Origin of the sequence: Sphaerisporangium sp. NPDC049003 (genome assembly GCF_043197795.1) — a bacterium.
In the GTDB taxonomy this organism is placed as follows: domain Bacteria; phylum Actinomycetota; class Actinomycetes; order Streptosporangiales; family Streptosporangiaceae; genus Sphaerisporangium.
The window spans coordinates 57,672-288,357 of sequence record NZ_JBICTU010000003.1; the positions used below are offsets into that span (position 1 = coordinate 57,672).

Below are 230,686 nucleotides of genomic sequence, written 5' to 3' on the forward strand. Positions count from 1 at the left end.
ACGGCCGTCCCTACTACGAGGACATCGCCGATGATCCACGGCTGCTGGCCGAGTTCGACGGCTTCGCCCACTGGTACACCGGGCGCTCGGTCGCCGACGTGGTGGAGGGATACCACTGGGACCGCGTCGGGACGGTGGTCGACGTCGGCGGCGGCTCGGGCATGCTCCTCACCCGGCTGCTGAGGGCCTACCCCGGGCTCCGGGGCGTGCTCGTCGACCTGCCCTCCAGCGCCGCGAAGGCCGAGGCGGCGATCGTCGCGGCCGGGCTGTCGGGGCGCTGCGAGGCGATCGGAGGCAGCTTCTTCGAGCCCCTCCCGGCGGGCGGCGACGTCTACCTGCTCAGCGGCGTCCTGATCGACTGGGACGACGAGTCGGCCACCGCGATCCTGGCCCGGTGCGCCGAGGCGTGCGGCCCCCACGGCCGGGTGCTGGTCGCCGAGCAGTGGGAGGTGGACGAGGCCGCCTTCACCGACGAGGACCTGCGCATCATGGTGCTCGTGGGCGGGCGCGTCCGTACCCCCGACCACCTCGCGACCCTCGCCGCGCAGGCGGGTCTCATCGTGCTCACCACGCGCCTGAACCCCCGCGGCGTACGGCTGGTCGAGCTGGGAGCCGCGCCCGCCGAGTGACCCGGGACGAGCCCGCGTGGCCGGGGCCGGGCGGGAGGCCAGGCACCGGCCACGCGGGCCGGGACGAGGGGGAAGCCCGGCGCCGGGCCGAGTGGCCCGGGATGAGGGGGGAAGCCTGGGACCGGGCCGCGTGCCGGGGGGCGTCAGCGGTCCCGGTAGCAGGCGAGGGCCTGGAGCGCGTAGCCGTTCACCATCGCGTCACACCAGTACGTCAGGCCGTTGTAGTAGTAGCCGACCTGCCCGCCGTCCCAGAGCCCGTCGTCGCGCTGGTGGTCCAGCAGCCACTCGATCCCGGCGGTGACGGCGGGATCGTCGCCCCGGCCCGAGCTGACGAGGCCCAGCACCGCCCACGACGTCTCCTCGGCGGTCGGCCCGAGCGCCCCGCCGTCGCCCCAGCCGCCGCCCGGCGCGCGGTGCGTCGTGAGCCAGTTCGCGCAGCCGCGCGCGACCGGATGGTCGCCGAGCCCGAGCTGCCCCAGCGCGTCGAGCACCCGGGCCGTCCCGGCCGTGTGGTCCCTGAACCACACGCACGAGAAGGAGCCGTCGGACCGTTGCGTCCTGGCCAGCCAGCGCACCGCCCGGTCGAGGCGGTGGTCCTGGCCGCCGACCCGGTTGAGCGCGATCATGGCGTGCGCGGTGAGCGCCGAACAGGGAGCGTCGAACATGGTCCTGCCGTTGCGGATGAAGCATCCCCACGAGCCGTTGCGGTTCCGCATGGAGTGCAGCCACGCCACGCCCGCCCGTACGTGGGGGTCGGAGGCGGGGACACCGGCCCGTGCCAGCGTGTACAGCGCGAGCGAGGTGTCGTCGACGTCGGGCCACGAGGACGGCAGGCCCCAGCCCCAGCCGCCGGGCGGGCAGCCGGTCGCGGGCAGGCCCACCTGCCGCTGCGAGGCCTTGATCCAGTTCATGGCGGGGCGAAGCCGCTCGTCGTCGCCGAGCCCGGCCTCCTGAAGTCCCTGGCTGACGTAGCAGGTGCCGGACAGCTCCAGGTCCCGGTCGATGGGCCACGACACGTCGGGCCGTACGGCGCCGCGCATGTAGGCGAGGTACTTGGCGACGAGGTCGTCGCCCACGCCGGCCAGCGCCAGCCCGAAGACGATGAGGGCGACCATGAAGGCCGACTCCTCCGAGCCGCCGTCCGGTCCCTCGAACTCGGCCAGGTCGCGCAGGTACCGCAGCGTGCGCCGCTCGGCGACGCGGTTGGTCACGCGCCTCAGCGGGCCGAACGCGCGCGTGTGCACCTGCATGATCGCCCAGGAGTAGACGCCGGGCAGGATGAACGACACACGCTGGTGCAGCCGGTGCGGCATCAGCGAGATCTCGATGGGGATCCGCTTCACCCTGGCCGGGTCGTACAGCCCGGCGAAGGCGAGGTAGACGCGGACGATCACGTTGAGGGTGGTCCGCTCGATGTCCTCCAGCGCGGCCTGGCCGCCGTTGCGCGCCAGCCAGTCCCTGGCCCTCCCGATCTCCGCCTCGGCCCCAGGGCGCACCGTCTTCAGCGCGGACACCGCGATGCCCGTCCCGTTGAAGGTGGACGGGCCGCCGGGCACGTCGGCCCAGCCTCCGTCGGGGTTCTGCTGGGCCACCAGCCAGCCGGTGCCGGCCTCGATCAGCGCGGCGCCGCCGTCGCGGTCGGCGACGTGCAGGGCGATGAGGACGGCCGCGGTCGACACGGCCGAGGACGGCAGGTATCCCTCCCATGAGCCGTCCGCGCGCTGGGCGGCCCACAGTGCCTTGACCGCGCCGGCGACGCCGCCCTCGACGTCCCGGTTCCTGCTGGTGACGGTCTCGATTCCCATGGTCGGGTGGTCCTCCGGATCGGCGAGACGATTGGTTCCGTGCGAGGGGCGGGCCGGGCGAGTGTGCCGCCGGCCGTGCGAGGGACGGTCAGGCGAGGTGCCACTGGTTCCGTGCGAGGGACGGTCAGGCGAGGGTGGCCGCGCCGAACTCGTACCGCGTGCGCATCCCGGCCTGGAGCACGATCGTGGCGAGCAGGGCGGGCAGGGTGGCCGCGAGCATCACGACCGGCCCCGCAGCGAGCCCGACGAACGCCCCCGCCAGCGCGACCCGCTCCACCACCAGAACCGCGTGGGCCCGTAGCGCGACGGGCGGCGGCATCGGCTCCGCGGCGCGGGCGAGCAGGCCGATCGCCGCGGCCGCGAGGAGCACGCAGGCGCCGAGCACCGGCCAGTACGCGGCCCAGCGGGCCGCGTCGCCCTCGGGGCTCGACGGGCTCAGCGCGGGGACGGCCGCGGCCAGCGCCACCCACGCCACGCTCACCGCCACGACGACGCGCACCGCCGGCCGGGCGCCGCGCCGCACGGGAAAGGTCTCGTAGCCCGCGTCCCGGTCGCCGCCGATGTCACGCAGCGTGCCGACCAGGTTCGACTGCATGTCGTGCAGCAGGAACACGGCGGCCACCGGCAGCACGTACGGCGCCGGGTACGGGGCCGTGGCCATGGCGCCGAACAGCAGGGCGAACGCCGTGAGGCTTCCCCGGACGAGGTTGCCGCTCAGCCCTCTGGCCTTCAGCACGGCGCTGTAGCCGAGCCCGGCGGCCAGCGCCGCGGCCACGAGGAGCAGGGTCCGCCAGTTCAGCAGCAGGGCCGCGACCGCGCCGCCGGCGGTGCAGGCGACCAGGCCGGCGAGCCCGTCGCGCGCCGGCATGCGTCCCGAGGGGATGGGCCGGTGCGGCTTGGCCACGGCGTCGAGCCGCCGGTCGAAGTAGTCGCCGCCGTAGTGGCCGCCGATCCAGCCGAGCGTCGGCACCGCCCACGCCCCGGCGAGCGCCCAGCCGGACGCCCGGGGGTCGTTCAGCAGCCCGCCGGCCAGGCCCACCAGGCCGATGTACAGCATGGTGTACGGGCGCCAGGTCTGCACGTGGGCGAGCAACCGTGTCCGGAGCCCGGCCGCCGGGGCGCCCGCGACCCCGGTTCCCGCGCCGGTCATCGCGCCGGTCATCGCGCCGGGCGCCGGGCGACCACGCCGGCCCGCATCGCCTCGTCGGCGTCGGCGTCGGCGTCGAAGGGCAGGCCCAGGGCGTCGAGTTCCCAGTCGCGCAGGATGGTCGCGACGTTCACCATGACCTGCACCTCGGCCATGCCGGACCCGAGGCAGGTGTGCCCGCCCACCCCGAACGGGGCGAACGCGCCGAGGCGGCGGTGCTCGTTGCGGGGCGCACGGTAGCGGTCGACGTCGAACGCGCCCGGGTCGGGGAACAGCTCGGGGAGGTGGTGGGAGGTGTCGTACACGAGGATGACGCTGTCGCCCTTGGCCACCAGGTGGTTCTCGAAGACGAACGACTCCTCGGCCGTGTACCACTGGCGCGCCGGCCCCTTGTAGAGCCGCAGGGCCTCCATCATCCCGCCGTACAGCGCGTGGCAGGTCTTGAGCCGGTCCCAGGTCAGCGGCCCGGCGAACCAGTCGTCGACCTCCCGCACGACGCGGCGCGCCACGTCCGGGTGGTTGAGGATCAGGTACAGCAGGTAGGCGGTCCGGTAGGAGGCGGTCTCCAGGCCGGCGAGGAACGGGCCGATGGTGGCCGCCACCAGCAGGGGCGGCAGGTCGTCGCCGAGCTTGGGATTCCAGACGGCGAGCATGTCGTCCAGCAGGTCGCCCGGACGCTCGTCCGGGGGGATCGCCAGCCGCGCGTTGATCGCCCGGTAGCCGATCTCGAAGACGCGGTTGCGCGCCCGCTCGTAGGCGGGGTCGGCGAGCATCTCGGCGGCGCCGGTGCGCAGCAGCATGGTCAGCTTGGTGGTGCGGACGAAGGTCACGAGGTCGTCGACGTAGTCGGCGGGGGAGAAGCCGATGAGGCTGCGCCCGAGCTGCTCGCCGACGATGCGCTGGATCTCCCGCACGGCGGGCACGCGCTGCCCGGGCTCCCAGCGCGCGGTCACGGCCTCGGCCATGGCGACCACCTCGGGCAGCCGGCCGGTGATCGTGGTGCGGGCGTAGCCCCGGCTGGTCAGCATGCGGTGCTGGCGGTGCATGTCGCCCTCGCGGCTGAAGCCGTCCATGCCCAGCTCGTTGCTGAAGTCCTCCCAGTGGCTGTCGGACCTCAGCTTGACCGCGCCGTCCGTGCCCTGGTGCATGTTGGTGGTGCGCATCGCGAAGGCGTTGGCCTCCGGGCCGGCGAGCACGGTGAACTCGTCGCCCTCCTTACGGGCCAGCTCGCCCTTCTGGAGCACGCGGAACACCGGCCCGTACTCCAGATAGCAGTCGATGAGGTACTGCTGGTCGTTGATGCTCCCGGGCCGGGTCACCGTGGGTGGCGGCGGGACATCGGTGATGTCAACGGGTCCGGACGGCTGGGGTGCCATGGGGGATCTCCTCGTACTCGAAGCCTGTCGCGGCCTGCCGTGCCTGGTCACCAGGCGACCGGCAGCTCCTCCAGGCCGCTCACCATCAGTCCTGTCTTGCGCCGCACCTGGCCTGTCGGCACGGCGAGGCGCATGCCGGGGAACTCCCGCAGCAAGGTGCCCAGCACGATCTGGAGCTCGACCCGCGCCAGCGCCGCGCCCAGGCAGAAGTGCGGGCCGAGACCGAAGGACAGGTGCGGGTTGGGGTGCCGGGCGACATCCAGCCTGTCGGGGTCGGTGAAATAGCGTTCGTCCCGGTTGGCCGACAGCACCCCGGCCATCACCATCTGGCCGGCCTGGATCGGGGTGCCGCCCAGCTCCAGGTCCTCCTGCGTGAACCGCTGACGGTCGATGTCGCCGAGCGTCTGGAAACGCAGCAGCTCTTCGACGGCGGTGACGATCAGGGACGGGTCGGCGTGGATCCTCGCCACCTCCGCGGGATGCTCCAGCAGGCGCCACATGCCGAGGCTGATCGCGTTGATGGTCGACTCGTGGCCGCCGATGAGCAGGCCGGTCGCGAGGTAGACCAGCTCAAGCTCGGTCAGCCGCTCCTCCTTGTCGCTGGCGGCCACCATGTCGCTGAGCAGGTCGTCACCCGGGTGCTCGCGCTTTCGCGCCACCTGCTCGCCGAAGTAGGCGAACAGGTCGTGCCAGGCGGTGACCACCTCCTCGCGGGGATAGGAGGTGACCGACAGCGTGCGGTCGGACCAGCCGCGGAACTTCTCGGAGTCCTCGTGCGGCACCCCGAGCAGCTCGCAGATGACCCTGATGGGCAGGGGCGAGGCGACGACGGAGACCAGGTCGGCGGGGCTGCCGTGACGGCGCAGGTCGTCGATCAGGGTGTCGGTGTGCTTCTGGATCGCGGGGCGCAGGGACTCCACCCGCCGTGGGGTGAAGGCCCGGCTCACCACGGCCCTCAGCGTGCGGTGCGGCGGCCCGTCCATGCCGAGCGTACGGGTGATCTGGCCGAGGTCCGCTGGAGGCGTGGCGCGGTCGCCCGCGCGGGCCGTCCCCCGCGGGTTGAACGTGCGGTTGAACCGGGGGTCGGACAGCACCGCCGCCACGTCGTCGTACCGCGTCACCAGGAGCGCCTCGTCGCCGTTGGGCAGCTTCACCGGGCAGACGGGCTGCTCCTCGCGCAGCCGCCGCATGTGGGCGGGGGCCTGCGGTCCCATCAGCTCTTCGATCGTGCGGGGAGTGCTGGCGGGCGTCATCGCGCCATCCCTTCCGTTCCCGGGCCGCTTCGCCCCCACGATCGCATGGCGGCATTCCCCTGCGGCCCCCCAGAAACCCCAGCATTTCGCCCCGGCCACGGGCAGATCGTCGTGCCGGTCAGACCTCCTCGGCGGCCGGCTCCTCGCGCCGGGAGCGGGCCGGCGGGATCGGGGTCTCCTTCAGGAACAGGCTGGCCACCAGGGGTATGGCGAGGATGACGGCGGCCACGAGGAACACCAGGTGCAGCACGTCGGCGAGGCCGGTGCGCATGGACCGCTCGACCAGCTCGAACAGCGCTCGCTGCGCCTCGGGGACCTGCTCGCGCAGCCGGCCCACCTGGGCCGGGTCGAACAGCGTGGAAAGGTCCTGCGAGCCGCCGCCGGTGAGCTTGCGCAGCAGCTCGGGGGGAGCGCTGACCGTGGCGAGCCTGGAGGCGATCTCGACGGACAGGCGGTTGGCCATGATGCTGCCGAGCACCACCACCGCCACCGTGCCGCCGAGGTTGCGCCAGAAGTTCACCTGGGCGGTGGCGACCCCCACGACCTCCTTGGCCATCGAGGCCTGGACGACCGCGGTCGACAGCGGCCAGACCAGGCCCATGCCCATGCCGAGCACAACCAGGTCGGCCACGACGTGCCAGTGGGGGCTGGTCAGCGTCACCGTGGTGAGCATGAGCAGCCCGGCGACCATCGCGGCCAGGCCCACGGTGCCGATGAACCGGTAGTAGCGCACGCGCGCGATGAGCTGGCCCGACACCGGCGAGGCCACCAGCATGCCGAGCAGCAGCGGGGTGAGCAGGGTGCCCGAGCCGGTCGCCGTCTCGCCGAGGACTCCCTGGTAGAGCAGTGGGATGAAGACCGCCAGGCCGTACAGGCCGACGGCGGACAGGCCCGCGATGACCATGGCGATCGTGAACACCGGGTCCAGGAACAGGCCGAGCGGGACGATGGGGTTGGCGACGGAGCGCTCTACGAACAGGAAGACAGGCAGCCCGACCACCGACACCGCGATCAGGCCGAGCATCAGCGGCGACGTCCAGGCGTGGTCGTTGCTGATGGACAGCGCGATCAGGATGGGGACCAGCGCGACGGCCAGCGCCACGCAGCCGGCGAAGTCGATGTCCCGCCAGCTTCGCCGGGTCGCCACGTACGGCAGGAAGAAGAAGGTGAGCCCGACCGCGAGGGCGCCGATCGGCACGTTGACGTAGAAGATCCAGCGCCACCCCCAGTTGTCCGTGATGTAGCCGCCGAGCGGCGGCGCGGCCACCACGGACAGGCCGATGATGGCGCTGAAGAGGCCGTGCAGCTTGACCCGCTGGCGCACCGGATAGATGTCGGCCACCACGGCGAACGTCACGGCGGTGAGGACGCCGCCGAACAGGCCCTGCACGCCGCGGAGCAGGATCAGCTCCAGCGTGCTGGTCGAGGCGCCCACCAGCCAGGACGTGCCGAGGAACCCGGCCAGGCCGATGAGCACCAGCGGCTTGCGGCCGAACAGGTCGCCGAGCTTGCCGGCGATGGGCATCAGGATGGTCGAGGTCACGAGGTAGGCCGTGACCACCCAGGCGTAGTAGTTCAGCCCTCGCAGGTCCGCGAGGATGCGCGGCATCGCGGTGCCGACGATGGTGCCGTCGAGGGAGACGACCAGCAGGGCGATGGCGACGCCCACGGTCGCCGCCACCTTGCGCGAGGAGGACAGGCGCGGCCCGTCGTCATCCGCCGGGGGAACGGACAGCTCTTCCTTCTGCGTCATTGCGACCTCCACGGTCGGCGGTATGCGGGGGATCGGCGGGCGGCGTCGCGCCGGAACCGGGGTCGTTCCGCTTCGCGGTGGCCCGCCGGACGTTCTGCACGAGACGGAGGCAGAGGTGCCGCAACTGGAGCAGCTCCTCGGTGGTGATGCCATCGGTGATCCCGACCTGGCGCTCCACCTGCGTCGACCAGATCTCGTCGACGCGCTCACGGCCGCGCGCGGTCAGCGTGGCGAGCAGGGAGCGACGGTCGCCCGGGTCGGACGCGCGCCGCACCAGCCCGTCCTTCTCCAGGGAGTCGACGAGGCCGGTCACCGAGGGAGGGGCGATCTCCAGCGCGGCCGCCAGGTGGACGAGGCGCATGCCCTGCGGCTGCCGGCGCAGCACCAGCAGCACCTGGAGGCGGGCCTCGCTCAGCCCGTGGCGCACGGCCCACCGCTCCAGCGCCCAGCGGTTGAGGCGGGCCGCCTGGTTGATCGCGGCGAAGGCCTCGACCACCGCGAGCGCCTCGTCGCCCAGCTCGTGGCCGACCAGGGCGCGCAGCTGGGGGTTGAACAGCAGGCCGCTGTCGTCGACCTCGAAGCCGGGATCGTCAGGCATCGGTCCCCCATCTCGTTAGGGTCCTAACTATAAGGCTCCTAAGTATGTCCGGCAAGCCTCGCCCGCCTCCTGGGGATCCGGGCCGCGTACCGCTACCGAAATGCGGGCCAGTGCTCCGGCCTTCAGGCCGGGGGTGAAGGGCGACACGGGAGTGCCCGCTAGACTAGGGCACGAGCGTGCCCCGACCTTCCTGACCTTCCCGATGTTGCCGTTCGGCCCGCCAGGCGTAGGGCACCAGGACGGCGAAGGACCGGCCGTTGCGTTCGATGGTGGTGTGTTCGCCGGGGTGGTGGGCGGCGTTGGCGCGATCACCGGTGTGTTCACGGATCGCTCGGATTCTCCTACGTTCAGTCATAGATCGTGGGTACGGTGGTCGCCGTGCAGGTTCGTTACCAGTACCGGCTCTACCCGACCCCCGGCCAGTGTCAGTCGCTGGCTCGGGCGTTCGGGTGCGCGCGTACGGTGTTCAACGACGGGCTGCGCACACGCCAGGACGCCCGCGAGCAGGGGTTGCCGTACATCTCGGACGGGGAGCTGTCGAAGCGGGTCATCACCGAGGCGAAGAAGACCCCGGAACGCTCCTGGCTGGGCGAGGTGTCCGCCGTGGTGCTCCAGCAGGCCCTGGCCGACCTGAACACCGCCTACCGGAACTTCTTCGCCTCGATCGCCGGTAAGCGCAAGGGGCGCAAGGTCGCCGCCCCCCGGTTCCGGTCGAAGAAGGACAACCGGCAGGCGATCCGCTTCACCCGCAACGCCCGGTTCTCCATCACGGCGGGAGGGAGACTCCGCCTGCCGAAGATCGGGGACGTGCCGATCCGCTGGTCACGCTCCCTGCCGCCGGCCCCGTCGTCGGTGACGGTGATCAAGGACGCGGCCGGGCGGTACTTCGCCAGTTTCGTCGTGGAGACGGCCGAGGAGCCGGTACCGGAGCCGGGCGGCGAAGTCGGTATCGATCTCGGCTTGACCCACTTCGCGGTCTTGTCGGACGGCCGGAAGGTCGGCAACCCGCGTTTGCTGCGCCGTGCGGAACGCCGCCTGCGTAAAGCCCAGCAGACCCTTTCCCGCAAGGAGAAGGGTTCGGCGAACCGAGCCAAGGCACGCGTGAAGGTCGCCAGGGCTCACGCCAAGGTGGCCGACGCGCGCCGCGACTGGACACACAAGCTCTCCACGAGCATCATCCGCGACAACCAAGCGGTCTACGTGGAGAACCTGTCGGTGTCCGGTCTGGGCCGGACGCGGTTGGCGAAGTCGGTTCACGACGCGGGCTGGTCACAGTTCGTGAACATGCTGGAGTACAAGGCCGCCCGGTACGGGCGGACCTTTGCCAAGATCGACCGCTGGTTTCCCAGCTCGAAGCTGTGCTCGGCGTGCGGGACCATCGCCGGATCGATGCCGCTCAACCTGCGGTCATGGACTTGCCCGTGCGGGGCGGCCCACGACCGGGACGTCAACGCGGCGATCAACATCCTGGCCGCCGGACGGGCGGACAGGCTAAACGCCTGTGGAGGCTCGGTAAGACCACCGCTCGCGGTGGCACGGGCCGGCGAAGCAGGAAGCCACAGAGGTGCCGCGTGAACGCGGCACGGGCTGAATCCCCGGCCTTCACTTCAGGCCGGGGAGCGCGTCAACCGCCCCGCTTCGCCCGCCCCGGCACACCCCGCCTCCCGCACGAGCACCACATCAAGCCGCTCCTGTACGACCTGCTGCCGGGCGGCGACCCCTGCGACCTGCCGCCGGACGGTGACGCCCGCGATCTGCCGCCGGACGGCGAGCGCGCGGGCCCCGCCGTGCCGCCGCGGGGCAGGCCGCTGGTCTACGCGACCCTCGGCACCATGTACAACAAGGCGACCTCGGTGTTCGGGGCGCTGGCCGAGGCGTTCGACGGCCAGGACTACGACGTCCTGATGACGACCGGGCCCGACTGCGACCCGGAGTCCGTGCTGCCCGGCGGGACTCCCGCCAACGTCCGCCTCGCCCGCTACGTGCCGCACTCGGCCGTCTTCCGGCGCTGCGACGTGGTCATCTCCCACGGTGGCTTCAGCACGGTGATGTGCGCGTTGGCCGAGAGCGTGCCGCTCGGGCTCATCCCCCTCGGCTCCGACCATGGCACCAACGCCCGGCGCTGCGCGGCCCTGGGCGCCGCGCTCGTCTACCCCCGGTGCGTCCTGGAGCCCTACCTGCACGTCGCGCCCGAGGACGTCGACCCGGGGCTGGTGCGCGAGATGACCGCGACGCTGCTGGCGGAGGCGTCCTACCGGGCCGCCGCCCGCACGGTCGCCGCGGAGGTCGCCGCCCTCCCCGGCCCGGACCACGCGGTACGGCTCATCGAGGACCTGCTGAAGCCCTGAGCAGCGCTATTCGTGGCTCTTGCGCCAGTACGCGGCGGAGTAGTCCACGCGCTCCAGGGTGATGTCCTCGGTGATGCTCTTCAGGTAGTCCTGCACCGCCTCGCGGCATTCCTCGATGGCGTGGTAGTCGTCCACGATCACGAAGCCGCCCGGGACCACCTTCGGGTAGAGCAGCCGCAGGGCGTCGTAGGTCGAGCCGTACAGGTCCGCGTCGAGCCTGAGCAGGGCGAGCCGGTCGATGGGGGCGCGGGGCAGCGTGTGGGAGAACCAGCCCGCCAGGAACCGGACCCGCTCGTCCAGCAGGCCGTACTTGGCGAAGGTCTGCTGCACCTCGGCCAGCGAGGTGCCGGCCAGGAAACGGGCGTAGGCGGTCGAGGCCGGGTCGTCCACCTGCTCGGTCAGCTCGCTCAGCACGCCGAGCAGGGGGGAGGGATGCCCGGCCTCGTCCCCGGTGCGCGGGAAGCCCTCGAAGGAGTCCGCCGCCCACACGTTCCGGTCGGTCACCGAGTACGCCTTGAGGGCACCCCGCATGAACACGGCGGCGCCCCCGCGCGCGATCCCCGCCTCCATCAGGTCGCCCGGTATGCCCTCAGCCAGTACCCGCTCGATCAGGAGCTGCAGGTTGTCCAGCCGGGACATACCGATCATGGTGTGCGCGAGGCTCGGCCAGTCCTTGCCCTCCAGCCGCGCCTGCAGGTCGAAGACGTCGCGCGCCTGCCACGGGGTGGCGATCGGCGGGTCGGTGTAGATCAGGTTGAGCAGGCACCGCTTCAGCAGGTCCAGGTAGAGCGAGGTCCCGGCCCCGGCGCCGTCATCCGTGGTCACGGTCGCCTCCCCGCAACGCGAGGGGCAGCGAGAAGACCAGGCTCTCGCGGGCCGACTCGACCTCCTCGACCTCGCCGAAGCCCAGATCGCGAAGCCGTCGCAGAACACCGGTCACCAGCTCCTCCGGCACCGACGCCCCGCTGGTGACGCCGGCGGTGGTGACGCCCTCCAGCCAGGCGGGGTCGATCTCGGCCGCGTCGTCCACCAGGCGCGCCCCGCCCGCGCCGGCCTCCAGCGCCACCTCCACCAGCCTTCGCGAGTTGGAGGAGTTCGCCGAGCCCACCACGATGACGAAGTCGCAGCGGCCCGCGATGTCCTTGACCGCCGTCTGCCTGTTCTGGGTGGCGTAGCAGATGTCGTCGGAGGGCGGGCCGGTCAGGGCGGGGAACCGTTCGCGCAGCAGGGCGACCGTGGCCTCGGTCTCGTCGACCGAAAGCGTGGTCTGCGACAGCCAGGCGACCCGCCCGGGGTCGCGGACGGTCACCTCGCGCACCCCCGCCGGGCCGTCCACCAGGTGGATGCGGTCGGGGGCCTCGCCCGCGGTGCCCTCGACCTCCTCGTGCCCCTCGTGGCCGATGAGCAGGATGTCGTACCCTTCGGAGGCGAACCGCCTGGCCTCCTTGTGCACCTTGGTCACCAGCGGGCAGGTCGCGTCGATCGCGCGCAGTCCGAGCCGCGCCGCCTCCTCGTGGACCTTCGGGGCGACGCCGTGCGCGGAGAAGACCACCACGGCGCCGGGCGGCACCTCGTCGGTCTCCTCGACGAACACGGCGCCCCGGCTCTCCAGGTCACGCACCACGAAGCTGTTGTGCACGATCTGCTTGCGCACGTACACGGGCGCGCCGTACCGCTCGATGGCGCGCTCCACGGTCTGCACCGCGCGGTCCACGCCGGCGCAGTAGCCGCGCGGGCGCGCCAGCAGGATCCGGCGCGGGCGCTCGGTGGCGTTGTGGTTCTCCATGCGGGAGGGGCCTCCTGCCGTTCGGGGTTCAGCGGGGAAGGGCGGTCTCGGGGGCCTCGTCCTCTCCGGGGATGGGCAGGCCGCGCTCGGCCGCGATGCGCAGGGCCTCCTCCACCAGTGTCTCCACGATCTTCGACTCCGGTACGGTCGCGACGACCTCGCCCTTGACGAAGATCTGGCCCTTGCCGTTTCCCGAGGCCACGCCGAGGTCGGCCTCGCGCGCTTCGCCCGGGCCGTTCACCACGCATCCCATGACGGCCACCCGCAGCGGGAGGTCCAGGCCCGCCAGCGCCGCCTGGGCGCGCTCGGCCAGGGTGTACACGTCGACCTGGGCCCGGCCGCAGGAGGGGCAGGAGACGATCTCCAGGCCGCGCTCGCGCAGCCCGAGCGACTCAAGGATGGCCGTCCCCACCTTGACCTCCTCGACGGGAGGCGCCGACAGCGACACCCTGATCGTGTCGCCGATGCCCTCCGCCAGCAGGATGCCGAACGCCACCGCGGACTTGATGGTGCCGGGGAAGCGGGGACCGGCCTCGGTCACGCCCAGGTGCAGCGGGTAGTCGCACCGCCCGGCCAGCCGCCGGTACGCCTCGATCATCACCAGCGGGTCGTGGTGCTTGACCGAGATCTTGATGTCGCGGAAGCCGTGCTCCTCGAACAGCGAGCACTCCCACAGCGCGGACTCGACCAGCGCCTCGGGCGTCGGCCTGCCGTGCTTCTCCAGGAGCCGCTGGTCGAGCGACCCGGCGTTGACGCCGATCCGGATGGGCACCGCCGCCTCGCCGGCGGCCTTGGCGATCTCGGCCACCTTGTCGTCGAACCGCTTGATGTTCCCCGGGTTCACCCGTACGGCAGCGCAGCCCGCGTCGATGGCCGCGAAGACGTATCTGGGCTGGAAGTGGATGTCGGCGATGACCGGGATGCGGGACTTGCGGACGATCGTCGCCAGGGCGTCGGCGTCGTCCTGCGTCGGCACCGCCACCCGGACGATCTGGCAGCCGCTCGCGGTCAGCTCGGCGATCTGCTGGAGCGTGGAGTCGATGTCGGCGGTGACCGTCGTCGTCATGGACTGCACGCTCACGGGCGCGTCGCCGCCCACCGGCACGTCGCCCACCATGATCTGGCGGGACGCCCGGCGCCGCTTGGGCAGGCGTGCGGGCGTCCCGGGCAGCCCGAGGTCCACCACCGTCCCGGCGGTCGAAGTGCTGGTCATCGGCGTCTCCTGCCGTGGTCGTCCGTCAGATGGCCGCGGTACCGGCGCTCGCGGTGCCGGTTCCCGCCCGTGCCCGGCGGCTCGGCCGCCGCCGTGGAAGCTCAGATCGACCGGGCGTGGCCGATCAGGTCGCGGTCGCGTGCCGCCGTCCAGGCGGCTATCTCGGCCGCGACGGCCTCGCCGGTGAGGCCGAAGTCGGCGAGCAGCTCGGCTCGCTTGGCGTGGCCGGCGAACCCCTGCGGGATGCCGTACGTCCGGATGGGCCGTTCCACGCCGTGGTCGCGCAGCAGCCTCGCCACGCCGTCGCCGACGCCGCCGACCCGGCAGTTGTCCTCGACCACCGCGGTGAAGCGGTGGCGCGCGGCCAGCTCCGCCAGCGCCTCGTCCAGCGGGGCGACCCAGCGCGGGTCGACCACGGTGACGGCGAGGCCCGCCTCGCGCAGCGCGTGCGCCGCCGCCACGCAGACGCCGGCCATCGCGCCGCAGGACACGAGCAGGACGTCCTCGCCCTTGGCGTGGTGGAGCACGTCGAGCGTCCCCACGGTGCCCACGGCCGGGATGTCGTCCCCGGCCGGGCCCTTGGGGAACCGGACGACGGTCGGTCCCTGCGCGTGCGCGACCGCCTGCCGCAGCAGCTCGCCCAGGCGGGAGGCGTCCCGGGGCGCGGCGATGCGCAGCCGGGGCACCATCTGCAGCAGCGACAGGTCCCACATGCCGTTGTGGCTCGGCCCGTCGTCGCCGGTCACGCCGGCCCGGTCCAGGACGAAGGTCACCGGCAGGCCGTGCAGCGCCACATCCATCAGCAGCTGGTCGAAGGCGCGGTTCAGGAACGTCGAGTAGATCGCGACCACCGGGTGGAACCCGGCGCTGGCCAGCCCAGCGGCCGAGGCGACCGCGTGCTGCTCGGCGATGCCCACGTCGTACGTGCGGTCGGGGTAGCGCTCGGCGAACGGCGCGAGCCCCGCGGGGTGCAGCATCGCCGCGGTGATCGCCACGATGTCCGGGCGCTCCCCGCCGAGGGCCAGCAGGGTGTCGGCGAACGTCCTGGTCCAGGTGGCGCCGGGACGGGGGAACTGCACGCCGGTGCCGGAGTCGAACGGCCCGGGGGAGTGCAGCCGCTCGACCGGGTCCGTCTCGGCCGGGGTGTAGCCGTAGCCCTTGCTGGTGACGCAGTGGACCACCACCGGTGCCCTGAGGTCCCTGGCGTTCCGCAGCGCCTCCTCCACCGCCGGTTCGTCGTGCCCGTCGACGGGGCCGAGGTAGGCGATGCCGAGCTCCTCGAAGATGTTCCCGCCCTCCCCGGCCGGCTTGTCGCGCAGCTCGGCGAGCCGGCGGGCGATCCCGCCGGCGGTGGGGCAGTACGAGCGGCCGTTGTCGTTGAGCACGATGACGACCGGCCGGTTGCGCGCCGCGCCGATGTTGTTGAGCGCCTCCCACGCCATCCCGCCGGTCAGCGCGCCGTCCCCCACGACCACCACCACGTGGCGGTCGTCCTCGCCGCTCAGCGTGTGCGCCTTGGCGAAGCCGTCGGCGTACGACAGGGCGGTGGAGGCGTGGGAGTTCTCGATGATGTCGTGAACCGACTCCGACCGGTTGGGGTAGCCCGACAGCCCGTCGCGGGTCCGCAGCCGGGCGAAGCCCTCCCGCCGCCCGGTCAGCAGCTTGTGCACGTAGGTCTGGTGGCCGGTGTCGAACAGGATGCGGTCGGCCGGCGAGCGGAACACCCGGTGCACGGCGATGGTGAGCTCGACCGCTCCGAGGTTCGACCCGAGGTGGCCTCCCGAGCGCGACACCGCGCCGACGAGGAACTCGCGGATCTCCGAGGCGAGGCGGCCGAGCTCCTTGGAGTCGAGTCCGCCCAGGTCACCCGGCGCGGTGATGCCTTCGAGCAGGCTCATGCCGTTCACCTCGTGTCTCCTTGTGATCGCGCGGCTGGTCTTCATCTCACCCGGCTGACGGTGCGCTCGACGAACCCGGCCAGATGGTCCCGGCTCCGGGTCGGGGGCAGCAGGGCGAGCGCGGCCCTGGCCCGCGCCGCGTACGTGCGGGCCATCGACGTGGAAAGGGTGATGGCGTCGGTGCGGCGGAGCACGTCGCCGACGGCGTCCAGCGCCTCGTCGACGCCCATCTCCCCGAGGAAGGCGGCGTCGAGGACGTCCCGCTCGCCGGTCCCGCCGTTCTGGTAGGCGAAGATGATCGGCAGCGTCAGCCTGCGGTTCTTGATGTCGCTGGTCGCGGGCTTGCCCGTCATCTCGGACCCGGTGACGTAGCCCAGCAGGTCGTCCTGGATCTGGAAGGCCACGCCGAGGCTCTCGCCGTAGTCGGCGAGGGCGCGCACCCATTCCGGCGGGCCGCCGCCGAGGACGGCGCCGCACTGGCACGCGCCGCTGAACAGGGCCGCGGTCTTCATCCTGATCATGCGCAGGTACGCGTCGATGTCGCGGACCGACCTGCTGGTGATCTCCGCCTCCAGCGCCTGGCCGCGGCAGAGCTCGACGCCCGCGCGGGCCACGATCTCCATCGCGGTGACGATGCGGTCGTCCGGCACGCCGCGGGCACGGCACTCGGACAGGCACACGAAGATCTGGAAGAGCAGCGCGTCACCGGCCACGATGGCGTTGTCCATGCCGAACTTGCGGTAGACGGCCGGGCGGCCCCGGCGCATCGCGTCGCCGTCGATGATGTCGTCGTGGATGAGGCTCGCCACGTGGCCGCACTCGGTGCCCACTGCGGCGGGGAGCACGTCGGGGATCCGCCCGCCGACCGCCTCGGCGGACAGCAACAGCAGGATCGGCCTGAACAGCTTGGCCGGCGCGGTCAGCGCGTAGGCGCAGATCTCGTCCAGCGGGTCGGCTATTTCCTCGCGTGATTCCTGTGGGCTTTCACCGTACGTCCAGCGCCGTTTCACCTCGTTTTCAAGGAGGAACAGGTGGGCCGGTGGAATTTCGCCGTCCGGCGATCCGGCCCGGGGGTCGGATCGAACGGCGGCACGACCATCGCTGCGTACGGTGACATCGCTGTTACCCATGGCGCCTTCCATTTATGTCGTCGGCCATGCCGCAGCCCATGTTTCGGGGTGGCGAAGATCCGGTCAAGGGAGATGCCGTGGCGCGTGCCCACAGACTAGGGAAACTCCTAGGGCCCCATCTGCGCTTATCCCTAGGTTCCATTGGCCGGGGGGATCTGTCTGAGTAACTTCGGGTGCAGATTTCAGGGCCAGGGGGGAAAGCAGCTTCTGCGCCGGCAATGGCCCCGAGCCGTCATTATCGAGCCCGAACGAGGCCACCTGCCATGGACATGGAAAAACGCATTCTCGTTGGTGTCGTACAGCAAGGTGTGTGGGATATGGCGCTGGAGTCCATGCCCCTCGCCGCCGGTTATCTCAAGTCCACCGCGCTCGCCGACGACCGGATGAGGCGGGAGGCCGACATCCGGATATTCAATTTCGGTGGCGGCACCTCGATCTCCGCGATGGCCACCGAGATCTTCAGCGAGCGGTGCCCGCAGATCTTCGCCTGCTCGGTGCTCGGCTGGAACTTCCGCGCCTTCGGGTCGCTCGCCGAGACGTACAAGCGGATGAACCCGGACGGATGGGTGGTGTTCGGCGGTACGCACGTCGCGCACCAGGCCGAGCGGGTCTTCCGGCTGTTCCCCGCCGTGGACGTCATCGTCAACGGTGAGGGCGAACTGGTCTTCCGCGACCTCCTCAACGCCCACCTCGACGGGCGCCCGGTGCACGACCTCGGCCACATCCAGGGCATCTCGTTCCGCGACACCGAGCGGATGATCCACACCACCCCGCCCAGGGAGCGCATCGAGAACCTCGACGTCATCCCGTCGCCGATCCTGTCCGGCGCCCTGGACATGGTGGACGCGGAAGGCCGGTTCCGCTACGACGTCGCCCTGATGGAGACCAACAGGGGATGCCCGTACAAGTGCTCCTTCTGCTTCTGGGGAGGCGCGGTCGGCCAGCGGGTCAAGGCGTTCTCCCGCGAGCGGCTGCGCGCCGAGCTGGAGGTGTTCGCCAAGCTCCAGGTCGAGACCATCGCCCTGTGCGACGCCAACTTCGGGATGCTCCCGATCGACGAGGAGTTCGTCGACGACCTCATCGAGATCCGCGACCGGTACGGTTACCCGCGCGCCCTGGAGAGCTCGTGGGCCAAGAACAAGTCCAAGGTCTTCTACTCCATCGTCCGCAAGATGAAGAGGGCCGGCCTGCGCAGCTCCTTCACCCTGTCGCTCCAGACGCTCAGCGACGACGCGCTGTCGCTGATGAATCGCCGCAACATGAAGGTGAACGACTGGGAGGACCTGGTCACCTGGCTCAACGCGGAAGGGCTCGAATGCTACGCCGAGCTCATCTGGGGCGCGCCGGGGGAGACCGTCGAGTCGTTCTACGAGGGATACGACAGGCTGGCGAGCCGCATCGCGCGCATCGCCGTGTACCCGCTGCTCCTGCTGCCCAACACCGAGTACTACGACAAGCGCGACGAGCACGGCATCGTGGCCGTGCGGGGCGACACCGACGACTTCGAGTACTCGCTGGCCCACAACACCATCAGCTTCGCCGAGAACCTGCACATGCAGAAGTTCATGTTCTGGGCGCGGGTGATGGCCGAGTACACGGTGCTGCGCCACGCCTGGGCGCCGCTGCGCGTCCTCGGCGGTCTCAGCCAGTCGGGGGTGCTGCGCAACATCCAGCACTGGATGGAGGAGACCGACGACCCGGCCGCCGAACCGCTGCGCGCCCTGCTGCTGCGCGCCGCCGCCGACCAGGACGCCTACGGCCCCGCGGTCGCCTACCTGCTGAGCGACGGCGAGGCCAAGCGCCTGCTGACGCGCTGGTGGAACGAGTCGATGCGCCCCGTGCTTCCGCCCGAGGCGGTGCCGGTGCTGGACGACATCTTCCAGTACGACCTGCTGACCCACCCGATCCTGCGCCGCGACGACGTCTTCGACACGGCCGAGGCGCTCCCGATGGTGCGCGTCGACACCGACGACTACTTCCTGCGCTCCGGCCTGAAGTTCGAGCACGACGTGCCGGCGATCCTGGACGCGATGCGCGCGGGGGAGCCGCCGGACCTGTCACCCTGCCCCGTCACGCTGGACCTGTACTACCGCACCGGCTTCGAGAACTTCCTCGGCACGACGAACCACGAGGAGATCATCTACTTCATGGGCATGAGCCGCCGGCAGATCGACGCCGCCGCACCCCCGCCGGCCGTCGAGGCCGGATCGGCGGCCCTTGGGTGACACGCCCGGTCGCGCGGCGTCGGCCACGCCGCGACCTGGTCGAGACGCCGGGCGACCTCGGTCAGGTAGCCCGGCGTCCACCACTTGGGCTGCCCGGCCGCGAGGCCGAGCAGGCTCATAGACGTAGAGGTCCCTGACGCCGCCGCCCCGGAGCCGGGTGGCCAGTGTGGCCGGCTCGCGGTCGTCGTTGCGCCCGTCCACCCCGCTCCCTGCCGGTGATCCGAACCCCCCCGGATCGCCATGAACCCTACCGCCGTCACCCGTTCGCCGCGTCTCGCCTTCGAGGCTTTTGAACCTGGGGGAGAGCTGCGTGCTACATACCTGTCGTGGACGGGGGAGTGGAGGGGATGGCAGTGCGCCTCGCGGGGATCGGCGGTCGTGCGCGGGCGGGGACGCCGGCGGAGGACGCGGACGTCCTGGCAAGGGTGGCCGGCGGTGACCCGGTCGCGCTGACCGAGCTGTACGAGCGCTACGCCAAGCCGGTGTTCGCCTTCCTCTACCGCCTGGCCGGTGACAGGGGCACGGCCGAGGAGATCCTCCAGGACACGTGGCTGGCCGTATGGCGGTCGGCGGGCACGTACCAGAGCAGGTCCAGCGTGAGCACCTGGCTGTTCGGCGTCGCGCGCCGCCAGGCGCACAACCGGCTGCGCGGCGCTCCCCCTCCGGTCGCCGCCGAGCCGTCCGCCGACGGGACGGATCCGGCCCCGGGCCCCGAGGAACTGGCCGTGGGCCGCGACCGGGTGCAGAGCGCGCTTCTACGGCTGCCGCTGGCGCAACGCGAGGTGGTGGTGCTCGCGTTCCTCGACGACCTGAGTCAGCACCAGATCGCTGAAGTGCTGGACATTCCCGTCGGCACGGTGAAGAGCCGGCTGCATCACGCTCGCGCGACCCTGAGGGAGTGCATCGATGAACCAACACGGTGAATGGCCGGAACTGCGGGGGATCGGGGACGGCATCCCGCCCGCGCCGGGCCGGGAGATCGTGCGGAGCGTCCTGCTGAGGTCCGTGCTGGAGGGGGGCGTGCCGCCCCCCGGGCCGAGGCCGATGAGGGCGCGGGCGCTGCTCTGGGCGGAGGCCCGCGTCGTGCCCCGCGCGGTCTGGCTGGCCTCGGCGCTGGTCATGGCGGCCGGCGTGGGCTTCGTCCTCGCCCAAGGCCATGCGGCAGAGCCGGTGATGGCGCTCGTCGTCCCGCTCGTCACCGGCATCGGGATGGCCGGGGTGTACCCTCCCACGCGCGACGAGGCCTTCGAGGTCGTGGCCGTGACGCCGACCTCGCCGCGTGTCCTGTTGCTGGCCCGGATGACGCTGGTGCTGGGCTACGACCTCGCCCTCGCGCTGCTCGCCTCGGCGGGACTGTCCCTGACGGCCTCCACGCCCGCCGGGCTCGGAAGGCTCATCATGGTCTGGCTCGGGCCCATGGCGCTGCTCGCGGCGCTCGGCCTGCTGCTCTCGGTGTGCTGGAACCCCGAGGGCGCCATAGGCGTGGCACTGGTGGCGTGGATCCTGTACGCGCTCACCTTCACCCCGTGGTCCCTCGCCAGAGGCGTCCGCGTTTTCTGGGCCGCCGAACCGGTGACGCTCGCCGTCATCCTCGCTCTCGCCGCCGTCCTCGGCGTCGCGGCCGTGATCGCCGCGGGCCGGAATGAACCGATCAGGCGCACCCGCGCAACTCACTGGTCATGAAACGGTTCGACCTCTGGTCCCATGAGATAGGCAGAGCCGGGCCGGCGGCACTGGTGATGCCGCCGGCCCTCGTCCTGCTGACCGGGCTCCTCGCCCTTTTCGGCACCCGGCTCGGCTCGCTGGAGGGCAACACGGCGTGGATGCTCCTCGGAGCGGTCGAGGCGGGGTTCCCGCTCATGACGGGGATCGCGGCGGCCTCGCTGATCGGCAGGGACCCCGCTGTGGAACTCCAGCTCACCCTTCCCTCGGGTTACCGGGTGACCCTGCTGCGCCGCCTCGCCGTGACGTCCGGGTGGGCGGCGCTGTGCGCGACGGCCGCGACGGCGCTGTTCATGGCCACCGGCTGGTGGGACGTGGTGCCCGGTACGCCCGGTGGCCTGGCCGGTCAGCTCACCTGGCTCGCTCCGACCGTGTGGCTCACCGCCCTCGGGCTGCTCGCCGCCGCCGCCTTCCGGAGCACCGTGGCCGCCACCACGACGGTCGCCATGGTCTGGCTGCTCGAACAGGTCGTCGGCGACGTCCTGCGGGGGAACGCCGTGACGCGGTCGCTCTACCTGTTCGCCACCAGCCATGGGGCGGGGGCCGATGACTGGTCCGTCAACCGGGTGACCCTGCTGGTGACGGCCATGGCGCTCCTCGCCGCCGCGTGGCCCCTGCTCGGTGACGCCGAGCGTGTTCTCGGAGGTGAGACCGAATGATCGCGACCCTGCGGTACGAGTTCGGCATGCAGGTGCGGCGGCCGATCCTGTGGATCGTCTACGGGCTGGCCTCCGCGGCGCTGGTGGGCCTGATGTGGCAGGGGTACGTCGTCCCGACGCTGGGGCTCGGCGACCCGGACGACCCTCGGTCCGCCATGATCGCGGTAAGCCAGACGGTCATGACGCTGATGCCGATCGTCTATGGCTGCCTGCTCGCCGACCGGCTCATCCGCGACAGGACGCTGGGCGTCGCCGGGATCCTGGACAGCACCCCGGCGGGCCGTACCGGGCGGTTGATCGGCAAGTATCTGGGCGTCTGCGCGGCCACCGCGGCGCCGATCGCGGTGATGTACCTCGGCCGGGCGGTCGTCTACGCCGTCGCCGAGGGAAAGCCGCAGGCGCTCGGCTGGGCCGTGGTCCTCTTCCTGGTGAAGATCGTCCCCGCGCTGGCCTTCGTCGGTGCCCTCTCGCTCGCCGGCCCGTTGCTGGTCCCGCCCCTGGTGTTCCGCGTGCTGTTCGTCGGCTACTGGTTCTGGGGCAACCTCATCCCCGCCACCATGATGCCCACCCTTTCCCACACCGTCTTGTCGGCGAATGCCGACTATGTGGAGTACGGGCTGTTCGGCGACCCGTCGACGGCGCCGGGGGCCGATTACCCGCCGTACGGCCCGTGGGACGGGGCGGCGCTGAACCTTCTTCGCCCGCTCGCCTCCCCGGCCGTCGCCTTCCTGTGGATCGGCCTGATGGTCGCCATGGCCGCCGTCGCGCTCTTCCTCGCCCGTCTCCACGCCATCCGTACGGAGTCCTGACATGCGCATCGAGATCTCCCACCTGACCAAGACCTACAAGGGCCGTGTGCGCGCCCTCGACGGGGTGGACCTCGACGTGCCGACCGGCATGTACGGGTTGCTCGGATCGAACGGGGCGGGGAAGACCACGCTCATGCGGATCCTGGTGGGGCTGTTGAAGCCCACCTCCGGGACGATCCGCGTGGGCGGGCACGACCTCACCACCCCCGACGGGCTGCTCGCCGTGCGGCGGGCCCTCGGCTACCTCCCCCAGGACCTCGGGGTCTATCCCGACCTCACCGCACGGCGGTTCCTCGACTACATCGCCCTGCTCAAGGGGCTCGACGCCCGTGACTTCCGGCGCCGCAGGATCGGCGAACTCCTGGAGGTGGTGGGGCTGTCCGACGTCGCCGACCGCAGGCTCAAGGGCTTCTCCGGGGGGATGCTGCGGCGGGTCGGCATCGCCCAGACGCTGCTCGCCGATCCTGGCCTGCTGGTCGTGGACGAGCCCACGACCGGGTTGGACCCCGAGGAGCGCATCCGCTTCCGCACGCTGCTCTCCCAGCTCGCCGGGGACCGCACGGTGCTGCTCAGCACGCACATCGTCGAGGACGTGGCGCAGACCTGCCGCTACCTGGCGGTGATGGCGAAGGGCCGCGTGGTCTTCAGGGGTGACGTCGGCGAGCTGGTCGCGCAGGCGGACCGGCGGGTGTGGACGGTCACGACGCCGGGGCCCGAGCCGTCACAGGGAAGGGTCGTGTCCGCGCTGCCGGAGGGGGCGGGGATGCGTTACCGCGTCGTCGCGGCCACCCGGCCCGACCCGTACGCCGAACCCGCGGCGCCGACGCTCGAAGACGGCTACCTCGCGCTCATGGAGACCGGCCGCTAGGAACGCCCCACCCCCGGCCGCGAGCCCCACGGCCTGGTCACGCCCGGCCTCTAGCGTCACGGCCTGGTCACGCCCGGCCTCTGGCGTCACGGCCCCCGCGCCGTACGGGCGCACGTACCCCGCGTACGTGCGCCCGTTTGTCGTTTTCGGATGCTCTGCGACGTTTCTGTCATCTCGTCATGTGAGATGCGACTTGACTGCTGTATTACCTACCTGAAAAATAGGTATTGTGCCGAATGTGACCCTCACCGCCCGGCGCGTGATCGACCTCATGTACGTGGACAGCAGCCTCTGTCGGTGAACGTGGTCCGTCTCGCGCGTGGTCCGCGCTGGAGACGTCTCTCCTGATCTCCATCTCCTCTGATCGCCCCTGGTCGCAGGGGCCTCTCGCCGTGCCCGGCGGCAGGACGCCGCCGGTCGCGTCCGTCGCTTCATCCCACTGTGTAAGGGGCTTGTCATCATCATGTGGAATCCTCGCCGCCACCATCCGGATCCCCGGCCTCGCCTGCGCGTGCGCGCAGCGGTCGTGACCCTGGCCGTCTCGCTCGCCGGCCTCACCGCCGCCTGCGGCACGCCGTCCGCGGCCGGTGAGGGACCCTCGTCCGCGGGAGGCACGGGAGCGGTGCTCAAGCTCCAGGACCCGGGCAACGCCGGCCCCCTCGCCTACGCCAAGCGCGAGGGCATCCTTGAGAAGCGGCTCAAGGAGGTCGGCGCCTCGGTCGAGTGGGGCGGCTCCTACGCCTCCTTCACCGCCACCATCGACGCCGTCCACTCCGGTTCGGTGAACGTGCTGGCCGGGGCCATCTCGCCCGCCGTCGGCTACCTGGCGAACAGTCCCGACATCAAGATCTTCTCGGTCACCGACCCGATCACCGATCCGGCCGCCCCGCAGACCGACGGCCTGGTCGTCGCCCCCGACAGCCCGATCACATCGGTCAAGGACCTGATCGGCAAGCAGGTGGCGGTGAACAAGGGCGGCAAGGGTGAGTACCTGCTCCTGCTCGCCCTGGAGAAGGCCGGGGTCCCCGTCGACCAGGTCAAGCGGGTCTACCTCAACCCCGACCAGGGCGCGGCGGCGTTCGCGACCGGCAAGGTGGACGCCTGGTGGGCGATCGTCAAGGCCTACCCCGAGGTGGTGGCCAAGGGGGCGCGGGTGATCGTACACGGCCGTGACCTCGGCGACAGGGACCTGACCATCGCCGCCGCGCGCGACGAGCTGCTCGAAAAGCACCCCGAGGCGGTGCGCGTCTACCTGGAGGTGCTCCAGGAGCTGACCGGCGAGGCCAAGAAGGAGCCGGAGAAGTTCGAGAACGTCTTCCTCAAGCAGGGGCCGACGGCCGTCACCGGCGCGCGGCTGGAGCAGGACATCGCCACCGCGAAGTACGCGAACATCCCGCGCACCGTGACGCCGGACGACGGCGCCAACATCCAGGACGTGGCCGGCCTGTTCCGCAAGTACGGCGTGGTGCCGGGCTCCATCGACCCGGCGGACGTGCTCTTCGACCTCAAGGCGGCCGGCTCCTCCTCGCCCGCCGCCTCCGGGTGACCGCCGTGACCCTGGAGAGAGTCCACGCGGTGGACGACACGGTGGCCCGTCCGCAGGCCGAGGTCACCGGGCTGGAGGCGCCGAGGTACCTCGGGTCCCGCCGCCGCCCCGCCGCCCTGTCCGCGGGCGTGCGGATCGGCGTGCCGCTGCTCCTGCTCATCGCCTGGTGGTACGGGTCGGGCACCGGGCGCATCCCCCCGGACGTGCTCGCCGCGCCGGCCTCGGTGTTCGACGCCCTGCGCGAGCTGGTCGCGACCGGCCAGCTCGCCGACTACCTGCTCGCCTCCGCGCGGAGGGCCGGGCTTGGCGTGCTCGCCGGCGGGGGCATCGGGCTCCTGCTCGGGGTCGCCGCCGGCATCTCGGCCCTCGGCGAGGAGCTGGTCGACCCGACGATGCAGATGATGCGCGCCGTGCCGTTCCTCGCGCTGGTGCCGCTCTTCATCTCCTGGTTCGGGGTCGGCGAGACGTTCAAGATCGTGCTGATCGCGGTGTCGGCGGCCATCCCGATGTACGCCTACACCTACCTCGGCGTGCGGAACGTCGACCGCAAGGTCGTCGAGGCGGCCCGCGGCTTCGGCCTGCGGGGCCACCGGCTCGCGCTCGGCGTCGTCATCCCGACCGCCCTGCCCAACATCCTGATGGCGCTGCGCATCTGCCTGTCGGTCTCGCTCACCGGCCTGATCGCGGCCGAGCAGGTCGGCGCCACCGAGGGCATCGGCTACCTGGTCACCCTGGCGCAGCAGTACTTCAGGCCCGACTACATGGTGCTCTGCGTCCTCATCTACGCCGTCCTCGGGCTGATCTTCGACGCCGCGATCCGCCTGGTGGAGCGGCTGGCCATGCCCTGGCGCGGACACGTGGTCGCCCGATGAGCCCGAGGAGGCCGCGATGAGCGAGCTCAGGGTCGGGGAGAAGGAACCCGGCGACCTGGCCGTGCGCGTCAGCGGGCTGAGCAAGGCGTTCGGCGCCAAGACCGTGCTTTCGGGGATCGACCTTTCGATCCGCAGGGGCGAGTTCTTCGCCCTCCTCGGCCCGAGCGGCACGGGGAAGACCACCCTGCTGCGCATCCTGGCGGGCCTGGAACTCCCCGACGCGGGGACCGTGCTCGCCGCCCCCCGCCGGACGACCGTCTACCAGGAACCCCGGCTGATCCCCGCCAGGAGGGTGCTCGCCAACGTCACCCTCGGTCTGCCGGCCTCCGCCCGCGAGGCCGGGCGCCGGGCCCTCGCCGAAGTGGGACTGGACGGGTACGGCGGCGCGTGGCCGGCGACCCTGTCCGGAGGGGAGGCGCAGCGGGTCGCCCTCGCCAGGGCACTGGTCCGCGATCCGGAGGCGCTGCTGCTCGACGAGCCGTTCGCCGCGCTGGACGCGCTGACCCGGCTCCAGATGCAGGAGCTGGTCGCCGAGCTGTGCGCGCGCCACCGCCCGGCGGTCGTCCTGGTCACCCACGACGTGGACGAGGCCGTACGGCTGGCGGACCGGGTCGTGGTGCTGCGGGAAGGCACGCTGGCGGTCGACAGGACGATCGACCTGACCCACCCCCGGGACCGCGACAGCCTTCCGTTCGCCGAGTACCGCCGCCTGTTCCTGAACCACCTGGGCGTCGTCACCGCCTCGCACTAGCCGCCGGAGGCCGCGCACGGCCTCCTCCATGAGCGAATGAGGAGTCGCATGTCATCCATAGACAAGATCTGGTACACCCGCTGCCCCGTGCCCACCGCCAGCGGCCTGGCCCACAACCAGGGCTGGCTGGCCGAGGAGTTCCGGGCGGCCGGCCTGGACGTCGGCATCCTGCAGGACGCGGGACCCGAGCTGGCCCGGCACCACTTCGACCACCAGCTCCTCGGGCTGTTCCGGGAGGGCGGCAACGTCCCCGCGCTCGCCGCGCGGTCGGCGGGCGCCCCGACACGGCTGATCGGCCTGACCTGGATCGAGGAGTGGCAGTCCATCCTGGTCAGGGCCGGATCGGGCATCACCGGCGCGGCCGGCCTGGCAGGCGCCCGGGTCGCGCTGCCCGCGTGGGCCGAGACCCGCGCCGAGAGCTTCCCCCGCGCCATGGCCCTGCACGGGTTCAAGGGCGCGCTCGCGCAGGGCGGGCTGACCCTCGACGACGTCACGTTCGTGGAGGTGGCCGCCCAGACCAGGCCGTCGGTCGGCCGGGACGCAGGCCGCGAACCAACCCGCGAAACAGGCCGGGACGCGGACGGACGCGCGTTCTCCTGGCCGGGCATCGCCGAGCTCGCCCGAGGCGAGGTGGACGCCGTCTACGCCAAGGGCGCGCGGGCCGCCGAGCAGGCCAAGGAGATCGGAGCGGTAGTGGCCGTCGACCTGGACGCGCACCCCGACCTCCGTACCCGGGTCAACAACGGCACCCCGAGGCCGATCACCGTGCACGAGCGGCTCCTGGACGAGCACCCCGACCTGGTGGTGGGGTTCCTGGCCCAGACGCTGCGCGCCGCCGACTGGGCGCGGGGAGACCTCGGCCGGGTACGCGAGATCCTGGCCGGCGAGACGCGGTCCGGGGCGGAGGCCGTGGAGACCGCCTACCGAGGCGACTTCCACCGCTCGCTCCATCCCGATCTGTCCCAGGAGCGGCTCGGCCTGCTGCGCGTCCAGAAGGACTTCCTGCTGGTGCACGGCTTCCTCGACGCCGACGTGGACCTCGACGCCTGGGTGGCGCCCGAGCCCCTGGAACTGGCCCGCGAGCGTCTCACCGCGCGCCCGGCGGGGGTGGGCGCCTGATGGGCGGGCACCCGGACTTCCTGATCACGGTTCCGACCCGGGGCGACGGGCGCGACCCCGGGCGCAGGGATCGGGGCGACTGGCAGCCCGGCGCGCGGCGCCCGCTGCCCTCGCTCGTCACCGACCCCCGGCCCGGCGCCTACGGGCCGTTCGACCACCTCGCGCAGATCGGCCGGGCCGCGGAGATCGCGGCCGTCGGCGGCGCGCTGGTGCCGTTCGACCCGGCCGGCGAGGAGTCGCTGGTGGTCGCCGCCGGGCTGCTCCGGCACAGCCGTCACCTGCGGGTGGTGGCCGGGTTCCATCCCGGCATCGCCACGCCGGTCTACGCGGCCAAGTTCTCGGCCTCGCTCCAGCGGTTCACCGGCGACCGGCTCGGATGGCAGCTCGACGTCGACCTGGACCCGGCCGTCGCGCGGGCGCAGGGAGACCACCTGCTGGGCGCGGACCGCTACGCGCGAGCCGACGAGTTCCTCACCGTGGCGAGGGGCGTGTGGCACGAGGAGGGCTACACCTACGAGGGCCGCTTCTACCAGGTGCTCGCGGGCGGCTTCCAGTCGCCGAACTCGGGCCTGCCCTTCCCGCCCGTCCACCTGACCGGCACCTCGCCTGAGGCGTTCGCGCTGTCGGCCCGTCACGCCAACATCCACCTGTTCACCCCGGACCAGGATGTCCGGGCCGGCATCGCCGAGCTGGCCGCGCTGGCCGAGGCGGAGGGGCGCCGCGTCGCGTACGGCCTGCGGATCCCCGTCCTCGCGCGGGATGACGACGACGAGGCCTGGGACGAGGCCCGGCGGCTCTGGGTCCTCGCCGGGGGAGAGGCGGCCGGCCTGCCGGATCCGGACCCGCGCACCCGCCTGTGGCCCGGTTTCGGCCGGATCGCCGGCACAGGCTCCGCCCCGTCCGGCCTGGTCGGGTCGTACGAGACCGTCGCGGCCGGGATCAGCGGCTATCTCGACCAGGGCGTCACCACCTTCGTCCTTTCGGCATGGCCCGCCATCGAGGAGACCTACCGGCTGGGCGAGCGGCTGCTGCCGCTGTTCGCGAAGGAGATCGAGCATGCCCATTGACATCTACTGGCGTATCGGCACCCACGGTGACCAGCAGTCGCTGCGGCGCCGGGTGTCCAGCCGAGGGGAGTGGGCGCCGGTCGTGCCGGGCAGCCTGACCCCCGGCGTACGGGACGGCCGCCGTGACGGGTACTCCTACGTCGACCACATGGCCGACGTGGCGAGGGCGTCGGAGATCTCGGGGTTCGTCGGCGGCCTGCTGCCGTCGTTCCCCTTCACCGACGACCCCTGGGCCACGGCCGCCGCACTGGCCCGCGAGACCACGACCTACCGCTTCATGATCGCCTACCAGCCGGGCTTCCTGCACCCGGTGCAGGCGGCGCGGATGTCGGCGAGCCTCCAGCGGGCGACCGGCGGGCGGGTCGTCTACAACATCATCTCCGGCGGAGGCGGCCCGGCCCAGCTGTGGTGGGGCGACCGGGTCGACCACGACGACCGTTACGCCCGTACCTCGGAGTTCCTCGACGTGCTCAAGGGCGTGTGGAACGGCGGCCCGTTCGACTACGAGGGCCGGTTCTACCAGGTCGAGGGGGCGGGGCTCCCTGAACCGCTCGCGCGTCAGCCGTTCCCGGAGATCTACTTCTCGGGCTCCTCCAAGGCCGCGATCGAGGCGGCGGGGCGGCACGCCGACTACTACCTGTCGTGGCTGGAGCCCTTCCCCGCGCTGGCGGACAAGTTCGCCCAGGTGCGCGGGCACAGCTCGGCGATCGGGCGCGCCCCGAAGTTCGCCGTGCGCGTCGACGTGCTCGCCCGCGAGACCGAGGAGGCCGCGTGGGACGAGATCCGGCGCGGCTGGGAGCACGTCGACCCGGCGGCGCTCCGCGGCCCCGACGGCGACTCGGTCGGGTGGCTGCGCAGCCAGTCGTTCGTCTCCTGGCCGGTGAGCGACCCCCGGGAGCTGGAGGTGTCGCCCAACGTCTGGGGCGGCTTCCACCTGCTCCGCGGCGGCCCCGCGTTCGGGCTGGTGGGCAGCTACCAGCAGGTCGCCCAGCGGCTCGACGAGCTGATCGGGATCGGCGTCGACGCCTTCATCCTCGCCGGCGTTCCTCACCTGGAGGAGGCGTACCGCGTCGGCGAGGAGGTGCTCCCGCTGCTCCGGGGCCACGACATCCGCCACGACTCCCCGCTGTCCGTATCGAAAGGATCCATCTGATGAGTGTTCGCGTCGGCTACTTCCCCAACAACAACTCGCTGTGGGTGCTGCGCCACCGCGGCATCCTGGAGCGCTCCCTTCCCGATGTGGAGTGGGTGGACCTGCGCGGCCTCCCGGCGGGGGAGCGTCCCGCCCCCACCGACGGACTCCCCTCCGCGCACGGTGACCACCTGTTCGACGGGGGGTACGACTTCATCGGCACCGGCTCCACGCCGCCGGTCACCGCCCAGGGCAAGGGCCTCGACATCGCGTACGTGGCGGTCTCCGGCCCGCGGCACGAGAACGGGCGGCTCGTCGTCCACGAGGACTCGCCGATCACCTCCCTGGCGGACCTCGCGGGCAAGCGGGTGGCGCTCGGGCACGGCTCGTGGCAGACCACCCTGCTGCTGTTCGCCCTCGACCGGGCCGGGCTGACCTGGAAGGACATCGAGCCGGTGGACGCCTATGGGGACGCGGCCCAGCTGTTCCTCGACCGGGAGGTCGACGCCTGGGTGGGCTCCTACCCCTCGCTCACCAGGGTCGAGCGGGAGGCCCCCGTCAGGGAGCTCGTCGAGACCGAGGGGCTGTTCAGCCACCGCTCTCTGTGGTTCACCCGCCGCGACTTCGCCGAGGGGCACCCCGAGGAGCTCGCCGCCATCGTCGCGGCCCTGCAGGAGTCCGACGCCTGGATCCAGCGGAACCCGAGGGCCGCTGCGGAGCTGTTCGCCGCCGAAGACGGCGGGGACCTCGACGCCTGGGAGCACGCCCTGCGTACGCGGCCGTTCGGACTGCACCCCGTCGGCGAGGACTTCGTCGCCGAGCAGCAGCGCGCGGCCGACCTCTTCCACGCCAGCGGCCTGATCGACCGGAAGATCAGCGTGGCCGAGGCGGTCCTCCCGGAGATCGGCCGCCTGGTCGAGTCCACCGGAGCCCAGGGGAGTTCCCGCTATCCTGGGACGCCGTAACGGTTCATGATCGTCACGGTGGTCTCTCCCGGCGGGTTCGGCTCGTCCGCGGCACAGGGGCGCCACGGTGCCGGCCATCGACGAGGAGGGCGTCTGGCGTGCTGCTGGCGGCTCGGTACCGGTTGGACGAGCCTCTCGGACGCGGGGGGATGGGCGAGGTCTGGCGGGCCAGGGACGAGGTCCTGGACCGCCAGGTCGCGGTGAAACTGCTGCTTCCGGCGGCTCTCGACTCCTCGGCCGCCGCGCGGTTCCGGAAGGAGGCGCAGGCCACCGCCCGCCTGAACCACGCGAACGTCGTCGCCGTCCACGACTTCGGCGAGGCCGAGGGCCGCCTGTACCTCGTCATGGAGCTGATAGATGGACCCAGCCTGGCGGAGCACCTGGCCGCGAGGGGGAGCCTCAGCCCCGAGGAGGTGGCCCGCACCGGGCTCCAGGCCGCGTCGGGCCTGGCCGCCGCCCATCGGCAGGGCGTGATCCATCGCGACGTCAAGCCCGGCAACCTGCTCCTGACGGCGGACGGCACGGTGAAGGTCGTGGACTTCGGCATCGCCCGCCTGGCCGACCAGGCGGCGACCGCGCTGACCGGCACTGGCCTCATCGTGGGGACCGGTTCCTACCTCGCGCCGGAGCGGGCCCTCGGCGAGGACGCCGGGCCGGCGTCCGACATGTACGCGCTCGGGTGCGTGCTGTACGAGCTCCTGGCAGGGCAGGCGCCCTTCCGCGCGGACACCTTGCCCGCGCTGCTGTACCAGCACGTCCAGGTCGTGCCGACGCCGCCGAGCCGGCTTCGGGCGGATGTGCCACCCGGGCTGGAAGCGCTGTTGCTGAGCCTGCTGGAGAAGGATCCGGGTGCGCGGCCGGGGGCCGATCAGGTCGCGCACTGGCTGGCCTCGGGATCGCGGCCGGGCGCGGGCCCCGGTGGCGTCTCTGGGCATCCGGTGCCACCCCTGTCCCCCCAAGCGCCGCATGGGCCTTCCCCGACCCGTGTCATGCCGCCGCCGCACCCGGCCGCGCCTACCTCGACCCGTGTCATGCCGCCGCCGCACCCGGCCGCGCCTACCTCGACCCGTGTCATGCCGCCGGTAGTTCAGCCTGGTGCGCATGCGCCGACCAGTGCCATGCCGCCGATGCCCGCCGTGGAGGTGGGCAGGGCGGGCAGGGCCATCGCCGCCTGGCGGTCCCTGGCCCCGAACCGGCGCAAGCCCGTGGTGGCGGCGGCCGGGGTCGCCGTCGCCGCCGTCGTGGTGCTGGTGATCTCGGTCCTCCGGCCGGCCACGGAGGCCACGAACACGGCGGCGCGTTCGACGGTCGGCTCGTCCCCGTCCGTCCCGTCCGCGCCGCCTCGTGTCTCGGTGTCGCCACGGCCCACGGCGACCGCTTCGGCGGTGGCGGAGACGCCGGCGCCGCTGTCCGACGACCCGCGCGTCCTGCTGGCCCAACTGGCGCAGGCGTTGCGCGTGTCGGCCGGCGAGGGCAGGCTCGATCCCCGGGTCGCCGACGAGGTGCGGCACAGGATCGCCGACGCGTCGTCCAAGCTCGCCCACCGGCCGGACCGCCACGGCAAGAAGGGGCACGAGGCTCGCAAGGCGGCCGACCGGATCCGCGATGTCCTGCACAAGCTCGCCGACGCCGAAGAACAGGGGCGGTTCACCCGCACTCCCGCGCTCACGCGGCTGCTCGTTCATCTCTCCGGCCTGGTCGGGTACGACGGCCCGTCCCGGGACCGCCGCCGGGCCGGCGGAGACGATGACGAAGACTAGGCTTCGTCGCCGAGCGGCGCCTCACGTGAAGCCCTCACTGAAAGGGCTCGGCCGCGCGACCGGGCCGTCGAACCGAGAGGCTCGGGTATGCGGATCGACCTGCACACGCACTCCACCGTCAGCGACGGCACCGACACGCCCGAGGCCCTGATGAGCCGGGCCGCCGCCGCGGGGCTCGACGTGGTGGCGCTCACCGATCACGACACCACCGCCGGCTGGCCGGCCGCCGCGGCCGCCGTCCCCCCCGGGCTCACGCTGGTGCGCGGCGCGGAGCTGTCGGGACGGTGGTTCGGAAGCGAGCCCTCGATCGGGCTGCACCTGCTGGCCTACCTGTTCGACCCCGCCTACGAACCGATGGTGGCCGAGCTGGCCAGGGTGCGCCGGTCACGCGACGTCCGGGCGGAGAACGTCGTCGCGCTGCTGAACGCCGACGGCATCGACCTCACGCTCCCCGAGGTACGGGGTTACGCCGCGGGCGGCACCGTGGGGCGCCCGCACATCGCCCGGGCGCTCGTCGGGCGGGGCCTGGTGCGGTCGGTGGACGAGGCGTTCGCCCCCGAATGGCTGGGGAGCCGTTACCGGCTGCCCAAGGCCGACATCGACGTGCTGACCGCCATCCGCCTGGTGAACGAGGCGGGCGGCGTCTCGGTGCTGGCCCACCCGAGGGCGGGCAGCCGGGGCCACATCGTGCCCGACGACCTGATCGCCGATCTCGCGGTGGCGGGCCTGTGGGGCGTGGAGGCCGGCCACGTGGACCACACGCCCGAGGACCGCGAGCACGTGCGCCTGCTCGCCCGCGACCTGGGCCTGCGGGCCACCGGCTCCAGCGACTACCACGGCGACAACAAGACCGTGCGACTCGGCGCCTACACCACAGGCCCGGCCGTCTACGAGGACCTCGTCGCCACCGCCACCGGCGCCGCCCCCGTCCACGGGTAGCCGGCCCGCCGCGCGGGTCAGAGGGGGTCGCCGGGGATGGCGGCGTACTCTCTGCGCAGCGTGGTGAGGAGCGGCTCGTCCACCGCCAGCTCGGCCCCGTCGATCGAACGGACGGGGCGCGGGCCGACGGCGGCGTTGGTGACGAACGCGGAGGTCATCGCGGGCAGGTCGCCGGTGCCGACGTCGGCGGCGTCGAAGGGGATGCCGGCGCGGCGCATGACGTCGTTGAGGAGGCGCATCGTCACGCCGTCGAGGCGGTTCGACTCCGGCCACAGGACGCGGCCCGCGCGGACGAAACCGATGTTCCAGGTGGCCCCCTCGGTCACGCGGGACAGACCGTCGACGAACAGCACGTCGTCGTCGCCGCCGAGCCGCGCGAGCCGCCGGTGCAGCACGGAGCCGAACAGGCCGGTGTGCTTGACCTCGGGCAGCTCGCGCTCGTAGTGGACGGCCCCCAGCCTCAGCGGGGCGAGGTCGGCGGGGACCGGCCTGGTGGTGACGAGGATCTCGGGCCGGGCCTTGGCCGCCGGGTGGGCCAGGTCGAGCTCGGGGTCGAACACGGTGACCCTCACGATGACCGGCGACGGCGCCGAGGCCGCCGCCCGGCGGACGAGATGGCGCACCCGTTCGAGATCGAGGTCGACGCCGTGGAGGATCCGGCAGTCGCCGAGGAGCCTTTCGAGATGGAGGGAGAGACCGCGGACCCTCCGGTCCTCCACCCGCATGGTGGTGAAGTGCCCGTAGTTGTAGAGCGCGAGCGTGCCGAGCTCGCCGGGGGTGACGGGACGTCCGTTCAGCTCCATCATGCGGTCCATCCTGGCAGCTACCCGTCCGCCCACCGGCCCGCGAGCCCGCATGTTCGCCCCGGGCGTGAACCCCGCGTACGGCCCCGCGTACGGCCCGCGTACGGCCCGGCGTGTGTCCCGGAGGTGCGGAGGACGCCTCAGTAGCCGGTCACGGGGTCGATCACCCCGTCGAGGGACAGGCCGGCGCCGAACCGGCGGACGTTGTGCTCCACCCGCTCGCACAGCATGCGCAGGACGTAGTCCGCCGAATCGGCGCTGTGCGAGGTGATGAGGGCCCTCGGGTCGCTCCACAGCGGGTGGCCCTCCGGCAGGGGCTCGGGGTCGGTCACGTCCAGCCCGGCGGCCGAGACGCGGCCCTCGGCGAGCGCCCGGACCAGAGCGTCGGTGTCGATGTGCGCGCCGCGCGCGACGTTGACGACCACCGAGTGGGAGGGCAGCAGCGCCAGCTCGGCGGCGCCGACGACGTGCCGGGTCTCGGCCGTCAGGGCGAGGGCCAGCACCAGCACGTCGGTGCCGGGAAGCACGCCCGCCAGCGCGGAGGGCGGCAAGGTCTCGTCGGCCCCCTCCACCTTGTCCGGCCGCCGGCGGATGACCCGGACGCGGCAGTCGAAGGGCCGCAGCAGGCGGACGAGCCGCTCGGCGATGCCCCCTCCGCCGAGGATGGTCACGCTGAGACCGGCCAGGGACCGGGGATCGGCGGACGACCAGCGCGGTGTGCGCGCCTGGCGCGAGACGCCACGCAGGCAGGCGAGGATCAGCATCAGGGCGTGCTCGCTCACCTGCCCGGCGAAGGACCCCTTCGCGCAGGTGAAGACCACGGGGCGCCGGAGGACACCGGTGGCCGCGTACTTCTCGACGCCCGCCCAGGGGAACTGCACCCACCGGACGCCCGGGCCGCCGTCGAGGGCACGGCCGAGCAGGTCGGGGCGGCCGGGGACGAGCCATACGAGCCCGTTGGCCTCGGCCTGCGGCACGACGGCTCCGCCGCCGCGGGCCACGGCCTCCTCGATGCCGGCGCGGATCCGATCGGGGCCGCCGGTCGCTCCGGGCTCGGCGTTCGGGACTATCGCGATACGGGCTTGCACGGCGCTCATTCTTCCGCACTAGGGTCGGCAGGCGTGGCGGAGACCTGGACGACGATCGGCACGGCCGCGGGCATGTTCGCCGGCACCAACATCGACGACATCATCGTGCCGTTCGTGCCGAGGCGTGCCGCGGAGGCGCGTTCGCTTCTGAGCGTCAGGCCCTCCGCGTGCGGTGAACGCTAGTCTGGTCGTCATGGTCGTGTTGCGCTCCATCGCCCTGTTCGTGCTGGCCGCGGTGGCCGAGATCGGGGGCGCCTGGCTGGTGTGGCAGGGCGTGCGGGAGCATCGGGGCCTGCTCTGGATGGGCGCGGGGGTCCTCGCGCTCGGCGTGTACGGGTTCGTCGCCACCTTCCAGTCCGATCCCAACTTCGGCCGCATCCTGGCGGCCTACGGCGGCGTCTTCGTCGCGGGCTCCCTGGCCTGGGGCATGATCGCCGACGGGTTCCGGCCCGACCGCTGGGACGTGATCGGCGCCCTGGTCTGCCTCGCCGGCGTCGCCGTCATCATGTACGCCCCGCGCGGCTGAGCGACGCCGCCAAGGCGGCCCCCGCCTGCCACGGACTCCCTGACGCTCGTCGCCGGACGCCCGATGATCTTCCCGGCGTCGGCCGGTAGCGGCGACCGGACATCGGCGGTCCCTTCCCTGTCATTGTTCCGCGACGCCCGGAGAAAGGTCTACACCAATTCACGGGTGGGTGGATCACCTCTTAATCCCAGTGATTGACCAAGAATTGGTATATACCACGACCGGCACCCCGAGTTTCGCCCGAGTTCACCTCGCCGGAGGAATGGATTAGACCGCTATATTGGGTTCTACCAGGGAAAACGCCATGATGAGGCGAGGGTGACGTTTCCCGATGTAAATCGTAGGTAGAGTCCCCGGAACGAGGCGGAATCGTACGCCATTGAAGTCGTTGAAGGAGCTGGAGTGCCCAAGTACGTATACGACTTCACCGAGGGCAACAAGGATCTCAGGGATCTCCTCGGTGGTAAGGGTGCCAATCTCGCGGAGATGACGAACCTCGGCCTTCCCGTGCCTCCGGGGTTCACGATCACCGTCGAAGCCTGCCGGCGCTACCTCTCCGACGGAGGCTTCCCCGAGGGGCTCTCGGAGGAGGTCGAGGCCCACCTGACCGCGATGGAGAAGGGGATGGGCAAGCGCCTCGGCGACGCCGGGGACCCCCTGCTCGTCAGCGTGCGCTCCGGAGCCAAGTACTCCATGCCCGGGATGATGGAGACCGTCCTCAACATCGGCCTCAACGACGAGTCCGTCCAGGGACTGGCCAAGCAGGCGGGCGACGAGCGCTTCGCCTGGGACTCCTACCGCAGGCTCATCCAGATGTTCGGCAGAACCGTGCTCGGCATCGACGGCGACCTGTTCGAGAACGGGATCGACGAGGCCAAGCGGCACAAGGGCGTCGACAGCGACCTGGACCTCGAAGCCTCCGACTTCCAGCGCCTCGTGGAGACCTACAAGGGCATCGTGAGGGAGCAGACCGGTCACGAGTTCCCCTGCGACCCGCGTGAGCAGATGCGGCTCGCCGTCGAGGCGGTCTTCGAGTCGTGGAACGCCCCCCGCGCGATCATCTACCGCCGCCAGGAGCGCATCCCGGCCGACCTCGGCACGGCGGTCAACATCGTCGCGATGGTCTTCGGCAACCTCGGAATGGAGTCGGGCACCGGCGTCGCGTTCACCCGCGACCCAGGCTCGGGCCAGCAGGGCGTGTACGGCGACTACCTCCAGAACGCCCAGGGCGAGGACGTCGTCGCGGGCATACGCAACACCGTCCCATTGCAGAAGCTCGAGCGGATCGACCCGGAGTCCTACCAGCGGCTCCTCGGCATCATGGAGACGCTGGAGAACCACTACCGCGACCTGTGCGACATCGAGTTCACGATCGAGCGCGGGAAGCTGTGGATGCTCCAGACCCGCGTCGGCAAGCGTACGGCCGCCGCGGCCTTCCGCATCGCCATCCAGCTCGTCGACCAGGGCCTCATCGACCTCGACGAGGCCGTCTCGCGGGTGACCGGGGACCAGCTCGCGCAGCTCATGTTCCCCCGGTTCGACCTCGGCGCCGGCCGACGGCGCATCGCGAAGGGCATGAACGCCTCGCCCGGCGCCGCCGTGGGCAAGGCCGTGTTCTCCTCCGAGCGCGCCAAGGAGCTGGCCGGGCAGGGCGAGGACGTCATCCTGGTCCGCCGGGAGACCACACCGGACGACCTCGTCGGCATGATCGCCGCGCGGGGCGTGCTGACCAGCAGGGGCGGCAAGACCTCGCACGCCGCGGTGGTCGCGCGCGGCATGGGCAAGACCTGCGTGTGCGGGGCCGAGGAGCTGGAGGTCGACGCGCAGGGGAGGCGGTTCACCGCCCCCGGTGGCGTGGTGGTCGAGGAGGGCGAGGTCGTCTCCATCGACGGCGGCACCGGTGAGGTGTACCTCGGCGAGGTGCCGGTCATGGCCTCGCCCGTCGTCGAGTACTTCGAGGGCTCGGGCGACAGCGGCGACGAGCTCGTCCAGGCCGTACACCGGATCATGAGCCACGCGGACGGGCGCCGCCGCCTGGACGTACGGGCCAACGCCGACAACCCCGACGACGCCGCCCGCGCCCGCAGGTTCGGGGCGCGGGGGATCGGGCTCTGCCGCACGGAGCACATGTTCCTGGGCGACCGGCGGCAGCTCGTCGAGGATCTGATCCTGGCCGGTTCGGGCGAAGAGCGCCGCGCGGCCCTGGACGCCCTCGAACCCCTCCAGAAGTCCGACTTCGTGGGCATCCTCGCGGAGATGGACGGGCTGCCGGTGACGATCCGGCTGATCGACCCGCCCCTGCACGAGTTCCTGCCCGACCTCACCACCCTCTCGGTGAAGATCGCGCTGGCCGGAGCCGACGCGACGCCGAGGGACCGCGAGCTCCTCGCGGCCGTCAAGCGGCTGCACGAGCAGAACCCGATGCTCGGCCTGCGCGGCGTGCGGCTCGGCCTGGTGATCCCCGGCCTGTTCGCCATGCAGGTGCGGGCCATCGCCGAGGCGGCGGCCGAGCGGCGCGCGGCTGGGGGCGACCCCCGGGCCGAGATCATGATCCCGCTGGTCAGCGCGGTGCAGGAGCTTGAGGGCGTACGCGACGAGGCCGAGCGCATCCTCGACGAGGTGGGCGTCGAGGCGCTGATCGGCACGATGATCGAGGTGCCCCGGGCGGCCCTGACCGCCGGGCAGATCGCCGAGGCGGCGCGGTTCTTCTCCTTCGGCACCAACGACCTGACCCAGATGACCTGGGGCTTCTCCCGTGACGACGTCGAGGCCGCGTTCTTCTCGCGGTACCTCGACCTCGGGATCTTCGGGGTGTCCCCGTTCGAGACCATCGACAGGAGCGGCGTGGGCCGGCTGATGAGCATCGCCGTCGAGGAGGGCCGCAAGACCCGTCCGGACCTCAAGCTGGGCATCTGCGGGGAGCACGGCGGCGACCCCGAGTCGGTGCGCTTCTGCCACGAGATCGGCCTCGACTACGTCTCGTGCTCGCCGTTCCGGGTCCCCGTCGCCCGCCTGGAGGCCGGGCGCGCCGCCCTGGCGTGCGCCGAGCCCGAGTCCCGCTGACCCCGTCCCTCGTGTCCTGGACCCCACTGGCGAGGGCCGCTGTCCGGCCCTCGCCAGTGGGGTGCGGGCGGCGGCGGGTAGGGGGGTGTTACGGGCCGTCTGACCTGCGAAGAGAGAGGAGATGCGCCGGACATCGTGAGTTTCCTGCATGTTTGTGATGCGCAGGCCCTCACGGGGGTAGCATCCCGCTACCGATGAGAGCCTATGAAGAGTTCGAGCAGGCGAGATGGGTGCCGGAGCCTCCCGGCAACCCCGAGCGCAGCGCGTTCGAACGCGACCGCGCGCGGGTGCTGCACAGCGCCGCCCTGAGACGGCTGGCGGCCAAGACCCAGGTGGTCGGGCCGGGGGAGATCCCCGACCACGGCCGCCACATCGGGCGCACCCGCCTGACCCACTCCCTCGAATGCGCCCAGATCGGCAGGGAGATGGGCAAGGCGCTCGGCTGCGACCCCGATCTGGTGGAGACCGCGTGCCTGGCCCACGACCTCGGCCATCCGCCGTTCGGGCACAACGGCGAGACGGCGCTCAACGAGCTGGCGGCCCGGTGCGGGGGCTTCGAGGGCAACGCCCAGAGCCTGCGGCTGCTGACCCGGCTTGAGGCCAAGGTCCTCACGAGCGACGGCAGGAGCGCCGGGCTCAACCTCACCCGCGCGACGCTCGACTCGGCGCTGAAGTACCCCTGGACGTCGGCCCACGGGCCGAAGTTCGGCGTCTACCCCGACGACCTGCCGGTCTTCGACTGGGTGAGGCAGGGTGTCCCGGCCTCCCGGGTCGGCTTCGGAGCGCAGGTCATGGACTGGTCCGACGACGTGGCCTACTCCGTCCACGACCTGGAGGACGCGCTTCACTCCGGGCACGTCACACTGGCTTTGCTGCGGGATCCGGGGGAGCGGCGCGACGTCTGCGAGCGCACCCTCAAGTGGTACGCCGTCGACTCCTCCCTGACCGAGCTGGAGGACACCCTCGCGAGCCTGGTCGCCGAGCCGCTCTGGCCCTCCCGCTTCGAGGGCACCATGGCCGACCTCGTGGCGCTCAAGTCCTGCACCAGCGCGCTGATCGGGCGGTTCTGCCTGTCCGCGCAGGCCGCCACCCTCCAGGCGTACGGCCCGGGGTTCACCAGGCACGGCGCCGACCTGATCGTGCCGAGGGCGGCCCGTCTTGAGTGCGCGCTGCTCAAGGGGGTGACCGCGCACTACGTGATGGCCAGGGAAGACCACAACGCCAACCAGGCCCGCCAGCGCGAGCTGATCGCCGAGCTGGCCTCGATGATCATGCTGGGCGCCCCGGGGACCCTGGAGCCCGCCCTGCGGGCCGCCTTCGCCGACGCGGGCGACGACGCGGGCCGGCTGCGCGTGGTCGTCGACCAGATCGCCTCGCTGACCGACGTCTCCGCGGTCGCCCTGCACCGGAGCCTCGGCTCCCGCGCCTAGCGCCTAGCCCGGAGTACGGTCGTGCGTCCCCGCCTCGCCGCGGGCCCGGCCGGTGGTGACGACGTCCGGGTCGGCGCTCTGGGTCGGGATGGGCCGCTCCTCGGGCTTCTTGCCGGGCTTGGACGCGCAGAGCGTGCGGCACGGGGGCGCCGCGCCCACCCTGGCCCGCACGGCTGCCACCTGCTGGGCGGGGGACAGGGTGCGGTTGCCGTTCAGCCACGCGTCCAGGTAGGTCCACGGGTCGACCATGCCCCGCCGGACCCACCACAGCTTGGACGGCGCCGCCCAGGACACCGCGAAGTAGAGGTTTGAGCCCCCGCCTCTGGCGTTCCCCGAGTCGCCGATCTGCCCGAGCACCTGGCCCGCGCTCACGGCCATACCGGGCTTGAGGCCCTGCGCGACCGTGTCGAGGTGGCCGCCGAAGTACAGGACGCCGTCGGCGCCGACGATGGACACGAACCGGCCCTCGCGGTCGGCCCCGTGGTCGGTGGACGACTTCCAGCGGTTCCTGGTGTTCACCTCGTGGACGGTGCCGCTGACGGGGGCGACGAAGGAGCAGCCCTTCCCGGCCCAGATCGTGGTCTTGGGCAGGACCAGCTGCTTGCGGGCGTAGCTGATCCGGCATCCGCGCACGGGGAAGACGTAGCTGAACCTCGAAAGGCGCGGTGGGGGCACCCGGACCGGGCCGTCGCCGGGCGGCGGCTTCACCGCGGGCGCGGAGGCGCTGGGCTTCAGCGTGGCGGCGTCGATCTCGCCCCGCGGCCCGCTGGGAGACGCGCCGGGCTCGCCTGAGAACGCCTCCGCGGCTCCGAGGGCCTCGGCGGCTGTGCTCGCCGTGATGTCCGGAGCGGAAGTGGGCGGCGACGTGCTGATGCCGGCCACTCCGCCCGGGGCGGTGCAGGCCGCGGTGACCAGCACCGTCGCGGCAATGGCGGCGAGTCGCCCCGATCGCATGATCTCCACCCGCCTGACGTTACCGAAAATGAGCGTTTCCTTTGTAACCGACCTTCATGGCCGACACGACCCATTCGCGGAAAATCACCCACCATGTACGGCTCGCGCCCCAGGTTGTCGGTGGTGAGCCGTAGACTCACGGCGTGGCAGGGCGGATCAGTGACGAGGACATCGCGCTCGTGCGGGAGCGCTCATCGATCGCCGAGGTCGTAGGCGAGCATATCCAGCTTCGCAACGCGGGCGGCGGCAATCTCAAGGGCCTGTGCCCCTTCCACGATGAGAAGTCCCCTTCCTTCAACGTCACGCCCTCCCGAGGCTACTGGTACTGCTTCGGATGCGCCGAGGGCGGCGACGTCATCACGTTCGTCCGCAAGCTTGAGCACCTGACCTTCACCGACGCCATCGAGCGGCTGGCGCAGCGCGCGGGCATCCAGCTCCGCTACGAGCAGGGCGGTTACGTTCCGGGGCGCGAGCACGGCGAGCGCAGCCGCCTGATCGAGGCACACAAGGCCGCCGCCGAGTTCTACGCCTCCCTGCTCTCGGAGGCCGAGGCGGCGCCCGGCCGCAGGTTCCTGTCCGAGCGGGGCTTCGAGCGGGTCGACGCCGAGCACTTCGGGGTGGGCTACGCCCCGGCCGAGTGGGACCGGCTCGCCCGCCACCTGCTGGGCCGGGGGTTCAGCGCCGCCGAGCTGATCAAGGGCGGCCTGGCCAGAGAGGGTCGCCGGGGCCCCGTCGACCGATTCCGCGGCCGGCTGGTCTGGCCCATCCGCGACATCACCAACGAGGTGATCGGGTTCGGCGCGCGCAAGCTGCTCGACAGCGACGACGGCCCCAAATACCTCAACACCCCCGAAAGCCCCATCTACAAGAAGAGCACCGTCCTCTACGGCATCGACCTGGCCAAGCGCGAGATCTCCAAGCGCTCCCAGGCGGTCGTCGTCGAGGGCTACACCGACGTGATGGCCTGTCACCTCGCCGGCGTGCCCACCGCGGTCGCCACCTGCGGCACCTCCTTCGGCGAGGAGCACATCAAGGTCCTGCGGCGGCTCCTGCTCGACCAGGCCGAGTTCCGCGGCGAGGTCGTCTTCACCTTCGACGGCGACTCGGCCGGGCAGAAGGCCGCGCTCCGGGCGTTCGCCGACGAGCAGAAGTTCGTCACCCAGACCTTCGTGGCCGTCCAGCCCGACGGGCTCGACCCCTGTGACCTGCGGGTCAAGCAGGGCGACGGCGCCGTGCGCGACCTGATCGCGAGCCGCGAGCCGCTCTTCGCCTTCGCCATCCGCAGCGTCATCTCGCGCTACGAGCTCACCTCCAACGAGGGCCGCCTCGCCGCGCTCGACGCCGCCGCGCCGCTGGTGGCCGGCATCAAGGACCCGGCCCTGCGTGGCAGGTACGCCGTCGACCTCGACCGCTGGCTCGGGTTCATGGACGAGCGCATGGTGCTGCGGCGCATCCAGGAGGTCGGCGCGCGCTCCGCCCCCGGCGGCCGTCCCGGCGCCCCTGAGCGGCCCGCCAGGCGCGCGGCGGCGCCCCGCCCGGTCGATCAGGCCGACCCCGTGGTGCGCATCGAGTCCGAGGCGCTCAAGCTCGCGGTGCAGCGTCCCGCGCTCATGGGCCCCGAGTTCGACGCCCTCGGGGCGCAGGCGTTCACCGCGCCCGAGCACGTCGCGCTGTACGAGCTGGTCATGTCCGCCGGCGGCACGGTGGCGGGCGGCCCGGGCGGGCGCGAGTGGGTCGACCTGCTGCTCCAGCACACCGAGGACGACGCCCTGCGCGCGCTGGCGACCAGGTTCGCGGTCGAGCCCGTGCGCTCCGACCTGGCGAGCGAGGAGCGCTACGGCGCGGCCGTGCTGGCCCGCCTGGCCGAGATCGCGGTGACGCGGGCGCTCTTCCAGATCAAGGCCAAGATGGAGCGGCTCAACCCCGTTGAGCAGCAGCAGGACTACAACCGGCTCTTCGGGGAACTGGTGGCGCTCGAACAACAACGGCGGGTGTTAAGAGAACGCGCCGTCGGAGCGTAATTAGCTTTACTATCCGCTTCTCACGTCGGCCAAACTTTTGTTTGATATCGATTCGGTAATGGCTCTCGCCTTACCTTCTGTGCCAAAAATAGGCCTGCCCTTTTCTGGTCCCTATACCGCAGACTATGTCCCGTGGGTGCATCGGTGCTGCCAAGTGGACCGCCATCGGTAGATCAGGTGGCGGATCTAGTCGCGAGAGGAAGGGAGCGCGGAAGCGTCACCGTCGACGACGTGGCCGCCGCGCTTGACCGCTCCGAGTTGCCGGCCGACGCGCTGGAACGCGTCGTGCGGATGCTCGCCGAAAAGGGTGTGGAGGTGCTCGAACCTCAGGCCGAGGAAGACACCGTCCGCCCCGATGAGGAGGACGTCGGCAAGCGGGCGCCGACCAGCGACCTCGTCCGCATATACCTGCGGGAGATCGGCCGCGTTCCGCTGCTGACCGCCGAGGAGGAGGTGGAGCTGGCCAAGGCGATCGAGGCGGGCCTGTTCGCCGAGGACAAATTATGCGATCTCGGCCTGAGGCTGGCCAAGCCGGAGTTCGAGGAGCTCGTCTGGGAGGGCGTCCGGGCGAAGCAGCGGCTCATCGAAGCCAATCTGCGGCTCGTGGTGTCGATCGCGAAACGCTATGTCGGGCGCGGAATGCTCTTCCTCGATCTGATCCAGGAGGGCAACCTGGGTCTCATCCGGGCGGTCGAGAAATTCGACTACACCAAGGGATATAAGTTCTCCACGTACGCCACGTGGTGGATTCGCCAGGCGATCACCCGGGCGATCGCGGACCAGGCGCGGACGATTCGAATTCCCGTGCACATGGTCGAGACGATCAACAAGCTGGTGCGGGTGCAGCGGCAGCTCCACCAGGATCTCGGCCGGGAGCCGGCTCCCGAGGAGATCGCCCTGGAGATGGACCTGCCCGTCGACCGCGTGGTCGAGATCCAGCGCATCGCCCAGGAGCCGGTGTCGCTCCAGTCGCCCATCGGCGAGGAGGACTCCGACCTCGGTGACTTCATCGAGGACGCCGACGCGGTGGTGCCGATCGAGGCCGCGGCCTTCATCATGCTGCAGGACCAGCTGGACGACATCCTCGCCACCCTGTCCGACAGGGAGCAGCGGATCATCCAGTTGCGCTTCGGGCTGTCCGACGGCCATCCGAGGACCCTGGAGGAGGTCGGCCGGGAGTTCGGCGTCACGCGCGAGCGCATCCGGCAGATCGAGTCCAAGACGCTGGCCAAGCTGCGCCACCCGACGCGCGCGCAGATGCTCCGCGACTACCTCGACTGAGTCGTCCCGTCCGGTCCATGACCCGCCGGGCGTGCGGGCCGTGGGCCGGACGCGGAAAGCCCATGCCTCGGGGCCACGCCGAGACCGGGCACGAAAGCCCCAGGCCTTGGGGGTAACGCCGAGACCCAGGTCTTGGGGTCATGGCTGAGACCCGGGCACGCGGAGCCCATCGGCCGGGCGCCGTGACTCGGACCGGTACCGGTCACGAGAGGAGGAAGGCAGGGACGGCACTCCCGTCTCCGCCGGCGGCGGACGGCGTTCCCTCCGGGGAGACGGCGCTCCCCTCCCGGGAGGCGACGGTCTCCTGCCGACGACCCGATGGACGCGCGGTCCGCGGTCGACGACACCGCGCTCGAGCAGGCCGCACTCGACGTGCTTGACGCGAACTGGACAGGGTCGGCCACCGTGCCGGCGGTGGGGCGCTATCCCCACCAGTGGAGCCTGGACTCCGCCTTCGTGGCGATCGGGCTCGCCCGCCGCCGCTGGTCCCGTGCCTGCGCCGAACTGCTGAGCCTGTTCGCCGGCCAGTGGAGCACCGGGATGGTGCCGCACATCGTCTTCGACCGGTCCACCGTTGAGGCCTACTACCCCGGGCCGTCGCTGTGGCGGTCGGCCGAGTGCCCGGCGGCGCCGCGCGGGGCGATCACCTCGGGGCTCACCCAGCCGCCGCTCCAGGCCTGCGCCGTGTGGTGGATCTGGCGGTACGCCGCCGACCGCGACGCCGCCCTGGGCTTCGTACGGAGGGCCTGGCCCAGCCTGGTCGCCCAGCACGACTACCTGGCCTCGGCCCGCGACCTCGGCGGGGACGGCCTCGCCGCGATCGTCCACCCCTGGGAGTCGGGGCTGGACGACAGCCCCGCCTGGGACGTTCCGCTGGCCGCGCTTCCCGTGGTGCGGTACGCCCACGCGCTGGAGTCCGACAGCCACCACGACCGCTACGTGCGGCTGGCCACGCGCTACCGCGACTCCGGGTACGACGCGGGCTACCTGCGCGACGAGCACCCCTTCGCCGTCGAGGACCCGCTGTTCAACGGCATCTGGCTGGCCTCCTGTGTGGCGCTGGCCGGGCTCGCGGAGGCCATCGGGGCCGACCGCGCGCCCTTTCGCGAGGCCGCCGACCGGATCCGCGGGGCCTTGCTCGACCGCCTGTGGGACGGCGCCTTCTACGCGCGCGACCTGCGTGCCGGGCGACTGATCCCCGTCCGCACGGTGGGCTGCTTCGGGCCGCTGCTGGACCCGGGGATGCCCGCCTCGGTCGTCGGGGTCCTCACCGAGGTGCTGGAGTCCCGCTTCATCGGGCCCTGCGGCTATCCCGTGCCGAGCTGCGAGGTACGGGCGCTGGAGTTCGACCGGTCGACATACTGGCGCGGGCCGTCCTGGGTGAACACCAACTGGCTGCTCTGGCGGGCGGCGGTCGCGCACGGTCTCGCGGACCTCGCGGCGTCGCTGGCGGCGAGCACCCTCCGGCTCGTACGGCAGGCGGGGTTCCGCGAGTGCTTCGACCCCTTCGACGGCATGGGCCAGGGCTGCCGTGACTTCTCCTGGTCGGCCGCACTCACCCTCGACCTGCTCGCCGGGTAGCTTTCACCCATGCGACTTCCCTGGGGTTCCCGGAGCCTTCCCGCCGAGGCGGGCGTCACGCTGGAGGCGGGCGAACGGGTGCTCGTCCACGCCCGCACGCCGGACGGCTCGTACGTCGTGGCCACCGACCGGGCGCTGCGCCTGCCGGGCGAGAGCCCTCTGCCCTGGTATCGGATCGACCGGGCGCTGTGGGACGAGGAGGGGCTGCGCGTCGTGGCCACCGACGGCACCGAGCGGCGGATGACGCTGCCCGACCCAGGACGCCTGCCCGAGGCCGTGCGGGAGCGGGTCACCTCGTCGATCCTGGCGAACCGGCACGTGCGCCTGGGGGACCGCGGGGGAGTGCGTCTGGTCGCGCGCCGGGTGCCCGGGCAGGACGCGGCCGAGTGGGAGCTCATCTTCGACCAGGGCCTCGACTCCACCGATCCGGGCCTGAGGGCCGCCGCCGAGCAGGCCCTTGAGGAGCTCAGGCGCAACCTCGGCATCTGAAAGCCCTCACCGCGCTCTCGGGACCGTCGGAGAGCCCTTACCGGGCTCGGACCGTACGAGAGCCCTCACCGGGCTCGGACCGTCTGAGAGCCCTCACCGCGCGGCGAGGCGGCCCACGGGGAAGTCCCCGTGGGCCGCCTTCGCGTGGCGCCGGGTCAGGTCACCCGGTCCATCTCGGTGTCCGGCCAGCCGGTGCCGGTGCCGGTGTCGTCCCTGGCGACGGCCCAGCCGTTCTTGTGCAGAAAGGGCACCCTGTCGCCCAGCACGTCGCCGAGCTTGTGCCTGGTCACCTCGGCGGCCTTGGAGGCCTGCGCTCCGGCCACGCCCGCGGCCTGCTGGACCATGGGATTGTCGGCGACCCGCTGTGCCACTCGCTTGATCTGCTCGTACCGCTCCCGGCCTGCCCGGCTGCCCAAGACGTAGCCGACGGCCAGGCCCACGGCGAACGTGAATCGATATCGCATCTTCTACCTCCGCGTGCCGCTGGCATCCCCGCTCTCCGCCTCCCCTACCCCGGCTGAGAAGGGTTATGGTCCCAAGGCGCCGCGCGTTCTGCCGGAAGGCCGCCCTTTCGCGGGTTCGGCGAGACGCTTGGATGATCTGGGTGCGACACGCACCCCCCGGAATGCGCTAATCTAGTTCCGCGCCGCAAGGAAGGGCCGAAAGCCTCTCCGAGCGACGCGCCAGACGATCCCGTGTAGCTCAATCGGCAGAGCAGCCGGCTGTTAACCGGCAGGTTATAGGTTCGAGTCCTATCGCGGGAGCCACACGCCGGAGGCCCCAGGAGTTCATCCTGGGGCCTCCGGCGTTTCAGGACTTCCGAAGATCCCTCTGAGATATGGGGGACAAATCGCCGAAGATGGCCCAAGATGTGGGTCTGCCGTGCTTCGTGTCACTGCGTCACACGCCTGCTCCTGATGTGATGGCGTTCGCGTGGGGGCTCGACGGCCCGGCTGCCGCGGATCATGCAACCGCAGCGGGGAAGGCCGCTGCGCGCAGGGCGCCGCACCGCCCGGAAACGGTGCCGACGCTCGTGAGCACGGTGTGGCGGTCTGTACATGCTGGCGTGGTTCAGAGCTCGACGTCGGATCTCGTGTCCCTCCCCCTCCCCGGGGCCGGGCGCGGCACAGAGGGAGGCGCCCTCGGGAGGTCCCTCCCCGCACAGGGGAGGCGCCGGCACCGGCCCCGTGGACCCCGTGGACGCCGAGAGCTTCCTGCGGACGTACCACGCCGAGACCCCCTCGGCGGGGCCCGTCGAGCCACGGTTGCGCCAGGTGCTGGCACAGATCGGCCAGTACGGGACCTACACCCACACGGCCGAGGAGCTGGCCTTCGGCGCCCGGGTCGCCTGGCGCAACAGCGGCCGGTGCATCGGCCGCCTGTACTGGCGGTCGCTCCGGGTGCGGGACCACCGCTCCGTCGACACCGCGGAAGGGGTCGCGGTGGAGTGCGTCAACCACCTGCGCGAGGCGACCGCGTCCGGGCGGATCCGTCCGACGATCACGGTCTTCGCGCAGGATCGGCCCGGCCGGCCGGGGCCGAGGGTCTGGAACGAGCAGCTCATCCGCTACGCCGGGCACCTCGGGCCGGAGGGGGCCGTCGTGGCGGGGGACGCGCGCAACGCCGCTTTCACCGCCACGGCCCGCCGCCTGGGCTGGACGGGCGGCTCCGGCTCGGAGTTCGACGTCCTGCCGCTGGTCGTGGAGGCGGGGGGCAAGCCACCCCTGCTCGCCACCGTTCCCGGGGACGCGATCCTTGAGGTGCCGCTCGAACACCCCGCGCACCCCTGGTTCGCCGATCTCGGGCTGCGCTGGCACGCGGTGCCCGCGATCTCCAACATGTGCCTGGAGATCGGCGGCGTCTGCTACCCCTGCGCGCCGTTCAACGGCTGGTACATGGGGACCGAGATCGGCGCGCGGAACCTGGCGGACGAGGACCGCTACAACCTGCTCCCCGTGGTCGCCGACCGGCTCGGGCTCGACACCTCCAGCGACCGCACCCTGTGGAAGGACCAGGCCCTGGTCGAGCTGAACGTCGCCGTGCTGCACTCGTTCGGGCGGGCGGGCGTGACGATCACCGACCACCACACCGAGGCCCGGCGGTTCATCTCGCATCTGGAGCGTGAGGAGCGTTCCGGGCGGATCTGTCCCGCCGACTGGTCGTGGATCGTCCCGCCGCTCTCCGGGTCGCTCACCCCGGTCTTCCACCGCTACTACGACGACGTACAGCTGTCGCCCGCCTTCGTCCACCACCCGCGCACGAGCGAGTACGAGGGGTGACCCGGCTCCTTCCTCCCGGGAAATTGGTGTAGAACGTTATTCGGTAGTGGTCTCTCCGGGAGGTTCGATGTCCGATCTCGTGCTGTCGTCGCTGGACGAGGGCGTGCTCACGCTGACGTTCAACCGGCCGGACCGGCTGAACGCCTGGATCGACGCGATGGGGCGGCGCTATTTCGACCTGCTGGAGGAGGCCGAGCGCGACCCGGACGTGCGCGCGATCGTGGTCACCGGCGCGGGCAAGGGCTTCTGCGCGGGCGCGGACTTCCAGACGCTCACCGCCCTTCAGGACGGCTCGTACGACGAGGAGCCCGACAAGCGCCCGAACACCCATCCCACGACGATCCGCAAGCCGATCGTCGCGGCCGTCAACGGCGCCTGCGCGGGGCTCGGCATGGTCCACGCGCTGGTGTGCGACGTGGTCCTCACCGCGGCCGACGCCAAGTGGACCACGGCGTTCGCCCGTCGCGGCCTGATCGCCGAGTACGGCCTCGCGTGGATCCTGCCCAAGCTCATCGGGCAGGCGAAATCCATGGACCTCCTGCTCTCGGGCCGTACGTTCACCGGTGCGGAGGCGGGCGAGCTCGGGCTGGTCAACCGCGTGGTGCCAGGGGAGCGGCTGCTCGAAGAGGCGGTCGCCTACGCGCGCGAGCTGGCGGCGCACAGCTCGCCGGCCTCGATGGCCGTGATCAAGCGGCAGGTCTGGGGCGCCTGGCAGGAGTCCCTCGACGACTCCGCCACCGAGGCCGTCCGGCTGATGATCGAGGCGTTCGGGCGGCCCGATTTCGCGGAGGGCGTGGCCAGTTTCCTGGAGCGCCGTCCCCCCGCTTTTCCGCCGCTCGGCTAGCCGGTTTCCGCCTTCCTGCGTGGTATCCGCCCCTGTCTCCCAGGGTCCGGCCGGCCCTCCACCTAGGGAGGCCGGGCGTTTGCCGGCCTGGGGCCCCCGGCGTTGGCGATGGGGCTCCACATGGTGTTGAATGGCAGTGGTTGTAGTGGAGGTTCGTTAACGTGTAGCAGCGCCTGCGGAGTTCTTACAGCGGGCGTTCCACCGTGCGAAGCCAATGTGCTTTCAAGGGGCGGTCGGTCGCTAAACAACCCGGGGCTCCACGCCCGTGGACCTCGTAGATCGTCTCATGAGGAGATCAGTTTTATGGCTCAGGGAACCGTCAAGTGGTTCAACGCCGAAAAGGGCTTCGGTTTCATCGCTCCCGATGACGGCAGTGCGGACGTCTTCGTCCACTACTCCGCCATCGACTCGAGTGGCTACCGCAGCCTGGAGGAGAACCAGCGCGTCGACTACCAGACGACGCGTGGCCCGAAGGGCCCCCAGGCGGAGCAGGTTCGCCCGCTCTAGTCAGTATTCGAGCCGAGAGGCTCCTGTGAAGGCGGCTCTGCCGCCTTCACCCCAAGGACGCAAGTCGGGGCGGTTTGCACCACCGCGAGCCGCCCTCGCGTCCATTGATTGGAGGTCCTTGATGGACCTGTCCGTCACCGTTCGCGCCGACACGGCCTTGTGCCGCGTCAGTGGGGACGTCGACATCTCGTGCTCTCCAGCGCTGCGTGAGCGGCTCCTCGCCGCGCTCCAGCCGTCTCGGGCCCGCCTCGTCCTGGACCTTTCCGAAGTGACCTTCATGGACGCCAGCGGGCTCGGAGCGCTCATGGCCGCCCGGCGCCGTTCGCTGCTTCTCGGTGGCGGAGTTCGTCTCGTGGCCCCCTCATCTCCCGTACGCCGTGTGCTCGAAGCGAGCGGGCTGCGGTCCCGGTTTCCTGTGGAAGTAGACACATTCGCCGCGAAGGCGGATCCGGGAGTCGCGCAGTTCGCCTCCCAGTGACGGGCGTGCGTACGATGGTAAAACCTTGATCGAAACGGTGCCTTCTCCGGAGCTTCTCCGGACAGGAGGTGCCGTTTCGTCTTACCATGTCTTGACAGATATTCATGTATTTCCTACCTTCTGAATAGGTAAATCAGGGGAGGCGAGCGTGACCGGATCCGTCTGCGTCATCGGTGCCGGGCCAGGCGCGACCTGCCTGGTCGAGCGCATCTGCGCCAACGCCTCCGAGATGATCGGCTGGCGTCCGCTCGACATCCATGTCGTGGACGCGTCCTCGGCCGGTCGCGGAGCGGGCGGCCCGGAGTCGCGACCGCCAGGGGTGCGCGTCCACGTCCACAGTGCGAGGGCGGTGGACCTGGCCGGCCGCAGGGTGCTGCTGGACGACGGCACCAGCGTCGACGCCGACGCCGTGGTCCTCGCCCAGCACCACGTGGACGTCGTCGCGACGCCGGAGGAGCTGGAGCGGCTCGGCTTCGCCCGCCGGAACAGCCTGTACTACCGGCCCACCGGCTACGCGGGCAACCTGCCGCTCGACCACGTGCCCGGCGGGCAGCCCGTGCTGGTGCGTGGCCTCGGCACGGTCTTCGCCGACGTGCTGGCCCAGCTGACCACCGGCCGCGGGGGCCGCTTCAGGCGCGACCGGGACGGCGAGCTGACCTACGTCCCCGGCGGCAGGGAGCCGCTGATCCACGCCGGGTCCCGGCGCGGCGTGCCCTCCCGCGCCAGGATCGACTACGACCTGCGAGGCGACCACCCGCCGGCTCCGAGGTTCGTCACGGCGCTGGCGGCCGACCGGCCGTACGACTTCCGGCGGGAGGTGTGGCCGCTGGTCGCCAAGGATCTGGCCTTCGCGTACTACCACGAGATCCTGACCGCCCACCCGGAGCGGGCCCGCATGCGCTGGGCCGACTTCGCGGAGGCCTACGCCCCCGAGGAGTGGGAGGGCAAGGCGATGCGGGCGCTGATCCGCAGGGCCGTGCCCCGCTTCGAGGACCGGCTCAACCTCGCCCGGTTCGACCGCCCGCTCGCCGGCATGCGCTTCGGCGACCTGCCCGGCCTGCAGAGGTGGATGCACGGCTACCTCGCCGCCGACCTGTCCCGCAGGGCCGACCCCGCGCACAGCGCCGACCTCGCCATGATCTACGGGCTGCGGGGCGTGCTCGACGTGCTCGCCGGGCGGGTGCCGCAGGATCCGTGGTTCCAGGGGTTCGCGGACCACGCCGGCGGGGGGCTGCCCGCCGCGCGCCTCGCCGAGCTGAGGGCCCTCGGCAGGGCGGGGATCGTCACCTTCCTGGGCACGGACACCCGGGTCGAGCCCCACGAGACCGGCACCTGGCGGGCGACCGGGACCACCGTGCCGGGACCCCTGACCGCCCTGGGCCTCATCGAGGCGAGGCGGCCGGAACCCAGCGTCAGCCGTACCCGTGACCCGCTGGTCAAGCGGCTGTACGCGCGGGGTGAGTGCTCCGAGGAGGCGGGGCTGCTGAAGGTGCGCCTGCCCGACCGGCGCATCGTCGACCACGCGGGGGCGGCGCACCCCCGGCGGTTCGCCTTCGGCCCCTGGACCACCGGAGGCGGGGGAACGACCCTGCCCCGGGGGCTCGACGCGGCCCTGATCCGCCACGCCGACGCCCTGGCCCGCACCCTCCTCGCCGAAACCCTCACCCCGACGGTCGCCAAAGTGGCCTGAGCCCTGAGCCCTGCGGCTTGAGCCCTGAGCCCTGAGGCTTGAGGCCTGATCGAGGCCTGGGACGCCAGACCGAGGTGGGCCAGAGCTCTAGCCGAGGCGGCGGGCTCCGGCGGCGGGGACGGCGGGGAGGAAGCGCGGGGGCGCCCAGCCCCGCTGCCCGTACGCCCTGGTGATCTCCTCGCGCACGCTTTCGAGCCGCTCGTCGGCCACCAGGGCGATCGCCGAGCCGCCGAAGCCGCCCCCGGTCATGCGGGCGCCGCGAGCCCCGCCCCGCACCGCCGCCTCGACGGCCACGTCGAGCTCGGGGCAGGACACCTCGTACTGATCGCGGAGGGAGAGGTGGGAGGCGTTCAGCAGGGCGCCGATCTCGCGGACGGCCCCCGCGCGCAGCAGCCCGATCAGCGCCTGCACTCGGTGGTTCTCGGTGACGACGTGCTGGACGCGCTTGCGCTCGTCGCCGTCGAGCACGGACAGGGCTCCGGCGAGGTCGGTGACGTCGCGCAGGGCGTCGACCCCGAGACGCTTGGCCGCGCTCTCGCAGTCGCGTCGGCGGCGGGCGTACTGCCCGTCGGCGAGCTCGTGGTGGGCACCGGTGTCGATGATCAGGATCTGGAGCCCGTCGGCGGCCAGGTCGAGCGGGACCGCACGGGTCGCGAGGCTCCGGCAGTCCATGAACAGGACGTGGCCCTCCTGGCTGAGCGCGGAGGCGGCCTGGTCCATGATGCCGCAGGGCATGCCGACGAAGTCGTTCTCGGCCTTCTGCGCGAGCAGGGCGAGGTCGAGCTTGCTCAGGCCCAGGTCGTACAGGTCGTCGAGGGCCATGGCGACGGCCACCTCAAGCGCGGCGCTGGAGGACAGCCCCGCGCCCTGCGGCACGTCACCGTCGATCACTAGGTCGGCGCCGCGCACGGGGTGACCCGCCTGCCGCAGCGCCCAGAAGACACCCACGACATAACGGGCCCAGCCCTCGGCCTGCTCGTACTCCTGGATCACCTGAGGACGGCCGGCGGGGCCGCCCTCGCCGCCGGCCTGGAGGGAGAGCAGCGTGATCGTGTCGTCGTCGCGCCGGCCCACGGCGGCCGTGACCCCCCAGGGCACCGCGAACGGCAGCACGAAACCGTCGTTGTAGTCGGTGTGCTCCCCGATCAGGTTGACCCGCCCGGGAGCGTGCCAGGCACCCTCGGGCTCGCGGCCGAACGCCGCACGGAAGGCATCGACAGCACGCATGACGGCGGCTCCTCAGGTTCGGGGTCGGGTCGTAGCCTACCGACCGCCCGCGGCCGGTTCGCGTGCCAAGCTGGCCCTGTGGACAACGGCGAGACACTCCCCCCGGGACTCGCGCTGCGGCTCCCGAGCCCGGTGGAGGAGCTGCGCGACGAGCGGCTGGGCGGGGTCCGGCTGTTCCTGAAGCGCGACGACCTGATCCATCCCGAGCTGCCGGGGAACAAGTGGCGCAAGCTGAAGCACAACCTCGCCGAGGCCGCGCGGCAGGGGAAGGGCACGCTGCTGACCTTCGGCGGCGCCTACTCCAACCACATCCGGGCCACGGCCGCGGCCGGGCACCATTTCGGGCTCGCGACCATCGGCGTGATCCGCGGCGAGGAGCACCTCCCGCTCAACCCGTCGCTCGCGTACGCCGCGGCGCGCGGGATGCGGATCGCCTACCTCGACCGCTCCACCTACCGGGCCAAGGACTCCCCGGAGGTGATCGCCCGGTTGCGCGCCGTGTGGGGTGATTTCTACCTCCTCCCGGAGGGCGGCAGCAACGCGTACGCGGTCCAGGGCTGCGCGGAGCTGCCCTCGGAGGTCGACGCCCAGCTCCGGGCCCTCGCTCCGGGCCCGGAGGGCGGCGGCGGGCGGGCGTACGACGTGATCTGCTGCGCGTGCGGGACGGGCGGCACCCTCGCGGGCATCGCGTCCGCCCTGCCCGCGGGGTGCCGGGCGGTGGGGTTCCCCGTCCTGAAGGGCGGCGAGTACCTGGCCGGCGAGGTGGAGCGCCTGCAACGCGAGGCCTTCGGCACGCCGTCGCCGGGCTGGAGCCTCGAATGCGGCTTCCACTTCGGCGGATACGCGAAGACGACCAAGGAGCTCGGCGCCTTCGTCGAGGACTTCGCGGCACGGCACGGCCGGACGCTCGACCGCGTCTACGTGGCCAAGATGATGTACGGGATTTTCGACCTGGTCACCAGGGAGGCGTTCCCGCCGGGCACCCGGCTCGTGGCGGTCGTGACCGGCGGCCCGGGCCCAGGCCAGGACTCTGGACGGCTAGCATGATCTTCCGGAACGAGGCAGGGGATCTGTCATGAAAAAGCGTGCTTTGGTGCTTGGCGGCGGCGGGGTGGCGGGCATCGCCTGGGAGACGGGGGTCCTCGCCGGGCTGGCCGAGGGCGGCGTCCAGTGCCGCGCGGCCGACAAGATCATCGGTACGTCCGCGGGCGCGACCGTCGCCGCGCAGGTGACCACCGACGTGCCGCTGGAGGAGCTCTACCGCCGCCAGGCCGACCCGGCCCTGCAGAACAAGGAGCTGCCGAGCGGCATCGCGGTCGAGGAGCTGGTGTCCTCGTTCGAGGCCCTCTACCAGCGCACACAGGACCTCGCCCAGGTGCGCAGGGAGGTCGGCGAGCTGGCCCTCGCGGCCAGGACCGTCCCCGAGCCCGTACGCCGGGAGGTGATCGCGAACCGGCTTCCCCGCCACGAGTGGCCCGAGGCCGACATCGCGCTCGTGGCCGTGGACACCTCCACGGGCGAGCCCCGCGTGTTCGACCGGGCCTCCGGGGTCGACCTGGTCGACGCGGTGGCGGCGAGCTGCGCCGTGCCGGGCGTGTGGCCCCCGGTCACCATCGGCGCCGGCCGCTACATGGACGGCGGGGTCCGGTCCGGGGTCAACGCCGATCTGGCCGCCGGGTACGACCGCGTCCTGGTCCTCGCCCCCCTCGAAGACCCGCAGCTCGCGCGGCAGGTGGAGTCCCTCGGCACGGGGGCGGAGGTGGAAGTGGTCATCCCTGACAAGGCGTCGCTCAGCGCCATGGGCGCCGACCCGCTGGACCCCGCCGTGCGCACCCCCTGCGCCGAGGCCGGTTACGCCCAGGGCCGTGCCGTCGCCGACCGCTTGATCACTTTCTGGGCCTGACCCGCTCTGCGAGGGTTCTGCGTGATGGCGCAAATCGATTGCCACGGGTTCGATCCGCTCGCTGACAAGCGCCGGTGGCTGGAGTTGCAAGCGCCCGTAAGGCGGTGCAAATCCACGTCACAGCCGGGCGCCTCCCGAGGTGACCGTGGCCGCCGATCATGCCTGCCCAGTTCAGGCCGTACGGACGCGGGCGCGGGCGGCGTGTGGCGGCCGGAGCGGGCCGGGGGCGCCCGAGTGCGGGCACGGGCCGTCGGCACGGTTGGACCGATCCTGATGTAGGCCGGTTTCATCCAAAGCCGCCGGAATGTAAGCGGCTTGCAGCTTTCCGACCTATGATTGCGCCGTGACACGGCGACTTGCGGAAGTGGCGAAGAAGGTCGGCGTCAGCGAGGCGACCGTCAGCCGGGTGCTCAACGGCAAGCCCGGCGTGGCGGAGTCGACTCGCGCCGCCGTGCTGACCGCTCTCGATGTGCTCGGCTACGAGCGCCCCACCCAGCTCCGGGGTGAGCGGGCCCGCCTGGTGGGCCTGGTGCTCCCCGAGCTGGGCAACCCGATATTCCCGGCGCTCGCGGAGGTGGTCGGCGGCGCGCTCGCCCAGCAGGGGTTCACGCCCGTGCTCTGCACCCGCACCGCGGGCGGGCTGTCCGAGGCCGACTACGTGGAGATGCTGCTGGAGCAGCAGGTCTCCGGGGTGGTGTTCGCGGGCGGGCACTACGCCGAGGCGGACGCGCCCCACGAGCACTACTACCGGCTGCTGGAGCTCCGGCTGCCCGTGGTGCTGGTCAACGCCGCGACCGACAGCCTCGGGTTCCCCCAGGTCTCCACGGACGACGCCGTGGCGGTCGAGCAGGCGTTCGGCCACCTGACCTCGCTCGGCCACGAGCGCATCGGGCTGGTCCTCGGGCCCGAGGACCACATCCCCTCGCGTCGCAAGCACGCGGCCTTCATCGCGTCGGCGCGCGCGGCCGGCATCGAGGTGGGCCCCGAGTCGGTCGAGCGCACGCTGTTCTCCCCCGAGGGAGGGCAGGCCGTGGCCACCAAGCTGCTGAAGAAGGGCGTCACGGGCCTGATCTGCGGGAGCGACCCGCTGGCGCTCGGGGCCATACGCGCCGTGCGCCGGCTCGGGATGTCGGTGCCCGAGGACGCCTCGGTCGTCGGGTTCGACGACTCCGCCTTCATGAACTGCACCAATCCACCTTTGACCACGGTGCGCCAGCCCATCGAGGCCATGGGCCGGACGGCCGTGACCCTGCTGGTCAGCCAGATAGAGGGTGCGACGGTCACCGCGGAGGAGTTGCTCTTCGAACCGGAGCTTGTCGTCCGCGGCTCCACCGCGCCCGCGAGGATCCGTTCCGCCGTGCTCGCGGAGTAGGGCCCCGGTTTCCGGCGCGCCGGAACACTCGGGAAGATGGATCCCCAAACAACACCGCGGAACCTGGCAGGCGGCCTCTCGGCTCGATCCCGGCTCCGAACCCCGGCGGGGACACCCCCCGGCCCGGGGTTCCGGCCGGAGCCTTCAGCTCGGGACTCCTAAAGGAAAGGCAGGTCGGCCATGTCGCCCGATCGTCGAATTCTTTTCGTCCACGCTCACCCCGACGACGAGTCGATCGGCACAGGGGCCACCATGGCCAAGTACGCGGCCGAGGGCGCGCACGTCTGCCTGGTCACGTGCACCCTGGGCGAGGAGGGCGAGGTGATCCCCGCTGAGCTGCGGCACCTCGGCGCCGACAGGGAGGACCGCCTCGGGGAGTACCGCGTGGGCGAGCTGGCGCGCGCCTGCACGGCGCTCGGCGTGCGGGACCACCGGTTCCTCGGCGGAGCGGGACGCTGGCGCGACTCCGGCATGATGGGGGCGGCCACCAACGACGACCCCGCGTGCTTCTGGCAGTCCGACCTCGACCTCGCCGCGGCGGAGCTGGTCGGCGTCGTCCGCGAGGTACGGCCCCAGGTGATCGTGACCTACGACGACAACGGGTACTACGGCCACCCCGACCACATCCAGGCGCACCGCGTGGCCTGGCGGGCGTTCGAGAAGGCAGCCGACCCGTCCTTCGGCGACGGCGAGCCGTGGTCGCCGTCGCGGTTCTACGCCACCGCGATGCCGCTGTCGGTGCTGGAGAAGGCCGTCGACACCGGGCCCTTCGAGCGGCTGAAGTCCGTGGAGGACTTCGGGTTCGGCGTCCCCGACGACCAGGTCACCACGTACGTCGACGCGACCGCTCACCTGGACGCCAAGATCGCCGCCCTGCGCGCGCACCGCACGCAGATCAGCGTGGACGGCACGTACTTCGCGCTGTCCAACGACGTCGGCCAGCCCGTGCTGCCCGTGGAGTACTTCACCAGGCTCGCGGGGGAGCCGGGCCCGACCGGCGAGGACGGCCGCGAGACCGGCCTGTTCGGCTAGCCGGCGGCTCCACCCACCCGCGGAGTACGGCTTGCGCCGCGGGCGCAAGCCGTACGGGTCGTCACCCGGAGCGGGCCTCGATGACGGGCTAGCCGGTGCGGAGCCAGACGGCTGTGTCGGAGGGGAGTTCGTTCCCCTCCAGCGGGCCGCTCGCGAGCAGCACGCCCTCGTGGGGCGGCAGCTCGACCGGGCCGGGGTTGAAGTTGACCACGCAGGTGAGCCCGGACTCGCGGGTGAAGGCCAGCACGCCGTCCTCGGAGTCGAGCCAGCGCAGCGAGCCGTCTCCGAGCTCGGCCCGCCGGATCCGCAGCGCGGTGCGGTAGAGGCAGAGCATGGAGTTGGCGTCCTCGGCCTGCGACTCGGCCGTCAGGCTCTTCCACGAGGCGGGCTGGGGCAGCCAGGGCTCCCCGGTGCTGTAGCCGAACGGGGGCTCCTGGCCCGACCACGGCAGCGGCACCCGGCAGCCGTCCCGGCCGGGAACGGTGTGCTTCGACCGGGTCCACATGGGGTCCTGGCGCAGCTCGTCGGGGATGTCGTCGACCTCGGGCAGGCCCAGCTCCTCTCCCTGGTAGACGTAGAGGCTGCCGGGCAGCGACATCGCCAGCAGCGCGGCCGCCCGGGCCCTGCGCTCGCCGAGCGCCAGGTCCGACGGGGCGCCGTCCCTGCGCTCGCCATGGTCGAAGGACGTCACCTCCCTGCCGTACTTCGTCACCGGGCGAGGGACGTCGTGGTTGGACAGCACCCAGGTCGGCGGGGCGCTGATCGGCACGTGCGTGGCCAGCGTCATGTCGATCGACGCGCGCAGCTCTGCGGCGTCCCACGGGCGGGCCATGAAGTCGAAGTTGAACGCGGTGTGCATCTCGTCGGGACGCAGGTAGAGCGCGAAACGCTCCTGGTCGGGCAGCCAGACCTCGCCGATGAGGATGCGCTCGCCGTACTCGTCGGCGATCTGCCGCCAGCCCCGGTAGATCTCGTGGACGGCGTCGTGGTCGGTGTAGGACTCCTCGACGCTGGCGAAGTCCTTGATCAGGACGGCCGCGGAGTCGATGCGGATGCCGTCCACGCCCCGGTCGAACCAGAACCGCAGGACGTCGTGGAACTCCTCGACGACCTCGGGGTTGGTCCAGTTGAAGTCGGGTTGTTCCGGGGCGAACAGGTGGAGGTACCACTGCCCGTCGGCCACCTGGGTCCAGGCCGGGCCGCCGAAGATGGACTTCCAGTCGTTGGGCGGCAGGTCGCCGCGGCCGTCGGCGAACCAGAACCGCTCCCGTTCGGGGGAGCCGGGCCCGGCGGCCAGCGCCTGGACGAACCATTCCTGCTGGTCGGAGCCGTGGTTGGGGACGATGTCGATGATCGTCTTGATGCCCAGCGCGTGCGACTCCTGGATGAACTTCTCCGCCTCGGCCAGCGTGCCGAAGGACGGCTCGATGTCGCGGTAGTCGGCGACGTCGTAGCCGCCGTCCGCCATCGGGGAGGGGTACCAGGGGTTGAGCCAGATCGCGTCGACACCGAGATCGGAGAGGTAGGGCAAGCGGGACCGCAGTCCAGCCAGGTCACCGATGCCGTCGCCGTTGCCGTCGGCGAAGCTTCGCAGGTAGACCTGGTAGATCGCGGCTCCCCGCCACCACGTTTCGGACATGCTGGAGTCTCTCCCTTACAGATTCGGTGTGCGGCTCGCGCCGTTTCGATGGACGGCCCGGGTCGCTGCGTGTACGGCGCGGGCGGCATGGTGTACGGCCGGTGCGCCGTTTTCCTTGCGGGCCGGCGTGACTGGGTGACGGGCTCGCGCCGTCTCCCGGAGGCCGGCGTGGCTCCGGTGCGCGGCGCGCCCGCTCATCCCTTGAGACTTCCGGCGGTGAGACCCGCCATGATGCTCCGCTGGAAGACGAAGAAGACCACGATGGCCGGGATGCTGGCGATGACCAGCGCCGCCATGAGCACGTTCTGCGGCATCTGGGCCGAGAGCGAGGAGATGCCCACGCTGATCGACATCTTGTCGCTGTCGGGCAGTACGAGCAGAGGCCAGACGAAGTCCTTCCAGACGGTCACGACCGACAGGATGGACACCACGCCGATGATCGGCCGGGACACCGGGAGAACGATCGACCACAGGATCCGGAACGGCGTGGCGCCGTCGATCTCGGCGGCCTCCAGCAGTTCCTTGGGAATCGAGTCGAAGAACCGCTTGAGCAGGAAGATGTAGAACCCGTTGGCGGCGGCGGGCAGCCAGATCGCCCACGGCGTGTTCAGCAGGTTCCAGCCGAAGATCGGAAGGTCCTTGACCGTCAGGTACGCCGGCAGCAGGATCACCATCGGCGGGATCATCAGCGTGGCCAGCATCAGGCCGAGGATGGCCTTGCCGAGCACCGGCCGCAGCTTCGACAGGGCGTAGGCCGCCGTCACGTCGACGGCCAGGGTGAACAGCCACGCTCCCGCCGCGTAGATGACCGTGTTGCGCAGGAACAGGCCCAGGTCGAGCTGGTCCCAGGCCTCCTTGTACACGCTCCAGTCGATCGACGTGGGGAAGAACGACGGGGGTATCTGGGCGAGCTCGTCGGAGGACTTCAGCGCCCCGGTGACCATCCAGTACAAGGGGAACACGAAGATCGCGGTGAAGAGCACCACCACCGTCACGAGGACGATCCAGTAGACGACGCGCCCGCGCCCGGTGTTCAGCGTGTGCGGCGAGACCAGGCCGCGGAACTGGCGCTCCATCTTCTTCTTCGGCGAGCGGGAACGGCGCGCCTTCCCGTGACCGGACGCCGGCGGGGGGACGAGGCGAACGTGACGGTCCGACTCGACGCCACTGCTCGACGACTCAACTGTGCTGTGCGACATCGACGCCCTCCCTCCTAGATCTGGTTGTCCCGCGAGACACGCAGGTAGACGGCGGAGAACACCATCAGCACGAGCATGAGCATGAGCCCCAGCGCGCCGCCGCCGCCGAAGTTGCCGAAGCTGAAGGCGTACTGGTACATGAGGTAGGCGACGGTGACCGTGGCGTTCTCGGGGCCGCCTCCGGTGAGCAGGTACGGCTCGATGAACACCTGCATGGTGGCGACGACCTGGAGCAGCAGCATCACCAGCAGGATCAGCTTGGTCTGCGGGATGGTGACGTGCCACACCCGCTTGAACAGCCCCGCGCCGTCCAGCTCGGCCGCCTCGTACAGCTCGCTCGGGATGCTCTGCAGAGCCGCGAGATAGATCAGCGTGCCGGTCCCGAGGTTCATCCAGGTCGAGACGATGACCAGCGAGAGCAGGGCCGTCGTCGTGGAGTCCAGCCAGGCCAGCGGGGGCAGGTGCACCATGCTGAGGATCTGGTTGAAGAGCCCGGGTCCCGGGTCGTAGAACCACTTGAACAGCAGGACCGCGACGGCCGGCGGCAGCATCACGGGAAGGTAGACGACGAACCTGAGGTACGCCTTGGCGTGCCGCAGCTCGTTGAGGACGATGGCGGCGACGAACGGCACCGCGTATCCGACGATGAGCGCGAGGCCGGTGAACATCGCGGTGTTGACCCAGGCCGGGCCGAACGCCGAGTCCTCGGTCACCGTCTGGAAGTTGTCGAGGCCGACCCATTCGGGCGGCCCGACGAAGTTGGTCTTCTGGAAGCTGAGCAGGAACTCCCGCACCATCGGGTACCAGGAGAAGAACGCGAAGCAGATCAGCGCCCCGCAGAGGAAGCCGTACGCCGTGAGATTACGGCGCAGGCCGCGCCGCACCGCCCCCGGGGTGCGCCGCCTTCCCCTCGCGGTCATAGTGGTCATCGGGTGAACTCCTGATCTCGACGTGACCGGCGGGGTGCCGGCCTGCCGGCCGGCACCCCGGGCTCAAAGGTCAGCTGGACTTCGCCAGCACGTTGTTGGCCTTCTTCTCCGCGTCAGAGAGGAGCTGGTCGATGTTGGCGTCCTTCCTGGTCAGCACCGCCGACATCGCCGTGTCGAGGATCGCGTAGATCTCCTGCGCCTTCGGCGGCTCCAGCTTGAACTGGACCGTGGCGTTGGCGTCGACATAGGTCTGGAAGTGATCCACGGGAATCGTCGCGAACTGCTTGCGCAGCTCCTGGATCTTCTTGCCCGGCTCGGTGCTGCCGAACAGGTCGATGTCCGGCAGTCCGACCGGCAGCCCGTCGGCCTTGGCCCGCTCGAAGTTGAACTGGCCCTGGCCGGGGGTCAGGAACTTGTACTCCAGCCACTGGAGGCCGGCCTTGATCTGCTCGGGGCTGGCCTTGGGGTTGAACATGTAGCCGTCGCCGCCGCTGAGGGAGTTGGTGGCCTCCGGCATCCCCGTGACGCCGTAGTCCTCGAACTTGCCCTTGAAGGTGTTGTTCACCTCCTTGACCACATCGGGAGCGCCGATCATCATGCCGAGCTTGCCGCTGCCCATCATCCGCATCAGGTCTTCCCAGCGCAGCAACTGCTTGGTGCCCATGCTGTTGTCGGTCCAGCGCATCGTCTTGAGGTTCTCAAGGACGGCCTTGCCCTGGGGGCTGTTGAAGGCCGCGGTCTTGCCGTCGGCGCTGACCATCTCGCCGCCGCGACCGTACAGGGAGGAGGTGAAGTGCCAGCCGCCGGTGTTGCCGGCGCTGTACTCGCCGTACCCGACGTAGCCGGGGCCGAGCGCGGCGATCTTCTTGGCCGCGGCCTGCACGTCGGCCCAGGTCTTCGGCGGGGCGTCGGGGTCCAGACCGGCCTGGGTGAACAGCTTGCGGTTGTACACGAGCCCCGTCGAGTAGTTGACCCTCGGAAGGCCGTAGGTCTTGTCGCCGCTCTTGAAGACGCTCATGACGTCGGGACGGATGTCCTTCAGAGCGGGGACGCTGTCGAGGTACGGCGTGATGTCCGCCGCCTGCCCCTGGGCGATGATCTTCTGGACGTCGGTGTAGTAGACGTAGAAGACGTCCTCCATCTCCCCGCCGGCCAGCTTGGCCTGGAACGTCTCGGGAACGATGCAGGGGAACGCGTCCTTGCCCTCGACCGTGACGTTCGGGTGCAGCTTCTGGAACGCCGCGACGTCCGCGTCCCACTGGGCCGCTTCCTTCGGGTTGTTCTTCGGGGGCTTGCAGCCGACCGTGATCGTCACGGGGGCGTTGGCAGCGGGAGCTGAGGCGCCGGGCGACGAGGCGCCCTCAGGGGTGCTGCCGGCGTCGCTGCCGCATCCGGCAGCGGCAAGTGCGATGCCCGCACTGAGCAGGATCGCAAGGTTGCGGGGTTTCATGGGTGTTTCCCTCCTGGACTGCCCCCGACTACGAGGCTCAAGACTGGTACAGCTTCGCGAACCGGTTGGGAGCAACATATAGAGATAGACATATGTCAGCAAGAGTCCGTCGTGCATGATGCAAAAAAGTGACAGTGCGTCGATCGGTACGCCGTTGTGACCTCGACGTCACCGGAGCGGGGGTGACGTGGCACATCTCCGAGGGGGAAGGAGGAGACGCCGCCCACCTGGGCGATGGCTTGACGGTGGGCGGTGAAGTCCTCGGACCCGCTCATGTGGTTCTCGACGTGGGCTAGTCGCGCGCCTTGACGGGCCCGGTCGAGCCGCGGACGACCAACTCGGGCTCGAACAGCAGCTCCTCGGCGGTGACCGAGCCGCCGTCGATCTGGTTCACCAGCAACGTGACGGCGGTCCTGCCGATCGCTTCTATGGGCTGGCGGACGGTGGTCAGCGGAGGGTTCGTACAGTTCATGAACGCGGAGTCGTCGAACCCGACGACCGAGATGTCCTCTGGCACCGACATGCCGAGCCGGCGCACCGCCCGCAGGACGCCGAGCGCCAGCACGTCGCTGGCGCAGATGATGCCGGTGATCCCGTTCTTGACCAGCCGGGTCGCCACGGCCTGGCCTCCCTCCAGGGAGAACAGGCTGCGCTCGACCGAATCGGGGCCCGACTCCAGCCCCGCCCTGCGCGCCTCGGCCTCGAAGGCCTCCAGTTTCCGCTGCGAGGGGACGTGGTCGTCCGGGCCGAGCACCATGCCGATGCGCGTGTGCCCGAGCGAGGTCAGGTGGCCGAAGGCCTGCTCCACCGCCACCACGTCGTCGGTGGCCAGGCACGGGAAGCTCAGCTCGCTGATCGCGGCGTTGACCAGCACCGCGGGCAGCCGGAGGTCGAGCAGCCGGAAGTAGTGCTCATGGGGGGCGTCGGTCTCCATGTAGTGCCCGCCGGCGAAGACCATGCCGGAGACCTGCTGGTCCAGCAGCATCTCCACGTAGTCGGACTCCGAGAGGCCGCCCGCGGTGCGCGTGCACAGCACGGGCGTGAACCCCCGCTGCGCGAGCGCGCCGCCGACCACCTCGGCGAGCGCGGGGAAGATCGGGTTGCCCAGTTCGGGAAGGACCAGCCCGACCAGGCGGGCACGCTCCCCTCGAAGCTGTGTAGGACGCTCGTAACCGAGCACGTCGAGCGCCGTCAGCACGGCCGCCCGGGTCGCGTCGGAGACCCCCGGCTTGCCGTTGAGTACACGGCTCACCGTGGCCTCACTGACCCCGACCTTCTTAGCGACCTCCGCCAGCCGACGTGTCGTCGAGCGCGGGGCCGCAGTATCGCTTGTCACGGTCGCAAATATACGTCAAACAGGTGCAAACGGTTTGCGCTGGGGTGGATGAGTTCCTCTGGCAACCCGTGGTGGACCCTCGTGAAAGCGTTTCATTGCCCTGGGGTACGGAAAATGCCGTGATCCAGTCGTTACCTTGCGCGTTTCCGTCGAAACATTGCGGTTATCTGTCCGTCATCTTATGGTGTGGGCAGTTCCGCCGGGCAAGCGACGGTCCGCGCGTCCCTGACCGCGAAGCGTCCGGCTCTTCGCATTCGCAGAAGGGTCCAGTCGATGAAGAAGACCGGCAGGCTACACGCCTGGACGACCGCCACGGTCGTGGCACTGGCAGCGGGAGCGGTCTCCGTCCCGCTCATGTCGTCGGGTGCGGTGGCCGCCACTGCGGTCGACTCACCATGGGACTTCGCCGGGCGTGGGGCCGGTGTGGCGTTCACCGAACTCGAAGCCGAGGACACGGCGCACGCTACCACGAACGGCCAGGTCATCGGCCCGGACCGCGTCTACACGCACCTCCCCTCGGAGGCGTCGGGCCGCAGGGCCGTCACGCTCGGCGGGGCAGGCCAGTACGTGGAGTTCACCCTGACCAAGCCCGCCAACGCGATGTCGCTGCGCTACAGCGTGCCGGACAACGCCGCGGGAACCGGTCAGAACACCACCGCCGATCTGCGGGTCAACGGCACGCACCTCAAGGACCTGGCCCTGACCTCCCGGTACGGCTGGTACTACGGCGGCTACCCCTTCGGCAACAACCCGGGCGCCGGTAACCCGCACCACTTCTACGACGAGACGCGGACCATGTTCGGGTCCACGCTCGCGGCGGGCACGAAGGTGCGCGTGCAGTCCAACGGCGGCATTCCGATCACCGTCGACCTGGCCGACTTCGAGGCCGTCCCCGGCCCGATCGGCCGCCCGGCGGGCTCGTTGTCGGTGGACGACTTCGGCGCCGCCCGCAACGGCACCACCGACTCCACCGCGGCGTTCCAGGCGGCGGTGGACGCGGGCAAGGCCCAGGGCAAGGTCGTCTACATCCCCGAGGGCACCTACACCCTGTGGGACCACGTGGTGGTCGACGGCGTCACCCTGGCCGGTGCCGGCCCCTGGTACAGCGTGCTCACCGGCCGCCACCCCACCCAGCGCAACCGGGCCGCGGGGATCTACGGCAAGTACGTCGGCAACGGCGGCCCGAGCCGCAACGTCACGCTGAAGGACTTCGCCATCATCGGCGAGATCACCGAGCGCGAGGACAACGACCAGGTCAACGCCCTCGGCGGCGCGATGTCCACCTCCACCGTCGACAACCTGTGGCTCCAGCACACCAAGGTCGGCGCCTGGATGGACGGCCCGATGGACAACTTCACCATCAAGAACAGCCGCATCCTCGACCAGACGGCCGACGGCGTGAACTTCCACACCGGCGTGACGAACTCGACGGTGACCAACACCTTCGTCCGCAACACCGGTGACGACGGCCTGGCGATGTGGCCGGAGAACGTGGCGAACGTCAACAACTCGTTCACCCGCAACACGGTGGTCCTGCCGATCCTGGCGAACAACATTGTCACCTACGGCGGCAGGGACATCAAGATCACCGACAACGTGGTCTCCGACACGATCTCCAACGGCGGTGGCATCCACATCGCCAACCGCTACCCCGGCGTCAACTCCGGCCAGGGCACCGCGGTCGCCGGCACGATCACCGTGGCCCGCAACACCCTGCTGAGAGCCGGCAACTCCGACTACAACTGGAACTTCGGCGTCGGCGCGCTGTGGTTCGACGGGCTGAACGAGCCGGTGAACGCGACGATCAACGTCACCGACACCGACATCCTCGACAGCTCGTACGCCGCCATCCACTTCATCGAGGGCAGCACCAAGACCGTCAACTTCACCAACGTCCGGATCGACGGCACCGGCACGTACATGATCCAGGCGCAGTCGCCGGCGACCGCGAACTTCACCAACGTCAGCGCCGCCCACATCGGGGCGGGAGTCGCGATCCACAACTGCGTCGGCACGGGGCTCGTCGTCAACCAGGGCACCGGGAACAGTGGCTGGAGCCCCAGCTCCACCACCTGCACCGGCCAGTGGCCGGCGCCGAACTACATCTACCCGGGCGGCGGCGGCACCACCACCCCGAGCCCCACGCCCACCCTGACCCCGACCCCCACGCCGACGACCTGCGCGCCCGGCACGGGTGACGTGGCGCGAGGCAAGACGGTGACGGCCACGAGCCAGAACCAGGGCTTCGTGGCGCAGAACGCGGTGGACGGCAACGCCGACACCTACTGGGAGTCGGCGAGCAACGCGTTCCCGCAGTCGATCACGGTGGACCTGTGCGGAATCGTCTCGGCGCGGAGCGTGGTGCTGAAACTGCCCCCGGCGGCGGCATGGAACACGCGCACGCAGACCATCGCGGTCCAGGGCTCCACGGACGGCAGGAACTGGACGCCGCTCTCGGCCGCCGCCGGGCGCACGTTCAACCCGGCCTCGGGCAACACCGCGACGATCACGTTCCCGGCGACCGACGTCAGGTACGTGCGGCTGACCTTCACCGGCAACACCGGCTGGCCGGCCGCGCAGCTCTCCTCGTTCGAGGTGTACGCCACCGGCGGCCCGGACCCGACGCCGACCCCCACCCCTCCGGCGGGCAACCTGGCACGCGGCAAGGCGACCAGCGAGAGCGGCCACTCCGACGTGTACGGGTCGGGCAACGTGGTCGACGGCAACGCCGGCACCTACTGGGAGAGCGTGAACAACGCCTGGCCCCAGACGGTGACCGTCGACCTCGGCGCCGCGACGAGCGTCAGCCGGGTGGTGCTCAAGCTGCCGCCGGCGGCCTCCTGGGCGACCCGCTCGCAGACGCTGTCGGTGCTCGGGTCCGCCGACGGGTCCTCCTACAGCACGGTGACGGCCTCCGCCGCCTACACCTTCAACCCGGCCACGGGCAACACGGCCACGATCACCTTCCCCGCGACCAGCCGGCGCTACCTGCGGCTGAGCTTCACCGCGAACACGGGCTGGCCCGCCGGCCAGCTCTCCGAATTCGAGGTCTACGCCTCCTAGCGAGTCCCGTCCCTCCCGGGAGGCCGGTCCTTCCCGGGAAGCCCGCCCCTCCCGGAGAGGGACACGAGGACCGGGTCCTCGGGGACAGGAGGACGCACCTGTCCCCGAGGCCCCTCAACCCGGGACCTCCAAAGACCCCGGACCAACCTGGACTGGTCCGGAGCCGATGCTCTCGGAGGAGGGACACCTCCTCCGAGAGCTCGGGCAAACGGTCCGGGACCCTACGAAGACGTCAGTCCAGACGAGCCGCGCCAGGCGGTGATCCACCAGACTGTTGTCCCCGACTTCGCCGTCGGCCCGGACAACAGTCTTGCGCGTACACCCTGGTTACGGGCGATCTGGCAATCTGTCGCCACACGGTCCCCGGCACCGAGAGGCCCTCCATGACCACAGAGAACGGCACGCGCCGCCTGTTCCCCCCAACGCTGCGGCTGAGCGGCCACGGCCTCGTCCTGCGCGAGTGGGCGCAGGACGATCTCCCGGTGATGGCGGAGCTGTTCGACGATCCGGCCATCGCCTACTGGACACCGTTGGTGTCGCCGTTCGGCCTCAAGGCCGCCCGCGATTACCTGGAGAAGGCCCGCCGCTCCCGCGCGACCGGGCAGCGCGTCCACCTGGCGATCACGACGGACGGCGGCCGGGCGAAGGGCGAGGTGCTGCTCAGCCGGAGCTTGGTGGACGACGGGACCGCGACCCTCGGCTACGCCGTCGGCGCGGCCTACCGGGGGCAGCGGCTGGCGGTCAGGGCCGTACAGGTGATGACCGACTTCGCTCACACGGAAGCGCGGCTGAACCAGGTCTTCCTGGAGATCGAGCGGGACAACGAGGCGAGCGTCCGCGTGGCCAGGGCGGCCGGTTTCCAGCTCACCGACGCCCCGCCCAGCGTCGTCGAGGACAAGGGCCGGAGCCTGAACTTGTACACCTGGTCCCACTCCCGCCCCTGAACCCCGTGGACGGCCCCCGTACGGCGCTCATGGCCGGACAGCGGGGCGTCGCCGCCTGCCGGACGATTCAGATCGGCTGGTCCTCGACGTGGAACGAGATGCCCCCCTGGTCGTCGATGGCGGCGTCGAGTGCCTTGTCGTCCAGGACGGTCGCGGCGATGGGGTCCAGGTAGACCTTGGCCCCCTCGCTCTCGACGACCTTGTCGGTGGTCTGGGGCCCGTCCGCCACGGACAGCATCAGCGAGCCCGCGTCGTCGTTCTGCGACGAAATTCGGATGCCCTTGTCGGTCGACTCGCCCGCTTGGGCGTTGAGGTCACGGATCACCTTGGCGGCGGTGTCTGTAAGCGTGAGCATTGCGTCTCCTCGCCAGGGTTGACTTGTTGGCTAATCCCGCCCATGCCCGCTTTTAACGGCATAAACCACCCGACCAAGCCCCGCGGGTCGAATCTAGCTAATAACCCGTTGACGCCCCATTGGCACGGCCAGGCCTCGCCGACCAGCGGAAACGGGTGCCACCTCAGGGCCGCGCGGGTGTCGTCGGTGGCCACCTCAGGGCCGCGCCGGTGTCGTCGGTGGCGGGCTCAGGGCTGTGCGGTGTCGCCCGGAGCGGCGACGCCGGGCCGGGTGAGGCGTTCGGGATCGACGACCCTGTCATACAGCGCCGGGCTGACGCCGGACCTCAGGGCGGCCTCCCTGAGCGTGAGATTCTCTTCGAGCGCGCGGTGGGCGACGCGCGCGGCCCTGTCGTAGCCGATCACCGGGCTGAGCGCGGTCACCATCATGACCGACCCGTCGGCGTACTCCTTGAGCTTGCCGGTGTCGAGCCGGGCGCCCTCGACGAGGTAGGCGCGGAAGTGGTCCATCGCGTCCGCCAGGATCCGCACCGAGTGCAGCACGTCGGCGATGATGATCGGGCGGAAGGCGTTGAGCTCGAGGTTGCCCTCCGCCCCGGCCATCGCCACCGCGCCGTCGTCGGCGATCACCTGGATGGCGACCATCATCATCGCCTCCGCCTGCGTCGGGTTGACCTTCCCCGGCATGATCGAGGAACCCGGCTCGTTGGCCGGCAGGATCAGCTCGTGCAGCCCCGCGCGGGGCCCCGACCCGAGCCAGCGCATGTCGTCGGCGAACTTGAACAGCGACACCGCCAGGGCACGCAGCGCCCCCGAGAAGCGGACCAGCGCGTCGCACGAGGCCTGGGCGGCGAACTTGTTCGGGGCGCCGGTGAAGGGATGACCGGTGAAGTCGGCGATCAGCGCCGCGACCTCGTCCCCGAAACCCGGGGGCGCGTTCAGCCCGGTGCCGACCGCCGTGCCGCCGACCGCCAGCCGGTACAGGCCGGGAAGCGTGTGGCCGAGGTGCTCGGCGGCGTCCTGGAGCTGGGCGGCGTACCCCGACCACTCCTGTCCGGCCGTCAGCGGGGTGGCGTCCTGCAGGTGGGTACGGCCGACCTTGACCACGTGCTCCCACTCGCGGCTCTTCGCGGTGGCGGCCTCGCGCAGCCGGGCCAGGGCGGGCGACAGCCGGTCGTGGACGGCCCGTACGGTGGCGATGTGCATGGCCGTGACGAACGTGTCGTTGGACGACTGGCTCATGTTCACGTGGTCGTTCGGATGGATCGGCTCCTTGCTTCCGAGCCGCCCGCCCACGAGCTGGATCGCCCGGTTGGAGATCACCTCGTTGACGTTCATGTTGGTATGCGTGCCCGAGCCGGTCTGCCAGACGTACAGGGGGAACTCGCCGTCCAGCTTGCCGCCGATGACCTCCTCCGCGACCCGGCTGATCAGCTCGGCCTTCCATCGCGGCAGGCGCCCGCCCCTGCCGTTGACGATCGCGGCGGCCTTCTTGACGTACCCGTAGGCGTGGTAGACGGCCTTCGGCATCCGGTCGTCGCCGATGGCGAAGTGGATCAGCGACCGCTGGGTCTGCGCGCCCCAGTAGTGGCAGGCCGGCACCTCGACCTCGCCGAGGGAGTCGCTCTCGACACGCGTCCCCGAGGCGTCCAGCCCGATCGGGACGTCCAGGATCGGTGGAACGGCGTCGTGCTCCGGGGCCACCGTCAGACCCCCAGGACCGGCCGGTACACCGGCTGCCACATCGCGTCCCTGACCTGCCGCGCGGGGTCGCGCGACTCGGCGCGGGCCAGGCCCTCCTTGGCCGCCCGCTCGGCCACGGCGACCGCGACCGTGGCGGACACCTCCCTGAGGTCGTCCACCTGCGGCAGCAGCGAGGCGCCCGGGATGGAGACGTCCACCATGCCGCCCACCGCGTCGGCGGCGGCCTGGAGCATGCCGTCCCCGATGCGCCGCGCCCGCGACACGATCGCGCCCAGGCCCAGCCCCGGGTACAGCAGCGCGTTGTTGGCCTGGCCGATGACGTAGGTGACGCCGTTGTGGGTGACGGGGCCGACCGGGATGCCCGTGGCGACCAGGGCACGGCCGTCCGTCCACCGGATCAGGTCGGCCGGCATCGCCTCGATCCGCTCGGTCGGGTTCGAGAGCGGGAAGATGACCGGCCGGTCGACGGCGGCGGCCATGGCGCGCACGATCTCCTCGGTGAAGGCCCCGTGCGCGGTCGAGGCGCCGACCAGCATGGTCGGCCCGACGCGTCCGACCACCTCGCCGAGCCCGATGCCGTCCTCGCCCCGCTTCCAGTCGGCGACCTCGGACGCCGGGCGGGCGTACGGCACCTGGAAGTCGCGCAGGTCCCGCATGTCGCCGGTCAGCAGGCCCTGCTTGTCGACCGCCCAGATCCGGCGCGTGGCCGTCTCGTGGTCGAGGCCGTCGCGGACCATCGCGTCGCGCAGCTGGTCGGCGATCCCGATGCCCGCCGTACCTGCGCCGAAGACGACGATCCGCTGGTCGCGCAGGGGAGTGCCGGAGACGCGGGCGGCGGCCAGCGTGGCCGCGAGCACGATCGCGCCGGTGCCCTGCATGTCGTCGTTGAAGGTGGGGATCCGGCCGGTGTACCGCTGCAGGATGCGCCGGGCGTTGGAAGGGCCGAAGTCCTCCCAGTGCAGCAGCGCGCCGGGGAACAGGCGGGTGGCCGCCGTGACGTAGGCGTCGATGAAGTCGTCGTAGCGTTGCCCTCGCACCCGCGCGTGCCGGTTCCCGACGTAGAAGGGGTCGCCGAGCAGCGCCTCGTTGTCCGTGCCGACGTCCAGCGCCACCGGGACGACCCGGGCCGGGTCGATTCCGGCGGCCGCGGTGTAGACGGTCAGCTTGCCCGCCGCGATGCCCGCGCCGCCGCCCACCCCCCAGTCGCCGATGCCGAGGATCTGCTCGGCGTCGGAGGCGACGATCAGGTCGACGTCGCCGGGACCCATGCCGAGGTTTCCGAAGGCCCGCTCGATGCCCCCCGGGTCGTCGACGGACAGGTAGACGCCGCGCGGCCTGCGGTACTCGTGGCTGTAGCTCCTGATCGCCTCGGCGATCGTCGGGTCGTACACGACCGGCAGCATCTCCCGCAGGTGGTCGGCCAGGAGCCGGTAGAACAGCACCTGGTTACGGTCCTGCAGCGCGTTCAGGTAGATGTTCTTGCGCAGGTCGGTCGGCTGTGCCAGGTACTGCGCGTACACGCGTCGCGCCTGCTCATCGAGGGTCTTGACCGCCGGGGGGATCAGTCCGTCCAGCCCGAGGTCCGCCCGTTCCTCCCTGGTGAACGCCGTGCCCTTGTTCAGCACCGGGTTCTGCAGCACCTCCAGGCCCCGCGCGGGAGTGGCATAGCCCCCATCGGGTCCCTCGCTGAACCCCCGCCGCACCCCACCCGGCCGTTCGTCCTTCTTACCCTCCCCAGACGGCAACACCCTCATCTCCCCGCGCCTATGAGCGGGGGCCCGCCCCCCAGGTGATCGCATGGCTAGGCTTCCCACCGCCCCGACCCCGGACGCCACGACCCCCGCAAAGTTTCGTCCAGATCATGCGCCGAGAGGCCTTCGCCGCCCCGTTGGCCGCCGTCCAGAACGCGGACACCGGCCCCGCGAGCGCCCAGACCAGCCGCGGCATGCTCGTCGGTCAGCGAGGATCCGGCGGTTCGCCGCGACGCCGTGGACTCCGACCATGCCCCGATCGTCGCGCGCTTCCGGGTGTGAAGGGGGTGGGCAGGCCGGGTCGCGGCCTGCCCACCAGGGGTCAGCGCCAGGTGTCGTCGCGCGTCGCCGTGCCGCCGCTCGGGGTGGTGAAGGACCGGTTCGGGTCGCTCTCCCAGGTGACGGAGCCGTCGGTGTTCTTCTTGATGTACTTGTACTGGACGGCCGTGTTCGCCGGCAGGCTCACCGTGGCCCGCCAGATCGGGTACGTCGCCGACGACAGGGCCACGGCGCCGGCGGGGTTCCAGTTGCCCAGCTCGGGGATGTTGCCCACGACGAAGACGTTCTGGCCCCACGACGTCGTCACGTTCGCGTTGAACGAGGTGGCGACGGCCGAGGAGGTCGGGGTGGGGGACGGGGTGCCGGTCGCGCCGACGCGGATGGCGACCGCGCCCTTCGCGGGGACGGTGACGCTCGCGGTGCCGCTGGAGCTCACGGTCACCGAGCCGCCGCCTGTCAGGTTGGCGTACGTCCCGGCGGGCAGGCCCGTCGTGAAGGTGCCGGAGTAGGACCCGGAGCCGTTGTTGATGGCCACCCATCCCTTGGCGCCACGGCTGAAGGCGATGACGCTGGAGCTGGGGGCGGTCCAGTTGGCCACCGAGGTGCCCTTGACCGTGTTGTGGAACCCGACCATGCCGTTGACGGCGCTGTCGCGGTGCAGGCAGGTCCATCCGCTGGAGCAGTTGGCGGCGGTCACGTAGCCGTTGCCGTCCGAGGGCGGCGAGGCGTCATTGTCGCTGAAGGTGAAGCCGTCGTAGATCTGCGGCGTGCCGTGGGTCCAGGCGAGCTGGAAGATGTTCGCCAGGTTGTAGGTGGAGCCGCTCTTGTAGGTCAGGGTCGAGCCGTTGCGCTCGGTGTCGTGGTTGGTGACGAAGGTGACGGCCTTGTCGCTCGGCTGCATCCCGCCCCAGCTCGCGCCGAAGGTCTGGAGCTCGGAGATGTTGCCCTCGAACTTCTGCTTGAGGTAGCGGCCGTACTGGAAGTCCAGCACGTCGCCGAGCCCGGTGTACTGGCTCGGCTGCACGGCCTCACCGGCGCCGTAGATCACTTCCTGGAAGATGTACGGGGAGCCGGTGACCTGGCTGTAGATGGCACCCACGTCCGCCGGGCTCATGTGCTTGACCGCGTCCACGCGGAAGCCGTCGACGCCGAGGCTCCGCAGGTCGTTGAGGTAGGTGGCGATCCTGGTCCGTACGTAGCTCGCGCCGGTGTCGAGGTCGGCGAGGCCCACCAGCTCGCACTTCTGCACGTTGTTCGCGCTGCCGGTGTAGTCGCCGTCGTGGATGGTGTTGTCGGAGTTGCCGCAGGCGTTCGGGTAGTAGTGGAAGTCGGCCGCCGAGTACGTCCCCGGGTAGACGTACTTCGAGAAGCTCCTGCCGCCGTACGACGTCGCGCCCTGGCCGGTCATGTGGTTGATCACCGCGTCGGCGTAGACCTTCACGCCCGCCGCGTGGCAGGCCTGGACCATGGACGAGAACTGCGCGCGGCTGCCCATCCGGCTGGTCAGGTCGTAACCGGCGGGCTGGTAGAGCTCCCACCACGAGTGGGTGCCCGAGAGCTTCATCGAGTCCTGCGGGGGCGACACCTCCACGCCTCCGTACCCGGCCGGGCCGAGAACGTTGGTGCACTCGGCGGAGACCGAGGGCCAGTTCCAGGTGAAGAGGTTGGCGATCACGTCGTTCGTGCCCGACGGGGCGGCCTGCGCGGAGCCCGTCGTCAGCGGGACGACGACGAGGGCGAGCAGAAGGGCGAGGACGGCGGTGAGGGTGAGCGGGCGGCCGGAGCGGGTCACGGCGGCGAGGGTGAGCGGGCGGCCGCAACGACGCCTCACGGCGTCCTCGGGCAGGGTGAGGGGACGGGATTTGTAGGATCTCACGTGGGGCCTCCAGGTTCGATGGATGCGATCCCGTGCCGGGCCGGGTGCTGCAACACCCGGTCCGGCGTGTGTCCCTCCCGGCCGGCGGACCGCCGGCACGTGGCCGATCGGTCCCGCGGCGCGGGAGGGGTGGTGCGCCTACGACCGCACGAAGACCGCGACCGTACGGGCCGGGACGGTCAGGGTGCCGGTCGAGGGGTCGAAGGCCGACTGCTTGACGACGGCGTCGTCGGAAGCCGCCTGGACCGGATGGAGGGTGACCTGGGTTCCCTTCAGCGCGGCCACGGTCTGCGACCGCGTCTGCGCCGACGCGTTGAAGACGACGGTGATCGACTTCCAGCGCGGGTCGACGCCGGAGGAGTCCAGGTGCATGGTGAGGACGCCCGGGGTCTCCGTCGCGCCGCTCGCCGGGAAGGACAGCCGCTTCTGCACCTCGGCCAGGGAGCCGAGCGAGAACGCGGGGGAGGAGGAGCGGATCTTCAGCAGGTCGCCGAAGCGGGCACGGGCCGCGCCGATCGCCGCGCAGTCGGGCTTGAGCGCGGGGTCGGCCAGCAGCGGCTTGGCGTACGGCCACTTGGCCTCGTTGTCGGCCTTGGGCGGCAGCCCGGCGCCGAAGCCGTTGCCCGCCGAGCAGTCCCACAGCAGCCGGTTGAACCAGTCGCCGGAGTCGAAGGAGTTGCGGTCCAGGGACTTCGACCGCAGCCGCTCGGTCCCGGCGTTGAGGAACGCGGTGCCCTGCGACAGCAGCACCGAGGCCAGCGAGAGCGACTGCATGCGCACCCGGTCGGACATCGGCGTGGCCTGCGGCAGCTTGTAGGCCAGCGCGTCGAACAGCGTCTCGTTGTCGTGGGCGTCCACGTAGTTGACGGCCTCGCCCGGGGCGCCGGTGTACCCGGCGGGGGAACCGTTGTAGTCGACCTCCGAGCCCTTGACCTCCTTGCCCGACGAGGCCGTGAACCGGAAGTCGCGCAGGTTGCCGGTCAGCCCGACCTTGATCAGGTCCTGGTAGTGCAGGAGCCGGGCCTCCTGCTGCTCCGCGGTGCCGTTGGCCTGTGAGCCGTTCGGCGCGCCCGCGAGGCCGGAGCCGAAGCCCTGCACCCGGGGGTCGGCGTCGAAGGGGGTGCCACCGCGCACCGCGTCACGCAGGCGGTCGTTGAACGTGCCGACACCGGTGCCGGCCATGTTGGCCTGCGTGGCCTGCACGAAGCGGGCGTTGTCCGCGACCTCGCCGAAGTTCCAGCCCTCGCCGTACAGGATGATCGACTTGCCGTCGACGCCGTCGCGCGCGACCGTCAGCCGGTCGAGCGCGGCCCGCACCGCGAGGATGTTCGCCTTCGGGTGGTGGCCCATCAGGTCGAAGCGGAACCCGTCGACCTTGTACTGCCTGGCCCAGGTCACGATGGAGTCGACGACGAGCTTGCCCATCATGGCGTTCTCGGGCGCGGTGTTGGCGCAGCAGGTGGAGGAGGCCACCGTGCCGTCGTCCAGCAACCGGTGGTAGTAGCCGGGCACGATCCTGTCGAGCACCGACTTGGGGTCCTGCCCCGCGGCGTAGGTGTGGTTGTAGACCACGTCCATGACGACCCGCAGCCCGGCCCCGTTGAGCCCGGCCACCATCGACCGGAACTCGCCGATGCGGCGTGACCCGTCCGGGTCGGTGGAGTACGACCCTTCGGGCACGGTGTAGTGCACCGGGTCGTATCCCCAGTTGAACGAGTCCTTGGCGGCGGTCTTCGCGACGCAGTCCTGCTGCTGCTCGGAGTCGGCGGGCATCGAGGGCAGGTCGCACGACGGCTCGGTGCGGTCGGCCCTCTTCTCCGGGACGCTCCCGATGTCGAAGGCGGGCAGCAGGTGCACGTGCGTCAGCCCGTCGGCGGCCAGGGACCGCAGCTCCCTCATCCCGGCGGAGTCACCGGTGAAGGCCGCGTACGTGCCCCGCTTCGCCGCCGGGACGGTGGTGTCGGATGCCGAGAAGTCGCGCACGTGCAACTCGTAGACGGACGCCTTGTCCTGGCTCACCGCCTTCGGCTTGCGCAGCGAGGCCCACCCGTCGGGACGCAGCGAGCCGTCGGAAAGGTCCACGAGCTGGCTGCGCACCGAGTCGGCCGCGAGCGACTGGCTGTAGGGATCGGTCACCTCGTTGGTCACGACCTTGCCGGCCGCCGGGGCGTACACGGTGACCAGGAAGGTGTAGTACCGGCCCTTCCAGGTGGGCAGGCCGCGTACCGACCAGACCCCGGTGGCGTCGTCGCGCCGCATCTGCTCGACCGTACGGCCGCCGCCCGACGCGTCGCGGTAGAGCGCCAGCTCGACCTTCTGCGCGGTCGGCGCCCACACCGACAGCGTGGGCGACGCCGACCCCGACGACGGCCACACGGGCCCGAGCTCGGCGCCGGATGCCTTGGCGTAGAGGTCGTCGAGCACGCCCGCGAGCTGTACGCCGGTCGCCGTGACGAGCACGCCCGCGGCGTCACGCTCGACGGCGACGACCTGACCGCGCAGCGCCTTACGTACCAGGTCGGTGTCGCGCGGGTCGACCTTGAGCGCGGCGTAGGAGGCCAGGTGCGGCCACTTCGCCTTCTGGGCGTCGGTGAGCCCCCCGCCGGCGACCAGGCGGATGAGGCGGATGTCGCCGGTCAGGTCTCCCTTGGCGTACGCGATGTCGCCCTTCTCGGAGAAGGCCAGCGAGTAGTGCGATGCGGCGGAGGGCGTGACGTTCCACGCGACGGTGTCCCGGTCGATCCAGTTGGCCTTCGCCTTGGACAGGTCGGCGTCCGCCCCGCGCGCCGGAGGCTGCGGCAGCAGGTAGCCCTCGGTGGCGGCCAGCCGCCATACCTCGTTGCCGTCGGTGGCGACTTCGAGCGACTGGTTGGCGGGAAGGTCCTTCTCGTCGCCCTTGTGGATGATGTAGCTCAGGCTCGTCGCCCCCTCGGCCAGCGGCACCCGGTAGTACGCCCCGAAGCCGTCTGTTCCGGCCGGCTGGACGGGCGTGGCCCACTCGGTCGGGTCGGCCGCCCCGCCCCACACGTGCAGCCCCCAGCCGTCGTAGTTCCCGTCCGCGCGCCGGTAATGCATGATCGCGACGTTCTCCGCGGCGGCCCGGCTCTTGTAGAGCCGTGAGTCACCCGACTTGACGTACGCCTCCGGCTGGGTGGCCGGGGTGAACGACTGGTCGGGGCCGGGGTCCTTGGTGTCGCCCTTGTGGATGATGTAGTTCAGCGGCGCCGCCGGGTCCTTGAGCGGCACCTTCCAGAACGCGCCGAAGGAGTCGGTACCGTCGGGCGGGCGCGGGGTCGCCCACTCGGTTCCCGCGCCGTCGGCGAGCCCGTCGCCCCACAGGTGCAGGCCCCATCCGTCGTAGTCCTTGCCGGGCCTGCTGTAGTGGACGGTCGCGTACCCCTGGGCCGCCGCCCGGGAGGCGAACGTCTCGGGCCTGCCCTCGGTCAGCCACACCTCGCCGTTCTTGGCAGGGTTGACCGTACGGTCGCCGCCGTCCTTCTCGTCGCCCTTGTGGGTGATGATCCCGACGCCGGCCGCGCCCGGCTTGAGCTTGATCCAGGCGAAGCGCCCGAAAGCGTCCTCCCCGGTGAGCGCCAGCGGGGAGCCCCACTCGGTGGGCTGCTCGACGTCGCCCCACACGTGCAGGCCCCAGCCGTCGTAGTCCGCGCGCTGGTAGTGCACGACCAGCCAGTCACGGGTGACCGCGCCCGGCTCCTCGGGGGTGGGCGCCGCGCCGACGGTCGCCGTCTCGCTCGCGGAGGCGAACCGGCCCGCCGAGTCCTTCACGACCGCCTTGTAGGTGATCTTCGTACCGGCCGCGAGCCCGCTCAGGTCGTGGAAGACCCGGAACGTACGTCCGGCGGCGGTGGCCGTGGGGGCGTCGTCGGTGCCCAGCACCTTCCAGGGGCCGTCGCCGGTCTTGGCGGCGAACGTCACCTGGTCGAACCCGGTGCCCGGAACGGTCGCGGTGACCGGGATCCGCCCGTCGGCCGCGGTGCCCCTGATCTCCGCGCCCGGGAGCGCGATCGACACGGCGGGGGCGGCGGCGGGGGCGGCCAGCTTGGCGGAGGCCCGGTAGACGACCGCCGAGAGCGGCGGGACCGTCACGGTGAGCCGGCGATCGGAGGCCGAGGTGGCGGTGGCCGCCGCCTCGCCGTAGACCTTGGTGAAGGCCATCCCGGCGGAGTACGTGGGGACGGCGGCGGTCGCGGCGGTCGCGGCGTTGTTCACCGCGACGACGTACTCGACCTGCTCCTTGGCGTCGATGCGGCTGAACGCGTAGAGGCCGTTCTCGGCGAGGCGCTCGACCTGGGCGCCGTCCGCCAGCGCGGGGTGGGCGTCGCGCAGCTTCCCGAGCGCCGCGATGCCCTGGTAGAGCGGGTGGGAGGGGACGTAGTTGTCCTGCGCGTGCGTCGCGGTCGTGCCGATCAGGTCGTCGGTCAGGTAGCTCTGCGTCTGCGAGGCGAACATCGTCTGGCGCGCGTCCTTGTCGCCGCCCTTGCCGGTGAAGCCCTGCTCGTCGCCGTAGTAGACCACCGGCTGCCCTCGGGTGAGGTACATCAGCTCGTGGGCGAGCAGGTCCCTCCTGAGCAGCTCGGTGTCCGGCGCGGCCGGGTTGTCCTGGCTGATGAACCGGCCGATGCGGCCCATGTCGTGGTTGCCGAGGAAGGTCGGCAGCGACGCGGCGTTGCTGTCGGCGTCGGTGTGGTAGTCGTCGCCCGCGTAGAGCTGGGCGAGCCGCGCCGCTCCCGCCTTGCCCCCACTGAAGGAGCGCGCCGCCTCCTGGAAGGGGAAGTCCAGCGTGGCGTCAAGCCCGCCGCGCGTGGAGAAACGGCTGGTCACGGCCGGGTCGCCGGAGTACACCTCGCCGAACATGAAGAAGCGCTTGTTGCCGAGCTGGGCCGCGTAGCCGTGCAGCGAGGGGGAGAAGCGCTCCCAGAACTCCATGTTGACGTGCTGGGCCGTGTCGATCCTGAAGCCGTCGATGCCGGTGTCGCGGACCCACGTCTTGTAGATGTCGGCCATCCCCTTGACGACCTCGGGACGCTCGGTCCACAGGTCGTCGAGGCCGTAGAAGTCGCCGTACTCGTCGGTCTCGCCGCCGCTGAAGGTGGAGTCGCCCCTGTTGTGGTACATCAACGGGTCGTTCAGCCAGGACGGGGTCTTCACGCCCTTCGGCGCGACCGGCGTGTACGGGAAGGAGTCCGCGTCGACCTTGGGGAAGGTGTCCTTGCTCGCGTAGTCGCGGTCGTCGAACGGCCTGCCGTTCACGTCGACGTACGGGTACGCGGCCTTGGACCGGTAGGAGTTGGTCTGCTCCTTGTAGTCGACGATGTCCGCGGTGTGGTTGGTGATGATGTCGAAGAAGACCTTCATCCCGCGCTTGTGCGCCTCACGGACCAGCTGCTTCATCTGCGCGTTGGTGCCGAGGTGCGGGTCGATCGAGGTGAAGTCGGTGATCCAGTAGCCGTGGTAGCCGGCCGAGACGTCGGGCCCGGTGCCCTGGACCGGCCGGTTCTTGAACGAGGGGGTCAGCCAGATCGCCGTGCTGCCGAGGTTCTTGACGTAGTCGAGCTTGCCGAGCAGCCCGGCCAGGTCGCCGCCCTGGTAGAAGCCCTTGTCCGTGGGGTCGAAGCCGGTGCTGAGCCGGTCGCCGGTGAGGCCGCCCCTGTCGTTGCGGGGGTCGCCGTTGGCGAACCGGTCGGTCATCGCGAAGTAGAACCGCTCGCGCGACAGGTCGGCGCGCAGGGCGTCACGCGCCAGGTCCTTGTCGGAGGGGTCCGCCTTGCCGCTCAGCGCGGAGACCAGCGGTTTCGCGTCGTCCGGGGGGGCCTTGGCGGTGGGGGAGCCGGGCGCGGCGAGGCTCGTGGCTGGAAGGGTGGTGACCGCCTCGGGGGCGGCGGCGTTGGCGGGAGAGACGGCGGCGAGCGGCGACGCGGTCAGAACCGCTGCGAGGACCGCGGCCACCAAGGGACCGGGCACGCGTGCGGGAGACCTTCTCGCGGGCCGTGGGAGGAAAGGCCAGACCACTGGAGGCTCCACGGGTCGTATTTCATGGGTGTTGCCCGGAAGTTACTCACAAGACACGATCTATGCAATGCCTTACTGAAATTTCCTGAAAATAACCAATCGGTATGAGATGGGGCCGCAAGGCGGTCGGTGTCGCTGTCGAGCGGATACTCCGCCGGGTGATTTACTGATTACGGGTAGTGATGTTTTCAGCTACCCCAAAATGGGCGCGATGCCGGTAAGTCTCCTAGATGTGGAGAAATATGCTATATGTCTTTTTTGGTGGCATAAATGGCGATTTGGGGCTTTGGCGGCAGCCGTTCGCGCGCATCACCAGGGAGGGGCGGCGTCCGCTGTGCCCGGGCCGCTCCCTCAGGGCCGCCCGATCCGCCGCCTCCGGCCACCTGACCGCCGGGGGGACAGCCCGCTCCGGGCCCTTCCGCGCCTTCCGCCGCCGCTCCAGTGCCTGGCCCCGCCCGCACTGCGCGCTCCGCCACCTGGGATGACGGCCGTTCAGCCGCCGGTCGCCCGCGTACGGGGTGTGGCGCGGGCGTCCGGGGGGATCCGTACCGGGATCTCCCCGCCCAGCCGCGCGCCCGACGAGAGCTCCAGGTCGTCGCCGCTCCAGAAGCGGCCGGGGTCGTACCAGTTGGGGTTGCGCCCGGCGGGGAGCAGGCCCATGTCCTGGTACGTCGCGGCGACCACCTCAGCGCAGTAGGCGGTCTCCAGGGCGGCGTCCGCGCGCCCCCGCCTGATGGCGGGCACCCGGCCGCGCAGCCAGCGACCCGCGAGCCTGGCCGTCGAGGGGAACGGCGTCCCGTCGAGACGCGCGATGGCGCGTAGCAGCCCGTCCTCCATCTCGCGGGTGACCGGCCGGTCGAGCTGGCGCAGCCACGCCCGCTGCCCGTACCTCGTCGCCCAGACCACCACCGCGTCGCGCAGGTCGTGCAACTGGACCCCGCGCTGGTGGGTCCCGGACCACATGTCGGGCAGGGATCGGCCCAGCTCGGCGTGCCACATCAGCGGCGGCAGGTCGTCGATGACGACCGACATGCCGACGTGGTTGACCGGGCTGTTCGTCGTCATCTGGATGGCCCGGTCGGGCACCGTGCGCCCGCGGAACAACCACACATCGCCGGTGCGCGTCAGATCGAGGGCCTCGTCGAGGCTGATGCTTACGCCAGACATCCCATTAGCCTAGGGACATGCGCTGGTGGAAGATACTCGGCTTGGCAGGCTTCGCGGGTGTCGCGGCCACGGGAGTGGTGATCGCCCGGGCGGAGCGGCGTCGCCGCGCGTACACCCCGGAGGAGATCCGATCACGGTTGCGCGACCGCCTCGCCGAGGCCTCGGCCCCCACGACCACGCCGCCCCCCGCCGCCGAACGACCGAGCGCCGCAGGCCGTCTCCGCGCATTCCTCCGCACACGGGCGGCCCGGCTGAAGCCCGCGAACCTCCGGAAGACCGCGTGGCCGGGATTCCAGGGCGTCGAGCGGCGATCGAACGACCGGCGCTGATCCTCCGTGCCAGAGATGGTCGTGTGACTCCCGGACGGCCGTCCTCGCCCCCGCGCCGGTCGACAGTGGGGGAATATAAAGCGGTTTCTGACGTCGCCGGGCCGGGCATAACCGGTGGCGTTTCCCGTCTATGGCCCTCACCAGCGACTTGTCGGTGAATGAGACTCGGGTTACCTTTCAGTAGATTCCGAACCCGAATCTATTTCAGGAGTTGAGCCGGTGAGTGCGGGTGGGGAGCGGCGTGAGGACTCCGAGCACTCCACGACACCGGCGTCGAATGAGATCAGCGGAACCGTTTCGGGTCCCGCCGTACAGGCGCGGTCCATTCACGGTGACGTCCAGATCAACGTGGGAGCCCATCCGCGTACTCCGCCTCCCGCCCAGCTCGCTCCCGCGCCCGCATTGTTCATCGACAGAGAAGACGAGCTCGCGCAATTGGACAGGCTTCTGCGGGAAGGGCAACGACAGGCTCCCGACTCCCCGACTTTGGTGGTCGTCACCGGGCTCGGCGGAGTCGGAAAGAGCTCTCTCGCGTTGAAGTGGTTGCATCGGGTCCGGCACCTTTACGGCGACGGTCAGTTGTACGCCGACCTGCGAGGCTCGGAGCCTGGAGTTCCGGTGTCGCCTGGTGAAATCCTGGAGCGGTTTCTCCGTTCGCTCGGCATCGCCCCGGAGTACGTCCCGTCCTCTCCGGACGAGCAGGTGACGATGTTCCGCTCCGCCACCGCTGGACGACGGCTGATTCTCATGCTGGACGACCCGGTCTCGGCCGCCCAGGTCCGCGCGGTCCTTCCGGCATCCGGGCACAGCCTGGTGCTGGTGACCACTCGTCACCGGCTGTCCGGGCTCGTCGTTGAGGGGGCTCGTTTCGTCGACCTGGATCCGCTCAGCCCGGCGGCAGCCGTCAGCCTGCTCGACCGTATGGTGGGCGCCGATCGAATCGGTGCGGAGCCGGTGGCGGCACTGCGTCTGGTCACCCTGTGCGGCCGGCTGCCGATCGCGGTCTGCGCGTCGGCCGCACGCCTGGCCTTACGTCCGAGGTGGCCCATCGAGCGTCTCGTCCGTGAACTCGGCGACGCCACACGCAGGTTGTCCATGCTCAGCACCGACGAGGACATGTCACTTCAGGCCGCGTTCGACGTCTCCTACGGCTCGTTGGACGATGAGGTGGCCAGGCTCTATCGCGTGCTTGGACTGCATCCTGGCACCACCTTCGGATCCGCTGTCGCCGCCGCGGCCGGTGACATCGGGCAGGGCGAGGCCTTCCGGATCCTGGACGAGCTGGCGGGGGCGAATCTTGTCGAGGTGGAGGATGAGGACCGCTTCCGGTTCCATGATCTCCTTCGCCTCCATGCCCACGCCAAAGCGCTGGCCACAGAGTCCGCGGAAGAACGCCGGGCGGCCTTCACCCGGATCGCCAGGTGGTACCTCAACGCGGCCGTCACGGCCGACCGGGTCGTGATCCCCGGCCGCTGGCACCTCGGTCCCTCCTACGAGCTTGCCGGCGACGCCGAGGTGGTCTTCGAGGGCCCCGCGACGGCTTTGGACTGGTTGGAGGCCGAGCTGCCGAACATCCGCGCCGTGCTCGCGGCGGCACACGAGCAAGAGATGCATGAGATCACCTGGGAGATGTGCGAGGCATTGTGGGGCCTCTTCGTCAACCGTAAGCACTACGTGGCCTGGGTGGAGACCTACGAGATGGGCTTGGCCTCGGCCCGGGCTTCCAGGGATCCGCGTGCCGAACCCCGCATGCTGCTGGCACTGGCGACCGCCCACCTGAACCTCCAGAAGTTCGAGCGGGCGGCGGAGATGTGCCTGCGAGCCGTCGACCTGGAGCGCTCCGTGGGTCACGCGCTCGGTGAGGCGGCGGCACTGAGCAGCCTCGGAGTCGCCTACCTCGGTATGAGGGAGCCTCAGCGATCGATCGAGCAGTTCGAAGGCGCACGTACGATCCACGAGAACCTCGGGCGACGACGCGGCGTCGCCCTCATGACGCGCAGAATCGGCGAGGCGTACCGCGACATGGGCCGCTACGCCGCGGCAGTTGCGCAATTGAACGAGGCGTACGAGCTGTTCAGGGGGCTGTCGGACTCCTACAACGAGGCGCGTGTCCTGACGGGGCTTGGCCAGACGCATCTGCTGGCCGAACGGCCGGAGGACGCGGTGGACTCCCTGACGAGGGCACTTGAGATCACGGAGACGATAGGCGCCCTCTTCGAGCAGGCGAACATACGGCTGTCTCTGGCGGAGGCGCTGGCAGGCACGGGCGATCGGGTGGGTGCCCGGGACCACGTTGTCCGAGCCCTGGCGATCTTCACCGAACTTGGCGCACCTCAAGCAGAACGGGCTCGACGGCACCTGGACTCACTCGCCTCGAACACGCCTCCCGTACCGTGATCGACGCGGCGTCGAGATCCCCGAGCCGTCCGCCGCCCACCGTCCAGGCATGAGCGGCGGAGGCGGCCATCCATGGTTCCGGCCGGACGAAGTGCGCCAGCTGCCCGTCACGAGTGGCGATCCCGCACGTGCCGTCGGCGTGGCCCCATGCGACGATGAGGCAGCCCGGGTAGCGGGCCAGCGTTTCCCGGTGCACCATCTCATCCAGCTCATACGGCCAGGCGCCCAGGTGGATGATCACATCCGCGACCGGTGACCACTGGCGTTCGAAGGACATCGCGCTCACGTGCTCGTCCACGCTGATGGCTTGGACGCGGCCGCGCCGGTTCACGCGGGTGATCGAAACGCGGACGATGTTCACCGGACCAGCGGCCCTAGTGGCCGCGGCATGGGTACGGCCCTGGTGGGCGGATCGGCGGCAGGCTCGGCAAGCCGAAGCAGGCGATACATCGTTCCGCGGATCACACGAGCGGCGTCGCCCGGTGCGGAGGTGAGCATCTCGCGCATGACGGCGGTGTCGGCGGGCGACCATGCTCGCTGTGCCGAGTCGAACTGGGGGCCGAGCGGGGCCCCGGTACGCAACTGAGGCGCGACCTGTCTCAGTCGGGCGAACTGCGAGCCCGGGAGAACGTCTTCGACCCCGTGAGGAACCAGCACGAGCGGGAGGCCGAGCGCGGCGCCATAACAGGCGGGGGAGCCCCGATCGGCCAGCATCAGATCGGCCGCCACCAACGCCGCCCGCCAGCCCTCCTCGGGGGGGAGCAGAGCGACACCCGACCGCGTACAGGTGGCGAACCAGGACCTCACCTGTTGCGCTCCGTGAGCGACCCAAATGTTGGGGTGAAGGATCAGGGCTATCCGGAACTCCTCGGAAGGGAGCTCGGCCGAGAGCCGGAGCGGCAGGTCGGGATGCCGCGACAGCAGGGATCCCGCCCCGTAGTGGGACGACACGACGACGACCTTCTGCGCAGGTCCCGCGCCCAGGGCGTTCCGGTACGCCGTGCGCTGCGCGCGGCTTGCCACGAGCCGGTCGAAGCACGGGTCTCCGGCGATGACTGTCGCGGGGAGCGCGTCCGGACACTGGCTCGCCAGCAGCCGGCGGTGGTCCACGTGGCCAAGCATGATCGCGGAAGGGACGACGCGCCCATGCAAGGTCAGCGCCTGAAAACCGAGCCCGGTCACCGCGCGGGACGCGGGCGGTCCGTGTCCTTCTCTGCGGCTCACGTACGAGTTCGGCCCGGCACCATGGGAGAGCGTCATGAGGGGCGCGTGAAGCCGTTCCAGCATTCCTTGCCCTGCGGCCACTGCCAGGTCGAATCTCGTCTCCGTCGCCTGTGACCAGGGCATCACCAGCGCGCCTCTAGATTGCAGGAAGTCCTGCGCGCCGCTCGCGAAGCGCGAGGAGGGTGGCACGGTGTACACCACCTGGACGCGCCTGTCCTCCTCGATGAGCGGGACCACGTCCATCAGGCGCGTGGCGGCAGCCAGGTGGTGTACGACGATCGCCACCGTCCGCTCGACGCAATGGGTGTCCGCCTTGGTCGCACCCAGGGAAAACGGTCCTCTGAGTGGACGCTCTCCGCATGTCATGCCTGCCTCCCGTGATGCTCCAGAGCGGTTCGGAGGGAACCGCAGGTCATGAGCCTGCATGGGGATGTTGGATGGTTACATTGCGGATCACTGGATGGTCGGCTTGTGGAGTGACGAAGGGTCGTAACCGTATGAGATCTACGGCTACGACCCAGATGCGCATATAACGCAGTGTTGCTATATGACTACGCCTCGTTGGCTATGTACGTCCAAACCGTCGCCTTGCCCTCCTTCCGAAGGAAAATCATGAAGATGTCCTTGCTGTAAGTCTCTTCCTGGACCACTGCGGAAATCGCCGTGGGCGTGCGAACTGTGCTGGCGTCGGCGAGACGGGTCGGTCCCGCGAACATTGCCGCAGCGGCAATCATGGCCGTCAACGGGTCGGACATATCAGCTGTGCTCCCTAGATATATGTGCAAGACCCATCCGTAGATGCGGTCATAGGGCAGTGGAAGCTGCTCGATGCAGCATATATGCCCAGCTCCGGACGTAGTGGTCTTTTTGGGTCCCGACATAACCCTGGATTTTCCGGACATAAAGTGAAATTCGCCTAATATATGGACCTATCACCGTATGTATCGGTTCGGTAATAGAAGTCAGCCATGGAAGCGGAGGGTGAAATATGAGATTGTCTCGCTATAGCTAAATCCGGAGTGTGGGGGTTTGTGCCGGAGGGGGCGAAGTTGGATATCAGAATGCTGGGCAGCGGGGTCGGACTCGCCCTGAGCGCGCAGGGGATGGAACCCCTGCCCGTCCCTCCCAAGGAGCAGCTTGCCCTCTCGGTCCTGTTGCTCTCGCCGAACCGGCCCGTCGCGGTCGACGTCATCATCGATCACCTCTGGGGCGAGCGACCCCCGCCCAAGGCGCGAAAGGATCTCGCGAGCTACATGTCGCGCGTCCGGCGGCGGTTGCGGGACGCCGTAGGGGACCGCGCCCGGATCGTGGCCCGGGGCTGTACCTACACGCTCACGGTGGACCCCAACACGATCGATCTTGAACGGTTCCGGCTCCTGCGACGGCAGGCGACGGCGGTGGCGGAGAGCGGTGACCCCGAACACGCGGTCCGGCTGCTCCAGGACGCCGAGGAGCTGTGGCCGGGAGAGGCTCTGTCCGGTCTGCCGGGGGACTGGGCGCGCCGAATGGGCGAGGTCCTCGCGGAGGAGAGGATGAACGCGCAGCGGGAGCGCATCGACTTGGAGCTACGGCTGGGACGCCACCCACAGGTCCTGGAGGAGCTGTATCGGCTCGTCGCGCTTCATCCCGCCGACGAAGCCCTTGCCGCCCAGCTCATGACCGCCCTGTATCGGAGCGACAGGCGGACCGACGCGCTCAACCTCTACCGGCGGGTTTACACGCACCTCAGGGAGCTGTCGGCCACCGAGCCCGGCCAGGCCCTGCGCGAGCTGCACCAGCGTGTCCTCCAAGGGGACTCCGAGCTCGCGGTCACCCCTGTCTATCGCCGTGGCGGGACCGTTCCACAACCCAATACGGTCCCGTGCGACATTCCCCACTTCACCGGCCGCGAGCGGGAGATCGAGTCAATCAGCGCGCTGCGCCGTGAGCGGGACGGCAATCTCGTCGTGGCCATCCAGGGAATGCCGGGTGTGGGCAAATCCGCCTTGGCGGTACACGTCGCGCACCGGCTCGCGGCACGCTATCCAGACGCCTGTCTCCATCTGGATCTGAGGGCGCACGATCCCGTCCGTCCTCACCTGGACGCCGCGGCTGCACTGTCCATGCTTCTTCGAATGCTCGGTATCCCGCCTGCTCGCATCCCCCAGGAGCTGGGGAAGCGTTCGGCCATGTGGCGGGCCGAGCTGGCCTATCGGCGCGCGATCGTCATCCTCGACGACGCGCTGGGACCCGACCAGGTGAAGCCTCTCCTCGGTGGATCGTCGGCCGGTCTCGTGATCATCACGACGCGCGCTCGCTTCGATGGCACGCCCGGTGTGCGATGCGTCTCACTCGGCGTGCTTCCACCCGGTGAAGCCGCCGAACTCGCCACCCGGCTCGCGGACGACGATCCGGACCCTGGTGTGATCGACGAGGTGGTCCGGCTGTGCGGCGGTCTGCCGCTCGCGATCACCCTGAGGGCCGGCCGTACGCGGATCTCCCAGCGCGATGGATTGACGGGCATGCTTGGCGGGGTCCATCGCGCCCAGAAGACCGCAGGTGGCGTCCATCGTGAGATCGACTCTGCGTTCGAGCTCTCGTATCGAGACCTCACCAAGGAGGAGCAACTCGCCTTCCGGCGACTCGGCCTGTGCCCATGCCGCGATGTCACGGCAGCGGTCGCCGCCGAGCTGTGCGACACCACGCCGACCCGGGCTCAGACCATGATCGATGTGCTTCTCCGGCACCATCTGCTCCAACGGACGGCGCCTGGTCGTTACCAGTTCCACGATCTCATCCGTGTCTATGCGCACGACCGCGCACGGCGTGAGGATCCTGAGCGGGAGAACCGTCGCGCGATCACACGGCTTCTCGACCATTATCTGCGGACAGCGGAGGCGGCGGCTCAAGCGGTCCGCCTGGCTCAGGGATGTTCCGGGGCCGCAGCGGGTCAGGAGGCGGCGTCCGCCGCGGCGGACGGCAGGCAGTGGCTGGGCGAGGAGTGGGGCACCGTTCTGCAGCTCGCGCAGTACGCGGCTGATCACGAGTGGAAGGCTCACTGTGCCGGCTTCATGCGTGTGATGGCAGAGTTCCTCGACACGGAGGGACACTGGGAGGACGCAGCGGCGGGGCATGGCGTGGCCCTTCGCGCGTGCCGTGAGATCGGTGACTCGCGAGGAGCCGCCCAAGCCTCTCTGGACCTGGGATTCGTGAGCTTCAGAACGGGACGGCACAATGACGCCCTGATCCACACGGAGAACGCGTTGTCGCTGTACAGGTCCATCGCCGACAAGCACGCCGAGGCCAGGTGCCTGGACCAGATAGGCGTGGTCTGCTGGGCGTCCGCCTGCTACCGGGAGGCTCTCGCGCACTACGAGGAGGCTCAGGCGATCTACCGGTCGGTCGACGACGTGAAAGGTGAGGCGGACGTCCTGGGTCACAGTGGCATCGTCCATTGGCACCTGGGGCGCTACCAAGATTCACTCGATCTTCTCGCCCGCGCGCTCGCGGCCTATCGAAGCATCGGACACCGGCGGGGCGAGGCCAAGGCGCTCAACAACATGGGTGACGTCCACAAGCACCGCGGGTACCACAGAGACGCGATCCAGCTCTACCAGCAGTCCCTGGAGATCTTCGACCAGATCACCGGGCGGCAGAACCACGCGATACTCCACAACAACCTGGGAAACGTCCACCAGTACAAAGGGCAGTTCGCTGCCGCGCTTGAGTGCTATCGCACGGCTATGGCCACGTTCCAGGAAACCGGTGATCGCAGAAACCAGGCTGACATCTTCAACAGCATCGGCACCACCTATCTGCTCATGGGCGGCGTCGACGAATCCCTCATCCACTTCCAGAAGGCCAGGAAACTCGCTGAGGAGATCAAGGACTCCTACCAGAACGTGCGCGCCCTCGTGGGGATCGCCGATGTTCACGGCTCCGCCGGTCGATACACATCGGCTCTGGACATCTGCCGTCAAGCCATTACGATCGCCCGCTCGATCGGTGATCTTTATCTTGAGGCTCAGGCCCACAAGCGTATGGCCGACACGTTCTTCTATCTTGACGGTCCAGAGGCGGCGAGGATCTCCTGGCGTCAGGCCCATACCCTGCTGAAACAGCTTGATCTCCCAGAAGCCGAGGACCTGAATATACGGCTACAGGCTTTGGGCGGCGTGGCCTTCTTGTGAACGTACCTCGTCACGTCTCCGGATGGTCGCCGGCCCCGGGAGGCGGAGGGGGTGGCGCGGTCACGGTCGAAGAATCAACGGTAATAGGCCCGCTGAAATCTCCACCCTGGAAAAGGGGGCCATGTACGGAGCCGCTGACGGTGTTTCGTACGGTGGTCGCCTTCGGCGTGTGTGGCACGGCTTCGGGTAGGGGCGCGGCCGTCTGCGCTCGATATGTGAGCACGACTCCGTAGGCAGAAAGTGCCAGGCCGATCACTCCTACGAACGCGCTCAGCACGCTGGCGAGTTTGTCGGCGTCGTCCAGGCCGATCAAAGGGAAATAAACTCCCAGACCCACGAGGACCAGCCCTGCGAGAACCACCGCGGACCGGGCGAGCACCGGCCTTCGCGAACGCTTCATTGGGTGATTGTGACGCGTCGCCAAAGGCTCGTACAGACCTCGGAAAGGTCACCCCCGAGCCGCCTGTCCCAGACGCTGCTCCGGCGAGTGAGCGAAGCTCACACCCGGACGCCCTGCCTCGGGCGGACGGCGGATGTCGGATGGGCGTGGCATGTCGCGATCTATCCAGAACGGCGGGGCTGACTTACCATTGCGGAGCATCTGGAGCCGAGGTGACGTGGGGCGGCGAGGGATGTGCCTGCTGGGGCACACGTGGGCAACCTGCCCGCCGAGTTGACGAGCTTTGTAGGGCGACAGCGCGAGGCCGCTGAGGTCGTGCGGATGCTGGGGGAGTCGCGTCTGGCCACACTCACGGGGGTAGGCGGGGTCGGCAAGACGCGCCTTGCGGTGCATGTCGCGCGCGATCTGCGGTCGCGGTTCCCTGACGGGGTCTGGTTCGTGGAGCTGTCGTCGCTGCGCGATCCGGCGCTGCTCGGGCATGCCGTCAGTTCGGTGCTGCGGGTCGCCCACCAGGCCGGTCGACCGCAGATGGCGGTCCTCGTGGAGTTCCTCGCCGGGCGGCGCTCGCTGATCGTGCTGGACACGTGCGAGCACCTCGTGCACGGCTGCGCCGAGATGGTGGACACGCTGCTGCGGGCCGCGCCCGGCCTGCGGATCCTGGTGACCAGCCGGTGCCTCCTGGGGCTGCCCGCCGAGGCGGGCTTCCAGGTCGAGCCGCTGCCCATCGAAGGCCGGTACCGCGCGGCGGTGCCCGAGGCGGAGCTCGTAGGCCCAGCGAGCGGGCGTTCGACGCCGGATGACCTGGTCACGCGCCCAGTGAGCGGGGGTTCGACGCCGGATGACCTGGTCACGCGCCCAGTGAGCGGGGGTTCGACGCCGGATGGCCTGGTCGCGCCCTCGGTGAGTGTGGCCGCGGTGCCGGGTGGCGCGGTCGCGTTGTTCGCCGATCGGGCGGCCTCGCATGTGCCCGGTTTCGTCGCGACGCCGGAGGTGGCGCTGCTGTGCCAGCGGCTCGACGGCATCCCGCTGGCGATCGAGCTGGCGGCCGTACGGCTGCGCACGCTGTCCGTCGAGCAGATCATGGGCCGCATCGACGACCGTTTCGACCTGCTGTCGAGCGAGAGCCGTATGGGGCCGCCGCGCCATCAGACCCTGCGCACGGCGATCGGGTGGAGTCACGAGCTGTGCGAGCCGCTGGAGCGCCTGCTCTGGGCCCGCCTGTCGGTCTTCGCGGCGGACTTCGACCTGGAAGCGGCGCAGGCCATCTGCGCCGACCCCGGCACCGGCTCGGAAACAGGACTACACCGCGAGCAGGTGGAAGAAGTTCTCGTCGCGCTGGTGGAGAAGTCGATCCTGCGGCGCGTCGACACCGGAAGGGCGATCCGGTTCCGGATGCTGGACACGCTCAGGGAGTACGGCGCCGAGTGGCTGCGCGAGCTCGGGGAGCACGCCCAGGCGCGACGACGTCACCGTGACCACTACCTGGGCCTGGCCCGGCGGTTCGACGAGGACTGGTTCGGCCCCGACCAGGTCGCATGGTACGTCCGCATGAACAGCGAGCTGCCTAACCTCCGCTCCGCGCTCGACTTCTGCCTCACCGACCCCGCGGAGCACGCCGTGGGCCTCGACCTGGCCGGCAGGCTCGCCTACTTCTGGATGGCGTGCGGCTTCATCTCCGAGGGCCGCCACTACCTCCAGCGGGCGCTCTCGCTGAGCCAGGCCCCGGGTACGAGCCTGTCGCGGGCGCTGTGGGCCTGCGCGTGGCTGGCCGATTTCCAGGGAGACCTCGACGAGGCCAACGACCTCGCCACCGAGTGCCTGGCGCAGTCCTTCTCCCAGAGCGATCTCGCGGCGGCCGGGTGGGGCACGGTCTGCTGCGCGAACACCGGCCTCCACTGGGGGTACGTCTCCGAGGCGCTGGCCATGTACGAGCGTGCGCGCGAGACGCACGAGGACGGCGGCGACCGGGGCGCCGGCCTCGCGTACGCGCTGACGGGCCAGGCGTACGCGCTGACCCGCCTCGGCAGGCCCGAGCAGGCGTTGTCGTGCCTGCGGCGGCAGAGGACGCTGTGCGGCTCGCGTGGCGACATCTGGTTGCACTCCTCCGGAGACTGGGTCCGCAGCCTCATCGAGCTCGACCGCAGGGACTTCCCGACGGCCGACAGGTTCGCCCGCACGTCGCTGCGCGCCAAGTACCTGCTGCACGACAGCCTCGGGATGGTCATGGCGCTGGCGAGCATGGCCCGCTCGGCGGTGGGCCTCGGCGACATGGAACGGTCGGCCCGGCTGCTCGGCGTCGGCGACCTCGTCGAGCGCGCCTTCGGCCTGTGGCTCGGCCCCTCGGAGCCGGACGGGCCGCGCGAGGAGGCCGAGTGGCGGGCCAGGGCGGTGCTCGGGGACCGGGCGTTCGACACGGCGTACGCGCGGGGCCGTGAACTCGACGTCGAGAGCGCTCTGGCCTACGCGCTCAAGGACGACGGCGTCACCGGGAGCCCGTACCAGGAGGTCTGAACGGCGGCGGGCCGTCAGTGGGCGCCCCGGTGGCGGGGAAACCTGAGCCAAAGCTTGTGTTGACAAAGATGCCAAAAATGACATTATTCAGCCATGCGTCAGGAAGCCGAGCGGCTGCTGCAGATCCAGGATGACTTCGAGCGCTTTCGCGCCGCCACGCGCATGCTGGTGGATCTCGATGACCTGATCCTGGAAATCTCCCGTATCAGGAACGAGAGCGCGTCGCGGATGCAGATCCTCGCGGTCACGCCCCCCACGCGTTCCGACGACGCCTTGCCCGACGACGCCCGCGCCGTCCTGGAGTGCATCCGGCGGACGGGCGCGCAGCGTTTCCGGCGGCGTGACGTGTTCCGCCGCCTCGCGCGCCGCTTCAAGACCGTCGCGGCCATGGTGCCGGCGCTCGATCTGCTGGAGGCCGCCGGCTACATCCGCAAGATCGAGCCCAGCACCGAGCCGGCCCAGCCCGGACGGCGGCGCTCGCCGGAGTACGAGGTCCGCCACTAGACGCGGGCCTCCCCCCGCCCGTCCCACGGCAGGTGGGGCGGATACTGGGGAGCGAGAGCCAGGTTCCGGGGGGTACTGATGGCGATCGCGACGATCAACCCGGCGACGGGTGAGACCCTGAAGACGTTCGAGCCGCTGGACGAGCACCAGGTGGAGGAGCGGCTCGTGCTCGCCGCCGCGGCGTTCGAGACATACCGGACCAGCGACTTCAAGCAGCGGGCAGAGTGGATGCTGAGCGCCGCCGGGCTGATGGAGGCGGAGCAGGACCACGTCGCCCGGCTGATGACCATCGAGATGGGTAAGACGGTGGCCTCCGCGCGGGCCGAGGTGGCCAAGTGCGTCGGTGGCATGCGGTTCTACGCCGAGCGCGCCGAGGAGTTCCTGGCCGACGAGCCGTCCGACCCGGCCGCCGTGGGCGCCCGGCGGGCGTACGTGCGGTACCGGCCGCTCGGGCCGGTGCTCGCGGTCATGCCGTGGAACTTCCCCTGCTGGCAGGTGATCCGGTTCGCCGCGCCCGCCCTGATGGCGGGCAACGTCGGGTTGCTGAAGCACGCGTCGAACGTGCCGCAGGTCGCGCTCTACCTCGGCGAGCTGTTCGCCCGTGCCGGGTTCCCCGACGGCTGCTTCCAGACCCTGCTGATCGGGTCGGACGGGGTCGAACGGGTGCTCCGCGACGACCGGGTGGTGGCGGCGACCCTCACCGGCTCGGAGGCGGCGGGCCGTTCGGTCGCCTCGATCGCGGGCGGCGAGGTCAAGAAGACGGTGCTGGAGCTCGGCGGCTCCGACCCCTATGTCGTCATGCCGTCCGCCGATATCGCCAGGGCGGCGGAGACGGCGGTGACCGCGCGCGTGCAGAACAACGGCCAGTCGTGCATCGCCGCGAAGCGGTTCATCGTCCACGCCGAGGTGTACGACGACTTCACCGGCCGGTTCGTGTCGCGGATGCAGTCGCTGCGGCTGGGGGACCCCATGGACGAGAGCACCGACGTCGGTCCCCTCGCCACGCAGCAGGGGCGGGACGACCTGGAGAAGCTGGTCGCCGAGGCGGTCGGCCGGGGCGCCCGGGTGCTTTGCGGGGGAGTGACCCCGTCGCGGACCGGGTGGTTCTTCGAGCCGACGGTGATCACCGACGTCACCCCCGGCATGAGGATGTTCGGCGAGGAGGTGTTCGGCCCGGTGGCGCAGTTGTACCGGGTGGAGGACATCGACGAGGCGATGGCGCTGGCCAACGCCACCGCGTTCGGGCTTGGGGCGAACGCCTGGACCACCGACCCGGAGGAGCAGGAGCGCTTCGCCGACGAACTGGAGGCCGGTCTGGTGTTCGTCAACGGCATGGTCACCTCCTATCCGGAGCTCCCGTTCGGCGGCGTCAGGCGTTCCGGGTACGGCCGCGAGCTGGCCGCGAACGGCATCCGCGAGTTCTGCGACATCAAGACCGTCTGGATCGGCTGACCCTCCGCTCCCGCGACCTCACGATCGCCTGGATCGGTGGAGCACCGGCGTCCGGGAGATCACGGTCGTACGGATCGGTGGAGCACCCGCGTCCGCGGGATCACGGTCGTCCGGATCGGCGGAGCACCCGCGTCCGCGGGATCACGGTCGTCCGGATCACCTGAGCCCGCCGCCGGATCGCGGGCCGTCCCGCCGGTACGCCCGGCGGCCGCGGACGCTTGGATGATCTAATCTCCGGGACGACGAGCGAAGGGCGGTGCCTGGGTGGAGGGCTACGGCGGGATCGGCGATCGGGTGGCGGGTGCGCGCGATCAGGGGGACGCGGCCGCCACCGGGTGCCTCAGGTGATCGGCGGCGGGCTGGTGCCGGGCCGTACGGCCCTGGTCACCGGGGCCGGGCAGGGCATCGGGCTGGCCATCGCCCGCATCCTGCACGAGCACGGGGCCAGGGTCGTGGTGACCGATCAGGACGCCGCGCTGGCCGCGACGGCCGCCGAACGGCTCGGAGGCGGTGAGCCGGTGTCCTCGATCGGATGCGACGTCACCGACGAGGAGGCGGTCACGGCCGCCGTGGACCACGCGGTCGAACGCTTCGGCACCCTCGACATCCTGGTCAACAACGCCGGGATCACCAGGGACGCCACCCTGCGCAAGATGACGCTCGCCGACTTCGAGGCGGTCGTGGACGTCCATCTGAAAGGGACGTGGCTGGGGGTGCGGGCGGCTGCGGAGGTCATGCGCGCCGCCGGTTCCGGCTCGATCATCAATATCTCCTCCCTGTCTGGAAAGTCGGGAAATTTCGGGCAGACGAACTACAGCGCGGCCAAGGCGGGCATCATCGGGCTCACCAAGGCCGCCGCCAAGGAACTGGCCCCACGCGGAGTCCGGGTCAACGCCGTGCAGCCCGGGCTCATCCGCACGGCGATGACCGGGGCCATGCCCCCCGACGTGTTCGCCGCCAGGGAGGCCGACATCCCGATGAAGCGGGCGGGCGAGCCGCACGAGGTGGCGGGCGCCGTGCTCTTCCTCGCCTCGGACCTGTCGAGCTACATGACCGGCACGGTCCTGGAGGTCGGCGGCGGCCGCCTGATGTAGGCGCGAGCCGGTTCTTCCCGAAGCGGTCAGGGTGCCGGGGTCGCCGGGCCGGGGGGCAGGTCGTTGCCCGGGGTGGTGTCCGGCGTTTCCAGGACGGTGGGTGGGTCCTGGGCGGCCGGCGCGGTTTCCAAGGGGTCAATAGTGATGAGCGGGTCCAAAGGGGAGATCGCGCCCCCGGATGGTTCAAGGACCGAGGACGTGGCACCGGATGGTTCAAGGATGGAGGGAGTGCCCGCCGGCGCTCCCAGCGGGGAGGATGTGGTCGTTCGCGGGTCCAGGATGGAGGGAAGCGCTGCCGGGGGTTCCAATATCGAGGTGGCGGCCGGCGATTCGAGGCCGGAGGGCGCGACCGGCGGAGGATCGAGGATCGAAGGCTCCGTGAGCGGCGGTTCCATGGTGGAGGACGCCCGCCGCAGGGCCTCCTCGACGGTGTCGTAGGAGTCGAAGGCGTTGTGCAGCCCGGTGATGGTCAGCACGCGGAGCAGCGTGCCCTGCAGGCCGCTGACCATCAGGGTGTGACCGGTGTTCTGGCTGCGCCGCAGGGTGGCGATCAGCTCACTCAGGCCCACGGAGTCGCAGAAGGTGACCTCGGCAAGGTCGAGGACGATCGCGGATATGCCCGGCATGTCCCAAATGGCGCTAAGTTCGCTCCGCAGGAGCGGGGCGGCACGATAGTCCAGCTCTCCTCGAACCTGGACGACGACCGCGCTTTCCCGTACGCCGCAGGAGACGGTGAGTCCCTGTTGCGGGTCGGCTCCAAACTGCATGATCAGCTCCTTCGGCCTGCGGGTGTCAGGGCAGGCATGACTCCCTTCCTACCAGTTCCGGCGCGTGCCTAACGCCGCCCGAGCCCCCGGATACGACCTGTGACACCCGGGCCACCGGCTCCGGGACGTCCGGACCCGTGGCGGCGCGCGGCTCCATCGCTGATCCGGCCGTGGTGCCGCCGCCCTCTCGCCGCGGGGAGCCGAAACCTCGCCAGGGGAAGCCGAGACGCGAAAGTGGCCGAGGTCGCGCTCGCGGCCGATGGCGCGAGATGGACGAGCAGCCGGACCTCAGTCCTTGACGGCGCCCGCGAGCCCGGTGACGAAGTACCTCTGAAGCGCGAGGAACAGCAGGATCACCGGGACGACGATGATGAGCGACCCGGCCATGATCTCGTTGTACTGCGGCACGTTGCCCGAGGCCAGCGATTCGAGAGCCAGTGGAAGGGTGTACTGGGCGTCGTCGTTGAGCGACACCCGCGTCAGCACGTACTCGTTCCAGGTCGGGACGGCGCTGAGCACGGCGACGGTGATCAGCGTCGGGCGGCTCAGCGGGAGGTACACCCGCCAGAAGATGCGCGCCTCGCCCGCACCGTCGACGCGGGCGGCGTCGCGGAGCTCCCCCGGGATGGCGCGGAAGGCGTTCGTCAGCATGAGCACCGTCAGCGGCGCCATCCCGTTGACGAACGGCAGGACGAGCCCGAGGTGGCTGCCGAGGACGCCGAGCCTGTCCTCAAGGATCACCACGGGGAGCAGCACGGTGATCCCGGGCACGAACAGCAGGGCCACGAAGAACCAGAAGAGGAAGCGGCGCCCGGGGAAGTCCAGCACGGCGAAGGCGTACGAGGCGAGGCTGTAGATCGCGAGCACGCCGAGCACGGTCAGCCCGGTGACCTTCAGGCAGTTCACGAAGTAGTCGAGGAAGTGCAGTCTGCTCCAGGTCTGCAGGAGCGTGTCCCAGGTTGGCCGGTCCGGTATGAGATGGCCACCGGCGAGGATCTCGGTGCGGTCCTTGAACGCCCCGGAGGCCATCCAGAGGAAGGGATAGAGGCTGACGGCCGCGTAGAGCGCCAGCGCGAGGTAGGCGACGGCCCTGACGACGCCCGTGCGCCGTGCCGGGCCCGAGCGTCCGTACGCGGCATGACGGCGGGACGCGGCGGAAGCGGTCACCGGTTGCTCCTCAGCATGCGGCCGTTGGCGAGAGTCAGCACCAGGGCGGCGATGAAGATCATCCACCCGAGCGCGCTGGCCAGCCCCAGCGTGGGCGACAGGCCCTTGAAGAAGGCCAGGTGGTACGCCTGGAGTCCCACAACGTCGGTGTGCCCGGCGGGACCGCCGTCGGTCATGACGCGGAAGATCTGGAACCCCTGCAGGGAGTCGCGCAGCCCGAGCAGCAGGATCGCCGTGGTGATCGGCCGCAGCAGGGGCCACACGATGTGCCGTACGGTCCGCACGCTTCCCGCGCCGTCGATATGCGCGGCCTCCAGGATGCTCGGGTTGATCGACTGAAGTCCGGCGAGGTAGAGGAGCATCGCCACCGGCACGGCGCCCCAGACCATGATCACAATAAGCGTGGGGAGGGCGGTCGAGGGATCGGCGAGGAAGCCCTGCGGCCGGGACAGGCCGCCGAGGCCGAGCGAGCGCAGCAGGAAGTTGATCGGCCCGTCCGGTTCCAGCACGTACCGCCAGGCGTAGTAGACGGCGATTCCCGAGGTCACGTACGGAAGGAAGAAGACCGACCGCAGCGGGCCTCGCAGCCGGCGTACGGAGTTGAGCAGCACGGCGAGCGGCAGCGCGATGGCCACCGTGCCCACCGGTACGGCGATCATGACGGCCAGCGTGTTGAGCGCCGCCCGGTGCAGGTCGGGTGCCAGGGTCGGGTCCCGGAAGAGCAGGTCGGCGTAGTTGCGGAGGCCGACCCATTCCCAGGTGGGGGTGAAGCCGTTCCACTTGGCGAAGCTCAGCGAGACGCCGTAGCCGATGGTGTAGAGCCCCATCAGCAGGAACAGCGCGACGGCGGGCGCCACGAACGCGTACCCGGCGAGCCACCGCCGCCACCGCGCCCGCCCAGGGCCGGCTACGAGGCGGCCTTCCACATGGCGGCGATCACCGCGTCCAGCTGGGCTCCCGTGGCGGCGGGGTCGGCCTCCTTGAGCGGCGACAGCTTCACCAGGGGCGGGCCGACCTTCGCCTCGTCGTACCCCGGCGGGCGGAAGGAGCCGTCCGCGGCGTCGTACGTGCTCTCGGGCGGGCCCGTGAAGTACTTCTGCAACGCGGCCAGATCGGGGCCGAGGAGCTTCTCGGCGTCCGCGCCGAGGTCGGTGGCCGGCAGGTCGAGCGAGGACGTCGCGAAGATGGCAGCGCCCTTCGCCGAGGTGAGGAAGTCCACCCACTTGGCGGCGGCGTCGTGGTTCTCGCTCGTCGAGGTGATGGAGAGGCCGGTCAGCGCGAGCGCCGCCAGGCGCAGGTCGCCGATCTTCCCTCCGCTCGGCGGCGGGATCGGGAAGCTGAGCACGTCCGAGGGCTTCATGCCGTTCTGCGCGAGGAAGGCCAGGGTGAACGTGCCGCCCACGTCGAACGCCGACCTCCCCTGCGCGAACGCGACGTCCGCCTCGTCGATGCCCAGCGCGGTGGCGCCCGGGATCCAGTACGGGGTCAGCTCGCCGTACAGCGAGAGGGTCTTGACCCCGTCGGGCGAGGCGAACCCCTGGGTCGTGCCCTTGCCGAACATGGCGTGGTAGCGGTCCTTGCCCATATACGCGTACGCGAGCTGCGCGTAGATCCAGTTGAAGCCGGTCTGGCTCACCTTCAGCCCGAGGGACAGACCGCCCTGCTTGGGGTCGGCCTTGGTGGTGGCCCGCAAGTAGCCGACGAAGTCCTCCCAGGTCTTGGGAGGGGCGCTCGGATCGAGCCCGGCCGCGGCCATCTTCTTCCGGTTGCCGTAGACGATGCCGAACGTGCCCGCCGTGAAGGGGACGCTGAACAGGCTGCCCACCTTGGCGGGCCTGAGCTCCACCACCTGCCGCTGCCGCTCGGCGGTCACCAGGCCGGTCTCCCGGGTGCTCGGCAGGAAGCGGTCGAGCGAGGCGGCGGGGAAGTCGCCGGTCAGGTCCGCGAGGAGCCCCGAGCCGCCGATGCGGAAGTCCTCGCCGCCCGCGTGCACTTCGAGGACGTCGGGGAGGTCCTTGGTCTGCGCCGCGCTCTGGATCTTGGCCGTGAACGCGTCGTCCGGCGTGATGGCCTCGACCTTGACGGCGACGCCGGTCTGCCGGGTGAACTCCGCGGCGGCCTTCTCCAGCGCGGCCACGTGCGTGCGCTTGAACGTCCACATGCGCAGGGACGTCCCGCCGGATCCGGAAGCGCCGTCGCCGCCCGAGCCGGAGCACGCGGCCGAGCCGAGGGCCAGGAGCAGGGCGGTGACGGTCGCCGCCGCCTTCCGATGGAGGGGTCTCGGCCATGCCATGGGAACCTCCGGTTCCGGCGCGCGCGGCAGCGTTCGCCGTGCCCCGTCCGGCGGCGGAACCGCAGGACATGGGCTAGCAAATCGTTAAGACTGACCATGAAAATACGCCTGGGACAATCGATGTCAATGGGGCGTCCACATCCCGGGTCACAGAATGTGAAATCGCCCGGTGAGCTACCTAGGCGGACTGGCGGCGTACGAGCCGGGCAGGGACGATCGTCTCGCTGGGCGGGCCGGTCATCGTGCCGGAGAGCCGGTCGAGGAGGACCCGGCCGCACTCCTGCCCTATCTTCCTCGCGGGGTTGGCCATGGTCGTGAGCCGCGGCGAGACCAGCGTCGCCGCCTCGATGTCGTCGAACCCCATGATGGCGAGGTCGCCGGGCACGTCCAGGCGGCTCCGGCGGGCCGCGTCCAGCGCGCCGATGGCCATGACGTCGTTGGCGCAGATCACGGCGCGCGGCGGCCGCGGCAGGCCGAGCAGCCGCAGGGTGCCCGCCATGCCTCCCGCGCGGCTGAACCGCGTGTGCACGATCAGGTCGGGGTCCGGCGTGATGCCCCGCTCGGCGAGCGCGCCGAGGTAGCCGGCCACCCGCTCGGCCGCGGGGCCCTGGGCGTCCGGGCCGCAGACGAACCCGACGCGCCCGTAGCCTCGGTCGAGCAGGTAGCGGGTGGCCTCGGCGGCCCCGCCCTCGTCGTCGCTGTGCACGAGGTCCACACCGTGCTGGACGAGCCGGCCGCCGAGGCGTACCACCGGGATGCCGAGGTCGCTGGCGGGCAGCAGGTCCTCGGCATGCGTGTGGAAGACCGCGAAGGCGATGCCGTCGACCTGCCGGGCGATCATCTGCTCCAGGGCCGACCGCTCCAGATCGCGGTCGCCGTCGGTGTTGGCGATGATCTCGTGGTAGCCCGACGGCCCGAGGATGTCCTGCAGCCCGCGCGCGAGCATGGGATAGAACGGGTTGGTGATGTCCGGGATGATCAGCCCGATCGCCTGGCTCCTGCTGGTGCGCAAGCCCCGTGCCAGCACGTTCGGGCGGTAGCCGAGCTCCTCGATGGCGTCGAGCACGCGCTTGCGGGTCGCCTCCGAGACCGGCCGCCGCCCGTTGAGCGTGTGTGAGACGGTCGTCGCGCTCACGCCCGCGAGCTCCGCGACCCTGCCGATGCTGGGCCGATGGCCGCCTGAGGGCACCAGAGACCTCCTTCACCGGCCTCCTGGCAGGCCGGCGGTGCGGACGGTGACCGTGTCACCGGAGGGACGGCTCTCGCCGCTTCCCCGCCGGGGCCCGGCTTCGCCGCAGCCGGAGTCACCCCGGGATCGTACCTCGCGGACGTGGGATCGCCCCCGCATGGTAGGCGAGACCGGGCGGCCGGATCAGGTGTCGGCGGCGGGTTTGAGCAGACCGGTCTCGTACGCCGCCGCGACCGCGGCCGCGCGGTCGTTCACCTCCAGCTTGGCGAAGATGTGCAGCAGATGCGTCTTCACCGTCGCCTCGGTGATGAACAGTTTCGCCGCGACCTCACGATTGGTCGCGCCACGGGCGATGAGCCCGAGCACCTCGAACTCCCGCCGGCTCAACGTCCGCTGTTCAGGAGCGTGTGCCCTGTTCGTCATCACGCCGGCCACGGACGGAGACAGCACCGTCTCGCCCCGGGCCGCCGCCTGTACGGCCCGGCGCAGATCGGCGCGTGGGGTGTCCTTGAGCAGATAGCCGGTCGCGCCCTGCTCGATTGCGGGCAGGACGTCGGCGTCGTCGTCGAAGGTGGTCAGGACCAGCACGTGGATGCCCGGCTTCTGCTCGCGTAGCCGGCGGATGAGCTCCGCGCCGCTCATCTTCGGCATGCGCAGGTCCATGAGCACGACATCGGGGTCGGCACGCATGGCCACGACGAGTGCTTCCGGCCCGTCGGCCGCCTCGCCGACGACCTCGAAGTCATCGTCGCCGGTGAAGATCCCGAGAAGCCCATCGCGGACGACGGGATGGTCATCCACGATGATCATACGAATCGGCACGTCACAATGGCTTTCTGGAGTGGTCGGACGATCCCGGGTCTTCCGAGCCGCTGGGGATGGCCGGAACGGTGGCGGAGATCCCCGTCCCCTGCCCAGGGGCCGTCTCGATGGCGAAGTTCCCGGCCAGCCGGGTGACGCGCTGGCGCATCGCGATGAGGCCGAAGCCCCCCGCGTCTGAGGAGCGCGCCGCCTCAGGGGTGAAGCCGGAGCCGTCGTCACGCACGTCCAGGGCCACCACATCCTCCATGTACGACAGGGTGAGGGCGACCCGGGTGGCGGAGGCGTGCTTGCCGACGTTGGCCAGCGCCTCCTGCGCCACCCGCAGCAAGGTGATCTCCACCTCCACGTGCAGCGGCCGAGGGTCGCCGGTGGCCGACACGGAGGCGGCCACACCCGTGTCCCGCGACCATCTCGCCGCGATGTCGTGAAGGGCGGCTGGGAGCTGGGCCTCGTCCAGCGGCGCCGGACGCAGTGCCTGGACCGATCGGCGGGCTTCGCCCAGGCTCTCCCTGGCCAGGGCGCGCACCGTGTTCAGGCGCGAGCGGGCGGCGGTCGAGTCGTCGATCACCGTGTCGGCGGCCTCAAGCTGGGTGAGGATGGCGGTCAGGCTCTGGGCGATGGTGTCGTGGATCTCCCTGGCCATCCGCTGCCGCTCCCCGAGCACGCCGGCCTCACGAGCGCTGGTCAGTAGCCGGGCCTGCAGGCTCGCGTTCTCCTCCGCGAGCGCGGCAAGCTTGGCGCCGGTCACCCGCAACTGCGTGATCATGACCTTGCGCTGCTCGTTCTGGTCGGAGACGGCCTGGATGGAAAGCCCGGCCGTGGAGGCGACCAGCACGGCGACGAGGAAGGAGAACAGCATCTCGCCCGGCGCCCGCCCGGGCTCGGCGGGAGCGGTGACCAGCACGGCCGCCGTGGCGGCCACCCCCGCGTACGCCCACCGCCCGGGCAGCAGGGTGAAGGCCTGGATGAAGGCTCCCACCCCCGTCACCATGAACAGCGTGTCGGTCCTGACCAGCGCCCCGATGACGGCCAGCATCACGACGAAGTAGATGATCACTACGATGGGCCGCTCGATCCGGCCGGGGTGCGACGTGACCAGGAACCAGTGCCAGGCCCCGGCGAGCGACGCCAGGGCCAGCACCTCCGGCCTCCAGTCGCGCAGCAGGGAGAAGACCGCCGGCAGCAGGACGAACACGTACGGCAGAGCGGGCCAGGCGCGGTCCCAGCGCGAGACGCCGGTGTCGGCGGTGATCACCACCGGAACGCTTTGACGGCGACGCCACCGGCGATGACGAATGTCACTGCCATGACGATCATGGTAGCCGGGGAGATCGCGTTGCCCTCCCAGCCGTCGCGGAACGCCTGGACCACCGGAGCCATGGGGGTCAGGTCGCCGATGGCACGCATCGAGCCGGGTGCGATCTCGCGGGGGATCATGGTGCCGGAGACGAAGACCATCGGAAAGAAGACGCTCAGCCCGATCACCGTCGCACCTCGTCCGGTGGGCACGAGCGCTCCGATGAGCAGGCCGATGGCGCCGAGGCTCAGCGCGCCGAGCACCCACGCCAGCAGGACGCCCGCCGCGTCGGACGGTGCCGCCAGCCCGAAGAGGGCCAGACCGAGGGCGATCAACAGCGCCGTCCCGGCCACAGCCAGCAGCATGTGAGCGGCCCACTGGGCGGCGAGCAGCATGATGGGCGAGGCGGGGGTCGCGCGCAGCCGCTTCAGAATCCGCCGTTCTCTGTACTGGGCGAGCGTGGACGGGAGGATGACCAGCGCGGCCAGACCGATGACGAAGGTGCTCAGCATCGGCACCATGGCGTCGATGACAGGCAGCCCGCCCGGCAGGGGTTTGCCGGTGCGCATCTTGACCCACAGTATGACCGCGGGGAAGGCCAGGGCGAAGAACGCCGACATCGGATCACGCATGATCAGTCTGAGCTCGGCCGTGATGGCGCGCGTGACGCCTTTCATGCCATTTCCCTTCCGGTGAGGGCGAGGTACGCGCCGTCCAGCGAACCGGATCGCCCCTTCGCGATCAGTTCGGGTGGGCTGCCCTCGGCGATGACACGGCCCCGGTCGACGATCGCGATGCGGTCGCACAGCGCCTCGGCCTCGTCCATGAAGTGGGTGACCAGCACGACGGTGACCCCACGCTCGCGCATGGCGCGGATCAGGTCCCAGGTGGTGCGGCGGGCGGCGGGGTCCAGGCCCGTGGTCAGCTCGTCGAGGAAGACGACCTCCGGGTTGCCGACCAGGGCGAGCGCGATGAACAGCCGCTGCTTCCATCCGCCGGACAGGCTCGCGAAGCCGGCGCGCCGCTTGTCCGTCAGCCCCCAATCGTCCATGAGCTCCCGCTGGTCGGCGGGCTTGTCGTAGAAGGAGGCGTACATCCGTAACGCCTCACCGACCTTGATCGCGTCGGGCAGGGCCGCCTCCTGCAACTGCACACCGATGCGCTGCAGCAGTCTGCGCCGGTCGCTCTGCGGGTCCAGGCCCAGCACCCGCAGGGTGCCGCCGTCTCGCCGCCGCGACCCCGACGCGCACTCCACGACCGTCGTCTTCCCCGCCCCGTTCGGGCCGGCGATTCCGAAGATCTCGCCTCGCTCCACTTTCAGGGAGACGCCGTCGACCGCCTTGGCACCCCGGTAGCTCTTCGTCAGGTCGTCGATCTCGATGACTGTCATGTTCTGAGGATCACTTGCCGGCGGCGGTCCAGATATCCACCGAACGGTTGATGGGGTCGCTACCGCGCGCGGCGGTCGGCGCGGCGGGCCAGGGCGACGACGGCGCCCGCGCAGAGGAGGAGCGCCACGGCGCCGCCCGGCACGAGGGTCGTGGCGCTCGTACCGGCAGGCAGGGGCGCGGGCCAGTCACCGCGAGGAAGGTCGAGGCCCCTGAACTGGGGGAGCCCGGCGCTGCATCCGCGATGTGGTCGAAAACGAGATCAACGCATGTGTACCGCCCCCGGGACGGCCCACGGTCGGGCTACGGGTGCTACGGGCGGCCAGAGGTGCCCACGGGCGGTCTACGGAAGACCGGGGAGGATCATCGTCACCCCGGGGGTGCCCATGGTCCCCATGGCGGCCAGGGCCTCCGGGACCTCGCCGAGGCCGATCGTGCGGGTGATGAGCAGCTCCGGCCGCAGCGTCCCGCTGGCGATCATCGCGAGCATGGGCGGGTACGCGTGCGCGGCCATGCCGTGGCTGCCGACGATCTCCAGTTCGAGCGAGATGACCCGGTCCATCGGGATGGCCGGATGCCCGGCGACCCGGGGCAGCAGGCCGACCTGTACGTGCCGTCCGCGCCGCCGCAGGCTCTCGATGGCGGCGCCGCAGGTGGCGGCGCTGCCGAGCGCGTCGACGGTGAGATGGGCGCCCCCGCCGGTGATCTCCCGGACGCGCTCGGACCCGTCCGCGGTCTCCACGAAGACGGTTTCCGCGGCACCGAAGCGCGCCGCCAGTTCGAGCGCGGTGGGGGAGACGTCGACGGCGACCACCCGGGCGCCGCTCGCGGCGGCGATCATCACCGCCGACAGGCCGACGCCGCCGCACCCGTACACCGCCACCCACTTGCCGGCCGCCACCCGCCCTTGGGAGACGACCGCGCGGAAGGCGGTGGAGAAGCGGCACCCGAGGCTCGCGGCGGTCGGGAAGGACATGGAGCCGGGCAGGCGGACGAGGTTGACGTCGGCGTGCTCGATGGCGACGTACTCGGCGAACGAGCCCCAGTGTGTGAACCCGGGCTGGGTCTGGTTCTCGCAGACCTGCGCGTCGCCGGCCGCGCATGCCGGGCACCGCCCGCAGGCGCAGATGAAGGGGGTGGTCACCCGGTCGCCGGGACGCCACCGCGTCACGTCGCCGCCGACCGCCTCGACGACGCCGGCCAGCTCATGCCCCGGCACATGCGGAAATTTCCGGATATCGGGGTCGTGGCCCATCCAGCCGTGCCAGTCGCTCCGGCACAGTCCCGACGCCTCCACCCGGATCACGGCACCCGCGCGCGGCGGCTCAGGATCGGCCACCTGGCGGACCTCCGGCTGCTCGCCGAACCCGTCGTACCGCACCGCGCGCACCGGCTTCTCCGTCCACCCGACTCCGCCACCGAACGGGACGATTGTCTTCTACCGGACATCCAACCGCAGACCGGGCCCAGCGGTCAGGCGGCCTCGCCCGCGAGGGTCTCCGGGTGGGGGCGGCGGATAGGGGTCAGCAGCCCGGCCATCGCGATCAGGAGGCAGGCGATGCCGATGACCAGGCACGTGGCCGTGACGCCGTACCGCGCCGCACCGGCGGTCAGCAGGGCCGCGCCGACCGGGCCGAGGGCCGAGTGCAGGGTCCAGAACGCCGAGGTGACCCGGCCGAGCAGACGGTCGGGGGTCACCTCCTGCCGCAGGGACATGGAGCAGATGCCGGCGACGCCCGTACAGAACAGCAGGATCGTGGCGAGCGCCGCGACCACCGGCACACCCGTGGCGAGCCCGAGGACCGCGACCGCCACACCCGCTGTCGCGTACGCGCCGATCCAGCAGAGCCCGAAGCCCAGGCGCCTGCGGGCCGGGGCGACCACCACGGCGGCGGCGAGCGTCCCCACGGTCGCGAACGCCAGCACGTACCCCACGCTGCCGTCGGGCTGCCCGAGGTCGTGCTTGAGGTAGTAGACGAGGATGTCAGGCAGGCCGAACGTGAGGAACGTCAGCATCGACAGCAGCACGGTGAGGGACCGCAGCACCGGGTGCGCCCACAGGAACCGGGCACCGGCCGCGAACTCCCGCAAGGCGGCTCGCCGCCCGGAGACCCCCTCGCCCTCCCGCCGCGCCCCCTCGCCGCCCGGAGACGCGCCCGGAGCTGCGCCCGGAGACGCGCCCGGAGCTGCGCCCGGAGCTGCGCCCGGAGACGAGCCCGGAGCGCCGCCCGGAGCGGCGTCGGCGTCCTGAGCGTCGGCTGAAGCGGCGTCTGGGGAGGCGGCCGGGCGGAGCCGGAGCAGGGAGATGCCGAGCGCCGAGAGGGCGAAGCTGCCCGCGTCGATCGCGATCGCCGCCGCCGGTCCCCACAGGCCCGACAGGACGCCCGCGAGCATCGGGCCCCCGACGCTCGCCACCGCGTACGTGCCGTACAGGTGGCCGTTGGCCTTGGTGATCTGGCCGGGCGCCACCAGGCGCGGCACGACCGCGACGTACGCGACCTGGAACAGCATCGAGAAGACGCCCGCGAGCGGCACGACGACGTAGAGCACCCACGTCTGCGGGGAGATCCACCAGGCGAGCGGTATCACCGCGTAGAGAAGGCACCGCGCGACGTCGCACACCAGCAGCAGGGCGCGGCGGTCGACCCGGTCGGTGACGACCCCGGCGAAGATCCCCGTGACGGTCGAGGCGGCCCCGGCGAGCGCGGTGACGACGCCCATCTGGACGACCGAGCCCGTCACGTGCAGGACGAGCAGCGGGAGCGCTACATAGGAGATCGAGTCACCGACGCTGGAGAGGGTCTGCGCGCTCATGAAGACGACGAAGTCGCGGTTCCTCCACAGGGACGGAACGCTCTCCCCGGTCATCCGTCTCCTCCGCGTCGGCCCCCGCGACGACCTTCTCGCGGAGCAGGCCGGTGGAGCAAGACCGCGTTCACTTCTGGCGTGATCACGCTCCGCGCAAGCAGATGATCAAGCCCGGCTTACGCGCCGCCACGCGGGGGGAGGTGACGGACTGGTGATCGCTCCGGGAGGGGGCCATGATGGCGATCGGTTCTGCCGGCGGGGCCGGTGCGGGGCGGGATCTCATGCTGCCGGGCATCGTCCTCGGCGTGGGACTCGGCGGGTTCGTCGACGGGATCCTGCTCCACCAGGTGCTCCAGTGGCATCACATGCTGAGCAGCACCGACAGCGACCACATCGGCGTGCGGTACTACTCGCCCCACACGGTCGGCGGGCTGGAGATGAACACGATGTGGGACGGCTTCTTCCACGTGTTCACCTGGCTCGCGGTGCTCGCGGGCCTCGGCCTGCTGTACTCGCGGGTCACCCACTCGCGCGGCCGGGTCTGGAGATCCCGCGTGCTGTGGGGGTGGGGCCTGGTCGGGTGGGGGCTGTTCAACCTCGTCGAGGGGACCGTGGACCACCACATCCTGGCCATCCACCACGTGCGCACCGACGCGTACCAGACCTGGTGGGACATCGGGTTCCTCGTCCTCGGCGCCCTGCTGGTCGCGGGCGGCGTGCTGCTGAGCCGGGGCGGCACGGTCGTCGACCTGTGCCGGGACCGCTCCGCGCACCAGGCCTGACCATGCACACGCACGAGGCGCACGGCCAGGGAGCCGCCCTCCCCGTCGTAGCCGTCCTGCTCGCGGGCTGTTACGCCGTGCTGGCGGCCCGGCGGCGCGGGGAGTCCAGGGGCTGGAGCCACTGGCGGACGGCGAGCTTCGCCGCCGGCGCGCTGCTCCTGGCGGCGGGGTCGCTGCCGCCGCCGGCCCCGTTCGCCGAGCACGACTTCCGCTGGCACATGCTCCAGCATCTCCTGCTCGGCATGCTGGCGCCGCTCGGCCTGGTCCTCGGCGCCCCGGTGACGCTGGTGCTGCGATCGGCCTCCCCTCGTCAGCGGCGTGCCCTCGCGGCGGTGCTGCGAAGCAGTGCCCTCCACGCCGCCGCGGACCCGTGGGTCGCGCTGGCGCTCAGCGTGGGCGGGCTCGCGGCCTTGTACCTGACCCCGCTGTACCGGGTGACGGCGGGCCATCCGATGCTCCACCACCTGGTCCACGCGCACTTCCTGCTCGCGGGGTGCCTGTTCGCCTGGGTCGTCGCCGGGCCCGACCCGGCGCCGCGCCGCCCCTCGGTGCCGCGCCGGCTGGTCGTGCTCGGCGTCGCGGTCGCGGTGCACGCCACGCTGTCCCAGCTCATGTACGCCGGGATCCTGGTCGACATCCCGGCGCCCACCGCCCAGCTACGGGGCGGCGCCGAGATCATGTACTACGGAGGGGACGTCGCCGAGCTGCTGCTGGCCTTCGCGATGGTCAGCACCTGGCGCCCGGCCCGGCGCGGGCGCGTGGCGTCCCCGCCCGCCTACGCCCCCTGAGCGCCGGTCAGTCCTCGTCGTCGTCCGGGAGCGGGTCAGGGAAGGGTGATCGGGCCGTCGCGAGCTGGTGTTCCAGCGACGACGAGGTGCTGGAAGCGTCGGTGCTGTGACGGTCGTCACCACACCCGTTCTTGACTGAAGCACGGGCTTCGGTGGGGGTGAAAGCGGATAGGGGTTCACGACCGTGACCGTCAGAGGGAGGGAGCCGTCGTCATGACGGACGTGTCGAGCACCGGACCGGAGCCCAGCGACGAGCGACCGGTGCTGACGAACCGGCAGGGCCATCCGATCTACGACAACCAGAACCAGCGGACGGTCGGCGCCCGAGGTCCCGCGACGCTGGAGAACTACCAGTTCCTGGAGAAGATCAGCCACTTCGACCGGGAGCGTATCCCCGAGCGTGTCGTGCACGCGCGCGGCATCACCACATACGGGTTCTTCGAGGCGACCGGCTACCTGGGTGACGAGCCGATCAGCCGCTACACCCGTGCCGCGCCGTTCCGCGAGAAGGGCAAGCGCACCGACGTGGCCGTCCGGTTCTCCACGGTGATCGGCGGAAGGGACTCCTCGGAGTCCGCCCGCGACCCGCGCGGTTTCGCCGTGAAGTTCTACACCGAGGACGGCAACTGGGACCTCGTCGGCAACAACCTCGCGGTGTTCTTCATCAGGGACGCCATCAAGTTCCCCGATGTGATCCACTCGCTCAAGCCGGACCCCGTGACGTTCCACCAGGAACCGAAACGGATCTTCGACTTCATGTCGCAGACGCCGGAGAGCATGCACATGATTATCAACCTGTTCAGCCCCCGGGGCATCCCGTCGGACTACCGCCATATGCAGGGGTTCGGCGTCAACACCTACAAGTGGGTGAACCAGCGCGGGGAGACCCACCTGGTGAAGTACCACTGGATCCCCAAGCAGGGCGTCAGGAGCATGACCGCCGCCGACGCGGCCACCGTCCAGGGACGCGACCTCGGGCACGCCACCAAGGACCTCCAGGACGCGATCGACCGCGGCGACTACCCGGAGTGGGAGCTGCGGGTGCAGATCATGACCGACGACGAGCACCCGGAGCTGGAGTTCGACCCGCTGGACGACACTAAGGTGTGGCCCGAGGACCGGTTCCCGGCGCTGCCCGTCGGGCGGATGGTCCTGAACGGCAACGTCGCCAACATCTTCGCCGAGAACGAGCAGATCTCGTTCGGCACCGGCGTGCTGATCGACGGGCTGGACTTCTCCGACGACAAGATGCTCGTCGGGCGGACGTTCTCCTACAGCGACACCCAGCGCCACCGGGTGGGCCCGAACTACCTGCAGCTACCGGTGAACCGGGCCAAGCACGCCGAGGTCCGCACGAACCAGCGCGACGGGCAGATGACCTACCACGTCGACGGCCAGGGCGAGAACCCGCACGTCAACTACGAGCCCTCCATCACCGGCGGGCTGCGCGAGGGGCGGTACCCCGCGCACGACGAGCAGGGCCCGGTCATCGGGGGGCGGCTGACGCGCAAGCGCATCCCGCGGACCAACGACTACGAGCAGGCGGGCCAGCGCTACCTGCTGATGGAGGAGTGGGAACGCGACGACCTGGTGCTGAACTTCACCACCATGATCGCCGAGTGTGACCGCGCGGTGCAGGAGCGCATGGTCTGGCACTTCCTCATGGCAGAGGACGACCTCGGGCTCCGCGTGGGCGCGGGTCTCGGCATCGGCCCCGAGGACGTCGCGCACCTGGCGCCGCTGCCGGGCCAGGACCTGACCGAAGAGGACAAGAAGAGGCTCTCCAGCCTCGGGAAGAACGGTCCTCGCGACGTGACGGGGCTGACGATGACCCACTGCGTCCACAACGAGAGGTTCGTCCCCTAGCTCGAATCCGGCGTCCCCTGACGCCGGGGCGGCCCGGCGGTGCCCTGCCCCGAGAGGGCCCACAAACCGGCCTTCGGTAGCCGGCCACCGCCGCGCGGGGAATCGGCCTTCAGGGCCGTCGCCGGCCGGGCGGCTTATGTGCGTGTGGCCGGGGCGTTCGTTTGGCCCTCGTCGCCCGAGGCGGTGCGGTGCAGCAGGGGGGTGACCCGGTGGCCGACCAGCGTGCGCATCGCCAGGGCGGTGGTGGTGCGCTCCACGCCGGGGGTGGCGAGGATCCGGCCGGCGACCCGGTAGAGGTCGTCGGCGTCCTTGGCGGCGACCCTCACCAACAGGTCGGCATCCCCTCCGCTGATGCCGAGGACCTCGATGACCTCGGGGATGCCGGCGAGACCGTCCGACACCGCCGCGAGCCTGTGCTGGTCGACCCGCACGGTGATGTACGCCGTCAGGGGGTATCCGAGTACCTCGGGATCGAGACTCCGCTCGAAGGCCGCCAGCACTCCGCGCTCCTCCAGCTTGGCGAGCCTGGCCTGTACCGTGTTGCGCGACAGGCCCACCTGCTCCGCCAGCGCGAGCACGGTGGCCCGCGGGCTCTCGATGAGTGCGAGGAGCAGCCGTGCGTCGACCCGGTCGAGCGTTCCCGAGCTGCGCATACTGCCTCACCTTCCTGGGGTTGCCCCTATAAAACCGTGCATGAAGCTTACTTAATCGGGGTGCTCTTGCGCATACCCGACGTCGTTGGTCAGCATGGCTCAGCAAAGTGCTCAACGGAGCGACGGCTGGCGTCTGCTGGAGAGGCAAGTATCGATGAACCACATGGACCTCGTGGCCTCCTCCGCTCCGGCCGCTCCGGCTGACGACCTCGACGTTCTCCGCGAGATCGAGCAGCGGGTGCTCTGGCTGTCGACCGCGATGGTCGACCACGCCAACCGCGTGCGCCCGAACCCGACGGGGCTCAAGGTCGGCGGGCACCAGGCGTCGAGCGCGTCCATCGTGTCGATCATGACATCGCTGTGGTTCGAGTGTCTCACCGCCGACGACCGGGTGTCGGTGAAGCCTCACGCGTCGCCGGTGCTGCACGCCATCAACTACCTGCTGGGCGAGCTCGACGCGTCGTACCTCACCACGTTGCGCCAGTTGGGCGGACTGCAGAGCTACCCGAGCCGCACCAAGGACCCCGACCCGGCCGACTACTCCACCGGCTCGGTGGGCATCGGGGCGACCGCGCCGATCTGGGGCGCGCTGGCCCGCCGCTACGTCGAGACGCACTTCGGCGGGGCGGGCACCGGACGGCAGTACTCGCTCCTCGGCGACGCGGAGCTCGACGAGGGCGCCTGCTGGGAGGCCGTCCTCGACCCGCAGGTGGCCGAGCTGGGCGAGGTCGTGTGGGTCGTCGACTTCAACCGCCAGTCCCTCGACAGGGTGGTGCCCAACATGGGCGGCACGCGGCTGCAGGGCATGTTCGCCGCCGCCGGCTGGCAGGTCCTGACGGTGAAGTACGGCGGGCTGCTGGAGGACCTGTTCGCGCGGCCGGGCGGCGAGGCGCTCCGCGCCCGCGTCGACGGCATGTCGAACCCCGAGTACCAGCGGCTGCTCCGCTGCGACGCCACCGAGCTGCGGGCCCGCCTCACGGGTACGTACGCCTCCGTCCCCGGCGCGGACCCCGGAGCCATCGCCGGGCTGCTCGCCGGCGTGGACGACACGACGCTCCACGCCGCCATCCGCAACCTCGGCGGGCACGACCTGTCCGCCCTGCGCGAGGCGTTCGCGGCCATCGACGACACCCGCCCGACCGTGATCTTCGCGTACACGGTCAAGGGATACGGGCTGGCGAGCGAGGGGCACCCGCAGAACCACTCCTCCCTGCTGACCACCGACCAGCTCCACGCGCTCGCGGCACGGGTCGGCGCCGACCCCGCGCGGCCGTGGACGCCGTTCCCCGAGGGGAGCGCCGCCGCGCTGCGCTGCGCGGACACCGCCTGGAGGCTGCGCAGGACGCCGCCACCGCCGCAGGCCGTCCCGGACGTGCCCGAGGACTTCGGGCGCACGCCGCACGGCACCGCGACGACGCAGGCCGCGCTCGGGCGCACGCTGTTCGACCTCACCCGCCAGGCGCCCGGCGCCGGGGCCCGGGTGGTCACCGTCAGCCCGGACGTCAGCTCAAGCACCAACCTCGGCGGCTGGCTCAACAAGGTCGGCGTCTGGGCCACCGACGAGCGCAGGAACTGGTTCGACGACGACACCGAGACCATCCTGCACTGGCGCGAGCGGCCCACCGGGCAGCACATCGAGCTCGGGATCGCCGAGACCAACCTCGTGGGACTGCTCGGCGAGCTCGGGGCCACCTGGTCCCGCTGGGGCCAGCCGCTGCTGCCGATCGGCGTGGTGTACGACCCGTTCGTGGAGCGCGCTCTCGAACCCTGGTCCTTCGGCATCTACGCCGGAGGGCAGTCCATCCTGGTGGGCACGCCGTCCGGGGTCAGCCTCGGACCGGAGGGCGGCGCGCACCAGTCCATCAAGACGCCGTCCATCGGCATCGAGCAGCCCGGCTGCACCGCCTACGAGCCCGCGTTCGCGCTCGACCTGGAGTGGTGCCTGCTGGCGTCCCTCGCGCGGCTCGGCAGGCCGGACGGGCGTTCGGCGTACCTGCGCCTGTCGACCCGGCCCGTGGACCAGACCCTCGCGAACGTCCCGGCCGACCCGGCCGCCCGTGGGCTGCGGCGGCGCCAGGTCGTCGCCGGCGCCTACCCCCTCAGGCGCCACGAGAGTCCCGTCGTCACCATCGCGGCGATGGGGGCGGTGGTGACCGAGGCGCTCGCCGCCGCGGCCCGCCTCGGCGAGCTGGGCGTCGGAGCGGACGTCGTCTGCCTGACGAGCCCCGGGCTGGTCTTCGAGGCCGTCAGGAGCCGCGGCGGCCACGGTGACGCGCCCACCTGGATCCTCGACAGCGTCTTCCCCGCGCGGCGCGCGACCCCGATCGTCACCGTCGCCGACGGCCACCCCCACACGCTGGCCTTCCTCGCGGGCGTCCACCAGGTGCCGGGCACGCACCTCGGGGTCTCGGAGTTCGGCCAGTCGGGAGGCCTCGACGACGTGTACCGCTACCACGGGCTCGACACCGACAGCATCGTCGCGGCGGCGCTGGACCTCGTCGACTGAGCGGAGGACGAAAGCCGGGTACGCCTGTGAGCCGTGTGGGCGATAGCGTGCGTGCATGACGGGCATATCCCGGCAGGCGCGGCAGTGGCGGATCCGGCGCGAGTTCACCGCCGCCAAGTCGGCGGCGGCCATCGCGTTCGGCGTCGTCGCGGTCGTCGTCTCCGGTGACACACGGGGCATGCTTCTCTGCGCGGCCGCCGCCGTGCTCCTCGGCGGGTTCGCCGCACGCGACCTGATCGCCCCCGTACGGCTGGCCGCCGACACCGAAGGGGTCACGGTCGTGACCGGGCTCGCGCGCCGCGAGCGGGTGCCCTGGTCGGAGGTGGCCTACATCCGGGTCGCACAGAACGCCCGGTACGGCCTGCGGTGGGACCTGCTGGAGATCGAGACCGCCGAGACGCTGCACCTGTTCTCCTCGCACGAGCTGGGAGCGTCGTGCATTGACGCGGCGGACGAGCTCTTCCGGCTCAGGTCGGGCTGAGCGTGCCCATCTGAGAGAGCGCTCTATTGAGGTATTGACTCGGGGCTCTCACAGGGTCAAGATCTGCGAAGTGCGGCTGCGGGGGGCCGCGCGATCCTCGCCGTGCCTCAAGAACGGACGCTCCATGACCAGACCCCCTGTCCGATCAGGTGCTCGCCGCGGCGCGTTGGCGGTGATGGCCGGCCTGGCGATCCTGGCAACCGGCGCCACCGGCATCCCGAGCGCGGGCGCCGACACCGCCAAGGGCGTACGGCAGCCGGTGATCGGTAAGCCCGCCACGGACCACGGCTGCGCCCGCATCGAGAAGAGCCTGCCCACGCTCGCCGACTGGCCGAAGGTCAAGAGCGACATCAAGCAGAACCCCGCCGACGAGAAGCGGGTGGCGAAGATCGTCGCCGGCATGACCCTGGCCGAGAAGGTCGGGCAGATGACGCAGCCCGAGATCTCCGCCGTCACTCCGGCCGAGGTCGCGCAGTACGGCATCGGCTCGGTGCTCAACGGCGGCGGCTCCTGGCCGGGCGGCGACAAGCACGCCACGCCGAAGGCCTGGCTCGACCTCGCCGACGCCTACTGGCAGGCCTCCACGGGCACGCGGACGAAGATCCCGGTCATCTGGGGGATCGACGCCGTCCACGGCAACAACAACGTCTACGGCGCGACGCTCTTCCCGCACAACATCGGCCTCGGCGCGGCCCACGACCCCTGCCTCGTCCGCGACATCGGAGCCGCGACCGCAACGCAGATCCGCGCCACCGGCCAGGACTGGGCCTTCGCCCCCACGCTCGCCGTCGTACGCGACGACCGGTGGGGCCGCACGTACGAGGGCTTCTCCGAGGACCCCCGCATCACCCGCGCCTACGGGTACGAGGCCGTCAGGGGCCTGCAGGGCGGCGACTCGCGCGGCATCGGCGGCAAGGGCGTCATCGCGACCGCCAAGCACTTCATGGGCGACGGCGGCACCCTCAAGGGAACCGACCAGGGGGTCAACCCCTCCTCCGAGGGCGAGATGATCAACATCCACGGCCAGGGCTACTATGGCGCGCTCGCGGCCGGCGCCCAGACCGTCATGGCGTCGTTCAACAGCTGGACCAACGCCGACCTCGGCATCGACGAGGGCAAGCTGCACGGCAGCAAGCGCGCGCTCACCGACATCCTCAAGCAGAAGATGGGCTTCGACGGCGTCGTGGTCTCCGACTGGAACGGCATCGGCCAGGTCGCCGGGTGCACCAACTCCAGCTGCGCGCGGGCGATCAACGCGGGCATCGACGTCGTGATGGTGCCGAACGACTGGAAGGCGTTCATCGCCAACACCATCGCCCAGGTGCGTGCCGGTGAGATCCCGATGGCGCGCGTCGACGACGCCGTGACACGCATTCTGCGGGTCAAGCTGCGCGCCGGGGTGTTCGACGCGCGCAGGCCCTCGGCCCGCTACAAGGCCGGATCGGCCGACGCGCTCCAGGCCAGGCAGCTCGCGCGCGAGGCCGTCCGCGAGTCGCAGGTCCTGCTCAAGAACAACGGCAGGGTGCTGCCGCTCGCCCCCCGTTCCAAGGTGCTCGTGGTCGGCAAGAGCGCCGACAGCATGCAGAACCAGACCGGCGGGTGGACCCTTACCTGGCAGGGCACCGGCAACACCAACGCCGACTTCCCCAACGGCACGACGATCCTCGGCGGGCTGCGCGAGGCGCTCGGCACGTCCAACGTCACCTTCAGTGAGACCGCCGACGGCGTCGACCCGGCCGCGTACGACGCGGTCATCGCGGTCATCGGCGAGACGCCGTACGCCGAGGGGGTCGGCGACCTCGGGCGCCGCACGCTGGAGGCGGCCAAGCTCTACCCCGGCGACCTCGCGGTCCTGGACAAGGTGCGCGGCAAGGGCGCGCCCGTGGTCACCGTGTACGTCACCGGCCGCCCGCTCTACGTCAACAAGGAGCTCAACCGCTCGGACGCGTTCGTCGTGGCGTGGCTCCCCGGCACGGAAGGCGGCGGCGTCGCCGACCAGCTCGTACGGACCTCCCACCGGAGCGAGGGCTACACCGGCAAGCTGTCGTACTCCTGGCCGAAGAGCGCGTGCCAGACCCCGCTCAACCCCGGCGGCGAGGGCTACGACCCGCTCTTCCCGCTCGGCTACGGCCTGCGGTACGGCCAGACCGGATCGGTCGGCACGCTCGACGAGGCCTCGCCGGAGTTCGCCTGCGGCTCCACGGGCGGCGGCGGCACCGCGACCGAGGACCTGGAGCTCTTCAACCGTACGGACGTCGCGCCGTACAAGAGCTTCATCGGCTCCGCCGAGAACTGGGGAGGCACCGAGATCGGCGTCGACGGGACCGCCGCGCACGCCGAGATCAGCGTCGTGCCCTCGGACGTCAACGTGCAGGCGGACGGCCTCAAGGCCACCTGGAACGGCACCGGGCCCGCGCAGATCTACATGCAGGACCCCGCGGGCGGCAGCGACCTGCGCGGCTACCTCAACGCCGACGCCGCGCTGGTCTTCGACACGATCGTCCACCAGGCTCCCGCGGCGAGGACGGTGATCAGCGCCCACTGCGTCTACCCGTGCTTCGCCGAGGTGGTGGCGACCTCGCTGTTCCAGAACCTGCCGGCCGGGAGCAAGGCCACCGTCAAGATCCCGGTGTCCTGCTTCGCCTCGAACCTGGACTTCGAGAACGTCAACACGCCGTTCCTCGTCTACACCGACGGCGCCTTCTCCGCGTCCTTCGCCAATGTCCGGTGGTCCCCGAACGCCGCCAAGGACCCCGACGCCCGCAAGTGCTCCGACCTGACATGAGCCGGCTTGCCACAGGCGGACCGGCGTAGGCCGTTCCGCAGAGTGCCACGGAAAGGGCATGCCCTTTCCGTGGCACTCTCAGCGTCGGCGGGGCGATGAGAAAGCCCCTATCAACCGGTTACTATTTCTCTGCTGTAAGTGCACAGCTATCCAGGTGACAGTGGCCTATGCATCACGCGGTGTGCCCTCAACGGGCGGCGACGACCCCCTGGACGATCTCGTGGACGGCACCGAGGACCAGTTCAGGCTGGGCGTGCTGCACGTAGTGCTCTGTGGTGGCCGCGACCACCAGGCGCCCGCGGGTCGAAAGCGCGGCAAGGAGCCTGGCCTGCTCGGTGACGGCCGTCGGCTGGCCTCCCGCGGAGATGACCACGACCGGCAGGTCCCCCCACGCTCGCGGACGGACCGTCGCGCGGACCTGGGCGGCGCTCTCCACCGACGTCCAGGCCTCGGAGCGGGCCGCCGCCATGCTCCTGGCACCGTAGACGACGACGGCGTGGGCGCGGGCCGCCCCGGTGGCCTCGGGCGGTAGGAGCGCGTCGCCCCACAGCCTGAGCAGGCCGAGGCGGGCGATGAGCTGGCCGGCGGTGAACTGGACGGCCAGAAGAGGCCGGGAGATCCGCAGCGCTGAGACGGCCGTCTCGTCCGTGACGTCGATCAGGACCAGCCCCGCGGTCAGACTCCGCCATCGGTCGGCGAAGACACGTACGATGTTCCCGCCATAGGAGTGTGCGACGAGGACGTACGGCCCCGCCTCCCCTGCGGCGGCCAGCAGCGTGTGCAGATCCTCGGCAGCGTGCTCGGCCGTAGGCGGCAACGGGCCGTCCTCGCTCCAGGCGTATCCGGCCCGGTCGTAGGCGCACACCCGGTTGCCGGCGGAGAGCCGCCGCTGGATCACCTCCCAGCTCGCGCTCGACTCCGCCAGCCCCGCCTCCAGCACCACGGTGGGAGCGCCTGTCCCGGTGCAGTACAGGTGCAGGCGATGGCCACCCACGTCAATCAGCCGTCCAGGCGGCCTGTGGTGGGCGGCGTCGCCCCGCTGGGCGTTCGTCTCATAGACGAATCCCACGCCCGCCGCCAGCACGAGCAGGGCCGCGCCCCAGGTGGTGATCCGCAGCAGCAAACGCCACACCCGGCGCCGTCTGCCGGGCCGCGCCACCTTCATGTCTTCATCTGTCACACCATGAATCTAGGGAAGCGACCCGCGCCGCCCCTCCTCCGCACAGCCGAACCCGTTGTGCCACTGGCACCTCAACCGTGGCAGCCCCCTCCTCCCTCAGAAGGAGCGGGCACGGGCCCTGTGGGCGGCCTGGCGGCCTGGCGGCACGGCGAGCCGCGCGTCCGGTGCGCCGGTCCGCCCGGTCAGGTGGTTGTGCGGACGGCGGCCACCGCTTCGATTTCGATGAGGATGTCGGGGTGGAAGAGGCATGCTACCTGGACGAGGGAGCTGGTGGGCGGGCGGTTCAGGTTGACGAACCCGTCTCTGGGACGCGGGCGACGTGGCTGTACCCGTTGGTCGCGGGCAGCGTCGGTGGAGTGCTGAACTCGACGCTTTCATGGTCGGCATCATCCCACCGCCCGCCCCGGCCCGGCGTCCGGCGGTGGGATCATGCGGCGGAGGTGACCTGGTACCTGTGACCTGCGTCGTCAGGAAAGGGCTCGGTGGACTTCGATGTGCGGGGGTCAGGCGCGGTGTACCTCGAACAGGAAACAGCCGAACTCCACCGCCCGCACATGTACCAGCGCCACGTCGGGGTCCGCGAACTGCTGAGCCAAGATGGGGGGGTGACGATGCGGGGCGGACGCCCGGCATCGTCGCGGACGCGCAGCTCGGCGAGGACCTCGGCTTCGATGGCGAATGTACGGACAGTGCTCATAGGTCCATGCTTCGCTCCGCCGATTCGATGTGCTGGCGGGAATCGGCCCTGGTTGTGGGCCTGCAGCCGATCGACGCGGAAGTGCCGCCGGGAGGTGGTCTCCGGCGGCACTTCGGTCACGGGGCGGCTTCCGGGGGCTGGTGGGCCCCCGGAGCCGTTGAACCGCTGGTGTCAGTTGCGGACGATGGTGAAGGTCGACGTCGTGTTCTTGATGTCCACGGCGTTGTTGCTGAGGGTCAGGTTGTTGAAGGTGGCCGTGCCGACCGCCGGGCCCTGGCCCGGCTCCGGCAGCTCGTTCACCCAGATGCCGAACCCGGACTTGGCGTCGAACGCGTCACCGCTCTTCTTGGCGCCCGTGATGGAGACGTTGGTGAAGATGGTGTCCTTGACCGGGAACTGCGGCTGGCCGCCGACGTAGTTCGTCTGGAACATGATGCCGCTGTAGGTCGGGTCCACGATGTCCACGTTGTTCACGCGGATGCCCTGGAAGACCTTGGAGGCGGAGAAGATCCAGATGCCGGGGAAGGTCTGCTGGCCCCAGAAGTGACCACCCGCGCGGACGATCGAGATGTTGTCGAACGTGGTGGGCGGGGAGGCGCCGAAGCCGTTCATCGGGTAGCCGAAGTCCAGCGAGCTGATCGTGATGCCCGAGTAGGTCAGCGTGTCGGCGATGTAGATGTTCCTGAAGGTGTTCGCGTACCCGCCGTAGACCGCCACGCCGGCGGCACGCCAGGGGAGGATCGCCGTCAGGTTCTCGTACACGTTGTTCTTCTCGTCGGCGCCACCCGCGTCGATGGCCGAGAACAGCGCGAAGCTGTCGTCACCCGTCGAACGGGCCTCGTTGTTGCTGACGAGGTTGTCCGTGCTGCCGTTCGTCATGTTGATGCCGTCGGCGAACGTGTCACGGATGCGAGAGTTCTTGATCGTGATGAAGTCGGTGTTCGCGCCCCAGTACATGCAGACCATGTGCTCGACCCAGATGTTGTCGATCACCATGTTGGCGACGTTGGAGAAGTCGAACACCTTGCCCGGGCCGTCGATGCGCGAGGTGTAGTTTCCGAAGTAGGCGAAGCCCGAGAACGTCGACCCGTTGGCGGTCGCGTCGGCGCGGAAGCCGACGTCGGTGTTGTCCTGGGTGGTCGGCGCGAAGAAGCGCGTGTACCAGGGACCGGCGCCGACGACCTTGATGCCCTTGCCGTACACCTGGAACTTGTTGGACGTCTGGTAGTCACCCGGCGGCAGGTAGACGCCGACGAGGCTGGTGTCCTGGCGTGCCTTGTCGAGCGCGTTCTGCACGTCCTGATGGGTGAAGCCGGCCGGCACCGCGTACTTGGCGGGGTCGGGGTTCGGGATCACCGACACCTGCTCGGTGTTGATGAAGTCGATCGCGTAGTTGGTGGTGTTGGCGGCGTCCTTCTGGAGCCTGATCTTGCTGCCCGCCGGGACGGTGGTCCCGAGCATGACGTTGGCCTCGTCGTAGATGTGACGCGGCCCCGCTCCGGGCGAGTTCTGGGGGCTGGTCTCGTTGCCGTACAGCCAGGCGTACTTGGACGTCAGGTTGATGGGCTTGAGGAAGGTGCCGTTGACGTAGATGTTCAGCGTCGAGTTGATGCCGCCGCCGCCCGCCCCGTCCGGGATGGAGAACCGGGTGACGAGGGTGTTCGTGCTGGCCTTGGTGGTGAACTCGACGTAGCTGCCGGTGGAGTTCAGCGTGACGGCCTTGCGGCCGGACGCCTCACCGGCGGGGTCGCCGATGTCGCGGTTCGGGCCGACCACGGCCGCGCCGCCGCCGACGACGGCGTCCTCGGCCTCGTAGCTGTCGTAGGGCATGTTCGCGCCGCGGCCGACGAAGAACGGCTGGGTGACGGTGTTGTTGGCCTGCTTGACCGGCAGCTCGTTGGCGTCGTTGGCGAGCACCGTCTTCACGGTGTACTTGCCGTTGGCGGCCGTCCAGGTGCCGAGGTTGACCGGGCTGGTGGTGGCGCCGGGGGCGATCGCGCCGGTGTAGGAGCCGGTCAGCGTCTTGACGACGGTGCCGGCGTCGTTGGCGACGGTCAGTGTGATGGCGTGGGCGCCGCCCGCGGAGGCCACGGTGCCCTGGTTCTTGATCGCCACGGAGAAGGTGACGTTGTTGCCGGCCGCCGGGTTGCTGGGCGACCAGGAGGTCCCCGGCACGAGGTCGGAGGTGTCGACCGGCTTGACGACGAGCGAGGAGGGGTTGGTGTAGCTGTTGTTGGTCTCGTTCTGCTCGACGACGCTGTCGGCCTCGTCGACCTTGGAGCTCAGCGCGTAGGTGCCCGCGTCACGCGCCCCGATGTTGGCGGAGACGGTGCTCGTCGCTCCGGCCGCCAGCGCGCCGACGGCGGCGGTGCCGACCTTCGTGGTGCCGAGGTAGAAGTTGACGTTCGTCGCGCCCGAGGAGGCGGTGCCGATGTTCTTGACCGTGGCCGACAGCGTGATGGCGTCGGTCTCGATCGGGGCGGCCGGGGACGACGACATGCCGGTGATCGTCAGGTCGGGGTTGGGGGCGGCGGTGCCGATGACCTGGAACTCCGCGGCCTGGCCCGCAGGGGCGCCGGAGTTGCTGGTGAACTTGAGCTGGACGTCGGCGACCCTGCCGCTGACGGGGATGCTCACCGAGTTCCCGGAGGCGGGGTTGAAGGTGTAGACCGTCGCCGAGGACAGGTTGGCGAAGGTGGTCGCGCTCTGCTCACGCCCGAGGACCTGGATGGTCTGCGTGCGCGTGCCCCACGAGCTGTCCGGGTTGAGCTTCACCACGACCGAGTTGACGTCGGCGTTCGCGCCGAGCTGCACGGTGAGGGTGTTGGGGTACGCCCCGCCGTTGCCCTCCCAGTACGTGGTCACGTTGTTGTCGTTGGCGTTGGTGGGCACGAAGGTGAAGACGGATCCCGAAGCGGTGATCGGCTTGCCGACGGCGAGGTTCGAGCCTCCGCCCCCGGTGCCGGTACGGGTGACGGTGTTGCTGTTCCCGGACTCGTTGCCCGCCGCGTCCTTGGCCTTGACGTAGTAGGACACCGTCGCGGTGTCGGGCTGGTTGTCCGTGTAGGTCAGGACGTTGCCGGCCACGCTGCCGCGCAGGGCGCCGTTGGCGTAGATGTCATAGCCGGTGACGCCCACGTTGTCCGTGGAGGCGTTCCAGGTCAGCTTGATCTGGCCCGAACCCGGCACGGTGTAGGCGAGGTTGGTCGGCGCGGTCGGTGCCTGGGTGTCGCCGGTGACCGGGCCGTACACCTCGAACTCGGAGATCTGGCCCGCCGGCCATCCGGTGTTGCCGGTGATGTTCAGCCGTACGTACCGGGCGGTGGTCGCGGTGAAGTTGATCGTCACCGTGTTGCCGGTCGCCGGGTTGAACGTGTAGCCCGCGGAGCCGACGATGTCGGAGAACGTGCCGTTCGTGCTGCCTTGCACCACCAGGGTCTCGGTCCTGGTGGCCCAGCTGGTCGACGGCGGAAGTTTGAGGACGACGCTGTTCACACTGACGGCGGATCCGAGGTCCACCTGCACCCACTGCGGGAAGGCGTTGTTCGCGCTCTCCCAGTAGGTCGCCGGGTTGCCGTCGTTGACGTTGGCGGCCTGGTAGACGTCGGCGTAGCTGCTCGCCGAGGCGGCCTTGCCCGACGCCAGGTTGGGGCCCGCCGCCGAGGCCGGGAGCACCGGCCCCGCCAATACGAGCAGGCTGGTCGCGACCATGCCTGCGACCAGCCTTAACGCTGGGTACTTCAGTTTCATTGAGTTCTCTATCTCTCGTCTGGAACGACAGGGTGTAGCGGGAGTACGTGACCTCCGCCGCGCGACGCTTCGAGGTGTCGCTGGGGGGTGCCGATCTCAACGCAGACGGCGATGAACGCTGCAACCGAAGGGTCGTGGGGGCGGCGACCGACCGCGCAATGCCGAAGCCGACATCACCTGGGCCTCCATGGATGGGGGCGGGGCGGGTGCACGGACGCAGTGCGTTCCAGCCAGAACTTGCGGAGTTAAGAAAGAAATAGAACAGTGGTTTGCAAGAATCTTGCAGGTCGTTGGCCAAAGGTTACATACGTGCTACGGCCGCGTCAACGGTTTGGAAAGCCCGGCTTGGTATGACACGGAGCGGTTACGGCCAACCCACCCGGTCTGCCCGAATTCGGGTTATCTGTGGTCCTGGATACCCGTCGTCCGGAAGTGGCGGACCCGTCCAGAGGAGGGGCGCAAGGGCCGCGCGCGTCGGCCGTTCCGGGGGACTGGAGGGCTCGGATCGCCGGCGGTTCCAGGGGCGCGAGATGGTCGCACCGGGTATCGGGATGTCCGTATCCCTGTAATTCGGCCGATATGGGTCATCGGTGAAATCACCGGTTCCTCCCCGCGCGTGAAACCTTCCAGTCACGCCCCTTCCAGCCATGACATGCGCGCGTAACACTGGGGTACGTGTCTCCCGCCTCCCGCACGACGCAGGCACGTACCCTCCGCGGTCGAAGCGGCGAGCAGGACGCCCTGCGGCGGCTGCTGGACGGCGCCCGCGACGGCTCGGGCGGGGCGCTGCTCCTGCTCGGCGGGCCGGGGATGGGCACGACCGCCCTGCTGGACTTCGCCGCCGCCCAGGCCGGTGACTTCCTCCTGCTCAGGACCTCCGGGGTGGAGGCGGAGTCCCGCCTGGCGTTCTCCGGGCTGCACGGCCTGCTGCGCCCGCTGCGGGAGTCCCCTGCCCGGCTGCCCCAGGCTCGCGCGGCCGTCCTCAGGAAGGCGCTGGAACTGGGCGTGGCCGACGGCGGCCTCGCCCTGTCGGCCGCGGTACTGGACCTGCTGTCCATGGCCGCCGCGCACCAGCCGGTCCTCGCCTGTGTCGACGACCTCCACCATCTCGACGAGGCCAGCCGGGAGGCCCTCTTCTTCGCCGCCCGGCGCCTGGACGGCGAGCGGATCGCCCTGGTCTTCGGGGCGCACGACGACCGGACCGCGCCGAGGGGCGTCCCCGTGCGCGTCCTCGACCGGCTCGGCGCGACCGCCGTCCGGGAACTGGTGGACGACCTGGCCCCCCTGGGGCTCGGCGAGGACCTGCGGGCGTCGCTCGACCGCATCGCGCGAGGCAACCCGCTCGCCCTCACCGAACTGGTCGGCGCGCTGACCCCGGAGCAGATGGCGGGAGCCGCCGCGCCGCCCGAGTCGCTGCCGCCGCACGGCCGGCTGTGGCGCGCCTGCGCCGACCGGCTCGCGCGGCTGTCCGGCGACGCCCGGCACCTGCTGTTGCTCCTCGCCGCCGATCCCGAACTGGACACGGCCACGCTGATCCGGGCCGCCGAGCCCCCGCACGCGCTCCTCGCCCTCGAACCGGCCGAGACCGCCGGGGTCGTCCGGGCCACCGGCGACCGCTACGCCTTCACCGAACCGGCGATGGGCTCGGTCGTCTACTCCGGCGCGTCCCTGGCCCGGCGCCGGGCGGCGCACCGCCTGCTGGCGGACGTTCTCGACCAGGACCACCAGCGCCTGCGCCGGGCGTGGCACCGGGCGGTGGCCCTCGACGGCCCCCGCGAGGAACTGGCGGACGAGCTGGCCACGGCGGCGGAGGCCGCGCCCGCGCGCAGCGGCCACCCGGAGCCCTTCCTCGCGCTCGAACGCGCGGCGGAGCTCACCGGGCACGGCGACGTCAAGGCCGCGCGGCTGGCCGCCGCCGCACGCCACGCGTCGAACGCCGGGCACCCGCAGCACGCCAGGTCGCTGCTCGCCCGGCTGTCGTCCCTGACGGTCCCCGAGGAGATGCGCGGGCGGGCGGAGCTCCTCCACGGAAGCCTGGAGCTGTTCGGCGGCGAGACCGGCAACGCGCACGACCGGTTCCTCGCCGCCGCCGGATGGCTGCTCGACCGTGACCGCGCTCTCGGCGTGCGCGCGCTCGTCCGCGCCGCCGAGGCCGGCTACCTCGCCGGGGACAACCGGCGGTTCCTCGCCATCGCCCGCCGCGCCGCCGCGCTTCGCCGTCCCGACGACTCCCCGGCCACCCAGCTGATGTTCGAGTACCTCGCCGGGATGGCGGCCACCTTCCGGGGAGAGCACGCCGAGGCCGCGGACCCGCTGCGCCGGGTCCTGCGGCTGGCCCCCACCACGCGCGACCCTGCCATGCTGGTATGGGCGGGCGTCGCCAGCCTGCTGCTCGGTCAGGACGCCCACGCGCTCACGCTGGCCACCAGGGCCGTCGAGACCGCGCGCGGCAGGGGAGTGGCCTCCGCGCTCCCGCAACTGCTGGAGTCGGTGATCCACGCCGAGATCTGGATGGGCCGCTACGCCTCCGTCGCGGCCAACGCCGTCGAGGGCCTGCGGCTCGCCCAGGAGACCGGCCAGCTCAACACCGCCGGCCACCACCTGGCATGGCTCGCGCTCACCGCAGCAGTCCAGGGGGACGAGGAGACCTGCCGCATCCGGGCCGGCGCCGCGCTCGAACTCGCCGACGCCCACGGCCTGGGCGTGGCCGGGGCACTCGGCAACTGGGCGCTGGCCCATCTCGACCTCGCCGCGGGGCGGGTGGCCGAGGCCGCCAACCGGCTGCGCGCCCAGCGCAGGAACGGCCACGTCGTGGTGCGGGTCATGGCGACCCCCATCTTCATCGAGGCCGCCGCGCGCACGGGGGACCGGGACAGGGCCGTGGCCGCGTTGCGGGTGCTCGACCTCTGGGCGGCCAGCACCCGCAGCCCCGACCGGCTCGCGCTCGCGGCGCGGTGCCACGCGCTGCTCGCCGGGCCGGGCGAGGCCGACGAGCTCTTCCGGCACGCCCTCGACCTCCATCACCGGGGCTCGTGCGCGTTCGAGACCGCGCGTACGCAGCTCCTCTTCGGGAGCGCACTGCGCCGGGAGCGGCGGCCCGGCTCGGCCAGGGAACACCTGCACAGCGCGCTGGAGACCTTCGAACGGCTCGGTGCCCGCCTGTGGATCGACCAGGCGAGGGGCGAGCTGCGCGCCGCCGGTCAGGCCGTACGGTCGTCCGCCCACGCCGCACGGTCCCCGGCGTCCGCGCAGGCCGAGCAGCTCACGGCCCAGCAGTACCAGATCGCGCGAATGGTCGCCGAGGGCGCCACCAACCGCGAGGTGGCCGCCCAGCTCTTCCTCAGCCCCCGCACCGTCGAGCACCACCTCAGGAACATCTTCGCCAGGCTCGGCATCCGCTCCCGCGTGGAACTGGTCCGCTTCCTCACCTGACCCCCGGGTGGGCACCGCACCTCACCACTTCATTAGAAGGCTAGTGATTTCGCCGATGCGTGGATGACCGGGCGACTCGACAATTGCGGCAGTCAGCAGTCAACGGGAACCACCAGGCGTCGTTCTCCCTCTGGCACGGCGATCGGGGAAGTCTCCGGTCGACGTCCCGCGCCTGCCGCCCGCGTGGTCCTCCCACCCCCCATCAGCAGGGAGCACAGCAACGTGCAGCCTCGGAAACTCCTCTCCCTCAGCCCCCGACCCTCGTCCCGTGGTTCTCTGGGCGCGCGGACGGTCGCCAAGGTGTGCCTCGCGCTGGTCCTGGCCGGCGGAGGCGTCGCCTTCGCCCCCGGCGTCCAGGCCGCCGCCAACCCGTACGAGCGCGGGCCCGCCCCCACCAACGCCAGCATCGAGGCGGCCCGCGGCCCCTTCGCCACGTCCCAGACCTCCGTCTCCTCGATCGGGGTCATCGGCTTCGGCGGCGGCACCATCTACTACCCGACCGACACCAGCCAGGGGACGTTCGGGGCCATCGCCATCGCCCCGGGCTACACCGCCACGTGGTCCAGCCTCAGCTGGCTCGGCCCCCGGCTCGCGTCCCAGGGGTTCGTCGTGTTCGGCATCGAGACCAACACGATCTACGACCAGCCCGACAGCCGGGGACGGCAGCTGCTGGCCGCACTGGACTACCTGGTCGGCAGCAGTTCCGTCAGGAGCCGGATCGACTCCAGCCGGCTCGCCGTCGCGGGCCACTCCATGGGAGGCGGCGGCACCCTGGAAGCGGCGAACGCCAGGCCGTCCCTCCAGGCGGCCATCCCGCTCGCGCCGTGGAACCTCACCAAGAGCTGGTCGGGCGTACGCGTGCCAACGATGATCATCGGTGGCGAGGCGGACACCATCGCCCCCGTGGCCACGCACTCGGAACCGTTCTACAACAGCATCCCCGCGTCGTCGGAGAAGGCGTACATGGAGCTCAACAACGCCTCGCACTTCTTCCCGCAGACGTCGAACACCACGATGGCCAAGTACATGATCTCGTGGATGAAGCGGTTCATCGACGACGACACCCGCTACGAGCAGTTCCTCTGCCCGGCTCCCAGAAGCTCGGCGATCGAGGAGTACCGCGACACCTGCCCCCACGCGTAACGCCCCGCACCCCTCCGATGGCGGCCGCCACGCGGCCGCCATCGGCATGCCCGGACCTGTCCGCCCACGGCGCGCCGACCCGCGGCGCGATCGCTCCGCGTGGCGGCGTGGTGTCGGGGAGATCCTGACCGGCAGGGCGTATGGTGGTCATGACCGGCCGCGGACGGGTGCGGGCCAGGGGCGTATGCGCTGGCCAGGGCACCGAACTCTGCGGAATAATCGGCAAGACCTGTACCGTGATGGGCCCGGTAGGCGCATACTGGAGACAATGAAGACATCCCGGACCGTGACCCGGCGCTACCTGCCTGGAAGTCCTTTCAACGTCCCAGCCGCTCCCGTCCCCCCTGTCGAGCAGTACGCCTTGCAGGATCTGGTAACCCACGACAAGTACGGCCTCGGCCGGGTGATCGGTGTCGAGGACGACATCGCGGTGCTCGTCGACTTCGGCCCGCAGCAAGAGCGCATCCTCGCGCCGTACGCCAAGCTCACCAAGCTCTGAGACCGCCGGCCGTCCACGGCGGGCCCTGGGCCGGATCGGCCGGCCTCGGAAACGGGCCGGGCGACCGGCCCGTTCACGCCAGGAGGCGCACGGTGACGTCCGGCCGGGAGGCGAGATCCTCCGCGGTCGTGCCGTACGTCCCGGCACCCCCGGTCACGGCCCGTCTTTCGGCCTGTCGCCGTACTGGGCGATCAGTGCGCTCGCCTCGCGCAGGATCGCGGCCTGTCGTTCGAGGCGCCTGCGGCGCCGGGCAGCGGCCATCCTGATGACGAGGAAGGCGACGACGAGGAGGACGAGGAAGGCGAGCTGCGGCCACGGAAGTGCCCAGAGCGTGGTGCCGATCGTCACCTGCTCGGCGACGACGCCCGAGGGCGACTTACCCACGGGTGAGGGAACCGCCGCGACCTTCGTGGTGATCGACCCCATCGGCCAGACGCCGGTCACCCGCGCGGTGAACTGGCGGCTGCCACCCGGCATGATTTCCCTGGACTTCGCTTCGGACGTGTCGTCCCAGCCGCTTTCCCCCAGCAAGGCGGACGTTCGGACGCTCGTGTCCGGGGCCACCCGGACATTGCCGTCGTTCGTCACGGTGTAGGTCACGTCGATGGAGCCCCCGGCGAAGGGGTTCCATGAGCCGGAGTATTCGGCCCGCAGATCGGTCACGGCGACTTTGGCCATGTAGTCGCCGGTCACACGGAGGTTCACCCGGACGCCCACCCGGTTCTGGACCCGGACCTGTCCGGAGATCGTGTCCACGGACGCGGTGACACCGGCGGGGTGGTCCCCCGGCGTCGCGTTCCGCGGCACCGAGACCTTGATGGGCACGACGGCGGTGGCACCGGCGGGAAGGCTCACCTTGTCGGGAACCTTGATCCATGCTCCGCCGTCGGTCGGCGTGGCGTCCGAGGGCCGCATGTCGAACAGCCCCTTGGCGGTCAGGTAGCCGTCGTTGGCGTCGATCGCGAAGACGACCTCCTTGGTGGAGCGGTTGACGACCGCGACATGCTCGGTCACCTCCTGCCCACCGGCCAGTTCGACATCGATCACGCTGCGGCCGTCGGGGCCGTTGGCGTCGGCCGGCGCGACCGACCAGGTGATGTCGCTCCGGCTATCGGCGCCGGCCGGGGAGGCGAATCCGACCGTGGTGGTCGCGCCGGCAGCGCACAGGAGCGCGAGGAGGGCGAGTGCCCTGCGCGGACTGCTCATGGCCAACAGAGGTGTCTCCTGTCTGATCGTGAAGGTCCGGGACGTGAGCCAGACTGGCACACGTCCCGGACGGACCGAGCGGCAGGGGCGTCCCGCCCCTCCGGCTCAGGACTGGTTGAACAGTGAGAGCGTCAGGGTGGAGTGGTATTCCCCGGCGGCGACGTCGACCGGGGTTCGTAGTGCGAGGTCGGCGTTGACCTTGTGGGTGCCGATCTCTTCGGCGGAGTTCGCGGTGGATACGAGGAGTTCTTGGCCTTGCAGGCCTACGGCGGGTGCTCCGGTGCCGTCGGAGACGACGCTGGAGATGGGTTCGCCGGCTTCGACGGCTCCGGTGGTGGAGCCGGTGAGCAGGTGGGGGGCCCATCCGAGGTATTCGGGGCCGATGGTCTTGGCCGGGTCGCCGGTGGCGACGAGTTGGCTGGATTGGCCGACGACGGCCCAGAAGTTTCCTGCGGGGATCTCGTCGGGGAGGCGGGTGTCGGTGACGGTGACGGTGGGCAGGGTGCCGGTGAACTGGCGGGCGGCGGCGTTGGAGCCGTTCTCGGTGAGGGTGACGCCGTTGTTGTCGGCGACGGTCATGGAGACCTGGCCGGGGACGCGGAGGGGTTCGATCGTCACCGACACCTCGATCCCGTCGGTGTCGGGGTCGCCGTCCGCCATCGCGGGACCGGCCACGCCGGCTAGGGCGAGGGCGAGCACGGATGTGGCGAGTATCTGGGTGGTCCTACTGCTTTTCATATGATTGCTCCACTTATAGGGGTTCGTTCAGCTGGTGGCCCCGGCGCGTGCACCGGGGCCACCAGCGGGCCGGGTCAGCCGCAGTCGATCGCGGTGTAGGCGGCGTCGTAGGACGAGGTGACCTGCCTGCCGCCGATCGTCGCGGTGCCCGTCACGTTCACCGTGCCGGCGGCGAGCTGCTTGGCCCGGGTGTTGAAGGACTGGTACGCCTGCTTGCCCGGGGCGACGTCGGCCACGGTCTTGGAACCGTAGGAGGTCGACAGCGTCACGTTCACCGGCACCGAGGCGTCGTTGACGGCCGTGACCGCCACGTACGCCGACGTGCCCACGCAACGGGCCTGGGCGGTCACGGTCATCGCGATCTCCGGAGCGACCGGCACCGCGACGGCCTTGATCTCCTCGACGTTCCCGGCCTTGTCGGTGGAACGGAACCGCAGCTCGTGCCCGCCCTGGCCGGAGACGGTGACCGTACCGGTGTAGGGGGTCCAGGCGCCGCCGTCCAAGGAGTACTGGGTGCCGGCCACGCCGGACGTCTCGTCCGTCGCGGAGAGGGTCGCCGGCACACCGCCCTGGTCCGCCGCGCCGACCGTGGCGGTCGTCACCGGCGCGGTCGCGTCCACCTTGACGGTCAGCGTCTGGGTGACCTCGACACTGCCCGCCTTGTCGACGGAGCGGTAGGCCAGCGTGTGCGAGCCGTCCCCGTTGATGGCGATCGGCGTCGTGTACTTGGTCCAGTCGCCGCCGTCGAGCTGGTACTCGGTACGGTCGACCTTGCTGTCCTGCCCGGGGGTCGCGGACAGCGTGACCGACACCGGGCCGGTGAACCAGCCACCGGCAGGCTCGGCCGGGCTGGTCGTCGCGGTCGTCACCGGCGGCGCCTTGACCTTCACGGTCTCCTTGTTGTAGTTCTTGCCGCTGCCGTCCGGCGCGTAGTTGTTCTCGACGTTTCCGGCGATGTCGACGGCGAACCAGGACACCTCGGTGGTCTTGCCGACCCTGATCTGCTGCGCGCCCTCACGCATGCCCGCCGACGTTAGTTTCAGCGAGTTCAGCGTCGGCCGGCTGCCGTCCAGCGTGTAGTACACGTTGGCGGGCTCGCTGGTCTTGAAGGTGAACGTGGTGGAGCCGCCGGTCTTTTCGGTGATCTTCAGCTGCGACGCGGGACGCTCGCGGTCGTCGGCGAAGGCGCGGGCGACCTCCAGGATGGCGATCTGCCCGTTGGCGAACTCCATCGCCTCCTCGTGTCCCTCGCTGAAGGCCGGCTGGAAGCCGACCGCGGTGAACCGCTTGGTGGCGGGGTTGTACAGGTCCGCGCCGACCTCGAAGTCCCAGCTGATGATGCCCCGGTTGTACCAGTGCTCGTCCGCGCTGTTGCCGGCCGCGGAGTAGAGGACGTCGGTGACGGGACCGGTACGGCCCGGCCAGATCGCCGTGGCGCGGTAGGCCTGCACCGCGGACAGGATGTGGTCGGAGGCGGACCAGAAGTAGTTCTCGGTACCGAAGTCGACCCGCGGCAGCAGCTCACGCCCAGCGGTCTTGTAGGCCCCCGGAGGCCACATGAAGTAGCCACCGTAGGAGTGGGTGTTCATCGCGAACTTGATGTTGGGGTACTGCTGGGTGAGCCACACCTCGTTGCGCGCCTCCGGCTCCGACAGCTCGGCGGGACCGGCGTAGGTATCACCGGTGCAGCTCGCCGAGGCACCGTTGAACCCGTCGAAGTAGGAGCCGACCGAGAAGTTCCGGTTCAGGTCCACACCCCAGGAGTTGCGGTTCGCCGGGTCGCCGGCGTTGGCGGCGCAGTGGTTGGTCAGGTTCCTGCGCTGCATGTTGTAGTCGTACATCGAGTAGTGCGAACCGTCGGGGTTGACGGTCGGCAGCACGAAGATGTCGAGGTTGTCCACGAGCTTCTTGGTCGCCTTGTCCGCCGAGTAGTTGCGCAGCAACCGCTCGGCGGTCTCCACACAGGTCAGCGGGGTGACCCATTCACGGGCGTGCTCCTGGCAGTAGAGGAACACACCGACCTTGGAGCCGTCCCGCTTCTTGCCGATGCGCAACGCCTTCATCTGGAACGGCTCGCGCGACACGCTTGCCGGGGCCTTGAGGTAGTCGGTCAGCCGGGTCGCCGCCGCCGCGACCACCACACCCGCGCCCGCGTTGCCGCGATAGGTGCTCGCCGTCACCAGTGCCGACGCCGCCGGGTCGGCGTTCACGGCGTCCACCACCTGCTTGGCGGTGCTGGTGATCGAGCCCGACGCGTCGGTGGCCAGGTTGACCACGATGTCCTTGCCGTTGACCCCGACCGTCAGCGCGGAGCCGGCGGCGTTCGGGTTGGCCAGCGCGGCGGTGATGTCGTTGCCGCCCTCGCTACCGTAGGCCTTGGAGCTCAGGTAGACGATGCCGGCCGCTCCCGTGCCGAACTGCGCCTGGGCGAGCCGGCGGTAGCCGTTCGTCTTGTACGGCAGATCGATGATCTCCGACGTCTTCGGGAAGGCCTTGGCCAGATCGACGATGCGCTGGTTGACCTCGGTCGCGTCCATGTAGTGGTCGACGAAGTCGGAGACGTAGTGCGGGCTCGGTGCCTTGCGCGGCGCACCCAGCCACTTGGTCACCTTCGCCGTCGCGGAACCGCCGCGGTTGCTGGTGATCGTGACCTTGGCCGGTTGCTGGTCGATCGCAAGCGGCGAGGTGAACCGGTGGTACATGTACTGCCCGGCGTCGGTGAACCGGGACATGGTCGCCGTGCCGCCCGAGTCGGGAGCGGTGTCCTTGCCGCTGTCCCAGGTGGCGGTGAGGACGGTCTGCGCGTCGGTCGCGCTCGACTTCACCTCGACCGACAGGAAGCGCTGGTTGTCCACGCTGGTGAACCACTCCGCGCGGAGCACCGTCAGCTTGTCGACCTCGGCCTGGGCCTCGGCGACCTTCGCGAGGGCCTGGCGCCGCTCGACCTTGTTGGCGGCGACGTCGCTCTCGTCGGAGATGACGCCACGAAGATCGAAGCCCTGGCTCCTCAGGTGGTCGGCCTCCTGCGGGCTGAGGATGGCGTGCACCTCGATGCCGTCATCCACAGGCTTCTTGTATTCGGCCAGGTCAACGCCCATATCGGCCAGCCGGTCCACCTCGGCCTGGTCCGGCACGACGATCCGGACCAAGGCGACGCCGTTCTGGTCGGCGGCGGGCAGGCGGTCCGGGGTGACGACGCTCACCGGTGGACTCGGGTCGGCGAGCACCGGAAGCGGGCTGACGGCGATCGCGAGGGGTAATGCGAGCACAACGGCGAAGCGGCGAGCTCGGCTGCGGTTGGCAGCGCCTCTCATTGACTTTCCTCCATCTGCGTGCTTGGCCAGGTGGGGGAGTGAAGCCTGGCAGGAAGCACGCAAGTCCAGGGAAGTCTTTTGCAACGCTCAGATAACCGTCAAGCGGTCAAATTTACCGTTTGAGGTATATTTCGGTAACAGTCTTATTTCTGGGCATATGTAGGCACAAAGCGCCCAGAGTCAGCGTCGGGTGAGAAGACGGCGGCGCCGGCGGAGCTGGCTAGCTCCACCGGCGCCGGATTTCGGCACGCTCGCCTAACAGCGGGCCTTTCGCACCTGTCGGAAGGCAGGCAGAAACCACGTCGGTCGTCACTTGATGGTGCGTCGGTGGGTGTGGGCGTATGTGCCCCGACTTCCTCGTCACGACGACGGTGAACGCGGTCTCGCCACAGCGGGCGGAAAAGTGTTCTCCCGTCGGCTCAGGACTGGTTGAACAGCGAGAGCGTCAGGGCGGAGTGGTATTCCCCGGCGGCGACGTCGACCGGGGTTCGCAGTGCGAGGTCGGCGTTGACCTTGTGGGTGCCGATCTCTTCGGCGGAGTTCGCGGTGGACACGAGGAGTTCTTGGCCCTGTAGGCCTACGGCGGGTGCTCCGGTGCCGTCGGAGACGACGCTGGAGATGGGTTCGCCGGCTTCGACGGCTCCGGTGGTGGAGCCGGTGAGCAGGTGGGGGGCCCATCCGAGGTATTCGGGGCCGATGGTCTTGGCCGGGTCGCCGGTGGCGACGAGTTGGCTGGATTGGCCGACGACGGCCCAGAAGTTTCCTGCGGGGATCTCGTCGGGGAGGCGGGTGTCGGTGACGGTGACGGTGGGCAGGGTGCCGGTGAACTGGCGGGCGGCGGCGTTGGAGCCGTTCTCGGTGAGGGTGACGCCGTTGTTGTCGGCGACGGTCATGGAGACCTGGCCGGGGACGCGGAGGGGTTCGATCGTCACCGACACCTCGATCCCGTCGGTGTCGGGGTCGCCGTCCGCCATCGCGGGACCGGCCACGCCGGCCAGGGCGAGGGCGAGCACGGATGTGGCGAGTATCTGGGTGGTCCTACTGCTTTTCATATGATTGCTCCACTTATGGGGGGCGGGGCCGGCCGACACCGTCGGCCGACCGGCCCCGGTTCAACTAAGCGGCGTCCCCGGCGCGTACACCGTGGTCACCGCCGGCCGGTCAGCCGCAGCTGATCGCGGTGTAGGCGGAGTCGAGCGACGAGGTGACCTGCTTGCCACTGACCGTCGCGGTGCCCGTCACGTTCACCGTGCCGGCGGCGAGCTGCTTGGCGCGGGTGTTGAAGGACTGGTACGCCTGCTTGCCCGGGGCGACGTCGGCCACGGTCTTGGAACCGTAGGGGGTCGACAGCGTCACGTTCGCCGGCACGGTGCCGTCGTTGACGGCCGTGACCGCCACGTACGCCGACGTGCCCACGCAACGGGCCTGGGCGGTGACGGCCAGCGAGAGGCCAGGGGTCAGCTGCGGCTGGTTCTGCGCGTTGAACCTGTCGAGCTTCACGGCCGCCGCCGCGTTGATCTCGGCCTGGCTGAGGAACTGGCTCGGCGTCAGCTTGAAGGCGTCGAAACCACGAGCGATCTCGTTACCGTAGATGTGGCCGTTGTACCAGTAGACGGACCAGTAGCCGCCGGTGACCAGCGAGGTCCCACTGACCGGGCCACGGTCGAAGAACGCGATCTCCTTCGGGTTGCTGGAGTCGGTGAAGTCGAACACCGACAGGCCTCCCTGGTACCAGGCCTGGACCATGACGTCGCGACCGGGGATCGGGACCAGCGACCCGTTGTGCGCGACACAGTTCTCCATCGTCGTCTGCGGCGCCGGCAGCTTGTAGTAGCTCCGGAAGACGAGCTTGCCGTTGACGATGTCGTAGATCGAGTTCGCGCCCCATGACGGCAGGTCGGTGCTCCTGCAGCGCGCGCCGGAGCCGCCGCCCCACTCGTCGGTGAAGACGACCTTCGTACCGTCGTTGTTGAAGGTGGCGGAGTGCCAGTACGCGTAGTTGGGGTCGGAGACCGCGTCGAGCCGCTTCGGGTTCGTCGGGTCGGAGATGTCGATCAGGATGCCGTTACCAGCACAGGCGCCGGCGGCCAGACCGATCTCCGGGTACGACGTGATGTCGTGGCACTGGTTGGTGACCGGCGACGGCGACCAGTTCGAGCCGGACGGGTGCTGCGGAGTGGGCGGGGTGTTCTGCAGGCCGTTGATCGCGCCGGTCGCCGGGTCGGTGAAGATCCGGGGCTGGTTCACGATCGCCGCGTTCTGCGGCGCGGCCAGCGGCACCCGGATGACGTCGATCCGCCACAGCGAGGTGGCAGGGTCGGTCGCCGCCGTGTTGGCGCAGCCCGCGAGCTCCTGGCCGGAGCGAACGCTGGAGGTACCGGAGACGTAGACGTAGACGTTCTCCGGCTCGTTCTTGCTGGTCACCAGCGAGTGGGTGTGCGAGCCGCGGCAGGTCTGCACCGCCGCCACCTGCACCGGGTGGCTGATGTCGCTGATGTCGAAGACACGGACACCACGGAACCGGTCAGGGTTGACCGTACCGGAGGCTCCCTGCGTGCCACAGTCGATCCGGCCGCGGGTCTCCTCCACCGACATGAACAGCAGGTTCCCGTACACCGACAGGTCGCCCTGCCCGCCGGGGCAGACCACCGACGTCTTCAGGACGGGGTTGCCGCCCGAGGAGATGTCGTAGATGTTGAAACCGTTATAGTTTCCGGAGAACGCGTAGTTTCCGCTGAAGGCCAGGTCGGAGTTGAGGTACGAGCCGTTGCCTGGGTTGGAGGCGACGTAGAAGCCCTCTGGCCTGTCCCGGTGCGCGGTCATTTCCAGTCCGCTGATGGCCTGCTGTGCGTCCAGCCATCCGGCGCCGAGACCGACCCGGGGGTCGGTGTCGGCCGCCGCGGAGGTCGCGGCTGGCAGCAGCCCCATGAGCAACGCGCTTGCAGCGATGATCCCGAGCTTTTGTAGTCTGGCACGTCCCCCACGTGCCGAACGGCTACTTCTCACGGGCCGTTTCCCTTCTTTCGGGTATCTCCCCCCTAGTTGATCTATCGCGAACGGCGAGCCGGGATCTGGCCGGTGCCCTCTTGTGACGCCAGCTGGGGGGAGATCCGCTTTGGTGTTACACGCGAACTGTAACGGAAGCGACCTTGATGTTCTATACCATGACATATTTACTGTTCGGGATGTATTCCACCCAGCAAGGTGAAACGGGTCCAAAGTATGATTTCGCCGCCTCAACTGCGCTATCTAGGCATGTTTATGCTGGTCACGGGCGTAATCGCCGGATGCGCCACGGAGACGCCCAAGGCGCCGACCGCTCAAGTGATCGTTCAACCGGGGGCTCCTGGCGACCCCGGGCAGACACTCCCCGCTACCTCGGTGTCACCGATCGCTGACGTTCCGTTCATCGCGGCGGACGTGCTCTTCATGCAGGGCATGATCCCGCACCACGCCCAGGCGCTGCGGATGGCCGACCTCGTGCCCTCCCACAGCACGAACCGGGACATCACTTTGATCGCCAAGCGGATCCGGGCCTCCCAGGAGGACGAGATCGCGCTGATGCGACGCTGGCTCGGGGACCGCGGCCAGACGGTACCGGGCGCGAACCACGATCACTCCGGCGCGGGCGGGGAGCTCATGCCCGGAATGCTGACCGAGGAGCAGTTCGCCGACCTGAAGAAGTCCAGCGGCACGGACTTCGACCGGGCCTTCGTGCAGGACATGATCGCCCATCACATGGGCGCGCTCCAGATGGTCGAGAAACTGTTCGACAGCGCCGGCGGCCAGGAGACGGAGATCTTCACCTACGCCTCCCACGTCGAGGCCGACCAGCGCATCGAGATCGACCGCATGCAAAAGCTCCTGGCCCAACTGGGCGGCCCCGCCGCTAACTGACCCTGTGGATGCCGACGATGCCATCCGGGCAGGTCGACGACTTGCCCGGCTCCACCTGACGTTCGCCTTGAGCGGGAGGGTCGATGATCGGCTGTGTCTCTCCGGCCGGCCTCGCGCGGAAAACTCCTTTGCCTGGACTCACGCGGCAGGTGAAACTGCGGCGTGCACTCCTATGAGCAAGCCAAGCAGGTCGTCGACGAGCTGAGAGGCCGGATTCACACGGCGTTGCGCGACGGGGGCCCCGATGCCGAAGATGTCGTCGAACTGGCCTGCCTGCTGGAGGAATGGGGCATGCGCACTCCTGCTACGCGGGAACTCCTTGAACGCCCCACCGCCCAGTTGACAGCGAAAGACCTGATCCGGCTGGGCGAGGGCCTCCTCCGCGACACCGGCTTCGAGCCGACCTTCGCGCTCGAACCGAGTCTGTGGACGGCGCTGGAGCGGGCGCTGGAGATGGTGGAGCGCGACGTTCAGGCCACGGGGATCACCGGGACGCTCCGGCTGGTCATCCCCGACTGGGACGTCAGCGGTCAGGCATGGGTGGAGTTCCAGGGCGTGCACCACGGCAACGGCATTCGGCCTAGCGCGGGAAGCGACCCTCAATGGGCGCTCGCGAGCGTCGCCGACGCCACCCAAGAAGTGATCATGGAGATGATCTGGGGGGTCTGGCCGGTCTGCTCCGCGCACGGTCTGGGCCTGCGCGCTGAGCTGGAACATGAGACGGCCGTTTGGCGATGCGCGGGCGCTGGAACGCATACCGTCGCGCCGGTCGGTGAACTGCCTCCCGAACGCCGTTAGCAGTCCAAGAGCACCGGCTCACAGCCTGCGCCCGGCGGCAGGCCCCTACGGCTACGTCTACCTGGAGGTATACGTCTTTAGCGTCTGGCGCTAGCTTGATCTTCCGGCCGTCAGCCGACTCCACAGTCGGCCGGCGGCCACCGGTATCTGCCGGAGCGAAGCCGAGCCGGAATCCGTACGGGTGGCGACATGAGCCCAGACCCCTCGCATGAAGAAAGCCCCGCGCTCTAGCCTGAAGTTATCGAGGCTTCAGGAAGGTCAGGGCTTATGAGCGACGGTAGCACGACCATGAGTTTCGGCGATCGACTTCGATTCCACCGGGAACGGGCAGGGATGAGCCGAACCGTTCTTGGCGAGTTGTGCGGTCGCTCCGCGGAGTGGGTCAAGGCGATCGAGCGCGGCCGGCTGCTCATGCCGCGGATGCCGCTCCTGCTTCGTCTCTCCGAGATTCTCCAGATCGACGATCTCGCCAAGTTGACCGGTGAGCAGAAGCTGAACGCGTCGACCTACACCAAGCACCGGCACGAGAAGGTCGCACAAGTCGCGCGGGCTCTGGCCACCTACCCGCTCGCCGCTCCGGACCGCGAACCGCTGGCAGCCGGCGAGCTCGCCGCCAACGTCGCCCAGGCGTGGATGGTCTGGCACGGCTCGCCCCACCAGCGGACCGCCATCGCCACCGTGCTGCCCCGCCTCCTCGAGGACGCTCGCGCCGCCGTACGGCAGCTCGACGGTAACGACCGCCGACGAGCGCAGACCTCGCTCGCGCAGATCTACCACCTGGCCCAGCTCTACCTGTCCTTCCAGCCGATGCCCGAGCTGGTACTCCTCACCGGAGACCGGGCGATGCAGGCCGCCCAGGACGCCGACGACCCACACGCGATGGCCGCTGCGGCCTGGTATCTCAACCACGTGTTCCGGGATGCCGGCGAGCAGGCCGAGGCGCGCATCGACCTCGCCCACCAGGCCACGCGCCTGCTTCGTCCCGAGGACAGTGAGCAGGACCGGCAGCTCTGGGGCCTGCAGCATCTCGCCATGGCCCTGTCGTACGCCAAGACCGGCCGCAGGGGTGACGCCGAGCGTCATTGGGACCGGGCCGACAGAGCCGCCCGGTCGCTCGACGGGCACCATCCATGGCTGCTGTTCGGCCGGGCCATGGTGGACGCCTACTCGGTGACCATGTACGCCGATCTCACCGACGGGTACGAGGCGACCCGGCAGGCCGACCGCCTCAGCCTGGACATGCCGTCAGCGACCAGGCGATCGTTCCACCTGATCGAGATGGCCCGCGCCTACCACCTGAAGCGGGAACCGCTCGCCATGGTGCACCTGCTCGGCAAGGCGTACAAGGTCAGCCCGGACACGATCTCCTACAACCTGTTCACCCGATCTGCGGTGCAGGAGTTGATGGCCAGCGGCAACAGGACAGTGCGGGATGATGCGCGCGCACTCGCGCGCAAGCTGCAGCTGCCATCTGTCGCGTAATCGGACGGGTACAGAATGTACCTGCGACGGTGGGGGGACGAGCTTTACCCCTCACGGGGAATCGAGCCGCTTACGGTCCTGGCATGGCTCTGGACTCACTCGTTGAACGTCGCCATGACCTCCCGGAATGGCGAGCGTTTCGCAGCAGCGCCGGCCGATGGTGGGCCACCCGGGAACAGCCGTACGGCGAAGCCGCCGAGAAGGCCGGTGCCTGGCGCACGGTCGACGGCGATGACGAGCTCGCGCTAGCCCGAGCCATCGCGGAGCAGGAGAGCATCGCATACCTGGCGTGTCCACCTGTGCCCGAGCAACTGGCCGTGCTGGTGGAGCGGCAGCTCGTCGTGCTGGGTCAGATGTACCCGGCGTGGCGGATCGAGCGCCTCACCGACGCTTACGGCGTCCCTGCCGGGTGGCGGGGCACCAGGGACATTCCCCTGACGCCAGCCGAGTCGGCGGCGGGCCTGGTCCCCGTTGTGGAGGCGGTGGACGCGCCCGCGCTGTTGATGTGGCTCTCCGCACAGGACGAGATCGCCCACCAGACCAGGTACGCGACGGGCGAGCCGTGACCGCGCACGCGTTGAGCCAGGACGCCGCGGACCACGGTTACCACGTCCCCCGTTGGGCAGGCGCAGCCCCGGTCGAGTTCGTCGAGTGGTACCCCGCCTCCTTTCCCGAGCAGCGCGCACGGGCACAGGAATGGACGTGCGAGCACTGCCTGCGGACGTTCTACCTGATGCACGGCGGCGGGCACGCGTGGATACGGCGGCGGGTGCGAGCCGACGTACGCAGCAAGCGGGTCACGACCACGGACACCGAGCGCATGAGCTACGCCGACGCGCGGCGGCTGTGGCAGCGGATCGTGCTGGGCCGGGCCCGATAGACGCGCGGCGGGCCTGAGCCATGGAGGGCGGGGCCCGCCGCGTCATTCCACGAAGGAGATACCAAATGCCGGACATCAGCATGGGCCGGCTGGCCATGGTCGCGGTCGCGTGGGCCCTGGTAGGGGTCGCATGGCTGCTCGACTCCGGGCACTTCCCGATCATCGGAAAGCGGTACCGGGCCTGGGTCTACGACGATGACGAGTGATCTGGCGTCCCAGCCCGGTCCGCGCCGCGACCCGCCCTGGGGTGATCGGCGTCTCGCTCGCTGTCCTCTCCTGCCCGATAGGAGACCGCATGACAGCACATTCACGCAGCCACGACACCCCTCACACACGCAGGACGGTGACCCGGCGGCCGGACGGGGTGGTCGCCTGCTCGAAGCCGCCGCGTTCCTTCCAGGGTGACGCTTCGGGGCGGCGGTCGAAGATGACCAGGACGCCGGTGGGCAAGGTCAGCCGGTCGAGGTAGCGGTCGAGCTGGGCCAGACCTTCGGGCTTCGGGTCGTCTGCGCCGGGTCGCCACACCTTCAGTTCCATGGCCTCGCGTTGCATCTGCCGTCCACCGTCGGGGCCGCTGTACGGCCAGCGAACGAGCACGTCCAGGCGTTTGGTGCCGGCGGCGTATTCACGGTCGAGGTAGCCGCCGCCGTTGACCAGGCGGTGCAGGAAGGCCATGAGGATGATCTGACAGGCGGCCTCGTGGTATCCCTCCTGCTGGATGAGGACTTCGCCGTGTTCGCGCCAGAACACGACGAACTCCTCCAGTAGGCGTGGCAGGTCGAACCGGCCGTCGGGGAGCACGAAGCTGTGCGGGTCGGCGTGTATGTTCTGTTCCGTCAGGTCGCCCAGCACGCGCAGGATGACCTCCCGGTAGATCGGGTTGGCCACCTGTGGCGGAGGTTTCTGCGTGATCAGGCCCAGATCACGGGCGTAGGACAGGTCGTCGGAGTTGCTGCGGTCGGTGTAGGGGCCACCCGCCACGATCGGTTCCATCACCCGCTTGACCCGGGGCTCGTGCAGCCGGGCCGCCAGGGAGTCCAGGTGGGTGGCGCGTGCCCGGATCAGCCGCTCTTTCGCGTCCTCCGCCTGCCCGTCGCGGATCGTCCCGGTCACCCCCATCTTGAAGGTGATCTCGTGGGCGAGGGCGTTGACCAGCCAGGGTTGTCCCTGGGTCAGCTCGAAGATCCGGTCCACCGCGTCCTTGGTGAACTCCTGGCCGGTCGCCTGCGTGTGCTGGTCGTACAGCTCGGAGATCTGGTCAGTGGTGAAGTCGCCCAGGCGCAGTGAGTCAGCGAGGATGTTGAACGGGCTGGCCGGGCTGAACCGTGCGGGGTCGCCGCCCGAGGCGACCTTGTAGTCGCGCAAGTCGCGCAACCCGCACAGCACCACCGACGCAGGGAACGGATAGCCATCTGGCCGTATGTTGTGACCGTCGCGGAGCTGGCTGAGGATGCTGATCAGGCTGGCCCCCTGCAGGGCGTCGATCTCGTCGAGGAACAGCACCACCCGGCGCGGGCAGCGGCGGCACCACGCGCTCAGCGCCTCACCGAACTGGGTGCGCACCGGGTTCTGCGGCCAGGGGTCCGGCGGCAGCAGTTCCTCGGGCCATCCCGACAAGTCGGCGGCCCTGCGCAGGGACTTCAGCAGAATCGTCTCCGCGGCGCCGATGTCGTCGCCGGCCGTCCCGGCGCGCTCACAGGAGAACGACAGAGCAGCGATGTCGCCCTCGGCGGTCAGGTCGGAGGCAAGGGTGCGCAGCATAGTCGTCTTCCCGGTCTGCCGCGGCGCGTGCAACACGAAATAGCGGTCCATCTCGATGAGCGCCCGCGCCTCGGGAAGCCGTGGTGTGGAGGGAAGCATGTAGTGGAGCTGCGGATCGCAGGGACCGGTGGTATTGAAATATCTTGCTCGGGGTGGTGGCATGATCACATTCTGCCACCACCCCGAGCTGAGGACCCGAAGATCCTCAGGCATGCCTCGGCCGGCTCCTCGTCGGTGAAAGGTCCGTACTGCTCCCGGCGCGGCAGGTCGGCGCGCAGGAACCACATGACCAACACCCGCATGGCTGCGTTGTCGCAGCTCAGGGCGGGTTTCCTGCTGGTACAGGGGGTAGGGCGGGTGGGACTTGAACCCACGACCGACGGATTATGAGTGCCCTTGATCGCTGCCGCCTAATGCCGCGGCGTGCCGCTTTCTGCGAATCTGTCCGCATTTATCCGTGCGGGTACGCCGACTCGTGACGGTGCCTGCCGGGCCGTACCGCTCACACGCGAGCAACCAGCGAGCACCCATGCGTCCTTGACCCGCCGCCTGACCGGCACGACCACCCCACCTGGGGCTGCTTGCCGGCACCGGGGCTGTCAGCGTAGCCCGGTGCCGGCGCCGACATCCGCTGTGGACATCCTGCGGCTGCGCGGGCTCACCCTTCCCACTAGGCTGAATCGGAACATCTCCTGACGCCACAGGTGCTTAACGTCCCATGTCCGGTGCCCGAACGTTTGACGCGTCGGCCCTGCTCGACCTGTTTGAACGGTCGTGGGCCGGGGAGTTGCGGCGGGTGTCGCTGGTAGCCGAGGCCGGCCTGACGGGGGAGGCGATCGACGCGGCGGCGGAGGCGCTGGGGGAGGCGTGCCGGCGGCTCGGTCATCGGGATCTTGTCGCCCGCTGGCCCGCGTGTGTCGCGGTGTGTGTGGCCGGGGTGGCCGCCCGCCACGGCGAGGAGGACGGCTTCTGGCCGCGCTGGTGGGCGGCCGCGCGCCGCCGGGGCAGCCCGGCCAGGTGGGGCGCGACGTTTCTGGAGGCGCTGCGGACCCTCGGTCTGCCCGCCGAGGCGGACGTCAAGCGTTCAATCATGATGCACGCTGGTCACGGGAGCGTGCCGGAGGTTTCTCCCCCGCTTCACCTCGACCCGTTCGGGGAGGGGATCCGGCGCGGTGCGGCGGTCCTGGCCCATCCGGAAGAGGAGACTCTGCTCGTCTTCGACGAGGACGGACGGCATCTGCCCGGGGAACTGCTTCAGGACGCGGTCTGGGTTGCCCATCCCGGCGACCGCGAGCTTGTCGCCGACGTCCCGATCCGGGTCATCGCGGAGAGTTTCCTGCCGATCGGCTGGGAAGGCTGGCGGCTGACGCAGATCTCGCTGGAGGGCGTGGGCTGGCTCGCCCTGGCGGACGGCCCGCAGCGGACGATCCGCGGGCGGGCCCGACCTCGCCTGCTGACGGTGGGGCCGGTGCCGGGAATGGCCGGGCCGGGCGGCTTCCCGGTGCTGGCCGTGGCTCCCGCGCTGCGACTGCCGGAGGGAACCTGGCAGGTGACGGTGGGACCGGCCGGCGCTGCGGCGGTGTCGGCCGACCCCGCGGACCTGTGGGCCGGGTCTCCCCGGCCGCTCCTCGGCACCTTCACCGTCACCGTACGGGGTGCGAGCGGCCGGGCCGTGCGTGAGACCGTCACCGTCGCCGAGGGACTCTCGGTGCGCTATGACCCTCCGGTCCGGGTCTTCGACGATGACGGTCTCGAACCCGCGGACGCCCTGTTCGGCACGGCGCCCGGCCTCACGGTGGCGCCGCAGGCGCTCGCCTTCGCCGGGGCGGAGATCACGCGCGGGATCACCTGCGTGGCGGGTGACCGCGTCCTGGCCTTGAACGTCACCCCGCCGCACATGCGGGTGCTGGCCGGTCAGGAGTGGCGTACGGCCCCGCTCCGGCTGACCCCGGAGGAACTCGGGTGGCTGGGGTTCGAGATCCCGGGCGTACGGGAACGGCTGCCCGTCCAGGTGCGCGCCGACGGAATGCTCGTCCAGGAGTTGACCCCGCACGCGCGCGGCGACTATCTCCTGCGGCGCGCGCTCGACACCGTGGCCGCACACGGGCAGGTTGTCCTGACGGTCCGCGCCCACGGGCGCGTTGTCCCGCTCGCGATGATTTCTCCTTCACCGCAAACTCCCCCTGACCCATGGCTCTGCCACGATTGACCCATGGATCCCCTCGCCACCAGCGCGCTCGTCACCGGCACGTATCGGCGCTATCTCCGGTCCCTGCTGCCGGTACGCGACCCGGCGGTCGCGCAGGCGCTGGCCGCGGAGATCTCCGCCAGCCCGCTGCTGAGCAAGGGCCCGCTGCTTGAGGCGACCCCGCCGTACCGGACCGGCGCGACCCTGCGCGAGCTGATCGGCCAGGGCGTGCTCGATCCCGCGTTCGCCGCACTGGGCGGGCCCGCGCTTCCCCTGGACCGGCCGCTGTACGCGCATCAGGAGCAGGCGTTGCGCAAGGCCGCCGCCGGCCGGAACCTGGTGATCGCCACCGGCACCGGCTCGGGCAAGACGGAGAGCTTCCTGCTGCCGATCCTGTCCGCGCTCGTCGCCGAGGGGCGGCTGTGCCCGGGGGTGCGGGCGCTGTTGCTGTATCCGATGAACGCCCTCGCCAACGACCAGGTGAAACGCCTCCGCGACCTGCTGTCGGCCGTGCCGCAGATCACCTTCGGCCGTTACACGGGCGACACGCCGGAGCGGGCCCAGCAGGGGGAGGCCCTGTTCGAGGAGCTCAATCCCGACCGGCCCAGGCTGCCGAACGAGCTGCTGAGCCGGGAGGAGATGCGGGCGGCTCCCCCGCATCTGCTGCTCACCAACTACGCGATGCTGGAGTACCTACTGCTCCGCCCGGCGGACCTGGAGCTTTTCGAGCCCGCGGGCCGGTGGCGGTTCGTGGTCCTGGACGAGGCCCATGTCTACGACGGCGCCAGGGCCGAGGAACTCGGCATGCTGCTGCGCCGCCTGCACGACCGGGTGGCCGGGGGCCGTACGTTGCAGGCCATCGCCACCAGCGCGACGGTGGGCGACGAACCGGGCGCGGTCATGGACTTCGCGGCCAAGCTGTTCGACGTGCCCTTCGAATGGGTTCCCGGCGACCCGGCCCGCCAGGACCTGGTGACCGCCGCGCGGGTGGGGATGCCGTCCGGGCCGTTCTGGGGGCCGCTGTCCGCGGCGGACTACCGGAAGCTGGCAGTGAGCGAGGACCCCTGCGGCGAGCTGGTCCGCCGCTCCGGCCTGCCCGACGCGGGGGCGGCGCTGGCCCGCGAGCACGCCATGGCCACCCTGCGCGGCGCCCTCTCCGGGGGCCCGCGGCCCTTCGCCGAGCTGGCCCGGCTGGTCTTCGGCGGCCAGGCCGGGCCGGAGGACGGCCTCGCCGCGCTGGTGGCGCTCGGCGGGAAGGTACGCGATGCCGGGGGAAGCGCGGTCCTGTCGGCCCGCTACCACCTGTTCGCCCGCGCCACCGAGGGTGCGTTCGCCTGCCTGGCCGGGCCGCATGTGATGCTGGGCCGCCACGAGACCTGCCCCACCTGTGCCGGGGCGGTCTTCGAGCTCGGCGCCTGCAAGAGATGCGGGGCGGTTCACCTGATCGGCGCGGTGGAGACGTCCGGCGCCGGTCAGCGGTTCAGTCCGCGTGTGAGCAGGGCGGACTCCCGGGTATGGCTGCTGCTCGGCGACGCGCCCGCGATGACCGATGAGGACGACGAGACCTTGGAGGACCTGCCGGAGACCGAGGCGCAGGAGGCGTACCTGTGCGGCCGGTGCGGGGCACTTCATCCGGTACGGCGGAGCCGGTGCGGCCAGGACGGCTGCGGCGAGACCCAGCTTCGCCCGGTACGACGGCTGAAGACGCGGGCCAGCTCGCCCAGCGGTTGCCTGGCCTGTGGGGCACGCGGCGCCGGCATGATCCGCCAGTTCGAGAGCGGCAACGAGGCGGCGGCGGCGGTCCTGGCCACCGCCCTCTACCAGGCGCTGCCGCCGGCCCCCGAGTTCACGGACCGGCCCGGGGGCGGCCGCAAGCTGCTGACCTTCAGCGACAGCCGCCAGGCGGCCGCGTACTTCGCGCCGTACCTGGAATCCTCCTACGCCCAGATCCAGCAGCGGCGGCTGATCCTCGGCGGCTTGCGCCGGGCGTCCGACGGGGACGCCGCGACCGTGGACGACCTGGTGCACGAAGTGGTCTCGGCGGCGGGGCAGGCCGGGGTGTTCGACCGCCGGGCCTCCCGCCAGCAGCGCGCCCGCACGGTGGCGCTGTGGGTGATGCGGGAACTGGTCGCCATGGACGAACGCCAGTCCCTGGAGGGCCTCGGGCTGCTCCGGGTGGAGCTGGACCGCGAGCCCGGCTGGCGGCTGCCCGCGCCCCTGCTGGAGCTGGGCCTGACCGCGGATGAGTGCTGGCTGCTCCTGGGCGAGCTGGCCCGCTCCCTGCGGCAGCAGGGCGCGCTGACCATGCCTGAGCAGGTCGATCCGCGTGACGAACTGTTCGACCCCCGTCGGGGGCCCATCCACGTGCGGCGGGACGGCGCGGAGCCGAAGCTGAAGGTGCTCAGCTGGCTGCCCACCCGCGGGGTCAACCGGCGGCTTGACTATCTGCGCAGGGTGCTGGCCGCCGTCGGCTCGGAGGCGGACGCGCGGCAGGTCCTGGACGGGTGCTGGCGGCTGCTCACCTCGCTGCGGGACGGCTGGCTGAACGCGGTCGCGCTGCCGAAACTCGGCCAGGTCCACCAGCTCGACCACACCTGGCTGAAACTGTCCGCTGCTGGGGAGATCCACCGGTGCGGCCTGTGCCGGCGGGTCAGCGCGGCCTCGGTGCGCGGGGTCTGCCCGACGCTCGGCTGCCAGGGCACGCTGGTCCCGGCCGAGCCGGACCCGGCGGACCACCACGCGGTGCTCTACCAGACGATGACGCCGGTGCCGCTCCTGGCCAAGGAGCACACCGCCCAGTGGACCGGGCTTGAGGCGGCCGGCATCCAGCAGCGGTTCCTGCGCGGCGAGGTCAACGTCCTGTCCTGCTCGACCACTTTCGAGCTGGGCGTGGACGTGGGTGAGCTGCAGGCGGTGATGCTCCGCAACATGCCGCCGACCACGGCCAACTACATCCAGCGGGCCGGGCGGGCGGGGCGGCGCGCGGACTCGGCGGCCCTGGTGCTGACCTACGCCCAGCGGCGCTCGCACGACCTGTCCAGATACCAGGAGCCGGAGACGATGATCGCCGGGCAGGTACGGGCGCCGTACGTGCCGCTCGGCAATGAACGCATCGACCGGCGGCACGCCCATTCCATGGCCCTGGCCGCCTATTTCCGGCACGCCAGGGAAACCTCGGGCACGGTCTGGAAGACGGCGGGGGACTTCTTCCTGTCCGGTGCGAGCGCCCGGGTCGCGGATTTCCTCACTCCGGTGCCCGCCGACGTGCTCGCCTCGCTGCGCCGGGTGCTGCCGGTCTCGGTGCAGGCCGAGCTCGGGCTGGCGACCGGCGCCTGGGTGACCCGGCTGTGCGCGCTGCTCGACCAGGTCGGGCAGGAGCTCGTACAGGACGTCGAGGGGTTCGAGGAACGCCGCAGGGAGGCCTTCGACAGCCGCCGCAGCGACCTGGCCGCCCGCTATGAGCGGACGGTCAACACGCTCACCCGCCGCTCCCTGATCGGCTACCTGGCGAACCGGAACGTGCTCCCCAAGTACGGCTTCCCCGTGGACAGTGTGGAACTGCGCACCGCGCACTGTGACAGCCAGGTGGGGGCACGGCTGGAACTCAGCCGCGACCTGTCCTCGGCCATCTACGAGTACGCGCCGGGCGCCGAGCTGGTGGCGGGCGGAGTGCTCTGGCGGTCGGCGGGCGTCTACCGGCTGCCGGGGCGGGAACTGATCAGCAGGCACTACACCGTCTGCCGGACCTGCCAGCACTACCGTGAGGGCGACGAGACGCTGACGGGCGCCTGCCCCGCCTGCGGCAGCGCGCCCGAGGGAGCGCTGCGCCAGTACTACGTGCCGGAGTTCGGGTTCGTCGCCGACCACCGGACCGGCAAGCCCGCCGCCGTTCCGCCGAAGAGTTCGTGGCACGGCTCGACCCACATCGTCTCCCTGGGCGAGGAACTGGCCGAACGCCGCTGGGCCTCCCCGGGGGCGGCCTCCGTCTGGTGCCGTTCCGGCTCCCGGGGCCGGCTGGTCGTGCTCTCCGAGGGCCCGACCGGGGGCGGCTTCCTGATCTGCGACTGGTGCGGCTGGGGCACACCGAATCACGGGAAGTCCGCGAAATCACACGTCAATCCGCTCCGGCGGAGCGAGTGCACCGGACCGCTGCGGTGGCGCTCACTGGCCCACAGCTTCGAGACCGACATCCTAGAGCTGCGGTTCGACGCGCCCGGCCTGACCGCCGCCGCGCACTGGCGGTCCACCCTGTACGCGCTGCTCGAGGGGGCCGCGGACGGGCTGGAGATCAGCAGGGACGACATCGACGGCGCGATCAACCCCGGTTCCGACCACCGTACCGGGGTGGTGATCCTTCGACACGGTGCCCGGCGGGGCGGGCAGCGCACTGCGTGTCGCCGGGGCGCTCGACGTGGTGGTGGAAGCCGCGTTGAAGCGGGTCGCCTCCTGCGACTGCGGTGCCGAAACCTCGTGCTACGGCTGTCTGCGCACCCGCCGCAACGAGCGCCACCACGACCAGCTCAGCCGCGGCGCGGCCCTCCAGGTCCTGGACGCCCTGATCTCCGGGGGCCCGCTCACCGACCAGACGGCCTCGCCCGTGAACAGGTGACGCCGCGCCGTGAATCGGACATCCGAGAATCGGCGGCATTGAGAATCGGTTACACAACTCTCCGCTACGGGCCGCGTCACCGCCTGGGTGCGCCATGCTTTATGGGTCGTAACAGTTCCTCAGAGCCGGACGGGACCATGGACATCGACATTCTTCTCCCCGGGGATGCCTCGGCGGATGACGGCCCGCCCGGTGCCGCGGACGCGTTCGGGCTCGACGCGTTCACCCTCGACGACCGGATGCGGCTGTTCCATTTCGCGGCCGCGGACAAGCGCGACGAGTATCTGTGGCTGCTGCGGGCTTTCGACCGGGGCCGCGCCAACTATCAGGTGCTGCTGCACGCGTCCGGCGCGCGTGCCCTGCTCGACCAGCTCCGCGAGGAGCACCCGGGCTGCCCGGAATTCGGCGATGTGCAGTCCCTGCTGGACTCGCTCAACGAATGGCGGCTGCTGGATCGCAGCTACGACGGAACCCGTGCCGCCAACCTCGCCGAATACCGCAACCGGCACTACGTGTACCAGTTCACTCAGGCCGGGTATCGCGCGTACCGGGCGGTTGAGGACGTGCTCGGGGCAAGCCTGGAGGACGCTCAGCTGTCAAGGCTGATATTTCCTGACATCCTGGCCGACCTGGAGGCACTGGCGGAGGCCAACAGGACCGGCGACGGCGACGAGGTCTACCGCAAGCTCAGCCGCCTGGACCAGGTGCTCGGCGACATGGCGCAGCGGGCCGCACGGTTCTACCTGATGCTGGGAGACCTGGCCCGTACCAACGACACCCGGCCCGAGGTGTTTCTCTCCCACAAGGACGCACTGCTCACGCACATGCGGGAGTTCACCGCGGAGCTGGCCCGCTACACCCCCCGGCTGGCCCAAGCCGTGGCGGCCGTGGCCGACACCGGGGTGGACGAGTTGATCACCCGCGCCGCGGCGGCCGACGACCGGCTCTTCCGCGCCCCCCAGGAACGGGAGGAGGACTGGCGGCGGCGCTGGTCCGGCCTCGTCCACTGGTTCGGGGCCGGCCACGCGGGACTCCCCGGCGGCGCCCCCAGCGAGGCCGAACGGCTGCAGAACGCGACCGTCACCGCCATCGCGAACGTGCTCGCGCTGCTCAGGCGGGTGACCGAGGCACGCCGCGGCGGAGTCAGCCGGGAGAGCCAGCTCCGGCATCTGGCCCAGTGGTTCGTTTCCTGCCCGGACGACGACGCCGCGCACGGGTTGTTCCAGGCGGTTTTCGGCCTGGGCGGCCCCCGGCATGTCGCGGTCGCCCACGAGGACCCCGAGCTGATCCCCGCCCGCCTGTCCTGGTGGGACGCCGACCCGGTACGGCTCGCCCGTGGCCTGGTGGAGTCCGGCAGGGAGCCGCGGATGACCGGAAGCACGGCGCGGATCGAGCGCAACGACGCGCAGCGCCAGCGGCTCCGGGCCGACCAGCTTAAGCTGACCAGGGAACGGCGTGACGCGGCGGCCTCCCTGGCGGCCGACGGTCCGTACGAGCGGGTGCTGGACGAGCCGGAGACCCAGGCCCTGCTGAGCCTGCTCGACCAGGCGCTCGCCGCCCGGGTTCCCACCAGTCGGCGCGTCGCGGCCACGGGGTCCGCGCACGGCGTACGGCTGACGCTCCACCCCTGCGAGGGCGCCACCGTGGTCCGCACCGTACGCGGCCGGCTCCACCTGTCCGGTGTCACGCTGGAGGTGTCCTGATGGCCGGCAGGGTCGCCGAGCAGGTGAGCCCGCTGGAGCTGGCCGACTACCAGCGGGCGGTACGGCTCCTGCTCGGCAATGCCCTGATCACCGGAACCCACCCGAACCGGGCGGCGCTCCCGCTGATCCGCCGCTGGGCGAATCAGCTCCGTGCCGACCTGCACGAGGTGCTCGGCTACCGGCTGGTGACCACGGCCAACACCGCGCGACTGCTGCGCGTACAGGACGAACTGGACGTGACCCGCCCGGCGCGGACCCGGACCGACCGGCCGTTCGACCGCCGCCGGTACGCCTATCTGGTGCTCACCCTCGCCGCGCTCGGCCGCTCCGGCACCCAGATCGCGCTCGGTGAACTGGCGGACGCGGTCGCCGCCGACGCGGCCAGAATCGACGGGCTCGGCCTGGACACCGAGCGCAAGTCCGACAGGGACGCCTTCGTGGATGCGGTGACCTGGCTGGCCGAGCGCGGCGCGCTGACCCTGGCCGACGGTTCGGCCGCCGACTGGGTGAGCAGCCCCGACCACGCCGAGGCGCTGTACGACATCGACCGCGAGATCGTCTTCGCCGTCTACCTGCCGAGCCGGGTGCTGCAGCACATGAGTTCGGTGACCGGGCTGCTCGACCACGACCGTGGCCTGGCCCAGGGCGTGCACCGGGTGCGCGAGGCCGCGGCCAGGCGGGCGCGGCGGCTGGTGCTGGAGCACCCGGTCGCCTACTACACGGACGTGGGCGAGTCGCTGCGCGGCCAGCTCCGCCACCCCGGCCTCGCCGAAGATCTGGAACGGCTGACCGGGTTGACCGTGGAGCGCCGCGCCGAAGGGGTGGCGCTCGTGGACACCTCCGGGCGCCTGTCCGACCTGCGTTTTCCCGGCGGCGGCACTCCCGCTCAGGCGGCGCTGCTGCTGGCGGCCCGGATCGCCGCGCATGTCGCGGGGTCGCGGTCATCGGCGTTGCCCGCGCCCACGTCGGCCGAGCGCACCGAGGCGCTGGCGGCGCGCATCGACACGGGGCTGCCGGTCCAGAACGTCCTGGCGGGGCTGAGCGAGGCCCAGCCGGCCGAGCCGGTTGACCCGGAGCCCGGCGAGACGGTGGCAACCCACCCGTTCGTCACCGACGCCTGGCTGCGCACCGCGATGAAAGGGCTCATGGACGCCTATGGCACGGCTTTCTCGGTCGCCTGGCGCGGTGATCCCGAGCGGCTGCTGCGCGAGGCGGTGCGGCTGCTCGTCGCGCTGCGCCTGGTCGTCAGGGTCGAGGGGGGCGTGCTCGCGCTGCCCCTCCTGGCCCGCTACCGCGGCACCACCGCGGAGGTGAAATCCCGGGCCACCCGTTCCACCGGCGCGGCGGCCGACCAGCGTTCTCCCCGAGGCGAGTGAAGAAGGTTCAGTGACACGTTACGCGCCCACCCGTGCCGGGATCATCAACCTGTGGGACTACCGGGACGAGGAGTTCACCTTCGCGAACGGCTGGCTGATTCTGCGCGGCCCCAACGGCTCGGGCAAGACCAAGGCCCTGGAGGTGCTCTTCCCCTTCGTCCTGGATGGGCGAATCGACCCCAAGCGGCTCAACCCGTTCGCCTCCGAGGACCGGACGATGAAGTCCAACCTGCTCTTCCGCGGGCAGGACACCGCCGTCGGCTACGTCTGGCTGGAGCTGCGGCACCGCGGCACCGGCGACGCGGTCACCCTCGGGGTCGGGATGCACGCCCAGCGCCACCGCGACACGCCGATCCGCTGGCACTTCGTCGCCGAGGGCCGGGTGGGCGTGGACTTCTCCCTGCTCACCGCCGACGACCGGCCGATGACCAGGAAGCAGCTCATCGAGGAGCTGGGCGAGCAGGCCGTCGTCCCCACCGCGTCCGACTACCGGCACGCGATCGACCGGCGGCTGTTCGGCCTCGGCAGGGAGCGGTACGAGCAGCTGATCACCCTCATCCTGACACTGCGCCGCCCGCAGCTCGCCAAGAACCTGGACCCCGGCAAGCTCTCCGACACCCTCACCGACGGGCTGCGCCCCATCGACGACGACCTGATCGCCGAGGCGTCCCGCTCCTTCGACGATATGGAGACGGTGCAGCGGACCCTGGAGGGTCTGGTCGCCGCGGACGAGGCGACCCAGTCGTTCCTGTCAAGCTACACCACCTACCTGCGCACGCACGCACGCTGGGCGGCCGACGCGCTGACCCGCCGCCGCGCCCACGTGACGGACCAGCGTGCGGGGCTGAGCACGGCCGTGGCCGCCGTGGCCGCCGCCGAGCTGGCCCAGACGGAGGCCGGGCAGGCCCTGTCGGCGGCCGAGGACGGCCTGGCCGGGTTGCGGGCCCGGCTGGAGCAGCTCAAGGGCAGCGCCGGGTACCAGGCCGTCGAGCAGCTCGGCGACCTGGAGCGCCTGGTACGGACGTGCGAGGAAACCGCCAGAGCGGCCAAGGCTGAGCTGGACCGCCGTGCCGCCGCCACCCAGAAGGCCCGGACCGTACTGGACGCCGCGCGGCGGGTGCTGGCCGAGCTTGCGGGCGCGGTCACCCGTACGGCCACCGACCTGGCCGACGAGGCCGCCGCCGCGGGAATCGGCTGGGGCGCGGCCGACGCCGGCGCGGAGGGCTTCGCCGACCGGGTGGGCGGCCGGGTGGCCGCCCGCAACGACGACGTGCGCGCGGTCCGGGCGGCGATCGACACCAGGCAGAAGGCCGAGCAGGCCCGTGACTTGGCCAGGATCGCCCTCGAACAGGCCGTGGGCGCCGTCGAGCGGGCGGAGCGGGCCGAGGCCGAGGCCGCCGGGCGGGTGGCTGCGGCGCGGGAGGAGGCCGCGACCCTGCTGGACAGCTGGGCCGAGCGCCACCGTGAGGTCCTCGCCGAGCTGGGGTTCGACCTTGCGCCGCTGGCCGCGGCGCTGGACCAGGCCGGTGAGCCGGACGCGGCAGGTCTGGAGGCCGTGTTCTGGGGCGCCGCCGCGCAGGCCGTACAGGATCTACGGGACACCCAGGCCGGGCTGAGGGGCGAGCGGGCCGCGGCCGAGCGGGAACTGGTTCAGGTCCGGGCCGAGCGGGCGGAGATCGCGGCCGAGCGCGACGACGCCCCGCCACCGTTCGCCGCCCGCGCGGCGGACCGGGACCGCCGGCCTGGAGCCCCGTTCTGGCGGCTGGTCCGGTTCGCCGACCAGGTGGGCGAGGAGGAGGCCGCCGCCGTCGAGGCGGCGCTTGAGGCCGCCAACCTGCTTGACGCCTGGGTCACCCCGGAGCCCGCGGCCGTCGAAGCGGGGGATTCCGAGGGATACCTGGCGCCCGGCCCGCCGGTGACGCCCAGCCTGGCCGACCTGCTGGTCCCCGAGGAGGAGACCCTGGTCCCCGCCGCGCGCGTCACGGCGATCCTGCGGTCCGTCGCGCTTGGTCGGGACGGCGACGGCGACCACCGGCCGATGATCTCCCCAGACGGCCGTTTCGCGCAGGGAGTCCAGGTCGGCGCGCACCGCAAGCGGCACGCCGAGTATGTCGGGGCGACCGCCCGTGCGCGCCGCAGGGCCGGGCGGCTGGCCGAATGCGACGACAGGATCGCGGCGCTGACCGAGACCGTCGCCGAACTCGACCTGCGGGCCGCCCGCGCCGAGTCGGCACTGGAGGCGATCGCCGCCGCCCGAGCCGCGCTGCCCAGGACCGGCCCGATCGTCTCGGCCCTGCGCGAGCATGAGGGGGCCGCTGGGCGGCTCCGCGCCACGAGGGAGACCGCCGACGCCGCGCAGGGCCACTACGATGAGGCCGTCGCCGCGTGTGGCGCGGCCGAGCGGGCGGTGCGCAGGATCGGAGCCGAGCGCCGCCTCGACCCCGCCCGGGCGGACGAGGTGGCCGCGGCCGTGGGACGGTTCGAGACCACGGCGAGTCTGCTGATCGGGCGGCGGCGCGAGGAGGCCCGGCAGTGCGACGCGGTCGAGGGCGGCACGGAGCGGCTGGAGGCGGCGGCCGATGACGAGGCGGCGGCGGAGCTGACCGAGTCGGCCGCGCGGCGCCGGCACACCGAGGAGGCCGCCAAGCTGGACGCCCTCCGGCAGACCATGGGCGCGCAGGCCAGTCAGGTGCTGGCCGAGATCGAGTCCGCCGAGACCGGGATCGCCGCCGCGGCACGCGCGGCGGAGTCGGCGCGTGACACCGAGCGGGCGGCGCTCGCCGAGCACGCCACCGCGCGGGCCAGGTTGGACGCCGCGCGGGAGTCGCTGCGGGTCGCGGCGGCCGAGGAGCGGGAGACCGCCAGAGGGCTCGCCCCCTTCGCCCAGCGGGAGCTGCTCGACGTGCTCAAATGCCCGCCCGGCCTGACCTGGCCCGGACAGGAGGCGGACTGGCTTGACGACCGCCTGCCGGACGCGGTGATCGCGGTGCACGAGGCCATCCTCACCATGACCCGCGACCTGACCCCCACCGAGACCTCGCTCAAGCAGTCCACCACCAGGCTGACCAAGGCGCTGGACGACCTCCAGGCGCAGCTCGCCGCCGCCGGCCAGGACTACCGGCCCGAGTGGGACGGCGCGGACGGCGTGATCGTGGTCCGGATCGCGGACGAGGACGGGCCGCTGCCGGTGGGCGCGTTCGCCGTGAAGATGACCACCGCTCGCAGGGACCAACAGCAGCTGCTCAGCGAGTCAGAGCAGCGGATCCTGGAGGACGCGCTGCTCACCCGGCTGGCCCAGCAGATCCACGACCGCACCGTGGACGCGCGTGACCTGATCCGGCGGATGAACACCGAGATGCGCTCCCGCCGGATGTCGTCGGGGACCACGGTCGGGGTGAGCTGGCAGCAGGCCGACCATCTGGAGGACGAGCAGCGGGCGGTCTGCGGCCTGCTCGACGCGGACGCGGCCACCCTCGGCCCCGAGCAGCTGAGCCGGATGCGCACCCACTTCGCCACCCAGATCAAGAACGCGCGGGCCCGCGAACGGGAACTGCCCTACCGGGAGCTGCTCACCAAGGTGCTCGACTACCGGCGGTGGCGGCAGTTCACCTTCCAGCTCGTCCGCCCCGGCACCGGGGACCGGGGAACACAGGAGGAGCGCCTCACTCGCGCCAAGCACAGCCGGCTGTCCGGCGGGGAGCAGTCGGTGTCACTGCACCTGCCACTGTTCGCCGCCGCACACGCCATGCTCAACTCGGCGCGTCCCGACGCGCCCCGGCTGCTCGCCCTGGACGAGGCGTTCGCCGGAGTGGACCACAATGGGCGCAGTGAGCTGATGAGCTTGGCCGCCCAGTTCGACCTGGACCTGTTCATGACCGGGTACGACCTGTGGGCCACGCATGCCGCCGTACCCGCCGCGGCCCACTACGACCTGGCACATTCTCCCGTGGAGCACACGGTCAGCGCGCTGCTGCTGGTCTGGGACGGGGTGGAACTCCTCGCCGACGACGCGGACGACCTGACCTCGGCGCTGGGTTCCCCCGGGGTGCGGCGGGTCCCCGTTGGGTGAGCCGCGTGCCGACAGCACGAGCGGTCCCGGCTCCGCGCCGGGCACTGGGCGGCCGCGGCCGGCCGCGCTGGAGGAGTTGCGCGGCGACGGCTGGCGGCGCGTGCTGGCCGCGGCGCGGCGCAGGCTGGAGCGGATGGGCGGCGCGCTCGACGGTTCCGTCGGCCTGACCGCCCCGTCCGAGGCCGAGCGGCGGGTGATCATCGGCATCACCGGAACATACCGGCCTGAGAACGTCAAAAGGCTCACAGTCCCGCTGGCCAGCCTGGACGATGCCCTCACCAGGATGCACGGCATGGGACTGCGCCAGACGCTGGCCCGGCTGGGCGACCCGGTCAGGGACCGGCACGCGGAACGCGCTGCGGAGGACTCCGCCAGGCAGGCGCTGCTGGCGTCGGCCGGTACCGCGAGGTCGGCCGGGGAGGGCTGGTTCGCCGAATGGCTGTCGGCGCTGACCGCGGACGGTACGCTCACCCGCCTGATCCGGCGCGGCGACGGCCACCTGATCAGGCAGGCGACCGCCGTACTCGATCGGCTGCCCGCGACGTTCGTCCCGCTGCCCGTCCTGGCCGCGTCCGCCACCGGCGACACCAAGGCGCTCACCCCCGGCAGTCCGCTGGCGACGCTGGTGTTGCGCGCCCTCGCCCTCAACTCGGGTTCGCCCGCGCCACCCTCCGGCCGGGCGGGGCAGCGGGCGCTGTGGGAGTCCGCCGGGGTGATCGTGGACGACCTGGCCAGCCAGGTGCTGCTGCTCAACGTACGGACCCGAGGTGACGATGTGGTGTCCCGCTGGCTGAACGACGCCGCCGGTTCCGGGATCCCGTTCCGGCTCACCCTTCAGCAGCAGAGCGCCCACCCCGTCGTCCCCACTGCTCGGGAGATCTTCGTCTGCGAGAACCCGGCGGTCCTGCGCGTGGCCGCGGCCGAACTCGGGAACCGGTCCGCGGCGCTCGTTTGCACCGAGGGCGTTCCGTCCGCGGCCTGTCACAAGCTGCTCGCCGCCGCTGTGGCCGCCGGGTCGCGGCTGCGCTGGCGCGCCGACTTCGACTGGACGGGCCTGCACATCGTGGCGGCGGCGGTCCGCGACGGCGCCACGCCCTGGCGGATGGGTGCCGCCGACTACACGGCCGGGCTGGCCTTGGGCGAGTCGACCCCGCTCATCGGCGGCCCGTCCGACAGCCCATGGGATCCGGCTCTGGCGGAGGCGATGGCCGCCGAAGGCAGGGCCGTCATGGAGGAACGCCTCATCCCGGCGCTTTGCGGCGACCTCTCGGCACCATCCCGTTGATCATGAGATAGGGAACCTCATCCATGACGACCACGCTCGGGCAGTCATCGGGCAGGATCTGGCCGTGCTGCGGAAGCGCCGGGCGGCGATCACCGACGAGCCGGTACCGCTCGTGGCGGTCTCCCGCAACGGGACCAGCTGTTCCGGGCTCCAGGCGGCGTACGGCCCCGAGGAACTGCGGATGCCGATCTCGGGGAAGTCGTTGGGGTCAGGGGCGTCGGTGATCAGAAGTTCGGGGACCAGGAGGGCTGGTGAGCGGGGCTTCGGGTGCCGGGTCGACCAGGCCGCCGATGGGCGCGGTGGGCAGGTCGAGGTAGGTGGGGGCGAGGAGCTCTTGGCCGTCGTGCAGCGCACCGCCCCGTTTGGCCTGGCCGCCCAGACCTTGACCATCCGCGAGAAACCTCAGGTCATATATGGGGTGATTGAGTAGGGCGGGTGGGACTTGAACCCACGACCCACGGATTATGAGTGCCCTTGATCGCTGCCGTCCGCTGTCGCGACGTGCCGCTTTCTATGGATCTGTCCGCGATTACCCCTGTGGGGATGCCGGACCGTGCCGGTGCTTTCCCCGGGGTGCCGCGTACATGCGAGCAACCACCGAGCAACCGCGTTTCCTTGACCATCGCGTGCTACGCCGATCATGGGGTTCGCCGGAAAGACTGGTCGGGTCACGTCCGGGATGCGTTGTAAAAGTGAACGAGCGTAGGTTGCCGTGCTGAACGTCCAAAGTTCGCACCATGCAAGGACCTACGCTCGTGGCACGCACACTACCGCCCGTTCAAGCCATCCGCGCCGAGATCGACGCCCTGTTCACCGAGGGCCGTGACCTGGCCGAGGTCATCGAGGACGTCGCCCGTCTCGGCGCCCGGCTGATCATCCAGACCGCCGTCGAAGCCGAGGTGGACGCCTTCCTCGGCCGCGCCCGCTACCAGCGCACCGCCACCCTCACCAGCAGCGGCGAAGAAGCCGTGGTACGGCCCGGCCACCGCAACGGCCACTGCCCGACCACGATCAAGACCACCACCGGGCCGGTCACCATCGCCCGCCCCAAACTGCGCGGCACCACCGACGCCTTCGCCTCCCGCCTGTTCGGCACCGGCGTCACCCGCACCAACGCGCTGGAAACCCTGGTCATCGCCGCCTTCGTGCGCGGTCTGTCCGTCCGCGACGTCCAAGCCTCCCTGGCCGACGCGCTCGGCCCCGAGGCCGCGCTGTCCAAGTCGGCGGTCTCGACGATCTGCCAGGCCATCGTGGCGAGTACGACGCCTGGTGCCGGCGCGACCTGTCCGGCATCGAGCTGGACTACCTGTTCTGCGACGCCTCGCACTTCAGGATGCATCAGGGGAGCCGGGCCGAGCCGGTCCTGGCCGCCTGGGGCATCACCACCGAGGGCAAGCCGGTCTTCGCCGGTCTGGCCGCGGCAGGATCGAAGTCCGCCGACGCCTGGCACGACTTCCTGACCGATCTGGCCGCCCGGGGCCTGCGCCCGCCGCTGCTGATCGTCTCCGACGGCGCGCCGGGCCTCATCACCGCCGCTGAGCAGGTCCTTCCCCGCTTGGCGTTTCTGCTCGACTCTGTCAGAGGCTGGTGAACAGTCGTGAGGTCGAGGCTATCGGCCGGGAGCGGGAAGGGATGGATCCGTCGAGCCGGGCAGTGCTATCCCTCGTAACTGCCTTCGCGAGCGAGAGGCAGGACATACTCCTCGGCCTGCCTAGCCAGATGAAGCGGCAGCGGTCGGCCGAGCGGGTGGTACTCGTCGTGAAATCGCAACTGATGAGCTGAGGCCGCGACAATCGCCGGTTGGTCCGGGCGTACATCGGAGCGCCCTGACGCCTCCAGTACAGCTCTGGACAAGCAACCCAGGACCGTCAGCTCCAAAGCCTGAGGATTCGATGCCGTAGCGGCCGGGGCGTGGGGCCACGACTCAGTGGGAACCAGTTTGAGGAGGTCGCGAGCCACCTTGCGTCCCGCGGGCGGTCTGTCGACGGTGCTCGCGAACACCCGGTTGTCCTCGTCCGCGTTTCGCGTGCACCATAGACCCTGCGCCAGACCAGGCGTGAGGTCCTCGCTCGCGCCGGGTGCGAACCACTGCGATGTCTCCTCCCGGCTGTTGGCATCACGGAGCAGCACCACGCGAAGGTCTGGCCCATAGAGTGCGATCCACGAGGGTTCCCGATCCCCGTCGAAAGAGATCTTGTCCCTGACGAGCTGCCCATTGCTGAGACCAGGCCAAGCATCACGCAGGTTCCCGCTGTTGACCAGGAGAAGAGTCGGCCGATCCCGTACCTGGTAGAGCAAGGATCGGATTCGACGCTGGACCGCGTCGCGTCGATCCGCGGCGGTCCGGATGTCCTCGGCGGCTCCACCGGCGATGAGAGTGAGAAGTAGCTGGGCATACGGCACCCACTCCTTACGGGCGTCGTCCCAGCCACGCACAGGATGGTGCTCGTCGTCCGGGCGTATCCGAAGGGCGACCAGATACTGCCCTGCTTGCCGGGTCGGTCCGCCGGCCTGGCGACGGACGTACCAGAGGGCTAGGTACTGCAGGTCAGGGGCCAGCTCCTCGCCCAGCCGCTGTTGAGGCGGGACCACAGCGCCGAGTTGTCGCATACCGTCGGCAACGGCCGAGAGGGCGCGCCGCTCCACGGGTTCCTCTGAGTCTTCCGGGACGACGATGAACTGGCTGACCCTGCCCGCCGCTGCGCATCCGTGTCGAAGAGCGCTCTTGGGATCGGAATCCCGTGCCGTGAACCGGTCGGGACCCAGGGTCTCGACGATGGCCAGCTGGGCAGTGGACGTGCCAGGGCCCAGGTAGGCTGCGGTCTCGGCCGAGCGGGCCCGGATGGCGTGAGCCAGCGCTTGGGCGCGTGACTGGCCTGTCCTGCGGTCGGCCTTCAGGGGAGCGCCAAGGTTCTCCAGCGGCCGAGTTCGCACGATTACACCTAGGTTGCCGACCTGCCATTCGTGCTCGTCGGCCCCGGCGGCGATGGGCGGAAGCTCCAGCCATTCGCGAATCGCCTCGACCAGTTCGTCACGAGTCTGTTCGTTCTGCCAGAGCACATCGATGAGCAAGGGTTGCTCGCCCAGCGCCGCGCGCACCGCGGCACGACGGGCCTGGACAAGCCGGCGAGAACGCAACTCCTCCTTGATCGGGTCTTTCGACCTCGCAGGCAGCAGGACCGGCTTGGACTTTCCGCGTACCCGTTCGAGAGGGGCGACCCGGCGGAAGTAGGGGCGGAGACCATCCTCAATCCAGCGATCAAGCAGGGAGCGCTCGAGCGGCATGAGGCCGGCCCCGACGCCGTGCGTGCCCATCGCCGTGCTGTACACGATGCCTGCCGCGACTCCGCCCTGTCCTTCCATCCAGGTGACCGGCTCAGCAGTCAGCTCGGCGGGTTTCGGGTAAGAGTGGACCAGGTCAAGCCCTGGCAGGAGCTCGGCAAGGCTCCGCCGGTTCCATGCCAGGACGCCGAGACTGCGATCGAAGGCCAGCGAGTTGAGAGCGAGGCGGTCTCTCGTGTTGGCTGCGTCCAGCCATGGCAAGGGTGCGTCGAGCAAGACCGAGGCGCCACGACCATCCGGCAACAGGACGGGGGCCTGGGTGGCCCATCGTCGGATCCCGTAGGAGACGTGCACCCGGAAGCGTGCAGCGAACGGTACCGTCTGCACGGTGATAGTCATGACGGCTGAGTAGCGCCAGATCTGCCTCTTCCGGACATACGTCTGTGGAGGCCAGCTGACGAGCTCGACACCTTGGTCGCGGGAAACCAGCCGGAACGACAGGCTGGAGCCGTTGAGGGTCATCGGCCGAGTTGTGAGCCTGGCGCCGATGCGCTCGGGGAGGAGGTGATAGAGCCTCTGCTCAGGACGAGCACTGCCGCCAGGGGAGGTATCGGCGGCGGTGAGGTTCACGGTCTCGGACAGCCAGTCCGGCTCGTAATCTTCGATGAGGGTCAGTGCCTGATCGAGTGCGGACCGCTGCTCCGTATCCTCATCGTCGGGCGGCAAAGTCATCACCCAGGAGGCGAGAAGTGTGGTCACCAACTCGATCGGCATCTCGTCGATCGAGTAGAACCAGGGCACCTCGGCGCTCGCTCCGGCTCCCCGTCCCGTGGCGACCAGCCCTGGAGCGGTGGAGCGCAGCAGATCGTTGAGACTGCTGACGGGAAGGCTGACTGGTTGGTCGCGGCGCCACCGCCTTCGGTAGAGGTCCATGAAGGGGATCCTCCACTCGTCCGGGAACGTGAGGATTCGATAGTCCTCGTGCCAGGGCCCGGCGTCCGGGTCCGGTTCGTAGGCAGTCATGTTGATCAGGTGATACACGGGGAAACCCCTTCCTTCGTGATTTGGGTCAGGCATTGATCGAGTGCTTGCCACATCGGCCGGTAGAGCGCCATGACGATGCGACGGTCGATCTCAGGCACGTCACCATTCGAGGTGAAGTACGGCCTCAGCACCGCATGGATGCTGTGCAGGAGGCTGGTCTCCGGAGTGTCGGACTGACCGATCGCCAGGTTGGGTGCGAAGGCGGCATCGACGAACGCGACACGGGTGGGCACCGCGCCACGCACGGAACGACCGATCACCTGCCAGATCAGCACGAGCAAGTCCCAGGTGACCGACTCGCGATCCTTGTCCAGGCGACTCCACGCCATGCTCCTGGCAAGCACGCGATACCACTGGGAGCGTGCTTGGTGCCTGACTTCGCGGGCGCCCTGGCCCAGAGTGGCTTCGCCGCGCACCCAGGAGGCGAACTCCCCGCTTTCGACGGCACGCACGATCCAGTCGTTGATCGCGTGCACGGCGAGACCGAGGTCATCGGGGCGCGGGTTGGGCCTGGCCAGAAAGTAGATCGATCCAATCGCGGCATGTTGGCGGTCGACGTCGAGGATGTTGTGCCCGCGTTCCACCGCGAGGAGAGGAGCAACCAGGATCTCGGCTCGGGTGGAGGCCAGAGTTTCGACGTCACCGCGACGCAGAACGGGCGCATGATGCTCGTCGTCGTCCAGGTGACTTCCGGTCTCGATCTCGTCGTCGGGGATCAGCCGGCGGACCCGCCCCCTCCAGCGCGCGTTGAGCGTGTGGAGCGCGTCTGCCACGATCTTGGCTTCTTCGTAGCTGCCCACGAGCAGCAGGATGTGGCGGCGACTCTCAGGTAGCTTGAGGAGCTCGCTCTGAAGCTTGCTGATCCCCTCGTCGTCTCTGCCGAGGGCGACGGCCATACGTCTGAGAATGTCGCCTCGCCTGGTGAGAGGCTCACCGGAGATGCGGTAGGGCTGACAGGGTTCGTCGCACTGGCATCGGATCCCGCACCTGCAGCCGTCGCGAAGGAACTCGATGCGGAATCGGCTCTGATCAGCGATGTGGTCCAATTCCTTCGGATCCGGCTCGATGATCACCCCGATGGGGACTTTGATATGGTATCGGCTGGAGCGGCCCGCCCAACTGCTGCCTGACATCAACAGAACGTTGGTACCTGGACGGCCGTCCACTTCGGGGAGGCCCGGCATGGCGCGCAAGAGTTCCCTGCCGACTCCGCTGCACCTGAAGAAACGCAGCTCACCACTGCGCACACCACCAGGGTCCGGCCCCTGCATGATGAACTGGAATCCGATCACGTTGCCCATCGGGGCTTCCGGCACCATGGGTCCGTAGTCGAGTGGTCTGCGGTACATCTCGTTGAAGCCGAGCTTGAGCGCCACGGCCACTCGCGGCCACATGGCGTTGATCAGGGCCAGCTTGGGCTCCATCGCGCTGAGCAGCAAGGTGAACTCGAAGCGGATCGCCAGCAGTTCGAGCCATTCGTCGGGCTCAGCCGGAAGTGCGCGCCGCCGGCGACGCCGCTCTGTCTCTGAATCGGGTTTGGCGCGCTTCGGCTCAGGTGACGGTCCGTCACCGGCCAGGGTGCGGAGCTGCTCGTAGCGCTCGTAGCCCTGATCGGTCTGCTTCAGGATCGGATCCAAGTCGAACAGCCTGCGGAGCGTCTCTACCAACCGGCCTCTCGTGCGCGCCCTGTTGTTGGTATGGAGCAGTTCGCCCAGCAAGCTCGTGAGCTCTGCACTCTCCTCGGTCGGCGGTCGTCGATCGCCGAAGGGGTTGTCACGGAACGCGTCGAGGATGTCAGTCAGTTGGCGGCGAGCTTGGAGGTGGGCGGATTCTCCTGCCGTGGCCTGCTGGGCCGTACGATCGCGATTATCGGGAACCGGATATCGCTCCTCGATCAATCGGAGCTGGAGCGTCCAAGCGCTGAAGTATCCGATCCTGACCCAATTGCGTAGCCCGACGTCGCTCACGAGCATGGCCAGCAGCCGATCTGCCGCAGCTTGCGTGGTGTTGACGGCGGCCGACCAGTTCTCCACATCGCGGTCCGACAGTTGGATGCGTCCGGCACCGGCGAGTTCCCGAATTCGGTGCTGGTTGACGTCGTCCAGGAAGGAGTGTGTGTCGGGACCACCACCGATCAACGGGATAGCGGGGGCGAACATCCGGTCGAGTTGCATCTGGACCCGGTCGGCTTCGTCGACGATCACCAAATCGCTTCGGCGGCAGGCCAACTCCAGATAGCGGACACGCTCGTGGTTCTGCGGGTAGGGCACCGCCACATCGACCAAACTCGCCGGTGTCGCGACCCAGATCAGAGCATCGACCAGCTCACGAGCGGCATGGTGTCGCGGACAGCCGGTCCAGAACGGACAAGCCCGCCGGGGCTGCTTCCAAGGGCCTTCGGTGAAGCCGCCGCGCTTGTCGGGCGGCTGGAGCCGTTGGCACGGCGCCTCGCCGTACCCCAAAGGCATGTCGTCGAGCCGCAGCGCGTCAAGGGCACAGGACGTGCTCAGATACGCGAAGCCGGGGTCGTCCTGAACCAGAAGGTTGAGCCCACCGCGGTCGGCCAACCGGCGGTGCAGGCGTTCGGCATGCTGAGGGCGACTCGACGTCCCGAGGACTGGGGCGGCGGATCCGGGGACGAAGGTGTTGTAGAGGTCGACCAGCTTCAGCTGCTCCGCGACATCGCCGATGACGACCGTCGTCCGGTGGCCTCGGCGGGCCAGGTGGACGGTGATCACGTCCCGCAACGTGCTCTTGCCGGCACCCACGATCCCCAGCAGGTGCTGGAGCCGGGCCACTTCGAACTCCTCGGCTGGGTGGAATCCACTGCTTCGCTGCCTGAAGAAGTGGGTCCCTTCGAGCCGCTCCACCCACTTGGCGAAGGCGATCGAGTCCATGAACGCCGCTGTCTCCAGAAGCTCGTCGCGAGTGAAGGTCAGCGGCCGCCCCTCGCTCGCCGGCCGTGCAGAGAGATCGTGGCGAACGGGCGCAGGCATGGCTTGGTCAGGCAGCTCGACGGTCGTGAGATGCCGGCCGACAGGGAAGGCGTACCGTCCCGCACCCGCGAACGCCACGGGCCGTCCGGCGAAGTACGGCGCCTCCTGCAGCAATCGTTCGTATGTCTCCCAGCGGCCTGGAGCCACCGACAGCGAAGTACGGCGGGTGGCCGCCAGATCCGGATCGACCACGTCGTAGCCGCGCAACAGCCGGTCGTACTGCTGATAGTTCTGGAGGGCGTCGGCCCATGCTCGGCGGCGTCCCCAGGTCCACAGTGTGTACCTGGCGGTTCGAAGAGTCTTCTGCGCCGCGGCGTCGGCAGCCCCCCAGGCAGCCGCGAAAGGGAAGCCGCTGAAGAGCACCCACGCGTCCGCCGCTGGTGCGCCAGGGCAGAGGCGCTGTTGAAGGAGGAGGCCCACCTCGATCTCACACAGAGATGTCAGCTGATCGTTTCTTATGTCCGGTGCAGCATCCGACAGTCGTATGGTCACCTCGCGCAGGGACTGTTCGGTGCTACGCATCACTCCTCCTCGGCTGCAAGGCGTCGAACTGGCTCTCCGACAGCAGGAGTACTTTCACGTCGCCCGGCAGGGCGCTGTCGAAGCTCCGCAGGTAGCCTGGTCTCGTCGCCGTACTGTCTGGCACCACAACGTCCAGCGGCTCGCCGAGCAGGGAAGCGACTCGCACTGCCCGTAGTGCGGCGGGTCCCGGCTGCTCGAAGTTCTGGAACAGGACCGCGTGGGGCAACCCGGCTCGATCGATGTAGCGGCGGACACCCCGTTCAGGCAGAAGAGGCGGAAAGGGCCCGTCAGGCTCGGTGAGCCCCGGCAGGCACAGGAAGAGGCGCAAGGCGATGTCGAGAGCCAGCGCACGCTTGGGCTGGTCGGTCGCTTCGAGTCGATCGAGCTCGGGGGGACAGCCGCCTTCGCACCAAGGGTGTTGTGAGGGAAGGGCCTTGGCCAACAACCCGCACCCTTTGCACTGGTGCAGCAGCCCCTCGATCACGAATCGTTCCGGCACCGGCTCGTAAAGATGCCTCACCAACTTCCAGATCGGAAGCGTGGTCGGGCGCATCCGCATCGGATCATGGCGAAGGATGACCGGCCGGTGCAGCAGGAACGACCGGCACGCCATGAAACGTTCCACAGTCCCGCATGCGGTCAGCAGTTCGTTCAGCATGGCATCGGCCTTCTCGGGAAGACCGTCCCGATCGAGACTGGTAAGTTCAGCGCAGGCGCGTGTCGGTTCGCCCGCGATGCGATGGATCAGACGGGTGTCAGGGGCCAGGAAGTTCACCGGCAGTGTGAGCGGCCACGCCGCCGGTTCGAGCTCACGGCACCAGGCCAGCAGACCAGGCACTCCGCTTGGTACGGCCGAGCCCCGGGTCAGACCCGCTAGCACCATGCTGTCCAATGAGCGTTGCAGGCTCTGAGGGTAAGGTAGGCGAAAGGACGAGGCATGGGTTACCGACGAGAGGTCGATCACTCCGCGAGCCACCATGCCCAGAGTCGCAAGGTCCCCCGGCTCGGGCACGCTCACGGAGCCGCCTCCGTTGCCCGCTTGGAGCACCACCTGGACACCTCGCAGGTCTTGCACTCCGGGCCAGGTACGGCGTCGAAGGCTCCATCGGCATGCCAGCCCGACACTTGCTCACGGAGCGCCGTCTCGGCTGCCGATCGCACACTCGGTGCGAACGGGTCGATCAGATGAAAGTCGACCCCGGCAGGCTGCAGCAGTTCGAGCTCGACTCGTCCCCTGAGACTGGGGCCGGACAGGAGGCCGGCTCCGATGATCCGGACAGCCAGGGCAACCTGGGGATATCTGGTCAGCACATCGCGGCAAGGGCGATTCCACCTGGACGTTTTGGTCTCTCGCCACACCCAGGTGTCTCCGTCCTGGTACAGGAGATCGGGGTCGGTCAGGACGAGCAGGTCGGCTGCGGAATCGTCGAACGCCAGGGCGGGTTCGATCCGAATCTCCGATTCCGACGCGCTCATGCGCATGGGGCACACCTCGGCATGGTGTCGGAGCAGCTCGGCGCCGAGCCGTTGTTCCTTGACGGGAAGCTTGAAACCGTCAGGCATCCAGTCCTGTGGGATATCCAAGCCGCACGGCCTGCTCGGCCGCCGACGGTGCTGTGCGGCCAGAAAGGCATGGATCGCGCGGCCACGCTCAGCATCCGCATTCCGCTCGACAGCGTCGTTGACCGGCAGTCGTAAGCCGCGCATGTGCGCACGGGCTGGGCACTTCTCGTAGCCGTTGCCTGTGGTTGGTGACCAGCTACGGCGTGGCCTGGTGCGATCGGAAATGCCGAGCAAGCCAGGGGCTGCAGGGAGGGCTGGACAGACAGGCGACGCGGCACACGTCCCGCAAGCGCTCCCCGGCTGGTACTCCCGGTTGTCGAGGAGCGCACGCACGGCACGCGCACCGTCAGTGCGATACGCGGACAACGCTTCCTCTCGGGTGCCGTCGAAGATCGTATCCACCTGTCCGTCCGACAAGGAGAACTGGACGACGCGCACCCGTTCGAGCCGAAGATCGGGATCCGCCTCCGCGGTGATCAGGGCGGCAACGGCACGCTCCACCTTGGTGCGTGGACGCAACCTGTTGGTTGGCAGGCGGAGCTCACGCTGACGTCCATCAGAAGATTCGAAGCATCGCCCCCATGCGCTGATCTGGTACTTCACACCGTCCCCTCGCCGGTGTCGGTAGACCCAATGGCGGCGTGCAGGGCGTAGATCCGAAGCCGGCGGGAACGCCTTGCCGTACATCGCCAGCGCGTGCTGGGTCCACTGCCGCACCCCGTCGTGCGAGCGGCGCTGGCTAAGCGGCTCGTCTGCTGGGCGTTCGACCTGGTCGAGCGCCGCCATGAATGGCCCGTGAGGGAATTGCTCCAGCTTCTCGGGCTTCCTCGCGGCTCGCTTTCGAGGCACGAACCCATGGGCTTGGAGAGCGTCTGCCGCAGGGCATCTGTAGCGCTCGGGTCCGAACATGCTGAGACGGATACTGACGACATCCGTACTGCGGATCATGCCGTCCGGCGGCCATTTCTCTGCCATAATTTGCTCTTTCTTCGGGTTGTCTCGCTTGGGGTCAGGACATCGGTGATCGGAACTCTTCTCAATGGGCGATACCGAGTGCAGAGAAAGATCGGACAGGGTGGTATGGCCGAAATATTTGCGGCCCGGGACGAACACCTTGACCGGAAGGTTGTGGTCAAGTTTCAATTGCCCCGCGCTTTCGAATCCACCGTTGGGTTTGGCGAGATGGGCGATGGGATCGAAGACGAGTACTTTCGCCTAGGGAAAATCCCAGGGATTCGGGGGATCCCGAGTGTTCTCGATATCGGCCGTCTCGGCGAAGGATGTGGCCGACGATTCTTCGTGATGGAATTCGTAGACGGAATCACCGTGAAGGACTGGATAGTTGCGCACCAGCCGGTTCAATCCATCGCGGCCGTATGCGTCATCGCGCAACTGTGCGAGATTCTCGCGGAGTTGCACACGAGCGGATATGTCCATCGCGATGTCACGCCGAGTAACGTGATGATGCAGGCTCGGGGACAACTCAGCCTGCTCGATGTAGGCATCTCGCTTCCCATCGGGGAGACGAACTTTTCTCCCTGTGGCAGCCCTGGCTACGCTGCGCCTGAGCAGTACGACCAGACAGCCCGGCTGGATGAGCAAACCGATGTTTTTCCTCTTGGAGCGATGCTGTTCGAGATGATGGTCGCGGAGCTCCCCTACGCTGGACTGGACCTTCCTCTCGACCGGACCGCCCGGCCTTTCCCCCAAGACTTCAGGCCGGAGATGCCGGAAAATCTGTGGGCTCTCGGCCTGGCCATGGTCTCGATCGCCCCACGAGAGCGCCCAGATGGCCCGAAGGAGGTTCTGAACATCTTGCGGCCGATGCTGCCGCCTCTTGGCGCTCCCGTCGCACCGAAAGCCACTCGGCCGGACCCGACCGCCTACTTTCGTCAGGGCCTGTCGGCATCCTGAGCAGGGGAGACCACGCCATGTCATAGGAGACTCCGCAAACGCTCGACGCTCGCTTCGGGGTCGCGCTCACCAAGTCGACGCATGATGGTCAGGGCCTGATCAAGTGCGTCGCCTGCCTGCTGCGGCTGCCTTCCGCTCCGAAACGCCTCCGACAGCCAAACCAGAGTCCTGGCCTCTCGACTGGCGTACGTCAGCGACCGATAGAGACTGAGGGCGCCCTTGAAGGAGGTGATCGCGCTCTCATGGTCTCCAAGAGCCCCGTGAATCCGACCCAGGCTGAACAATGCGTGAGCCTGGCCGTTGAGGTCGTCAGTGGTGTTCAGGAGGTCGAGTGAGCGGCGACAGTGATCCAGGGCCTCGCCAAATCGGCCAAGATCGTAGTAAGCGCTTCCGATGCCGTTGAGTGCGGCTCCTTGATTGAGCAGATCCTCGAGCTGGGTGAACACGGAAAGGGCTGTGCCGAAGTGCTTCAGCGCCTCGCCAGGCGCGCCACTCTCCCGAAGCACGACACCGAGAATATGGTGCCCCATGGCGGCGCCGGAGGCGTCCCCGCCGTCATCGCTCAGCCGTACGGCGTTACGCAGCTCGTGTATCGCAAGCCTCAGGTTTCCCAGACTTCTATGCGTTCCCGCGCGCATGCGGTGAACCATGGCCACGTCCCGAGGTGATGCAACCCTTTCTGCCGCAGCGAGGGCATTGGTCAGGTGCTCGATCGCGTCCAGACCGCGGCCCGTTCGCCACTGAAAGGTCACCAGGGTCATCGCCAACAGCCACGTGTAGCGGTCGAGGCCGTGGCGACTCGCCAGCCGAATGGCCGCCGTGACGGTTGAGTACTCGGTCTCGAGCCATGCCATCGCCTCGGCCGCTCCGGCCGGAGCGACGACTTCGACGGCCTGCGGTTCACCGATCGGCAATCGCCGGCCCGGATCCAGCTTGCGATCGCAGCTCCAAGCATTGTGGAGCAGGAACGACAGCACACGCTCCATCACGGTGGCCCGCTCGGCCTCGTTCTTCGTGCCCGCCATCTCGGCGGCGTAGGCGCGCACCAAGTCATGCATGGCGTAGCGCTCGAACACCGGCTCGGTTACCAAGCTCATAGCCATCAGTTCATCGAGTGCTTCGCTCGCCTGGCCGGCGTTTCCTATGAGTGCCCGTAGTGCCGACCAGCTGATGGTCGGCCCGGGATGGAGTGCGAGCTGCCAGAAGAGTGCTGCTGCCAGAGCCGTCAGATGCTTGTGAGAGTTCTCGATCGAGCGGCGTACGCTCTCAGTTCCCGTACCTGCGTTCAGGGATCGCAACGTCGTGCCTTCCTGACGCAGCTCACGGACGATGCCACCAACGGCTTGAGCTGGCCGTGAGGCGATCCGCGCAGCCATGATCGCTAGCGCCAGCGGAATTCCGGCACAGAGGTGGACGATGTCGCCGAGGAAGGGTGCAATTATGCGCATCCGTTCCTCGCCCATCCGGGTCCGCAAGAGCTCAATGGAGTCCTGCGGCTCCATCGGGGCGAGGTCGATGAGCTCAGCGCCTTCCCGGATCGCCAGCCCATGCATGTGCCGTCGGCTGGTGACGATGGCCGCACTAGCCCCCGGCCCGGGTAGCAGCAGGCGCGCATGATCCTCGTCGAGCGCATTGTCCAAGATCACCAGGATCGCGCGATCTGCGAGCGCGCTTCGATAGGCGGAGACCATCCCATCCAGCGTCGGGGTCTCCGGACGCACGCCAAGATCGTTCAGGAATCTGGCGAGAATGGGGCCATGCCGTTCAGGCTCCCGTGAAGAGAATCCGCCAAGGTCAACATGGAGGATGCCACCGAGAAAGCGCTGCTCAACCAGGGTTGCAGCCCAGGTGGCAAGGAAGCTCTTCCCGACGCCTGGTGGGCCGGCAAGCATTGCGATGCGGCTGCGGCCGGGCGTACGCCCCAGGAGCGTGGCCTCCAGTTGCTTGAGCTCGCGGCCACGGCCGATCATCTCAACGGGATGAGGCGGGAGCTGCCGCGGCCGTGTTCGGCCCGGCACCGCTTGCGTTAGGGACGTAGAGCCGTTCAGCGTCGCCACGTTGCTTGACAGGAGGAGGTGGAAGGCACTCTTTCCGGATCGCTGCTCCCATGAGGAGAGCGCAGGTTCGATCCCGTCCAGCCGGCCGAGCGCATGCAAGGCCTTCACCTTCAGGTCGATGAGCGTGAGGCTCTCCGGCCAACGGTCCATCGCCAGGTGGACCCGGTTGAGCGCGGGTAACGGCTGGCCGCAGTCCAGCTCTGCGCTGACGCACGCAGCGACGAGATCGTGCAGCTCGGCGATGAGCTCGTCCCGCTTTTCTTGGAATGCCGGTCCGGGCAGGCCCTCCAAAGGAGTTCCTCGCCACTCGGCATAGGCCGATTTGAGCGCCTTCAGTCGCTGGCTGGGGTTCTCGGCCATCTGAGCGGCATGGAGGAACTTCTTGAACCTGCCGTAGTCGATGTCTTCCGGCCGGAATTTGATCTGGCAGAACCCACGTTCCTTGCGGTGTGCAGCATCCGGGAGGTGCTGCCGTAGAACGTAGAAGCACTGACGGATTCGATTTCCGTTGGATGCCTCACCAGGCCACAAATAGCGAGCGATGGTTTCATGCGATGCGCGATGCTGCTCCGCCAAGACCAAGACTGCGAGCAGTTCAACGGCTTTTCCTGATGTCAGCTCGACCTGCCCGTCTCCTCGAAGGGCGACGACCGGACCGAGCACGCGGCAGTCCATGCTGCTCGACCTTCTTTCACGTGTCCTGCGTGCTCCTTGACACCGCAAAGCATGACATGGATGTCCACCACCCCATTAACGCTCGCCTAACGATTGCCGGTTGGTGATTCCGGGACCTATCTGCAACGCTGTGGTCAACGCCTTGGCCGCTCAGATGGCGGCCAAATGCCCATGAATGCGACATTTATGGGCGTAATGAGCAAAGGGGATAATCATGAGTTATTCACAGAGGCGGCCTGATAGGCGCGACGGCCGACGGACTAAGATCGATCGGCCGATCAAGGCGACGGTCCCCCCACGACGCCCGCGGCGGCCTCGTCCAGCGCCCCGCCTGCCGCCTAACAAGCCGCGCCCCGTGGACCAACCCGAGGCTTGGTCCACCCGCTGAGATAGCCAAGTGAGCCGGGAGGTGGTCTGGATGCCGGGCTGCCTCCCGGTCGTGGTTACTGGGGACATCAATTGTGGACGCATGGAACGTGCCGTGTGGAGAGAGCGTGTCCGGTGCCAGAACTGGTCCCGATCACCTGACCTGGCCCTCTAGCTAGGCTCGGCTGTCGTGTTGTTCTGTCTGCTGTACCTGATGGTGGGCCGGGTGTTTGGCTGGCTGGTCCTGCTTGCTCGGGGCGCTGTGCTAGCGGACACGCCGTTCTGGCTCTGGCGCAGAGATCGTGATCTCGTCACTGGGTGTGATTTCAGGTCGAGAGCAGGCTCCGCTGCGGGTCTCCGAACACCCGACGAAGGGGGCAGGCCCGCTGACCTCCAGCGGGCCTGCCCCCTTCGTCGTCACCGCACGGGAAGTGCCCGGCCAGTGTGAGGGCTGGGGTGACCCGGAAGGGTCTGGAGTCCGCCGCAGTGTCTCGATGAGGTGTGGCCCTCGGGCTTAGGCTGCCCAAAGGTTGCGTCCAAATGGTCCGTATTGCGAGCCGATAAGGGATGGCGCCCGAGCGGGCTGTGAGCGCGGGCGGACTATCGATATGCCGATCACGGAGACTTACTCGTCGGCGGAGCGGGCTTGGAGGGTGGAGGACCGGGTCGCCGTCCATCTGGGGTTCTCTGCGTGGCTGACGAGCGTGGGCAACCCTTTGCTGAAGGCCGGTCGCCGCTGATCGAAGAGCATGGAGAGGCGTTCTGGCTTGATCTTCTGATGGTCGTCTTGTAGGTCTGAGCTGACAACGCCGGTCTAAACGATCTACCGTGCACACGAACCGTACACAAGAGCAGGCAGCGAGCAACCACTCGAGATCAACTTCTCGGCGCAAGGCCGAGGAGAACCGAGAAAACCCAGGTCGGATGGGGTGTGGCGGAGTAGGGCGGGTGGGACTTGAACCCACGACCGACGGATTATGAGTCCGCTGCTCTGACCGGCTGAGCTACCGCCCCGCAAGCCTGGAGTCTCTCATAAGTTGGCGTCCATGTAAGCCTGGGGAGTTGTTCACTTTAGCTCGTCCCTGCACAAGTTTGGGGCGGCCTGTCATGGACGGGCTGTTGATCGGGTCCAGGGTGGGCGGCTGACGCCCTGGAATGAGCCGCCCACCCTGAACCGATCGGGCCGGGAGAAGCCGTGCCGGTGACCGCTGATCAGCGGGACTTCAGGCCGTACAGGTGACGGCCGGACGGTGGGGCTAGGGGGCCGTGCAGGTGAGGGTGGGGGCGGTGTTGGTGGTGGTCCAGGTGCCGTTGAAGCCGAAGGTCGTGGTGGCGCCGGCTCCCAGGTTGCCGTTGTAGCTGAGGTTCTTGACCGTCACGGCGCTGCCGCTCTGGGTCAGGGAGCCGTTCCAGAGCTGGCTGATCGTCTGCCCGTTGGCGAAGGTCCACTTGACCGTCCAGCCGGTGATCCCCGCCGTGCCCGTGTTCTTGACCGCCACCTCCGCTCCGAAGCCGCCCTGCCAGGAGTTGGTGATCTTGTACGTGGCCGAGCACCCGGTGCCCGGCGGCGGCGTGGGGGTCGGGGTGACGGTCGGGGTGACGGTGGGCGTCGGGGTCGGCGTCTGGGTCGGCGGGGTCGTGCCGAGCAGGCGGGTCAGGGCCGGGTACCACTTGTCGGCCATCTTCTGGTCGCCCGTGCTGTTCGGGTGTACCCCGTCGTAGGTGTCGGTCGCGGTGCTGAACCCGGTCCACTGGTCCACGACCACGATCGGTGACTGGGCGGTGGTCTTGGACGAGGCCCAGCCGGGGATCGCGGCGTTGAGCGCGACGGCCCGCTGGCCGCATTCGGCGCAGGTGCTGGGGTTCATCGGGATGATCTGGGCGACCGCGATCTTCATGTTGGGGTTGCTCGCCCGCATCTGGTCGACCAGCTTGCCGTACGCCGCGAGGATCGTGTCCGTCGGGCGGCTGCTCCACACGTCGTTGGTCCCGAAGTGCATCAGCACGATGTCGGGCTTGGTGGCGGAGAGCCAGCCGGGAAGCTGGTTCTGGTCGGCCACGTTGGTGACGAGCGCGCCGCCGTGTCCTTCGTTGTCGCCGTCGTAGGAGACCGAGCACCCCTGGGGCGGCAGGGTGCCGACGAAGTCGAGGCCGGTGTAGCCGCCCTGGGCCAGCTTGTTCCACAGCAGGGCCCGCCAGCATCCGGGAGAGCCGGTGATCGAGTCGCCCAGCGGCATGATCTTCACGGTCGCGGCCCTTGCGGGCAGGACGGGCGTGATGACCAGGTACGCCAGGACTCCGATCAGGGCCGTCACCATCGCCAGGAGCGTACGCCTCGTGGTCGCCATCCTTCACCTCCGGTAGTCCGCCTCGCGATCGTAAGGAGGCGGGCCCGTTCCGAGAAGGAAGCCGTTCGCCGAAGCCCTGCTGACCTGGGCCTCAGCCTCGGCCACAGCTGAAAGTTACATTTCGGGCACGGGTCATGCGGGCTCGTGTTCCGTGTCCTCCTCCGCGTGCGAGGCATCGGGGGCGTCGAGGGGGCGCAGCCGCTCCCACAGGAGGAAGACGGCGCCGACGACGATCATGGCGATGCCGGTCCAGAGGTTGATGCGGACGCCTTCGGCCTTGTCCACGGCCGCCTTGCCGTCCAGGAGGCCGACGACCGAGAGGATCACGCCGTACAGCAGGAACAGGGCGCCGATGATCCGGCGGATGTCGAACAGCCGGGCGACGCGCTTGCGGCCGGTCTCGTCGCTCACAGGGGTCTCCGATCGGGGAGGTTCACAGGGTCGTGATCATCAGATGAAGGGGATGTAGAGCGCGGCGGCCAGGACGACGGCGCCCGCGCCGAGCACGACGGGCGAGCGGAACCAGGCCTTGTCGCCCTTCAGCGCGTCGTCGGAGACCGATGCGTCGCTGAGCCCGTAGACCAGGCCCCGCAGCTCGCTCTCGGGCTTGGGCGTGGTGACCAGGGTGACCACGATGGACACGATCGCGTCCACGACGAACGCGGTGCCCGCGCCCCAGAAGGTGGCGTTGAGCTCGGTGCCGAAGTCGATCACTCCGGCCTTGAACAGGATGTACGAGGCGAACGCCGCGAGCGTGCCCGTCAGCAGTCCCCAGAAACCGGCCCACGCGGTCATCCGGCGCCAGAACAGGCCGATGATGAACGTCGCGAACAGCGGGGCGTTGAAGAAGGAGAACAATGTCTGCAAATAGTTCATGATGTTGCTGAACCCCGAGGCGATCAGCGCGGTGCCGATGCCGAGCACGACCCCGCCGACGGTGGCGAGGCGCCCGAGCTTCAGGTAGTAGTCGTCGGGCCTGTCCTTCTTCACGTGCGAGCGCCAGATGTCGTAGGTGAAGACCGTGTTGAAGCCGCTGATGTTGGCCGCCATCCCGGCCATGAACGACGCCAGCAGGCCGGTGACGGCGATGCCCAGCACGCCGTTGGGCAGCAGGTCGCCCATCAGCAGCGGGATGGCCTCGTTGTACTGGGGGCCGCCCGGCTTGCCGAGGTCGCTGAAGAGCACCAGCGCGACCAGGCCGGGGATGACGGTGACGGCGGGGATCATCAGCTTGGGGTACGCCGCGACGATCGGGGTGAGCCGCGCCGCTGTCGTGTTGCGCGCGGACAGCCCTCGCTGCACCTCGGCGAAGTTGGTCGTCCAGTAGCCGAACGACAGCACGAAGCCGAGGCCGAGAACGATGCCGATCCAGTGCGCGCCGAGGGGGTTGGTCCCGGCCGAGCCGGTGCCCGCCCAGGCGTGCAGGCCGGGGTCGCCGAGCGCCGACCGCCCGACCTTGTCCACCAGCCCGGAGAAGCCGCCCACCTTGATCAGCCCGAGCACGGTGATGGGGATCAGCCCGGCGAGGATGACGAAGAACTGCATCACCTCGTTGTAGATCGCGGAGGACAGGCCGCCGAGTACGACGTACGCGAGCACGATGGCGGCCGACACGATGATCGACAACATGAGGGGCCATCCGAGCAGCGCGCCCATGACGAGCGCGAGCGCGTACAGGTTGATGCCGGCGATGAGGACCTGCGCCAGGGCGAAGGTGATCGCGTTGAGGAGCTGGGTCTGGCCGTTGAAGCGCCGCCGCAGGAAGTCGGGCACGCTGTGGACCTTGGACCGGTAGTAGAAGGGCATCATCACGATGCCGAGGAAGACCATCGCGGGGACGGCGCCGATCCAGTAGTAGTGCACGGTCGCGATGCCGTACTGCGCGCCGTTCGCGGCCATGCCGAGGATCTCGGTGGCGCCGAGGTTGGCCGACAGGAACGCAAGGCCGGTGATCCAGGCGGGCAGTGATCGTCCGGACAGGAAGAAGTCCAGGCTGCTGCGGATGGCGCGGCGGGCGGCCAGGCCGATGCCCAGCACGGTGACGAAGTAGAGCGCCAGGACGACGTAGTCAAGGAGGTTGACGTCGAGCTTCAGGTCCGGCGCCGCGAGGGCGAGGTGATGAGGCACGACCCCCCGTTACCCTGAAATTTCGGGCTTTCACCTGCTCGTTCGCGCGAGTTGTGCGGCGCCCATCCCGGTCACAAGGCGTGGCGGTTCACCCCACTGGACGCCCGTCCCGAAGCCCCGCGAAGGGTACGCCCAGCGTGCCCGCGGCCCCGCGGTCAGGCACGAGAAAGTTTAATCCCCAAACTATTGACGCGCCGGGCCCGACTGTGTGAATCTGCGGCCGAGGCTTGTCAGGGGCCTCATGGGAACCATGCACGCTGGAGGTCGACGGTCAGGGTCCCACCTGATCGTGCATGGCGGTTGTCCGCATTTCGAAGGGATTCGAAGGGAACCGTTCATGCGCAAAAAGCTCCTCAGCATGCTCGCGATGGCGCTGGCCGCGTCCTTCCTCGCGGGCGTCAAGGCGCCGCCGGTGGCGGCCGCCGCCTCCGAGCCGTACACGTACAAGAACGTCCAGATCGCCGGTGGCGGGTTCGTCCCGGGGATCATCTTCAACCAGACCCAGAAGGACCTCATCTACGCCCGCACCGACATCGGCGGCGCCTACCGGTGGAACCAGGGCACCCAGACCTGGACCCCGCTGCTCGACTGGGTCGGGTACGGCAACTGGGGCCTGAACGGTGTGGTGAGCATCGCCACCGACTCGGTGGACCCGAACAAGGTCTACGCGGCGGCCGGGATGTACACCAACTCCTGGGACCCGAACAACGGCGCGATCCTGCGCTCCGGCGACAAGGGGGCCACCTGGCAGACCACGGCCCTGCCATTCAAGCTCGGCGGCAACATGCCGGGCCGGGGCATGGGCGAGCGGCTGGCGATCGACCCGAACAAGAACAGCGTCCTGTACTTCGGGGCGCCCAGCGGGAACGGCCTGTGGCGGAGCACCGACTCCGGGGTCACCTGGGCGAAGGTCACGAACTTCCCCAACGCCGGCAACTACGTCGCCAGCCCGGGAGACGTCTACAACGGTGACAACCAGGGCGTCGTCTGGGTGACGTTCGACAAGCGCACCGGCACCTCGGGGAACGCGACGCAGACCATCTACGTCGGGGTGGCGGACAAGGCCAACACGGTCTACCGCACCACCAACGGCGGCACCACCTGGGAGCGGGTCGCCGGGCAGCCGACCGGGTACATCGCGCACAAGGGCGTCCTCGACACCACCAACGGCTATCTCTACATCGCCACCAGCGACACCGGCGGCCCATACGACGGGGGCAAGGGCGACGTGTGGCGGTACGCCACCGCGACCGGCGCCTGGACGCAGATCAGCCCGATCCCCTCCAGCAGCGCCGACGACTACTTCGGCTACAGCGGCCTGACGGTCGACCGCCAGCACCCCGGGACGCTGATGGTCACGACGCAGGTCTCGTGGTGGCCGGACGTCATCTTCTTCCGCAGCACCGACTCGGGAGCCACCTGGACGCGGGTGTGGGACTTCACCAGCTACCCGAACCGCTCGTTCCGCTACAAGATGGACGTCACCGCGGCCCCGTGGCTGACCTTCGGGACCAACCCCTCCCCGCCCGAGGTCACGCCCAAGCTGGGCTGGATGACCGAGTCGATGGAGATCGACCCGTTCAACTCCGACCGCATGATGTACGGCACCGGCGCCACGATCTACGGCACCACGGACCTCACCAAGTGGGACACCGCGGGCGGGCAGTTCACGATCAAGCCCATGGTGGCCGGCCTGGAGGAGACCGCCGTCCTCGACCTGATCAGCCCGCCGTCCGGCGCGCCGCTGGTCAGCGGCCTCGGTGACATCGGCGGGTTCCGTCACAACGACCTCACCCAGGTCCCGGCCATGATGTTCACCCAGCCGGTGTTCACCAGCACGACCAGCCTCGACTACGCCGAGACCAACCCGAGCGTGATGGTGAGGTCCGGGGACTTCACCGACTCCGACCGGCCCAACGACAGTCACGTGGCGTTCTCGACCGACGGCGGCACCAACTGGTTCCAGGGCACCGAGCCCGGCGGCGTCAACCGAGGCGGCACCGTCGCCGCGAACGCCGACGGCAGCAGGTTCGTCTGGGCGCCGGGCGACTCCGGTGTCAAGGTCGTCTACTCGGTCGGGTTCGGCAACAGCTGGAGCCAGTCGTCGGGTGTGCCGGCGAACGCCGTCATCGAGTCCGACCGGGTCAACAAGAACAAGTTCTACGCGTTCTCGGCCGGTGGCTTCTACGTCAGCACCGACGGCGGCGCGACCTTCACCAAGACCGCGGCCACCGGGCTCCCGACCACCGGCAGCGTCCACTTCAAGGCCCTGCCCGGCGCCGAGGGCGACATCTGGCTGGCCGGCGGCTCCGCCACCGGCACCTACGGGCTGTGGCATTCCACCAACTCCGGCGCCTCCTTCACCAAGCTGGCGAACGTCGCCGAGGCCGACAACATCGGCTTCGGCAAGGCCGCACCGGGCAAGACGTACCAGGCGCTCTACACGGTCGCCAAGATCGACGGGGTGCGCGGGGTGTTCCGGTCCGACGACACCGGGGCCACCTGGATCCGGATCAACGACGACCAGCACCAGTACGGCAACATCGGCGAGGCGCTGACCGGCGATCCGCGGATCTACGGCCGCGTCTACATCGGCACCAACGGCCGGGGCATCATCTACGGCGACCGCACCGGCGGCGGCACTCCCGACACCACGGCGCCGACGAAGCCGGGCACCCCCGCCGCGTCGGCGATCACCTCGACGGGGGCGACGCTGTCGTGGACGGCGTCCACCGACAATGTCGGGGTGACGGGGTACGACGTGTACCGGGTGGGCAGCCCGGACGTGAAGGTGGGGACGGCGACCTCCACGTCGTACGTGCTCACCGGGTTGACGGCGAGCACGTCGTACACCTACTACGTGGTGGCGCGGGACGCGGCGGGCAACAGCTCGGCCGCCTCCACCTCGGTCACCTTCACCACCACCAGCGGCGGCGGCACGGACACCACGGCGCCGACGAAGCCGGGCACCCCCGCCGCGTCGGCGATCACCTCGACGGGGGCGACGCTGTCGTGGACGGCGTCCACCGACAATGTCGGGGTGACGGGGTACGACGTGTACCGGGCGGGCGCCCCGGACGTGAAGGTGGGGACGGCGACCTCCACGTCGTACGTGCTCACCGGGTTGACGGCGAGCACGTCGTACACCTACTACGTGGTGGCGCGGGACGCGGCGGGCAACAGCTCGGCCGCCTCCACCTCGGTCACCTTCACCACCACCAGCGGCGGCGGGACCGGCGGCGGCTGCACGGCCACCTACACGGTCACCAACTCCTGGCCGGGCGGCTTCCAGGGCGACGTCGCGGTCAAGAACACCGGCACCGCGGCGATCACCGGCTGGACGGTGAAGTGGACCTTCGCCAACGGACAGACCATCACCCAGATCTGGGGCGGCACTTTGACCCAGACCGGGGCGGACGTCACCGTGAAGAACGCGAGCTACAACGGCGCCCTGGGCGCCGGCGCCTCGACGTCCTTCGGCTTCAGCGCGAGCTGGACGACGACGAACACCGTCCCCGCGACGGTCACCTGCACGGCGAGCTAGTACGGCGATGAGCTGAGGGGCCCGGCGCCATCCAGGCGCCGGGCCCCTCACCGTCCGGCGAGGCGGACGAAGGACGTGGGTCAGAAAGCGGAGACGTAGGTGGACATCGACGGGTAGTTCACCGGAGTGACGGCGTTGTAGCAGACGATGTCGCGCACGAACGCCTCGAGGCTCGACGTGGTCCACAGGGTGAGCAGGTTGCAGTACTCGGGTCCGGGCCCGAATGCCGTGACCTGCACGTCATCCTGGAGCACGCCGACCTTGTGGAAGGTCACGAGGCGGTAGCCGACCCCGGCGCTCTGGATGTCGTTGAAGGAGCCCTGCGCGTTGTAGTTGATCGCCGCGGGCACCGGCACGTACGGCCCGGGGTTGGCGGGCGTGTTGTCGTAGGTGTAGGCGAAGTTCTTCGGCGGGATCGCCGCCCCGGTGATCGCCCGCTCGCGCTGGTAGGTCAGGTTGAACCCGGTGTTGAGCGGGACGTTCGTCGCGTTGTGGCACCTCACCTGGATCTTCTGCCCGCCGGCGTACGGCGACCACGCGCCGATCTTGCAGCGGGCCGGCACGCCGGAGTCGACGGCCGTCACCTGGATGTTGCCCGCCTGACCGGAGGAGCCGATGCCCGTCAGGTCCACGGTCCACACGCCCACGCTGGTCGGCGTGACGGTGTTAGGGGCCAGGGCCGAGTTGAACGACGAGCCGATTGCAGAGCCGTTCCAGTGGACGTAGGCGAACGCCTGGGGAAGGGGCACCGGCCCGGTGCTCTCCGAGAAGACGACGGAGTACGGCGTGGAGACCGGGCCTCCGCCGTACTTGTAGCACTGCACCGCCACGATCTCGTCCGGCCCGGACTGGAACCACTTCTGGACCTGGCACCAGTAGGCGTTCGGGGAAACCGCCGTGACATGGACGATCCCGCCTGTCGGGATGCCGATGTTCGGGAACCTCACGAACGTCTGGCCGGCCCCTCCGGGGCTGACGGTGACGCTGGGCCCGGGAGCCCAGCTACCCGCCTGGTGGTTCGGGTCGGGAACGCCGGACGTGGTGTTGACGTACGCGAATCCCCAGCGATTGGGGACGGCGGCCTGCGCGCTGGTGGTCACCGAGGTGAGACCCGCTGCGAGCATGGCCGTGATGCAGAGCATCCGCAGGATCACCCTACGTAGCCGACTCATGTCATCCTCCATCCGGATTCGGGGCTGGACTGGCACACGTAACCGCGACGCCGGTGTCCCGGCGAAAGTGGTTCAGGATGGAGTGTCTGGAATCACACCGCCTCTACGGCTTTTGATAACCCGGCATCCGGCCTTTGAGAAGACCCAACCTTTCCGGCCGTGCCTACTCTCCCGAACTCCCCGAGTCATCGGTCGGGACCGGCGCGGAGTGGATGACCACCCGAAAACCCGCAGGTAGGGGAGTGGGCGCGCCCGTACGGCCTCCACCTGGAGTCGTACGGCGAGTTCTGCCTGCGGTAGGAGGCAAGCACGGACGGGCCCACCTATTGTGGACAACGACATGGGGGTCCGACCGGGGGGTGTAATGGTGGCCGTGACCGAGGACAGGCGCGGCGACGCTGCCGGAAGGCCGAGGTCCGAGGGGTTCAAGGGCTGGCTGGAAGGCGTGCGGGCGACGCGCACGGGCCGCCTGACCTTGAAGATCGTCATCGGCGTGGTGGGGGCCGCGCTGGTGATCGGCGGCCTCATCCTGGTGCCGCTGCCCGGCCCCGGATGGCTGATCGTGTTCGCCGGACTGGCCGTGCTCGCGACCGAGTTCGCGTGGGCCCACCGGCTGCTGGAGTTCGCCAAGAAGACCCTGTCCGACTGGACCGACTGGCTCAAACGCCAGGGGTGGCCGGTGCGCGTCCTGGTCGGCGCCGTCACCCTGGCCGCCGCCGCAGTGATCGTCTGGTTCATGATCAAAATCAGCCTCGGCATCGACCTCGTCGAAGAGGCCCGCCAGTTCGTGACGTGACGGATCCGCCGGCGTGCTCGCGAGCCGGGATTCCCTCGGGAAGCCGGGTAGCCAATTTGTCACCTGGGTGCGCGACAACTCACCGAGAAATGTGATGGAAAGCATAAATATCATCGCTTGATCGGAGTAACGTCCGGCATCAGAGATCCTCACCGGACAAGAGGTGCATCAGGTGAGCGCCATCCAGGGACGCGTGTGAGCGCCGTCGCGGCACAGGCCGCGTCCCCCGGGTCCCCCGTCCCCCGCGAGTTCGCCGACGTCATCCGCGCCCATCTCGCCGATCTCACTGAAGAGATGATCGGCGACATACAGGCGAGCGTGCCCGAGTACGCGAGGCCGGGCGACGAGAAGTACGTCAGGGCCGTGCGGCGGGCGGTGGAGGAGGCGCTCAAGCAGTTCCTCGACCGGGCGGCCGACAACGGGTCCGGCAAGGGCCGGTTGCTGGAGGTCTTCCGCGCGATCGGCAAGGGCGAGGCCAACGAGGGCCGTCCGCTCGACTCGCTCCAGGCGGCGCTGCGCATCTGCGCCCGGGTGGCCTGGCGACGGCTCGCCCTGGAGTCCGAGACGCTGAACCTCTCGCGGCAGCGCCTGTGCGCGGTGGGCGAGGCGATCCTCGTGTACCTGGACGAGATCGCCGCCGCCGCGGCCGAGGGGTACGCCGAGGCGCAGGTCAAGGTCGCGGGGGAGCTGGAACTGCGCCGTCGTCGCCTGCTCGACCTGCTGGTCTCCGACCCGCCCGCCGACCCCCGGGCCGTGGAGGACCTCGCCAGGGCGGTGCGGTGGGCGGTGCCGAGGACCCTCGCCGGGGTCGCGATGGCCGCCCGCTCGCTGGGGGCGGGAGCCAGGCCCGCCCTCCCGCCGGACGTCCTGTCCGACCTCGACCGGTCCGACCCGTGCCTCGTCGTGCCCGACCCCGAAGGCCCCGGCCGCATGAGGATCCTCGACGTCGCGCTGAAGGACTGGTACGTCGTCCTCGGCCCGCCGGTGCCCGTGAACGAGGCGGCGCAGTCGCTGCGCCTGGCGCGCGAGGCGCTCGCGCTGGCCCGCCGCGGGGTGCTGGCGTGCGACCAGGTCATCCGCTGCGCCGACCACCTGTCCACGCTCATCATCTTCAGAGACGAAGCGCTGATCAGGGTGATGAGGCGCGTGAGGCTGGCACCGCTTCGCGAGCTTCGTCCAGCGCAGCGCGACCGCATCGCCGAGACGCTGCTGGCGTGGCTGCAGAGCGGCTACAACGCCAACGAGGTGGCGTCGCGGCTGCACATCCACCCGCAGACGGTGCGTTACCGGCTCAGGCAGGCGACGGAACTGTTCAGCGACCAGCTCAAGGCGCCCAACGACCGTTTCGAGCTGGAAATAGCACTACGCGCCCGGGCTCTTTCCGCGCGTGCCGTCCAGCGCTGAGAACGCTGCACGGGCATTGAGGTGAGTTCTCTTCAGCGTGTCTGACCTGCTGTTTTGTCATTCACGTGATACCAAGGTGGGCACCTTTCATTGCCCGGGACAATGTTATTCACTCACGCCTGATTTAACTTTTCTGTCATTCAGTCGAAACAGCCGGTTATTGGCTGGAAGGCAGGAAAGTCATGCGTTTTCGAGTCGTCGTCTCGGCATTGGTCGGGGCCGTACTGCTCTCCTCGGCGTTCACGGGAACCGCGCGCGCCGAGACCTCCCCGTCGGGCGCGAACGACTGGACGTGCAGGCCGTCGGCCGCCCATCCGCGTCCCGTGGTCCTGGTCCACGGGACCTTCGAGAACATGGCGGTCAACTGGCTGAAGATCGCGCCGGTGCTCAAGAGGAACGGCTACTGCGTCTTCGCGCTCAACTACGGAGGCGCGGACAACGCCCTCATCCAGGGCACCGGGGACATCGCCCGGTCGGCCGGGCAGTTGTCGGCCTTCGTCGACCGGGTGCTCGCGGCGACCCAGGTGCCCGAGGTGGACATCGTCGGACACTCCCAGGGCGGCATGATGCCCCGGTACTACCTCAAGTTCCTCGGCGGCGCGGCCAAGGTGCGGAAGCTGGTCGGCATCGTGCCCTCCAACCACGGCACCAGCCTGAGCGGCCTGGTCGTGCTCGGCGACCTGCTGGGCCTCACCGGGCCGGTCACCGACGCCTGCCCGGCCTGCGGCCAGCAGATCGCCGGCTCCGGGTTCCTGGCGAACCTGAACGCGGGCGGCGACACGGTACCGGGCGTGGACTACTCGGTCATCACGACCATGTTCGACGAGGTGGTCACCCCGTACACCTCGGCGTACCTCCGCGGGCCCGGGGTGCGCAACCTCCTGCTCCAGGATTCCTGCCCGCTCGACTTCAGCGCCCACTTAGGCGTGATCGTCGACCCCGTCGTCCAGAGGATGGTGCTCGACGAGCTGGACACCTCGTCCTCACACGGGCGGATCAACTGCCTGAACCCGCTCGGCTGACCCGAAAGGGGGCTACCCGGCTCAGGAGTCCCGCTTCAGCTCGCCGTACATGGTGAAGGGCTCACCCCGGGTGTACTCGCTCTCCCCGAGGCCCGAGTAGGCGACCTCCAGTCTGCCGTTCGCGGTGAGGGACAGGGTGATCGTGCCGTTGCGTACGCAGGAGCCGCGCATGCTCACCCGCTTGAGTGTCGCGATGTCCCCGTTGATCCGCACGAGCTTCGATGTTCCCGTGCAGGCGCCAGGGTATGTCTCCGTGATCGTCCTGCCGCCGCGCCTGACCGTCAGGACGAGGAAGTCGCCGGCTCCCGGATCCCACCTGATCTTGCCGCGCCACACCCCCGCGAACCTCGCCGGGAACGTGGCGGCCTTGGGTGAGGCACTGGGAGTGGCGGCTGTCGCAGTGGGACTCGCCGGCACTGTGGTGGATGGGGTGGGACCGGGAGTCACGACGGTGGATCCGGCGATCGTCGCGGACATGGACGGGATCGACGGCGGGGTCGTGGACGCCGAGGTGAGGTCGGAGGTCGTGGCGGTGATGCCCGGAGCTTTCCCGCGGATGGCCGGCAGGAGCACCACCGCGGTGGCGCCGGCCGCCAGCACCGCCAGAGTCATGCCGGCGACCGCCACTCGCCGGCGCCGGCGAGGCGCCGCGGGCTGTGTCGCGTGCGGAGGGGGGGCCGTGGGCTGTGTCGCGTGCGGAGGGAAGCCCGAGGGAGGTAGGGCGGGTGGAGGGACGGCCGGCGGAAGGACGGCCGGGGACGGTTCGGCGGCGGGGACGGCCCGGCCGAGCAGGCGCAGGTGAATGTCGATCATCGTCGGCCTGGTGGCCGGGTCCTTGCCGAGGGCGTCGGCGACGATCGACCGCAGAGGCTCTGTGAGCGGTCCGAGGTCGGGCGGGGCGGTGAGGATGCGGTTCATCACCGCGGGCAGCGTGTCCTCGCCGAACGGCGGGCGCGCGCTCGCCGCGTACACGATCACACCGCCCCAGGCGAAGACGTCGGCGGCCGGGCCGATCGACGCCCCCGCGAGCTGCTCGGGGGCCATGTACGCGGGGGTGCCGACGATGTGGCTGCTGAGCGTCGCCGAGCCCTCCAGCGCCCGCGCGATGCCGAAGTCGATCACCCGTGGCCCGTCCGGGCCCAGCAGGACGTTCGCCGGCTTGAAGTCGCGGTGGACGATCCCGGCCTCGTGCACCGCGGCGAGCGCGGTGGCGGTCGCGATCGCCAGGCGGTGCAGGTCCGGGCCGGAACGGATACCGGCCCGCGCCAGCGAGGGGCCGGGGACGTACTCGGTGACGACGTAGGGCTGGGCGGCGTCCGGATCGGCGTCGAGCACCTGGGCCACGCAGAACGGCGCGACCCGGCGCGCGGCCGCGATCTCGCGGGCGAAGCGGTGGCGGTCCTCTTCGCCGGCCGTCAGGCCCGCGCGGAGCAGCTTGACCGCGACCGGCTCGCCCCCCGCCCCGCGCCCGAGGTACACCACCCCCTGCCCGCCGGCGCCGAGGCGTCCCTCCAGCCGGTACCCGCCCGCCTCGTGCGGGTCTCCATGAAGCAACGGCGTGATGTCCGGCATCGGTCCCTCCCGGTCCTTCCCCCTCGGAAGTGATCACGGTACCCGGCGATCACGGTCCGGGTGGCGGGTGAACCGGTCACAGGAGGCGAAGGCGGAGGGAAGCCGGCCAGAGGTGACGCGACGGAGGAAGCCGGTCACAGGCGACGCGAACAGCGGGTCAGAGGTACAGGCCGGTGCCCTGCTCGGACTGCGGGGTGGCCAGGGCGTGCAGATCGCGCTCGCGCATGACGAGGTAGACCTGGCCGTGTACCTCGACCTCGTATTGGTCCTCGGAGTTGAACAGCACCTTGTCACCCACCTTGACCAGCCGGGCGTTCGCGCCGACGCCGCACACCTCACCCCACACCAGCCGGTTCGCCATCGTGACGGTGGCCGGGATGACGATGCCCGCCGAACTGCGGCGCTCCTCGGACTCCGGCTCGACCTTCACCATGACACGGTCATGGAGCATCTGGATCTCGAACTTCGGGTCAGCCACCTTCGCAGCTTATTCGGCCTCGGGGTGGAGGGTGACGCGACTTCGTCGTGCCCCATGCGCTGGGAGCGCTCCCATTGACATGATCTGTAGGGTGACCGCAAGGAGGCACGATGACCGAGGACTTCAGCGGATGGCAGTGGGTCAACGAGCCCGCCAAGTGGTCGGCGGGTGAGGATCTCCGGGTCACCGCCGACGCGCGCACCGACGCCTGGCGGATCACCCACTACGGGTACACCTACGACACCGCCCACATGTTCGGCAAGGTCGTCTCCGGAGACCTGCGCGTGACCACGACCTTCCAGGCGTCCTACGCCGAGCAGTACGACCAGGCGGGCGCGGTGCTCCGCGTCGACGAGAAGAACTGGATCAAGGCGGGCGTCGAGTACGTCGACGGGAAGATCAACATCAGTACCGTGGTGACCAGGGACTTCTCCGACTGGTCCATCCTGCCGGTCTCCGGTCCGGTCGAGTCGGTGAGCCTGGAACTGGCGCGCGAGGGCGACACCGTGATCGTGAGGTACGGGCTCGACGGCGCCGATCCGCTCACCATGCTCCGTCTCGCCTACTTCCCGCCGTCGGTCCCGGCCTTGGCGGGCATCATGTGCGCGGCTCCCGTGGGCGAGGGCTTCGAGACCCGCTTCACCTCGGTGAAGGTCTCCTGATGGTCTAATGCCGGTATTAAGTGCTATGTCCGCTACTGCCCGTTTTTCGGTAGGATTGTTATCTATCAAAGCGGGAGTCATGAGGGCGTAGGACCGTAATATGTACATGTTGGGTGCCTGGGATGGATTCGGGTGTTTGTGGGGGTCTTGATGGTGTTTCGCCGCACCTCGACCGTTACATTGCTCGTGATCCCGTGCGTCGCTGAGGGGCTGAAGCGTGACTGACGAGACCAGGCGGGCGCCGGGGAGCCTGGACATCAGCGCTCCCAATTACGCCCGAATCGCCAATTACTTCCTCGACGGGAAGGACAACTTCGCCGCCGACCGCGAGGCCGCCGAGCAGATCCTGGCCGTGGCCCCCGAGATCCGCACGATGGCGAGGGAGAGCCAGGCCTTCCAGGACCGGGTGATCCACTACCTCGTGGAGCAGGGCGTCACGCAGTTCGTCAACGTCGGAGCGGGGATCCCCGGCCAGCGGAACACCCACCAGGTCGCCCAGTCGCTGACACCCGACGCCCGTGTGGTGTACGTGTCGACCGATCCGGTCGTGCTCTCGCACTCCCGTGCGCTGCTCGCCACCGACGACCGCACCGGCGTCGTCGAGGGCGACATCCTCCACCCCGCCGAGCTGCTCGCCGATCCCGGCCTGCGGCGGGTGATCGACGTCGAGCGGCCCTTCGCCGTCGTGGTCATCAGCGCCCTGCAGTTCATCCCCGACGAGGACGGCCCCTTCAAGCGCGTGGCCGAGCTGCGCGACCTGATGCCGGTGGGCAGCCATCTGGTCGTCATCCACGCGGTCTTCGACTCCCGTCCCGAGGCGGCGGCGCCGATCGTGGACATCTACCACCGGGTCTTCGGCCGCACGGAGGGCGACGGCCGCACGCGCGACCAGGTCCTGGGCTTCTTCGACGGCATGGAGCTGGTCGATCCCGGGCTGGTCTACATACGGCAGTGGCGCCCCGACAACCCCCTCAACGTCCACCGCCCGGAGAAGGCATGGCTGGTCGGCGGGGTGGGCCGCAAAACCGGCCCCTGACCGTTTCCCGCCCGCGAACGCGACCCGCACGCACACCTGGCCTGCACGCCATGCCCGGCCTGGACGCTCGGCCGGGCCTGGGCTGACGGGAACGCTCAGGCTCGCGGAAGCACCAGCCGGGCGAAGACCGTGCGGTGGTCGGTCTGGGGCACCAGGTGCGTGCTGTACGCGCGGATCGCGACGCGCGGGTCGGTCAGCACATGGTCGAGCGTGACCCCCGGGATCGGCTTCCACCCCTTCGCGGGCCAGGTCGGTGACAGGCCCTGCCCGGTGACGTCGGCGGCGTCCCGGTAGCCCGTGCCGAGCAGCCGCCGCAGCGCCCCGTGGTCGAGCGTGGCGTTGAAGTCGCCGGCCAGGACGCGTACGACCCCGCGCGGTTCGGCGGCGGGGAGCGCCTGCAGGCCCTTGGCCCAGCACCAGACCTTGTAGTCGAAGCGTGGCGCGCACGGATGCACCGACGCCACGTACACCTCGGGACCGCCGGGCACCCGCACGATGGCATCGGCCTGCCGGAAGTTCCCGTAGGTGATCACGGACGCCGCGCGGAGCGGGAACCGCGCGTAGATGCCCGATCCCCAGGGTCCGTTGGCCGGAGAGCCCGTCCGGTTCGGCAGCAGCTCGTCGAGGCCGGCCTTCTTCAGAACCTCCACGGCGGCGGGTGTGAGCTCCTGTACCAGCAGTACGTCCGGCTTCAGCCGCCGTGCCAGGCCGACGATCTCCCCGGCGGACGCCGCGCCGACCGCCATGTTGGTGGACATCACCCGCAGCTCCGGCCCGTCCGCCGGCGGGTTGCCCTCCGCGAGCGCCCTCGGCAGCACGCAGGCCCCGAGCACGGCCGTCACGAGCGCGCCCGCCACCGCCGCCGGCCACCGGCGCAGGACCAGGGCGACCAGGAGGGCGACCGGCGAGGCGGCGGCGACCAGCGGGGTGAAGGCGATGAGCTGGATCCAGTACAGCCCGACGTCCCATCCGGCGAGGCGCAGCACCGTCCACGCCGCGAAGGGCGCCACGAGCAGCCACACCAGCACGGTCACCCACAGCCATCGCCGTTTCGGGATGGTTTCGTCGATCATGCCGCGATTGTCGCAGCGTCCAGGGCTTGAGGTTTGCCGAACAGCGGCCCCTTGGTAATCAATCGCACATAAGCGGCCCCCGATACTGTGATGCGCACATGGCGTGAAAGGCCGTGAATCTTGAGGATCGCCCCCTTTGCTCGGTTCCCGCGTCCGCTCCGATGGGGGGCGCGCATCCTCGCGGCCGTCCTGGTGGCGGCGATCGTCCTCGCCGGGGTGGGTGTCTGGACGGTACGAAGGTCGTTCCCGCAGCTCGACGGCGAGCTCCGGCTCCCCGGCCTGAGCGCGAAGGTGACCGTCCTGCGCGACCGGTACGGCATCCCGCAGATCTACGCGGACAACCCGGAGGACCTCTTCAGGGCACAGGGGTACGTCCACGCCCAGGACCGGTTCTGGGAGATGGACTTCCGCCGCAAGACCACAGCCGGGCGCCTGTCGGAGCTGTTCGGCGCGTCCACGCTCGACGTGGACAAGGTGGTGCGCACGCTCGGCTGGCGGCGTACGGCGGAGCGGGAGGTGAGCCTGCTCGCTCCCGGCACGCGCCAAGCCCTTGACGACTACGCGGCGGGCGTCAACGCCTGGATGGGGCAGCACCAGGGCTTCGCCGACAAGAGCCTCGAATACGCCGTGCTCAAGCTGACCAACGGCTCCTACACACCCGAGCCGTGGACCCCCGCCGACTCGCTGGCCTGGCTCAAGGGGATGGCCTGGGACCTGCGCTCCAACATGGACGACGAGCTGGAGCGCGCCGTCGACGCCTCCGCGGTGCCCGTGGACCGGGTGAACGAGCTGTTCCCTGCCTACCCGTTCGACCGGCACCAGCCGATCGTCACGACGGGAGCCGTACGGGACGGCGGGTTCGATCCCACGGCCATGGCGAAGGCCCCCGAGGGGACGACGCCGGGCACGGTGGAGTCGCGGGCGCTCGCCGAGGTGTCGCGGACGCTGCGAGCCGTACCCTCGCCGCTCGGCACCGGCGGGGCGGACCACGCGGGGATCGGCTCGAACTCCTGGGTCGTGAGCGGCGCGCACACCGACACGGGCAAGCCGCTGCTGGCCAACGACCCGCACCTCGGGCCGCGCATCCCGTCCATCTGGTACCAGGCCGGGCTGCACTGCCGCGTGAAGTCCGCCGCGTGCCCCTACGACGTCGTCGGCTACACCTTCTCCGGCCTCCCCGGGGTCGTGATCGGGCACAACGACCGGGTCGCCTGGGGCTTCACCAACCTCGGCCCCGACGTCACCGATCTTTACCTGGAGCGCACCAAGGGGGAGACCTACGAGGCCAGGGGCGAGTGGCTGCCCATGGAGACCCGCACCGAGGAGATCAAGGTCGCCGGCCGCCCCTCCGAGAGGCTGACCGTACGGTCGACCAAGCACGGGCCCGTCATCTCCGGCGTGCTCGGTGGCGCGGGGGACGCCCTGCCCGGCGCCGCCGCCAACGCGGGGGAGAAGGCGACGGGGGCGAAGGCGGGGGAGACCGGCAAGCTCCCGGCCGCCGGGTACGACGTGGAGGTCGCCCTCCGCTGGACGGCCCTGGACCCCGGACGTACGGCCGACGCCCTGCTGCTGCTCGACACGGCGTCGGACTTCGACCAGTTCAGGAAGGCCGCGTCGTACTTCGAGGCACCCGCCCAGAACATGATTTATGCGGATGTAGACGGCAATATCGGTTACCAGGCTCCCGGGCGGATCCCCGTCAGGTCCAAGGGCGACGGCCGGTGGCCCGCGAAGGGATGGACCGGTGACGAGGAGTGGACCGGGTTCATCCCCTTCGAAGAGCTGCCCATGGCGTACAACCCGCAGGAGGGGTTCATCGCCACCGCCAACAACGCGGCCGCCGGCCCCACCTACAGCCGGTTCCTGACCTCCGACTGGTCCTACGGCTACCGCTCCCAGCGCATCGTGGACCGGATCGAGCAGGCCACCGCCAAGGGGAAGATCTCGGTCGCGACGATGCGGGACATCCAGATGGACTCGTCCAACACCCTGGCGCCCGTCCTCGTGCCGTACCTGCTGCGGGCGGGCATCCCCCTCGACGGCGACGGCGAGATCAAGGACCTGCTCGCGGCGTGGGACTTCACCCAGAGCCGTGACTCCGCAGGGGCGGCCTACTTCAACGCCGTCTGGCGCCACCTGCTCCAGCGCACCTTCGACGACGAGCTGCCCGAAGGCGGCCACGCGGGCGGCGGCGACCGCTGGTACGAGGTGGTGCGCTCACTGCTCGACAAGCCCGCCGACCCCTGGTGGGACGACGCGCGCACCAAGGACAGGGCCGAGACCCGCGACGACATGCTGCGTGCGGCGATGACCGACGCCACCGAGGAGCTCAGGACGGCGCTGGGTGACCTGCCCGCGGACTGGCACTGGGGCGACCTGCACACGCTTGAGCTGACCAACGAGACCTTCGGGACCTCGGGCATCGGCCCGGTCGAGTGGCTGTTCAACCGGGGCCCGCTGAAGCTCGCCGGGGGCAAGGACGCGGTCGACGCGACCGGCTGGGACGCCACCGAGGGATACGAGGTCAACTGGGTGCCGTCGATGCGGATGGTCGTGGACCTCGCCGACCTGGACCGATCGCGCTGGGCCAACCTGACGGGCGCGTCCGGGCACGCCTTCCACGCGAACTACGACGACCAGGCGCCGATCTGGGCCGACGGCGACGCGACCCCGATGCGCCAGACCGAGCCGGCAGTGCGGAAGGACGCCGTGAACACGCTCACGCTCAGCCCGTAGCTCCGAAAGCCGTTCCGGCCTGTTCCGGCCGGCGGTCCGAAGACGTTCCAGCCCGCCGTCCTCAGGCGTCCTGGCCTGCGGTTCTCAGGCGTTCCGGTCCGCGTAGGCGGACACCCGCACGCGGGTCCTGTCGCAGGTGCGGCACCGCTGGGTGACCACGTACCCGATGGTCTCCACGGGGGTCCACCGGTGCCGGAGGTGGACCCCCGAGGTCATCCTCGCGAGCAGGTCCTCCCACCCGATGAGCGCCCGATGGAACGAAGAGGGCCCCATCCGGCCCATCGGGCCGTGAATGCCGAGTAAGTCCATGTCTGTGCCCCACCCTCGGGCCGTCGGGGACGGCGGACGCGCCGGTTGTCCGTCTCCCTGTGCCCAGCAGCGCGGCACTCATGCCGTTCTCGGCGACCACGCAGGTCAGGGAGCCCTTCCCGCGTCTGAGACCTTCCATGGCTTACGTGCCTGCCGTCGCTCCCGGTCAGCCGCTCGTCACCGAGGAGATCTCGGCCAGCGGGAACTCCAGGTAGTCGCCCGCCTCCTCGCACCAGGCGTCCAGCACGCCGCGCCGCAGCTCGCCGTGGCTGATCGTCGCGGTGAGGCCGTCCGAGAGGGTGATGAGCGCGCGTACTCCCCGGTCGACGACGAACCCGAGCAGCGACTGCTGGGCCGTGGGCAGGCGGGTCGCCATGCGGCCGATCACCGCCCAGGTCTGCCCGGTGTGACGCTCCTGCTCCCGGGTCTCCATCAGGCGCCGGGCGTGCTCGCGGGGGTCGGGAGGGGGCTCGGCGATGGGGCCCTGCGGCTCCTCCAGCTCGGCCACCCGCCCGCCGGGCAGCAGGATCAGCCGCCCGCCCTGCGGCTCGCGCCTGATCGCGATCTCCCCGGTGTCGTCCACCGGCACCGGCGCGTACCCGGCGTCGCGCAACGCGGCGAGCGTACGGTCGGCCGGAGCGGTGCCGGCGAGAACGGTGGGCGCCAGCAGCCGCAGCCCGAGCCTGGCGAGGCGGCGGTGCCCGGCGATCTCGGCCAGCAGACCCGGGTCGGAGCCCTGGATGATGCAGCCGACCGTGGTCACCGTGACCTCGCCGTACCGCCGCGCCACGTCCTTGACGAGGTAGGTCAGCGGTTGCGGGAGGGTGCCGGCCGTACGGAGCTCCTCCAGCAGCGACTCGGCGGAGTACCCCGCGTCCAGCGCACGGCGCACACTGGCGGCGGTGAACCGCCACACCGACGCCGCGCCCTGGGACTCGCGATCGGCGGCCCGGTCGAGCAGGCCCGACAGCTCGGCGGCGGGGGGCCCGGTCACGACGGCCGTCAGGTCGGCCCCGAAGAGCGCGGTGCGCTGCGCGCTCGCGAGCGCGTGCACCGAGGCCTCGACCAGGCCGGGGTCACGCTCGATCTCGGGCACCGTCTCGTCCTGCTCGTCGCCGGCCACGGCCGAGCCGAGGGTCGCCAGCGCCCGGCCGAGACTGGTCAGCGCGTCGCAGGTGACGAGCCCGAGCAGCCGCGCCTCCTCCAGGATGGCGGGGCAGCACTCGGCCAGGAGCACCCCGTCGAGCAGCGGGGCCCGCCAGTGCACGGCCTGGACGAGCTCGGGCAGGCTCGCGAACGCCGTGTCCGGGGGGAGCGTGGCGAGCGTGGCGAGCACGGCCCAGCGGATGCGGGCCACGGTCTCCCCTGCCGGGTCGTCGCTGAGCACCGTGGGATACCTGCCGGCGGTGCGGCGCAGCGACGAGCGCTCCATGCGCCACCACGCGGCGAGCAGCACCCGCAGCCGCGCGGGGGCGTCCTCCAGCCGCCAGGCGTCGAACCGCTTGGTCGGGATGAGGCCGCCCGCCGCCTCGTCCCAGGCCAGCAGCCGGGCCACGGCGCAGACCTCCAGCAGCAGCCGGGTCTCCTCCTCGGTGCAGCCGCTCTCCTTGACGATCCGGCGCACCTCGCGCACCCCGACGCCGCCTCCCTTGAGCAGGGGGAGCGGGAACTTGTCGGTGTTCTCCAGCAGGGCGGCCGCCCGGTCGACGGCGTGCGGCGCGGCCAGGCACAGCGCGTGGTCGACGGCCTCGGGATCGGCGGGGACCGCGCCGAGCTCGGGCGGCTCGGGGGTGAAGGGAGGATGGTAGTCGGGGCCGCGCAGCGCGAGCGCGACCTCGCGGGGCATCTCGGCGATGTCCCACTGGGTGCGGTAGAGCAGCCCCCGGTCGGCCGCCCACTTCTCGGGGGAGCCGGGGGAGACGAAGCGGTTGCCCTCGACGCCGCGCACCGGCCCGTCCCACGCGAACTCGTCGAGCAGGCTGACCGTGCCGTCGGGTGCGCCGGTCAGCAGCGCGGCCAGCCGGTCGGCGTCGCCGAGAGCCGCCGCGACGCGCGTCATGAGCTGGCGCCTGCCGCCCTGGGCCGGCAGCCCGAGAGTGCGGCTCATGCGGCGCAGTCCCTCGGCGTTCACGGTCCAGGAGTCGAGGTAGGTGACAAGGGGGTCGCCGAGCCCGCACGGGGCGGTCCACCACCGGGCGACGGCCTCGGCGAGGTGCAGGCGGCCGTCCGGCCCCGGCCAGGCGAGGGCGTGGTCGAACAGGCTGTCGAGCCAGGGCAGGACCTCCGCCGCGGTCACCCCGAGGAAGCGGGCGAGCTCGTCGCCGCCGGCGCGGTCGCCGATCACCAGGGAGGCCTGGAGGATCTCCAGCGGGGGCAGGGGGAGGCCGCGCATGACCTCCATGACGGCGAAGTCGTCGCTCAGGCGCCGTGCGAGCGTGTCGAGGCGGCGCGGCCAGGGCGCGGCGATCGCGTCCGGGCGATTGGCCAGGACGCGGGAGAGCCGCTCTTCGTCAAGGGTCGTCAACCAGTCGAGCAGGTGATCATCCATCACAGTCTCTCGAAGGTCTCGCGGGAGTCACCAAGAAGACACCGTAATGCAGAGCACCCGTCCGACGGGATCGACGTAGCAGAATAGAACCGGAATCAATGAACCCCGAGATCAACATCTTCTCCGCGGATCTGTACGAGCGGGGCGCGCTCTGGGGCCAGGTCAGCCGCGAGCCGACCCCCGCAGGAGGCCGGGAGGCCTGAGGGCATGTCGTGGGGTCCGTGACGAGCTCGTCGAGCGGGCAGGCGGGCGCCGCCTGCCGCGTCACGGGAGTCGCGGCGCCGTTGCCGCTGTGGGTGATCGGCTGTCTGTGTCGCGTTGTACGTGGTCGCGTTGTATGTGGTCGCGCTCTGTGTGTCGCGCTGTATGTGTTCCGCGAACCGCCCGGCGTGCCGGCCGGGGATCCTCCGGCGGCACGGCCGAGCTGTTCGATTTGTTTGAGTATGGCATTCAATGCGGAAAAGCTCGGCGACTTCCGTGATGTGACGGCATCCTCACCAGGTGGTCACTCTCCGGGGCCGTCCTGCCCGCCGGTCGTCAGCTCTTGAGCACGGCCCAGACGACCTTGCCGTACGGGAGCAGCGGGTTCCAGCCCCATCTCAGGCTCATCGACTCCACGATGTGCAGCCCCATGCCGCCGGGCTCCAGCGGAGAGGGGTTCCGCATGACGGGCGCCGCCGAGCCCGGGTCGGCGAAGACGCACGCCACGAGCGAGTCCCTGCGGATCATCGACATCCGGATCGGCTCGCACGCGCTCCGGCGGAGGTTGCGCGGGTCGAGCACCAGGCCGTGACGCAGCGCGTTGGTGGCGAGCTCGGACACGATCAGCTCCATGTCCTCCACCGCGTCGCCCATGCCCCAGCCGGCGAGGCAGCCGGCGGCGAAGCTGCGCGCCGAATGCACGGATTCGGCCCGTGGAGGGAGCACGAAAGTGGCACTGGCCGTGCCGGCTCCAGGGGGCGTGAGGTCGCGCGCTGGGTGGGGCCACCAGCCGGCGGGAGGCCACCAATCGTTGGCCGACCACTGGGTTTGCCCACGTGTCAGGTCCGTGGAGTGCACGAGATCATGATGGTGCAAACTCGTGTGCAGGTGCAAGAGCGAATGCACGTGCAGAAGGCCCGTGCAACCGGTACGGTGGGCCACGGGAAGTAAGACCGAAGGGGGTCCACACGCGCGATCTTTGACAGACTGTGAACCAGTCCACAACCGGAGGAAAGCACGTGTCCATCGACCCGCCTGGTTCCGGCTCAACGGTTCGGCGCATCATGTTGGGCGCCAGCCTACGCAGGCTGCGTGAGGAACGCGGGCTAACCCGTGAGGTCGCGGGATTCCACATCCGCGCTTCCGAGTCCAAGATCAGCCGGATGGAGCTCGGACGGGTCGGGTTCAAGACGCGTGATGTCGAGGATCTGCTCACGCTCTATGGCGTCAACGACGACGCCGATCGCCGTGGGCTGCTCGAAATGGTCCGTGAGGCCAATACTCCCGGATGGTGGCACAAATACAGCGACCTGCTTCCCACATGGTTCTCGACGTACGTCGGGCTCGAAGAGGCGGCCTCGGTGATCCGCACCTACGAGGTGCAGTTCGTCCCGGGTCTCCTGCAGACCGCCGCGTACGCCCGGACGGTGATCAGGCTCGGGTACCCCGACGTCACGGAGGAGGAGATCGAGCGCCGTGTGCATCTGCGTATGCAGCGGCAGGAACGTCTCACCCGTGAGGACGGACCGAAACTCTGGGCTGTCATCGACGAGGCCGCTCTGAGGCGGCCCATCGGCGGCAAGGAGATCATGTATGAGCAGCTGCAGCACCTGATGGCGGTCGCGAGCCTGCCGGCCATCACATTGCAGGTGATGCCGTTCCAGTTCGGTATGCATGCGGCCGAGGGTGGAGCGTTCACCATCCTGCGTTTTCCAGAGTCCGACCTGTCGGACGTGGTCTACGTCGAGCAGCTGTGGGGTGCCCTCTATCTGGACAAGCGTGAGGACATTGATCCGTACCTCACCGCCATGGAACAGCTGTGCATCGAGAGCACAACTCCCGGGGGCACTGCCGAGATACTCGGCGACATACTTAGAGAGACCTAGATGAACCAGCCGTATAACGGAATGCCGGCCACGAGCCTAACCGGCGTCGCGTGGCGAAAGAGTGTTCACAGCAACTCGCAGGGTAACTGCGTCGAGCTTGCCAAACTCCCCGACGGGGGCGTCGCCGTCCGGAATTCGCGCTTCCCGGACGGTCCAGCCCTCATCTACACCCGAGACGAGATCCGGGCGCTCGTGCTCGGCGTCAAGGATGGCGAGTTCGACAATCTGGTCGCGTAACACCCTGTTCACATATCGCGAGTCCGGTTAACCGGAGAGCGCCGATCGTGTAACCGGGGTCGTTCATCGATCCGGCACACTGGGTCTGTCCACTTCCTGAAGTTCTCGTGGGGGCCGTGATGCTGGACCAGATGACTCTCTACCCCGTAGCCGACGACGTGCTGTTCGCACCAGGGGGCCGCGTCGTGATCCGTACGTACGGCGTCGCGTCCGCGGCCTCCACCGAGGAGGACGGCGCCCGTCCCGTCTCCTACCGCACCTGGGTGACGGGAGTCAGGGACCAGCCCAGATACTGGCGCTGGGGTCATTTCGAGGACGCCCGCCGTGGCCACCACAGGGTGCTCGAATGGCTGACCGGCCGGGGCCCCCAGCCTCAGCCCGTCGCCGGCTGACCTCTCCTCACGGGCACGACCGCTGATCGTCCCGTGCCCGCTCACGGCTTCTTGTACGGCCGCCGCCGCGAGGCTAGTCTTCGACCAAGCGTTAGCTTGGTTTTGGAGGTCTCGATGCGCCGTGGGATCTATCTGATCGAAGAGGTCGACTTCCGGCCGATGAACTCGCGCAAGCCGCTTGAGTACCTCACCTGGCTGACCAGGTACAAGAAGGAAGACCAGCGGCTCGACCGCCCCGAGCTCACCAAGGGCCTGTCGATCCGGTCACGGGAGATCGACCTGGTCGGCGCCTTCTACGCGGTGGGCATCACCGGCCACCCCCAGTTCAAGGCCGTCACGCTGTGGGACTGCCACGGCGGCTGGGACGGCGGCTGGCGCCAGATGATGAACATCTACGACGGCGTCGACGACAGGCTCTTCCTGTCCGACATCGACGACCTGCGCTTCTCGGCCTTCTCGCGCCCGCTCGGCGCCGTGGACGGCAGCCCGGCCGTCGCCTCCCTGCTCGCCGAGGGGTACGCGGCGCCGTTCTACCTGTTCGAGAGCGCCCAGGTGCGACCCGGAGCGGCCCTCGACTACCTCGCGGCCGTGAAGGAGGAGCGAGCCCCCGTCCTCGCCGACCACGGCCACCGGCTCGTCGGCCTGTACGAGGTGCTCTTCTGCGACACCGAGGTCGTCACGATCTGGGGCGTGTCCCTGGACGACCACCTGTCCACCCAGCGGGCCAGGGACGCCGCACTCGGCCTGGACGACGAGGTCGAGGCCGACCCGCGCCTGCTCGACTGGGCGAAGCGCGCGAGGAACTTCCTCGACGGCCCCTGGCGCGAGACCCTCCTGGCCCCCTTCCCCGGCTCCCGCCTGGCCCCGTGACCCTCCGCCGGGCGGCGGATCGCGTCAGAGATCGCGGCCCGGTACGGGGGCGTTCCAGCGGGCGATGGCGTGTTCTTCGTGTTCGAAGCCGAGGACGGAGATCGTGCCGGTGTCGAGCGTGAAGAAGCGGCCGTCCCGCGGGGGAAGGGCGAGCCACCGGGCGGTGAGCACGCGCAGGAAGTGACCGTGGGAGACCAGGACCACCGTGCCCTCGGCCTGGAGGACCCGTGCGATCACCTTGTCGGCCCGCTCGGCGACCTGCTCGATCGACTCGCCCGGATGCTCGGCGTCGCCGGGGATCACGCCGTCGCGCCACAGGTACCAGCCGGGACGTCGCTTCCTGATATCGGCGGTCGTGATGCCCTCGTAACCTCCGTAGTCCCACTCCCAGAGGTTCGCGTCGAGCTCGTACCCGGTCAGCCCGGCGAGCTCCGCCGTACGCCGGGCGCGCAGCGCGGGGCTGACCAGGACGAGCGAGAACCGCTCGTCCTTCAGTGCGGGCGCGAGGGCGCGGGCCTGCTCCTCACCCTTGGGCGTGAGCGGGAGGTCCGTACGCCCGGTGTGCCGGCCGTCCCGGCTCCACTCGGTCTCTCCGTGACGCAGGAGAATGAGTTCGTCCATATAGGACCATCATCTACCGTCCGGCGAGCTCTTCGACGATCGGGGTGAAGGCGTCCAGGTCAGGCTCGTTGTGCAGGACGTAGTAGGAGAGGTCGTGCTCGTCGCGCCAGCGGCGGAGCTTCTCCACGATCTCGTCGTGGGAGCCGAGCAGCACCTGGGGCGTCTCGTCCTGCCCGCTGGAGTCGGCGGCGCTCCACGCGGCCTCGGACCTGCGTACGCCGACCTGCAGGACGCTGGTGCCGAGCTCGATCGCCTCGTAACGCTCACCGGCGGCGGTACGGACGATGTCGATCTTCTTCACGAACGCGTCCAGGCCGGAGTCGGCTCCGTCGGGACCGGAACCGTCGGCACGTACCAGCCTGGCCAGGTTGATCACGTCCGCCTCGTGGGCCGCGAGCCTCAGCACGCGCGGCCCGCCGCCTCCGAGCAGCAGCTTCGGGTGAGGCCGCTGCACGGGCTTGGGCCGCTGGTCGAGGCCGGTGATCCGGTAGTGCTCGCCCTCGAAGCCGAACGGCCCGTCCGACCAGAGCCCCTTGAGCACGGCGATCCCCTCGGCGAGCCGGTCCACGCGCACGCCCGGCGGGTCCAGGGGGAGGCCGGCGGCGGTGTAGTCGGCCGCCATCCAGCCGGTGCCGAGGCCGACCTCCACGCGGCCCTCGGACAGGACGTCGACGGTCGCGGTCTCCTTGGCGAGCACCGCGGGGTGCCGGAAGTCGTTGGCGAACACCAGCGTGCCGACGCGAAGGCGCGTGGTCGCGCAGGCGGCGGCCGTCATCGCGGCGACGGGGGCGAACCGCGGGCCCGTCAGGTGGTCGGGGACGAGCAGCACGTCGAAACCGGAGTCCTCCAGGCGCCGGGCCTTGTCCGCCCAGGACTTGGCGGTGTCGGCCTCGCGGATGACGGCGGCGAACCGGAACGGCCTCTTCACGGCGGGGTCTCCTTTCGAGCCCATACGAGCAAGCGCTTGCTAAAGACTAGGCCGCCGTCCCATCCCACGGAAGCCTTCTGGATTCCCCTACCCGGTACGAGCCCAACGACCGCGGCCGGCGGCGCGACGAGATCACCCGCCCGAGCGAGCCGATGCCACCCTCAGCGGATCTTGCCCGTTTCTGGAGACAGCGCCACCCCGGAACGGGGCACTCACTCCCTCACGGGCAGTCGCGGGAAGTGGACGCGCCAAGGACACGCCCCCATGCCTGACGTGCGAGGAGACCACTGAGATGAGCGAGACCATCGCGGGCGTCACCATTCCCGACTCGGCGCTCGCGGACGAGGCCACCGAGCTCGTCCGGGACGCGGCGCCCCCGCTGCTGTACGACCACTCGCGCCGCGTCTTCCTCTTCGGGACGCTGAAAGGGCGGCGGCTCGGACTCGAAGCGGACCCGGAGTTGCTGTACGTCGGCGCGATGTTCCACGACCTCGGGCTGACCGAGACCTACCGCCGTACCGACCAGCGGTTCGAGATGGACGGCGCCGACGAGGCGCGCCGATTCCTCACCTCGCACGGGTTCCCCGAGGAGGACATCCGCAAGGTGTGGCAGGGCATCGCGCTGCACACCACCCCGGAGGTGCCGTACCGGCTCGAACCGGAGATCGCGCTCGTGACGGCCGGGGTCGAGACCGACGTCCTCGGCATCGGCTACGACGAACTCGACCCGGACGACATCGCGGCGGTCACGGCCGCCCACCCCCGTCCCGACTTCAAGCGCCAGATCCTCGCCGCCTTCACCGACGGCTTCAAGGACCGCCCCGGCACCACCTTCGGCACGGTCAACGCCGACGTCCTCGAACACTTCGTCCCCGGCTTCAGACACATCGACTTCGTAGAGGTGATCCAGAACTCCGCCTGGCCCGAGTGAGCTCGTAGAGATGATCCAGAGGTTGGGATCCTCGCCTGGCTTCTGGCGCCGGGTGGTGTTCAGCGGTGGGGTCGGCGCCGAGGCCGGTGCCTTACCCGGGGGTCTCTGCCTGGTGCTCGCCCTCGTGCGGTTCGTGGCCCGGATGCGGGCACTTCTTGCGGAACCAGACGGTCTTCCCCGTGCCGTCCTGATCGGGAAGGATGCCCCACTCGTCGCACAGGGCCTCGACGATGGTCAGGCCGCGGCCGTGCTCGGCGTCGTCGTCCTCGGGGCTCCGCTCCGGCCGTCCCGTGCCATGGTCGCTGACCTCGGCGGACACCGTCTCTCCCGTCACCCGGAGCGTCAGCTGGATCGGCGGCAGCCCGTACAGGACGGCATTGCTCAGCACCTCGGTCGTGGCGAGCACGATGTCGTCGGTGAGATCACTCGATACGGCGAGCTGCCACTTGATGAGGGTCTGCCGGACCATGCCCCGGACGTCTCCGAGGATCATGGGGTCCCTGGGGATGTCCCAGCGTACGGCGCGGAAACCGTCCGGGGTGCCGATCATTCTCTTCCTTGCCTGCGCCATATATGACCCGGAAGACCCTACTCTGTCCAGGTTTGGGCTGTTCGTAGGGATGGGTCGCGGGGGCGATTTGTCGTCAAACAGCAACGAATTGGCCTTCCACCCCGAGCCCGGGTAGCTCGGCCTAGCTGGCGCCGTTGACATTAGGCAGGTGATTGCCTGCATAATTTCGCCTGTGGTTGCAGAGACGGACAAGGTCTTCAAGGCGCTGGCCGACCAGACCCGGCGGTACCTGCTGGACAGGCTTCACGAGCACAACGGGCAGACGCTGGGCGAGCTGTGCGAGCACCTCGACATGGCGCGTCAGTCGGTAACCCAGCACCTGGCCGTCCTGGAGGCGGCCAACCTGGTCAGCACGGTCCGGCGGGGGCGGGAGAAGCTGCACTACCTCAACCCCGTTCCCCTTCACGAGATCCAGGAACGGTGGATCGACAAGTTCGAGCATCCGCGTCTTCGAACGCTGAGCGCCCTGAAGCGACGAGCAGAGGAGCATGACATGGCCGACAAGCCGGCTTACGTGTACGTCACCTATATCCAGAGCACGCCGGAGAAGGTCTGGCACGCCTTGACCGACGCCGACCTCACCGCCGAGTACTGGGGCCACAGCAACGTCTCGGACTGGCAGGTGGGCTCCACCTGGGAGCACCGGCGCACCGACGGTTCGGGTATCGCCGACGTCGCAGGCACGGTCCTTGAGGCCGTTCCACCCAAGCGGTTGGTGATCACCTTCGGCGAGCCGTCGCAGGTCACGTTCGAGATCGAGCCCTACGGTGAGATCATCCGCCTGACCGTCACCCATGAGAACCTCGCCACCCAGGCCGACTACGACACGATCTCCGCCGGATGGCCGGCCGTCCTGGCCAACCTCAAATCCCTCATGGAGACCGGACACGTACTCCCACAGGCGCCCTGGGAGATGCACGAGGAACTCCGGGCCGCCCAGATGGCGAGCAACGACCCGCGTTGAGGGTCGATCAGGCGTGATCACTCGCTCAGGGGCCGGAAGTCATCTCCGAGGCGGACCGGCACTCACCTCGCAGGAGGACGATCCGGCGGTCCGGTGACGGCCACGATGTGATCGATCCCTGAGCGCACGTCGGACACGCGGGACGCGACCCGGAGGACCTGGACATGTACAAGAAGACCCTGACCGTCGCGATGGCGGCGGCCACCCTGGCCACCCTGGCCACCCTGACCGCGGCCCCCGCGTCGGCGGTGGCGTTCACGGACGCGGCACCGAAGATCGAGGTCATCTTCGGAGCCTTCACGACCATCAGGGAACCTGACAGCACCTTCACCTGCCCGGCCGGCGAGGTGCTGATAGACCGCGCCCACTGGGGGGACGAGACCGGGTGGACCAGGTACCGGTGCGGCCAGGTCCGCATCAACGGCGAAACGGTCTCCGTGCAGACCCGGAACTGGACCACCGCCGGCAAGGAGAGCAACTCCTACTTCGCCAGTCCCCCGGACCACGTCCTCATCGGCAGGCGGCACTTGGGCGACGAGAACGGCCTGACGTCCTACCTCACCGGTGCGCTGTACTGGCGCGGAGTTCAGCTGCGGCTCACCTCTCGGTACTGGACCGAGCCCATGAAGGAGAGCAACCACTCCATCCAGGCGTTCGCCCCCTTGGTCATGACGGGCCGTCAGCACAAGGGAGACGAGAACGGCGACACCCGCTACGAGTACAGCACCGTCACCGTCGACGGCTGAGGCCCCCGGCTCCCTCTTGGAATCGCCCACTCGGCGGCTCGGTCAGTGGGTGAAGGTCCCGGTGAGGTGGGCCAGAGCCGAGTCCCTGTAGCGGGAAGCCCCGTCGGCCATGCCGTACGCGAGGTCCTCCAGGAGCGAGCAGCGGGCGTAGAAGGCGGCGCGCTCGCGGTCGGCGTCGTCGAAGGTGCCGTCGTAGTGGGAGAGCGTCGGCTCGAAGACCTCCGGGCCGAGGTCGCGGAAGATCAGCGCCAGGTCGCAGGCCGGATCGGTGACGGCGGCGTCGGTCCAGTCGATGACGCCGGTGATGGCGCTCGCCCGTACGTTCACGAGCAGGTGCTCGCCGCCGAGGTCGTTGTGGCAGAACGCCGCGACGTGGGGCTCGGCGGGCGGGGTGCGTGCGAGGAAGTCCTCGACAAGACGACGAGCCACGGCCGGCACGTGCCGCACGACCTTCCGGTAGTCCCGTTCGGCGTCGTCTCTCCAGGAGACCAGCGGGTAGGACTCCCTGGGCGCCAGCTTCTCCATTTCTTGCACCGGCGCCCGGTGCAGGCTGCTGAGGAATCCGCCGAGCGGGCCCGCCAGCCGCGCCGGTTCGGCGACCGGATGGCCGATGAGGGGAACGCCGGGGAGCTTGACGTACGCCAGGAACCCCGCGTCCACGTCGGCGAACACCGGTTCGGGGACCGGCAGAGGGGACAACCGGGCGACCGCTTCGAGCAGCTCGGCCTCGCGCCGGATCGTCTCGGCACGGACGGCCGGGTCGGTCTCCTTGCTTCCCCGGACGATCAGCTCACGGTCGACCTCGTAAGCGACGTTGTCCAAGCCCTCGCCCAGCTTGGTGATCGATCGGACCTCGCGTCCGGGCAGGTGACGGGTCAGCAGCGCACGAATCTCGTCGATCACCCCCGCAGCCTAACCACCGCGCATACCTGGGGAGTACGGCCGACGCGGTGAGCGTTCTTCAGCGTCCGGGTCTTGAACCTCGGTCAAGGCGAGCTCGTACTCGACCTGGTCGACCAGGTTGCCATCGCCGAAGTCGTACCCGCGGACTTCACCGGAGTCCGTGAAGCCGTGCTTGGCATAGAACCGGAGTGACTGCGGTGTATCGCGCAGCGTCCATAGATGGACGTGGGTGAAGCCCTCCTGGCGTAGCCTTCGCAGGGTCGCGGTCATCAAGGCGCCCGCAATGCCAGTACCCCAGCCCGCGGGGTGCCCGAAGAAGCTGAAAATCTGCGCCATACCAGTCCGGGCCGGCGAGGATCCGAAGAAGGAGAGGGTTAGTGGCCGCCCCTCCAGCGCGGCGAGCATGATGCTGTCCTCGCCCTTGGCGATCCGGTCGTGCCACTGGCAGCGTCGCTGCTCCAGGGCTTGCGCGAAGAACTCCGGGGCGAAGAAGGGAGCATAGGCGGCTTTCCAGGACTCGACGTGGATCTCGCCCAGAACATCCCCATCGTTAGCTGAGGCCTCATAGATCTTCAAGTTCTCGTTCACCAGATCATGTTATTGACGGACGTCGGCCCGAAGCGCTCTGCCGGTCGGCGGTGGCCTGGGCGGCACCGGCTCGCCACCCTTGCGGAATCCGGTAGGGGTAAAGTCCCACATCTGAGAGACCCGGTGCGCGAGCGTGACCGGACGATTACCATCTGTTTCTAGGAGTCCTTGCTAGCAGCGGCTAGCTTAAAGGAGTGAAGCAGTTGAACATTCGGGTTCCCGACCAGATGCTCGACCAGATCAGGGCGCGTGCCGCTGATCGCAAGCAGACGGTGCAGGACTATGTCACCTCCCTGATCAGCCGCGACATCGACACCGAACGGAATGCGGCGCGCGCGTTCATCGCGGAGGTCCTCGAACGTGACGGCCACTGGCTCGATGAGCTGGAGTCGCGATGAGCGGCATGGACATGCGGGCCATGCTGGTCCTGGCGGAGGGGATGCCCGGTGATCCCCACGTCGCCGACTATGGAGCCCTGATCGCCGCGGAGGCACGCCACTGCGGAACCGTGGTGGGTGACGACGTCTACCCGGCCATCACGGCGAAGTCCGCCGCACTTCTCCACAGTCTGCTGAGAGTCGAGGCATTGGACGAGCGCAACCGCACCTTCGCCTGGATAGTCGCCATGCGATACCTGAGCGTGAACGGCGTGCTCATGCCGAAGGTCGATCCGGCGAGCGCCGTGGACGTGCTCGACTCGGTGCGGCGGGGTGAGCTCGGGGTCCACGAGCTTGGGGTGTGGCTGGCGGAGGCGATGCACTGAGGCCGGTGGGTCGCGAAGGCCGATGGTAGAGGGGATGGGCCGAGGTCAGCGGGTGGCGGGGGTCTGGGTGGGGAGGGGTTTGCGCGTGCGGGTGTCCATGGCGTGCTCGACCAGGGTGACCAGCACCTTCTTGCTCGAATCCTTCTGCCTCGCGTCGCACAGCACGACGGGGATGTCCGGGCCCAGGTCCAGGGCCATCCGGATCTCGTCGAGGTCGTAGCGCTTGGCGCCCTCGAAGCAGTTCACCGCGACGACGAACGGCGTGCCGCGCCGCTCGAAGTAGTCGACCGAAGGGAAGCAGTCGGCCAGGCGGCGGGTGTCGGCGATCACCACGGCGCCCATCGCGCCCAGTGCCAGCTCGTCCCAGACGAACCAGAACCGTTCCTGGCCCGGGGTGCCGAACAGGTAGAGCACGTGGGCGTCGCCGATCGAGATGCGGCCGAAGTCCATGGCGACGGTGGTCGTCTTCTTGGCCTCCACCCCCGACAGGTCGTCGACGCCGACGCCCCGGTCGGTCAGCAGCTCCTCGGTGCGCAGCGGCCGGGTCTCCGACACCGAGCCGACCATGGTCGTCTTCCCCGCTCCGAACCCACCCGCGATCAGGATCTTGATCGCGGTGGGCAGCTTCACCCGTCCGATGTCGCGGTTAGAGCGTCCGGAGTCCATTGAGCACCGCCTTGTAGGTTTCCAGATCGAGAACGTCCATCTCGCGCACGGGCTCCTGGATGGCGACGAAGCCCCGGTCGACGAGGTCGCCGAGCAGCACCCGGACGGTGCCCGCCGGCAGGTCCAGGTGGGCGGCGATCTCGGCGACCGACAGCGGCCGCTCGCAGAGCCTGACGATGGTGTGGTGCTCGGGCCCAAGGCCCGGCTCCGCCGAGATCCCCGGGTTGATGGTCACCACGAGGGTGATGAGGTCGATCTGACCCCGGCTCGGCTGCGTGCGCCCGCGCGTCATGACGTACGGGCGGACGATCCGTCCGGCCTCGTCGTCGAGCCACTGTTCCTCTGCGGGGTCGTCGGAGAGGCTCGTCATCGGGCGCCCTCATTCCTTGGCGAAGGGGTCTCCGAGCGTGCCGGCGAGGTGAGGTACTGACCGACCCGGGTCACGAGCATGGCCATCTCGTAGGCGACAAGGCCCACGTCGGCGTCGTGCGCGCACAGGACCGCCAGGCACGCGCCCTCGCCCGCCACCGTCACCACCAGATACGCCGACTTCAGCGCGATGATGGTCTGACGTACGGCCCCGCCGCCGAAGCGCTCGCTGGCCCCCTGGGCGAGGCTCTGGATCCCCGCCGCCACGGCCGACAGGTGCTCGGCGTCGGCCTGGCCGAGACCTCGCGACGTGGCCAGGAGCAGTCCGTCGGTGGACAGGACGATCCCGTGCTCGGCTTCCCTCACCCGCGCGACCAGGTCGTCCAGCAACCAGGTCAGATCGGCGGGGGAACTGGTCCTTTGCATCACTCGCTGTCCTCTTTTACCGGCTCACACTGTTCACTGCGTCGTCTGGTCGATCTCCACGGCCTACCTGCCAGGAGAAGATCCAAACCCTTACTGGTAGCGCGTCGGCGGCTCGTCGCCCGGCCCCGGGTCGGGGTCCAGGCGGCGCGGCAACCTGGCGGCCTCCGACCGCCCGCGCTCGGTGCCGCTCTGGAAGGATCCCATCAGCCGCCGGAGATCCTCGGGGGAAAGGTCGTCGTCGTCGTCCTCCGTGGCGTCGCCGGGGGCGGGGGCCGGCTCGCGGCGCAGCTCCGGGGCCAGGTGCGCCTGGGCGACGCGCCGGGGCAGGCCGGAGGGGGTGTACTCCTCGGGCTCGCTGGAGTCCCCGCGGGAGGGCTGGTCGAAGACGGACGTCCCGAGGGACGACGGCTCGAACGCCTCCTGGTCGTACGAGGGCGCCTGCGTGAGGGAGGACGGCCCGTGATCCGCCTGGCCCTGCGCGGGGACGACCGGCATGGGCTCGCTCCGATCGTCGTCCCAGTTCGGGACCGCCGTCAGCAGGAACGGACCGGGATCCCGGGGGCCGCCGGCCTGCACGGGGAACTCCCCGGTCGTGCGGTGCCTGCCCGGCTGGCCCTGCGTCGTGCCGGGGGGGAGCTGCCTGCCGGGCAGCGCGTCGGAATCGGTACCGAGATCCATGTCGGTGTCGACCTCGCCGTTGATCAGCTCGCGGGGTATCAGGACGATGACGGTCGTGCCGCCGTAGGGGGAGGCTTTCAGCGTGACCTGGATCTGGTGGCGCGAGGCCAGGCGGCTGACCACGTACAGGCCGAGCCGGGGCGTCCCGGTCAGCTTGAACTCGGGCGGGTCCGCGATCCGGTCGTTGGCCTCGGCCAGGTCTTCGGGGGTCATGCCGAGGCCGCGGTCCTCGATCTCAACGACGTAGCCCCTGGCCACCTCCTGGCCGCTGACGTGGACCGAGGCGTACGGCGGGGAGAAGGAGACCGCGTTCTCGATGAGCTCGGCGAGCAGGTGGATCACGTCGCCGATGGCCCGTCCGGCCAGCTCGGCCTCACCCATGGGCATCAACGTCACCTGGGTGTAGTCCTCGACCTCGGCGAGCGCGCCCCGTACGACATCCACCATGGGCACCGACCGGCGCCAGGCGCGGCCGGGGGAGGCGCCGGACAGGACGATGAGGTTCTCGGCGTTGCGCCGCATCCGGGTGGCCAGGTGGTCGACGCGGAACAGGTCGGCCAGCTCGCCCGGCTCGGTCTCGCGGCGCTCCATGGCGTCGAGGATGGTCAGCTGCCTGTGTACGAGCGACTGGGTGCGCCGCGCCAGGCTGAGGAGGATGCCCCGGTAGCTGCGCCGCAGCTCGGCCTGCTCGACCGCGACCCGGATGGCCGTCTCCTGCACGGTGTTGAAGGCCTGGCCGACCTGACCGATCGCGTCGTTGCCGACCGAGAGCGGCGGCGCCTCGGTGGCCACGTCCACGTCGTCGCCCCGGCCGAGGCGCTCGACGACGCCGGGCAGCCGCCGGGCGGCGAGCTCCAGGGCGGCGGTCCGCAGCTCCTCCAGCCGCCGTACGAGGGCGCGTGCGGTGGTGATGGACAGGACGATGGACGCGATGACCGCCAGCAGGCCGAGGCCGCCGGCGAGCGCCAGCCGTACGACGACGCCGATGGCGATGGGCCGCGCGCGCTCGACGAGCGCGTGGCCGCCGTCGGCAACGAGCTTGTCGAGGCGCGAGAGGACCGCTCCTGTGGCCGACTTCCAGCGCTCGCCGTCGATGGAGGCCAGCTCCGGCTGCCCCGTCTCGATGAGCTGGTCCTCAAGGCGGCGGAGCCGGTTGTACGGCTCGCTCTTCACCATCTGGTCGTAGGAGACCTGGTCGGCCGGGGGCAGTTCGGCCGCCGTCCGTGCCATGAGGAACCGCTGGGCGCCCACGGCCTGGGCGAACCGCGAGTGCTCCGTCCCGCTCAGGCCGCCGGCCGCCAGCGCGCCGGCGACCAGGGCGTCCTCCTGCGCGAGGAGCTCCACCGCCCGGCTCAGCTCGACGAAGGTGCGGGTGTCCTTGGCGAACCCGGCGTCGTCCAGCGTGGCCATCGAGTCGTAGACGCGGTACATGGAGTCGATGACCTGGGTGATCGTCGCGGAGGCGCTGACGCGGTCGGTCTGACCGGCGTCGACCTGCTTGCGGAGGGGCCCGAGGATCTGCAGTTCCCTGTACGCCTCGTCGATCCGGCGGTTCAGCGCGTCACCGGCCGCCTGGCGCACGCCGCTGCCGGTGGCCTCGCGGCGGAAGTCGACGCTCGCCGCCTCGGTCCTGGAACGCTGGGCGGCCAGGGCCTCGCGCTGTCGGCTGGAGGTGGGGTCGCCCAGAAGGACCACGGTGAGCCGGCGCTCGCGCTGGAGCTCCACCCTCAGTCGCTCGCTCGGCTGGGCCACACCCGCGTCGAGGGTCTGCACCCACAGGACGTTGAGTCCCTCACGCAGGGTCACCCAGGCGGCGAACCCCCACAGGGCGACAAGCGACACGATCAGCGCCGTGACCTTGGTCCGAACACGCGAGTTGCGGTTGCGCATAACTCCATCCCTGGCGAAAGTCAGGAACCCACATCACGGTTCGGCTAATAACCCTATGTCGCTATATGGCGCCGTATCGCGTGGTAGGACGGTATTTCACCGGATCATACTCGGGAACCCTAGCATGATGCGAAATGGGATACCGACAGTTGCATGTCAATCATGTAAAGATATCCAGTCAGTGATTCTGCTTTATCATTCTCTCTCACGTTTGTCGGATATGCGAGGTCTCATGCTCCGGTGACATGGTTGCGGTCCGACGTCGGGTTACGCTGCGCGAGGTGCAGCGCCCCGAGGATGGCCGCCCTGACGATCGCCACCGGCAGGTAGAGGTCCTTGTCGTGCCACATCGGCGGGTGCTCTTCCGCCTGTTCCCACCCCGGCGCCCCGGGGTCGCCGGAACCGCCCGGCCAGGTCGAGCGCAGGAGGTACGCGTACCCCCTGGCGGCCTGCCGCTCCGCCTGCTCGTACGGCGGGCCCGTCATCAGCAGCAGGTGCATCGCGTACGCGGTCTCCTCCGCCGTGCCGCGCCACAGGCCCCATGACCCGTCCGCGCGCTGCGTCGACAGCACCCAGCGCACCGCTCGCCGTACGGCCTGCTCCGAGGCCGCGCCGCCGAACTCGCCGAGCGCCAGCGCGCAGCAGGCCGTCGCGTAGTACGGCGAGGCGTGCCAGCGGTCCGACCAGCTCCCGTCGGGATTCTGCCGCCCGCGCAGCCAGCCCGCGAGCCGGTCCATCGGCTCGCCGTACCGCGCCCGCGCGCCGGGGCGGGTGGCGACGTACTGGCCGAAGGCGTCGAGCACGTGGGCGTTGACCGTGGTGGAGAAGCCCTGCTCGCCCTGCCACGTGCAAAAGTGCGTGCCCGTGTGGTAGTTCAGCAGGCTGTCGGGCTCGCGCGGGGCGCCGAGCAGCGCCAGCGCGTACAGCGCCACCGAGGTGGTGTCCGCGTCCGCAGGCAGCCCAGGGCCCGCGGCCACGCCGCCGGGGCCGAGCCCCTCGCCCAGGCTCGCCATCAGCTCTTCCGGGACGGTGACGGGGATCCCGGCGCGCGCCAGCCAGCTCAGCACCCAGCCGCGCTCGAACACGGTGATGGGGACGGCGCACGACACGGGCCCGCCGTGCTGAGCCGCCGCCGTCTGGAGGTGCAGCCGCGCCGGGTGGCCGGGTTCGCGCGCTCCGAGGTCGCCGAGCCACGCGGCGGTGGCCGCCGGGGACGCTCCGACGGTCCCCGCCGCCGTCGGGCGGACGCCGGGAGCCTGGAACACCGCGTCGCCCGCCACCTCCAGGGCGTGCGTCAGCTTCTCGGGAAGCGGGGCGCCCGACCGCAGGCGCGCCCGGATCATCTCCAGCCTGGTCTGGTCCATGCCGGCCGGAAGGGGGAGGGGCGGCACCCCCGCCCACGTGCGCAGTCCGTCCAGCGGTGCGTCTTTGAGGTTGCGAAGATGGCGGTTGACCGACGCGATCAGCGACGGGACGATGAGCTCGATCGCCGGCATGTCGGGAAGCGGCGAGCCGTAGTCCCGCCGTGACCAGCGGTACAAGGCGTGCAGTCCCCGGCCCGCCGCCTCGGCCAGGCCGCCGGGGTCGCCGGAGCCCCGCGCCAGCTCCGCCAGCAGGGATTCGGTAGCGCTCAGCGTAGGGACCAGGGCGTAGTCGTTGTGCGGGCCCCAGGCGCCGCCCGGCCGCTGGGCCGCCACCAGGTACGCGAGCCGCTCACTGTGCCCGGCGAGCCAGGGGACCAGGGACACCAGCCGCCCGGTCTCGTACACCGACGGGGAGGCGTTCCCCCACGGCCGCGCCAGGAGCCCGGCCACCAGCGCGCGGGCCTCGGCCATCACCTCGACCGTGCCGGTGGAGGCGGTGTCCGCCGTCTGGAACCTGCTCGCCATGTGGAGCGTGAACGCACGGGCGGGCGCGGAGACGAAGTCGTGGACGCTCAAATCGTTCCCCAGTAGTCGGCGAGTCGGTAGAAGCCCGCGCAGAAGTCCATCTGGCGTTCCAGATAGCCGGCGATGTGCGGATGGCTCTCGTGCAGAGGGCCGATCAGCTTCCGGCTCCGCTCGGCCAGCAGGGAGACGTTCCGGTCGACCTCCTCGCGGGTCACGCCGAGCAGCAGGGCGTTGAGGTCGCCCCACTTCAGGTCCCTCTCGTACGTCCCGAGGTCGTTGAGCAGGCGGATCACCCGCTGCACCGCCCAACTGGCCTCGCGGACGCCCGGCAGGTCGTCCGGATCGGAGGGCCCGCCGGTGTGGATCAGATGGGACGCGAAGGCGAAGGAGAAGCCGAGGTTGTCGGCGTTGTCCAGGTACTCCTCCAGCGAGGGCGTGACGCCGGAGCTTCGCCACCCGCGCTCGCGGCTCATCGCGTCCAGCATGCGCTGGAGCTCATCGCGCCAGACCGGGCCGAGCACGGCGAACGCGGGCGCGGCCGCCAGCTCCGCGCGGATGTCGGCGAGGAAGCGGGTGAGCTCGTCCCCGGGCACCGGCTCGGCGCCGCCGGCGACCGCGAGGCACCGGCGGGCGATGGCCTCCACCTCCTCCGTCGAGGTGGCGACGTAGTCCACGAGCCAGTCGAGGGCGAAGGCCCACAGGCACACCTTGTTCGCCATCCGCAGCTGCTCGGCGGTGAACCACGGACCGCTGAACGCCATGGCCATCGACAGCGTGCTCGACAGCGCGGCGTCGAACGGCCGGGCAGGGAACAGCTCGGGATAGGCGGCCAGCCACCCCTGCATGTCCCGCTGCGACCGCCCGGCCACGGCGCAGATGGTTCCCGAGTCCGTCGCGCCCGGCCACCGGCCCTGGCCGGGGGTACGGCCGCTCGCGTCGTCGTCTGTCATAGGGAGTCTCGCGTCGTCGTCTGGCATCGGGAGTCCGGTGTCGCCGTCTGTCATCGGGGGTCTCGTGTCGTCGCCCGTCACCGCGGGCCTCGCGCGGCGTACTCGACGGGAAGGAGTCGCAGCTCGACCTTCCCCCGGGGGCGCAGCAACGCCGTGGGCGCGGGCGTGAACGGCCCACGGCCGAGCAGCGCCGGACGGAACCGGCTCACGATGGAGGCGACCATGAGCGGTGCGTCCATGTAGAAAAGGTGCTGGCCGAGGCACTGGTGCGCGCCGCCGCCGAAGGGGAAGTAGGCGTAACGGTGCCGCCGCCGCTGGTCGTCCGGCGAGAACCGCTCGGGGTCGAACTCCAGCGGCCGGTCCCAGAACTCCTCAAGCCGGTGCGTGGCGTACGGGCTGATCAGCACCATCGAGCCGGCCCTGACGCGCACGCCGCCGACGATCTCGTCCCGCACGGCCATGCGGGGGAACAGCCAGCCCGCCGGGTGCAGGCGCATCACTTCCTGGAGGACCATCTTGGTGTAGCGCAGCTCCGGCACGTGCGAGGGCAGCACGGGGCCCGTGCCGACCACGCGGTCGATCTCGGCGTACAGCCTGGCGGCGACCTCCGGGTGGGCGTCCAGCTCCGGCCACAGCCACGTCAGCGTGGTCGCCGTCGTCTCCGACGCCGCCGCGTACACGCTGACCAGGTCGTCGCGGATCTGCCGGTCGTCCCGTTCCTCCCCGCCGGGGCCGCGCGCGCGGCACAGCGCGGAGACGACGTCGAGGCCCTCGCCGGTCCCCGGCCGCTCCTTGGCCTGCCGGATCACCGGGAACACCACGTCGTCGACGGCGCCGACCGCGTCCATGAAGGCCCGGTCGCCCGGCATGCGGAGCGAGTACGGCATGAAAGGCATGAGCAGCCGGAACGTGACCGCCGCGTCGGCCGTGTGGTAGGCGGACATCAGCCGCTCGCTGTCCCGCCGGGAGATCCTGTCCCCGAACAGGACCCTGACGGTGCTCTGGTTGACGATGGCGGCCATCTCGTGCGCGGCGTCGACCGGGCTCCCCGACCGGGCGTGCTCCTCCAGCTCGGCGACCCGCTCGTCGACCGTCTTGGCGACCACGCCGGCCAGCGAGGCGATGTACTTGGCCGTGAACAGCGCCTGGAGGATCTTCCTGCTGGACTCCCAGGAGGGGCCGTCGCCGAGGATGCCGGCTCCGAGCAGGCGGTTCAACGGCCGCCAGAACATGCCCTGGCGGGTGTAGTTGGTCCAGTTGCCGCGCAGCACGTGCTGGACGTGGTCCGGGTGGGTCACCAGATACGGCCGGAACAGGCCGAGCTTCAGCCGTACGACCTCTCCGCCGGCCCGCATCCCGATCTCCGCGAGGCCGTTGACGGGATCTCGCGCGATCTTCGGCATCACCCGGGAGAGGGGGCCCCGTCTGGTCCGCCGGGCCTGCCCGGCGCCGATATCGACCGGCATCTCCACGATCTCCAACCTTGAGCCACCCGGAAGCACGCGGCGTGGCGGGACGCCCTTCGTTGGGGGCGCCGATCTGGAAACGCCGCGTGTCACAAGGGCCGCAAACGAGACAAGCGGCTACTGTCATGGCAAATGCCACGTGGTGAATGATCTACCACGATAATCTGACCAGGAGCAAGATTTTCGGTCAGACAAATCACCGGGACCCGGCTCAATGATCAGTTTCGGACACGGGTCCGCGCCGATGACAGGGGGCTGTGCGGCGGCGATGCCGGGCCGGGCCGACGACTTAAGTGGTCTTGGTCGCAAGAGGTTCCGGCCGCCAGGGGGCGACCTACCGCTACCAAGCGCTTGCTTTAGGGGTGGGGTTGGTTCGAAACTGGGGCAATGGCCACCAATGCTCCGGTCCGCGACGTGACCGATCATGAGGTCGAATCCTTCAAGGGGAACGGCTGGGTACGGCTGCCGCGGCTCGTCGATCCCGCCCTGGTGGACGGGCTGCGCGAGCGGGCGCTCGGTCACCTGCGCGCCCGCTCGCGCGAGCGCGCCACCCTGGTCGACCAGGCGTTCGGCCAGTCCAGGGACGTCGCCGAGTCCGACGAGGCCTTCCACGACCTGGCCTTCGACGCCGCGATGGGCCGGTGCGCCACCCGGCTGCTGCACGGCGTCAGGGGCGTGCGCGTCCAGGTGACGAACCTGCTGATCAAGGAACCTGGCGACGGCGGGCACGGCGCGACCGAGTTCCACCAGGACTTCCCCTGGATGCCGATGGACCGCTCGGCGATGCTGACCGTCTGGCTGGCGCTCGCCGACGTCCCCGCCGAGATGGGCAGCCTGCGGTTCTACAACGGCTCCCACCGGCACGGCGTCCTCGGACGGAGCTTCACCCGCGACGGCGACGACCAGCTCACCCAGCACCCGTGGCTCAAAGCGCTGGAGCTGTCGCCTCCCCTGGACCTGCGGGCCGGCGACGCGACCGTCCACCACGTTCAAGTGCGCATCCGACCACCAGGGCATGACGCCGGGCTGCGAGCGGGTCTTCCGGGCCGTCGCGCGGGCGCACCTGGAGACCGGGGCGCCGATCACCACCCACTCCCACAGCGCCTCGCGGGGCGGGCTGGAGCAGCAGCGGCTCCTGGCCTCCGAGGGCGTGGACCTGACGCGGGTCGTCATCGGCCACGCCGGCGACTCCACCGACCCCGCCTATCTCGAAGAGCTGGTCGCCGAGGGCAGCTTCCTCGGCATGGACCGGTTCGGCATCGAGACGATCAGCTCGTTCGAGGACCGGGTCGCCATCGTGGCGGAGATGTGCGCGCGCGGCCACGCCGGCCGCATGGTGCTGTCCCACGACTCCTACTGCTTCAACGACCGGTTCGACCCCCGGGTCGTACGGGAGCGCCACCCGAACTACCACCTGCTGCACATCTCCCGCGACGTCCTTCCCGAGCTGCGCAAGCGCGGCGTGACCGATGACCAGATCCACCAGATGCTCGTCGAGAACCCCCGCAGGATCCTCACCCCGAGGTCGTGATCATGCAGAACACCTCACCGGCCACCGCCACCGACTTCGACGTCACCTCCGACTGGCACGTCGCCGCGCCGTACGACTTCCTGCGCAGGCTCAGGCACGAACGGCCGGTGTTCCACAGCGAGCACCTGGACGCGTACGTCCTGACCCGCCACGAGGACGTGCGCGCGGCGTACGGGGACGCGCGGCGGTTCTCCTCCGAGGGGTCGCTCACGATCTCGCGGAGCCTCGCCGGCGAGACCAGGAAGGTGCTCGGCGACCACGGGTCCTTCCTGTCCAGCTTCGTGGCCAACGTCGACCCGCCCACGCACACGCGGCTGCGCCGTTCGGTGTCCCGGGCCTTCACCCCGCGCGCTGTCACCGCGATGGAGGAGCGGTTCCGGCGGCTCAACGAGGACCTCCTCGACCGGGTGGCGCCGCAGGGCGGGGGCGACTTCGTCGCGGAGCTCGGGCACGTGCCGTCGGCCAAGCTCAGCGCCCGGTTCATCGGCGTGCCCGAGGAGGACGAGGAGTTCGTCAAGGAGCACGTCAAGGACTGGTTCATGCTGTTCCTGTCGCCGCAGCCGCCCGACCGGCAGCTCGTGCTGGCGCGCAGCTTCCTCGAATACCTGGACTACGTCGACAAGCTGGTGGCCTCCCGCGCCGCCGAGCCGCGTGACGACTTCACCTCGCTGATGACCGGGCTCATCGGAACCGAGCTGTCCCACAGGGAGGTCGTCGAGCTGATCTCCACGATCCTGCTGGGCGGCAACGACACCGTGCCCAACCAGCTCGGCAACAGCGTGCTGAGGCTCCTGCGTGAGGACGCCTGGCCCCTGGCCCCCGAGCTGGTCCAGAACGCGGTCGAGGAGTGCATGCGCATCGACGGCTCCAGCCTCGGCTCCTTCCGGTACGCCCTCACCGACATCGAGCTGCACGGCGTGACCATCCCGGAGGGCTCGCTGGTGCCGCTCTCCACCGACTCGGCCGCGCACGACGAGACCGTCTTCCCCGCGCCGGAGGAGTTCGACCTCGGGCGAGGGAACTCCGACGCGCACATGACGTTCGGGTACGGCATCCACTTCTGCGTCGGGGCCGCGCTGGCGCGCCTCCAGCTCCGTACGGCCCTTGAGGTGCTGGGCCGCCGGCTGCCCGGCCTGCGGCTGGTGCCCGGCCAGCCGCTCGCGTACCGCAAGTCCATCGTCGGGCGGGGCCTGCCGTCGCTTCTGGTCGAATGGTGATCACCCCACGCGCTGCGTTCTGAGGCGCAGCTCGCCTGAGCCGCCGGTCTGGAGTGGTGAGGCTTTCCACCCGTCGTATCCCGTTGCGGCATTGGTTGATACCGTTCGTCTGACGCGCAGCGTGCAGCGAAGTCCGGTGTGAGTCCGGCGCTGTCCCGCAACTGTGAGACCCCTCGGGTCGAGCCAGGTCGCCTGCATGCCGCGCCGACGTCGTCAACCCTCGTGGAAAAGGGTGATCCGTCAGCACACGGGTCTCTCGATTTCCCGGCAACAGGAGGAACTCTCGTGAGGCCCGTACGCACGGCCTTGGCGGGCGCGTTGCTGGGTGCGCTGACACTGGCCGCATGCGGCCAGTCCACCGGCACCGAAAGCACCGCCACCGCCACCGCCACCCCCGCTCCCGCCGCCTCGCAGGATGGCGGCTTCCCCGTCACCGTCCAGGCGGGCAACGGCTCCGTCACCATCGGGCACAAGCCCGCCCAGATCATCTCGCTCTCGCCGAGCGCCACGGAGAGCCTGTTCGCGATCGGCGCGGGACCGCAGGTCATCGCCGTCGACGACCAGTCGACCTACCCCGCCGAGGCCCCGAAGTCGGACCTGTCCGGCTTCAAGCCCAACGCCGAGGCGATCATCGCCAAGAAGCCCGACCTGGTCGTGCTCGCCAACGACACGGGCGGCATCGTGGCCGCGCTGACCAAGGTCGGCATCCCGGTCCTGCTCGAACCGGCCGCCACCAAGCTCGACGAGACCTACGACGAGATCGCCGACCTCGGAGCCGCCACCGGCAACAAGGCCAAGGCCGACGAGCTCGCCGCGGGCATGAAGCGGCAGATCGACGAGATCGTCGCCGCGGCGCCCAAGGACAAGAAGCTCACTTACTTCCACGAGCTGGACAACACGCCGTACTCGGTGACGTCCAGCACGTTCATCGGCCAGATCTACGGGCTCTTCGGGCTCGCCAACATCGCGGACACGGCCCCCGAGGCCGCCGGGGGGTACCCCAAGCTCTCCAGCGAGTTCGTCGCCAAGGCCGACCCCGACCTGATCTTCCTGGCCGACACCAAGTGCTGCGGCCAGTCCAGGGAGGCCCTCGCCAAACGGCCGGGGTGGGGAGGCCTGTCGGCGATCGCGAAGGACCGCGTGATCACGCTCGACGACGACATCGCCTCACGCTGGGGCCCGCGCGTGGTCGACTTCGTCAAGATCGTTGACGAGGCGGTCACGAAGGCCGCCGCCTGAGACCCGATGGGACACCTGGAACGACACGCCCCGTGAACCGGCACGACCCTGGAACGACGCGCCCTGAGAAGCGGCGCGGCGCCGGTACGACGCGCCCTGTGAATCGGCGCGACGCCGGTAGGTCGCGCCCCGTGAGGCGGCGCGACGCCGGTACGACGCGCGCGGCGAGGCTGCGGCCGGCGGCGCTGGCCGCGGCCCTCGCCGTGCTCGTGATCTGCGTGATCGCGGGCCTGATGATCGGCGCGGCCGGCGTCTCGCTCAAGGGCATCGTGCTCGAACTGCTCGACCGGGTGCCGTTCGTCTCGGTGGACTCCGGGCTGTCGCCGGTCGAGCGGGGGCTGGTCTTCCAGCTCAGGTTGCCCCGCGTGGTGCTGGCGGCGGTGGTCGGCGGCCTGCTGGCCATCGCGGGCGCCGGGTACCAGGGCGTGTTCCGCAACCCGCTCGCCGATCCCTACCTTCTCGGCGCCGCCGCCGGTGCGGGCTTCACCGCGACCCTGATGATCGTGCTGATCCAGGTCGACGGGCTGGTGCCGCTCGCCGCCTTCGGCGGGGCGATCGGCGGCGTGCTGCTGGCGTACGCGCTCGGCAACACGGCGGGCCGGGGCGGCGGCACGGCCACCCTGGTGCTCGCCGGGGTGGCGGTGGCCTCCTTCCTGTCCGCGTTGCAGGCCTTCGTGCAGCAGCTCCGCGTCGAGCAGTTGCAGCGCATCTACTCGTGGATCCTCGGGGGCATCGGCGGCGACTGGGCGCAGGTGTGGCTCGTCGCCCCCTACGCCCTGGTGTCGACGGTCGTCCTGCTCGCCCACGGCCGGCTGCTGGACGTGCTGTCGGTCGGCGACGACGAGGCGGTCAGCCTCGGGGTCAACGCGGGGCGCGTCCGGCTCGTCGTCCTGTGCGCGGCGTCGCTGGCCACCGCGTCCGCGGTCGCGGTGAGCGGGCTCATCGGGTTCGTCGGCATCGTGGTGCCGCACGTCGTGCGGCGGCTGGCGGGCGGGTCGTACCGGGTGGTCCTCCCGCTGTCGCTTCTGGCGGGGGCGTCGTTCCTGGTGCTGGCCGACCTGGTCGCCCGTACGGTGCTCGCCCCCGCCGAGCTGCCGATCGGCGTGGTCACCGCGTTCATCGGCGCGCCCTTCTTCGTCGGGGTACTGCGCGCGACACGGTCGGTGGACGCGTGAGCGCCATCGAGGTGCGGGACCTCTCGGTCGCGCTGGACGGGCGGCCGGTCCTGTCCGAGATCGGCCTGTCGGTGGGCGGCGGCGAGTGGCTGGCGGTCATCGGGCCGAACGGCGCGGGCAAGTCCACCCTGCTCCGGGCCATGATGGGCCTGCTTGAGGCGCGCGGCGAGGTCCTGGTCGACGGCGTGCCCGCGCGCGACCTCAAGCCGAGGCAGCGGGCCCGGCTGATGGCGTACGCGCCGCAGAGTCCCATGCTTCCGGCGGGGCTGACCGTCTTCGAGTACGCCCTGCTCGGGCGCACGCCGTACATCTCCTACCTCGGCAGGGACACCCACGACGACCGGGACGTCACCCGCTCGGTCCTGGAGCGCCTGGACCTGTCGGCGTTCGCGACGCGGCCCCTCGGGCACCTGTCCGGCGGGGAACGGCAGCGGGTGGTGCTCGCCCGCGCGCTCGTCCAGCGGGCTCCCGTGCTGCTGCTCGACGAGCCGACGACCGCGCTCGACCTCGGCCACCAGCAGCAGGTGCTGGAGCTGGTCGACCGCCTGCGCCTCGCCGACGGGCTCACGGTGGTGACCACCATCCACGACCTCAGCCTGGCCGGGCAGTACGCCGACTCGATGCTCCTGATCGCGGACGGGCGCCACGTCGCCTCGGGGCCGGTCAAGGAGGTGCTCACCGAGCCGCTGCTCGCCCGGCACTTCGGCGCCCACGTCCGCGTCGACCAGGGGAGCGACGGCCGTCCTCTGGTCAATCTGATCCGCCCGGCGGACCCCGGCCCCGCGTGAGTCTGTACGCTTCCGGGACCGGTGTCTGAGGAGGTCCGCATGCTGTCCCTGAGCCATCGGCGCGAGGACGGCGCCCGTCTCGCGTCGCTCCTGTGGGAGCTCGGCCCCGGGTGGCGGATGATCTCCTCGGCCATGGTGGGCGGCGGCATCGGCCCCGGCGAGTGGGTGCTGAACGCGCAGGTCGTCGGCGCGTACTCGCGGATGGACCCGGTCGAGCACCTGCTGGAGCTCGCCCCCGCCGGGCGGCCGGGGGTGGGCATGATGACGGCGGCCTCCGTCGCCCACTACACCCAGGCCCATGACGGGGGAGTGGACTCGGTCGCCACGGTCGGCCTGCGGGTCCCCACCTGGGCGGCCTCCCCCGAAGGCGCCCCCGACCCCGAACTCCGTCCCGAGCGTTCGGACCCGATACCCGGCCTGGAGCCCCGTCCCGAGCGTTCGGACCCGATACCCGGCCTGGAGCCCCGTCCCGGGGGGCCGGACCCGATACCCGGCCTGGCACCCCCGCCCGGACGGGCCGGCCTGGTGCCCCGGCCGGCTTCCCCCGTCCGCTCGCGGACGGCCCCGGGGACGATCAACATCATCGTGGCCGTCCCCGTGGCGATGTGCGACGCGGCGCTGGTCAACGCGGTGATGACGGTGACCGAGGCCAAGTCCCAGGCGCTCGCCGAAGCCGGGTACGCGTGCACGGGCACCGCCTCGGACGCCGTCTGCGTGGCCGTGCGCTCCGACGGCCCCGAGGAGCTGTTCGGCGGCCCGCGATCGACCTGGGGCGCCCGCATCGCCCGCGCCGTCCACCTCTCCGTCCTCAACGGCGCCCACGCCTGGGCGAGGCACACCTAGCCGGCATGCGCCGGCGCACGCCAGATCGCGGCCTGCGGATCGACCACGTCACTGACTGCCAGAGGGTCGGCAAAGGACACTTGTGGCGTGACCGCAGCGCCCAATTACCAAGATCTGCACGCCTTGGTCGACCAGCTCAGGCCGGACCAGGCGCAAGAGTTGCGCGCGGTCGCGCTCCGGCTGGTCAAGTCCAACGAAGCCGCCGAAGAGCTGGAGTGCGAGCAGCGGTCCAGGCGCCGTCGGCTGTCCTTCATCGGCACGATGAACTCCGGTGCCGGGGATCTGGCCGAACGGCATGAAGAGATCATCCGGGAGGGGTTAGCCGAACGGCTGGGGCTGCGCGAGGTCGCGACCCTTGATCACCGGCATTTCCGCGTGGTCCGGCCACGTCATGTACCGGCCTTCGATCTTCTTCCCTGACCAGGAAGCAGGCCGTAGGTGGTTTGGGCGGTGGTGGCGGTTATCTTGCCGGTGTCGAGGTCGAGGAGGATGTCGGCGGGAGGCCGGTCGGCCGGGGAGCCGATGCCGCCGCCGCCCGTCGTTTCGACGATCAGGGCCTCGCCGGCGCCGATGCGGACGTTGTTGACCTTGGAGTTCAGGCGCTCGACGGTGCCGTCCAGGTGGCGCTTGAAGAAGCCGCCGAGCCGGCCGGGCAGGCCGCCCGCTCTGCCGGGCGGGGCGTAGCGCAGCCGGTCGCCGCGCGTGGTGACATGGGCGTCGGCGAGGAAGCGGAAGACCGTCCTCGATCCGAGACCGCCCCGCCAGCGCCCCGGCCCGCCCGAGTCGGGGATGGTCTCGACCGACTCCACGATCAGCGGGCAGCGGGTCTCCACCGGTTCGACCTGCGGCACCGAGTTCCGGCCGATGCCGAAGTGGACGCCGGTCGCGTCCGGCCCGTCCTTGCCCGCCCTGGCCCCCACCCCGCCGAAGTCGTAGGAGAGATGGATCCAGTACGGCGCGGCGCAGGCGGCGACGCTGAAGGGTTGCAGGATCCCCGAGGCGGCGATGGCCCGATCCGGCATCGCGTCCGACAGCGCCTGGAAGATCGCCTCCATGGCCGCATAGATCGGTACGAAACGCCCGCCGCACGGGTAGGGGGAGTGGGCGTTGAGCAGCGACCCCGGCGGCAGGCGCACGTCGATCGCGCGCAGGCAGCCCTCGTTCATCGGGATCGCCGGGTCCAGGAAGCACCGCACCGCGAACACGGCGGCGGCCAGCGACTGCGACGACGAGGAGTTGATCGCCGCGGGGACCTGCGGATCGGTTCCCTCGAAGTCCAGGACGATGCCGGGCGTCCGTGCCTCCCACGCGCCGGGGGGCGGCACGGTGACCGTGACGCGGACGGTGTGCGAGCGGGAGAGGTCGATCCCGTCGTCGTCGACGGCGTAGGAGGAGGCGTGGCTGCCCGGGGGCAGTTCGGCGAGAGCCGTACGGGTGCGGGCCTCGGTGTAGTCGAGGTAGGCGTCGATGCCCGAGGCCAGCCCGCCGGGGCCGTGCTCGGCCAGCAGCGCCGCAAGCCGCGTGGCCGCCACGGCGGTGCCCGCGACGAGCGCGCGGACGTCGCCCATGACCTTGTCCGGCGTGCGGCTGTTGGCCCGCAGGATCGCCTCGATCGCCGGTTCGACGCCGGAGGCCGTGGCCAGCCGTACGGGCGGGAGCTGCAGGCCTTCGAGGAAGATGTCGGTCGCGAGCGGCGCCATCCCGCCCGCCGACAGGCCCCCGAGGTCGGAGACGTGGATCATCGTGGCCGTGAAGTACGCAGGCCGCGCGTCGACGAACACCGGCCGGTAGACCAGCAGGTCGTTGGTGTGCACCCCGCCCCGGTAGGCGTCGTTCAGCACGTACACGTCGCCCGGCCGCATGGCCTGGGCGGGGATGTCGGCTAGCAGTTCGGGCAGGGCGACCTTCAGGGCCATGCTGTTCATCAGGGTGGTGGCCATCGACTGGGCGACGAGCCGGCCCCCGGCGTCCAGGATCGCGGCGGAGGCGTCCGACCCCTCCACGATGAACGTCGAATAGGCCGAGCGCACCACCACGATGCTGGCCTCCTCGGCGGCCACCACCAGCGCGTTCCTCAGCACCTCGGCCGTGAGCGACTCGGTCAACGGGCACGCTCCAGGATCACGGCCCCTTCGGGGGAGAGGGCGGCGGTCCAGCCGGGCGGTACGACGATCGTCGCCTCGGCGTCCTCGATGATCGCGGGCCCGTACGCCGCCGGGCCGTACGCCGCAGGGCCGTACGCCGCCGGGGCGGGAGTGGCCGGGCCCCGGGGGCCGCGCAGGTGGTCGCGGGTCAGTACGGGCGTGCTGGTGAAGCCGCCGCTCTCCGGGAACCACGCGAGCCTGGAACGCCGGCCGCCCCCGCCGGAGCCGTCCGTACCGTCGCCGGGTCCTGCGGTGGCGTCCTCCTTCGAGGGAAGCGGGGTGGCGGCCCGCTGGGTGAGGCGGACGCGGTAGCTCACGATCTCGATCGGCCCTCGCTGCGCGATGCCGTACACCTGCTGGTATCTCGCGAAGAATAGGTTGGCCAGCTCGTCGGGCGAGTCGCTCCACGGCACGGTCAGATCATGCGCCTGGCCGGCGAACCGTACGGCGGCCGAGCGCTCCACCGTCACGCCCGGGGCGCCGAGTTCGAGGCCGAGATCCGCCGCCGCCCCCGCGGCCATTTCGCCGAAGACGGCCGACGGGTCACCGGCTCCGAGCCGGGACAGCACCCGGTCGGTGGACAGGTCGCCCGCCAGCAGCCCGGCCGCCGACGCGACCCCGCAGTGCGGCGGCACGACCACCGTGTCGATGCCGAACCGTTCCGCGACCCGGGCCGCGTGCATCGGCCCCGCGCCGCCGAAGGCCACCATGACGAAGCCGCGCGGGTCGATGCCGCGCTGCACGGTCACGACGTGGACGGCGGAGCCCATCGCCGCGTTGGCGATCTCGTGTACGGCGTGCGCCGCCTCGGCGCGGGAGACCCCGAGCGGCCAGGCGAGCCTCTGGTCGACGGCCTTCTCGGCCGGTTCGTGGGAGATCGGCAGTGAGCCGAGGGACGACGGATCGAGGTACCCGAGCACCAGGTCGGCGTCGGTCACGGTGGGCTCGCCGCCGCCCAGGCCGTAGCAGGCCGGGCCGGGCGCGGAGCCCGCCGACCGGGGGCCGACCCTGAGCGCCCCGGCGGAGTCCACCCACGCGATGCTCCCGCCGCCCGCACCCACCTCGGCGAGGTCGATCGCGGGGGTCTTGATCGGCACGCCGGTCCCGGCGCGCCGGCCGCCGAAGCTGCCCTTGCCACCGACGTGGAACTCGTGGGTGATCTCCGGCCTGCCGTTCCTGATGACGCAGGTCTTGGCCGTGGTCCCGCCCATGTCGAACGAGATGATGTCGCGATACCCGGTGAGGGACGCGGCCAGCGCCCCGGCGGCCGGTCCTGACTCGATCGTGGCGACGGCCCTGCGCGCGGCGAGCTCGGCCGACATGACACCGCCGCCGGACTCCATCACGTGGACGGGCGCGGTGACGCCGGCGGCGTGGAGCCGCTCGCGCAGCCGCTGGAGGTAGCGGGCCATGACCGGCCCGACGTAGGCCGACATGATCGTGGTCGTGGCCCGCTCGTACTCGCGGATCTCCGGCCACACCTCCGAGGAGATGACCACGGTGGATCCGGGAGGCAGGGCCTCGCGCAGGATCGCGGCGACCCGGACCTCGTGGCGGGGGTCGGCGTAGGAGTGCAGCAGGCACACCGCGACCGACGTGATGCCGCGCCCGGCGATCTCGGCCGCCACCTCGCGCGCCGCGTCCTCGTCCAGCTCCTCCAGCGTCTCGCCGCGCGGGCCGACGCGCTCGGGGACCTCGAAGCAGTCCTCCGGCGCGACCGGAGGCGGGGGCGGGTCGAAGCGCAGGTCGTAGCGGTCCTCCTCGACCCGTGCGTAGCGGCCGAGGGGGACGGCGCTCCGGAACCCGCGCGTGGTCACGTACGCGACCCGTACCCCCTTGCGTTCGAGCACGGCGTTGGTGGCGAGGGTGGTCGCGTGGACCACCCGGGTGACCGACCCCGGATGGACGCCCGCGCGGCCGAGGGCGAGGGCGACGCCGGTGACGATCCCGTCGGCCGGGTCGTCGTGCGTGCTCAGGACCTTGGCCACGGTCACCGACCGCCCGCTGACGACGACGTCGGTGAAGGTGCCCCCGACGTCGACCCCGATGGCATAGCTCACGAGCCGCACACTATTACCCGAGCAAGCGCTTGTCTATGAAGCGTCGCGCCGCCGCTCAGGACGCTCAGGAGGTGAACTGGACGCTTCCGATGACGTGGTCGATCATCGTCTGGTCGCACTTCGCGGGCGGGCAGAAGAACGCGATCAGCGCCACGGGCTGCCCCTGGCCCCGGCCGACGATGTAGACGACCAGATCGAGGCGTCCCTGCTGGCCGGGGTCGTTCACCACGCCGGTCAGCTTGAACGCGGGCTTGCCCGCCACCGTCGCCGTGGTCGGCGCCGAGGCGAAGTCGGCCGGCCCGGGGAGCACGAAGCTGAGGCTGCGCTTCAGCGTCTCAGGCGTGTCCGATGTGGTGATGGCGTCGTTGACCTCGGTGAAGATGCCGGTCGCCTGCTCGGGACGGGTGGTGAGCAGGCCGTTGACGGCGGCCCAGTCGGAGGCGATGGGCACCGAGAACAGGGTGTCGAACTCGGCGGCCGCGGGGGAGACGACGACGTACTCGTCGGCGTGCGTACGGGCCTCCCAGCCGCCGGGATACTCGAACGAGAGCGGCGCGGCCGTGGTGCCGGGGTAGCGCTTGGATCCCACGGGGCTCGCCCCCTGGCCGACCAGCAGCGTGGCGGCGACCGCGAGGGAGACCAGCACGGCCCCCGCGCCGATGAGCACGCCCACCGGCCGGCGTCTCCTCTTGGCGGGCTGCCCCGCGCCCGGCCTGGTCAGCGGCCCCCCGGGCGCGGAGAGCCCGGCCGGCCCTCCGGTGTCCAGAGAGCGGAGCGACGTGGTCGGCCGCATGGACTCCATGTCGTCCATGGCCCGAAGGGACGGCGAGGAGGCTCCCGGAGGCGCCGACCAGGCCGGGCGGCCCTCCGGCGGGCTCGCGTGCCGGTCCTCGCCGCTGATCGCGTCGCGGAGGGCCGCCACGAACTGCCCGCAGGTGGAGAACCGATCGGCCGGCGCCTTGGCGAGGGCCCGGGACATCACCTGGTTGACGGCGTGCGGGAGATCGGGCCGGTACGGCGTGAGCGGCGGCGGCTCATGGGAGACGTGCGCGTAGAGCAGGGCCAGCTCGGTGTCCCGCTGGAACGGCGGCAGCCCGCTGAGAGCCTCGTACACCACGCAGGCGAACGCGTACAGGTCGCTCCGCCCGTCCACGGGCAGCCCGCGGATCTGCTCGGGGGCCACGTAACGCGGTGTGCCCATGAAGTGGCCGTGGCTGGTCAGCCCCGCCTCGGAGTAGGCGCTCTTGGTCAGCCCGAAGTCGGTCAGGTAGACGTGCTCGGGGGCCCGCGCGGATCCCTCCGCGACCAGGATGTTCGCCGGCTTCACGTCGCGGTGGACCAGGCCGTTCGAGTGGGCGGCGTCCAGCGCCGACGCGATCTGCGAGAACAGGCGGTAGGCGCGGGCAACCGGCATCGGCCCGCTCGCCTGGATGAGCTTGCGCAGGTCGGCGCCCTCGACGTACCGCATGGCGATGAACAGCAGGTCGCCGCTCTCGCCCGCCTCGTAGATGGGGATGATGTTGGGGTGGTCGACGCCGGCCACCAGGCGCGACTCGCGCACGAACCGGTCGCGAAAGCGCTGGTCCTGCGAGAGCTGCGGGGCCAGCACCTTGAGCGCGACCGAGCGGCCGAGGCGATGGTCGTGGGCGCGGTAGACCGTGGCCATGCCGCCGCGCCCCACGACCGCCTCGACGAGGTAGTCCGCCACCTGGGCGCCGATCAGTGGAGGCATCGAGAATCCCTGCTCGCTCATTGGTCCACCGGGTGCCCGCAGAAACCGCAGAAGCGGTGCGCCCTGCCGAGGCGCATGCCGCACTGCGTGCAGAACAGCACCTGACCGCCGCTGCCCGCGGGGACGCCGTGCCCGGCGACCGCGGCCCCGGCGGGCCCGGCCGGAGCGGAGCCTCCCGTACCCGCCCCGTCGGGACGGGCGCCCCCGGGCGACACGGCGACAGGGGAGGCGCCCGTGCCCTGAACCGGCCCGGACTGCCGGTGGTACGCGGGGAAGGAGCCCTCCGGAGGCCCGGCCTCCATCGTCTGGGTGCCGCCGGGCGGCCACGTGGAGACGGCGGCGAGCGGTTCGGACGGGCTCTCGCCCGCCTCCTGCCCCGCGCGCCGGCGCCGCCGCAGCGTCAGCGGCACGGCCACCGCGATCAGCACGCCCGCGGCCACCACCCCGATGGCGGTCAGCAGCAGCGGCGACAGGCCCGTTGCGCTCTTCGCCGGCGGGGCCTTCGCCTGGCCGGGGGAGGGGGCGGCGGCACGGTTGGCCCGGGCGAAGCGCAGGTGGTCCTGGGCGACGGCATGGTCGGGACGGACCCTCAGCACCTGTTCCAGCACGGGTATCGCGTTGGCGTAGAACTTGTTGTGGTAGGACCCGAGGGCGGTCTCGTACAGCACGTCGACGGGGCCCCTGCGGGCGGTGACGTTGGCCGCGACGAGCGCCTCGCGAATGTCCTCCACCGGAGTCAGGGTCTCCGGCGCGTCGCCGCCCCCGGTGACGAGCCCGATGACCTCGCTCTTGCCGTCGTCGATCACCGCCGCGCCGTCGCCGTCGTTCGAGAGGAACGTGCTGAGCTTGGCGCGCTCGGCGGGCTTGAACGTGCGCCCGCCCGGCGGGTCGAGGTGGGCGGTCTCCACCTTGGGCGGAGCCTTCGCGCTCGGCCGGGTGGGCAGCCCGACGAGGTCGGTGGACTCGATGCCGCTGCCGAGCGACGTGGCCAGGGGGACCGTCGGGAGCGTCGAGTCCTCGCCGCCCTTGCTGAGCTTCAGCACGGCGGGCGCCGAAGGCGAGGTGCCGGTGTGCACCAGGTCGGCCGGGTAGCCCTCGGGCACGGGCGGGTCGGCGTACGGGAAGACGGTGACCTTGGTGACGGGCGTGAAGATGCAGTTGGAGTTCTGCTGCCTCGGCGGGTAGCACGCCTGGAGGCGGCCGTTGAGCTCGGGGTTCTTCAGCTTGTGCCGGGAGAAGTCGGCCGGGATCTTGACCTTGAAGTATTCGGCGAAGACGCGGTTGGCCGCGTAGACGGCGGGGTCCTTGCTGGACTGGACCACGCCGGTGGCGGTCACGATGACGCCGTCGGGGGAGACGTTGAACCCGCTGCCGGTGCCCACCGGGATCTCGTACTCGCGGACCACCTGCTGGATCACGCCCCGGTCGTCGAGCAGGTTGACGGTGACGTGGGCCAGCGCCTCGACGCGGACCGTTCCAGGTGTGACCCGGTCGGTCGAGCCGCTCGGGTGGGGGTGCATTGTGAGGGTGAGCGATCCGAGGGCGCTTAACCCCGCGACGAGGTGGTGCAGGCGGGGCATCTCCGCCTCCTATTCCGGATCAGAATGAATCCAGACTCCCAGTGCGGGCACCGCCGTTCAAGGCGTACGCGGAGGCCGTCATGGACTTGCAATCGGTCCTTGAACGGCCTGCGACAGGCGTTATCGATCTTGATCGGACTTGGAGGTAACTTGGAGGCGACTTGGGGTCGGGCGATTGGCCGTGTCGCGGAGGCCGGTTAAACATTAACCTCCAGGCTATGGCGGTACTCACCTGGTTTTATCGGCACTTCGGGGGCCGACGCGGAGCTTTTCCCGTGGTGTGCTCCCTGGGCCGCGTACGCCTTCCGATCTGCCGAGGAGTCCTCTCATGACCATCCGCATCGTCGTCGCCGACGACCAGGCCATGGTGCGCGCCGGGCTCCGCCTGGTGGTGGACTCCGAGCCGGGCATGGAGGTCGTGGGCGAGGCCGCCGACGGGGCCGAGGCCGTCAGCGTGACCCGCCGCCTGCTGCCCGACGTCGTCCTGATGGACATCTCGATGCCGAGGATGGACGGCCTGACCGCCGCCCGGAAGCTCCTCGACACCCCGAACCCGCCGAAGATCGTCATGCTGACCACCTTCGACACCGACGAGAACCTCTACGCCGCGCTGCGGGCCGGCACCAGCGGGTTCCTGCTCAAGGTGTCGCCCCCCGAGCAGCTCGTCGAGGCGATCAGAGTGGTCGCCGCCGGGGACGCCCTGCTCGACCCCGCCGTCACCACCCGCGTGATCGCGTCTTTCGCGGGCCGGCACGAGCCGGTCAGGCCGCCGCAGCTCGCCGAGCTGACCCCGAGGGAGCTTGAGGTCCTGCGAAGCCTCGCCCGGGGCCTCACCAACGCCGAGATCGCCACCGAGCTCTTCGTGGGGGAGGCCACGGTCAAGACCCACGTGGCCCGCGTGCTGATGAAGCTGCAACTGCGCGACCGTGCTCAGGCGGTGGTGTTCGCGTACGAGTCGGGGGTCGTGCGGCCGGGTGTCGAAGCCGGGTAGTCCGAGGCCCAGCGCTCGTCGCCCATCGGTCTCACCATCTCGCATCCTCGGCCGGGGTGCTCCACCCGAGCCGGGGCGGAGGAGCTGTTCCGTGTCGTCGATGACGCTACCCGGTGACCCCGCGTTCATCATCCGTCCAGCGGGTGACCCATACTCCGCCGTCCGGAGGAACCCGTAAGCGGGACGGGCCCGGCCGCGCCGCGCCCGGCGGCCGACCCCGTACCGGATCCCCGGCGCGGGTCCCGTAGACCGGCGGCCCCCCGACCGGTACGCCGTGCCCCCCTACCCGGACGCGGGACGTCCCACGCGGTACGGGTTTCCCGCACGAGGGGGTCATGCATGTATATTTTCCGTACATAACCGGATGATCCTGGAGAAATTTCGCTATTGGAGGGATGGGGCGGTATGAGGGCTTTCCCGAGGGTGCTCTTCGACGAGGCGCACAACGAGTCGTGGACGATCCGCCGTGAGGTCGCCGAGGCGATCAACCCGGCGCACCCCGACGACAACAGCTACGCCGGCGCCGCCGAGGTCCTGCGGCACCTCGGGCACACCGTCGCCGCCCACACCGAGGGCCCGATCACGCCGGCCGTGCTCGCCGCGCACGACGTCTTCGTCATCGCCCATCCCTCCGCCGACCGCTGGGAGCGCACCGTCGGGCTCGGCAGCCCGATCCTGCCGGTCGAGGAGCTCGACGCCATCGAGGAGTACGTCGCGGACGGCGGCGGCCTGATCGTGCTCGCCGAGTGCGAGCAGGAGAAGTACGGCAACAACCTGGCCGACCTGCTGGCCCGGTTCGGCGTGGGCATCGAGCACGCCACCGTCCAGGACCCGGGCAACTCCTACAACGGCGTGGCGACCTGGGTGCTCGGCACCCCCGTACCGGCCGAGGGGGACGACCTGACGGCCGGGGCGCGCGAGGCGTGCTTCTACCGCGCGGGCGTGCTGAACCCGCCCGCCGGCGCGACCGTCCTGTTCGAGACCTCCCCCGCCGCCGACCTCCCGCGCCGCGCGCTGGCGGTCGCCCTGCGCCACGGCCGGGGACGGGTGGTCGTGTTCGCCGACTCCGACCTGTTCGGCGACGACTCCATCCACGACCTCCGGCACGCCCGGCTCTGGGGCAACGTCGTGACCTGGGCCGCCCGCGTCCCGGCAGGGGCCACGGGCGGGATCGAGGTCGACGGCGGCTTCGCCGAGCTCAAGCAGGCCGTCGAGGAGCTGCGCCCGCTCACGGCCAAGGACGGGTCCGTGGAGGACGCCGAGGCCGCCGCTCCCATCGTCGAGCGCGTCGTCGCGAGCATCGAGAAGCTCGCGCCGCGCTTCCCGCACGACGAGGAGTACCTCGCCACCGTCGTCGCCGACCTGCGCAAGTGGCAGGCCGCCGGATACGGGGTGCCCGACTTCCTCGACTCGCTGAACGCCTTCCACCCCGACACCCAGCGCGTCGACGGGCTGGAGCACCTGGTCGTCTTCCCGATGTACACCCAGAACGGCAACCCGAACCGCAACCTGGAGGCGGTCTGGATCCGCACGGTGTGGCCGGAGTGGCTCGCCCACCTGGAGAGCGTGCGCTACGACAACCCGATGTTCGTGCCGATCGCGTTCGTCGACTTCACGGCCGGTTATGACACCAACTCCGCGGTGCTGTTCCCCGAGACCGTCGCGGTGCGCGAGACCCCGCCGCGGTTCACCTGGGGCGGCATCTTCTGCGACCGCGAGGCCGCCCGCTTCCGCAGCGTCGGCCGCGCCGCCGCCGACACCCTCAAGCTGGCCCTCCCGGCGGACGTGGGGCGCCTGCTCGAAAGCCAGGAGCTCGCCCAGGACACCTACGTCCTGTGGGACCTCGTGCACGACCGCACCCACAGCC

Annotated in this window: 176 protein-coding genes, 2 tRNA genes, 4 pseudogenes and 1 riboswitch (2 of these 183 only partly in view); of the genes and pseudogenes, 97 read left to right on the forward strand and 85 right to left on the reverse strand. The window is 70.3% G+C overall.

The genetic code is table 11. From position 1 onward, the window contains the following. A protein-coding gene (locus ACGFIV_RS03800; protein WP_358557672.1) for a methyltransferase crosses the window boundary here: on the forward strand, positions 1-629 show its 3' portion. 448 nt of this gene lie to the left of the window's left edge; the window shows 629 of its 1,077 coding nt (coding positions 449-1,077); its start codon lies beyond the left edge, outside the window; it ends in the stop codon at positions 627-629. A 143-nt stretch (positions 630-772) separates the two neighbouring features. Here ACGFIV_RS03800 and ACGFIV_RS03805 read toward each other — a convergent pair whose 3' ends face one another. From ACGFIV_RS03805 to ACGFIV_RS03835, 7 genes are all read right to left on the reverse strand, one after another. Continuing rightward, entirely contained in the window at positions 773-2,434 is a 1,662-nt protein-coding gene (locus ACGFIV_RS03805; RefSeq protein ID WP_358551913.1) for a prenyltransferase/squalene oxidase repeat-containing protein, read from the reverse strand. A gap of 124 nt (positions 2,435-2,558) precedes the next feature. Continuing rightward, positions 2,559-3,584, reverse strand: coding sequence for a UbiA family prenyltransferase (locus tag ACGFIV_RS03810; protein ID WP_358551911.1), 1,026 nt, complete (start codon positions 3,582-3,584; stop codon positions 2,559-2,561). A gap of 8 nt (positions 3,585-3,592) precedes the next feature. Further along, entirely contained in the window at positions 3,593-4,957 is a 1,365-nt protein-coding gene (locus ACGFIV_RS03815; RefSeq protein WP_358551909.1) for a cytochrome P450, read from the reverse strand. 47 nt (positions 4,958-5,004) lie between these two features. Further along, entirely contained in the window at positions 5,005-6,210 is a 1,206-nt protein-coding gene (locus ACGFIV_RS03820) for a cytochrome P450 (protein ID WP_358551907.1), read from the reverse strand. 118 nt (positions 6,211-6,328) lie between these two features. After that, positions 6,329-7,963, reverse strand: coding sequence for a DHA2 family efflux MFS transporter permease subunit (locus ACGFIV_RS03825; protein ID WP_358551905.1), 1,635 nt, complete (start codon positions 7,961-7,963; stop codon positions 6,329-6,331). Continuing rightward, on the reverse strand, positions 7,923-8,561 hold the full coding sequence (locus ACGFIV_RS03830) for a MarR family transcriptional regulator (protein ID WP_358551903.1): 639 nt from the start codon (positions 8,559-8,561) through the stop codon (positions 7,923-7,925). Before ACGFIV_RS03830 ends, ACGFIV_RS03825 begins: the two co-directional genes overlap by 41 nt. Before the next feature lie 163 nt (positions 8,562-8,724). Next, complete coding sequence (locus ACGFIV_RS03835; protein ID WP_392831698.1) at positions 8,725-8,916, reverse strand: hypothetical protein; 192 nt, start codon at positions 8,914-8,916, stop codon at positions 8,725-8,727. Between the two features lie 23 nt (positions 8,917-8,939). On the opposite strand from ACGFIV_RS03835, the gene ACGFIV_RS03840 reads away from it, so the two are divergent. After that, a complete protein-coding gene (locus ACGFIV_RS03840) occupies positions 8,940-10,136 on the forward strand; it encodes a transposase (protein WP_358551899.1) in 1,197 nt (398 codons plus the stop codon). Further along, positions 10,133-10,909, forward strand: coding sequence for a nucleotide disphospho-sugar-binding domain-containing protein (locus tag ACGFIV_RS03845; protein WP_358551897.1), 777 nt, complete (start codon positions 10,133-10,135; stop codon positions 10,907-10,909). The genes ACGFIV_RS03840 and ACGFIV_RS03845 overlap by 4 nt, the downstream gene beginning before the upstream one ends. Positions 10,910-10,915: 6 nt before the next feature. On the opposite strand, the gene ACGFIV_RS03850 is transcribed toward ACGFIV_RS03845, so the two are convergent. The 5 genes from ACGFIV_RS03850 to ACGFIV_RS03870 form a co-directional block, all read right to left on the reverse strand. Beyond that, positions 10,916-11,734, reverse strand: a complete 819-nt coding sequence (locus ACGFIV_RS03850) for a TylF/MycF/NovP-related O-methyltransferase (RefSeq protein WP_358551895.1) — start codon at positions 11,732-11,734, stop codon at positions 10,916-10,918. Continuing rightward, complete coding sequence (locus ACGFIV_RS03855) at positions 11,721-12,695, reverse strand: 4-hydroxy-3-methylbut-2-enyl diphosphate reductase (protein ID WP_358551893.1); 975 nt, start codon at positions 12,693-12,695, stop codon at positions 11,721-11,723. The genes ACGFIV_RS03850 and ACGFIV_RS03855 overlap by 14 nt, the downstream gene beginning before the upstream one ends. A gap of 28 nt (positions 12,696-12,723) precedes the next feature. Further along, the gene (ispG, locus tag ACGFIV_RS03860) at positions 12,724-13,908 is read right to left on the reverse strand and encodes a flavodoxin-dependent (E)-4-hydroxy-3-methylbut-2-enyl-diphosphate synthase (protein ID WP_358551891.1); all 1,185 of its coding nucleotides are present in this window, start codon (positions 13,906-13,908) and stop codon (positions 12,724-12,726) included. A 101-nt stretch (positions 13,909-14,009) separates the two neighbouring features. Then, a complete protein-coding gene (locus tag ACGFIV_RS03865; RefSeq protein WP_358551915.1) occupies positions 14,010-15,806 on the reverse strand; it encodes a 1-deoxy-D-xylulose-5-phosphate synthase in 1,797 nt (598 codons plus the stop codon). 41 nt (positions 15,807-15,847) lie between these two features. Further along, the gene (locus ACGFIV_RS03870) at positions 15,848-16,936 is read right to left on the reverse strand and encodes a polyprenyl synthetase family protein (protein ID WP_358551889.1); all 1,089 of its coding nucleotides are present in this window, start codon (positions 16,934-16,936) and stop codon (positions 15,848-15,850) included. A 269-nt stretch (positions 16,937-17,205) separates the two neighbouring features. On the opposite strand from ACGFIV_RS03870, the gene ACGFIV_RS03875 reads away from it, so the two are divergent. The 15 genes from ACGFIV_RS03875 to ACGFIV_RS03945 all read left to right on the forward strand — a co-directional run bounded on the left by ACGFIV_RS03875 (position 17,206) and on the right by ACGFIV_RS03945 (position 33,370). After that, entirely contained in the window at positions 17,206-19,161 is a 1,956-nt protein-coding gene (locus tag ACGFIV_RS03875; RefSeq protein ID WP_392831706.1) for a KedN5 family methylcobalamin-dependent radical SAM C-methyltransferase, read from the forward strand. A 347-nt stretch (positions 19,162-19,508) separates the two neighbouring features. Beyond that, positions 19,509-20,084 carry an RNA polymerase sigma factor gene (locus ACGFIV_RS03880; protein ID WP_358551885.1) on the forward strand — a complete coding sequence of 192 codons (576 nt, stop codon included), beginning with the start codon at positions 19,509-19,511 and terminating at the stop codon, positions 20,082-20,084. Continuing rightward, positions 20,068-20,844 (forward strand): hypothetical protein, encoded by a 777-nt coding sequence (locus ACGFIV_RS03885; RefSeq protein WP_358551883.1) that lies wholly within the window; start codon positions 20,068-20,070, stop codon positions 20,842-20,844. The genes ACGFIV_RS03880 and ACGFIV_RS03885 overlap by 17 nt, the downstream gene beginning before the upstream one ends. Further along, positions 20,841-21,542, forward strand: a complete 702-nt coding sequence (locus ACGFIV_RS03890) for a hypothetical protein (RefSeq protein WP_358551881.1) — start codon at positions 20,841-20,843, stop codon at positions 21,540-21,542. Before ACGFIV_RS03885 ends, ACGFIV_RS03890 begins: the two co-directional genes overlap by 4 nt. After that, complete coding sequence (locus ACGFIV_RS03895) at positions 21,539-22,351, forward strand: hypothetical protein (RefSeq protein WP_358551879.1); 813 nt, start codon at positions 21,539-21,541, stop codon at positions 22,349-22,351. The genes ACGFIV_RS03890 and ACGFIV_RS03895 overlap by 4 nt, the downstream gene beginning before the upstream one ends. A 1-nt stretch (position 22,352) precedes the next feature. Continuing rightward, positions 22,353-23,219 (forward strand): ABC transporter ATP-binding protein, encoded by an 867-nt coding sequence (locus tag ACGFIV_RS03900; protein WP_358551877.1) that lies wholly within the window; start codon positions 22,353-22,355, stop codon positions 23,217-23,219. A 511-nt stretch (positions 23,220-23,730) separates the two neighbouring features. Continuing rightward, positions 23,731-24,765 (forward strand): ABC transporter substrate-binding protein, encoded by a 1,035-nt coding sequence (locus ACGFIV_RS03905; RefSeq protein ID WP_358551875.1) that lies wholly within the window; start codon positions 23,731-23,733, stop codon positions 24,763-24,765. A 5-nt stretch (positions 24,766-24,770) separates the two neighbouring features. Further along, positions 24,771-25,637, forward strand: coding sequence for an ABC transporter permease (locus ACGFIV_RS03910; RefSeq protein ID WP_358551873.1), 867 nt, complete (start codon positions 24,771-24,773; stop codon positions 25,635-25,637). Positions 25,638-25,653: 16 nt separating this feature from the next. Beyond that, on the forward strand, positions 25,654-26,388 hold the full coding sequence (locus ACGFIV_RS03915; RefSeq protein WP_358551871.1) for an ABC transporter ATP-binding protein: 735 nt from the start codon (positions 25,654-25,656) through the stop codon (positions 26,386-26,388). Positions 26,389-26,436: 48 nt separating this feature from the next. Continuing rightward, positions 26,437-27,507 carry an ABC transporter substrate-binding protein gene (locus tag ACGFIV_RS03920; RefSeq protein WP_358551869.1) on the forward strand — a complete coding sequence of 357 codons (1,071 nt, stop codon included), beginning with the start codon at positions 26,437-26,439 and terminating at the stop codon, positions 27,505-27,507. Continuing rightward, positions 27,507-28,574 carry an LLM class flavin-dependent oxidoreductase gene (locus tag ACGFIV_RS03925; RefSeq protein ID WP_358551867.1) on the forward strand — a complete coding sequence of 356 codons (1,068 nt, stop codon included), beginning with the start codon at positions 27,507-27,509 and terminating at the stop codon, positions 28,572-28,574. Before ACGFIV_RS03920 ends, ACGFIV_RS03925 begins: the two co-directional genes overlap by 1 nt. Beyond that, entirely contained in the window at positions 28,564-29,727 is a 1,164-nt protein-coding gene (locus ACGFIV_RS03930; protein WP_358551865.1) for an LLM class flavin-dependent oxidoreductase, read from the forward strand. Before ACGFIV_RS03925 ends, ACGFIV_RS03930 begins: the two co-directional genes overlap by 11 nt. After that, entirely contained in the window at positions 29,727-30,671 is a 945-nt protein-coding gene (locus tag ACGFIV_RS03935; protein ID WP_358551863.1) for an ABC transporter substrate-binding protein, read from the forward strand. Before ACGFIV_RS03930 ends, ACGFIV_RS03935 begins: the two co-directional genes overlap by 1 nt. A 98-nt stretch (positions 30,672-30,769) precedes the next feature. Further along, complete coding sequence (locus tag ACGFIV_RS03940) at positions 30,770-32,431, forward strand: protein kinase (RefSeq protein ID WP_392831718.1); 1,662 nt, start codon at positions 30,770-30,772, stop codon at positions 32,429-32,431. An 87-nt stretch (positions 32,432-32,518) separates the two neighbouring features. Continuing rightward, complete coding sequence (locus ACGFIV_RS03945; protein ID WP_358551859.1) at positions 32,519-33,370, forward strand: PHP domain-containing protein; 852 nt, start codon at positions 32,519-32,521, stop codon at positions 33,368-33,370. A 17-nt stretch (positions 33,371-33,387) separates the two neighbouring features. Here the strand turns inward: ACGFIV_RS03945 and ACGFIV_RS03950 are convergent, their stop codons facing one another. Both ACGFIV_RS03950 and ACGFIV_RS03955 read right to left on the reverse strand, forming a co-directional pair. Continuing rightward, positions 33,388-34,173, reverse strand: a complete 786-nt coding sequence (locus tag ACGFIV_RS03950; protein WP_392832062.1) for an aminotransferase class IV family protein — start codon at positions 34,171-34,173, stop codon at positions 33,388-33,390. Between the two features lie 140 nt (positions 34,174-34,313). After that, complete coding sequence (locus ACGFIV_RS03955; protein WP_392831723.1) at positions 34,314-35,261, reverse strand: D-isomer specific 2-hydroxyacid dehydrogenase family protein; 948 nt, start codon at positions 35,259-35,261, stop codon at positions 34,314-34,316. 33 nt (positions 35,262-35,294) lie between these two features. Here ACGFIV_RS03955 and ACGFIV_RS03960 point away from each other — a divergent pair, with 33 nt between their 5' ends. The 4 genes from ACGFIV_RS03960 (at position 35,295) to ACGFIV_RS03975 (ending at position 40,280) form a co-directional block, all read left to right on the forward strand. Continuing rightward, entirely contained in the window at positions 35,295-35,444 is a 150-nt protein-coding gene (locus ACGFIV_RS03960; protein WP_358551853.1) for a hypothetical protein, read from the forward strand. 10 nt (positions 35,445-35,454) lie between these two features. Then, on the forward strand, positions 35,455-35,787 hold the full coding sequence (locus ACGFIV_RS03965) for a YnfA family protein (RefSeq protein ID WP_358551851.1): 333 nt from the start codon (positions 35,455-35,457) through the stop codon (positions 35,785-35,787). Positions 35,788-36,189: 402 nt separating this feature from the next. Further along, positions 36,190-38,850 (forward strand): pyruvate, phosphate dikinase, encoded by a 2,661-nt coding sequence (gene ppdK, locus ACGFIV_RS03970; RefSeq protein WP_392831727.1) that lies wholly within the window; start codon positions 36,190-36,192, stop codon positions 38,848-38,850. A 194-nt stretch (positions 38,851-39,044) separates the two neighbouring features. Beyond that, complete coding sequence (locus ACGFIV_RS03975) at positions 39,045-40,280, forward strand: deoxyguanosinetriphosphate triphosphohydrolase (RefSeq protein ID WP_358555714.1); 1,236 nt, start codon at positions 39,045-39,047, stop codon at positions 40,278-40,280. A gap of 3 nt (positions 40,281-40,283) precedes the next feature. On the opposite strand, the gene ACGFIV_RS03980 is transcribed toward ACGFIV_RS03975, so the two are convergent. After that, complete coding sequence (locus ACGFIV_RS03980; RefSeq protein WP_358555764.1) at positions 40,284-41,234, reverse strand: M23 family metallopeptidase; 951 nt, start codon at positions 41,232-41,234, stop codon at positions 40,284-40,286. A gap of 143 nt (positions 41,235-41,377) precedes the next feature. Between ACGFIV_RS03980 and dnaG the strand changes: the two genes are divergently transcribed. From dnaG to ACGFIV_RS04000, 4 genes are all read left to right on the forward strand, one after another. After that, positions 41,378-43,255 carry a DNA primase gene (gene dnaG, locus ACGFIV_RS03985; protein WP_358555717.1) on the forward strand — a complete coding sequence of 626 codons (1,878 nt, stop codon included), beginning with the start codon at positions 41,378-41,380 and terminating at the stop codon, positions 43,253-43,255. A gap of 144 nt (positions 43,256-43,399) precedes the next feature. After that, positions 43,400-44,536: an RNA polymerase sigma factor RpoD gene (gene rpoD, locus ACGFIV_RS03990; protein ID WP_358555767.1), complete on the forward strand. Its 1,137-nt coding sequence runs from the start codon at positions 43,400-43,402 to the stop codon at positions 44,534-44,536. A 318-nt stretch (positions 44,537-44,854) separates the two neighbouring features. After that, positions 44,855-46,117 carry a hypothetical protein gene (locus tag ACGFIV_RS03995; protein WP_392831731.1) on the forward strand — a complete coding sequence of 421 codons (1,263 nt, stop codon included), beginning with the start codon at positions 44,855-44,857 and terminating at the stop codon, positions 46,115-46,117. Between the two features lie 9 nt (positions 46,118-46,126). Continuing rightward, entirely contained in the window at positions 46,127-46,606 is a 480-nt protein-coding gene (locus ACGFIV_RS04000; RefSeq protein WP_358555723.1) for a hypothetical protein, read from the forward strand. Between the two features lie 155 nt (positions 46,607-46,761). On the opposite strand, the gene ACGFIV_RS04005 is transcribed toward ACGFIV_RS04000, so the two are convergent. Next, a complete protein-coding gene (locus ACGFIV_RS04005; protein ID WP_358555725.1) occupies positions 46,762-47,070 on the reverse strand; it encodes a YtxH domain-containing protein in 309 nt (102 codons plus the stop codon). A 227-nt stretch (positions 47,071-47,297) separates the two neighbouring features. On the opposite strand from ACGFIV_RS04005, the gene ACGFIV_RS04010 reads away from it, so the two are divergent. From ACGFIV_RS04010 to ACGFIV_RS04035, 6 genes are all read left to right on the forward strand, one after another. Further along, a tRNA-Asn gene (locus tag ACGFIV_RS04010) sits at positions 47,298-47,373 on the forward strand. A gap of 420 nt (positions 47,374-47,793) precedes the next feature. Further along, entirely contained in the window at positions 47,794-48,885 is a 1,092-nt protein-coding gene (locus tag ACGFIV_RS04015; protein WP_392831735.1) for a nitric oxide synthase oxygenase, read from the forward strand. Positions 48,886-48,952: 67 nt separating this feature from the next. Then, positions 48,953-49,729: an enoyl-CoA hydratase-related protein gene (locus ACGFIV_RS04020; RefSeq protein WP_358555731.1), complete on the forward strand. Its 777-nt coding sequence runs from the start codon at positions 48,953-48,955 to the stop codon at positions 49,727-49,729. A gap of 303 nt (positions 49,730-50,032) precedes the next feature. Then, positions 50,033-50,236, forward strand: coding sequence for a cold-shock protein (locus ACGFIV_RS04025; RefSeq protein WP_248964071.1), 204 nt, complete (start codon positions 50,033-50,035; stop codon positions 50,234-50,236). A 121-nt stretch (positions 50,237-50,357) separates the two neighbouring features. Continuing rightward, positions 50,358-50,714 (forward strand): STAS domain-containing protein, encoded by a 357-nt coding sequence (locus tag ACGFIV_RS04030; RefSeq protein WP_358555734.1) that lies wholly within the window; start codon positions 50,358-50,360, stop codon positions 50,712-50,714. A 148-nt stretch (positions 50,715-50,862) separates the two neighbouring features. Next, complete coding sequence (locus ACGFIV_RS04035; RefSeq protein ID WP_358555737.1) at positions 50,863-52,404, forward strand: FAD/NAD(P)-binding protein; 1,542 nt, start codon at positions 50,863-50,865, stop codon at positions 52,402-52,404. Between the two features lie 87 nt (positions 52,405-52,491). Here ACGFIV_RS04035 and galK read toward each other — a convergent pair whose 3' ends face one another. Further along, complete coding sequence (gene galK / locus ACGFIV_RS04040) at positions 52,492-53,631, reverse strand: galactokinase (RefSeq protein ID WP_358555740.1); 1,140 nt, start codon at positions 53,629-53,631, stop codon at positions 52,492-52,494. A gap of 78 nt (positions 53,632-53,709) precedes the next feature. Here galK and ACGFIV_RS04045 point away from each other — a divergent pair, with 78 nt between their 5' ends. The 4 genes from ACGFIV_RS04045 to mshB all read left to right on the forward strand — a co-directional run bounded on the left by ACGFIV_RS04045 (position 53,710) and on the right by mshB (position 57,938). Beyond that, on the forward strand, positions 53,710-54,678 hold the full coding sequence (locus ACGFIV_RS04045) for a 1-aminocyclopropane-1-carboxylate deaminase/D-cysteine desulfhydrase (protein WP_392831741.1): 969 nt from the start codon (positions 53,710-53,712) through the stop codon (positions 54,676-54,678). Between the two features lie 28 nt (positions 54,679-54,706). Further along, positions 54,707-55,534: a patatin-like phospholipase family protein gene (locus ACGFIV_RS04050; protein ID WP_358555746.1), complete on the forward strand. Its 828-nt coding sequence runs from the start codon at positions 54,707-54,709 to the stop codon at positions 55,532-55,534. Positions 55,535-55,877: 343 nt separating this feature from the next. Next, a complete protein-coding gene (locus tag ACGFIV_RS04055; RefSeq protein ID WP_358555749.1) occupies positions 55,878-56,906 on the forward strand; it encodes a LacI family DNA-binding transcriptional regulator in 1,029 nt (342 codons plus the stop codon). 180 nt (positions 56,907-57,086) lie between these two features. Further along, a complete protein-coding gene (mshB, locus tag ACGFIV_RS04060) occupies positions 57,087-57,938 on the forward strand; it encodes an N-acetyl-1-D-myo-inositol-2-amino-2-deoxy-alpha-D-glucopyranoside deacetylase (protein ID WP_358555752.1) in 852 nt (283 codons plus the stop codon). A gap of 88 nt (positions 57,939-58,026) precedes the next feature. Here mshB and ACGFIV_RS04065 read toward each other — a convergent pair whose 3' ends face one another. The 5 genes from ACGFIV_RS04065 to ACGFIV_RS04085 all read right to left on the reverse strand — a co-directional run bounded on the left by ACGFIV_RS04065 (position 58,027) and on the right by ACGFIV_RS04085 (position 64,491). Beyond that, positions 58,027-59,577, reverse strand: a complete 1,551-nt coding sequence (locus ACGFIV_RS04065; protein WP_358555755.1) for a glycoside hydrolase family 13 protein — start codon at positions 59,575-59,577, stop codon at positions 58,027-58,029. 194 nt (positions 59,578-59,771) lie between these two features. Next, positions 59,772-60,776 carry a carbohydrate ABC transporter permease gene (locus ACGFIV_RS04070; protein ID WP_392831747.1) on the reverse strand — a complete coding sequence of 335 codons (1,005 nt, stop codon included), beginning with the start codon at positions 60,774-60,776 and terminating at the stop codon, positions 59,772-59,774. A gap of 14 nt (positions 60,777-60,790) precedes the next feature. Continuing rightward, on the reverse strand, positions 60,791-61,705 hold the full coding sequence (locus ACGFIV_RS04075; protein ID WP_358555761.1) for a sugar ABC transporter permease: 915 nt from the start codon (positions 61,703-61,705) through the stop codon (positions 60,791-60,793). A 70-nt stretch (positions 61,706-61,775) separates the two neighbouring features. Then, positions 61,776-63,155 carry an ABC transporter substrate-binding protein gene (locus ACGFIV_RS04080; RefSeq protein ID WP_392831751.1) on the reverse strand — a complete coding sequence of 460 codons (1,380 nt, stop codon included), beginning with the start codon at positions 63,153-63,155 and terminating at the stop codon, positions 61,776-61,778. A gap of 292 nt (positions 63,156-63,447) precedes the next feature. Then, positions 63,448-64,491: a LacI family DNA-binding transcriptional regulator gene (locus tag ACGFIV_RS04085; protein WP_358559026.1), complete on the reverse strand. Its 1,044-nt coding sequence runs from the start codon at positions 64,489-64,491 to the stop codon at positions 63,448-63,450. A gap of 273 nt (positions 64,492-64,764) precedes the next feature. Between ACGFIV_RS04085 and ACGFIV_RS04090 the strand changes: the two genes are divergently transcribed. Then, positions 64,765-67,554 (forward strand): discoidin domain-containing protein, encoded by a 2,790-nt coding sequence (locus tag ACGFIV_RS04090; RefSeq protein ID WP_358559028.1) that lies wholly within the window; start codon positions 64,765-64,767, stop codon positions 67,552-67,554. Positions 67,555-67,937: 383 nt separating this feature from the next. Beyond that, on the forward strand, positions 67,938-68,498 hold the full coding sequence (locus tag ACGFIV_RS04095; protein ID WP_358559030.1) for a GNAT family N-acetyltransferase: 561 nt from the start codon (positions 67,938-67,940) through the stop codon (positions 68,496-68,498). A 67-nt stretch (positions 68,499-68,565) separates the two neighbouring features. Here the strand turns inward: ACGFIV_RS04095 and ACGFIV_RS04100 are convergent, their stop codons facing one another. From ACGFIV_RS04100 to ACGFIV_RS04125, 6 genes are all read right to left on the reverse strand, one after another. Further along, positions 68,566-68,853 carry a Fe-S cluster assembly protein HesB gene (locus ACGFIV_RS04100; protein ID WP_358559032.1) on the reverse strand — a complete coding sequence of 96 codons (288 nt, stop codon included), beginning with the start codon at positions 68,851-68,853 and terminating at the stop codon, positions 68,566-68,568. 227 nt (positions 68,854-69,080) lie between these two features. Then, positions 69,081-70,595 carry a class II fumarate hydratase gene (locus ACGFIV_RS04105; protein WP_358559034.1) on the reverse strand — a complete coding sequence of 505 codons (1,515 nt, stop codon included), beginning with the start codon at positions 70,593-70,595 and terminating at the stop codon, positions 69,081-69,083. After that, positions 70,559-72,304, reverse strand: a complete 1,746-nt coding sequence (locus ACGFIV_RS04110; RefSeq protein ID WP_358559036.1) for an NAD-dependent malic enzyme — start codon at positions 72,302-72,304, stop codon at positions 70,559-70,561. The genes ACGFIV_RS04105 and ACGFIV_RS04110 overlap by 37 nt, the downstream gene beginning before the upstream one ends. Before the next feature lie 325 nt (positions 72,305-72,629). Next, the gene (locus ACGFIV_RS04115) at positions 72,630-74,462 is read right to left on the reverse strand and encodes a carbohydrate-binding module family 20 domain-containing protein (RefSeq protein ID WP_392831760.1); all 1,833 of its coding nucleotides are present in this window, start codon (positions 74,460-74,462) and stop codon (positions 72,630-72,632) included. 138 nt (positions 74,463-74,600) lie between these two features. Then, complete coding sequence (gene pulA / locus ACGFIV_RS04120) at positions 74,601-80,444, reverse strand: pullulanase-type alpha-1,6-glucosidase (RefSeq protein WP_392831762.1); 5,844 nt, start codon at positions 80,442-80,444, stop codon at positions 74,601-74,603. A 540-nt stretch (positions 80,445-80,984) separates the two neighbouring features. Then, on the reverse strand, positions 80,985-81,659 hold the full coding sequence (locus ACGFIV_RS04125) for a hypothetical protein (protein WP_358560513.1): 675 nt from the start codon (positions 81,657-81,659) through the stop codon (positions 80,985-80,987). A 17-nt stretch (positions 81,660-81,676) separates the two neighbouring features. Here ACGFIV_RS04125 and ACGFIV_RS04130 point away from each other — a divergent pair, with 17 nt between their 5' ends. Together ACGFIV_RS04130 and ACGFIV_RS04135 are read left to right on the forward strand one after the other, a co-directional pair. Further along, positions 81,677-81,988 (forward strand): hypothetical protein, encoded by a 312-nt coding sequence (locus ACGFIV_RS04130; protein WP_358560512.1) that lies wholly within the window; start codon positions 81,677-81,679, stop codon positions 81,986-81,988. Positions 81,989-82,207: 219 nt separating this feature from the next. Continuing rightward, on the forward strand, positions 82,208-84,385 hold the full coding sequence (locus ACGFIV_RS04135; protein WP_358560510.1) for a tetratricopeptide repeat protein: 2,178 nt from the start codon (positions 82,208-82,210) through the stop codon (positions 84,383-84,385). On the opposite strand, the gene ACGFIV_RS04140 is transcribed toward ACGFIV_RS04135, so the two are convergent. The 3 genes from ACGFIV_RS04140 to ACGFIV_RS04150 all read right to left on the reverse strand — a co-directional run bounded on the left by ACGFIV_RS04140 (position 84,303) and on the right by ACGFIV_RS04150 (position 86,364). Beyond that, a complete protein-coding gene (locus ACGFIV_RS04140) occupies positions 84,303-84,746 on the reverse strand; it encodes a hypothetical protein (RefSeq protein WP_358560508.1) in 444 nt (147 codons plus the stop codon). The genes ACGFIV_RS04135 and ACGFIV_RS04140 overlap by 83 nt on opposite strands. Further along, entirely contained in the window at positions 84,743-85,894 is a 1,152-nt protein-coding gene (locus ACGFIV_RS04145) for a hypothetical protein (protein WP_392831767.1), read from the reverse strand. Before ACGFIV_RS04145 ends, ACGFIV_RS04140 begins: the two co-directional genes overlap by 4 nt. 266 nt (positions 85,895-86,160) lie before the next feature. Next, a complete protein-coding gene (locus ACGFIV_RS04150) occupies positions 86,161-86,364 on the reverse strand; it encodes a hypothetical protein (protein WP_392831769.1) in 204 nt (67 codons plus the stop codon). A gap of 294 nt (positions 86,365-86,658) precedes the next feature. On the opposite strand from ACGFIV_RS04150, the gene ACGFIV_RS04155 reads away from it, so the two are divergent. From ACGFIV_RS04155 to fabG, 5 genes are all read left to right on the forward strand, one after another. After that, a complete protein-coding gene (locus ACGFIV_RS04155) occupies positions 86,659-89,778 on the forward strand; it encodes a tetratricopeptide repeat protein (protein WP_358556237.1) in 3,120 nt (1,039 codons plus the stop codon). A gap of 652 nt (positions 89,779-90,430) precedes the next feature. Next, positions 90,431-92,689 (forward strand): ATP-binding protein, encoded by a 2,259-nt coding sequence (locus ACGFIV_RS04160; protein ID WP_392831772.1) that lies wholly within the window; start codon positions 90,431-90,433, stop codon positions 92,687-92,689. Positions 92,690-92,782: 93 nt separating this feature from the next. Beyond that, entirely contained in the window at positions 92,783-93,193 is a 411-nt protein-coding gene (locus tag ACGFIV_RS04165; protein ID WP_358556231.1) for a hypothetical protein, read from the forward strand. A gap of 78 nt (positions 93,194-93,271) precedes the next feature. Continuing rightward, a complete protein-coding gene (locus ACGFIV_RS04170; protein ID WP_358556229.1) occupies positions 93,272-94,645 on the forward strand; it encodes an NADP-dependent succinic semialdehyde dehydrogenase in 1,374 nt (457 codons plus the stop codon). A gap of 335 nt (positions 94,646-94,980) precedes the next feature. After that, positions 94,981-95,739 carry a 3-oxoacyl-ACP reductase FabG gene (fabG, locus tag ACGFIV_RS04175; RefSeq protein WP_358556226.1) on the forward strand — a complete coding sequence of 253 codons (759 nt, stop codon included), beginning with the start codon at positions 94,981-94,983 and terminating at the stop codon, positions 95,737-95,739. Positions 95,740-95,765: 26 nt separating this feature from the next. Here the strand turns inward: fabG and ACGFIV_RS04180 are convergent, their stop codons facing one another. From ACGFIV_RS04180 to ACGFIV_RS04230, 11 genes are all read right to left on the reverse strand, one after another. Further along, positions 95,766-96,506 (reverse strand): anti-sigma factor antagonist, encoded by a 741-nt coding sequence (locus ACGFIV_RS04180; RefSeq protein WP_358556223.1) that lies wholly within the window; start codon positions 96,504-96,506, stop codon positions 95,766-95,768. Between the two features lie 288 nt (positions 96,507-96,794). Continuing rightward, positions 96,795-97,673 (reverse strand): carbohydrate ABC transporter permease, encoded by an 879-nt coding sequence (locus tag ACGFIV_RS04185; RefSeq protein WP_392831778.1) that lies wholly within the window; start codon positions 97,671-97,673, stop codon positions 96,795-96,797. After that, the gene (locus ACGFIV_RS04190) at positions 97,670-98,599 is read right to left on the reverse strand and encodes a sugar ABC transporter permease (protein WP_358556217.1); all 930 of its coding nucleotides are present in this window, start codon (positions 98,597-98,599) and stop codon (positions 97,670-97,672) included. The genes ACGFIV_RS04185 and ACGFIV_RS04190 overlap by 4 nt, the downstream gene beginning before the upstream one ends. Beyond that, positions 98,581-99,966, reverse strand: a complete 1,386-nt coding sequence (locus tag ACGFIV_RS04195; protein WP_358556214.1) for an extracellular solute-binding protein — start codon at positions 99,964-99,966, stop codon at positions 98,581-98,583. Before ACGFIV_RS04195 ends, ACGFIV_RS04190 begins: the two co-directional genes overlap by 19 nt. A 178-nt stretch (positions 99,967-100,144) precedes the next feature. Beyond that, positions 100,145-101,155 (reverse strand): LacI family DNA-binding transcriptional regulator, encoded by a 1,011-nt coding sequence (locus tag ACGFIV_RS04200; protein ID WP_358556211.1) that lies wholly within the window; start codon positions 101,153-101,155, stop codon positions 100,145-100,147. Positions 101,156-101,338: 183 nt separating this feature from the next. Continuing rightward, on the reverse strand, positions 101,339-101,965 hold the full coding sequence (locus ACGFIV_RS04205) for a response regulator transcription factor (RefSeq protein WP_358556242.1): 627 nt from the start codon (positions 101,963-101,965) through the stop codon (positions 101,339-101,341). A 13-nt stretch (positions 101,966-101,978) separates the two neighbouring features. Then, entirely contained in the window at positions 101,979-103,232 is a 1,254-nt protein-coding gene (locus ACGFIV_RS04210) for a sensor histidine kinase (protein ID WP_358556208.1), read from the reverse strand. Then, positions 103,229-103,951: an ABC transporter permease gene (locus ACGFIV_RS04215; protein WP_358556205.1), complete on the reverse strand. Its 723-nt coding sequence runs from the start codon at positions 103,949-103,951 to the stop codon at positions 103,229-103,231. The genes ACGFIV_RS04210 and ACGFIV_RS04215 overlap by 4 nt, the downstream gene beginning before the upstream one ends. Next, positions 103,948-104,664 carry an ABC transporter ATP-binding protein gene (locus tag ACGFIV_RS04220; RefSeq protein WP_358556202.1) on the reverse strand — a complete coding sequence of 239 codons (717 nt, stop codon included), beginning with the start codon at positions 104,662-104,664 and terminating at the stop codon, positions 103,948-103,950. Before ACGFIV_RS04220 ends, ACGFIV_RS04215 begins: the two co-directional genes overlap by 4 nt. A 341-nt stretch (positions 104,665-105,005) precedes the next feature. Beyond that, the gene (locus ACGFIV_RS04225; RefSeq protein ID WP_358556199.1) at positions 105,006-106,052 is read right to left on the reverse strand and encodes a zinc-dependent alcohol dehydrogenase family protein; all 1,047 of its coding nucleotides are present in this window, start codon (positions 106,050-106,052) and stop codon (positions 105,006-105,008) included. Between the two features lie 83 nt (positions 106,053-106,135). After that, entirely contained in the window at positions 106,136-107,530 is a 1,395-nt protein-coding gene (locus ACGFIV_RS04230) for an MFS transporter (RefSeq protein WP_392831788.1), read from the reverse strand. Positions 107,531-107,703: 173 nt separating this feature from the next. Between ACGFIV_RS04230 and ACGFIV_RS04235 the strand changes: the two genes are divergently transcribed. The 3 genes from ACGFIV_RS04235 to ACGFIV_RS04245 all read left to right on the forward strand — a co-directional run bounded on the left by ACGFIV_RS04235 (position 107,704) and on the right by ACGFIV_RS04245 (position 110,906). Next, on the forward strand, positions 107,704-108,252 hold the full coding sequence (locus tag ACGFIV_RS04235; RefSeq protein ID WP_392831791.1) for a DUF2243 domain-containing protein: 549 nt from the start codon (positions 107,704-107,706) through the stop codon (positions 108,250-108,252). A 2-nt stretch (positions 108,253-108,254) separates the two neighbouring features. Beyond that, positions 108,255-109,040, forward strand: a complete 786-nt coding sequence (locus ACGFIV_RS04240) for a cytochrome c oxidase assembly protein (protein WP_358561467.1) — start codon at positions 108,255-108,257, stop codon at positions 109,038-109,040. Between the two features lie 213 nt (positions 109,041-109,253). Further along, a complete protein-coding gene (locus ACGFIV_RS04245; RefSeq protein ID WP_358561464.1) occupies positions 109,254-110,906 on the forward strand; it encodes a catalase in 1,653 nt (550 codons plus the stop codon). A gap of 134 nt (positions 110,907-111,040) precedes the next feature. Here the strand turns inward: ACGFIV_RS04245 and ACGFIV_RS04250 are convergent, their stop codons facing one another. Beyond that, on the reverse strand, positions 111,041-111,559 hold the full coding sequence (locus ACGFIV_RS04250) for an Lrp/AsnC family transcriptional regulator (RefSeq protein ID WP_358561461.1): 519 nt from the start codon (positions 111,557-111,559) through the stop codon (positions 111,041-111,043). Positions 111,560-111,713: 154 nt separating this feature from the next. Between ACGFIV_RS04250 and ACGFIV_RS04255 the strand changes: the two genes are divergently transcribed. From ACGFIV_RS04255 to ACGFIV_RS04265, 3 genes are all read left to right on the forward strand, one after another. Next, positions 111,714-114,065 carry a pyruvate dehydrogenase gene (locus ACGFIV_RS04255; protein ID WP_392831796.1) on the forward strand — a complete coding sequence of 784 codons (2,352 nt, stop codon included), beginning with the start codon at positions 111,714-111,716 and terminating at the stop codon, positions 114,063-114,065. Positions 114,066-114,120: 55 nt separating this feature from the next. Further along, positions 114,121-114,546 (forward strand): PH domain-containing protein, encoded by a 426-nt coding sequence (locus tag ACGFIV_RS04260; RefSeq protein WP_358559745.1) that lies wholly within the window; start codon positions 114,121-114,123, stop codon positions 114,544-114,546. Between the two features lie 124 nt (positions 114,547-114,670). Further along, the gene (locus tag ACGFIV_RS04265; protein ID WP_392831799.1) at positions 114,671-117,331 is read left to right on the forward strand and encodes a glycoside hydrolase family 3 N-terminal domain-containing protein; all 2,661 of its coding nucleotides are present in this window, start codon (positions 114,671-114,673) and stop codon (positions 117,329-117,331) included. 187 nt (positions 117,332-117,518) lie between these two features. On the opposite strand, the gene ACGFIV_RS04270 is transcribed toward ACGFIV_RS04265, so the two are convergent. From ACGFIV_RS04270 to ACGFIV_RS04280, 3 genes are all read right to left on the reverse strand, one after another. Beyond that, complete coding sequence (locus tag ACGFIV_RS04270; RefSeq protein WP_358559741.1) at positions 117,519-118,511, reverse strand: alpha/beta hydrolase; 993 nt, start codon at positions 118,509-118,511, stop codon at positions 117,519-117,521. A 503-nt stretch (positions 118,512-119,014) separates the two neighbouring features. Continuing rightward, a complete protein-coding gene (locus ACGFIV_RS04275) occupies positions 119,015-119,107 on the reverse strand; it encodes a DUF1203 domain-containing protein (protein WP_358559739.1) in 93 nt (30 codons plus the stop codon). Between the two features lie 272 nt (positions 119,108-119,379). Continuing rightward, positions 119,380-122,919, reverse strand: coding sequence for a discoidin domain-containing protein (locus ACGFIV_RS04280; RefSeq protein ID WP_358559737.1), 3,540 nt, complete (start codon positions 122,917-122,919; stop codon positions 119,380-119,382). A 714-nt stretch (positions 122,920-123,633) separates the two neighbouring features. On the opposite strand from ACGFIV_RS04280, the gene ACGFIV_RS04285 reads away from it, so the two are divergent. The 3 genes from ACGFIV_RS04285 to ACGFIV_RS04295 all read left to right on the forward strand — a co-directional run bounded on the left by ACGFIV_RS04285 (position 123,634) and on the right by ACGFIV_RS04295 (position 128,032). Continuing rightward, on the forward strand, positions 123,634-126,390 hold the full coding sequence (locus tag ACGFIV_RS04285) for a LuxR C-terminal-related transcriptional regulator (protein WP_392831804.1): 2,757 nt from the start codon (positions 123,634-123,636) through the stop codon (positions 126,388-126,390). A gap of 300 nt (positions 126,391-126,690) precedes the next feature. Then, positions 126,691-127,533 (forward strand): alpha/beta hydrolase, encoded by an 843-nt coding sequence (locus tag ACGFIV_RS04290; protein ID WP_358560504.1) that lies wholly within the window; start codon positions 126,691-126,693, stop codon positions 127,531-127,533. A 268-nt stretch (positions 127,534-127,801) separates the two neighbouring features. Continuing rightward, a complete protein-coding gene (locus tag ACGFIV_RS04295) occupies positions 127,802-128,032 on the forward strand; it encodes a hypothetical protein (RefSeq protein ID WP_358560502.1) in 231 nt (76 codons plus the stop codon). Between the two features lie 153 nt (positions 128,033-128,185). Here the strand turns inward: ACGFIV_RS04295 and ACGFIV_RS04300 are convergent, their stop codons facing one another. From ACGFIV_RS04300 to ACGFIV_RS04320, 5 genes are all read right to left on the reverse strand, one after another. Next, entirely contained in the window at positions 128,186-129,244 is a 1,059-nt protein-coding gene (locus ACGFIV_RS04300) for a hypothetical protein (RefSeq protein WP_358560500.1), read from the reverse strand. Between the two features lie 99 nt (positions 129,245-129,343). After that, entirely contained in the window at positions 129,344-129,976 is a 633-nt protein-coding gene (locus ACGFIV_RS04305; protein WP_358560498.1) for a hypothetical protein, read from the reverse strand. A 74-nt stretch (positions 129,977-130,050) separates the two neighbouring features. Further along, positions 130,051-133,290: a M14 family metallopeptidase gene (locus ACGFIV_RS04310; RefSeq protein WP_392831810.1), complete on the reverse strand. Its 3,240-nt coding sequence runs from the start codon at positions 133,288-133,290 to the stop codon at positions 130,051-130,053. 419 nt (positions 133,291-133,709) lie between these two features. Beyond that, complete coding sequence (locus tag ACGFIV_RS04315; protein WP_392831813.1) at positions 133,710-134,342, reverse strand: hypothetical protein; 633 nt, start codon at positions 134,340-134,342, stop codon at positions 133,710-133,712. A 109-nt stretch (positions 134,343-134,451) separates the two neighbouring features. After that, a complete protein-coding gene (locus tag ACGFIV_RS04320; RefSeq protein ID WP_392831816.1) occupies positions 134,452-136,218 on the reverse strand; it encodes an LVIVD repeat-containing protein in 1,767 nt (588 codons plus the stop codon). A 453-nt stretch (positions 136,219-136,671) separates the two neighbouring features. Between ACGFIV_RS04320 and ACGFIV_RS04325 the strand changes: the two genes are divergently transcribed. The 6 genes from ACGFIV_RS04325 (at position 136,672) to ACGFIV_RS04350 (ending at position 140,553) form a co-directional block, all read left to right on the forward strand. Next, positions 136,672-137,187 (forward strand): DUF305 domain-containing protein, encoded by a 516-nt coding sequence (locus tag ACGFIV_RS04325; RefSeq protein WP_392831819.1) that lies wholly within the window; start codon positions 136,672-136,674, stop codon positions 137,185-137,187. A 162-nt stretch (positions 137,188-137,349) separates the two neighbouring features. Then, positions 137,350-137,985 carry a hypothetical protein gene (locus ACGFIV_RS04330; RefSeq protein ID WP_392831821.1) on the forward strand — a complete coding sequence of 212 codons (636 nt, stop codon included), beginning with the start codon at positions 137,350-137,352 and terminating at the stop codon, positions 137,983-137,985. Between the two features lie 288 nt (positions 137,986-138,273). Continuing rightward, positions 138,274-139,467: a multiprotein-bridging factor 1 family protein gene (locus ACGFIV_RS04335; protein ID WP_392832066.1), complete on the forward strand. Its 1,194-nt coding sequence runs from the start codon at positions 138,274-138,276 to the stop codon at positions 139,465-139,467. An 83-nt stretch (positions 139,468-139,550) separates the two neighbouring features. Next, positions 139,551-140,033: a hypothetical protein gene (locus ACGFIV_RS04340; RefSeq protein WP_392831823.1), complete on the forward strand. Its 483-nt coding sequence runs from the start codon at positions 139,551-139,553 to the stop codon at positions 140,031-140,033. Continuing rightward, positions 140,030-140,347: a hypothetical protein gene (locus tag ACGFIV_RS04345; RefSeq protein WP_392831826.1), complete on the forward strand. Its 318-nt coding sequence runs from the start codon at positions 140,030-140,032 to the stop codon at positions 140,345-140,347. Before ACGFIV_RS04340 ends, ACGFIV_RS04345 begins: the two co-directional genes overlap by 4 nt. Before the next feature lie 65 nt (positions 140,348-140,412). Next, positions 140,413-140,553, forward strand: a complete 141-nt coding sequence (locus tag ACGFIV_RS04350; protein WP_392831829.1) for a hypothetical protein — start codon at positions 140,413-140,415, stop codon at positions 140,551-140,553. A 121-nt stretch (positions 140,554-140,674) separates the two neighbouring features. Here the strand turns inward: ACGFIV_RS04350 and ACGFIV_RS04355 are convergent, their stop codons facing one another. Beyond that, complete coding sequence (locus tag ACGFIV_RS04355) at positions 140,675-142,207, reverse strand: AAA family ATPase (RefSeq protein WP_392831832.1); 1,533 nt, start codon at positions 142,205-142,207, stop codon at positions 140,675-140,677. 65 nt (positions 142,208-142,272) lie between these two features. After that, positions 142,273-142,410, reverse strand: a complete 138-nt coding sequence (locus ACGFIV_RS04360) for a hypothetical protein (RefSeq protein ID WP_392831834.1) — start codon at positions 142,408-142,410, stop codon at positions 142,273-142,275. 416 nt (positions 142,411-142,826) lie between these two features. Here ACGFIV_RS04360 and ACGFIV_RS04365 point away from each other — a divergent pair, with 416 nt between their 5' ends. From ACGFIV_RS04365 to ACGFIV_RS04410, 10 genes and pseudogenes are all read left to right on the forward strand, one after another. Beyond that, the gene (locus ACGFIV_RS04365; RefSeq protein ID WP_392831837.1) at positions 142,827-144,317 is read left to right on the forward strand and encodes a hypothetical protein; all 1,491 of its coding nucleotides are present in this window, start codon (positions 142,827-142,829) and stop codon (positions 144,315-144,317) included. A 3-nt stretch (positions 144,318-144,320) separates the two neighbouring features. Further along, a pseudogene (locus ACGFIV_RS04370) lies at positions 144,321-147,218 on the forward strand (DEAD/DEAH box helicase); the annotation flags it as partial. A gap of 1,492 nt (positions 147,219-148,710) precedes the next feature. Then, on the forward strand, positions 148,711-148,905 hold the full coding sequence (locus ACGFIV_RS04375) for a hypothetical protein (RefSeq protein ID WP_392832069.1): 195 nt from the start codon (positions 148,711-148,713) through the stop codon (positions 148,903-148,905). A 257-nt stretch (positions 148,906-149,162) separates the two neighbouring features. Beyond that, positions 149,163-150,608 (forward strand): annotated as a pseudogene (locus ACGFIV_RS04380) (TIGR02677 family protein); the annotation flags it as partial. Beyond that, positions 150,608-151,984, forward strand: a complete 1,377-nt coding sequence (locus ACGFIV_RS04385; RefSeq protein WP_392831840.1) for a TIGR02678 family protein — start codon at positions 150,608-150,610, stop codon at positions 151,982-151,984. The pseudogene ACGFIV_RS04380 and the gene ACGFIV_RS04385, both read left to right, overlap by 1 nt. Positions 151,985-151,994: 10 nt before the next feature. Continuing rightward, positions 151,995-156,053, forward strand: a complete 4,059-nt coding sequence (locus ACGFIV_RS04390; RefSeq protein WP_392831844.1) for a TIGR02680 family protein — start codon at positions 151,995-151,997, stop codon at positions 156,051-156,053. After that, positions 156,046-157,338, forward strand: coding sequence for a TIGR02679 family protein (locus ACGFIV_RS04395; RefSeq protein ID WP_392831846.1), 1,293 nt, complete (start codon positions 156,046-156,048; stop codon positions 157,336-157,338). Before ACGFIV_RS04390 ends, ACGFIV_RS04395 begins: the two co-directional genes overlap by 8 nt. A 64-nt stretch (positions 157,339-157,402) precedes the next feature. Further along, complete coding sequence (locus ACGFIV_RS04400; protein WP_392831849.1) at positions 157,403-157,768, forward strand: hypothetical protein; 366 nt, start codon at positions 157,403-157,405, stop codon at positions 157,766-157,768. Between the two features lie 307 nt (positions 157,769-158,075). Beyond that, positions 158,076-158,576: pseudogene (locus tag ACGFIV_RS04405) on the forward strand (transposase); the annotation flags it as partial. Between the two features lie 68 nt (positions 158,577-158,644). Then, positions 158,645-158,929, forward strand: coding sequence for a transposase (locus ACGFIV_RS04410; RefSeq protein ID WP_392832072.1), 285 nt, complete (start codon positions 158,645-158,647; stop codon positions 158,927-158,929). A gap of 65 nt (positions 158,930-158,994) precedes the next feature. Here ACGFIV_RS04410 and ACGFIV_RS04415 read toward each other — a convergent pair whose 3' ends face one another. From ACGFIV_RS04415 to ACGFIV_RS04430, 4 genes are read right to left on the reverse strand one after another with little or no spacing between them, the layout of a single operon-like run. Continuing rightward, positions 158,995-161,661 carry a pPIWI_RE module domain-containing protein gene (locus ACGFIV_RS04415; protein ID WP_392831852.1) on the reverse strand — a complete coding sequence of 889 codons (2,667 nt, stop codon included), beginning with the start codon at positions 161,659-161,661 and terminating at the stop codon, positions 158,995-158,997. Next, entirely contained in the window at positions 161,649-165,182 is a 3,534-nt protein-coding gene (locus ACGFIV_RS04420) for a hypothetical protein (protein WP_392831855.1), read from the reverse strand. Before ACGFIV_RS04420 ends, ACGFIV_RS04415 begins: the two co-directional genes overlap by 13 nt. After that, a complete protein-coding gene (locus ACGFIV_RS04425) occupies positions 165,175-166,200 on the reverse strand; it encodes a hypothetical protein (RefSeq protein ID WP_392831858.1) in 1,026 nt (341 codons plus the stop codon). Before ACGFIV_RS04425 ends, ACGFIV_RS04420 begins: the two co-directional genes overlap by 8 nt. After that, positions 166,197-167,888 (reverse strand): PD-(D/E)XK nuclease family protein, encoded by a 1,692-nt coding sequence (locus tag ACGFIV_RS04430; RefSeq protein ID WP_392831860.1) that lies wholly within the window; start codon positions 167,886-167,888, stop codon positions 166,197-166,199. The genes ACGFIV_RS04425 and ACGFIV_RS04430 overlap by 4 nt, the downstream gene beginning before the upstream one ends. Here ACGFIV_RS04430 and ACGFIV_RS04435 point away from each other — a divergent pair. Then, the gene (locus tag ACGFIV_RS04435) at positions 167,826-168,659 is read left to right on the forward strand and encodes a serine/threonine protein kinase (protein WP_392831863.1); all 834 of its coding nucleotides are present in this window, start codon (positions 167,826-167,828) and stop codon (positions 168,657-168,659) included. The genes ACGFIV_RS04430 and ACGFIV_RS04435 overlap by 63 nt on opposite strands. Before the next feature lie 20 nt (positions 168,660-168,679). On the opposite strand, the gene ACGFIV_RS04440 is transcribed toward ACGFIV_RS04435, so the two are convergent. From ACGFIV_RS04440 to ACGFIV_RS04460, 5 genes are all read right to left on the reverse strand, one after another. Then, a complete protein-coding gene (locus tag ACGFIV_RS04440) occupies positions 168,680-171,391 on the reverse strand; it encodes a tetratricopeptide repeat protein (RefSeq protein ID WP_392831865.1) in 2,712 nt (903 codons plus the stop codon). A 1,306-nt stretch (positions 171,392-172,697) separates the two neighbouring features. Next, positions 172,698-172,771: transfer RNA gene (locus ACGFIV_RS04445), tRNA-Ile, on the reverse strand. A 242-nt stretch (positions 172,772-173,013) separates the two neighbouring features. Continuing rightward, complete coding sequence (locus tag ACGFIV_RS04450; RefSeq protein WP_392831867.1) at positions 173,014-174,105, reverse strand: cellulose binding domain-containing protein; 1,092 nt, start codon at positions 174,103-174,105, stop codon at positions 173,014-173,016. 132 nt (positions 174,106-174,237) lie between these two features. Further along, on the reverse strand, positions 174,238-174,516 hold the full coding sequence (locus ACGFIV_RS04455; protein WP_358553241.1) for a hypothetical protein: 279 nt from the start codon (positions 174,514-174,516) through the stop codon (positions 174,238-174,240). Between the two features lie 39 nt (positions 174,517-174,555). Then, positions 174,556-176,232, reverse strand: coding sequence for a sodium:solute symporter family protein (locus ACGFIV_RS04460; protein WP_392831870.1), 1,677 nt, complete (start codon positions 176,230-176,232; stop codon positions 174,556-174,558). Positions 176,233-176,569: 337 nt separating this feature from the next. Between ACGFIV_RS04460 and ACGFIV_RS04465 the strand changes: the two genes are divergently transcribed. After that, positions 176,570-179,776, forward strand: coding sequence for a cellulose binding domain-containing protein (locus tag ACGFIV_RS04465; RefSeq protein ID WP_392831872.1), 3,207 nt, complete (start codon positions 176,570-176,572; stop codon positions 179,774-179,776). An 80-nt stretch (positions 179,777-179,856) separates the two neighbouring features. Here ACGFIV_RS04465 and ACGFIV_RS04470 read toward each other — a convergent pair whose 3' ends face one another. Continuing rightward, on the reverse strand, positions 179,857-180,948 hold the full coding sequence (locus tag ACGFIV_RS04470; RefSeq protein ID WP_358553247.1) for a hypothetical protein: 1,092 nt from the start codon (positions 180,946-180,948) through the stop codon (positions 179,857-179,859). 373 nt (positions 180,949-181,321) lie between these two features. Between ACGFIV_RS04470 and ACGFIV_RS04475 the strand changes: the two genes are divergently transcribed. The 3 genes from ACGFIV_RS04475 to ACGFIV_RS04485 all read left to right on the forward strand — a co-directional run bounded on the left by ACGFIV_RS04475 (position 181,322) and on the right by ACGFIV_RS04485 (position 184,170). After that, positions 181,322-181,744 (forward strand): TIGR02611 family protein, encoded by a 423-nt coding sequence (locus tag ACGFIV_RS04475; protein WP_358553249.1) that lies wholly within the window; start codon positions 181,322-181,324, stop codon positions 181,742-181,744. A 195-nt stretch (positions 181,745-181,939) separates the two neighbouring features. Beyond that, the gene (locus ACGFIV_RS04480) at positions 181,940-183,148 is read left to right on the forward strand and encodes a PucR family transcriptional regulator (RefSeq protein ID WP_392831876.1); all 1,209 of its coding nucleotides are present in this window, start codon (positions 181,940-181,942) and stop codon (positions 183,146-183,148) included. A gap of 182 nt (positions 183,149-183,330) precedes the next feature. Next, complete coding sequence (locus ACGFIV_RS04485) at positions 183,331-184,170, forward strand: esterase/lipase family protein (protein ID WP_392831878.1); 840 nt, start codon at positions 183,331-183,333, stop codon at positions 184,168-184,170. Positions 184,171-184,191: 21 nt separating this feature from the next. On the opposite strand, the gene ACGFIV_RS04490 is transcribed toward ACGFIV_RS04485, so the two are convergent. Together ACGFIV_RS04490 and ACGFIV_RS04495 are read right to left on the reverse strand one after the other, a co-directional pair. After that, positions 184,192-185,742, reverse strand: a complete 1,551-nt coding sequence (locus ACGFIV_RS04490; RefSeq protein ID WP_358553254.1) for a protein kinase — start codon at positions 185,740-185,742, stop codon at positions 184,192-184,194. 157 nt (positions 185,743-185,899) lie between these two features. Then, a complete protein-coding gene (locus ACGFIV_RS04495) occupies positions 185,900-186,220 on the reverse strand; it encodes a co-chaperone GroES (RefSeq protein WP_358553256.1) in 321 nt (106 codons plus the stop codon). Between the two features lie 110 nt (positions 186,221-186,330). Here ACGFIV_RS04495 and ACGFIV_RS04500 point away from each other — a divergent pair, with 110 nt between their 5' ends. After that, entirely contained in the window at positions 186,331-186,882 is a 552-nt protein-coding gene (locus ACGFIV_RS04500) for a DUF1349 domain-containing protein (RefSeq protein ID WP_358553258.1), read from the forward strand. Positions 186,883-187,099: 217 nt separating this feature from the next. Next, complete coding sequence (locus ACGFIV_RS04505; protein ID WP_358553260.1) at positions 187,100-187,918, forward strand: SAM-dependent methyltransferase; 819 nt, start codon at positions 187,100-187,102, stop codon at positions 187,916-187,918. Between the two features lie 95 nt (positions 187,919-188,013). Here the strand turns inward: ACGFIV_RS04505 and ACGFIV_RS04510 are convergent, their stop codons facing one another. Further along, complete coding sequence (locus ACGFIV_RS04510) at positions 188,014-188,991, reverse strand: endonuclease/exonuclease/phosphatase family protein (protein WP_358553262.1); 978 nt, start codon at positions 188,989-188,991, stop codon at positions 188,014-188,016. Between the two features lie 120 nt (positions 188,992-189,111). On the opposite strand from ACGFIV_RS04510, the gene ACGFIV_RS04515 reads away from it, so the two are divergent. Next, positions 189,112-191,727 carry a penicillin acylase family protein gene (locus ACGFIV_RS04515; protein ID WP_358553264.1) on the forward strand — a complete coding sequence of 872 codons (2,616 nt, stop codon included), beginning with the start codon at positions 189,112-189,114 and terminating at the stop codon, positions 191,725-191,727. Positions 191,728-191,811: 84 nt separating this feature from the next. Here ACGFIV_RS04515 and ACGFIV_RS04520 read toward each other — a convergent pair whose 3' ends face one another. The 3 genes from ACGFIV_RS04520 to ACGFIV_RS04530 form a co-directional block, all read right to left on the reverse strand. Further along, a complete protein-coding gene (locus ACGFIV_RS04520; RefSeq protein ID WP_392831884.1) occupies positions 191,812-192,036 on the reverse strand; it encodes a hypothetical protein in 225 nt (74 codons plus the stop codon). A 166-nt stretch (positions 192,037-192,202) separates the two neighbouring features. Next, positions 192,203-194,584 carry a helicase-associated domain-containing protein gene (locus ACGFIV_RS04525; RefSeq protein ID WP_392831887.1) on the reverse strand — a complete coding sequence of 794 codons (2,382 nt, stop codon included), beginning with the start codon at positions 194,582-194,584 and terminating at the stop codon, positions 192,203-192,205. 537 nt (positions 194,585-195,121) lie between these two features. Then, positions 195,122-195,511: an ATP-binding protein gene (locus ACGFIV_RS04530; RefSeq protein WP_392831890.1), complete on the reverse strand. Its 390-nt coding sequence runs from the start codon at positions 195,509-195,511 to the stop codon at positions 195,122-195,124. A 338-nt stretch (positions 195,512-195,849) separates the two neighbouring features. Here ACGFIV_RS04530 and ACGFIV_RS04535 point away from each other — a divergent pair, with 338 nt between their 5' ends. The 4 genes from ACGFIV_RS04535 (at position 195,850) to ACGFIV_RS04550 (ending at position 198,170) form a co-directional block, all read left to right on the forward strand. Next, positions 195,850-196,671 carry a helix-turn-helix transcriptional regulator gene (locus tag ACGFIV_RS04535; protein WP_358555527.1) on the forward strand — a complete coding sequence of 274 codons (822 nt, stop codon included), beginning with the start codon at positions 195,850-195,852 and terminating at the stop codon, positions 196,669-196,671. Beyond that, the gene (locus ACGFIV_RS04540) at positions 196,672-196,908 is read left to right on the forward strand and encodes a DUF397 domain-containing protein (protein WP_114033524.1); all 237 of its coding nucleotides are present in this window, start codon (positions 196,672-196,674) and stop codon (positions 196,906-196,908) included. It begins immediately after the preceding gene. 131 nt (positions 196,909-197,039) lie between these two features. Continuing rightward, entirely contained in the window at positions 197,040-197,300 is a 261-nt protein-coding gene (locus ACGFIV_RS04545) for a hypothetical protein (protein WP_358555467.1), read from the forward strand. Between the two features lie 114 nt (positions 197,301-197,414). Then, complete coding sequence (locus ACGFIV_RS04550) at positions 197,415-198,170, forward strand: hypothetical protein (protein ID WP_358555470.1); 756 nt, start codon at positions 197,415-197,417, stop codon at positions 198,168-198,170. Positions 198,171-198,194: 24 nt separating this feature from the next. On the opposite strand, the gene ACGFIV_RS04555 is transcribed toward ACGFIV_RS04550, so the two are convergent. Together ACGFIV_RS04555 and ACGFIV_RS04560 are read right to left on the reverse strand one after the other, a co-directional pair. After that, entirely contained in the window at positions 198,195-198,791 is a 597-nt protein-coding gene (locus ACGFIV_RS04555) for a histidine phosphatase family protein (RefSeq protein ID WP_392831895.1), read from the reverse strand. A 13-nt stretch (positions 198,792-198,804) separates the two neighbouring features. Continuing rightward, on the reverse strand, positions 198,805-199,719 hold the full coding sequence (locus ACGFIV_RS04560; protein ID WP_392831898.1) for a TIGR03621 family F420-dependent LLM class oxidoreductase: 915 nt from the start codon (positions 199,717-199,719) through the stop codon (positions 198,805-198,807). A gap of 292 nt (positions 199,720-200,011) precedes the next feature. On the opposite strand from ACGFIV_RS04560, the gene ACGFIV_RS04565 reads away from it, so the two are divergent. Continuing rightward, entirely contained in the window at positions 200,012-200,650 is a 639-nt protein-coding gene (locus ACGFIV_RS04565) for an HD domain-containing protein (protein ID WP_358555479.1), read from the forward strand. Between the two features lie 91 nt (positions 200,651-200,741). Here the strand turns inward: ACGFIV_RS04565 and ACGFIV_RS04570 are convergent, their stop codons facing one another. Further along, a complete protein-coding gene (locus tag ACGFIV_RS04570; RefSeq protein WP_358555482.1) occupies positions 200,742-201,200 on the reverse strand; it encodes an ATP-binding protein in 459 nt (152 codons plus the stop codon). Positions 201,201-201,393: 193 nt separating this feature from the next. Here ACGFIV_RS04570 and ACGFIV_RS04575 point away from each other — a divergent pair, with 193 nt between their 5' ends. Both ACGFIV_RS04575 and ACGFIV_RS04580 read left to right on the forward strand, forming a co-directional pair. Beyond that, positions 201,394-202,185 (forward strand): ArsR/SmtB family transcription factor, encoded by a 792-nt coding sequence (locus ACGFIV_RS04575; RefSeq protein ID WP_392831901.1) that lies wholly within the window; start codon positions 201,394-201,396, stop codon positions 202,183-202,185. Between the two features lie 164 nt (positions 202,186-202,349). Continuing rightward, the gene (locus tag ACGFIV_RS04580; protein WP_392831904.1) at positions 202,350-202,931 is read left to right on the forward strand and encodes a hypothetical protein; all 582 of its coding nucleotides are present in this window, start codon (positions 202,350-202,352) and stop codon (positions 202,929-202,931) included. 42 nt (positions 202,932-202,973) lie between these two features. Here the strand turns inward: ACGFIV_RS04580 and ACGFIV_RS04585 are convergent, their stop codons facing one another. Further along, complete coding sequence (locus ACGFIV_RS04585) at positions 202,974-203,834, reverse strand: phosphotransferase family protein (RefSeq protein ID WP_392831907.1); 861 nt, start codon at positions 203,832-203,834, stop codon at positions 202,974-202,976. Positions 203,835-203,843: 9 nt separating this feature from the next. Further along, positions 203,844-204,422 (reverse strand): GNAT family N-acetyltransferase, encoded by a 579-nt coding sequence (locus tag ACGFIV_RS04590; RefSeq protein WP_392831910.1) that lies wholly within the window; start codon positions 204,420-204,422, stop codon positions 203,844-203,846. A 203-nt stretch (positions 204,423-204,625) separates the two neighbouring features. On the opposite strand from ACGFIV_RS04590, the gene ACGFIV_RS04595 reads away from it, so the two are divergent. Together ACGFIV_RS04595 and ACGFIV_RS04600 are read left to right on the forward strand one after the other, a co-directional pair. Further along, positions 204,626-204,820, forward strand: coding sequence for a hypothetical protein (locus ACGFIV_RS04595; RefSeq protein ID WP_392831913.1), 195 nt, complete (start codon positions 204,626-204,628; stop codon positions 204,818-204,820). Further along, positions 204,817-205,185: a hypothetical protein gene (locus ACGFIV_RS04600; protein WP_392831915.1), complete on the forward strand. Its 369-nt coding sequence runs from the start codon at positions 204,817-204,819 to the stop codon at positions 205,183-205,185. Before ACGFIV_RS04595 ends, ACGFIV_RS04600 begins: the two co-directional genes overlap by 4 nt. 45 nt (positions 205,186-205,230) lie before the next feature. Here ACGFIV_RS04600 and ACGFIV_RS04605 read toward each other — a convergent pair whose 3' ends face one another. The 7 genes from ACGFIV_RS04605 to ACGFIV_RS04635 all read right to left on the reverse strand — a co-directional run bounded on the left by ACGFIV_RS04605 (position 205,231) and on the right by ACGFIV_RS04635 (position 213,519). Then, positions 205,231-205,851, reverse strand: a complete 621-nt coding sequence (locus ACGFIV_RS04605) for an ATP/GTP-binding protein (protein WP_358555491.1) — start codon at positions 205,849-205,851, stop codon at positions 205,231-205,233. Beyond that, a complete protein-coding gene (locus ACGFIV_RS04610; RefSeq protein WP_358555494.1) occupies positions 205,832-206,221 on the reverse strand; it encodes a DUF742 domain-containing protein in 390 nt (129 codons plus the stop codon). The genes ACGFIV_RS04605 and ACGFIV_RS04610 overlap by 20 nt, the downstream gene beginning before the upstream one ends. Further along, entirely contained in the window at positions 206,218-206,646 is a 429-nt protein-coding gene (locus ACGFIV_RS04615; RefSeq protein WP_358555497.1) for a roadblock/LC7 domain-containing protein, read from the reverse strand. The genes ACGFIV_RS04610 and ACGFIV_RS04615 overlap by 4 nt, the downstream gene beginning before the upstream one ends. Before the next feature lie 90 nt (positions 206,647-206,736). Further along, positions 206,737-209,214: a nitrate- and nitrite sensing domain-containing protein gene (locus ACGFIV_RS04620; protein ID WP_358555500.1), complete on the reverse strand. Its 2,478-nt coding sequence runs from the start codon at positions 209,212-209,214 to the stop codon at positions 206,737-206,739. A 230-nt stretch (positions 209,215-209,444) separates the two neighbouring features. Then, positions 209,445-211,154 (reverse strand): prenyltransferase/squalene oxidase repeat-containing protein, encoded by a 1,710-nt coding sequence (locus ACGFIV_RS04625; protein ID WP_358555503.1) that lies wholly within the window; start codon positions 211,152-211,154, stop codon positions 209,445-209,447. Next, a complete protein-coding gene (locus ACGFIV_RS04630) occupies positions 211,151-212,053 on the reverse strand; it encodes a terpene synthase family protein (RefSeq protein WP_392831921.1) in 903 nt (300 codons plus the stop codon). The genes ACGFIV_RS04625 and ACGFIV_RS04630 overlap by 4 nt, the downstream gene beginning before the upstream one ends. A gap of 77 nt (positions 212,054-212,130) precedes the next feature. Continuing rightward, a complete protein-coding gene (locus ACGFIV_RS04635; RefSeq protein ID WP_392832076.1) occupies positions 212,131-213,519 on the reverse strand; it encodes a cytochrome P450 in 1,389 nt (462 codons plus the stop codon). A 387-nt stretch (positions 213,520-213,906) separates the two neighbouring features. On the opposite strand from ACGFIV_RS04635, the pseudogene ACGFIV_RS04640 reads away from it, so the two are divergent. From ACGFIV_RS04640 to ACGFIV_RS04675, 8 genes and pseudogenes are all read left to right on the forward strand, one after another. Continuing rightward, positions 213,907-214,452: pseudogene (locus tag ACGFIV_RS04640) on the forward strand (phytanoyl-CoA dioxygenase family protein); the annotation flags it as partial. An 82-nt stretch (positions 214,453-214,534) separates the two neighbouring features. Then, on the forward strand, positions 214,535-215,050 hold the full coding sequence (locus tag ACGFIV_RS04645; RefSeq protein WP_392831924.1) for a hypothetical protein: 516 nt from the start codon (positions 214,535-214,537) through the stop codon (positions 215,048-215,050). A gap of 2 nt (positions 215,051-215,052) precedes the next feature. Beyond that, positions 215,053-216,267: a cytochrome P450 gene (locus ACGFIV_RS04650; RefSeq protein ID WP_392831927.1), complete on the forward strand. Its 1,215-nt coding sequence runs from the start codon at positions 215,053-215,055 to the stop codon at positions 216,265-216,267. A 101-nt stretch (positions 216,268-216,368) separates the two neighbouring features. Continuing rightward, positions 216,369-216,508, forward strand: a riboswitch (adenosylcobalamin (AdoCbl) riboswitch). Positions 216,509-216,552: 44 nt separating this feature from the next. Further along, entirely contained in the window at positions 216,553-217,506 is a 954-nt protein-coding gene (locus tag ACGFIV_RS04655; RefSeq protein ID WP_392831930.1) for an ABC transporter substrate-binding protein, read from the forward strand. Positions 217,507-217,637: 131 nt separating this feature from the next. Then, positions 217,638-218,681: a FecCD family ABC transporter permease gene (locus ACGFIV_RS04660; protein ID WP_392831933.1), complete on the forward strand. Its 1,044-nt coding sequence runs from the start codon at positions 217,638-217,640 to the stop codon at positions 218,679-218,681. Continuing rightward, positions 218,678-219,469 carry an ABC transporter ATP-binding protein gene (locus tag ACGFIV_RS04665; protein WP_392831936.1) on the forward strand — a complete coding sequence of 264 codons (792 nt, stop codon included), beginning with the start codon at positions 218,678-218,680 and terminating at the stop codon, positions 219,467-219,469. The genes ACGFIV_RS04660 and ACGFIV_RS04665 overlap by 4 nt, the downstream gene beginning before the upstream one ends. Before the next feature lie 39 nt (positions 219,470-219,508). Then, the gene (locus ACGFIV_RS04670; RefSeq protein ID WP_392831939.1) at positions 219,509-220,312 is read left to right on the forward strand and encodes an adenosylcobinamide amidohydrolase; all 804 of its coding nucleotides are present in this window, start codon (positions 219,509-219,511) and stop codon (positions 220,310-220,312) included. 87 nt (positions 220,313-220,399) lie between these two features. Beyond that, entirely contained in the window at positions 220,400-220,732 is a 333-nt protein-coding gene (locus ACGFIV_RS04675; protein WP_392831942.1) for a hypothetical protein, read from the forward strand. Here the strand turns inward: ACGFIV_RS04675 and ACGFIV_RS04680 are convergent. The 4 genes from ACGFIV_RS04680 to ACGFIV_RS04695 all read right to left on the reverse strand — a co-directional run bounded on the left by ACGFIV_RS04680 (position 220,702) and on the right by ACGFIV_RS04695 (position 227,828). Continuing rightward, positions 220,702-222,417 carry a hydantoinase B/oxoprolinase family protein gene (locus tag ACGFIV_RS04680; RefSeq protein WP_392831945.1) on the reverse strand — a complete coding sequence of 572 codons (1,716 nt, stop codon included), beginning with the start codon at positions 222,415-222,417 and terminating at the stop codon, positions 220,702-220,704. The two genes, ACGFIV_RS04675 and ACGFIV_RS04680, sit on opposite strands and share 31 nt — an antisense overlap. Next, positions 222,414-224,516 carry a hydantoinase/oxoprolinase family protein gene (locus tag ACGFIV_RS04685; protein ID WP_392831948.1) on the reverse strand — a complete coding sequence of 701 codons (2,103 nt, stop codon included), beginning with the start codon at positions 224,514-224,516 and terminating at the stop codon, positions 222,414-222,416. Before ACGFIV_RS04685 ends, ACGFIV_RS04680 begins: the two co-directional genes overlap by 4 nt. A 64-nt stretch (positions 224,517-224,580) precedes the next feature. Then, on the reverse strand, positions 224,581-226,248 hold the full coding sequence (locus ACGFIV_RS04690) for a serine/threonine-protein kinase (RefSeq protein ID WP_392831951.1): 1,668 nt from the start codon (positions 226,246-226,248) through the stop codon (positions 224,581-224,583). Between the two features lie 17 nt (positions 226,249-226,265). Next, a complete protein-coding gene (locus ACGFIV_RS04695) occupies positions 226,266-227,828 on the reverse strand; it encodes a hypothetical protein (protein ID WP_392831954.1) in 1,563 nt (520 codons plus the stop codon). 328 nt (positions 227,829-228,156) lie between these two features. Between ACGFIV_RS04695 and ACGFIV_RS04700 the strand changes: the two genes are divergently transcribed. Beyond that, positions 228,157-228,819, forward strand: a complete 663-nt coding sequence (locus tag ACGFIV_RS04700; protein WP_392831957.1) for a response regulator — start codon at positions 228,157-228,159, stop codon at positions 228,817-228,819. Between the two features lie 405 nt (positions 228,820-229,224). Next, a protein-coding gene (locus ACGFIV_RS04705) for a DUF6421 family protein (protein WP_358552339.1) crosses the window boundary here: on the forward strand, positions 229,225-230,686 show its 5' portion. It continues 599 nt past the right edge of the window; the window shows 1,462 of its 2,061 coding nt (coding positions 1-1,462); its start codon is at positions 229,225-229,227; the stop codon falls past the right edge of the window.

Excerpts from the sequence above, each read along its gene's own strand:
- ACGFIV_RS03805 (WP_358551913.1), bottom strand. The coding sequence starts at position 2,434 with ATGGGAATCGAGACCGTCACCAGCAGGAACCGGGACGTCGAGGGCGGC.
- ACGFIV_RS03810 (WP_358551911.1), bottom strand. The coding sequence starts at position 3,584 with ATGACCGGCGCGGGAACCGGGGTCGCGGGCGCCCCGGCGGCCGGGCTC.
- ACGFIV_RS03815 (WP_358551909.1), bottom strand. The coding sequence starts at position 4,957 with ATGGCACCCCAGCCGTCCGGACCCGTTGACATCACCGATGTCCCGCCG.
- ACGFIV_RS03820 (WP_358551907.1), bottom strand. The coding sequence starts at position 6,210 with ATGACGCCCGCCAGCACTCCCCGCACGATCGAAGAGCTGATGGGACCG.
- ACGFIV_RS03825 (WP_358551905.1), bottom strand. The coding sequence starts at position 7,963 with ATGACGCAGAAGGAAGAGCTGTCCGTTCCCCCGGCGGATGACGACGGG.
- ACGFIV_RS03830 (WP_358551903.1), bottom strand. The coding sequence starts at position 8,561 with ATGCCTGACGATCCCGGCTTCGAGGTCGACGACAGCGGCCTGCTGTTC.
- ACGFIV_RS03835 (WP_392831698.1), bottom strand. The coding sequence starts at position 8,916 with ATGACTGAACGTAGGAGAATCCGAGCGATCCGTGAACACACCGGTGAT.
- ACGFIV_RS03855 (WP_358551893.1), bottom strand. The coding sequence starts at position 12,695 with ATGGAGAACCACAACGCCACCGAGCGCCCGCGCCGGATCCTGCTGGCG.
- ispG (WP_358551891.1), bottom strand. The coding sequence starts at position 13,908 with ATGACCAGCACTTCGACCGCCGGGACGGTGGTGGACCTCGGGCTGCCC.
- ACGFIV_RS03865 (WP_358551915.1), bottom strand. The coding sequence starts at position 15,806 with ATGAGCCTGCTCGAAGGCATCACCGCGCCGGGTGACCTGGGCGGACTC.
- ACGFIV_RS03870 (WP_358551889.1), bottom strand. The coding sequence starts at position 16,936 with ATGGGTAACAGCGATGTCACCGTACGCAGCGATGGTCGTGCCGCCGTT.
- ACGFIV_RS03875 (WP_392831706.1), top strand. The coding sequence starts at position 17,206 with ATGGAAAAACGCATTCTCGTTGGTGTCGTACAGCAAGGTGTGTGGGAT.
- ACGFIV_RS03880 (WP_358551885.1), top strand. The coding sequence starts at position 19,509 with ATGGCAGTGCGCCTCGCGGGGATCGGCGGTCGTGCGCGGGCGGGGACG.
- ACGFIV_RS03885 (WP_358551883.1), top strand. The coding sequence starts at position 20,068 with ATGAACCAACACGGTGAATGGCCGGAACTGCGGGGGATCGGGGACGGC.
- ACGFIV_RS03890 (WP_358551881.1), top strand. The coding sequence starts at position 20,841 with ATGAAACGGTTCGACCTCTGGTCCCATGAGATAGGCAGAGCCGGGCCG.
- ACGFIV_RS03895 (WP_358551879.1), top strand. The coding sequence starts at position 21,539 with ATGATCGCGACCCTGCGGTACGAGTTCGGCATGCAGGTGCGGCGGCCG.
- ACGFIV_RS03900 (WP_358551877.1), top strand. The coding sequence starts at position 22,353 with ATGCGCATCGAGATCTCCCACCTGACCAAGACCTACAAGGGCCGTGTG.
- ACGFIV_RS03915 (WP_358551871.1), top strand. The coding sequence starts at position 25,654 with ATGAGCGAGCTCAGGGTCGGGGAGAAGGAACCCGGCGACCTGGCCGTG.
- ACGFIV_RS03920 (WP_358551869.1), top strand. The coding sequence starts at position 26,437 with ATGTCATCCATAGACAAGATCTGGTACACCCGCTGCCCCGTGCCCACC.
- ACGFIV_RS03925 (WP_358551867.1), top strand. The coding sequence starts at position 27,507 with ATGGGCGGGCACCCGGACTTCCTGATCACGGTTCCGACCCGGGGCGAC.
- ACGFIV_RS03930 (WP_358551865.1), top strand. The coding sequence starts at position 28,564 with ATGCCCATTGACATCTACTGGCGTATCGGCACCCACGGTGACCAGCAG.
- ACGFIV_RS03935 (WP_358551863.1), top strand. The coding sequence starts at position 29,727 with ATGAGTGTTCGCGTCGGCTACTTCCCCAACAACAACTCGCTGTGGGTG.
- ACGFIV_RS03945 (WP_358551859.1), top strand. The coding sequence starts at position 32,519 with ATGCGGATCGACCTGCACACGCACTCCACCGTCAGCGACGGCACCGAC.
- ACGFIV_RS03950 (WP_392832062.1), bottom strand. The coding sequence starts at position 34,173 with ATGGAGCTGAACGGACGTCCCGTCACCCCCGGCGAGCTCGGCACGCTC.
- ACGFIV_RS03965 (WP_358551851.1), top strand. The coding sequence starts at position 35,455 with ATGGTCGTGTTGCGCTCCATCGCCCTGTTCGTGCTGGCCGCGGTGGCC.
- ACGFIV_RS03975 (WP_358555714.1), top strand. The coding sequence starts at position 39,045 with ATGAGAGCCTATGAAGAGTTCGAGCAGGCGAGATGGGTGCCGGAGCCT.
- ACGFIV_RS03980 (WP_358555764.1), bottom strand. The coding sequence starts at position 41,234 with ATGCGATCGGGGCGACTCGCCGCCATTGCCGCGACGGTGCTGGTCACC.
- ACGFIV_RS03995 (WP_392831731.1), top strand. The coding sequence starts at position 44,855 with ATGGACGCGCGGTCCGCGGTCGACGACACCGCGCTCGAGCAGGCCGCA.
- ACGFIV_RS04000 (WP_358555723.1), top strand. The coding sequence starts at position 46,127 with ATGCGACTTCCCTGGGGTTCCCGGAGCCTTCCCGCCGAGGCGGGCGTC.
- ACGFIV_RS04005 (WP_358555725.1), bottom strand. The coding sequence starts at position 47,070 with ATGCGATATCGATTCACGTTCGCCGTGGGCCTGGCCGTCGGCTACGTC.
- ACGFIV_RS04020 (WP_358555731.1), top strand. The coding sequence starts at position 48,953 with ATGTCCGATCTCGTGCTGTCGTCGCTGGACGAGGGCGTGCTCACGCTG.
- ACGFIV_RS04025 (WP_248964071.1), top strand. The coding sequence starts at position 50,033 with ATGGCTCAGGGAACCGTCAAGTGGTTCAACGCCGAAAAGGGCTTCGGT.
- ACGFIV_RS04030 (WP_358555734.1), top strand. The coding sequence starts at position 50,358 with ATGGACCTGTCCGTCACCGTTCGCGCCGACACGGCCTTGTGCCGCGTC.
- galK (WP_358555740.1), bottom strand. The coding sequence starts at position 53,631 with ATGCGTGCTGTCGATGCCTTCCGTGCGGCGTTCGGCCGCGAGCCCGAG.
- ACGFIV_RS04050 (WP_358555746.1), top strand. The coding sequence starts at position 54,707 with ATGAAAAAGCGTGCTTTGGTGCTTGGCGGCGGCGGGGTGGCGGGCATC.
- mshB (WP_358555752.1), top strand. The coding sequence starts at position 57,087 with ATGTCGCCCGATCGTCGAATTCTTTTCGTCCACGCTCACCCCGACGAC.
- ACGFIV_RS04065 (WP_358555755.1), bottom strand. The coding sequence starts at position 59,577 with ATGTCCGAAACGTGGTGGCGGGGAGCCGCGATCTACCAGGTCTACCTG.
- ACGFIV_RS04070 (WP_392831747.1), bottom strand. The coding sequence starts at position 60,776 with ATGTCGCACAGCACAGTTGAGTCGTCGAGCAGTGGCGTCGAGTCGGAC.
- ACGFIV_RS04075 (WP_358555761.1), bottom strand. The coding sequence starts at position 61,705 with ATGACCACTATGACCGCGAGGGGAAGGCGGCGCACCCCGGGGGCGGTG.
- ACGFIV_RS04080 (WP_392831751.1), bottom strand. The coding sequence starts at position 63,155 with ATGAAACCCCGCAACCTTGCGATCCTGCTCAGTGCGGGCATCGCACTT.
- ACGFIV_RS04090 (WP_358559028.1), top strand. The coding sequence starts at position 64,765 with ATGAAGAAGACCGGCAGGCTACACGCCTGGACGACCGCCACGGTCGTG.
- ACGFIV_RS04095 (WP_358559030.1), top strand. The coding sequence starts at position 67,938 with ATGACCACAGAGAACGGCACGCGCCGCCTGTTCCCCCCAACGCTGCGG.
- ACGFIV_RS04100 (WP_358559032.1), bottom strand. The coding sequence starts at position 68,853 with ATGCTCACGCTTACAGACACCGCCGCCAAGGTGATCCGTGACCTCAAC.
- ACGFIV_RS04125 (WP_358560513.1), bottom strand. The coding sequence starts at position 81,659 with ATGTCTGGCGTAAGCATCAGCCTCGACGAGGCCCTCGATCTGACGCGC.
- ACGFIV_RS04130 (WP_358560512.1), top strand. The coding sequence starts at position 81,677 with ATGCGCTGGTGGAAGATACTCGGCTTGGCAGGCTTCGCGGGTGTCGCG.
- ACGFIV_RS04150 (WP_392831769.1), bottom strand. The coding sequence starts at position 86,364 with ATGTCCGACCCGTTGACGGCCATGATTGCCGCTGCGGCAATGTTCGCG.
- ACGFIV_RS04165 (WP_358556231.1), top strand. The coding sequence starts at position 92,783 with ATGCGTCAGGAAGCCGAGCGGCTGCTGCAGATCCAGGATGACTTCGAG.
- ACGFIV_RS04170 (WP_358556229.1), top strand. The coding sequence starts at position 93,272 with ATGGCGATCGCGACGATCAACCCGGCGACGGGTGAGACCCTGAAGACG.
- ACGFIV_RS04180 (WP_358556223.1), bottom strand. The coding sequence starts at position 96,506 with ATGCAGTTTGGAGCCGACCCGCAACAGGGACTCACCGTCTCCTGCGGC.
- ACGFIV_RS04195 (WP_358556214.1), bottom strand. The coding sequence starts at position 99,966 with ATGGCATGGCCGAGACCCCTCCATCGGAAGGCGGCGGCGACCGTCACC.
- ACGFIV_RS04205 (WP_358556242.1), bottom strand. The coding sequence starts at position 101,965 with ATGATCATCGTGGATGACCATCCCGTCGTCCGCGATGGGCTTCTCGGG.
- ACGFIV_RS04215 (WP_358556205.1), bottom strand. The coding sequence starts at position 103,951 with ATGAAAGGCGTCACGCGCGCCATCACGGCCGAGCTCAGACTGATCATG.
- ACGFIV_RS04220 (WP_358556202.1), bottom strand. The coding sequence starts at position 104,664 with ATGACAGTCATCGAGATCGACGACCTGACGAAGAGCTACCGGGGTGCC.
- ACGFIV_RS04230 (WP_392831788.1), bottom strand. The coding sequence starts at position 107,530 with ATGACCGGGGAGAGCGTTCCGTCCCTGTGGAGGAACCGCGACTTCGTC.
- ACGFIV_RS04235 (WP_392831791.1), top strand. The coding sequence starts at position 107,704 with ATGATGGCGATCGGTTCTGCCGGCGGGGCCGGTGCGGGGCGGGATCTC.
- ACGFIV_RS04240 (WP_358561467.1), top strand. The coding sequence starts at position 108,255 with ATGCACACGCACGAGGCGCACGGCCAGGGAGCCGCCCTCCCCGTCGTA.
- ACGFIV_RS04245 (WP_358561464.1), top strand. The coding sequence starts at position 109,254 with ATGACGGACGTGTCGAGCACCGGACCGGAGCCCAGCGACGAGCGACCG.
- ACGFIV_RS04250 (WP_358561461.1), bottom strand. The coding sequence starts at position 111,559 with ATGCGCAGCTCGGGAACGCTCGACCGGGTCGACGCACGGCTGCTCCTC.
- ACGFIV_RS04255 (WP_392831796.1), top strand. The coding sequence starts at position 111,714 with ATGAACCACATGGACCTCGTGGCCTCCTCCGCTCCGGCCGCTCCGGCT.
- ACGFIV_RS04260 (WP_358559745.1), top strand. The coding sequence starts at position 114,121 with ATGACGGGCATATCCCGGCAGGCGCGGCAGTGGCGGATCCGGCGCGAG.
- ACGFIV_RS04265 (WP_392831799.1), top strand. The coding sequence starts at position 114,671 with ATGACCAGACCCCCTGTCCGATCAGGTGCTCGCCGCGGCGCGTTGGCG.
- ACGFIV_RS04280 (WP_358559737.1), bottom strand. The coding sequence starts at position 122,919 with ATGGTCGCGACCAGCCTGCTCGTATTGGCGGGGCCGGTGCTCCCGGCC.
- ACGFIV_RS04295 (WP_358560502.1), top strand. The coding sequence starts at position 127,802 with ATGAAGACATCCCGGACCGTGACCCGGCGCTACCTGCCTGGAAGTCCT.
- ACGFIV_RS04305 (WP_358560498.1), bottom strand. The coding sequence starts at position 129,976 with ATGAAAAGCAGTAGGACCACCCAGATACTCGCCACATCCGTGCTCGCC.
- ACGFIV_RS04310 (WP_392831810.1), bottom strand. The coding sequence starts at position 133,290 with ATGAGAGGCGCTGCCAACCGCAGCCGAGCTCGCCGCTTCGCCGTTGTG.
- ACGFIV_RS04315 (WP_392831813.1), bottom strand. The coding sequence starts at position 134,342 with ATGAAAAGCAGTAGGACCACCCAGATACTCGCCACATCCGTGCTCGCC.
- ACGFIV_RS04320 (WP_392831816.1), bottom strand. The coding sequence starts at position 136,218 with ATGGGGCTGCTGCCAGCCGCGACCTCCGCGGCGGCCGACACCGACCCC.
- ACGFIV_RS04335 (WP_392832066.1), top strand. The coding sequence starts at position 138,274 with ATGAGTTTCGGCGATCGACTTCGATTCCACCGGGAACGGGCAGGGATG.
- ACGFIV_RS04340 (WP_392831823.1), top strand. The coding sequence starts at position 139,551 with ATGGCTCTGGACTCACTCGTTGAACGTCGCCATGACCTCCCGGAATGG.
- ACGFIV_RS04350 (WP_392831829.1), top strand. The coding sequence starts at position 140,413 with ATGCCGGACATCAGCATGGGCCGGCTGGCCATGGTCGCGGTCGCGTGG.
- ACGFIV_RS04355 (WP_392831832.1), bottom strand. The coding sequence starts at position 142,207 with ATGCTTCCCTCCACACCACGGCTTCCCGAGGCGCGGGCGCTCATCGAG.
- ACGFIV_RS04360 (WP_392831834.1), bottom strand. The coding sequence starts at position 142,410 with ATGCGGGTGTTGGTCATGTGGTTCCTGCGCGCCGACCTGCCGCGCCGG.
- ACGFIV_RS04365 (WP_392831837.1), top strand. The coding sequence starts at position 142,827 with ATGTCCGGTGCCCGAACGTTTGACGCGTCGGCCCTGCTCGACCTGTTT.
- ACGFIV_RS04385 (WP_392831840.1), top strand. The coding sequence starts at position 150,608 with ATGGCCGGCAGGGTCGCCGAGCAGGTGAGCCCGCTGGAGCTGGCCGAC.
- ACGFIV_RS04420 (WP_392831855.1), bottom strand. The coding sequence starts at position 165,182 with ATGCGTAGCACCGAACAGTCCCTGCGCGAGGTGACCATACGACTGTCG.
- ACGFIV_RS04435 (WP_392831863.1), top strand. The coding sequence starts at position 167,826 with ATGGCCGAAATATTTGCGGCCCGGGACGAACACCTTGACCGGAAGGTT.
- ACGFIV_RS04440 (WP_392831865.1), bottom strand. The coding sequence starts at position 171,391 with ATGGACTGCCGCGTGCTCGGTCCGGTCGTCGCCCTTCGAGGAGACGGG.
- ACGFIV_RS04450 (WP_392831867.1), bottom strand. The coding sequence starts at position 174,105 with ATGGCGACCACGAGGCGTACGCTCCTGGCGATGGTGACGGCCCTGATC.
- ACGFIV_RS04465 (WP_392831872.1), top strand. The coding sequence starts at position 176,570 with ATGCGCAAAAAGCTCCTCAGCATGCTCGCGATGGCGCTGGCCGCGTCC.
- ACGFIV_RS04470 (WP_358553247.1), bottom strand. The coding sequence starts at position 180,948 with ATGAGTCGGCTACGTAGGGTGATCCTGCGGATGCTCTGCATCACGGCC.
- ACGFIV_RS04485 (WP_392831878.1), top strand. The coding sequence starts at position 183,331 with ATGCGTTTTCGAGTCGTCGTCTCGGCATTGGTCGGGGCCGTACTGCTC.
- ACGFIV_RS04490 (WP_358553254.1), bottom strand. The coding sequence starts at position 185,742 with ATGCCGGACATCACGCCGTTGCTTCATGGAGACCCGCACGAGGCGGGC.
- ACGFIV_RS04500 (WP_358553258.1), top strand. The coding sequence starts at position 186,331 with ATGACCGAGGACTTCAGCGGATGGCAGTGGGTCAACGAGCCCGCCAAG.
- ACGFIV_RS04510 (WP_358553262.1), bottom strand. The coding sequence starts at position 188,991 with ATGATCGACGAAACCATCCCGAAACGGCGATGGCTGTGGGTGACCGTG.
- ACGFIV_RS04520 (WP_392831884.1), bottom strand. The coding sequence starts at position 192,036 with ATGGACTTACTCGGCATTCACGGCCCGATGGGCCGGATGGGGCCCTCT.
- ACGFIV_RS04525 (WP_392831887.1), bottom strand. The coding sequence starts at position 194,584 with ATGGATGATCACCTGCTCGACTGGTTGACGACCCTTGACGAAGAGCGG.
- ACGFIV_RS04535 (WP_358555527.1), top strand. The coding sequence starts at position 195,850 with ATGTTGGGCGCCAGCCTACGCAGGCTGCGTGAGGAACGCGGGCTAACC.
- ACGFIV_RS04540 (WP_114033524.1), top strand. The coding sequence starts at position 196,672 with ATGAACCAGCCGTATAACGGAATGCCGGCCACGAGCCTAACCGGCGTC.
- ACGFIV_RS04545 (WP_358555467.1), top strand. The coding sequence starts at position 197,040 with ATGACTCTCTACCCCGTAGCCGACGACGTGCTGTTCGCACCAGGGGGC.
- ACGFIV_RS04550 (WP_358555470.1), top strand. The coding sequence starts at position 197,415 with ATGCGCCGTGGGATCTATCTGATCGAAGAGGTCGACTTCCGGCCGATG.
- ACGFIV_RS04555 (WP_392831895.1), bottom strand. The coding sequence starts at position 198,791 with ATGGACGAACTCATTCTCCTGCGTCACGGAGAGACCGAGTGGAGCCGG.
- ACGFIV_RS04565 (WP_358555479.1), top strand. The coding sequence starts at position 200,012 with ATGAGCGAGACCATCGCGGGCGTCACCATTCCCGACTCGGCGCTCGCG.
- ACGFIV_RS04570 (WP_358555482.1), bottom strand. The coding sequence starts at position 201,200 with ATGATCGGCACCCCGGACGGTTTCCGCGCCGTACGCTGGGACATCCCC.
- ACGFIV_RS04580 (WP_392831904.1), top strand. The coding sequence starts at position 202,350 with ATGTACAAGAAGACCCTGACCGTCGCGATGGCGGCGGCCACCCTGGCC.
- ACGFIV_RS04600 (WP_392831915.1), top strand. The coding sequence starts at position 204,817 with ATGAGCGGCATGGACATGCGGGCCATGCTGGTCCTGGCGGAGGGGATG.
- ACGFIV_RS04605 (WP_358555491.1), bottom strand. The coding sequence starts at position 205,851 with ATGGACTCCGGACGCTCTAACCGCGACATCGGACGGGTGAAGCTGCCC.
- ACGFIV_RS04610 (WP_358555494.1), bottom strand. The coding sequence starts at position 206,221 with ATGACGAGCCTCTCCGACGACCCCGCAGAGGAACAGTGGCTCGACGAC.
- ACGFIV_RS04615 (WP_358555497.1), bottom strand. The coding sequence starts at position 206,646 with ATGCAAAGGACCAGTTCCCCCGCCGATCTGACCTGGTTGCTGGACGAC.
- ACGFIV_RS04620 (WP_358555500.1), bottom strand. The coding sequence starts at position 209,214 with ATGCGCAACCGCAACTCGCGTGTTCGGACCAAGGTCACGGCGCTGATC.
- ACGFIV_RS04630 (WP_392831921.1), bottom strand. The coding sequence starts at position 212,053 with ATGACAGACGACGACGCGAGCGGCCGTACCCCCGGCCAGGGCCGGTGG.
- ACGFIV_RS04635 (WP_392832076.1), bottom strand. The coding sequence starts at position 213,519 with ATGCCGGTCGATATCGGCGCCGGGCAGGCCCGGCGGACCAGACGGGGC.
- ACGFIV_RS04645 (WP_392831924.1), top strand. The coding sequence starts at position 214,535 with ATGACGCCGGGCTGCGAGCGGGTCTTCCGGGCCGTCGCGCGGGCGCAC.
- ACGFIV_RS04650 (WP_392831927.1), top strand. The coding sequence starts at position 215,053 with ATGCAGAACACCTCACCGGCCACCGCCACCGACTTCGACGTCACCTCC.
- ACGFIV_RS04670 (WP_392831939.1), top strand. The coding sequence starts at position 219,509 with ATGCTGTCCCTGAGCCATCGGCGCGAGGACGGCGCCCGTCTCGCGTCG.
- ACGFIV_RS04690 (WP_392831951.1), bottom strand. The coding sequence starts at position 226,248 with ATGCCTCCACTGATCGGCGCCCAGGTGGCGGACTACCTCGTCGAGGCG.
- ACGFIV_RS04695 (WP_392831954.1), bottom strand. The coding sequence starts at position 227,828 with ATGCCCCGCCTGCACCACCTCGTCGCGGGGTTAAGCGCCCTCGGATCG.
- ACGFIV_RS04700 (WP_392831957.1), top strand. The coding sequence starts at position 228,157 with ATGACCATCCGCATCGTCGTCGCCGACGACCAGGCCATGGTGCGCGCC.